General features: G+C 61.1%; 223 protein-coding genes, 2 tRNA genes and 2 other RNA genes (2 of these 227 only partly in view). 103 read left to right on the top strand and 124 right to left on the bottom strand.

What is annotated here, in order from left to right:
• The 4 genes from hflK to DBR16_RS03600 all read right to left on the bottom strand — a co-directional run.
• Positions 1-40: the 5' portion of an FtsH protease activity modulator HflK gene (hflK, locus tag DBR16_RS03610; protein ID WP_109259843.1), read on the bottom strand. The gene continues 1,115 nt to the left of window position 1, outside the view; only the first 40 of its 1,155 coding nucleotides appear in the window; its start codon is at positions 38-40; its stop codon lies beyond the left edge, outside the window.
• Between the two features lie 95 nt (positions 41-135).
• Positions 136-645 carry a dihydrofolate reductase gene (locus tag DBR16_RS03605; RefSeq protein WP_233347557.1) on the bottom strand — a complete coding sequence of 170 codons (510 nt, stop codon included), beginning with the start codon at positions 643-645 and terminating at the stop codon, positions 136-138.
• The gene (locus DBR16_RS13835) at positions 633-1,082 is read right to left on the bottom strand and encodes a hypothetical protein (RefSeq protein ID WP_125184490.1); all 450 of its coding nucleotides are present in this window, start codon (positions 1,080-1,082) and stop codon (positions 633-635) included. The genes DBR16_RS03605 and DBR16_RS13835 overlap by 13 nt, the downstream gene beginning before the upstream one ends.
• Positions 1,079-1,933: a thymidylate synthase gene (locus DBR16_RS03600; RefSeq protein WP_109260041.1), complete on the bottom strand. Its 855-nt coding sequence runs from the start codon at positions 1,931-1,933 to the stop codon at positions 1,079-1,081. Before DBR16_RS03600 ends, DBR16_RS13835 begins: the two co-directional genes overlap by 4 nt.
• 227 nt (positions 1,934-2,160) lie before the next feature.
• Here DBR16_RS03600 and DBR16_RS03595 point away from each other — a divergent pair, with 227 nt between their 5' ends.
• From DBR16_RS03595 to ssrA, 4 genes are all read left to right on the top strand, one after another.
• Positions 2,161-2,613, top strand: coding sequence for a helix-turn-helix domain-containing protein (locus DBR16_RS03595; protein WP_109259842.1), 453 nt, complete (start codon positions 2,161-2,163; stop codon positions 2,611-2,613).
• Positions 2,614-2,696: 83 nt separating this feature from the next.
• Positions 2,697-3,074, top strand: a complete 378-nt coding sequence (locus DBR16_RS03590) for a VOC family protein (RefSeq protein WP_109259841.1) — start codon at positions 2,697-2,699, stop codon at positions 3,072-3,074.
• A gap of 48 nt (positions 3,075-3,122) precedes the next feature.
• The gene (locus tag DBR16_RS03585) at positions 3,123-4,028 is read left to right on the top strand and encodes a DUF3667 domain-containing protein (RefSeq protein ID WP_109259840.1); all 906 of its coding nucleotides are present in this window, start codon (positions 3,123-3,125) and stop codon (positions 4,026-4,028) included.
• Between the two features lie 16 nt (positions 4,029-4,044).
• Positions 4,045-4,409, top strand: a transfer-messenger RNA (tmRNA) gene (gene ssrA / locus DBR16_RS03580).
• On the opposite strand, the gene DBR16_RS03575 is transcribed toward ssrA, so the two are convergent.
• Positions 4,409-5,764 carry a cytochrome P450 gene (locus DBR16_RS03575; RefSeq protein WP_161539397.1) on the bottom strand — a complete coding sequence of 452 codons (1,356 nt, stop codon included), beginning with the start codon at positions 5,762-5,764 and terminating at the stop codon, positions 4,409-4,411. The genes ssrA and DBR16_RS03575 overlap by 1 nt on opposite strands.
• 150 nt (positions 5,765-5,914) lie before the next feature.
• On the opposite strand from DBR16_RS03575, the gene DBR16_RS03570 reads away from it, so the two are divergent.
• The 3 genes from DBR16_RS03570 to DBR16_RS03560 are packed head-to-tail and all read left to right on the top strand — an operon-like array spanning position 5,915 to position 8,086.
• Entirely contained in the window at positions 5,915-6,436 is a 522-nt protein-coding gene (locus DBR16_RS03570; protein ID WP_109259839.1) for an SspB family protein, read from the top strand.
• Entirely contained in the window at positions 6,433-6,909 is a 477-nt protein-coding gene (locus tag DBR16_RS03565) for a PaaI family thioesterase (protein ID WP_109259838.1), read from the top strand. The genes DBR16_RS03570 and DBR16_RS03565 overlap by 4 nt, the downstream gene beginning before the upstream one ends.
• Complete coding sequence (locus DBR16_RS03560) at positions 6,899-8,086, top strand: MFS transporter (RefSeq protein ID WP_233347555.1); 1,188 nt, start codon at positions 6,899-6,901, stop codon at positions 8,084-8,086. The genes DBR16_RS03565 and DBR16_RS03560 overlap by 11 nt, the downstream gene beginning before the upstream one ends.
• On the opposite strand, the gene DBR16_RS03555 is transcribed toward DBR16_RS03560, so the two are convergent.
• Both DBR16_RS03555 and DBR16_RS03550 read right to left on the bottom strand, forming a co-directional pair.
• Complete coding sequence (locus DBR16_RS03555) at positions 8,083-8,508, bottom strand: DoxX family protein (RefSeq protein ID WP_109259837.1); 426 nt, start codon at positions 8,506-8,508, stop codon at positions 8,083-8,085. The genes DBR16_RS03560 and DBR16_RS03555 overlap by 4 nt on opposite strands.
• Positions 8,508-8,888, bottom strand: a complete 381-nt coding sequence (locus DBR16_RS03550; RefSeq protein ID WP_233347554.1) for a RusA family crossover junction endodeoxyribonuclease — start codon at positions 8,886-8,888, stop codon at positions 8,508-8,510. The genes DBR16_RS03555 and DBR16_RS03550 overlap by 1 nt, the downstream gene beginning before the upstream one ends.
• An 80-nt stretch (positions 8,889-8,968) precedes the next feature.
• On the opposite strand from DBR16_RS03550, the gene fumC reads away from it, so the two are divergent.
• Positions 8,969-10,360: a class II fumarate hydratase gene (gene fumC / locus DBR16_RS03545; RefSeq protein ID WP_109259836.1), complete on the top strand. Its 1,392-nt coding sequence runs from the start codon at positions 8,969-8,971 to the stop codon at positions 10,358-10,360.
• Between the two features lie 34 nt (positions 10,361-10,394).
• On the opposite strand, the gene DBR16_RS03540 is transcribed toward fumC, so the two are convergent.
• Together DBR16_RS03540 and DBR16_RS03535 are read right to left on the bottom strand one after the other, a co-directional pair.
• Positions 10,395-11,828 carry a S41 family peptidase gene (locus tag DBR16_RS03540; protein WP_109259835.1) on the bottom strand — a complete coding sequence of 478 codons (1,434 nt, stop codon included), beginning with the start codon at positions 11,826-11,828 and terminating at the stop codon, positions 10,395-10,397.
• Between the two features lie 74 nt (positions 11,829-11,902).
• Positions 11,903-12,571 carry a DNA-3-methyladenine glycosylase I gene (locus tag DBR16_RS03535; RefSeq protein WP_109259834.1) on the bottom strand — a complete coding sequence of 223 codons (669 nt, stop codon included), beginning with the start codon at positions 12,569-12,571 and terminating at the stop codon, positions 11,903-11,905.
• A gap of 62 nt (positions 12,572-12,633) precedes the next feature.
• Between DBR16_RS03535 and DBR16_RS03530 the strand changes: the two genes are divergently transcribed.
• Entirely contained in the window at positions 12,634-12,858 is a 225-nt protein-coding gene (locus DBR16_RS03530) for a ribbon-helix-helix domain-containing protein (RefSeq protein WP_109259833.1), read from the top strand.
• On the opposite strand, the gene DBR16_RS03525 is transcribed toward DBR16_RS03530, so the two are convergent.
• The 3 genes from DBR16_RS03525 to DBR16_RS03515 form a co-directional block, all read right to left on the bottom strand.
• Complete coding sequence (locus tag DBR16_RS03525; protein WP_109259832.1) at positions 12,840-13,436, bottom strand: hypothetical protein; 597 nt, start codon at positions 13,434-13,436, stop codon at positions 12,840-12,842. The two genes, DBR16_RS03530 and DBR16_RS03525, sit on opposite strands and share 19 nt — an antisense overlap.
• Before the next feature lie 62 nt (positions 13,437-13,498).
• On the bottom strand, positions 13,499-13,981 hold the full coding sequence (locus DBR16_RS03520; RefSeq protein ID WP_161539396.1) for an SRPBCC domain-containing protein: 483 nt from the start codon (positions 13,979-13,981) through the stop codon (positions 13,499-13,501).
• Positions 13,959-14,276: an ArsR/SmtB family transcription factor gene (locus DBR16_RS03515; RefSeq protein WP_109259830.1), complete on the bottom strand. Its 318-nt coding sequence runs from the start codon at positions 14,274-14,276 to the stop codon at positions 13,959-13,961. The genes DBR16_RS03520 and DBR16_RS03515 overlap by 23 nt, the downstream gene beginning before the upstream one ends.
• A 75-nt stretch (positions 14,277-14,351) precedes the next feature.
• On the opposite strand from DBR16_RS03515, the gene DBR16_RS03510 reads away from it, so the two are divergent.
• Both DBR16_RS03510 and DBR16_RS03505 read left to right on the top strand, forming a co-directional pair.
• Positions 14,352-15,587 (top strand): MFS transporter, encoded by a 1,236-nt coding sequence (locus tag DBR16_RS03510; RefSeq protein ID WP_109259829.1) that lies wholly within the window; start codon positions 14,352-14,354, stop codon positions 15,585-15,587.
• A 31-nt stretch (positions 15,588-15,618) separates the two neighbouring features.
• Positions 15,619-17,262: a chloride channel protein gene (locus DBR16_RS03505; protein ID WP_109259828.1), complete on the top strand. Its 1,644-nt coding sequence runs from the start codon at positions 15,619-15,621 to the stop codon at positions 17,260-17,262.
• Here the strand turns inward: DBR16_RS03505 and DBR16_RS03500 are convergent.
• The gene (locus tag DBR16_RS03500; RefSeq protein ID WP_109259827.1) at positions 17,259-17,642 is read right to left on the bottom strand and encodes a hypothetical protein; all 384 of its coding nucleotides are present in this window, start codon (positions 17,640-17,642) and stop codon (positions 17,259-17,261) included. The two genes, DBR16_RS03505 and DBR16_RS03500, sit on opposite strands and share 4 nt — an antisense overlap.
• A 105-nt stretch (positions 17,643-17,747) precedes the next feature.
• On the opposite strand from DBR16_RS03500, the gene DBR16_RS03495 reads away from it, so the two are divergent.
• The 5 genes from DBR16_RS03495 to DBR16_RS03475 all read left to right on the top strand — a co-directional run bounded on the left by DBR16_RS03495 (position 17,748) and on the right by DBR16_RS03475 (position 22,838).
• Positions 17,748-20,045, top strand: a complete 2,298-nt coding sequence (locus DBR16_RS03495) for an ATP-dependent helicase (RefSeq protein WP_109259826.1) — start codon at positions 17,748-17,750, stop codon at positions 20,043-20,045.
• 31 nt (positions 20,046-20,076) lie between these two features.
• Entirely contained in the window at positions 20,077-20,709 is a 633-nt protein-coding gene (locus tag DBR16_RS03490; RefSeq protein WP_109259825.1) for a hypothetical protein, read from the top strand.
• Positions 20,706-21,563 carry a 50S ribosomal protein L11 methyltransferase gene (locus DBR16_RS03485; protein WP_109259824.1) on the top strand — a complete coding sequence of 286 codons (858 nt, stop codon included), beginning with the start codon at positions 20,706-20,708 and terminating at the stop codon, positions 21,561-21,563. The genes DBR16_RS03490 and DBR16_RS03485 overlap by 4 nt, the downstream gene beginning before the upstream one ends.
• Positions 21,564-22,056: 493 nt before the next feature.
• Complete coding sequence (locus DBR16_RS03480; protein WP_109259823.1) at positions 22,057-22,386, top strand: ArsR/SmtB family transcription factor; 330 nt, start codon at positions 22,057-22,059, stop codon at positions 22,384-22,386.
• An 11-nt stretch (positions 22,387-22,397) separates the two neighbouring features.
• Positions 22,398-22,838, top strand: a complete 441-nt coding sequence (locus DBR16_RS03475) for an ArsI/CadI family heavy metal resistance metalloenzyme (protein ID WP_109259822.1) — start codon at positions 22,398-22,400, stop codon at positions 22,836-22,838.
• Here DBR16_RS03475 and DBR16_RS13960 read toward each other — a convergent pair.
• Positions 22,835-22,993: a hypothetical protein gene (locus DBR16_RS13960; RefSeq protein ID WP_161539395.1), complete on the bottom strand. Its 159-nt coding sequence runs from the start codon at positions 22,991-22,993 to the stop codon at positions 22,835-22,837. The genes DBR16_RS03475 and DBR16_RS13960 overlap by 4 nt on opposite strands.
• 139 nt (positions 22,994-23,132) lie before the next feature.
• Between DBR16_RS13960 and DBR16_RS03470 the strand changes: the two genes are divergently transcribed.
• Positions 23,133-24,971, top strand: a complete 1,839-nt coding sequence (locus tag DBR16_RS03470) for an aminopeptidase P family protein (RefSeq protein WP_109259821.1) — start codon at positions 23,133-23,135, stop codon at positions 24,969-24,971.
• A complete protein-coding gene (locus DBR16_RS03465; RefSeq protein ID WP_109259820.1) occupies positions 24,971-25,510 on the top strand; it encodes a hypothetical protein in 540 nt (179 codons plus the stop codon). The genes DBR16_RS03470 and DBR16_RS03465 overlap by 1 nt, the downstream gene beginning before the upstream one ends.
• Here the strand turns inward: DBR16_RS03465 and ligA are convergent.
• The gene (gene ligA, locus DBR16_RS03460; protein WP_109259819.1) at positions 25,507-27,615 is read right to left on the bottom strand and encodes an NAD-dependent DNA ligase LigA; all 2,109 of its coding nucleotides are present in this window, start codon (positions 27,613-27,615) and stop codon (positions 25,507-25,509) included. The two genes, DBR16_RS03465 and ligA, sit on opposite strands and share 4 nt — an antisense overlap.
• Before the next feature lie 90 nt (positions 27,616-27,705).
• Between ligA and DBR16_RS03455 the strand changes: the two genes are divergently transcribed.
• Positions 27,706-29,238, top strand: coding sequence for a M20/M25/M40 family metallo-hydrolase (locus DBR16_RS03455; protein WP_161539394.1), 1,533 nt, complete (start codon positions 27,706-27,708; stop codon positions 29,236-29,238).
• On the opposite strand, the gene recN is transcribed toward DBR16_RS03455, so the two are convergent.
• The 24 genes from recN to DBR16_RS03335 all read right to left on the bottom strand — a co-directional run bounded on the left by recN (position 29,235) and on the right by DBR16_RS03335 (position 54,702).
• A complete protein-coding gene (gene recN, locus DBR16_RS03450; RefSeq protein WP_109259818.1) occupies positions 29,235-30,935 on the bottom strand; it encodes a DNA repair protein RecN in 1,701 nt (566 codons plus the stop codon). The genes DBR16_RS03455 and recN overlap by 4 nt on opposite strands.
• Positions 30,936-30,947: 12 nt before the next feature.
• Entirely contained in the window at positions 30,948-31,784 is an 837-nt protein-coding gene (locus tag DBR16_RS03445) for an outer membrane protein assembly factor BamD (RefSeq protein ID WP_109259817.1), read from the bottom strand.
• Between the two features lie 91 nt (positions 31,785-31,875).
• The gene (gene lpxC / locus DBR16_RS03440; protein WP_109260037.1) at positions 31,876-32,775 is read right to left on the bottom strand and encodes a UDP-3-O-acyl-N-acetylglucosamine deacetylase; all 900 of its coding nucleotides are present in this window, start codon (positions 32,773-32,775) and stop codon (positions 31,876-31,878) included.
• Positions 32,776-32,919: 144 nt separating this feature from the next.
• A complete protein-coding gene (gene ftsZ, locus DBR16_RS03435; RefSeq protein ID WP_109259816.1) occupies positions 32,920-34,500 on the bottom strand; it encodes a cell division protein FtsZ in 1,581 nt (526 codons plus the stop codon).
• A 107-nt stretch (positions 34,501-34,607) separates the two neighbouring features.
• The gene (gene ftsA, locus DBR16_RS03430; protein WP_233347552.1) at positions 34,608-35,921 is read right to left on the bottom strand and encodes a cell division protein FtsA; all 1,314 of its coding nucleotides are present in this window, start codon (positions 35,919-35,921) and stop codon (positions 34,608-34,610) included.
• Positions 35,918-36,832: a cell division protein FtsQ/DivIB gene (locus DBR16_RS03425; RefSeq protein ID WP_109259815.1), complete on the bottom strand. Its 915-nt coding sequence runs from the start codon at positions 36,830-36,832 to the stop codon at positions 35,918-35,920. The genes ftsA and DBR16_RS03425 overlap by 4 nt, the downstream gene beginning before the upstream one ends.
• On the bottom strand, positions 36,820-37,734 hold the full coding sequence (locus DBR16_RS03420; protein ID WP_109259814.1) for a D-alanine--D-alanine ligase: 915 nt from the start codon (positions 37,732-37,734) through the stop codon (positions 36,820-36,822). The genes DBR16_RS03425 and DBR16_RS03420 overlap by 13 nt, the downstream gene beginning before the upstream one ends.
• The gene (murB, locus tag DBR16_RS03415) at positions 37,731-38,654 is read right to left on the bottom strand and encodes a UDP-N-acetylmuramate dehydrogenase (protein ID WP_407657701.1); all 924 of its coding nucleotides are present in this window, start codon (positions 38,652-38,654) and stop codon (positions 37,731-37,733) included. The genes DBR16_RS03420 and murB overlap by 4 nt, the downstream gene beginning before the upstream one ends.
• Positions 38,655-38,787: 133 nt before the next feature.
• On the bottom strand, positions 38,788-40,191 hold the full coding sequence (gene murC / locus DBR16_RS03410) for a UDP-N-acetylmuramate--L-alanine ligase (RefSeq protein ID WP_109259812.1): 1,404 nt from the start codon (positions 40,189-40,191) through the stop codon (positions 38,788-38,790).
• A gap of 4 nt (positions 40,192-40,195) precedes the next feature.
• Positions 40,196-41,287 carry an undecaprenyldiphospho-muramoylpentapeptide beta-N-acetylglucosaminyltransferase gene (gene murG, locus DBR16_RS03405; protein WP_109259811.1) on the bottom strand — a complete coding sequence of 364 codons (1,092 nt, stop codon included), beginning with the start codon at positions 41,285-41,287 and terminating at the stop codon, positions 40,196-40,198.
• Positions 41,284-42,402 carry a putative lipid II flippase FtsW gene (gene ftsW / locus DBR16_RS03400; protein ID WP_109259810.1) on the bottom strand — a complete coding sequence of 373 codons (1,119 nt, stop codon included), beginning with the start codon at positions 42,400-42,402 and terminating at the stop codon, positions 41,284-41,286. The genes murG and ftsW overlap by 4 nt, the downstream gene beginning before the upstream one ends.
• 9 nt (positions 42,403-42,411) lie before the next feature.
• Complete coding sequence (gene murD / locus DBR16_RS03395; RefSeq protein WP_109259809.1) at positions 42,412-43,812, bottom strand: UDP-N-acetylmuramoyl-L-alanine--D-glutamate ligase; 1,401 nt, start codon at positions 43,810-43,812, stop codon at positions 42,412-42,414.
• Between the two features lie 5 nt (positions 43,813-43,817).
• Positions 43,818-44,927: a phospho-N-acetylmuramoyl-pentapeptide-transferase gene (gene mraY / locus DBR16_RS03390; RefSeq protein WP_109259808.1), complete on the bottom strand. Its 1,110-nt coding sequence runs from the start codon at positions 44,925-44,927 to the stop codon at positions 43,818-43,820.
• 9 nt (positions 44,928-44,936) lie between these two features.
• Positions 44,937-46,343 carry a UDP-N-acetylmuramoyl-tripeptide--D-alanyl-D-alanine ligase gene (locus tag DBR16_RS03385; RefSeq protein WP_109259807.1) on the bottom strand — a complete coding sequence of 469 codons (1,407 nt, stop codon included), beginning with the start codon at positions 46,341-46,343 and terminating at the stop codon, positions 44,937-44,939.
• Positions 46,336-47,784, bottom strand: coding sequence for a UDP-N-acetylmuramoyl-L-alanyl-D-glutamate--2,6-diaminopimelate ligase (locus DBR16_RS03380; RefSeq protein ID WP_109259806.1), 1,449 nt, complete (start codon positions 47,782-47,784; stop codon positions 46,336-46,338). The genes DBR16_RS03385 and DBR16_RS03380 overlap by 8 nt, the downstream gene beginning before the upstream one ends.
• Positions 47,781-49,553 carry a peptidoglycan D,D-transpeptidase FtsI family protein gene (locus DBR16_RS03375; RefSeq protein ID WP_109259805.1) on the bottom strand — a complete coding sequence of 591 codons (1,773 nt, stop codon included), beginning with the start codon at positions 49,551-49,553 and terminating at the stop codon, positions 47,781-47,783. The genes DBR16_RS03380 and DBR16_RS03375 overlap by 4 nt, the downstream gene beginning before the upstream one ends.
• The gene (gene ftsL / locus DBR16_RS03370; protein ID WP_109259804.1) at positions 49,550-49,906 is read right to left on the bottom strand and encodes a cell division protein FtsL; all 357 of its coding nucleotides are present in this window, start codon (positions 49,904-49,906) and stop codon (positions 49,550-49,552) included. Before ftsL ends, DBR16_RS03375 begins: the two co-directional genes overlap by 4 nt.
• A complete protein-coding gene (gene rsmH, locus DBR16_RS03365) occupies positions 49,903-50,895 on the bottom strand; it encodes a 16S rRNA (cytosine(1402)-N(4))-methyltransferase RsmH (protein WP_109259803.1) in 993 nt (330 codons plus the stop codon). The genes ftsL and rsmH overlap by 4 nt, the downstream gene beginning before the upstream one ends.
• Positions 50,895-51,356 (bottom strand): division/cell wall cluster transcriptional repressor MraZ, encoded by a 462-nt coding sequence (locus tag DBR16_RS03360; RefSeq protein ID WP_109259802.1) that lies wholly within the window; start codon positions 51,354-51,356, stop codon positions 50,895-50,897. Before DBR16_RS03360 ends, rsmH begins: the two co-directional genes overlap by 1 nt.
• Positions 51,357-51,542: 186 nt before the next feature.
• An RNA gene (rnpB, locus tag DBR16_RS03355) (RNase P RNA component class A) lies at positions 51,543-51,945 on the bottom strand.
• Positions 51,946-51,978: 33 nt separating this feature from the next.
• Positions 51,979-52,647, bottom strand: a complete 669-nt coding sequence (locus DBR16_RS03350; RefSeq protein WP_109259801.1) for an N-acetylmuramoyl-L-alanine amidase — start codon at positions 52,645-52,647, stop codon at positions 51,979-51,981.
• A complete protein-coding gene (locus tag DBR16_RS03345; protein WP_109259800.1) occupies positions 52,644-53,558 on the bottom strand; it encodes a DMT family transporter in 915 nt (304 codons plus the stop codon). The genes DBR16_RS03350 and DBR16_RS03345 overlap by 4 nt, the downstream gene beginning before the upstream one ends.
• Positions 53,559-53,612: 54 nt before the next feature.
• Positions 53,613-53,909, bottom strand: a complete 297-nt coding sequence (locus tag DBR16_RS03340; protein ID WP_109259799.1) for a hypothetical protein — start codon at positions 53,907-53,909, stop codon at positions 53,613-53,615.
• 103 nt (positions 53,910-54,012) lie between these two features.
• A complete protein-coding gene (locus DBR16_RS03335; protein ID WP_109259798.1) occupies positions 54,013-54,702 on the bottom strand; it encodes a molecular chaperone DjiA in 690 nt (229 codons plus the stop codon).
• On the opposite strand from DBR16_RS03335, the gene DBR16_RS03330 reads away from it, so the two are divergent.
• Positions 54,701-58,345 carry a hydantoinase B/oxoprolinase family protein gene (locus DBR16_RS03330; protein ID WP_109259797.1) on the top strand — a complete coding sequence of 1,215 codons (3,645 nt, stop codon included), beginning with the start codon at positions 54,701-54,703 and terminating at the stop codon, positions 58,343-58,345. The genes DBR16_RS03335 and DBR16_RS03330 overlap by 2 nt on opposite strands.
• 160 nt (positions 58,346-58,505) lie before the next feature.
• Positions 58,506-59,024 carry a fasciclin domain-containing protein gene (locus DBR16_RS03325; RefSeq protein ID WP_109259796.1) on the top strand — a complete coding sequence of 173 codons (519 nt, stop codon included), beginning with the start codon at positions 58,506-58,508 and terminating at the stop codon, positions 59,022-59,024.
• Positions 59,025-59,138: 114 nt separating this feature from the next.
• On the opposite strand, the gene DBR16_RS03320 is transcribed toward DBR16_RS03325, so the two are convergent.
• Genes DBR16_RS03320 through DBR16_RS03305 form a run of 4 tightly spaced genes read right to left on the bottom strand, consistent with a single transcriptional unit; the run spans position 59,139 to position 62,161 of the window.
• Positions 59,139-60,176 (bottom strand): succinylglutamate desuccinylase/aspartoacylase family protein, encoded by a 1,038-nt coding sequence (locus DBR16_RS03320; RefSeq protein WP_109259795.1) that lies wholly within the window; start codon positions 60,174-60,176, stop codon positions 59,139-59,141.
• Positions 60,173-61,078, bottom strand: a complete 906-nt coding sequence (gene rimK / locus DBR16_RS03315; RefSeq protein WP_109259794.1) for a 30S ribosomal protein S6--L-glutamate ligase — start codon at positions 61,076-61,078, stop codon at positions 60,173-60,175. The genes DBR16_RS03320 and rimK overlap by 4 nt, the downstream gene beginning before the upstream one ends.
• A 48-nt stretch (positions 61,079-61,126) precedes the next feature.
• Positions 61,127-61,567, bottom strand: a complete 441-nt coding sequence (locus DBR16_RS03310; RefSeq protein ID WP_109259793.1) for an ATP-dependent zinc protease family protein — start codon at positions 61,565-61,567, stop codon at positions 61,127-61,129.
• Between the two features lie 3 nt (positions 61,568-61,570).
• A complete protein-coding gene (locus DBR16_RS03305; RefSeq protein WP_109259792.1) occupies positions 61,571-62,161 on the bottom strand; it encodes a hypothetical protein in 591 nt (196 codons plus the stop codon).
• 143 nt (positions 62,162-62,304) lie between these two features.
• On the opposite strand from DBR16_RS03305, the gene DBR16_RS03300 reads away from it, so the two are divergent.
• Positions 62,305-63,156, top strand: coding sequence for a pirin family protein (locus DBR16_RS03300; RefSeq protein WP_109259791.1), 852 nt, complete (start codon positions 62,305-62,307; stop codon positions 63,154-63,156).
• Here DBR16_RS03300 and metH read toward each other — a convergent pair.
• From metH to DBR16_RS03275, 5 genes are all read right to left on the bottom strand, one after another.
• Positions 63,153-65,807 (bottom strand): methionine synthase, encoded by a 2,655-nt coding sequence (gene metH / locus DBR16_RS03295; RefSeq protein ID WP_109259790.1) that lies wholly within the window; start codon positions 65,805-65,807, stop codon positions 63,153-63,155. The two genes, DBR16_RS03300 and metH, sit on opposite strands and share 4 nt — an antisense overlap.
• Positions 65,804-66,865, bottom strand: a complete 1,062-nt coding sequence (locus DBR16_RS03290) for a homocysteine S-methyltransferase family protein (RefSeq protein WP_109259789.1) — start codon at positions 66,863-66,865, stop codon at positions 65,804-65,806. The genes metH and DBR16_RS03290 overlap by 4 nt, the downstream gene beginning before the upstream one ends.
• Before the next feature lie 3 nt (positions 66,866-66,868).
• Complete coding sequence (metF, locus tag DBR16_RS03285; protein ID WP_109259788.1) at positions 66,869-67,768, bottom strand: methylenetetrahydrofolate reductase [NAD(P)H]; 900 nt, start codon at positions 67,766-67,768, stop codon at positions 66,869-66,871.
• Positions 67,765-68,751, bottom strand: a complete 987-nt coding sequence (locus tag DBR16_RS03280) for an ArsR/SmtB family transcription factor (RefSeq protein WP_109259787.1) — start codon at positions 68,749-68,751, stop codon at positions 67,765-67,767. Before DBR16_RS03280 ends, metF begins: the two co-directional genes overlap by 4 nt.
• An 85-nt stretch (positions 68,752-68,836) precedes the next feature.
• Entirely contained in the window at positions 68,837-69,337 is a 501-nt protein-coding gene (locus tag DBR16_RS03275) for a winged helix-turn-helix domain-containing protein (protein WP_109259786.1), read from the bottom strand.
• Between the two features lie 72 nt (positions 69,338-69,409).
• Between DBR16_RS03275 and DBR16_RS03270 the strand changes: the two genes are divergently transcribed.
• Complete coding sequence (locus tag DBR16_RS03270; protein ID WP_161539393.1) at positions 69,410-70,753, top strand: S41 family peptidase; 1,344 nt, start codon at positions 69,410-69,412, stop codon at positions 70,751-70,753.
• A 74-nt stretch (positions 70,754-70,827) separates the two neighbouring features.
• Positions 70,828-71,511, top strand: coding sequence for a hypothetical protein (locus DBR16_RS13955; RefSeq protein WP_161539392.1), 684 nt, complete (start codon positions 70,828-70,830; stop codon positions 71,509-71,511).
• A 14-nt stretch (positions 71,512-71,525) separates the two neighbouring features.
• Here DBR16_RS13955 and ettA read toward each other — a convergent pair whose 3' ends face one another.
• A complete protein-coding gene (gene ettA / locus DBR16_RS03255; RefSeq protein ID WP_109259782.1) occupies positions 71,526-73,193 on the bottom strand; it encodes an energy-dependent translational throttle protein EttA in 1,668 nt (555 codons plus the stop codon).
• 81 nt (positions 73,194-73,274) lie between these two features.
• Positions 73,275-73,826 carry a PepSY-associated TM helix domain-containing protein gene (locus tag DBR16_RS03250; protein ID WP_109260035.1) on the bottom strand — a complete coding sequence of 184 codons (552 nt, stop codon included), beginning with the start codon at positions 73,824-73,826 and terminating at the stop codon, positions 73,275-73,277.
• 136 nt (positions 73,827-73,962) lie between these two features.
• Between DBR16_RS03250 and DBR16_RS03245 the strand changes: the two genes are divergently transcribed.
• Together DBR16_RS03245 and DBR16_RS03240 are read left to right on the top strand one after the other, a co-directional pair.
• Positions 73,963-77,235, top strand: a complete 3,273-nt coding sequence (locus DBR16_RS03245) for a VPS10 domain-containing protein (RefSeq protein WP_109259781.1) — start codon at positions 73,963-73,965, stop codon at positions 77,233-77,235.
• A 102-nt stretch (positions 77,236-77,337) separates the two neighbouring features.
• Positions 77,338-79,551 (top strand): S9 family peptidase, encoded by a 2,214-nt coding sequence (locus DBR16_RS03240; RefSeq protein ID WP_109259780.1) that lies wholly within the window; start codon positions 77,338-77,340, stop codon positions 79,549-79,551.
• Here DBR16_RS03240 and DBR16_RS03235 read toward each other — a convergent pair whose 3' ends face one another.
• Both DBR16_RS03235 and DBR16_RS03230 read right to left on the bottom strand, forming a co-directional pair.
• Entirely contained in the window at positions 79,552-80,295 is a 744-nt protein-coding gene (locus DBR16_RS03235) for a M48 family metallopeptidase (protein ID WP_109260034.1), read from the bottom strand. It abuts the gene before it with no gap.
• Positions 80,271-80,747 carry a GAF domain-containing protein gene (locus tag DBR16_RS03230; RefSeq protein ID WP_109259779.1) on the bottom strand — a complete coding sequence of 159 codons (477 nt, stop codon included), beginning with the start codon at positions 80,745-80,747 and terminating at the stop codon, positions 80,271-80,273. Before DBR16_RS03230 ends, DBR16_RS03235 begins: the two co-directional genes overlap by 25 nt.
• Positions 80,748-80,818: 71 nt before the next feature.
• Between DBR16_RS03230 and DBR16_RS03225 the strand changes: the two genes are divergently transcribed.
• From DBR16_RS03225 to DBR16_RS03180, 10 genes are all read left to right on the top strand, one after another.
• Positions 80,819-81,700, top strand: a complete 882-nt coding sequence (locus DBR16_RS03225; RefSeq protein ID WP_109259778.1) for an SIMPL domain-containing protein — start codon at positions 80,819-80,821, stop codon at positions 81,698-81,700.
• A gap of 94 nt (positions 81,701-81,794) precedes the next feature.
• Positions 81,795-82,718, top strand: coding sequence for an SDR family NAD(P)-dependent oxidoreductase (locus DBR16_RS03220; protein WP_109259777.1), 924 nt, complete (start codon positions 81,795-81,797; stop codon positions 82,716-82,718).
• On the top strand, positions 82,715-83,527 hold the full coding sequence (locus tag DBR16_RS03215; protein ID WP_109259776.1) for an acyl-CoA thioesterase: 813 nt from the start codon (positions 82,715-82,717) through the stop codon (positions 83,525-83,527). The genes DBR16_RS03220 and DBR16_RS03215 overlap by 4 nt, the downstream gene beginning before the upstream one ends.
• 246 nt (positions 83,528-83,773) lie before the next feature.
• Positions 83,774-84,826, top strand: coding sequence for a ribosome small subunit-dependent GTPase A (gene rsgA / locus DBR16_RS03210; RefSeq protein WP_109259775.1), 1,053 nt, complete (start codon positions 83,774-83,776; stop codon positions 84,824-84,826).
• A 143-nt stretch (positions 84,827-84,969) separates the two neighbouring features.
• Complete coding sequence (locus DBR16_RS03205) at positions 84,970-86,172, top strand: acetyl-CoA C-acyltransferase (protein WP_109259774.1); 1,203 nt, start codon at positions 84,970-84,972, stop codon at positions 86,170-86,172.
• 13 nt (positions 86,173-86,185) lie between these two features.
• Complete coding sequence (locus DBR16_RS03200; protein ID WP_109259773.1) at positions 86,186-87,895, top strand: class I adenylate-forming enzyme family protein; 1,710 nt, start codon at positions 86,186-86,188, stop codon at positions 87,893-87,895.
• Positions 87,896-87,898: 3 nt separating this feature from the next.
• The gene (locus DBR16_RS03195) at positions 87,899-88,960 is read left to right on the top strand and encodes an AI-2E family transporter (RefSeq protein ID WP_109259772.1); all 1,062 of its coding nucleotides are present in this window, start codon (positions 87,899-87,901) and stop codon (positions 88,958-88,960) included.
• On the top strand, positions 88,957-89,910 hold the full coding sequence (locus tag DBR16_RS03190) for a calcium/sodium antiporter (protein ID WP_233347547.1): 954 nt from the start codon (positions 88,957-88,959) through the stop codon (positions 89,908-89,910). Before DBR16_RS03195 ends, DBR16_RS03190 begins: the two co-directional genes overlap by 4 nt.
• A gap of 19 nt (positions 89,911-89,929) precedes the next feature.
• The gene (locus DBR16_RS03185) at positions 89,930-92,089 is read left to right on the top strand and encodes an acylase (RefSeq protein WP_161539391.1); all 2,160 of its coding nucleotides are present in this window, start codon (positions 89,930-89,932) and stop codon (positions 92,087-92,089) included.
• Between the two features lie 101 nt (positions 92,090-92,190).
• Positions 92,191-94,257: a hypothetical protein gene (locus DBR16_RS03180; RefSeq protein WP_109259770.1), complete on the top strand. Its 2,067-nt coding sequence runs from the start codon at positions 92,191-92,193 to the stop codon at positions 94,255-94,257.
• Positions 94,258-94,260: 3 nt separating this feature from the next.
• On the opposite strand, the gene DBR16_RS03175 is transcribed toward DBR16_RS03180, so the two are convergent.
• The 3 genes from DBR16_RS03175 to DBR16_RS03165 form a co-directional block, all read right to left on the bottom strand.
• Positions 94,261-95,628, bottom strand: coding sequence for a M28 family metallopeptidase (locus DBR16_RS03175; RefSeq protein ID WP_109259769.1), 1,368 nt, complete (start codon positions 95,626-95,628; stop codon positions 94,261-94,263).
• Between the two features lie 95 nt (positions 95,629-95,723).
• Positions 95,724-96,377, bottom strand: a complete 654-nt coding sequence (locus tag DBR16_RS03170; RefSeq protein WP_233347545.1) for a carbonic anhydrase — start codon at positions 96,375-96,377, stop codon at positions 95,724-95,726.
• Between the two features lie 231 nt (positions 96,378-96,608).
• A tRNA-Ile gene (locus DBR16_RS03165) sits at positions 96,609-96,685 on the bottom strand.
• 147 nt (positions 96,686-96,832) lie between these two features.
• Between DBR16_RS03165 and DBR16_RS03160 the strand changes: the two genes are divergently transcribed.
• Positions 96,833-97,528 (top strand): SIMPL domain-containing protein, encoded by a 696-nt coding sequence (locus DBR16_RS03160; RefSeq protein ID WP_109259767.1) that lies wholly within the window; start codon positions 96,833-96,835, stop codon positions 97,526-97,528.
• Here the strand turns inward: DBR16_RS03160 and DBR16_RS03155 are convergent.
• Both DBR16_RS03155 and panD read right to left on the bottom strand, forming a co-directional pair.
• Positions 97,525-97,950, bottom strand: coding sequence for a hypothetical protein (locus DBR16_RS03155; protein WP_109259766.1), 426 nt, complete (start codon positions 97,948-97,950; stop codon positions 97,525-97,527). The two genes, DBR16_RS03160 and DBR16_RS03155, sit on opposite strands and share 4 nt — an antisense overlap.
• A 42-nt stretch (positions 97,951-97,992) precedes the next feature.
• The gene (gene panD, locus DBR16_RS03150) at positions 97,993-98,358 is read right to left on the bottom strand and encodes an aspartate 1-decarboxylase (RefSeq protein WP_109259765.1); all 366 of its coding nucleotides are present in this window, start codon (positions 98,356-98,358) and stop codon (positions 97,993-97,995) included.
• A 95-nt stretch (positions 98,359-98,453) separates the two neighbouring features.
• Here panD and DBR16_RS03145 point away from each other — a divergent pair, with 95 nt between their 5' ends.
• Together DBR16_RS03145 and DBR16_RS03140 are read left to right on the top strand one after the other, a co-directional pair.
• Entirely contained in the window at positions 98,454-99,272 is an 819-nt protein-coding gene (locus tag DBR16_RS03145; RefSeq protein ID WP_109259764.1) for a carbon-nitrogen hydrolase family protein, read from the top strand.
• Between the two features lie 115 nt (positions 99,273-99,387).
• Positions 99,388-99,906 carry a hypothetical protein gene (locus tag DBR16_RS03140; protein ID WP_109259763.1) on the top strand — a complete coding sequence of 173 codons (519 nt, stop codon included), beginning with the start codon at positions 99,388-99,390 and terminating at the stop codon, positions 99,904-99,906.
• Between the two features lie 41 nt (positions 99,907-99,947).
• On the opposite strand, the gene DBR16_RS03135 is transcribed toward DBR16_RS03140, so the two are convergent.
• The gene (locus tag DBR16_RS03135; protein WP_109259762.1) at positions 99,948-100,238 is read right to left on the bottom strand and encodes an aspartate decarboxylase; all 291 of its coding nucleotides are present in this window, start codon (positions 100,236-100,238) and stop codon (positions 99,948-99,950) included.
• A gap of 60 nt (positions 100,239-100,298) precedes the next feature.
• Positions 100,299-101,171: a helix-turn-helix domain-containing protein gene (locus tag DBR16_RS03130; protein WP_109259761.1), complete on the bottom strand. Its 873-nt coding sequence runs from the start codon at positions 101,169-101,171 to the stop codon at positions 100,299-100,301.
• 180 nt (positions 101,172-101,351) lie between these two features.
• Between DBR16_RS03130 and DBR16_RS03125 the strand changes: the two genes are divergently transcribed.
• From DBR16_RS03125 to DBR16_RS03110, 4 genes are all read left to right on the top strand, one after another.
• On the top strand, positions 101,352-102,575 hold the full coding sequence (locus tag DBR16_RS03125; RefSeq protein WP_109259760.1) for a hypothetical protein: 1,224 nt from the start codon (positions 101,352-101,354) through the stop codon (positions 102,573-102,575).
• Between the two features lie 102 nt (positions 102,576-102,677).
• Positions 102,678-103,112 (top strand): hypothetical protein, encoded by a 435-nt coding sequence (locus DBR16_RS03120; protein ID WP_109259759.1) that lies wholly within the window; start codon positions 102,678-102,680, stop codon positions 103,110-103,112.
• A gap of 123 nt (positions 103,113-103,235) precedes the next feature.
• Entirely contained in the window at positions 103,236-103,658 is a 423-nt protein-coding gene (locus DBR16_RS03115; RefSeq protein WP_109259758.1) for a hypothetical protein, read from the top strand.
• A 166-nt stretch (positions 103,659-103,824) separates the two neighbouring features.
• Positions 103,825-104,253 carry a CBS domain-containing protein gene (locus tag DBR16_RS03110; RefSeq protein WP_109259757.1) on the top strand — a complete coding sequence of 143 codons (429 nt, stop codon included), beginning with the start codon at positions 103,825-103,827 and terminating at the stop codon, positions 104,251-104,253.
• 51 nt (positions 104,254-104,304) lie between these two features.
• Here DBR16_RS03110 and DBR16_RS03105 read toward each other — a convergent pair whose 3' ends face one another.
• From DBR16_RS03105 to DBR16_RS03075, 7 genes are all read right to left on the bottom strand, one after another.
• Positions 104,305-104,727, bottom strand: coding sequence for a secondary thiamine-phosphate synthase enzyme YjbQ (locus DBR16_RS03105; protein WP_109259756.1), 423 nt, complete (start codon positions 104,725-104,727; stop codon positions 104,305-104,307).
• Between the two features lie 4 nt (positions 104,728-104,731).
• Entirely contained in the window at positions 104,732-105,187 is a 456-nt protein-coding gene (locus tag DBR16_RS03100; protein WP_109259755.1) for a GNAT family N-acetyltransferase, read from the bottom strand.
• A gap of 8 nt (positions 105,188-105,195) precedes the next feature.
• Positions 105,196-106,545, bottom strand: a complete 1,350-nt coding sequence (locus DBR16_RS03095; protein ID WP_161539390.1) for a mechanosensitive ion channel domain-containing protein — start codon at positions 106,543-106,545, stop codon at positions 105,196-105,198.
• A gap of 3 nt (positions 106,546-106,548) precedes the next feature.
• On the bottom strand, positions 106,549-106,782 hold the full coding sequence (locus tag DBR16_RS03090) for a GNAT family N-acetyltransferase (protein ID WP_109259753.1): 234 nt from the start codon (positions 106,780-106,782) through the stop codon (positions 106,549-106,551).
• A gap of 106 nt (positions 106,783-106,888) precedes the next feature.
• On the bottom strand, positions 106,889-108,955 hold the full coding sequence (gene rpoD / locus DBR16_RS03085; RefSeq protein ID WP_109259752.1) for an RNA polymerase sigma factor RpoD: 2,067 nt from the start codon (positions 108,953-108,955) through the stop codon (positions 106,889-106,891).
• A gap of 58 nt (positions 108,956-109,013) precedes the next feature.
• Positions 109,014-110,837: a DNA primase gene (gene dnaG, locus DBR16_RS03080; protein ID WP_109259751.1), complete on the bottom strand. Its 1,824-nt coding sequence runs from the start codon at positions 110,835-110,837 to the stop codon at positions 109,014-109,016.
• A gap of 61 nt (positions 110,838-110,898) precedes the next feature.
• Positions 110,899-111,366 (bottom strand): GatB/YqeY domain-containing protein, encoded by a 468-nt coding sequence (locus tag DBR16_RS03075; protein ID WP_109260032.1) that lies wholly within the window; start codon positions 111,364-111,366, stop codon positions 110,899-110,901.
• A 170-nt stretch (positions 111,367-111,536) separates the two neighbouring features.
• Between DBR16_RS03075 and carA the strand changes: the two genes are divergently transcribed.
• The 6 genes from carA (at position 111,537) to greA (ending at position 120,493) form a co-directional block, all read left to right on the top strand.
• Positions 111,537-112,721, top strand: a complete 1,185-nt coding sequence (gene carA, locus DBR16_RS03070; protein ID WP_109259750.1) for a glutamine-hydrolyzing carbamoyl-phosphate synthase small subunit — start codon at positions 111,537-111,539, stop codon at positions 112,719-112,721.
• Positions 112,721-114,346, top strand: coding sequence for a methyltransferase domain-containing protein (locus DBR16_RS03065; RefSeq protein ID WP_109259749.1), 1,626 nt, complete (start codon positions 112,721-112,723; stop codon positions 114,344-114,346). Before carA ends, DBR16_RS03065 begins: the two co-directional genes overlap by 1 nt.
• Before the next feature lie 14 nt (positions 114,347-114,360).
• Positions 114,361-115,902, top strand: coding sequence for a peptide ABC transporter substrate-binding protein (locus DBR16_RS03060; RefSeq protein ID WP_109259748.1), 1,542 nt, complete (start codon positions 114,361-114,363; stop codon positions 115,900-115,902).
• Positions 115,899-116,534 carry an HD domain-containing protein gene (locus DBR16_RS03055; protein WP_109259747.1) on the top strand — a complete coding sequence of 212 codons (636 nt, stop codon included), beginning with the start codon at positions 115,899-115,901 and terminating at the stop codon, positions 116,532-116,534. Before DBR16_RS03060 ends, DBR16_RS03055 begins: the two co-directional genes overlap by 4 nt.
• Positions 116,535-116,665: 131 nt before the next feature.
• Positions 116,666-119,980, top strand: a complete 3,315-nt coding sequence (gene carB / locus DBR16_RS03050; protein WP_109259746.1) for a carbamoyl-phosphate synthase large subunit — start codon at positions 116,666-116,668, stop codon at positions 119,978-119,980.
• A gap of 39 nt (positions 119,981-120,019) precedes the next feature.
• Positions 120,020-120,493, top strand: coding sequence for a transcription elongation factor GreA (gene greA, locus DBR16_RS03045; protein WP_109259745.1), 474 nt, complete (start codon positions 120,020-120,022; stop codon positions 120,491-120,493).
• A gap of 63 nt (positions 120,494-120,556) precedes the next feature.
• On the opposite strand, the gene DBR16_RS03040 is transcribed toward greA, so the two are convergent.
• The 4 genes from DBR16_RS03040 to DBR16_RS03025 all read right to left on the bottom strand — a co-directional run bounded on the left by DBR16_RS03040 (position 120,557) and on the right by DBR16_RS03025 (position 123,320).
• Entirely contained in the window at positions 120,557-122,047 is a 1,491-nt protein-coding gene (locus DBR16_RS03040) for a M23/M56 family metallopeptidase (RefSeq protein ID WP_109259744.1), read from the bottom strand.
• Positions 122,047-122,427 carry a BlaI/MecI/CopY family transcriptional regulator gene (locus tag DBR16_RS03035; protein ID WP_109259743.1) on the bottom strand — a complete coding sequence of 127 codons (381 nt, stop codon included), beginning with the start codon at positions 122,425-122,427 and terminating at the stop codon, positions 122,047-122,049. Before DBR16_RS03035 ends, DBR16_RS03040 begins: the two co-directional genes overlap by 1 nt.
• A 130-nt stretch (positions 122,428-122,557) precedes the next feature.
• Positions 122,558-123,019 (bottom strand): SRPBCC family protein, encoded by a 462-nt coding sequence (locus DBR16_RS03030; RefSeq protein ID WP_161539389.1) that lies wholly within the window; start codon positions 123,017-123,019, stop codon positions 122,558-122,560.
• Positions 123,003-123,320 carry an ArsR/SmtB family transcription factor gene (locus DBR16_RS03025; protein ID WP_109259741.1) on the bottom strand — a complete coding sequence of 106 codons (318 nt, stop codon included), beginning with the start codon at positions 123,318-123,320 and terminating at the stop codon, positions 123,003-123,005. The genes DBR16_RS03030 and DBR16_RS03025 overlap by 17 nt, the downstream gene beginning before the upstream one ends.
• A gap of 73 nt (positions 123,321-123,393) precedes the next feature.
• Between DBR16_RS03025 and DBR16_RS03020 the strand changes: the two genes are divergently transcribed.
• From DBR16_RS03020 to DBR16_RS03000, 5 genes are all read left to right on the top strand, one after another.
• Positions 123,394-124,317, top strand: coding sequence for a mitochondrial fission ELM1 family protein (locus DBR16_RS03020; protein WP_109259740.1), 924 nt, complete (start codon positions 123,394-123,396; stop codon positions 124,315-124,317).
• Between the two features lie 73 nt (positions 124,318-124,390).
• Positions 124,391-125,335, top strand: coding sequence for a thioredoxin-disulfide reductase (trxB, locus tag DBR16_RS03015; protein ID WP_109259739.1), 945 nt, complete (start codon positions 124,391-124,393; stop codon positions 125,333-125,335).
• Positions 125,336-125,433: 98 nt separating this feature from the next.
• Positions 125,434-126,624, top strand: coding sequence for a DUF547 domain-containing protein (locus DBR16_RS03010; protein ID WP_109259738.1), 1,191 nt, complete (start codon positions 125,434-125,436; stop codon positions 126,622-126,624).
• 109 nt (positions 126,625-126,733) lie between these two features.
• Positions 126,734-127,732, top strand: a complete 999-nt coding sequence (locus DBR16_RS03005) for an aldo/keto reductase (protein WP_109259737.1) — start codon at positions 126,734-126,736, stop codon at positions 127,730-127,732.
• 14 nt (positions 127,733-127,746) lie between these two features.
• Positions 127,747-128,640, top strand: coding sequence for a LysR family transcriptional regulator (locus tag DBR16_RS03000; RefSeq protein ID WP_109259736.1), 894 nt, complete (start codon positions 127,747-127,749; stop codon positions 128,638-128,640).
• Positions 128,641-128,929: 289 nt separating this feature from the next.
• Here the strand turns inward: DBR16_RS03000 and DBR16_RS02995 are convergent, their stop codons facing one another.
• The 3 genes from DBR16_RS02995 to DBR16_RS13830 form a co-directional block, all read right to left on the bottom strand.
• Positions 128,930-129,397: a Dps family protein gene (locus DBR16_RS02995; RefSeq protein ID WP_109259735.1), complete on the bottom strand. Its 468-nt coding sequence runs from the start codon at positions 129,395-129,397 to the stop codon at positions 128,930-128,932.
• Between the two features lie 113 nt (positions 129,398-129,510).
• Positions 129,511-130,716, bottom strand: a complete 1,206-nt coding sequence (locus DBR16_RS02990) for a pyridoxal phosphate-dependent aminotransferase (protein WP_109259734.1) — start codon at positions 130,714-130,716, stop codon at positions 129,511-129,513.
• Positions 130,717-131,001: 285 nt separating this feature from the next.
• Positions 131,002-131,187, bottom strand: a complete 186-nt coding sequence (locus DBR16_RS13830) for a hypothetical protein (protein ID WP_125184487.1) — start codon at positions 131,185-131,187, stop codon at positions 131,002-131,004.
• Between the two features lie 153 nt (positions 131,188-131,340).
• On the opposite strand from DBR16_RS13830, the gene DBR16_RS14040 reads away from it, so the two are divergent.
• Complete coding sequence (locus tag DBR16_RS14040; RefSeq protein WP_170108318.1) at positions 131,341-132,015, top strand: hypothetical protein; 675 nt, start codon at positions 131,341-131,343, stop codon at positions 132,013-132,015.
• A 33-nt stretch (positions 132,016-132,048) separates the two neighbouring features.
• A complete protein-coding gene (locus DBR16_RS02985) occupies positions 132,049-133,068 on the top strand; it encodes a threonine aldolase family protein (RefSeq protein WP_170108317.1) in 1,020 nt (339 codons plus the stop codon).
• Here the strand turns inward: DBR16_RS02985 and DBR16_RS02980 are convergent.
• Entirely contained in the window at positions 133,065-133,595 is a 531-nt protein-coding gene (locus DBR16_RS02980; protein ID WP_109259733.1) for a response regulator, read from the bottom strand. The two genes, DBR16_RS02985 and DBR16_RS02980, sit on opposite strands and share 4 nt — an antisense overlap.
• A 123-nt stretch (positions 133,596-133,718) precedes the next feature.
• On the opposite strand from DBR16_RS02980, the gene DBR16_RS02975 reads away from it, so the two are divergent.
• Complete coding sequence (locus DBR16_RS02975) at positions 133,719-134,312, top strand: lipocalin family protein (protein WP_233347540.1); 594 nt, start codon at positions 133,719-133,721, stop codon at positions 134,310-134,312.
• A gap of 46 nt (positions 134,313-134,358) precedes the next feature.
• The gene (gene uvrB / locus DBR16_RS02970) at positions 134,359-136,515 is read left to right on the top strand and encodes an excinuclease ABC subunit UvrB (RefSeq protein WP_109259732.1); all 2,157 of its coding nucleotides are present in this window, start codon (positions 134,359-134,361) and stop codon (positions 136,513-136,515) included.
• Positions 136,516-136,641: 126 nt separating this feature from the next.
• On the opposite strand, the gene DBR16_RS02965 is transcribed toward uvrB, so the two are convergent.
• Both DBR16_RS02965 and DBR16_RS13825 read right to left on the bottom strand, forming a co-directional pair.
• Positions 136,642-138,864 (bottom strand): UvrD-helicase domain-containing protein, encoded by a 2,223-nt coding sequence (locus tag DBR16_RS02965; RefSeq protein ID WP_109259731.1) that lies wholly within the window; start codon positions 138,862-138,864, stop codon positions 136,642-136,644.
• A gap of 2 nt (positions 138,865-138,866) precedes the next feature.
• Entirely contained in the window at positions 138,867-139,664 is a 798-nt protein-coding gene (locus tag DBR16_RS13825; protein WP_125184486.1) for a hypothetical protein, read from the bottom strand.
• Positions 139,665-140,303: 639 nt separating this feature from the next.
• On the opposite strand from DBR16_RS13825, the gene DBR16_RS13820 reads away from it, so the two are divergent.
• Both DBR16_RS13820 and DBR16_RS02955 read left to right on the top strand, forming a co-directional pair.
• A complete protein-coding gene (locus DBR16_RS13820; RefSeq protein ID WP_125184485.1) occupies positions 140,304-141,005 on the top strand; it encodes a helix-turn-helix domain-containing protein in 702 nt (233 codons plus the stop codon).
• Between the two features lie 295 nt (positions 141,006-141,300).
• Positions 141,301-141,558: a hypothetical protein gene (locus tag DBR16_RS02955; RefSeq protein ID WP_109259729.1), complete on the top strand. Its 258-nt coding sequence runs from the start codon at positions 141,301-141,303 to the stop codon at positions 141,556-141,558.
• 328 nt (positions 141,559-141,886) lie between these two features.
• Here the strand turns inward: DBR16_RS02955 and DBR16_RS02950 are convergent, their stop codons facing one another.
• Positions 141,887-142,357, bottom strand: coding sequence for an NUDIX domain-containing protein (locus DBR16_RS02950; RefSeq protein ID WP_109259728.1), 471 nt, complete (start codon positions 142,355-142,357; stop codon positions 141,887-141,889).
• 207 nt (positions 142,358-142,564) lie between these two features.
• On the opposite strand from DBR16_RS02950, the gene DBR16_RS02945 reads away from it, so the two are divergent.
• The 3 genes from DBR16_RS02945 to DBR16_RS02935 are packed head-to-tail and all read left to right on the top strand — an operon-like array spanning position 142,565 to position 145,244.
• Positions 142,565-143,569: a calcium/sodium antiporter gene (locus tag DBR16_RS02945; protein WP_109260030.1), complete on the top strand. Its 1,005-nt coding sequence runs from the start codon at positions 142,565-142,567 to the stop codon at positions 143,567-143,569.
• Positions 143,570-143,582: 13 nt separating this feature from the next.
• Positions 143,583-143,954 (top strand): 6-pyruvoyl trahydropterin synthase family protein, encoded by a 372-nt coding sequence (locus DBR16_RS02940; protein ID WP_109259727.1) that lies wholly within the window; start codon positions 143,583-143,585, stop codon positions 143,952-143,954.
• A gap of 18 nt (positions 143,955-143,972) precedes the next feature.
• Complete coding sequence (locus DBR16_RS02935; protein WP_109259726.1) at positions 143,973-145,244, top strand: S41 family peptidase; 1,272 nt, start codon at positions 143,973-143,975, stop codon at positions 145,242-145,244.
• 344 nt (positions 145,245-145,588) lie between these two features.
• On the opposite strand, the gene DBR16_RS02930 is transcribed toward DBR16_RS02935, so the two are convergent.
• Complete coding sequence (locus DBR16_RS02930) at positions 145,589-146,014, bottom strand: hypothetical protein (protein WP_109259725.1); 426 nt, start codon at positions 146,012-146,014, stop codon at positions 145,589-145,591.
• A 148-nt stretch (positions 146,015-146,162) separates the two neighbouring features.
• Positions 146,163-147,194 (bottom strand): alpha/beta hydrolase, encoded by a 1,032-nt coding sequence (locus tag DBR16_RS02925; RefSeq protein WP_109259724.1) that lies wholly within the window; start codon positions 147,192-147,194, stop codon positions 146,163-146,165.
• A gap of 82 nt (positions 147,195-147,276) precedes the next feature.
• Here DBR16_RS02925 and DBR16_RS02920 point away from each other — a divergent pair, with 82 nt between their 5' ends.
• Positions 147,277-147,876 carry a TetR/AcrR family transcriptional regulator gene (locus tag DBR16_RS02920; RefSeq protein WP_161539388.1) on the top strand — a complete coding sequence of 200 codons (600 nt, stop codon included), beginning with the start codon at positions 147,277-147,279 and terminating at the stop codon, positions 147,874-147,876.
• 146 nt (positions 147,877-148,022) lie between these two features.
• On the opposite strand, the gene DBR16_RS02915 is transcribed toward DBR16_RS02920, so the two are convergent.
• Together DBR16_RS02915 and DBR16_RS02910 are read right to left on the bottom strand one after the other, a co-directional pair.
• Entirely contained in the window at positions 148,023-148,454 is a 432-nt protein-coding gene (locus DBR16_RS02915) for a hypothetical protein (RefSeq protein WP_161539387.1), read from the bottom strand.
• 115 nt (positions 148,455-148,569) lie between these two features.
• Positions 148,570-148,989, bottom strand: a complete 420-nt coding sequence (locus DBR16_RS02910) for a hypothetical protein (RefSeq protein ID WP_109259721.1) — start codon at positions 148,987-148,989, stop codon at positions 148,570-148,572.
• A 362-nt stretch (positions 148,990-149,351) separates the two neighbouring features.
• Here DBR16_RS02910 and DBR16_RS02905 point away from each other — a divergent pair, with 362 nt between their 5' ends.
• On the top strand, positions 149,352-150,335 hold the full coding sequence (locus DBR16_RS02905; protein ID WP_125184484.1) for a CinY protein: 984 nt from the start codon (positions 149,352-149,354) through the stop codon (positions 150,333-150,335).
• Positions 150,336-150,566: 231 nt separating this feature from the next.
• Here DBR16_RS02905 and DBR16_RS02900 read toward each other — a convergent pair whose 3' ends face one another.
• Positions 150,567-150,794, bottom strand: coding sequence for a hypothetical protein (locus DBR16_RS02900; RefSeq protein ID WP_109259719.1), 228 nt, complete (start codon positions 150,792-150,794; stop codon positions 150,567-150,569).
• Positions 150,795-150,903: 109 nt separating this feature from the next.
• Complete coding sequence (locus tag DBR16_RS02895) at positions 150,904-151,113, bottom strand: cold-shock protein (RefSeq protein WP_109259718.1); 210 nt, start codon at positions 151,111-151,113, stop codon at positions 150,904-150,906.
• A gap of 482 nt (positions 151,114-151,595) precedes the next feature.
• Here DBR16_RS02895 and DBR16_RS02890 point away from each other — a divergent pair, with 482 nt between their 5' ends.
• On the top strand, positions 151,596-153,344 hold the full coding sequence (locus DBR16_RS02890) for an alpha/beta hydrolase (RefSeq protein WP_161539386.1): 1,749 nt from the start codon (positions 151,596-151,598) through the stop codon (positions 153,342-153,344).
• Positions 153,345-153,403: 59 nt separating this feature from the next.
• On the opposite strand, the gene phhA is transcribed toward DBR16_RS02890, so the two are convergent.
• Positions 153,404-154,315: a phenylalanine 4-monooxygenase gene (gene phhA, locus DBR16_RS02885; protein ID WP_109259716.1), complete on the bottom strand. Its 912-nt coding sequence runs from the start codon at positions 154,313-154,315 to the stop codon at positions 153,404-153,406.
• Positions 154,316-154,449: 134 nt separating this feature from the next.
• Between phhA and DBR16_RS02880 the strand changes: the two genes are divergently transcribed.
• Together DBR16_RS02880 and DBR16_RS14205 are read left to right on the top strand one after the other, a co-directional pair.
• A complete protein-coding gene (locus DBR16_RS02880) occupies positions 154,450-154,794 on the top strand; it encodes a dihydroneopterin aldolase (protein WP_161539385.1) in 345 nt (114 codons plus the stop codon).
• Positions 154,795-155,125: 331 nt separating this feature from the next.
• Positions 155,126-155,362 carry a BufA1 family periplasmic bufferin-type metallophore gene (locus DBR16_RS14205; protein WP_407657706.1) on the top strand — a complete coding sequence of 79 codons (237 nt, stop codon included), beginning with the start codon at positions 155,126-155,128 and terminating at the stop codon, positions 155,360-155,362.
• 58 nt (positions 155,363-155,420) lie between these two features.
• Here the strand turns inward: DBR16_RS14205 and DBR16_RS02870 are convergent, their stop codons facing one another.
• The 7 genes from DBR16_RS02870 to uvrC form a co-directional block, all read right to left on the bottom strand.
• Positions 155,421-155,744, bottom strand: a complete 324-nt coding sequence (locus tag DBR16_RS02870) for a hypothetical protein (protein WP_109259714.1) — start codon at positions 155,742-155,744, stop codon at positions 155,421-155,423.
• 63 nt (positions 155,745-155,807) lie between these two features.
• Positions 155,808-156,413: a hypothetical protein gene (locus tag DBR16_RS02865; RefSeq protein WP_109259713.1), complete on the bottom strand. Its 606-nt coding sequence runs from the start codon at positions 156,411-156,413 to the stop codon at positions 155,808-155,810.
• 78 nt (positions 156,414-156,491) lie between these two features.
• Positions 156,492-156,884 carry a hypothetical protein gene (locus DBR16_RS02860; protein WP_109259712.1) on the bottom strand — a complete coding sequence of 131 codons (393 nt, stop codon included), beginning with the start codon at positions 156,882-156,884 and terminating at the stop codon, positions 156,492-156,494.
• Positions 156,885-157,678: 794 nt separating this feature from the next.
• Positions 157,679-158,998 (bottom strand): ATP-binding protein, encoded by a 1,320-nt coding sequence (locus DBR16_RS02855; RefSeq protein WP_407657695.1) that lies wholly within the window; start codon positions 158,996-158,998, stop codon positions 157,679-157,681.
• Positions 158,999-159,005: 7 nt separating this feature from the next.
• On the bottom strand, positions 159,006-159,707 hold the full coding sequence (locus tag DBR16_RS02850; protein WP_109259711.1) for a response regulator: 702 nt from the start codon (positions 159,705-159,707) through the stop codon (positions 159,006-159,008).
• A gap of 62 nt (positions 159,708-159,769) precedes the next feature.
• A complete protein-coding gene (gene pgsA / locus DBR16_RS02845) occupies positions 159,770-160,354 on the bottom strand; it encodes a CDP-diacylglycerol--glycerol-3-phosphate 3-phosphatidyltransferase (protein ID WP_109259710.1) in 585 nt (194 codons plus the stop codon).
• Positions 160,351-162,258: an excinuclease ABC subunit UvrC gene (gene uvrC / locus DBR16_RS02840; RefSeq protein WP_233347535.1), complete on the bottom strand. Its 1,908-nt coding sequence runs from the start codon at positions 162,256-162,258 to the stop codon at positions 160,351-160,353. Before uvrC ends, pgsA begins: the two co-directional genes overlap by 4 nt.
• On the opposite strand from uvrC, the gene DBR16_RS02835 reads away from it, so the two are divergent.
• Together DBR16_RS02835 and DBR16_RS02830 are read left to right on the top strand one after the other, a co-directional pair.
• The gene (locus DBR16_RS02835) at positions 162,257-163,000 is read left to right on the top strand and encodes an SDR family NAD(P)-dependent oxidoreductase (RefSeq protein WP_109260027.1); all 744 of its coding nucleotides are present in this window, start codon (positions 162,257-162,259) and stop codon (positions 162,998-163,000) included. The two genes, uvrC and DBR16_RS02835, sit on opposite strands and share 2 nt — an antisense overlap.
• Positions 163,001-163,084: 84 nt before the next feature.
• Complete coding sequence (locus DBR16_RS02830; protein WP_161539384.1) at positions 163,085-164,125, top strand: serine hydrolase domain-containing protein; 1,041 nt, start codon at positions 163,085-163,087, stop codon at positions 164,123-164,125.
• Here the strand turns inward: DBR16_RS02830 and proC are convergent.
• From proC to DBR16_RS02815, 3 genes are all read right to left on the bottom strand, one after another.
• A complete protein-coding gene (proC, locus tag DBR16_RS02825; RefSeq protein ID WP_109259707.1) occupies positions 164,122-164,952 on the bottom strand; it encodes a pyrroline-5-carboxylate reductase in 831 nt (276 codons plus the stop codon). The two genes, DBR16_RS02830 and proC, sit on opposite strands and share 4 nt — an antisense overlap.
• Before the next feature lie 3 nt (positions 164,953-164,955).
• A complete protein-coding gene (locus DBR16_RS02820) occupies positions 164,956-165,456 on the bottom strand; it encodes a type III secretion system chaperone family protein (RefSeq protein WP_109259706.1) in 501 nt (166 codons plus the stop codon).
• Between the two features lie 135 nt (positions 165,457-165,591).
• The gene (locus DBR16_RS02815; protein ID WP_109259705.1) at positions 165,592-165,924 is read right to left on the bottom strand and encodes an accessory factor UbiK family protein; all 333 of its coding nucleotides are present in this window, start codon (positions 165,922-165,924) and stop codon (positions 165,592-165,594) included.
• 82 nt (positions 165,925-166,006) lie between these two features.
• On the opposite strand from DBR16_RS02815, the gene lgt reads away from it, so the two are divergent.
• The 9 genes from lgt (at position 166,007) to DBR16_RS02770 (ending at position 174,557) form a co-directional block, all read left to right on the top strand.
• The gene (gene lgt / locus DBR16_RS02810; RefSeq protein ID WP_109259704.1) at positions 166,007-166,906 is read left to right on the top strand and encodes a prolipoprotein diacylglyceryl transferase; all 900 of its coding nucleotides are present in this window, start codon (positions 166,007-166,009) and stop codon (positions 166,904-166,906) included.
• Entirely contained in the window at positions 166,903-168,000 is a 1,098-nt protein-coding gene (locus DBR16_RS02805; protein WP_170108316.1) for a class I SAM-dependent methyltransferase, read from the top strand. The genes lgt and DBR16_RS02805 overlap by 4 nt, the downstream gene beginning before the upstream one ends.
• Before the next feature lie 86 nt (positions 168,001-168,086).
• Positions 168,087-169,019, top strand: a complete 933-nt coding sequence (locus tag DBR16_RS02800) for a ribose-phosphate pyrophosphokinase (RefSeq protein WP_109260026.1) — start codon at positions 168,087-168,089, stop codon at positions 169,017-169,019.
• A gap of 148 nt (positions 169,020-169,167) precedes the next feature.
• The gene (locus DBR16_RS02795; protein ID WP_109259702.1) at positions 169,168-169,839 is read left to right on the top strand and encodes a 50S ribosomal protein L25/general stress protein Ctc; all 672 of its coding nucleotides are present in this window, start codon (positions 169,168-169,170) and stop codon (positions 169,837-169,839) included.
• A 32-nt stretch (positions 169,840-169,871) separates the two neighbouring features.
• The gene (pth, locus tag DBR16_RS02790) at positions 169,872-170,480 is read left to right on the top strand and encodes an aminoacyl-tRNA hydrolase (protein ID WP_109259701.1); all 609 of its coding nucleotides are present in this window, start codon (positions 169,872-169,874) and stop codon (positions 170,478-170,480) included.
• On the top strand, positions 170,480-171,577 hold the full coding sequence (gene ychF, locus DBR16_RS02785) for a redox-regulated ATPase YchF (protein ID WP_109259700.1): 1,098 nt from the start codon (positions 170,480-170,482) through the stop codon (positions 171,575-171,577). Before pth ends, ychF begins: the two co-directional genes overlap by 1 nt.
• A gap of 73 nt (positions 171,578-171,650) precedes the next feature.
• Positions 171,651-172,376, top strand: coding sequence for a LolA-like protein (locus tag DBR16_RS02780; protein WP_109259699.1), 726 nt, complete (start codon positions 171,651-171,653; stop codon positions 172,374-172,376).
• A 66-nt stretch (positions 172,377-172,442) separates the two neighbouring features.
• Positions 172,443-173,675, top strand: coding sequence for a multidrug effflux MFS transporter (locus tag DBR16_RS02775; RefSeq protein WP_109259698.1), 1,233 nt, complete (start codon positions 172,443-172,445; stop codon positions 173,673-173,675).
• 9 nt (positions 173,676-173,684) lie between these two features.
• Positions 173,685-174,557 (top strand): enoyl-CoA hydratase-related protein, encoded by an 873-nt coding sequence (locus DBR16_RS02770; RefSeq protein WP_109259697.1) that lies wholly within the window; start codon positions 173,685-173,687, stop codon positions 174,555-174,557.
• 372 nt (positions 174,558-174,929) lie between these two features.
• Here DBR16_RS02770 and DBR16_RS02765 read toward each other — a convergent pair whose 3' ends face one another.
• The gene (locus DBR16_RS02765; protein WP_109259696.1) at positions 174,930-175,823 is read right to left on the bottom strand and encodes a 23S rRNA (adenine(2030)-N(6))-methyltransferase RlmJ; all 894 of its coding nucleotides are present in this window, start codon (positions 175,821-175,823) and stop codon (positions 174,930-174,932) included.
• 100 nt (positions 175,824-175,923) lie between these two features.
• On the opposite strand from DBR16_RS02765, the gene DBR16_RS02760 reads away from it, so the two are divergent.
• Positions 175,924-176,577 carry a hypothetical protein gene (locus DBR16_RS02760; protein WP_109259695.1) on the top strand — a complete coding sequence of 218 codons (654 nt, stop codon included), beginning with the start codon at positions 175,924-175,926 and terminating at the stop codon, positions 176,575-176,577.
• Between the two features lie 82 nt (positions 176,578-176,659).
• Positions 176,660-178,153 (top strand): S10 family peptidase, encoded by a 1,494-nt coding sequence (locus tag DBR16_RS02755; RefSeq protein ID WP_109259694.1) that lies wholly within the window; start codon positions 176,660-176,662, stop codon positions 178,151-178,153.
• A gap of 177 nt (positions 178,154-178,330) precedes the next feature.
• On the opposite strand, the gene DBR16_RS02750 is transcribed toward DBR16_RS02755, so the two are convergent.
• The 10 genes from DBR16_RS02750 to petA all read right to left on the bottom strand — a co-directional run bounded on the left by DBR16_RS02750 (position 178,331) and on the right by petA (position 186,128).
• Entirely contained in the window at positions 178,331-178,990 is a 660-nt protein-coding gene (locus DBR16_RS02750) for a metal-dependent hydrolase (protein WP_109259693.1), read from the bottom strand.
• Positions 178,991-179,223: 233 nt separating this feature from the next.
• Positions 179,224-179,754 carry an adenine phosphoribosyltransferase gene (locus DBR16_RS02745; RefSeq protein WP_109259692.1) on the bottom strand — a complete coding sequence of 177 codons (531 nt, stop codon included), beginning with the start codon at positions 179,752-179,754 and terminating at the stop codon, positions 179,224-179,226.
• A gap of 9 nt (positions 179,755-179,763) precedes the next feature.
• The gene (locus DBR16_RS02740; protein ID WP_109259691.1) at positions 179,764-180,396 is read right to left on the bottom strand and encodes a glutathione S-transferase family protein; all 633 of its coding nucleotides are present in this window, start codon (positions 180,394-180,396) and stop codon (positions 179,764-179,766) included.
• A complete protein-coding gene (locus tag DBR16_RS02735; RefSeq protein ID WP_109259690.1) occupies positions 180,393-180,794 on the bottom strand; it encodes a lysozyme inhibitor LprI family protein in 402 nt (133 codons plus the stop codon). Before DBR16_RS02735 ends, DBR16_RS02740 begins: the two co-directional genes overlap by 4 nt.
• A gap of 53 nt (positions 180,795-180,847) precedes the next feature.
• The gene (locus DBR16_RS02730; RefSeq protein ID WP_109259689.1) at positions 180,848-181,567 is read right to left on the bottom strand and encodes a trypsin-like serine peptidase; all 720 of its coding nucleotides are present in this window, start codon (positions 181,565-181,567) and stop codon (positions 180,848-180,850) included.
• Between the two features lie 47 nt (positions 181,568-181,614).
• Positions 181,615-182,337 (bottom strand): trypsin-like serine peptidase, encoded by a 723-nt coding sequence (locus DBR16_RS02725; protein WP_109259688.1) that lies wholly within the window; start codon positions 182,335-182,337, stop codon positions 181,615-181,617.
• A 10-nt stretch (positions 182,338-182,347) separates the two neighbouring features.
• Positions 182,348-183,217 (bottom strand): S-methyl-5'-thioadenosine phosphorylase, encoded by an 870-nt coding sequence (locus tag DBR16_RS02720; RefSeq protein WP_109259687.1) that lies wholly within the window; start codon positions 183,215-183,217, stop codon positions 182,348-182,350.
• Between the two features lie 173 nt (positions 183,218-183,390).
• On the bottom strand, positions 183,391-184,218 hold the full coding sequence (locus DBR16_RS02715) for a cytochrome c1 (protein WP_109259686.1): 828 nt from the start codon (positions 184,216-184,218) through the stop codon (positions 183,391-183,393).
• Positions 184,219-184,233: 15 nt separating this feature from the next.
• Positions 184,234-185,529, bottom strand: coding sequence for a cytochrome b (locus DBR16_RS02710; RefSeq protein WP_109259685.1), 1,296 nt, complete (start codon positions 185,527-185,529; stop codon positions 184,234-184,236).
• Complete coding sequence (gene petA / locus DBR16_RS02705; protein WP_109259684.1) at positions 185,526-186,128, bottom strand: ubiquinol-cytochrome c reductase iron-sulfur subunit; 603 nt, start codon at positions 186,126-186,128, stop codon at positions 185,526-185,528. The genes DBR16_RS02710 and petA overlap by 4 nt, the downstream gene beginning before the upstream one ends.
• 175 nt (positions 186,129-186,303) lie before the next feature.
• Between petA and DBR16_RS02700 the strand changes: the two genes are divergently transcribed.
• The gene (locus tag DBR16_RS02700; RefSeq protein ID WP_109259683.1) at positions 186,304-186,744 is read left to right on the top strand and encodes a tRNA (cytidine(34)-2'-O)-methyltransferase; all 441 of its coding nucleotides are present in this window, start codon (positions 186,304-186,306) and stop codon (positions 186,742-186,744) included.
• Here DBR16_RS02700 and DBR16_RS02695 read toward each other — a convergent pair.
• Entirely contained in the window at positions 186,741-187,775 is a 1,035-nt protein-coding gene (locus DBR16_RS02695; RefSeq protein ID WP_125184483.1) for a hypothetical protein, read from the bottom strand. The two genes, DBR16_RS02700 and DBR16_RS02695, sit on opposite strands and share 4 nt — an antisense overlap.
• On the opposite strand from DBR16_RS02695, the gene hemF reads away from it, so the two are divergent.
• The 4 genes from hemF to DBR16_RS02675 all read left to right on the top strand — a co-directional run bounded on the left by hemF (position 187,774) and on the right by DBR16_RS02675 (position 190,808).
• Complete coding sequence (hemF, locus tag DBR16_RS02690) at positions 187,774-188,646, top strand: oxygen-dependent coproporphyrinogen oxidase (protein ID WP_109260025.1); 873 nt, start codon at positions 187,774-187,776, stop codon at positions 188,644-188,646. The two genes, DBR16_RS02695 and hemF, sit on opposite strands and share 2 nt — an antisense overlap.
• A complete protein-coding gene (locus DBR16_RS02685) occupies positions 188,637-189,119 on the top strand; it encodes a hypothetical protein (protein WP_109259681.1) in 483 nt (160 codons plus the stop codon). The genes hemF and DBR16_RS02685 overlap by 10 nt, the downstream gene beginning before the upstream one ends.
• 95 nt (positions 189,120-189,214) lie before the next feature.
• Positions 189,215-190,012 (top strand): helix-turn-helix domain-containing protein, encoded by a 798-nt coding sequence (locus DBR16_RS02680; RefSeq protein ID WP_161539383.1) that lies wholly within the window; start codon positions 189,215-189,217, stop codon positions 190,010-190,012.
• 85 nt (positions 190,013-190,097) lie between these two features.
• Positions 190,098-190,808: a CPBP family intramembrane glutamic endopeptidase gene (locus DBR16_RS02675; RefSeq protein WP_109259679.1), complete on the top strand. Its 711-nt coding sequence runs from the start codon at positions 190,098-190,100 to the stop codon at positions 190,806-190,808.
• A 7-nt stretch (positions 190,809-190,815) separates the two neighbouring features.
• On the opposite strand, the gene DBR16_RS02670 is transcribed toward DBR16_RS02675, so the two are convergent.
• From DBR16_RS02670 to DBR16_RS02655, 4 genes are read right to left on the bottom strand one after another with little or no spacing between them, the layout of a single operon-like run.
• Positions 190,816-192,018, bottom strand: a complete 1,203-nt coding sequence (locus tag DBR16_RS02670) for a CCA tRNA nucleotidyltransferase (RefSeq protein ID WP_109260024.1) — start codon at positions 192,016-192,018, stop codon at positions 190,816-190,818.
• Positions 191,993-192,388, bottom strand: a complete 396-nt coding sequence (locus DBR16_RS02665) for a DUF6111 family protein (RefSeq protein ID WP_109259678.1) — start codon at positions 192,386-192,388, stop codon at positions 191,993-191,995. The genes DBR16_RS02670 and DBR16_RS02665 overlap by 26 nt, the downstream gene beginning before the upstream one ends.
• Complete coding sequence (locus tag DBR16_RS02660; protein ID WP_109259677.1) at positions 192,388-193,005, bottom strand: CoA pyrophosphatase; 618 nt, start codon at positions 193,003-193,005, stop codon at positions 192,388-192,390. Before DBR16_RS02660 ends, DBR16_RS02665 begins: the two co-directional genes overlap by 1 nt.
• On the bottom strand, positions 193,002-193,580 hold the full coding sequence (locus tag DBR16_RS02655) for a DUF1285 domain-containing protein (RefSeq protein ID WP_233347528.1): 579 nt from the start codon (positions 193,578-193,580) through the stop codon (positions 193,002-193,004). The genes DBR16_RS02660 and DBR16_RS02655 overlap by 4 nt, the downstream gene beginning before the upstream one ends.
• Positions 193,581-193,765: 185 nt before the next feature.
• Here DBR16_RS02655 and DBR16_RS02650 point away from each other — a divergent pair, with 185 nt between their 5' ends.
• The 7 genes from DBR16_RS02650 to DBR16_RS02620 all read left to right on the top strand — a co-directional run bounded on the left by DBR16_RS02650 (position 193,766) and on the right by DBR16_RS02620 (position 202,772).
• Entirely contained in the window at positions 193,766-194,740 is a 975-nt protein-coding gene (locus DBR16_RS02650) for an AAA family ATPase (protein ID WP_109260022.1), read from the top strand.
• Positions 194,741-194,755: 15 nt separating this feature from the next.
• A complete protein-coding gene (locus DBR16_RS02645; protein ID WP_109259676.1) occupies positions 194,756-195,652 on the top strand; it encodes a DUF58 domain-containing protein in 897 nt (298 codons plus the stop codon).
• On the top strand, positions 195,653-198,385 hold the full coding sequence (locus DBR16_RS02640; RefSeq protein ID WP_109259675.1) for a DUF4159 domain-containing protein: 2,733 nt from the start codon (positions 195,653-195,655) through the stop codon (positions 198,383-198,385).
• Positions 198,382-200,448 carry a hypothetical protein gene (locus DBR16_RS02635; protein WP_109259674.1) on the top strand — a complete coding sequence of 689 codons (2,067 nt, stop codon included), beginning with the start codon at positions 198,382-198,384 and terminating at the stop codon, positions 200,446-200,448. The genes DBR16_RS02640 and DBR16_RS02635 overlap by 4 nt, the downstream gene beginning before the upstream one ends.
• Positions 200,449-200,490: 42 nt before the next feature.
• Positions 200,491-201,843: a mechanosensitive ion channel family protein gene (locus tag DBR16_RS02630; protein ID WP_109259673.1), complete on the top strand. Its 1,353-nt coding sequence runs from the start codon at positions 200,491-200,493 to the stop codon at positions 201,841-201,843.
• Between the two features lie 75 nt (positions 201,844-201,918).
• A complete protein-coding gene (locus DBR16_RS02625; RefSeq protein WP_109259672.1) occupies positions 201,919-202,155 on the top strand; it encodes a hypothetical protein in 237 nt (78 codons plus the stop codon).
• Positions 202,156-202,226: 71 nt separating this feature from the next.
• Positions 202,227-202,772, top strand: a complete 546-nt coding sequence (locus tag DBR16_RS02620; protein ID WP_109259671.1) for a hypothetical protein — start codon at positions 202,227-202,229, stop codon at positions 202,770-202,772.
• 7 nt (positions 202,773-202,779) lie between these two features.
• On the opposite strand, the gene queE is transcribed toward DBR16_RS02620, so the two are convergent.
• A complete protein-coding gene (queE, locus tag DBR16_RS02615; RefSeq protein WP_109259670.1) occupies positions 202,780-203,409 on the bottom strand; it encodes a 7-carboxy-7-deazaguanine synthase in 630 nt (209 codons plus the stop codon).
• Positions 203,406-204,116 (bottom strand): 7-cyano-7-deazaguanine synthase QueC, encoded by a 711-nt coding sequence (queC, locus tag DBR16_RS02610; RefSeq protein WP_109259669.1) that lies wholly within the window; start codon positions 204,114-204,116, stop codon positions 203,406-203,408. Before queC ends, queE begins: the two co-directional genes overlap by 4 nt.
• Before the next feature lie 31 nt (positions 204,117-204,147).
• Here queC and cutA point away from each other — a divergent pair, with 31 nt between their 5' ends.
• Positions 204,148-204,468 carry a divalent-cation tolerance protein CutA gene (cutA, locus tag DBR16_RS02605; protein ID WP_109259668.1) on the top strand — a complete coding sequence of 107 codons (321 nt, stop codon included), beginning with the start codon at positions 204,148-204,150 and terminating at the stop codon, positions 204,466-204,468.
• Here the strand turns inward: cutA and DBR16_RS02600 are convergent.
• The 3 genes from DBR16_RS02600 to DBR16_RS02590 form a co-directional block, all read right to left on the bottom strand.
• Entirely contained in the window at positions 204,465-206,405 is a 1,941-nt protein-coding gene (locus DBR16_RS02600; RefSeq protein WP_161539382.1) for a response regulator, read from the bottom strand. The genes cutA and DBR16_RS02600 overlap by 4 nt on opposite strands.
• A gap of 151 nt (positions 206,406-206,556) precedes the next feature.
• A complete protein-coding gene (gene mscL, locus DBR16_RS02595; protein WP_109259666.1) occupies positions 206,557-206,973 on the bottom strand; it encodes a large conductance mechanosensitive channel protein MscL in 417 nt (138 codons plus the stop codon).
• 71 nt (positions 206,974-207,044) lie between these two features.
• Positions 207,045-207,121 (bottom strand) — tRNA-Met (locus DBR16_RS02590).
• 166 nt (positions 207,122-207,287) lie between these two features.
• Here DBR16_RS02590 and DBR16_RS02585 point away from each other — a divergent pair.
• The 5 genes from DBR16_RS02585 (at position 207,288) to DBR16_RS02565 (ending at position 212,655) form a co-directional block, all read left to right on the top strand.
• The gene (locus tag DBR16_RS02585; protein WP_109259665.1) at positions 207,288-207,923 is read left to right on the top strand and encodes an NAD(P)H-dependent oxidoreductase; all 636 of its coding nucleotides are present in this window, start codon (positions 207,288-207,290) and stop codon (positions 207,921-207,923) included.
• 3 nt (positions 207,924-207,926) lie between these two features.
• Positions 207,927-209,882: a cation:proton antiporter domain-containing protein gene (locus DBR16_RS02580; RefSeq protein ID WP_109259664.1), complete on the top strand. Its 1,956-nt coding sequence runs from the start codon at positions 207,927-207,929 to the stop codon at positions 209,880-209,882.
• The gene (locus DBR16_RS02575) at positions 209,882-210,952 is read left to right on the top strand and encodes a malate/lactate/ureidoglycolate dehydrogenase (protein WP_109259663.1); all 1,071 of its coding nucleotides are present in this window, start codon (positions 209,882-209,884) and stop codon (positions 210,950-210,952) included. Before DBR16_RS02580 ends, DBR16_RS02575 begins: the two co-directional genes overlap by 1 nt.
• The gene (locus tag DBR16_RS02570; RefSeq protein ID WP_109259662.1) at positions 210,949-211,680 is read left to right on the top strand and encodes a hypothetical protein; all 732 of its coding nucleotides are present in this window, start codon (positions 210,949-210,951) and stop codon (positions 211,678-211,680) included. The genes DBR16_RS02575 and DBR16_RS02570 overlap by 4 nt, the downstream gene beginning before the upstream one ends.
• A 78-nt stretch (positions 211,681-211,758) precedes the next feature.
• Positions 211,759-212,655 (top strand): alpha/beta hydrolase, encoded by an 897-nt coding sequence (locus tag DBR16_RS02565; RefSeq protein ID WP_161539381.1) that lies wholly within the window; start codon positions 211,759-211,761, stop codon positions 212,653-212,655.
• Between the two features lie 55 nt (positions 212,656-212,710).
• Here the strand turns inward: DBR16_RS02565 and DBR16_RS02560 are convergent, their stop codons facing one another.
• From DBR16_RS02560 to lpdA, 3 genes are all read right to left on the bottom strand, one after another.
• The gene (locus DBR16_RS02560; RefSeq protein ID WP_109259660.1) at positions 212,711-213,580 is read right to left on the bottom strand and encodes a cation diffusion facilitator family transporter; all 870 of its coding nucleotides are present in this window, start codon (positions 213,578-213,580) and stop codon (positions 212,711-212,713) included.
• Between the two features lie 242 nt (positions 213,581-213,822).
• Positions 213,823-214,239 (bottom strand): acyl-CoA thioesterase, encoded by a 417-nt coding sequence (locus DBR16_RS02555; protein ID WP_109259659.1) that lies wholly within the window; start codon positions 214,237-214,239, stop codon positions 213,823-213,825.
• Positions 214,239-215,666 (bottom strand): dihydrolipoyl dehydrogenase, encoded by a 1,428-nt coding sequence (lpdA, locus tag DBR16_RS02550; RefSeq protein ID WP_109259658.1) that lies wholly within the window; start codon positions 215,664-215,666, stop codon positions 214,239-214,241. Before lpdA ends, DBR16_RS02555 begins: the two co-directional genes overlap by 1 nt.
• 198 nt (positions 215,667-215,864) lie before the next feature.
• On the opposite strand from lpdA, the gene DBR16_RS02545 reads away from it, so the two are divergent.
• On the top strand, positions 215,865-216,305 hold the full coding sequence (locus DBR16_RS02545; RefSeq protein WP_109259657.1) for an STAS/SEC14 domain-containing protein: 441 nt from the start codon (positions 215,865-215,867) through the stop codon (positions 216,303-216,305).
• Here DBR16_RS02545 and DBR16_RS02540 read toward each other — a convergent pair.
• The 5 genes from DBR16_RS02540 to DBR16_RS02520 all read right to left on the bottom strand — a co-directional run bounded on the left by DBR16_RS02540 (position 216,272) and on the right by DBR16_RS02520 (position 223,067).
• On the bottom strand, positions 216,272-216,871 hold the full coding sequence (locus DBR16_RS02540) for a hypothetical protein (RefSeq protein WP_109259656.1): 600 nt from the start codon (positions 216,869-216,871) through the stop codon (positions 216,272-216,274). The two genes, DBR16_RS02545 and DBR16_RS02540, sit on opposite strands and share 34 nt — an antisense overlap.
• A gap of 274 nt (positions 216,872-217,145) precedes the next feature.
• Positions 217,146-218,426, bottom strand: a complete 1,281-nt coding sequence (locus tag DBR16_RS02535) for a dihydrolipoamide acetyltransferase family protein (RefSeq protein WP_109259655.1) — start codon at positions 218,424-218,426, stop codon at positions 217,146-217,148.
• Positions 218,426-219,442, bottom strand: a complete 1,017-nt coding sequence (locus DBR16_RS02530; protein WP_109259654.1) for an alpha-ketoacid dehydrogenase subunit beta — start codon at positions 219,440-219,442, stop codon at positions 218,426-218,428. Before DBR16_RS02530 ends, DBR16_RS02535 begins: the two co-directional genes overlap by 1 nt.
• 3 nt (positions 219,443-219,445) lie before the next feature.
• On the bottom strand, positions 219,446-220,675 hold the full coding sequence (locus tag DBR16_RS02525) for a thiamine pyrophosphate-dependent enzyme (protein ID WP_109259653.1): 1,230 nt from the start codon (positions 220,673-220,675) through the stop codon (positions 219,446-219,448).
• A gap of 199 nt (positions 220,676-220,874) precedes the next feature.
• A complete protein-coding gene (locus tag DBR16_RS02520) occupies positions 220,875-223,067 on the bottom strand; it encodes a CC_3452 family protein (protein WP_161539380.1) in 2,193 nt (730 codons plus the stop codon).
• Positions 223,068-223,215: 148 nt separating this feature from the next.
• Here DBR16_RS02520 and DBR16_RS02515 point away from each other — a divergent pair, with 148 nt between their 5' ends.
• Entirely contained in the window at positions 223,216-223,911 is a 696-nt protein-coding gene (locus DBR16_RS02515) for a hypothetical protein (RefSeq protein ID WP_109259651.1), read from the top strand.
• A gap of 54 nt (positions 223,912-223,965) precedes the next feature.
• Here DBR16_RS02515 and DBR16_RS02510 read toward each other — a convergent pair whose 3' ends face one another.
• On the bottom strand, positions 223,966-225,156 hold the full coding sequence (locus tag DBR16_RS02510) for a thiolase family protein (RefSeq protein WP_109259650.1): 1,191 nt from the start codon (positions 225,154-225,156) through the stop codon (positions 223,966-223,968).
• A gap of 206 nt (positions 225,157-225,362) precedes the next feature.
• Between DBR16_RS02510 and DBR16_RS02505 the strand changes: the two genes are divergently transcribed.
• Positions 225,363-225,884: a hypothetical protein gene (locus DBR16_RS02505; RefSeq protein ID WP_109259649.1), complete on the top strand. Its 522-nt coding sequence runs from the start codon at positions 225,363-225,365 to the stop codon at positions 225,882-225,884.
• A protein-coding gene (locus DBR16_RS02500) for a DUF418 domain-containing protein (protein WP_109259648.1) crosses the window boundary here: on the top strand, positions 225,884-225,961 show its start. The gene runs 1,071 nt beyond the window's last position; the window shows 78 of its 1,149 coding nt (coding positions 1-78); its start codon is at positions 225,884-225,886; its stop codon lies beyond the right edge, outside the window. Before DBR16_RS02505 ends, DBR16_RS02500 begins: the two co-directional genes overlap by 1 nt.

The raw sequence follows: 225,961 nt of genomic DNA, 5'->3' as shown, positions 1-225,961 counted from the left end.
GGCCACCGCCGCCTCCACCTGCATTATCATTCCAGGGCATTTAGGAGCATTCCTCCGTTAAAGGTCAGTCTTGCGCGTGTATGTGGACGCCTTTGCCTTGCGTTTCAAGCGGAACGGGTGTGCTGCGCGTCCCCCTTACCGCCGCTCGAGAATCCGGAAGGTGAAGGCGTGATCGTCATTTTCGCCCGCCGGGAAGGCTTCGCGGTAAACTTCCCGCCAGCGGGCCGGATCGAACGGCGCCAGCCGGGCATCACCCTCCGGCGCGGCCTCCACCTCGGTCAGATAGATGCGGTCGGCCAGCTGGCGGGTTGCCGCATATATCTGCGCGCCTCCGATGATACAGACCTCGCTGGCACCATCCAGCTGCGCCTGTTTGCGGGCTTCGGCGAGGGCCGCGCCGGGATCACCGGCCACGAAGGCACCTTCGGCAGTATAGCCGGGGTCACGCGTGACAACAATATTGAGGCGTTTCGGCAAGGGCCTGAAGGGCAGGCTTTCCCAAGTCTTGCGGCCCATGATGACCGGCTTGCCCAGCGTGTGTTTCTTAAACAGCTGCAGATCGGTTTTCAGCCGCCAGGGCAGATCGCCATCGGCACCGATGACGCCATTCTTCGCGGCCGCGACAACGAAACTTACGCGGGCCAAACCAGCCCCCAGATGCGCTCCAGGGCAAACATCAGCCAGATGCCCGCCACGGCGAGCGGAATGCCGTAAGCAAAGGCACCGGGGCCGAATTTCCGGATTCCCTTGGACGGAATGGCGTTTCGATAGGCGACATAGCCGGGCAGCTTGTCGCGAACAATCCCTGCCGCTGTGCGCATTTCCTGCAATTGCCGCGCGTTCACCACTAGCCACAGAACGGACATGATCGCGCCGATCAGGATGCAGGCCATGACCGCAAAAATATGGAGATACTCGATCGCCGTAACAGCAAATACGAGCAGCATGGCGTGCGCAATCAGGAAATAGCCGGAGCGCTCATTGAGCACACGCTCTTCATGCAGGGCCAACTCCCAGAGCCGGTCCAATTCCCGGTCGCTGAGCGCCGGCCCGGCAGGCGGCGTTTCGGTGGCACCGCTCACACCGCCACCGGCGCGGAGATACGTGGATGCGGGTCATAACCCTCAATCGCGACGTCTTCGTATTCGAAGGCGAAGAGGTCCTTCTTGTCCGGATTGACCGCCAGTTTCGGCAGGGCACGCGGCGTGCGCGAGAGTTGTTCCCTCACCTGGTCCATGTGGTTCGTATAGATATGCGCATCGCCAAAGGTGTGGATGTAATCGCCCACTTCCAGATCACAGACCTGCGCCACCAGATGGGTCAGCAGCGCATAGGAGGCGATGTTGAACGGCACACCCAGGAACATATCGGCCGAGCGCTGATAGAGCTGGCAGGAGAGTTTTCCGTTCGAGACATTGAACTGGTAGAGCGTGTGACAGGGCGGCAGCGCCATATTGGGCACGTCCGCCGGATTCCAGCCGGAAACAATCAGGCGGCGTGACGCCGGATTGGTCCGGATCTGCTCGATGATATTGGTCAGCTGGTCGATCTCGGTGCCGTCCGGCCCGGCCCAGCGGCGCCATTGCTTGCCATAGACCGGGCCGAGATCGCCGTTCTCGTCGGCCCATTCATCCCAGATTTTCACGCCGCGGTCCTGCAGCCAGCGGATATTGGTATCGCCGCGCAGAAACCAGAACAGCTCGATGGCGATGGATTTGAAATGCACGGTCTTGGTGGTCAGGAGCGGAAAGCCTTTCGACAGATCGCAACGCAGCTGGCGGCCAAAAACCGACAGCGTGCCGACGCCCGTACGGTCGTCCTGGCGCTCGCCATTGCGCAGAATATCCTCCAGCAGATCGAGATAGGCATTCTCGACCTCCGAACCGCCGGAGCGGCCGGGATGAAACTGGTCCAGACGTTCTGCATTGGCCATGGGTGCGCTCCTTCCAATGAAATACTCTAGCGATTCGGGATAATCGATCGCACCCTGAATCACCGTTCTTTCCACATCTTCCTGCACCGGCCGGCGCCCGGAATACCGGTCTGGCGGGTCAATGGCGGCCCCGTGGCGTGTGGCTGACGCATGGCTGACGTAGCGCAGCAAGCCGGTTTTTGGCTTTTCGGTCCGGTCTGACTTAAACCTAACCCGAGGAGCAAATCATGGCTTTCAAAACGGACTCAGCAAAAATCAAACGCTGGCGCGAAGAGCGTCACTGGTCGCAGGAACATCTGGCCGAGCTGGCCGGTGTCGGCATCCGGACGGTGCAGCGCATCGAGAATGGCGAGCAAGCCTCGCGCGACACCATCATGGCCATCGCCGCGGCCTTCAATGTCGAAGCGATTGCGCTGTGCATCGATCCCGAAACAGAGGCCGACGAAATTGTACAACAGCGCAATGCGGAAGTGGCGTCCGGTTTACGCCTGTCTTTCCTGATTCATCTCATCGGATATCTGATGGGCATGGTCGTGTTCATCGCGATCAATCTGTCAGTCGGCGCTTTTGTGATGAAGTGGGCGACGATCTGGTGGACGGTCGGTCTGGCCGGTCACGCTGTTCCCGTCGCACTCGTTGAAATCGTCTCCCGCTTCCAGAAGAGACAGCGTGCCGTCTGACATAGAGGCGTCATCGAATTTCGCTTGCACGCAGCCGGGTTTCCGATAGATTGACCTGATCAGAACATAGAGGGAACATTGAAATGCTTGGATATGTCACACTGGGAACCAATGACCTGCCGAAAGCGGCGGCATTCTATGACAAGATCTGCGGCGCGCTCGGCGTTGGCCGGATGATGGAGTTCGACACTTTTATCGCCTGGGGCAAGCCGGGCGGTGGGGCCGGCATCGGCCTGACCAAGCCGTTTGACGGCAAGCCGGCCACGGTCGGCAATGGCGTCATGGCGGCGCTCATGGTCGACAGCCCGGAAAAGGTTGACGAGATCTACAATCTGGCGATGGAGCTGGGCGCACAGGATGAAGGCCCGGCCGGTGCGCGGTCGGACAATTTCTACGCAGGGTATTTCCGGGACCCCGATGGAAACAAACTGAATGTCTTTTGCATGACCGGCCCGATGTAGGGCTTTTACTCGTCATGAAGCGGCGGGCGGGCTATCCTGCCCGCCGACATGACAGGGGCTGATTCCAACGCATCGCTTCCGGCAGAGACCTGCGCCAATTGCAGCGCGCCTCTGACGGATGAGTATTGTCCGCGATGCGGGCAATCGCGCGCCGAACTGAAGCGGCCGATCATCGGCCTGTTCACCGAGGCGCTGGATGGCGTTTTTACCTGGGATGGCCGTCTGCTCAGTACATTCCGGCAGCTGTTCTCGCGGCCCGGACAGGTGGCACGGGAATTCGTGGACGGCCGGCGGCGCAGCTACACCCCGCCCATACGGCTCTATCTGATTGTCAGCCTTGTGTTCTTTGCTGCGATGGCGATCTCCGGCATCCGCATCGTCGCGGTCAATATCACCGCCGATGAAGCCGGCGAGGCCGGTCTGATTATCACGCTGTTCCAGCCGCCAAGGGACGGCGCGCCGGTCATTCTGGGGGCGGATGCGCAAGAAGATATCCTGCAGGACGCTTCTGAAAACGGGATATCAGCCCCTGTGCGGGATCTGGTCGCCTTCGCCATGAACAATCCCGATGTGGTGGAAGAAAGGGCAGCCGCCGCGGCCAGCCAGGCCATGATCCTGATGGTCTTCGTCTTCGCCCTGTTGAGCGCGATTCTTCATCCGCGACGCCGGCTGATAGAGCATGCTGTCCATGCGCTCTATTTCCATGCGGCGCTGTTATTGCCCTTTGCGGCGATCATCATTTCCGCGATCTACCTGCCTCTTCCTCTCTGGGCCGGCATCGGGCTGGCCGTTACGACGGTCCTGCTTATGGCGGGCATGATCCTGGCATTTGATCGTGGATTTTATGGGTCGAGCTGGCTCGGAGGGGCCTTGCGGCTCCTTCCCTTGCTTCTCGGATATGTCACAGCGGCCGTTTTTGTCGCCCTTGGCCTGATCCTTTTCACGGCAATCTAGCGCCTCACGGCGGTCTTCACTTCAAATTCACGTCAATCATGCCTATATTGGGTTTGCTGGTTCGCCAGCTATGACGATAAATGGTGCGTGTAATAACTGAACTGGACCCGGGTGCGATTCCCGGCAGCTCCACCAATTTCTCCCGGCGCTTCGCTAACGTGCCGGTTTTCATGGGGCTGATCAGGATCGACAGGCAGCTAAAGACGTAACTTTCGTTCGCTTGGGTACCGTTAAATGCCCATCTTAGTAGTTGCAAACGACAACTATGCTGAAGAGGTCGCTCTCGCCGCGTAATGCGGTGCGAGTATCTCGCTTTAAAGTCCTGAGCCCATAGCAAGCTCAGGCGGGGTCCGGGGGCGCCTGGCAACAGAAGCCCCCACTTATCTCCTTTTCACCCCCAGCGGCAGCCCGTCTTCCGGACGCAATGTGACCGTCATCACCGGGCGCGGCACAAAGCCGTCCGGCAGGCTGACGTCCAGATCCCGCACCAGCGTGGCGAGGATGATCACCGCCTCGGTCAGGGCAAACACCGAGCCGACACAGGCGCGCGGCCCGCCGCCGAAAGGCTTGAACAGCCACGGGTCTGTGGGCCGGTTCTCGCGGCTGAAGCGTTCGGGATCGAATGCATCGGGATTGTCCCAATAGCGGTGGTGCCGGTGCAGCGCGTAGAAAGCGATGATCGCCACATCCCCCTTTTTCACCGACCGCTCGCAGATCTGCGTATCGCGAATGGCCTGGCGTCCGACCAGCGGCGCCGGCGGGTAAAGGCGCAGTGTCTCGTCGACGATCTGCCGTGTGAAAACGAGGCGGGACACGTCATCCGCCGTGAAGGCCCCGCCGGACACGCTGGCGGCTTCTGCCCTGACCTTTTCCTGCCAGTCCGGCCGGCAGGCAAGAATGTAGAGCGCCCAGCCAATGGCGATGGCGGTGGTTTCATGGCCAGCAATCACCAGGCTGAGGACATTGTCGCGGATGTCGATATCGGTCAGGGCGGCCTCGCCCGTATCGGCCTGCGCATCGAGCATGAGCTGAAGAATGTCCTGGCGCGGGGCGGCTGCGCTTCGCCGCGCCGCGATTTCAGCCGTGACCGCATTGCGCAGGGTTTTCCGCGCGCCTCGCGCTTTCGGACCGAGAATGCGGGGTGTCTTTTCCGGTAGAGGCAGAAGATCGGTGAAGCGGGTGCGTCCGGTCTCGGAAAAGACCAGCTCGATGGCCTCGCGGATCTGGCCGCGATCGAAATCATTGGCCTCGGTGAACAGGGCCCGTTCAATGACGCTGAGAGCGGCGCGATTGAGGGCCGGGGTGATATCGCTGCCGTCCGGCTGACCGGCCAGCGTCTCCGCCGCAGCCGCGGCGACCTCCGACATGGCCGGCACGAGATCAAGGATGCGCTGGCGCACAAAGCCGGGCTGCATGATCTTGCGCTGTGTCTTCCACCAGTCTCCATGAGCGGTCAGGATCGCATCGCCGAGAATGGGACGGAGCATGCGCTGGATCAGCGGCGATTTGCGCCAGGCCTCTGGATCGTCCTGCAAGACCGCCTTCATCTCCTCCGGACCGGACAGGGTGTGGACGGTCCGGCCCAGAAATGGCGCGGAAATCCGTGTGAACTGGAAAGCTTCGCGGGGCAGGATTTCCACCGGCGAATTGCGCAGGACCTGCGCGGTTTTCAGGAGTCCCAGGGGGCGGCTCTGGCGTGGCGGCATCGGCGGTATGAAGGCGGTTTCGCCGGTCATGGATGATCAACCCCTTTTCATGGTGTGGCTCAAACTAGCGCATTCGCAGAAAATAGCAGTGCGGCATCAGAGTCTTCGTTGACGGACTGTCCGGCTTGGCTACCCTTCGATCAGCGGTTCAAGGGGGAGTTCATCGTGGCGACTGATCTTATGCGCTACGATCTGATGGCGCAGGAAGCCTTAAGAGGCGTCATCCGCGAAGCATTGATTCGCGCGGCCGGGCCAGAGGGTCTGCCGGGGGCCCACCACTTCTATATCAGTTTCAAGACCGAAGGTGCGGGCGTTGATATCGATGAAAGCCTGCGCGAGCGCTATCCGGAGGAAATGACGATCGTTCTGGAACACCAGTTCTGGGATCTGCATCCGGAAGAGGATTATTTCGAAGTCACGCTGAAATTCGGCGGCATCCCGAAATATCTCAAAGTGCCGTATTCGGCAGTCAACCGCTTCCATGATCCGTCGGTCGGTTTCCACCTGCAGTTTGAGCCGGTCATGCAGGCGAGTGCCACGGCCAGCAATAATGGTGCGGCCGAGGAGCCCGCCAAGCTGCAACCGGCCCCGAAGAAAAAGGCAAAGCCGAAAAAAGCTGCAGCGCCCGGCAAGGCCGGCGCTCAGGCGAAGGCGGGTGATGGCGCGGAGGTCGTCAGCCTCGACAGTTTCCGGAAGAAATGAAATATCCCAGGCCGCCTTGGGACGAGGCGACGATCAGGCGCTTCTTCACCGAGTCGCCGAACCAGCTGGAATACTCGAAACTTCTGGGCTTCAAATTCCTTGATCTGAACGCCGAAGACATGTGGTTCGACGCCCAGTGGGAGCCGGATTTGCGCGTGTGCAGCCCGACCGGAGCGGTCCAGGGCGGCATGGTCACGGCAATGCTGGACGACACGATGTCCCTGGCGGCGGTGACTGTGGCCGGGTTTGACGGAGTGGTCCCGACGCTGGAGATGAAGACCAGCTTCATCTCTCCGGTCTGGCCGGGAAAGCTGCGCTGCCGCGGGCAGGTGATCAAGAAGGGCAAGCAATTCTTCTTTACCGAGGGCTGGTTATGGGATGCAGACGGCAAGCTCCTCACCAAGTCCAGCGCGACCTGCTTTCACAAATCGCATGAGGAAGTGAAGCGAATCCGGAAAGAGCGTGGCCTCTAAGACCATATCGATTGCCATAATCACGCTGGCCCAGGTGCTGGCGCTTGCCGTCTGGTTTGCCGGAACAGCCGCCCTGCCCGCCATGCTGGCCGTGTCCGACATCGGCCGTTTTGCCCAGGCGGCGCTGACAAGTTCCGTTCAGATCGGTTTTGTTGCCGGAGCCCTGGCAAGTGCAATCCTCAGCCTGCCCGACCGCTTCGACGCCCGGCATGTCTTTGCAGCCGGCGCGGCCCTCGCCGCCATCGCCAACCTGCTCGCACTGGTAACCGAGCCCGGAAGCGCCACGATGATTGCCTGCCGCGCACTCGCAGGTGCCTCCCTCGCGCTTGTCTATCCGGTCGGCATGAAGCTGGCGGCCAGCTGGGCGAAAGGCGATGCCGGGCTTCTGGTCGGGTCACTTGTCGGCGCCTCTGCGCTGGGCTCTGCCACGCCTTATGCCTTCAATCTTTTCATTAATGCCACCCAATGGCAGGCGCCCTTCCTGTTCAGCGCCGTGGCCGCCGCCGGTTCGGCGGGGCTGATCCTGTTCTGCCGGCAGGGACCTGCATTCATGACCGGCGCGCGATTTGATCCTTCGGCCGTTCTGCTTGCTTTTCGTAACCCGGCGCTGCGCTACGCCAATCTCGGCTATCTTGGTCATATGTGGGAGCTCTATGCCATGTGGGCCTGGGTGCCGGTCTTCCTGCACGCCTATTTCTCCGATGGATTTTCCGCCAATCTCGCCGCCTTTGCTGTTGTCGGCATCGGGGCCGCCGGCTGTCTGCTGGGGGGATGGAGCGCCGACCGGCACGGCCGGACGACGGTCACCATGGCGGCGATGGCCGTGAGCAGCAGTTGTGCCCTCATCTGCGGATTTCTGTTCGGTGCGCCTGTCTGGCTGTTGTTGCCGGTGCTGCTGATCTGGGGAATGAGCGTGATCGCCGACAGTGCCCAGTTCTCCGCCTCGATCGCTGAACTGGCCCCACGTGACCGGGCCGGCACACTGCTCTCCTTGCAAACGGCGATGGGATTTGCCCTGACGGCGATTGTGATCCAGCTCTTGCCGCTCTGGATCGATTTTGCTGGCTGGACCTATGCTTTCATTCCGCTGGCGATCGGCCCCATGTTTGGCGTGTGGGCCATGTGGAAGCTGCGGCAAAGGCCGGAAGCCGCAAAGCTGGCCGATGGGCGGCGTTAACTGCCGCGCAGCGTCAACATCCGGTCGATAGACAGGCGGCCGCCACCGGCGGTGGCAAAATAGCCCCCGATCGCGACCAAAACGATGGCCGGCCACATGGTGCGCAAGTCATCGTTGAGATGCACCATCACCATCGCCACGATGAAATTCGTCGTGACCAGAATGCCCGCCCAGCGCGTGAACAGGCCGAAGACAAGGCCCAGACCGCCAATCAACTGGGTGTAGACCGAAAGTGGCGCCATGATTTCAACCATGGGGAAGCCGAACTGGGACATGAAGGCTTCGAACTCGGCCATGCGCTCGCGGCTTACGACATTGTCCCATACGCCATGAATCAGAAACACGCCGGTCAATACACGCAGGAAAAACACGGCCAGCTCTTTGAATCTGGCGAGGAAAGGCAGATAGAGAAAATTGAGCATCAGGCCGCTTCGCGGTTGAGCGGACGCGCCTTCACCCGGACACGGGCGCGGTCGGAAAGGACTTTCTCGACCATCAGTTTTTCAACCTGGCTGTCATCGTGAAAGACACATCCGGTGAGCGCATCCAAAACCGCCTTGGCGACATTATCGACGTCATGGACCGGGCTGTTTTCCGTGCGCTCAATGCGGATCTCGACCTCATAAGGGCCGTATTTCGGGCGCACGCGCTTGAATTCGGTGCGGAAAAACTCACCAATCAGCGTCTTGAACCGCTTCGATTGCGAGGTGAGCGCATCAACGCGAAGATGAAGACTGTCGCCTGACATGGCTGCCTGTACCCGCCCTTTTCCTGTCCATTCCAGCGCGCTGTCTTGATCCATGACGCCCCGGTGATAAACGCTAATCCGAATCGATATTAACCTTCTGCCCTTCCCGGCAGATGCGCAAGGAGCCTCGCGCCATGAGCGAAACCCGCACCGAAACCGACAGCTTTGGCCCGCTCGAAGTTCCCAATGACAAGCTCTATGGCGCGCAATCAGCCCGGTCGCTGATCAATTTCGCCATTGGCGAGGAGACCATGCCCGCGCCGATGATCCGCGCACTCGGCATCATCAAGCGCTCGGCCGCCCGGGTGAACAAGTCGATCGGTAATCTGGAACCCCAGCTCGCCGACGCCATTGAACAGGCCGCGGGTGAAGTCGCCGAAGGCAAGTGGAATGATCATTTCCCCCTGTCCGTCTGGCAGACAGGCTCGGGCACACAGTCGAATATGAATACGAATGAGGTCGTCTCCAACCGGGCGATCCAGATCCTTGGCGGCGTGGTCGGCTCGAAAGACCCGGTGCATCCGAATGACCATGTGAACCGCTCGCAATCCTCGAACGATACCTTCCCGACGGCCATGCACATCGCGGCTGCTGAAGAGATGCATCACCGCCTGCTGCCTGCCCTGCAAACGCTGCGCAATGCACTGAATGACAAGGCCGAGGCCTTCAAGGACATCATCAAGATCGGCCGGACGCATTTGCAGGATGCGACACCGCTGACGCTCGGACAGGAGTTTTCCGGCTATGTGGCGCAGATCGATCTTGGTATCCGCCGTGTCAATGAAGGGCTGGACTATCTCTTCTATCTCGCCCAGGGCGGAACAGCGGTCGGCACCGGCATCAATGCCAAGCCGGGCTTTGACGTTGCCTTCGCCGAAGATGTGGCCCGCTATACCGGCCTGCCGTTCAAGACCGCCCCGAACAAGTTCGAGGCTCTGGCCGCGCACGATGCCTATGTGTCGGCACACGGCGCGCTGAACACGCTGGCCGCCTCGCTGAACAAGATCGCCAATGATATCCGCCTGCTGGGCTCCGGCCCGCGCTGTGGTCTGGGCGAGATTTCCTTGCCGGAAAACGAGCCGGGCTCGTCCATCATGCCGGGCAAGGTGAACCCCACCCAGTGCGAGGCCCTGACGATGGTCTGCGCCCAGGTGATGGGCAATCATGTCGCCATCACGGTCGGCGGCGCACAGGGTCATTTCGAACTCAACGTGTTCAAGCCGATGATGGCCTACAACATGCTGCAATCCATCCGCATCCTGTCGGACGCCTGCGTCTCCTTCACCGGGAAGTGCGTGGTGGGCATCAAGGCGAATGAAGACCGCATCACCGATCTGATGGAAAAATCCCTCATGCTGGTGACGGCGCTGGCCCCGACCATCGGCTATGACAATGCCACCACCGTCGCCAAGACCGCACACAAGAATGGCACCACGCTGAAGGAAGAGGCGGTGAAGCTGGGCTTTGTGACGGCGGAAGAGTTCGACAAGGCCGTCGTGCCTGCCGACATGATCAAGCCGAGATAACTCCTCTCTCCCCCTGCTTGCGGGGGGAGGACAACTACTCTTCAATATCCGCCAGCACCGCGTCCATGGCCGGATCGCGGCCCGCCGCATAGGCTTCAAACGTCAGCGGTGCCGGAATGTCGATGTCGAGATCATCCACGATCACCGGGAAGATGTGCAAACTGCCCCAGTGGCAGATGAAGAGGCCTTCACAGCCATTTTGCAGATCATAGAAACCGGTTGAATATCGCGCGCGGAAACCGGAATTGGGCAGTGAAAACCACCAACCCTCCGCCCAGAATTGCAGCCGGTCACCAATCGCTTCGCCCACAATGATGGTGCGGTCCGGTGCTGCCTCCTTGGCCATCGCCATATTGACGATGGCCGCCGAGAACGTATTGCCGGCGGCTAGCAGATAGATGCGGCCCTCCGGCCCCACGATATCACCCAGCGCTGACATGAGCGGTTCCGTCTGTGTGAGATCACCCCCGCCATTGAAGCGCTGATCGACAATCACATGGCGCGGGGCCAGGGCGCGGATCTCCGCTTCGGCGCGGGCCACCCAGGCGCTGAGCGGTTCGCCGCTGTCATCGTCCAGATTGGCACGGATCGATATATAGACCGTGTCACCGTCCGGCAGGGTCCCGAACCAGTAGTCATTATCCGGATGGGCGAGGTAGAGCGGCGTATCAGCAGGCTGAAATGCTTGCCAGCGATCATCCTCGCGGTTCCATGATAACGGCAGATTACCGGAGAACAGGCGACTGGCTCCTTCATGCGGCGCGACGGCTTGCAGCTCTGTCGAGCCCGGCACTCCGTTGATATCGACATAGGCGATCCGGACCGGACCGCCGCCAAGGCCTGCGGCTTCGAGATAGCCGGGCGTTTCAAGCAGAAGCGGCGCGAAGGTCAGATAGCTGGCATCCACGCCACCGAAGGCGTCGCGGAACGCCATGATAGCATCGCTGGCCGGCGTGCCGTTGATGGTCATGATCTCTGCGCCAAGTAGGTCTTCATGGCCGGGCAATGCGCGAAGGATCCGCAATTCGCCATCCATCCAGGCCGAGCGGATGGGCAGTCGCGGAAAGGTTTCGACCATGCGGGTTGCTGATGCATTGGAATGGCCATTGTCGATCATGGCCTGCAGGCGCGCGAGTTCGAGCTGGAAGGCCGCATCGGTCAGATCACCGGCGCGCTCACCGAGTGTATCAATCGCCTCACCGAAAGCGCGTCGCTGTTCGGGGGTCAGCGAGCGCTCATTGCGGCGGACATGGTCAAAATGATCCAGATCCTGAAGGCGCGCCTCCAGTACGGTCTCCGGCTCGCTGAGAAACAGGGGCGGCACCGGAATGGGATGGAAGGCGATGATCGTCACGATGATCAGCAGAATGTTCCGGCCGAACCAGCCCAGAATGCCAAGGATCAGCAGATAGCCCCACCACGGAATGATGCGGAACGGGAAGGAGACAAAACGCCAGACGGAAGCCATTGCACGGAGCCTTTTTGATTATGGTTGGCTCAATGATGCGCAATATTTCGCTATTGGATGCGTGCCAGCTGAATTTATCCGACGCTCAATGCCAGTATTCGTGAAATTTCCGACTGACATCGCCCGCTCTCTTCCGTCCACTGATTGAAGGCGTCCTGCACTTTCTTCATCGCCGCCTTACCGGTTGGGGCCTTGTCGATCACGCCTTCGCGGATCAGGGCCTTGACGACATCGCCAGATGCAATGAAAGCGTCCCAGCCGGAAAAGCGCAGGAAATACTGGCCGGTGCTGCCTCCGAGGCGGGAGCCGCGCTTGGCAAAGACCTCCAGCAATCCGGTCTGATCCGTGGCCGGCCAGTCCGCCAGGAAAGCCCCGAAACCGCCGTGTTCGGACGCGATCTCCTGCACGAATTGCGCATTCTTCACCGTGGCAGTGATCTTCTGGCCATTGCGCACGATGCGTTCGTCAGAGACCAGCCGGGCGATATCGTCGTCGGAATAAAGGGCGACCTTGCCGGGGTCGAAGCCTTCGAAGGCCGCTTCGAACCCGTCCCACTTGGCCTGGATCACTTTCCAGACAAAACCGGCCGAGAAGACGGCCTGTGTCATGCCCGAGAGCCAGCGATCATCCGGGATGGCCCGCAGCTCATCGCCGGTTATCGGCCGGGTGAGCTTTTCCTCGACGGCCTCGCGGCTGCCATGATGCTGTATGGCCAGGGCCTCGATCTCTGAAAATGCGCGCATGCCAGACTTCCTTGCCGGACGGGCCGCTATCGGATGATCATGGGCGGCGAAAGGCAAGACAAATGTTGATCAAGCGCTCCCTCTCGATTGCCGGACACCGGACCAGCCTGGCGCTGGAGCCGGACTTCTGGGCTGTGCTGGACGCGGTGGCCGCACAGCGCGGGATCGCCTTTGCCGCCCTGATCCGCGACATCGACGAAGCGCGCGCCGCCGCAAATCCGGAGCAGCCGCTCTCCTCGGCCTGCCGGGTGTTTGCGCTGCGGGCGGTTCAGTCCCAGGCCGGATGATCGGCGTTCAGATAACGCGTTTCTCCGCACACAAAACGCGGTTCCAGATCGGCTGCCAGATCATGGGCGATTTCGTTGGCGTTCGGCATCTCCATCGCGTTGATATACGCCATATGACACGCGCTCACCGGCTCATCCGCGCGAAGCGCGATGACGACCAGAATATTGGAATTCGTGGTCGTGCCGCCCGTGTATTCGCCGGTTTCCTGATTATAGTTCGGCGTTAATCCACGGTATCGCACGATGGCCGCATAAGGCTCATCGCCATCCGGCCGGTAACGCCAGTCGATGACCGGGCCGATCATCATGTCCAGCCCGGCCAGCGATGGACGCTCATCCAGCTGGGCTTCAATGCCGTTCGGCCCGATGGCCATGGCCGAGGAATGCTCGCTGTAGGGCAGCCAGATTTCCTGCCCCTGCGGGCCGAGACAGACCTGAAGATAAGGACTCAGATCGCCCGGATCGCGATCCTCGCAATTGTCGAATCCGGTAAACTCGCTGCGGTGGCCTTCTGCAAACTGCGCGAGGGCACCAGCCGTCAGAGACGCCGTTACGACGATTCCGAGCCAAATACGCATGAACTCATCCCCTTCCCTTTTCGGGGATCATGGCCTGCGAGCCGCCTTCCGCCAAGGGCCATTCATTCGCGAAACTGGTTGCACCGCACTTCCAGACCGGCCAACACCGGGTCCCATCCCGATTGATAGCCGCCCCGGAGCTTTTCACCGTCCGGGTCATTCTCCCATCCGCGGTGGGTCAGGTCGATCCGGGTCTGCCCGTTGCCGAGATCTGTGAACACGACTTCAACTTCGGTGGCCTGTTCATCGGGTTTGTCAAATTGCCAGGAATGGACGAGGCGGCGGCCCGGCTCCCAGACACGGATTTTTCCCCAGCTGCGGCGTGTTCCATCAGCGGATTCCTCGTAAAGCCAGCCACCAACGCCTTCCTCCATACCGACGCAAGCCGGTGTAACACCGTCGCGGTCAGCGCCCAGTGAGTGGCTCTCCTTCGGCCACCAGACGTCCAGATGCCGGGTATAGAAGCGGAATGCCGTTTCCGCATCGCGGTTCACAATGATCGATTTTTCGACCGGCTCTATTTCAGTTTTGCCTGTGGCCGTCATCTCGCTCCAGTGCCTCCTTGTATTGCAGCAATGCGTCGTCCCAGAAACCATCAATCCAGTCGCGCAACTCCCGGAGCGCATCGAGACGGATGGAATAAATCCGGCTTGTTCCGCGCCGCTCCACGTCCACCAGGCCAGCGTCACGCAGGACTTTCAGATGCTGGGAAACCGCCGGACGGCTGACCGGGAAGCGCTTTGCCAGCAAGCCCGCAGGAGCCGGCCCGTCTCGCAGCCCTTCAAAGACAGCGCGGCGGGTAGGATCGGACAGAACGGTGAGCGCTTTTTGGTAAGCCATGCTTTATGTAAGCTTTGACTTACATTAGAGTCAATACGGACTTGACCACCGTGTTTCCGCAAGGTCTAAGCGCCTATGTCCACTGGCGAATCTTCGGCATCGCAATGGGCGGTGTTCCGCCACCGGCCCTATCTGATCTACTGGCTTGCCCGGTCGCTGACGTCGTTTGCCGTTCAGATCCAGGTCGTCGCGCTCGGCTGGCAGATTTATGATCTCACCCGCAATCCTCTGGATCTCGGCCTGATCGGCCTGTCGCAATTTGCACCTGCCCTGCTGCTGGTTCTGGTGACCGGGGCCGTTGCGGACCGCCTGCCCCGGCGCGCCATCATGATCACGACATTGCTGGTCTCGGCGGCCGTCTCTGCCGCACTGCTTGGCTTCACGCTCTCCGGCAGCGACAAGGTCTGGATCGTGTTTGCCTTGCTGGTGGTGTTCGGAACGGCCCGCGCCTTTCGCGGACCGGCGGTGCAGGCGCTTTTGCCGAACATCGTGCCACCCGCGCTGTTATCGCGTGCCATTGCACTCAATTCATCCGCCTGGCAGTTGACGATTATCCTCGGGCCGGTTGCCGGCGGTTTGCTCTACGGCGTCTCGCCGCTCGCCGCCTACGGGTCGGCGACAGCCCTTCTGTGTCTCGGGGCCATCCTGGCGACCTGCATTCCCAAGCCGGAGCAGCACAGGGAAACCGAGCCGCGAAGCTGGGACACCGTCCTCGCCGGGTTCAAATATATCTGGAAAGAGAAGATCGTTCTGGGCGCGATTTCGCTCGATCTCTTCGCCGTTCTGCTCGGCGGGGCGACGGCGCTGCTGCCGGTCTATGCGCGCGACATTCTGGAGGTTGGCCCGATCGGACTGGGTCTGTTGCGCGCCGGTCCGGGGATCGGGGCCATCGCGGTTGCGATATTCCTCTCGACCCGGTCCATCAAGGATCATGCGGGGTTGTTCCTGTTTGTCTTTGTCGCTGTGTTCGGCGCGATGATCCTGGTGTTCGGCCTGTCGACCCTGCCCTGGCTTTCCATCATTGCGCTGGCCATTGCCGGCGGGGCCGACATGGTCAGCGTCTACATCCGGGAAACCCTGATCCAGTTGTGGACGCCGGACCGGCTGCGCGGCCGGGTCAATGCCGTGAACATGCTGTTTGTCGGTGCCTCCAACGAGCTGGGCGAATTCAGGGCCGGAATGATGGCTTTCCTGATCGGCGCGAAGGCCACGGTCGTCGCGGGAGGGGCCGGGACGCTGATCATCGCCGGAGTCTGGGCCAAACTCTTCCCGGAACTCAGAAAAGCGCGCCATCTCGACGGCCGCCCTTGACGCCGCTCGCCGCGCGGCGTTCAAGGATTGTGTGTCCGACTCTGAAACCCGAACCGCCTTTCAGCCGCTGATCTGGCTGAGCCGCCAGTGGCGCGAAGGCCGTTCGCCTGCACTCTGGCTGCTGGGCGTGATTGTCGGGCTGATCGCCGCCTATGCCTCCATCGCCTTCATCCTGGTGCTGCATGGCATTTCACACTTGGTCTTCAATACCGGTCATGATTCCCTGGCGAGCGGCACGGCCGATCTGCCTTTCTGGATCATTCTGCTTGCGCCGGTCACCGGCGGGCTGATCGTTTCAGCCCTGCTGTGGCTGGGCCATAAACGGCAATGGCTGCCTCGGCAGCAATCGAGCGCGGTGGCGGATGTGATGGAAGCCCGGGCCGCGGCCAAGGGAAATATTCCCCTCGCGAACGGATTGCTGTCCGCCACCATTTCAGCGGTCACACTCGGATTCGGGGGATCGGCCGGGCGCGAAGGCCCGGTTGTTCATCTCGGGGCCGCCATCGCCTCCTTTATCGCGCGGCGACTGGGACTGCCGGGCCGGGCGGTGAGAATCATGCTGGCCTGCGGCGCAGCCTCTGCCGTGGCAGCCAGTTTCAATGCGCCCGTGGCGGGAGCCTTGTTTGCCTTCGAGATTGTGCTTGGCCATTACGCGCTCAGATCGATTGCGCCCGTGGCGATCGCAAGTGTGACAGGCGCCCTGATCTCGCGCCTGCATCTCGGCGCGTCACCGGCCTTTGCCATGCCGCTCCTGTCGCCCGCCAGCCTGTGGGATTTTCCCGGTGTCATTGGTCTCGGCCTTGCAGCAGCCATTGTCGCCACCCTGTTTATCCGGACGGCGGTCTATGCCCCCCGCATCGTATCCGTGCAGGCCGAGAAAATCGGCTTTCCGCTCTGGGCGTTGCCGCCCATTGGCGGGCTGGGGGTCGGGGCGCTGGCCCTGCTGGCCCCTGAAATTCTCGGCGTCGGCTATGAAGCCACGGCCAATGCCCTGTCCGGGAGTTATGGCATTGTGATGCTGCTGGCCTTGCTGGCCGCAAAAATACTGGCCACAGGCATCACGCTCGCCTTCCGCTTTGGCGGCGGTGTGTTTTCACCCTCCCTCTATCTCGGTGCCATGCTGGGCGCGGCGTTTGGAGGGCTTCTGGCGCTCACCGGTGCGGAAACCGCCGGTGTGCCCTTCTATGCGGTCGTCGGCATGGGCGCGGTCGCCGGCGCAGCCCTGGGCGCGCCGCTGTCGACCACGCTGATCGTGTTTGAACTGACCGCCAGCTATGAGGCGTCCGTTGCCGTGCTGATCGCCGTGTCGCTGGCGACCGTGCTCAGCCAGTCGCTGGCCGGAGGAAGCATTTTCCACCTCCAGATCCTGAAACGCGGCTTTGACCTGTCGCGGGGTCAGGCCCGGGTGCTGTTACAGACGATCCGGGTCCGGGATATCATGACGCCCATGGAAGGGCGCGAGGCCGGGGCCGACTCTGATGACGATGCCCCCTGCCTGTACGAGGATGACTATCTGGGACGGGCGATCGGCTTTCTGTCCGCCGAAGCACTGGACGGGACGGCGGTCCGGTCACGTTCGGGCGACCAGCGCGTTGTCGGCTATCTCTCGCGGGTTGATGCACATGCCGCCTATGCCCGGGCGCTGGCCGATGCACATGAAGAGGAGCACCGTTAGCGCGGGCGGGCCATATGGATGGCCTGACCAATGCGCAGGGCCATGCACAGCTCTGACACGCGGTCCGCCCCAACGAGGGCCTGAAGGTTGGCGAGGCCGGTGCCGATCGCCTTGAACTCGTCAAGCCGGCCAGGCGCGCCAGCCGGGTAACCAAACTCATCGCACCAGTCGAGAAAGTCCTCGCAATCGTTATAGATTGTGATGGCGGTCAGGGCGCGTATCAGCAATTGCGTGTCCGTCAGGCCGTCCGGCGGCACACTTCCGGTCGGGATCACTGCAGCGCGGGCAGGACCCTCGATCCACACATTTTCCCCCTCGCAGCGCACCTCCAGGTCCTGCTCGGAAATCAACCGGCCAAGTTCATCGCTTAGATCTGGCATGAGGCAATCCCGCCCATTGGCGCGTGACATGTCAAGACGGCTGCAAACAGAATTTTCGTGCTATATTTGTTCTCATTGCCCGAATCGGCGTGCTAGACGGTTTTCATGAGCTCACTTCCCATTTCCCAGCAGGCCCGGCCCCAGCCGCCCCGCCGCGAGGCCGACTATATGTCCGGCCTCAATCCCGAGCAGCGCGAGGCGGTGGAGGCAATTGACGGGCCGGTGCTGGTGCTGGCAGGTGCCGGGACCGGCAAGACCCGTGTGCTGACGACACGGCTGGCGCACATATTGGCGACCGGGCATGCGCGGCCCTGGGAAATCCTGTCAGTGACCTTCACCAACAAGGCGGCGCGCGAAATGAAAGAGCGCGTCGGCAAGCTGATCGGTGAAGCGGTCGAGGGCCTGCCCTGGCTGGGCACGTTCCACTCCATCGCCGCGCAGATATTGCGCCGTCATGCCGAGCTGGTGGAGCTGAAATCCTCCTTCACCATCCTCGACACGGATGACCAGTTGCGCCTGATGAAACAGCTGATCCAGGCGGACGGCATTGACGAGAAGCGCTGGACGCCGCGCTATCTGGGATCGCTGATCGATGGCTGGAAAAATCGCGGACTGACACCCGACAAACTGCCGGAAGATGCCAAGTACAAATTCGCCGATGGGGCCGGCCAGAAGCTGTACGAGGCCTATCAGGCGCGTCTGCGCATTCTCAATGCCTGCGATTTCGGCGATCTGCTGCTGCACAATCTAACAATCTTCATGAACCACCCGGACGTGCTGAAGGAGTATCACCGGAAATTCCGCTATCTCCTGGTGGACGAGTATCAGGACACGAATGTCTGCCAGTATCTGTGGCTGCGCCTGCTGGCGCAGGGCTCGCACAATCTCTGCTGTGTCGGCGATGATGACCAGTCCATCTATGGCTGGCGCGGCGCGGAGGTGGACAACATTCTCCGCTTCGAGACCGATTTTCCGGGCGCAAAAGTGGTGCGGCTGGAACGCAATTACCGCTCGACAGCCAATATTCTGGGCGCCGCCTCCGGCCTGATCACGGCGAACAAATCCCGACTCGGCAAGACGTTGTGGACCGAGGACGAGCCCGGCGAAAAGGTTCAGGTGCGCGGCATCTGGGATGGTGAGGCGGAAGCCCGCTTTGTCGCCGACGAGATCGAGAACTGGGTTTCGAATGGCCGCCAGCACAGGGAGGCGGCCGTGCTGGTGCGGGCGTCCTGGCAGATGCGGGCGTTTGAAGACCGCTTTTTGATGCTGGGCATTCCCTACAAGGTGATTGGCGGGCCGCGCTTCTTCGAACGTGCCGAAATCCGCGATGCCCACGCCTATTTCCGGCTGGTGCGCTCGATGGATGACGATCTGGCGTTCGAGCGCATCGTCAACACGCCCAAGCGCGGCATTGGCGCCACCTCCGTCCAGAAGATCGCCCAGGCCGCGCGTTCTGCCGGAATCTCGATGGCCGCGGCCGCCCGCCTGATGACAGAGACGGACGAGATCCGCGGGGCGGCGAAAACCGGGCTGAAAACCTTCCTGCGCGATCTTTCGCGCTGGGCGCAACAGGCCGAGACCATGCGGCATGACGAGCTGGCCGAGATCATTCTCGATGAAAGCGGCTACACGGCCATGTGGCGCGAGGACAAGACCCCGCAAGCGGCCGGGCGGCTGGACAATCTCAAGGAGCTGGTGCGCTCCATGGGCGAGTTCGACACGCTGGAAGCCTATCTCGAACATGTCTCGCTGGTCTCCGATCTGGACACCACCTCGGATGGCGACGAGGCCTCGCTGATGACGCTGCACGCCGCCAAGGGGCTGGAATTTCCGCTCGTCTTCCTGCCCGGCTGGGAGGAGACGGTTTTTCCCTCGCAGCGCTCGCTTGATGAGGGTGGCACCAGCGCGCTGGAGGAAGAACGCCGCCTCGCCTATGTCGGCATCACACGGGCGCGCGAACGCGCCATCATTTCCTTCACCGCCAACCGGATGATCTTTGGCCGCTGGCAGGCGGTCATCCCGTCGCGCTTTGTCGATGAAATGCCGGGCGATCATGTCGAGGCCGTGTCGGATACCGGCTATTATGACAGCGGGCCGGGCTTTGAAGGCGTCAAGGAAGAGGCCAACCCGTTCAACTCCACCTATTCCTCGCCCGGCTGGAAACGCTATCAGGCAGCCACCGGCGCAGGGCGCAAGGGCGGCCCGGCGGTGATCGAGGGCCGCGCCAATTTCGTCGAGACCAGCTCGGCCGGCTCTGGCAAATGGAAGGCCGGCGACCGGGTTTTCCATGACAAGTTCGGCTATGGCACCGTCGCCCGTGCTGACGGGGCCAAGCTCACCGTCTCCTTCGACAAGGCCGGCGAGAAGAAGGTGGTGGACAGTTTTGTGCGGGGCGAGCCGTGAGATTGCCGCATTTTTCTCAAACAATTGTCAGATGATACTTTTTTCGCTCCTGCTAGCATTCTCGCCTCCAGCTTTGGTGGTTGATCGAGTTGAGGTTTCCTGCAGGCTTGTCCCAAATACTCCCAATGCCCAGCACTGGGAGGTTCCTTATGGAGGTTTGGAATCAGTTGGCGATGTTAACGCCTGCATTTGGTCAGACGATATCGAGAATTTGCTGGACGACATTCCAACCGATACCGCCCAGTTAGTGTTGCACGTCGAGCCGAGTTTTGAACCGCCAGAAAGTCACGTTGTGTCGATCAACGTCTCGGGTGAAGTTGATATTATAAGCGTGTATTTGTCGGCGAAAGTCGAATTCATCGGCGATCACTTCATTCGCGATCAGCCGGAATACATCCTAATCCATTCCAGCGGTTCCGCAGCATTGAGAGAGTCAATTCTAACAATTGACACCTCTCGGGAAGACTGCGGGCAACCCAGAGAAAATGGCGTGGGTCCTGACGGAACTGTTTGGTTTTTTACCTTCTCAGTCGGCGTGCATCGTTGCGAATTCTGGTTTCAAGTCACAGGCGACGAACCGCTTTTTGGACTTGGCCAAATGCTGACTTCGCACGGCCAACAGGTTCTGGGGGAATATCTTCGATGGGAAGCGGCTGAACGATGACCCTCTGGAAACTTGTCTTCTCCGGCCCGATGGGCCCGCTCTATGCCGCATCCGAAACCATGATGGCGCTGGAGGACGGGCCTTTGTCCGTCTCCCTGTTCGAGCGCGAGGAGGATGAGACCGAAGGCTGGATCGAACTGTTGTACGAGGCCGAGGCCGACGCCGAGGCGGTACGCCAGACCGCAGGACTTTCAAAGGCTTATCCCGCGAGCTGTGAGCCCTTGCCCGATGAAGACTGGGTGAAGCTGTCGCAATCGGGCCTGCCGCCGGTCATTGCCGGACGCTTTGCCCTGCATGGCAGTCATGATGCGGCGCCGGAGGGCAAGCTGGCCATCCTGATCGAAGCCGGGCCCGCCTTTGGCACCGGCCATCACGGTACGACGCGCGGCTGCCTGCTGGCTTTCGATGCGCTGCTGGAGGACGGATTTGCGCCTGCCAGTGTGCTGGACGTGGGCACCGGGACGGGCGCGCTGGCCATCGCCGCGCGGCTGGCCCTGCCCGACGCAGAAATCCTCGCCACCGACATCGATCCCGATGCGGTGGAAGAAAGCCGGCGCAATGCCGAAAAGAATGGGGCAGCGGATATCGATTTCTTCGCCGCGGACGGGTTCGATCACGTCAAGCTGGTCGCGAAGACATTCGATCTGGTCTTTGCCAATATCCTGGCCGGACCGTTGATCGAGCTGGCACCGCGCATTGACCAGGCCATGCATGGCGGCGGTGTGGCCATTCTCTCGGGCCTCCTGGAAAGCCAGGCCGACGAGGTCAGCGCCGCCTATCTGGCGCTTGGCCTGCACATTGAGCGCAAGGATCCGCTGGAAGGCTGGTCAACGCTGGTGGTGCGGAAAACTTAGGCCGCGTCTTCATCCGGCGTGACCGGATGATCTCATCAAAGAGCGAGATCCTCCGAATAAATCGGAGGATGACGGTTTGGGGGCTCCCCTGTTTACGGGGAGGTGTCGCGGACGCCGTTCAGCGGCGATGCGGGACCCTGCATACTGAGGTAGCCGGGTGTGTTTTCCTCTCCCCTTAATGGGGAGGGAAGACGGCGAAGCCGTCAGGGTGGGGTGATGTCTGGATGCCCCCACCCCTACCCCTCCCCACACAGGGGGAGGGGAAAATCATTCGTCGCAATTCGTCACCCCGGACGGAATGCCGTGACGATCCGGGACCCATTCCGGTAGCCTGATATCAGGGCATGGGTTCCGGGTTCACGCTTATACCCGCTTTCGCGGGCACACGAGCATGCCCCGAAATGACGGAAAATCGCCAGTAACCAGGCTTTTGACCACTCCCCTCTTCCATCCCCGCTTGACTCTTGCTTTTTATTTCGATATTTCTCGATTTATGGATACGTTAAATGCACTCGACGCCCTCTCCGCCCTGTCCCAGGAATCCCGGCTGGATGTCTTTCGCCTGCTGGTGAAGGCCGGAAGCAAGGGCCTGGCGGCAGGGGATATCGCGGCGCACCTGAGGGTACGGCAGAACACGATGTCCTCGCATCTGGGCATACTGACGCGCGCCGGGCTGATCCGCCGCGAGCGTCAGGGCCGAAGCATCCGCTATGCTGCGGATTCTGACGGCATGCAGGGTCTGATCCGATTTCTGATGACCGATTGCTGCAGCGGCGTGCCGGAGGTGATCCAGCCGCTCGCAGACGAATTCTCCACTGCCTGAAGGAGGCCGGTATGAAACGCTTTCACGTCAATATGACCGTCAAGGACCTGGATAAATCCATCCGGTTCTACAATGAGTTGTTCGCAACCCAGCCGACCGTCCGCAAGGATGATTATGCGAAATGGATGCTGGACGATCCATTCATCAATTTCTCTGTCTCGACCAAGGGCGAGGTCGCGGGCATCGACCATGTCGGCATCCAGGCCAATGACGAGGCTGAACTGGCCGCCATTCGCGAGCGGCTGGTCAAGGCCGACCGCCCGATCTTCGATCAGGAAGCGGTCAATTGCTGCTATGCCGACTCAAAAAAGGCGTGGATTCGTGATCCGGACGGTGTCGCCTGGGAAACCTTCCATACGACCGGTCAGACCACGAATTATGGCGACGATACGGCCCCCGAGCGTGCACGGCTGGAGGAAAATCCCAAGCCTTCAGCTGCCTGTTGCGGCTAGCGCTTGCGGCCCTTGATGCCGGACGCTTCGAGGAAAGCATTCACATCCGTCGTCGCGGCGCGGCGGCGGATGCCGGTGCGGGCGCGGGTGCGGTCGAGATGATGGGTGAAGGCGTCACCGCCATTGAGGGCAACAAGCCAGTTCGTGGAAGACATGGGTGGGCTCCTTTGTTGCGCTGCACATGCGCCCGCCCGGCCCGTCTGAGAAGTGCAAAAAATTCAGACCTGCCATTAAGTTTTGCATAGAAGATGACTGTCATTGAAAGCGCGCCGCGCGCGGCGTAGTTTCCGCGCCATGACACATTATCGCGCTCAATCTTTCGAGGTGAAGGGCGGCCCGCAACTGGGCCGGGACCACCTGCCGCTACTCCGTTCGCAACTGGCCGAGGCCGCGCTCGACGGGTTCATCATCCCGCACGAAGACGAGTATAATAACGAATACCTGCCCGATTGTGCCGAGCGTCTGGCCTGGGCGACCGGGTTTACCGGCTCGGCCGGAGCAGCGGTCGTGCTGGCCGATAAAGCCGCCGTCTTCGTCGATGGCCGCTATACGGTGCAATCGCGCGAACAGGTGGATCAGGACCTGTTCAGCCTGGAAGATCTGACCGGTGGCGGCGTGGCCAACTGGCTGGCAAAGAATGCGCCGTCGGGATCGAAGATCGGCTATGATGCGAAACTGCACAGCCCGGATGCGCTGGACCGCCTGATGGCCGCCGCCCGCAAGGCCGGCGCCGAACTGGTCGCCGTCGAGACCAATCCGATTGATGCGGCCTGGGAGGACCGTCCGGCCGCGCCGATGGCGAAACTGGTCGCTCACCCCACCGAATTTACCGGCGAAGATCATGCCGACAAACGCACGCGTATCGGCGAGGCGATTGCCGAAGATGGCGCGGAAGCTGCCGCGATCACGGCACCGGCCTCGATTGCCTGGCTGTTCAATCTGCGGGGCGGCGATGTGATGCGCTCGCCCCTGCCGCTGGGCGCAGCCATCATCCATAAGGACGGCACAGCGACGTTCTTTGTGGAGCCGGAAAAGGTGACGGACGACGTCCGTTCCCATCTTGGAAATGAAGTGTCCCTGCGCCCGGAAAGCGAATTCGAGGCCGGGCTGAAAGAACTCGCCGGCAAGAAGGTCAGTGTCGATCCGGCGTCGAGCTCGGCCTGGGTGTTCGATACGCTGAGCGCAGCCGGTGCCACGCCTGTGCGCCGCCGCGACCCCGTGGCGCTGCCCAAGGCGATGAAGAACGAAACCGAGCTCAAGGGGGCGGCCGCCGCCCATGTGCGCGACGGCGCGGCTCTTTCGCGCTTCCTGCACTGGCTGGATACCGTGGCGCAATCGGGCGGTGTCGACGAGATTACCGCGGCGCAGAAACTCGCCAGCCTGCGCGGCGAGCTGACCGAGTTGCGCGATCTCTCCTTCGACACGATTTCCGGCTATGGTGCGAATGGCGCTTTGCCGCATTACCGTGTGTCGGAAGCTTCCAATCTGATGCTGTCGCCGGGCTCGCTCTATCTGGTGGATTCAGGCGGGCAGTATCCGGACGGCACCACGGACGTCACCCGGACCGTGCCGATCGGCGAACCGACCGCGGAAATGCGCACGCGCTTCACGCAGGTGCTCAAAGGGCATATCGGGCTGGCCATGGTGCGCTTTCCCAAAGGCACAACGGGCGGACAGCTGGATATTCTCGCCCGCCTGCCGCTTTACATGGCGGGACTGGATTATGGCCATGGCACCGGTCATGGCGTTGGCAGCTTCCTCGGCGTGCATGAAGGCCCGCAACGCATTGCCAAGGCGGGCTCTGACGAACCCCTGCAACCGGGCATGATCTGCTCCAATGAGCCGGGCTATTACAAGGAAGGCGAATACGGCATCCGGATTGAAAACCTGATCTATGTCACCGATCCGCAACCCATTGAGGGCGGCGAGATCGACATGATGGGCTTTGAAAACCTGACCTGGGCACCGCTGCACAAGGCGCTGATCGACACGCATTTTCTGACACCGCAGGAAATGGCGTGGGTGGACACCTATCATGCCGGCGTGCGGGAACGGATCCTGCCGCTGCTGGATGGCGATGCCGCCATCTGGCTGATCCGCGCCTGCGAGCCGCTGTCCGGTGCCACGCCCTGATGCGCATTGTCGCCGTTATCGCGCTGGCGCTGGTGACGGCGGGGTGTTTCTATTCCGATGAGGAACTGATCTCCCAGCGTCTGGCGGGGGAGCCGCTGGAGGCCGGCTATTTCGTCCATGCCCCGGTCGATCCGGAAAACGGCGTGGAGTGGGCCGGTGCCACCTGGGAAGGCGAAATCCGGCGCGGGCGGCGCATGCGCTATTATTCCCGTGCCGACAATTTCCCGCACAATAATGCGCGCTTCCGATCCATGGGGGCGAATGTCTGGCTGGCGCAGGTGCCCGCCCGCGATGGCCCGGAAGCCTATTCCTACGGCCTGCTCTGGGTCTATGAGGGTGGGGTGATCGCCTATCACATTCCCGATTGCTCGGAGCTCGAAGCCGCCGTCCGCGAAGAGATCGGCGTGACGCCGGACGAGGAAGGCCTGTGCAAGGTGGACGATCTCGGCACGCTGGAAAGCGCCATGAGCGCCTATCTCACCCTGTTCGAGGGCGAGGACATGCGCATTGACGGAATTTACCGGCGGGTCGGGGATTAACCCCCGATCAGGTCGAACCACTCATCTTCGGTGAGGGTCTGGACGCCGAGCTCCGTGGCCTTTTTCAGCTTCGAGCCCGCGCCCGGACCGGCGACGAGGATGTCGGTCTTGGCCGAGACCGAGCCGGAGACTTTGGCACCGAGGGACTGGGCTTTGGCTTTCGCTTCATCGCGCGTGACGCGTTCCAGCGTGCCGGTAAAAACGACGGTCTTACCTGCCACCGGGCTATCGGCTGCGACGGCTTCTGCATCCTCGATCGTGATCTGGTCTTCCAGGCGCTGCACCAGCTCGAGATTGTGCGGCTCGGAGAAATAGCGGCCGATGGCATCAGTCGCAGTCTCGCCAACGCCGTCAATTCCAAGCAGGCCCTCGCGGGCTTCGCCGTCTTCGGAAGCCGCCATGGCCGCGGTCTTGAACGCTTCCCAGCTGGTATAGGCGCGGGCGAGCAGGCGCGCTGTCCCCTCACCCACATGCCGGATGCCGAGCGCATTGAGCAGGCGGGCCAGGCCGATGCTGCGGCGATCCTCAATCGCATTGAACAGGTTGCGGACAGAGGTCTCTCCCCAGCCGTCGCGTTCCTGCAAGGGTGGCTGGACCTCACCGGACTCATTGCGCTTCGCCAAGGTAAAAATATCCGCCGGTTCCCGGATCAGACCTTCCTCGAAGAACGCCTCGATCTGCTTTTCACCCAGACCTTCAATGTCGAACGCCTTGCGGGATGAAAAATGCTTCAGGTGTTCCTTCTTCTGGAAGGGGCAGGCGAGCTCGCCCGTACATCGGCGCACAGCATCCATCTTGCCGGTGCGTTCGTTGAATTCGCGCGCCGTCGGCGTCTGCAGCGGACAGGGGCAGGTTTCCAGCGGTTCGAAAACCGGCGCCCCTTCCGGCCGCAAATCCAGTATCACCTCCACGATCTGCGGAATGACATCGCCAGCCCGCTGGATCACGACCGTGTCGCCGATGCGGATGTCCTTTCGCGCGATCTCGTCCTCATTGTGCAGGGTGGCATTGGAGACCACAACGCCGCCGACCGTGACCGGCTCCAGCTTGGCGACCGGGGTCAGCGCACCGGTACGGCCGACCTGGATCTCTATGTTGTTCAGGAGGGTCGTGGCGCGTTCGGCGGGGAATTTGTGCGCAATCGCCCAGCGCGGCGCACGGGCGACCTGACCCAGGCGCTCCTGATAGTCCAGCCGGTCAACCTTGTAGACCACCCCGTCAATATCATAATCAAGCGTCGCCCGGCGCTGTTCGATATCGCGATAGGCGGCCAGTAATTCCGCCACCTCGCCGGTGACGATCATTTCCGGATTGACGGTAAAGCCAAGCTGCCTGAGCCTTTGCACGGCGTCAAACTGGGTGTCCGCCAGCGGCGCGCTGACTTCGCCCCAGGCATAGGCGAAGAATTTCAGCGACCGTGAAGCGGTGATGGCCGGATCAATCTGGCGCAGCGAACCCGCCGCCGCATTGCGCGGATTCTTGTATTCCGGCTTGCCGGTCTCGCGCTGACGCTCATTCAGGGCAGCGAATTCGGCATGGCTCATATAGACCTCGCCGCGCACTTCCAGCACGTCCGGCACGTCGCCATCCAGCCGGTGGGGAATATCCTTCAAAGTCTTCAGATTGGCGGTGATGTTCTCGCCGGTCTCGCCATCGCCGCGCGTGGCGCCCAGCACCAATTCACCCTTTTCATAGCGCAGGCTGGCCGACAGGCCATCAATCTTGGGCTCGGCGGTAAATCTGACTTCATCGGTCTCTGTCAGACCCAGAAACCGGCGGACCCGCGCGGCAAAATCCGTGACATCATCGTCATTGAATGCATTTCCGAGCGACAACATCGGGCGGGCATGACGCACTTCGCCGAATTTGCCGGACGGGGCGGCCCCGACCTGCCGGGTCGGACTGTCCGGGCGCACCAGCAAGGGAAAGCGTGCCTCGATCGCTTCCAGCCTCTGGCGCAGGGCGTCATAGGCGGCATCGGATATCCTCGGCGCATCCTCCTGATAATAGGCGCGGTCATGCTTGCGGATCTCTGCCGACAGGCGCGCAATCTCGGCCTCTGCCTCATCCGTGGTGAGATCACCGACATCCTTGAGCGCGCTCATTCACAAACCTCACAAAGAATCCATTTGGCCAAGTTTGCGGTCCTGCTAGGCTCGGGGCAAGCAGGCAGTCATATTATCGGGGAGATTGACATGAAGCGATGGATTGCAGCCCTTGGCTGGCTGACAATTGGCGGCACCGCCCTGGCTCAGACGGACGTCACCGAGGCGGCGCGTGCCTATCGCGAGGCCCATGAGGCCGCCATTCTGCAGGAGACGCTGGATCTCTTGCGCTTGCCGAATGACGCTGCCAATCGTGAAGACATCCTCGTCAATGCCCGGCATATCGTGGGGCTGCTGGAGGCACGCGGCATAGACGCGCAAATTCTTGAAGCCGGGGATGCCTCACCCGCCGTTTATGGCGCCATGGACGTTCCCGGTGCAACGCGCACACTTCTCCTCTACATCCATTATGACGGACAACCCGTGGAGCCGGAAAACTGGGCCAGTGATCCCTATGACCCGATTATCCGGGCGGGCCGGCTGGAAGACGGCGCGGCAACCGTCGAGGCGCCCTTATCAGGTGCCATTGATCCCGATTGGCGAATCTATGCGCGTTCCGCAAGCGATGACAAATCTCCCCTCATCGCCATCCTGACGGCAATCGATGCGCTGCGCGCCAACGGCCACGGGCCGAACGTCAATCTGCGGTTCTTCCTGGAAGGCGAGGAGGAAGCCGGGTCTCCGCATTTGCGGGAATTGTTGGAAGCCCACCGCAATCTGCTGGACGCCGATCTGTGGCTGATTGCGGACGGTCCGATTGATACGCGCGGTGATCCCCGCGTCATGCTGGGCGTGCGCGGCGTGACGTCCATGCAGATCACGATTCACGGGGCCGAGCGGGTTCTGCACAGTGGCCATTACGGCAATGTGGCGCCCAATCCTGCCGCCCGGCTTGCCCGCCTTATAGCCTCGATGCGGGATGACACCGGGCGCGTGCTGATCGACGGATTCTACGACGATGTGCTGCCCATTTCAGACGCCGCGAGGCGCTATATCGAGGAGGGTGCCTTTGATGAAGCCAGCCTGCTGTCCGAACCCGGCATCGCCCGCACCGAATGGGGGCCGGATGCGCCCTACGGGGAGGCGGTCATGGTGCCGGCCCTCAACATTCTCGGGCTTGATGCCGGCAGCGTCGGACCGGGGACACGCAATGCCGTGCCGGAACGCGCCAGCGCGGCCATCGGATTCCGGATTGTCCCCGGCATGTCGCTGGAACGATTACGGGAACAGGTGACGGGCCATATCGAAGCGCAGGGCTATATGATCCTGGACCGGGAACCGACGGATGCGGAGCGGCTTGAACACCCGATGATCGCGCAAATCCGCTGGTCAAGCGCGGGCTATTCCGCCGCCAGCACAGATGCCGGCCATCCGCTGATTGGCCATCTGATCGGTCTGGTGGACGCGGCGAGCGCCCGTCCCGTCCGCGTCGTGCCCCTGCTGGGCGGCAGCTTGCCCCTGGCCCCGATCCAGGATGTGACGGGAACGCCCTTTGCCATCGTTCCCATCGTCAATCCCGACAATTCGCAACATGCGCCAAATGAAAATCTGCGGATCGGAAATCTGTGGGACGGAATCGAACTCTATGCGGAAATTCTGGCGGATGACTGGGACGGTAACTAGCCGGCCATCAATTCATCCGCCTGTGCCCGGGCCGCGTCCGTGACATTCTCGCCCGACAGCATACGGGCGATTTCCTCACGGCGCTCTTCCCCCGACAGGGCACGCAAGGTCGTGCGCACCCGGCCCTTGCCGTCCTCCGCTTTTTCAATCTTCCAGTGATGATCGGCGATGGCGGCAACCTGCGGGGAGTGGGTCACGACCAGGGTCTGGCCGGTTTCTGCGAGACGTTTGAGCCGCTTTCCGACCGCGGCGGCGACAGCGCCGCCAACGCCCTGATCGACCTCGTCAAAGATGAGCGTCAGGCCGTCCTCACCGCCGGAGAGGCTGACCTTGATGGCCAGCGCAAACCGCGCGAGCTCGCCGCCCGAGGCGATCTTGTCCAGCGGTCCGAAAGGCGTGCCGGGATTGGTCATGACCTCGAAGGCGACCCGGTCCCGGCCGTTTGGCCCGGACCGCTCCGGATCCGTCTCGATCGCGACCCGGAACTGCGCCTTGTCCAGTTTGAGCGGCGGCAGCTCTGCAATTACGGCTTTGGCCAGGGCTTTCCCGGCATTTTCCCGGGACGTGGTCAGGCGGCTCGCTGCCGTGTTATAGCTCGCCTCTGCGGCTTTGAGCGCTTTTTGCGCTTCCTTCACGCGGTCATCTGCATTCTCGATGGCGTCCAGCCTGGCGGCGAGCTCCGTGCGCAGGGCCGGCAAATCATCCACCGGTACATCGTGTTTCCGGGCCGCAGCGCGCAAGCCGAACAGACGTTCTTCGACTTCATTCAGACGGCCGGGCTCGATCTCGAATGTCCCAGCGGCATCCGCCAACGCATCTTCAGCCTCATTGAATTCGATCAGTGCCCGGTCAAGCGCCGCAGTGGCCCGGTCAAGGGCAAGGCGCGCTGCGCCGGCGCTGCCGGCATCGCCTTCGCCGAGGGCGGCACGCACTTTTTCCATGCCGCGCAAAGCCCCATTCAAACGCGCAGAAAGCCCGCCATCGGCTTCCAGCGCATTGCGGGCTTCATCAAGCTCGCCAAGCGCCTGTTCGGCATTCTGAAGAAACTTGCGTTCCTCCGCGAGCACGGCTTCCTCGCCGCGTGCCGGCTCCAGCCGGTCAAGCTCCTCCAGAGCGTGGCGCAGGAAGGCTTCCTGATCAGCAGCCGACTTGCGGCTGTCTTCCAGCTCCCGGAGACGGTCCCGCGCCTCGCTCAATTGCTGCCATGCCGCCGCAACGGCTGTGCGGGCGCTCCCGTTCTGTGCAAATTCGTCGAGCAGGCCGCGATGGGTTTTCGGGTCCAGCAGCCCCCGGCCATCATGCTGGCCGTGGACTTCAACCAGCGTCTCGCCGATCCGGCGGAGAAGGCCGACACTGGCGGGCTGATCATTGATCCAGGCCTGGCTGCGTCCGTCGGCCGTTACCCGCCGCCGCAGGATCAGTCCCTCTCCGGGCTCGGCGTCAATGCCGGCCTCTTTCAGAACCTCAGCCAGAGCATGCCCCGGCGGGACATCGAATGTCGCGGTCGCGCTGCCTTCCTCATGTCCGGTGCCAACCTGGGCGCGGTCTGCCCGTTCTCCGGCCGCAAGGCCGAGCGCGCCGAGCAGGATGGATTTTCCGGCACCGGTTTCGCCCGTGAGGGCACAAAGACCTGCGTCAAACTCCGCGTCCAGCGCATCAATGAGAACGATATTTCTGACCGAGAGAGCTGTCAGCATCCGGCAAACGCCCTAGCCGAACAGCCGGTCCATGGCCCGCTGCCAATAGGACGGGTTTTCCGGTTGCAGATCCGGATTCGGAATTGCAATGCCTTCCTCGGTCAGCAGACGATAAGTGTCTTCATACCAGGAACTGCCCGGGAAATTATGCCCGAGCACGGCGGCAACCTGCGTGGCTTCCTGGTCAACGCCGAGCGCGACATAGGATTCGACGATGCGGTGAAGCGCTTCCGGCGTATGCGTGGTGGTTTCGAAATTCTCCAGCACATTGCGGAAACGGTTGATCGCCGCAAGATAGAATCCCCGGCGCAGATACCAGCGGCCAATCGACATTTCCTTGCCTGCGAGGTGATCGCGGGTCATGTCGATCTTCAGCCGGGCATCCTGCGCGTAGCGCGATTCCGGATAACGGCGGACGACCTGCTGAAGCGCGTTCAGCGCATTGACGGTCGCTTGCTGATCGCGGCCGACATCGATGATTTGCTCATAATGGCTGATCGCCACCAGATAGTAGGCATAGGGCGCGCTGCGATTACCCGGATGCAGGGCAATGAACCGTTCCGCATCGGAAATGGCCTCATCATAATTCCCGGCCTGATAATTGGCATAGGCTGCCATCAGCATCGCCCGGCGGGCCCACTCGGAATAGGGGTGCTGGCGCTCGACCTCATCGAACTGGTCCGCAGCGTCCGACCAGCGGCGATTATCCAGCTGTTCAACGCCGGCCGCATAGATCGCCTCGACCTCGCGTTCGACATAAACCGTCGTTTCGGAAATCCGGCGGGACTGGCAAGCCGTGACAGTTGCGGCTGCCATCAACACAATCAGGGAACGCGTCAGAAAGGTCATAATTGCTCCGCGCAAGGGTCAACCGACCCGGCAGGGTCACTCAATTCGGTGTGTGTTGTAGCGCAAGCGAACCGGCGTTGAAAGCGCTGGTTCAGCCTTCCAGCGATGCCGCTTCCTGGCGGGCGCCGGCATCCGCATAGGAGACCATTTTCCATGCCGACTTGTCTGCGAGCAGCGCCCGCACAGAGGCAACATTCAGCGCATGACCCGGCTGATGGGCAAAATAGCGGCCAAAAATCGGTGCCCCGGCCAGAGACAGATCCCCGAGTGCATCAAGTGCCTTGTGACGGGCGAACTCATCCGCAAAACGCAGGCCTTCCGGATTGGCGATTCCGGAATCATCAATCACGACAGCATTGTCCATGGAACCGCCCAGAGCCAGTCCGGCAGCATGCATCGCCTCGACGTCCTTGCGGAAGCCGAATGTCCGGGCCGCCGCTACGTCGTCGGCAAAAATGCGGTCGGAAATATCGAATGCATAGCGCTGGCGGCCGACAGTGGGATGCGGGAAGGAAATCTCGACATCAATCGCCGGCTTGATTGACGGAAGGAAGGTGGCCGTCCGGCCCTGCATCTCGATCGAGACCGGCTTCAGAATGCGGATGACACGAAGCGGTGCGGCGGTTTCTTTCAGCCCCGCCTGCCGGATCAATTCGACGAAAGGTGCTGCCGATCCATCCATGGCCGGCGTTTCCGGCCCGTCAATCTCGACAATCGCGTCGTTCACACCCAGCCCCGCGAGGGCCGACATCAGGTGCTCGACCGTTGCAACGCTGGCCCCAGCCTCATTGGCAATCGTCGTGCCAAGGCGCACGGTCGCAACATTGTCGACATGAGCTGCAATGCGGTTATCGCCTGTCAAATCGGTGCGGACAAAATGGATGCCGGTCCCGGGCGTTGCCGGTTTCAACACCATGCGGACGCGCTCGCCGGAATGCAGGCCAATGCCTGCACAGACCGATACGGCTGCCAATGTTTTCCGGTAACTCACACCCAACACCCTCTACAACGCCCGGCTGGCCAGTAATGGCCATGCGCCTAAGCGCCGATTGCCTCACGCGTTGTCCTAGAGACAGGGATGCCAAGCCGCAATTAAAGCATTGTTGCAGTTTGTTACGCGTTGCGGCCTGTCCGGTCAGTTGGCCTGGCGGCGCAGAAAGGCGGGGATTTCCAGATCGGCATCCTCGCCCTCTTCACCGAAGAGATCACCTGTTGCCGGACGGCTGGCGCGCGGTTGTTCAGACGGTTGTCCGGCCTGCCGCGGTGGCGTTTTCGGAAGCGGGGCCATCGGACGCTTGCGGCGACCGAACAGGGAGAAGGCCGACTTGCGCTCTTCTTCCGGCTCTTCGGCAGATTCCTCGCGTTCAGGCGCGCGGCCGTCAAATGACGGGGCCGCGGCCGGACGAAGGCGTTCGGCCTCGGCGGCTACGCGCTCCTGATCCCGGATGACCTGTGGACGCATATCCTGATCCATATAGGGATCCGCCTCGATTTCAGCCGCTATCGGATCCGGGTGACGTTCGATTTCCGGCTCCTGGCGTTCAGCCTGCGGCGCGGGGCGGTATTCCGCCTTTTCCTCGTGAAGGCGGCGCACCAGCGGTCCCTGCCGCTCTGCCGACGCTGCGGCTGCGGCTTTGCCGGGCCGTTCGCCAACGCCATCGCGTTTCCACGGCAGAATGCCGGCATGTGGATCCGCGGCCGTTGCGGATGTGCGTGACTGTGCCCGCCGCGGGTCCTGAACGACTTGCCGCTCGGCATCAATCCCGGTGGCGACAACAGAGACACGGATCGTCCCTTCCAGTGCCTCGTCAAAAGTCGAGCCGACAATGATATTGGCATCCGGATCGACCTGATTGCGGATCTCGTTGGCGGCTTCATCGACCTCATAAAGGGTCATGTCATAGCCGCCGGTGATGTTGATAAGGACGCCGGTCGCGCCTTCAAGCGAGACATCATCCAGCAGCGGGTTGGCAATGGCGGCATGCGCGGCTTCGGTGGCGCGTTTCTCGCCCGAGGCCTCGCCGGTGCCCATCATGGCCTTGCCCATTTCGTTCATCACGGCGCGGACATCGGCGAAATCAAGATTGATCAGGCCGGGCATGACCATCAGATCGGTGATGCCCCGGACGCCGGAATGCAGCACATCATCTGCCATCTGGAAAGCTTCGGCGAATGTGGTCTTCTCGGTCGCAATGCGGAACAGGTTCTGGTTCGGGATGACGATCAGCGTGTCGACATGCTCCTGCAGCTGCTCGATCCCGGCATCGGCGATCCGCATGCGGCGCGAGCCTTCAAACTGGAAGGGTTTGGTCACAACGCCAACGGTCAGAATGCCCTGTTCGCGTGCCGCGCGGGCGATGACCGGTGCCGCGCCGGTGCCGGTGCCACCGCCCATGCCGGCGGTGATGAACACCATGTGGGCGCCAGCGAGATGTTCCATGATTTCCGCCAGGGAGTCCTCGGCGGACTGTTCCCCGATTTCAGGCCGGGCGCCCGCACCGAGCCCTTCGGTGATCGCCGCGCCCATTTGTACCCGCCGTTCGGTCTTTGACCGGGTCAGCGCCTGCGCATCTGTGTTGGCAACAGCAAAATCGACGCCCTCCAACTGGGACTCGATCATGTTGTTGACGGCGTTTCCGCCAGCGCCACCGACTCCGAATACAAGGATGCGGGGGCGAAGCTCTGTAGTCTCGGGAACAGAAATATTCAGGGGCATGGCCGCTCCGTATACGAAGCCTCAAGGTTAACACGGGATTCGCCATCAATGTCTGCCTGCAGCCATTAATTGCGGGTTAAATCCACAGGATTCTTTGTGGATTTCGTCTAAAAACTTTCAGCCAGCCAGCGCCAGACCGTGCTGCGTTGCGACTGGGCCGGCCGTGTACCCCGCCTTGTACGGGCCGAATTCAGCCGGGGCGGGCCTGAAATGGCCTCTGCGGCGCCGCGCGTCTCGCGTAAAATGATGCCGGCAACGACCGAAAAGCCGGGACCGCTGACCGCATCGCCAAGCCCGGACACGCTGTGCGGCTGGGACAGGCGGGCAGTGTGTCCGAAAACACGGGACGCGATCTCCTTTGCGCCCGGCAGCTGCGCAGCCGCTCCGGTCAGAATGATCCGATGGTTCTGGTCCAGACGGCCATTCACATTGAGCTTGTCGCGAAGCAGTTCGAACGTCTCGTCGAGACGTGGCCTTATGATGGAATTGAGCATGGAGCGCGGGGCCGCATTCATGCGGTCACCATCACCGGTCACCGGCGGCACCTCGATCATTTGCCGGTCATCGCTGGGGCTTTCCAGCGCCGACCCGTAGAGGATCTTGATACGCTCCGCCGAGGACAGCGGCGTCTGCAGGCCACGCGCCAGATCGCTGGTCACATGCCGCCCGCCGACAGGAATGGCACAAAGGCGTGCGAGGCTGCCGGATGCAAAAACGGCTGCAGAGGTCGTCTCTGCTCCCATGTCGATCAGCGTTGCGCCGAGTTCGATTTCATCATCGCTCAGGGCCGCAAGCCCGGCCGCATAGGGTGACGCGATCACGGCTTTCAGATCGAGATGACAGCCCTCGATACAGGCCAGCAGATTGCGCAACGGCCCCACCGGCGCGGTCACGATATGCATGTTAACAGCCAGATTACGCCCATACATTCCGCGCGGATCACTGACTTCATCCTGACCGTCGACGACCCAGGAAACGGCGATGGCATGGAGGATCACCTCGTCCGGCCGCTGGAATTCGGCAATGGCGGCATCCTGCAATCGCCGCATGTCGCGCTCGGTGATCTCACCGCGCGCGATGGCGGATTCAAGTGTGATCCCCTCGCCTCTGGCGCGCGCGGCGGTCAGGGCCACACTGACCTGGCTGACGGCGACACCGGCCATACGTTCGGCGCGCTGGACGGTCTCCCGGATATTGGCGCGGGCCTGTTCGAGGTCGGAAATCACACCTCCCCGCATGCCGCGGGAGGATTGATGCCCGACACCGATGATGCGCGGCCGCGGACCTTCTGCGGTTTGCTCGGTCCGTGAAATGAAACACACGGTTTTCGAGGATCCGAGATCCAGCGCGGCACAGATTCCCGGCTTGGCCTGGCCGGCAGACTTGGGTTTTTCATTGGAGAAGAAGGGGAGCAGGCTCACGCTTCGCGCTCCTCCATACCGGCGGCGCGGGCCCGTTCCGGCCGGGCGCGGACGATCATCTCTCCGGGCTGGCGCAAATCAATGCTCTCGGCATCGAGGCGCAACACGCCGCGTTCGGAATGCATGGCCGAAAGCAAGGCGAGCGCTGCGCCCACTTCATTCTCCGGCAGCTTGATATCCAGCCCGTTGATCAGGCGCAGATTCCAGCGCCGGTCCCCGACGCGCACCATTGCGGAAACGCGGCTTTCGATCTCGGAATAGTGTTCGAGCATATCAATCAGGGAGCCGGCTTCTTCATTGGCACCAAAACCTACAACCATCGGAAGATCCGGCCAGTCATTGGCATCGGCTTCGCCCAGAACGGCGCCATCCTGATCAATGACATGGATATCGCCCTCGATCTGCCACAGCGCGAACTCGGCGCGTGGCTCGATCACGATCGCAATCCGGTCCGGCCAGAGGCGTACAATACTGGCCTCCCGCACCCAGGCCAGCGCCTCGACTTCAGCCCGGGCCACTCCGGGATCAAAATCCAGCATGGGCTGGCCGCGGAATACTGAAATCGCGGCCGCAACTTCTGCAGCCAGCTCGGGCTCGACACCGGAGACCTCTATGCGGTCAATGGCCAGCCCCATGGCGGCGGTCCGGTTCGCCGCCATTCGGTGCGCCGATGCGCCCAGATCGTCCAGTCCGCCAAAAATGAAAAAGCCGCCGAGAATGAGGAAGATCAGAAGCGCGGCGAAACCGGCAGCCAGGCGTGCGGCATTGGCGGCGCTGTAACGCGCACCGCGAAGCCGGGCTTCCACCCAGTTACGAAAACGCCGCGGCGCGGACGCTGCGGCGGTTTGCTTCCGGGGTGATTTGCGCCGGGCCGGTTTTCGCCGGGCCGAAGCGCGTGTCACCTTGGACATGACGCATCCTCCGCCATCCACTGAACGAGATCGTCAAAACCGATCCCGCTCCACGCCGCCTGTTCGGGGGCGAGGGAAGTCGGAGTCATGCCCGGTTGGGTGTTAATTTCGAGTAACCATAGCGGGTCGGACGCTGATTCATCATAGCGGAAATCCGACCGGGTCAGGCCGCGGCAACCCATGGCCTGGTGCGCGATGAGAGCGAGGCGTTTGGCCTCCTCCTCGACGGCCATTGGAATCCTTGCCGGAATCTCGTGCAGCGAACCGCCGGCCGCGTATTTGGCTTCATAGTCATAGAAACGGGTTTTCGGAATGATCTCGGTGACCGCCAGCGCTCTGTCACCCAGGACGGCGACGGTGAGTTCACGGCCCGGGATGAATTTCTCGATCAGGATTTCACTGCCGAGCTCCCAGTCCGGATCCGCCAGTTCCGCCGGTGGCCGGTTGCTGCCTTCCGGGACGATGAAGACGCCGACCGAGGAGCCTTGCGCATTCGGCTTGGCAACATAGGGCGGCGCCATGGCGTGTTCCCTGGCGGCCTCGAAGCGATCCACCAGTTTTCCTTCCGGGCATTTTGCGCCGAACACTTCCAGCACCGCCTTTGCCCGCTGCTTGTCCATGGCGAGAGCCGAGGCGAGCACACCGGAATGCGTATAGGGAGCGCCATAATGTTCGAGAATGCCCTGCACCTTGCCATCCTCGCCCCACTCGCCGTGCAGGGCATTGAACACGACATCGGGCGCGGCTTCTGCAAGCTGCCGGGCCAGTTCACGTGTCGGGTCGATCTCGACCACATCCCAGCCCTTGCGGCGCAACGCCTCGGCACATGCCTTGCCGGAGACCAGCGAGACCGGACGTTCAGCGGACATGCCGCCAAGCAGGACGGCGATGCGTTTGGTCATTTCGCTTTCTCCACGCCAACCCGGCGCACTTCCCAGTGAAGGTCGATGCCGGTGGCAGACTTGATGTCGGCGCGCGCGCCCTCGCCCACGGCTTCGAGATCCGCGGCGGTGGCGGTGCCGTCATTGATCAGAAAGTTGGCGTGCTGTTCGGAAAAACGCGCACCGCCAATGCGCTTGCCACGCCAGCCGGTCTGGTCGATCAGCTTCCACGCCTTGCGTTGATCCGGCGTGCCCGGCGGGTCCGGATTCTTGAAGGTCGAACCGGAGGTCTTTTCCCGGATCGGCTGGGTCGCCTCGCGGCGGGCGGTGATGTCGTCCATACGCTGCTGGATGGCGGCCGGGTCGTCAGATGTTCCTTCAAATGTCGCCTCGACAAAGATCCAGTCCCCGGGCGCATCGGAATGGCGGTAGGCATAACCCAGCTCGTCCGGCTTTATGATCATACGGCGGCCCGAACGGTCGAGGGCAACGGCCTCAACCAGAACATCTTTGGTTTCGGTGCCATAGCAGCCCGCATTCATGCGAATGGCCCCACCGATCGCACCGGGTACGCCGGTGAAGAATTCAAGCCCTGCAATGCCGGCCTTCGCAGCGGTTTGCGCCACTTTCTTGTCCAGCGCCGCCGCCCCCGCTTTCAGGCGGTTGTCACCAATCGCCTCAGCCTTGCCGAAGGGCGCGGTCAGACGAATGACCACTCCGGGAACGCCGCCATCGCGCACCAGCGTATTCGATCCTGCGCCGAGAATGTGAACCGGAATCCCGTCCGGGGTTTCCGCGAGAAAGCGCGCAAGATCGGCCTCGTCGGCCGGCAGGAAAAGTACTTCCGCCGGACCGCCGACGCGCAGCCAGGTCATATCGCCGAGCGGTGCGTTCTCCAGATACTTGCCGCGAACGGGGGGAAGTGAGGCTAGCAGGGTCAACGGAGGCACCTTTCTCCTCCCCCGTTCACGGGGGAGGTGGCAGCGAAGCTGACGGAGGGGGAAATCCCCCCCTCGTCCCTCCGGGACACTCCCCCCGCAAGCAGGGGGAGAAATCGGGACGGCGGCATCAGGCTCACCCCAGATTCTCCAGCTCATCTGGCAGGGCATAAGCCCAGGCGGTAATGTCGCCAGCCCCGAGACATATGATGATGTCTCCGGCGCCCGCGCGTTTGGCAACCGCCCTGGCGACGGTCTCGCGCGTAGTGGTGTGGGCATCGCGATGGCCATGCGCCCGCAGGCCTTCAACCAGATGCGCAGAATCGGCCCCTTCGATCGGGGTTTCGCCGGCCTCGTAGACCGGTGCGATGAAGACAGTGTCGGCATCGTTGAAGCAGGTGCAGAAATCCTCGAACAGGTCGTGCAGGCGGGTGTAGCGATGCGGCTGGGCAACGGCGATGACCTTGCCCTTGCTGGCCTGCCGCGCCGCTTTCAGAACAGCTGCGATCTCGACCGGGTGGTGGCCATAATCATCAATGATATCGGCCCCCTTCCAGCTGCCAGTTTTGGTAAAGCGCCGCTTGACGCCGCCAAAGCCCCGCAGCGCGGATTTCGCCGCGTCCTCACTGGCCCCGAGCTCGCGCGCCACAGCAATGGCCGACAGCGTGTTGAGGACATTGTGCTCACCCATCATCGGAAGGAAAACGCCGTCCCAGCGTTCGGAATGCCCATTGTCGCGGAAGACGACATCAAAACGCGATCCGTCCGGCGTCATTTCCAGGTTTTCCGCCCGCACATCGGCCTGAGGATTGAAGCCATAGGTGATGACGCGCCGGTCGGTGACTTTGGAGGCCAGGCTCTGAACTTCCGGATGGTCGGTGCAGAGCACCGCAAAACCGTAGAAAGGCAAACCCTCGACGAATTGCCGGAAGGCAAAGCGCAGCGTGTCGATATCGCCATAATGCTCCATATGCTCGGGATCGATATTGGTGACGATACCGATTGTGGCCCTCAGCTTCAGGAAGGATCCGTCGCTCTCATCGGCCTCGACCGCCATCCAGTCGCCCTCGCCCATCTTGGCGTTCGAGCCGTAGGCCGAGATGATACCGCCATTGATAACGGTCGGGTCCAGCCCGGCGGCGTCCATCAGCGCCGAAACCAGCGAGGTCGTGGTGGTTTTTCCATGGGTTCCCGCCACGGCCACCGAGTATTTCAGCCGCATCAGTTCGGCGAGCATTTCGGCGCGCCGGACGACCGGAATCTTCTTTTCGCGCGCCGCGACCAGTTCGGGATTTCCGGGTTTGATCGCAGTGGACACCACCAGGGCGCCGGCGCCTTGCACATTCTCGGCCGCATGGCCGATATGGATTTCCGCGCCCTTTTCGCGCAGGCGTGCGACATTCGGGTTTTCCTTGATGTCGGAACCCTGAACCGTATAGCCGAGATTGAGCATCACTTCCGCGATGCCGCTCATGCCAATGCCGCCAATGCCGACAAAATGGATGGGGCCAACGCGGACGGGCAGGCTTCTATGGGGCATTCGGTCAGTGTCCTTGTTCAAGCGAGATCAGCGCATCTGCAAAAAGCGAACCGGCGTCGGGCCGTCCCAGTGATCGCGCCTTTGCGGCACGGCCGGCCAACTCGGCATGATTGGCTAGACGCACTTCCAGAAGGGCTGCCAGCGCCTCAGCCGAAAACTGGTGTTCGGGGATGGAATCCGCCGCGCCCGCATCAACCAGCCCCTCGGCATTGGCGGTCTGATGGTCATCGGCGGCGATGGCCAGCGGAACGAAAATCGCCGGACGGCCGACACAGGCAATCTCCGATACGCTCGACGCGCCGGCCCGTGCGATCACGATATGTGCGGCAGCCAGCCGTTCGGCCACGTCATTGAAGAAGGGCGCGCATTCCGCGGATATTCCCGCCTGTTGATAAATGTCCTGAGCCATGACCAGCGAGTCTTCCCGGGTCTGTTGGGCGACTTCAAGGCGGGATTTCAGCCATTCCGGGAGTTCTGCAAGGGCCGCCGGCACTGTTTCCGACAGGATACGCGCGCCGAGACTGCCCCCGAGCACGAAAATGCGGAGCGGGCCCGTCTGGTCAGGAAAGGACTTTTCGCGGGCCGCGACAAATTCTGCACGGACCGGATTTCCGGTAATCAGCCGGCGCGCCTTTTTCGGCGCGCGATCGAGGCGCTCAAATCCGGAAGCGATAAAGCCGGCATCCCGGGCAAAAACCCGATTGACCCGGCCCAGTACCGCGTTCTGCTCATGAATGGCAAAAGGCAGTTTTTTCTGCCGCGCTGCCATCAGTGCCGGAAAGGCAGGATAACCGCCAAATCCCGCAACGACATCGGGCTTCCAGTTTTTGATAATCCTTCGGCAGCTTGCCAGACCAGACAGCAATTCCATCCAGGCCCGGACCAGTTTGACCGGGTTTCTGGTGACCGGGCTTGCGGCACGGATCTGGTCCACCGAAACAGCGGGAAAGCCGTCCGTATGCTTCATGCCCCGCGCGTCGGTCACCAGCCGGACCTGCCAGCCGCGCGAGATCAGCTCTTGCGCAGCGGCGCGCGCCGGGAAGATATGCCCGCCGGTGCCGCCTGCCGCGATCAATGCGCGTTTGGGTGTCGTCATGCGCGCAGATACGCGCCCGGACGCCGCCGGGTCAATGCCAGCATCAGCCCGGCCCCCAGCGCCAGTGCCAGCATGGATGAGCCGCCATAGGAAATGAAGGGCAGCGTCATGCCCTTGGGCGGGATCAGATCGAGATTGACGCCGATATTGATGACCGCCTGAAGACCGAACTGAAGCGCCAGCCCGGTGACGGCCAGTTGCGCAAAATGATCGGTCAGCTTGAGCGCATTCATCCAGGCACGTGCCACGAGGATCGAAAACAGGCCGATAATGGCCAGCGAGGCCATCAGGCCGAACTCTTCCGCTGCGACGGAAAAAATGAAGTCGGAATGGGAATCCGGCAGGGAGCGTTTGATGATGCCCTCCCCCGGGCCAACCCCCATCAGGCCGCCACGGGAAATCGCCGCGATCGCGGTTTCGGTCTGATAGCGTTCCCCGGAATCGGGATTGAGGAAGCGCTCCACCCGCGTCGCGACATAAGGCAGGAACATCCAGGCGGAGATCACGCCGGCCGTCGCCGTCGTGGCGAGGCCCAGCATCCATCGCCAGTTGAGCCCCGCGACAAAGAAAACGCCGCCGAAACACAGGGTGATCAGGATGGACTGGCCAAAATCCGGCTGCATCATCAATAACACAACGCTGGCGAGATACAGGCCAAAGGCGATGAGCCGCCCCGGTATGGGAGCCCCGTTGCGGGCTTCGGAAAACAGCCATGCCGCGATGACGATCAGCGAGGGTTTGAGGAATTCCGAGGGCTGAAGCGAGAAACCGGCAAAGCGCAACCATCGGGAAGCGCCGCCGACTTCATGCCCCATGAGAACAGTCACCACGACCAATGCGAGCGATCCCAGCAGCGTCAGCGCACAGAGCCGCCGGATATTGCGGTGATCAAGCGAGGACACAAAAAGCAGAACGATGAGGCTGATGGCGGCAAAAAAGCTGTGCCGGTAGAGAAAATGGAAGGGATCGGAGATGTTCTCGCGGACGGTTGCAGCGGGGCTGGACGCGAGCGACAGGATCAGACCGACGCTGATCAGGGCGAACACCACGAAGAGCAGCGTCCGGTCGATGGATTTCCACCAGTCTCCGAAATGCCGTGCCTCGATTGCGATCATACCTGCCTCTTACGGTTTTCCGATCCGGGACTGGACCAGCGTCCGGAAAACGTCTCCGCGATGCTCGAAATCCCTGAATTGGTCAAAGCTCGCGCATGCAGGTGAAAGAAGAATGACCGGCGCTGTGCGGCCGCCGGAACTGGCATCACGAAGCGCGAGGCCGAGTGCATTCTCGAGCGTGCCTGCGGTTTCATGCGGAACGGCCGAACCCAGAGTCGATGCGAACTCACCAGCGGCTTCACCGATCAGATAGGCCTTGGCGATACGCGGGAAATAACGGGCGAGTGAACCAATCCCGCCTTCCTTTTTCCGCCCTCCGGCGATCCAGTAGATATTGTCGAAACTGGCCAGAGCCTTGGCCGCAGCATCGGCATTTGTGGCCTTGGAATCGTTGAAGAAGCGGATGCCCTTGTATGTGCCGGAAAGTTCGAGCCGGTGGGCCAGCCCGGGAAAGCTCTGGATCGCAGCAGCAATCTGATCCGGTTCGACTCCAAGATGACGAACAGCGGCATAAGCGGCCGCAATATTCTGGGCATTATGATTTCCCGGCAGACCGGCAACAGAGGCGAGGTCCATGATCTCGACGCAGCTTTTGCCAGTGGCATCAAACAGCTTCCCGCCAAGGGCATAAACGCCCCGGCTAAGCGCGCGCCCGGAGGAAATCGCCGTCACTTGCTGTACATGCTCCGCCTTCAAACGGTTCATCACCGCGGATGAGGGATCATCGTCGACACCGATGACGGCCAGATCATCACGGGTCTGATGCGCAAAAATCCGGAATTTCGTGGCCTTGTAACCCGCCATGTCGCCATGACGGTCGATATGATCCTCGGTCAGATTCAGCCAGATCGCGACATCGCAACGGAGCGAGTGCACCAGGTCGAGTTGGTAGGAGGATAATTCCAGCACGAAAACCGTTTGCGCGCGGGGTGGCTCGAGACCGAGGACAGCGTCGCCAATATTACCGCCCACCCGAACATCCCGCCCGGCTTTCCTCAGAATATGTCCGATCAGGGCGGTCGTGGTGGATTTTCCGTTGGTGCCGGTGATGCCGATGATCGACGGGCGGCGCTCTTGCGGCAGGGCCTGCATGGCGATGGCAAACAATTCCATGTCGCCGATCACGGACACTCCGAGCTCTCGGGCCCGGATCACGAAGCGATGTGGCTCGGGATGGGTCAGCGGCACGCCGGGCGACAAGACCAGTGCGGCAATGCTGTCCCAATCCGCGCGATCAAGGTCCGTAAGTTCAAGGCCGGCCGCCTGCGCCCGTGTGCGGGATTCCGCATTGTCATCCCAGATCAGCACTCTTGCACCGCCTGCGATCAATGCACGCGCCGCGGTTATGCCGGTCCGGCCCAGTCCGAAGACGGCGACGGCCTGGCCTTCATATCCGGGGACCGGGATCATTCAGCCTATCGAAGTTTCAGCGTCGACAGCCCGATCAGGGCCAGAATGACCGCGATGATCCAGAAACGGACGACAATGGTCGGTTCCTGCCAGCCCATCTTCTCGAAATGGTGGTGGATCGGCGCCATTCTGAAGACACGTTTTCCAAACATCTTGAAGCTGGCGACCTGCACCATCACCGAAACGGCCTCAAGCACGAACAGCCCGCCGATAATGGCAAGCACGACTTCATGCTTGACCGCGACTGCAATCGTGCCCAGCGCCCCGCCGAGCGACAGCGAGCCGGTATCGCCCATGAACACCATGGCGGGCGGGGCATTGAACCAGAGAAACCCCAGAGACGCGCCGAGCAGAGCGCCACAGAAGACGGCAAGCTCGCCTGTTCCGGGCGTGAAATTGAGCTGCAGATAGTCGGCAAAAATCGCATTTCCGACGATGTAGGCGATAAAACCGAAACTCGCGGCCGCAATCATCACCGGAACAATGGCCAGGCCGTCGAGGCCGTCCGTCAGATTCACGGCATTGGAGGCAAAAGCGATAACCAGCGTCCCGAAGACCAGAAAAAGCCCGAAGCCCAGCGGGATCAGGACGTCCTTGAAAAAGGGCACGGCAACCGAGGTCGCGAAGCCGTCCGGCACACCCGGTGCCTGCCCCAGAAGGTTCGTCATCCACCAGACCGCAATGCCGCCAATTACGAATTGAAGCAACAGCTTGGCCTTGCCGGACAGACCCGCTGTCGAGCGTTGTGTGACCTTGCGGTAGTCGTCGACAAAACCGATCGCGCCATAGCCAACCGTGACAAACATCACGACCCAAAGATACTGATTGGTCAGATCTCCCCAGAGCAGGGTGCCAACGACAATTCCGACCAGAATCAGGAAACCGCCCATCGTCGGCGTGCCGGCTTTCTCGATGACATGGCGTTCCGGCCCGTCCTCGCGGATGGGTTGGCCTTCCCGCTGCTTTTTCTTCAGCCAGCGGATGAAGGGCGCACCGCCGAAAATGGCGATCACCAGAGCGGTCATCAGTGCCCCGCCGGTACGGAAGGTGATGTAATTGAGAAGATTGAAGAGCGTGATGTCTTCGGCGTAAGGCAGCAGCAGCCATTCCAGCATGTCGAATATCTATCCCTGTCCCCGAGCGCCAAGATCGTCTTCGGCGAGCATTCGGGCGATTCTGTGAACACCCGATGCATTTGATCCCTTCACAAACACCACATCGCCCGGTGCCACAAATCCTGCGACCAGATCCAGCAGCTCATCGGCCGTGTCGGCATAGGCCGCCAACCGGCCGACCTGCAAGGCGTCCCGCAAGGGAATATTCCCCTTCCCCGCGAGGAAAACAGCATCCGCGCGGGCCTGGCTGACCGGGTCTGCCAGCGAAGCGTGAAGCGCAGGTGAATCCGGGCCGAGTTCCAGCATTTCGCCGAGAATGGCGATGCGGCGGCCGCTCTCCGGCTCGGCCGATCCCAGAATGGACAGACCGGCGCGCATGGAGGCCGGATTGGCATTATAACTGTCGTCTATGAGCGTGAAGTAGCCATTCCGGAGCGGAATTTGGCGGATGGCCCCGCGGCCAGCCCCGGCTGTCAGCTGTGCCAGTGCATCGGCGGTTGCTTCGGCATCGACCCCTGCGGCGATGGCGGTGGCAAAAATCGCCGCCGCATTCCAGGCCCAGTGATCCCCCCGGGCCGCAATGGCGAAGCTGATCTCCTTGCCCAGCACGCTGATGCGTCCCCTGCCCCCTTCCGGACCGGTTTCGAAATCGAGGATACGGACGGCGGCGTGCGCGGCGGTTCCGAATTCCAGCATGAAAGCGGCAGCGCTTTGTCCGGCGTGTCCGGCGAGACGCGACGTAAATTCATCGTCTGCCGGAAAAACGGCGACACCGTCCGGGTGCAGGCCTTCGAAAATTTCAGACTTGGCGTCTGCAATGGCCTCCATTGATCCGAGGTTTTCCAGATGAGCCGGCGCGATCTTGGTGATCAGCGCCACATGCGGGCGGACCAGGGTTGAAAGCTCCCTTATCTCCCCGGCATGGTTCATACCCATTTCAAAAACCGCCCGCTCGGCCGATTTCGGCATCATTGCCAGCGTCAGCGGCACACCCCAATGATTGTTATAGGATTTCTGTGATGCGTGGGATGTGCCCACGCTCCGGAAAACGGCAGCGAGGGCTTCCTTGACGCTGGTCTTTCCGACGCTGCCGGTAACCGCAACACGCACGGCCGGGCTGCGCTCCCGGGCAGCGCGGGCCAGCCCGCGCAAGCCGTCCAGCGTGTCACCGACGACCAGTTTCGCTCCGGGACCGCAATCGGGATTGGAAACCAGCGCCGCTGCTGCGCCTCTGGCCATGGCATCGGGCACAAAATCATGTCCGTCGCGCTGGTCCTGCAGTGCAACGAACAGGTCGCCCGGCTTCAGGCTACGCGTATCAATGGAAATGCCGCTGGCGGTCCAGTCCTGCCGGTCGATCAACTGGCCAGATACTGCCGCGGCCGCCTCGCGGGCTGTCCAGAGCGGTTCAGCCATTGCCGCCCTCCATTCCGGCGACCGCCTTTCGGGCTTCCTCGCGGTCATCGAAAGGATGGATGACATCGCCGATTTTCTGGCCGGTCTCGTGTCCCTTGCCGGCCAGCAGGAGCGTGTCGCCGGCTTTCATCTGACGCAATGCGGCGCGGATAGCCTCCGCGCGGTCACCAATTTCTTCCGCGCCGATGGCGCCTTCCATGATTTTTGCGCGAATATCGGCGGCCTTTTCCGAGCGCGGATTGTCGTCCGTGACGATGACATGATCCGCCAGCTTCACGGCGATTTCTCCCATCGGTTTGCGCTTGGTCGGATCTCGGTCGCCGCCGCATCCGAACACGATGAAGATACGGCCGCGGGTGTGAGGGCGCGCCGCCCGGATCAGCTTGTCGAGTCCGTCCGGTGTGTGGGCAAAATCAACGAGAACCGGACAACCCGCAGCGGTTTTTGCCGCCAGCTCCAGCCGCCCGGGCACGCCCTGCAGCCGGGCGATTGCCGCAATGGCGTCATCTTGAGAAACCCCGGAGTGGGCGGCCATGGCCGCTGCGCCGACCGCATTGGCAACCTGGAATTCCCCCACCAGGGGCAATTCTATACGCTTCGTCTGGCCGTTCACTTCAAGCGTGATCTGCTGAATGGCCGCTTTTGGCGTGATCTCGCGAATGCGCCAGTCGCGGCCGCGCCACCCGACCTGAATGACGTCGAGACCCCGGGCCGCGCATTTGTCTGCTACGGCCTCGCCCCATTCCGAATCGACATTGATGATGGACGGCGATCCGGACGGAGCAATCTCCAGGAACAGCTTGAGTTTGCTAGCGAAATAGTCGTCAAAATCCGGATGGTAGTCGAGATGGTCCTGAGTGAGATTGGTGAAGCCCGTCAATGTGACCCGGACGGCGTCCATGCGTTTTTGCTTGAGTCCATGGCTGGAGGCTTCCATGGCCAGATGTGTGCAATTGTCCGCGGCGAGCGCATCCAGCGCCTTGTGGACGGCGGCTGCGTCCGGCGTCGTATAGCCGGTCTCGACCCAGCCTTCACCCCGCGCCACACCCAGCGTGCCAAGGCTGGCGCCGTCAATCCCGGCACCGCGCCAGATCTGACGCAGGAAATCAACCGTCGAGCTTTTGCCATTCGTGCCTGTGACCGCTGCGATCACTTCCGGCTGACGCGGATAGAAGCGCGCGGCCAGTCTGCCAAATCGCCCGGCCGCATCCGCATCATGTATGGCCGGAACGCTGCCCGTATCAATGCCAGGCTCCGTCAATATGGCCGCTGCCCCCGCCTTTACGGCTTGCGGTATGAAATCCCGGCCGTGAACATGAAGCCCCGGCAAGGCGGCAAACAGAAAACCGGGCTGTACCGCCCGGCTGTCGAGCGTCAGTCCGGTGATTTCCGCATCCGGTCCGGAGCAGTGATCCGGAGATATCAGATCAGAGAGCTTCACTGGGCTGTTCTCACCACGGGTTCAGGATCGGGCGTCAATGCCGCCCGCACCAGCGCCGAGCGGGTCAGCGGATCATCCTGCTGTTCCACACCCAGAATCGATGCGATGCGCGTTATGATTTCGCCTGCTGCAGGGGCCGCCGTCCACCCGCCGGTTGCATACCCGTAGGTGGCGGCCGTTCCCTGCGGCTCATCCAGAATGACCAGCACAACATATTGCGGATCATCATAGGGGAAGACGGCCGAAAAGGACGAGATCAGACGGTCCTCATCATAGCCGCCGCGGCCGGGTTTCTCCGCCGTCCCGGTTTTACCGGCCACGCGGAATCCCGGTGCATCGGCCCGGCTGCCCGTCCCGTTTTCGACAACATCCCGCATCATGGTGAGCACGCTCTGCGCCACTTCCGGCGCGAGGACGCGTTCACCGGCAACGGTTTCATCCGGCCGCACCGGCCGCAGGGTCGGCCGCACATAAGTGCCGCCATTCGCGATGGCCGCGAATGCCGACGCGACCGCAAGCGGGCTGACAGCAATGCCATGGCCATAAGAAATGGTTGCGGTCTCGGTTGGGCCCCAGCGCTGCGGAAGGAGCGGCGTGGCGCTTTCTGCCAGTTCGATCGGTGCGCGCTCCAGCAGGCGAAGCCGGCCCAGAAGATCCCGTTGACGGTCCGCGCCGGCTTCAAGCGCGATGCGGGACGAGCCGATATTCGAGGAGTGGGTAAATATCTCTTCCAGCGTCAGCGCACGGTTCTCGGCGTGGAAGTCCTCGATGGTATAGCCGCCGATCTGCAATGGCGCTGTTGCATCGAAGGTTTCCCCGGGTTCGGCGATGCCGCTCTCCAGCGCCAGCGCGACGGTGAAGGCCTTGAAGGTCGAACCCATTTCATAGCGGGCCTGGAGGGCACGGTTCAGACGCTCATCAGCGCTGGCTGTTCCGGCCTGATTGGGGTCAAAGTCGGGCAGCGAAACAAGGCTGAGGATTTCTCCGGTGTCGACATCCATGACAATGCCGGTTGCGGCAATGGCCTGGAATTCCGCCATGTAGCGGCGCAACACTTCATCGACATGGAACTGGACACCCATATCAATGGAGAGGGCTACCGGGCGTCCGCCGTCATTGGAGAGGGCGAGATTGAATGCCTGCTCGGCCCCGGCCAGGCCCGTCATATCACGGCCGGCATGGCCGACCGCATGCGCAGCGAGCCGGCCACGGGGATAGACGCGGCTGGGCTCGGTGCGGAATTCAAGGCCGGGCTGACCCAGCGAGAAAACAGCCTGGCGCTGGCGCGGAGTCAGATTGCGCTGGATCCAGACGAAACGCCGGCGCGATGACAGATCCGCCGTGAGTTCATCGACATCAAGGCCGGGCAGGACAGTGACCAAAGCCTCGGCGGTTTCCCGTGCATCCCAGACGAGTTGCGGATCGGCAAAGAGGGACCAGGTTTCGAGCGTTGTCGCCAGCACCTGTCCGTTACGGTCAACCAGATCACCGCGGCGCACTTCCGCCAGCACTGGCGGCGCGGCAGCCGCTTCTCCTCCAGAGAAGGCCAGATCAATGGCGCGGATACCCAGCGCGGCGAAGGCAATTACCATCGCAAAGCCGATAACCGCCATCCGGCGGCGGGCATCCTCCATAATAGAGGCATCTTCATTCTCGATACGGAGTACCCGCGTCAGATTGTCGGGCGCGGCTTCAGGTAGCGGCGCGCTGTCGGCATAGGACTCAAACCGGGGCGGACTTTTCCGCCTGGGCCAGAGGCGGCTGATCATCGCGGCCCCCCGGCCTCATGGACGGCGGTCCCGTTGGGGATTTCGCCAATGGCGGCATAGGGGCGGGCCGGCGTTTCGACCAGCAGAGGCAGATCGGACATGGCGACTTCGCGACGCGGGTCCAGTGGCTCAAAGCCAAGATACTGCCGCGCCAGAGCCCGCAGCCGGTCGGGATCTTCAAGGTGAGCAATATCGACATTGAGCACATTGATCTGGCGCCGCTCTTCCGCCAGCTCGGAGCGGATTTCCACGAGACGCTGGCGCGCCTCCTGCGCCTCCGTCTTTGCGATATAGAGCGCGATGGCCAGCACGGATGCGACGATGAAAGCGAGCACGTTGAGAGCACGTATCATGAGGAAGCCTCCAGCCGTGACAGGGACGGCGCGTTCGGGAAAAGCGAAATATCTATCGGCCATGCCGGCGCTTCGGTGCGGATGGCAGCGCGCAATTTGGCCGAGCGGGCGCGGGGATTAACGTTAATCTCCTCAGCCGAAGGCTCGATAGCCTTGCGGGTGAGGAGACGGAAGGAAGGTTCAGGTCCACGCTCGATTTCAGGCATGTGGCGGGACCCTCCGGCATTCAGACCCGCGCGGGCCCGCAGGAAAGTCTTGACGATCCGGTCTTCCAGCGAATGGAAGGTCACAATCACCAGCCGGCCCAGCGGCGAGAGGAGCTGCTCGGCGGCGCTGAGCGCACGAACGAGTTCGCCGAGTTCGTCATTGACGAAAATACGCAATCCCTGGAATGTCCGTGTGGCCGGATGTGTCTTGGTGTGCTTGCCGCCAACCGCCTTTGCCACGACGGACGCCAGATGATCGGTGGTCGTGAACGGGTTTTCGGCGCGTTCCCGCACAATCGCCGCCGCGACCCGGCGCGACTTTTTCTCTTCACCGTAGATATAGAAGATATCGGCCAGTTCTTTTTCGGTCAGCCGGGCTATTGCGTCGGCCGCGGATGGTCCCTTGCCGCTCATCCGCATATCGAGCGGGCCGGATTTCGCGAACGAGAATCCACGCTCGGCCTGATCCAGCTGCATCGATGATACGCCCAGATCCAGCACAATGCCGTCGACCAGGTGGCCACCGGCCTCGGCGACGACATCCCGCATGGCGGAGAAAGGCGCCTCAACCAGCACAAACCGGCCGCCGGATGCCCGCTTGAGATCGTCGCCAACGGGCCGGACCGCAGGATCGCGGTCGATGCCGATGACCCGGCAATCGGCAGCCGACAATATGGCGCGTGAATATCCACCTGCCCCGAATGTGCCATCGATATAGATCGCCCCGCCCCGCGCCGCGAGCGCGGTCAGAACCTCATCAAGCATAACGGGCACATGGTTCATTAGCCGGCCTCCGTCATGCGCGAAGGGCGGCGCAGCTTTAATTTGTTCTCTTTGGCGAAAGCCCGAGCGCTGGTGGCGCGGCGGGCATGGCTGTCGGGATTCCAGATTTCAAACCGGCGGCCGAGACCGACAAAAGTCGCCTTGCCGTCGAGCCCGGCATGTTCGGCCAGGTCTTTCGGCAGGGTTATGCGGCCATTTGCATCAAAAGACAGGGTGCGGGCCGCGCCGAAAATGGACTGCTCCAGCGCCTGGCGTGCCTCGTCATAGGGATCCATGGCCTCGATCATTTCGAGATAATCATCCATCAGCGCCTGACCGCCGCCCTCCAGCCAGGGGCCGTCAAAACTGGGCCAGACGTAAATCCCGTCGAAAGGTCCACCGCTTACATTCGAACGGAATCCGGCCGGGACCGAGACACGGCCCTTGGCATCAATTCCATTGGTAGCGGTGGACACAAACACGACGATCTCCCCTGCCCGCAGACGCCTAGCGGTTAATAATGGGATAACATGGGATTTCATGGGAAACAATGGAGAAAGGCGCATTTTCGCCATTTTTTCTGTGGCGAGACAAGTAATGGCGCGCCCTGCTGCAGCGCAGCAAAAGAACAGATAAAGAACATATCTGTGGAAAGCTTGTGGAAAAGTATGATCAGGCGGCCTGTAAGCCGGGTTCTGTGCCATTCTTTCCATGACGGAAAGAACGCGGCGACCATTCCTCTGCGACCCGCCTCACGACGGGCCTGACGCGACCTACCCGGATGGCGCAGCAAGGCGTGCGTGCGGTTTAACCCGCATCCATCCCTATTCGGTCTTGCTCCAGGTGGGGCTTGCCGTGCCCCCTTCCTTACGGTCGGGGCGGTGCGCTCTTACCGCACCGTTTCACCCTTACCCGCCGTCGCTAAAGCTATGGCGGGCGGTCTGTTCTCTGTGGCGCTATCCCTGGGGTCACCCCCGCCAGGCGTTACCTGGCACCTTGCCTTTCCGGAGCCCGGACTTTCCTCCCTTGCGCCCTTTCGGGCCTCGCAAGAGCGGCCGCCCGGCCGCCTGATCGCGATCTATGTGGGTGTTTTCCGGGAAGCGGTCAAGCTTGCCGTGAAAGGCCGGCCACAGCGTGGATGAGCGCTTTCGTCTCAACGTCGAGCTGACCGTCCACGCATTGCGGGCGGAAGCGGCGCTGGAAGGCCTTGATCACTGCCGTCTCGCCGGCATCAAACCCGTAGCCGATGGCCGCCAGCTGCTCGACGGCATCACCGGCCTCAATGAGAACCTTCGGGAAGATCGAGCATCCGGCCTCGGACAGGAGTGGCCAGGGAAATTTCTCGCCCGGATCCTGCTTGCGGCCCGGGGCAATATCGGAATGCCCGACCACGCGATGGGGAGGGATGTCATGCCGGACCATCAATTCTTTCACAAGCGAAATAACAGCATGAATCTGACGATCCGGGTAATCCGGCAGGCCGAAATCGTGACCGCCATTGACGATTTCGATGCCTATGGAAAGCGAATTGATGTCGGTCTCTCCCGCCCATTCGGAGACGCCGGCATGCCAGGCACGCTTGTCCTCATCGACCAGTCGAAAGACGCGTGCGTCTTCTTCCACCATGTAGTGAGCCGAAACCTTTGATTCGGGATCGCGCATCCGTTCCAGCGCTGCCTTGCCACTTTCCATGCCGGTGTAATGCAGGACGATCAGGCTGACCGGCCGGGTCCGTTCATTGAAATTGGGTGACGGTGCCTCGATGATATTCAAAGCGATTCCTCGCGTACCAGTGCAGCGTCCGGCAATTGCCGGTTGGGACGGGACGCGACAATGCCTGCTCCGATCAAAGTCAGCATACCGCCGACCGCCAGCCTCCATCCGAAGGGATCGCCCGTCAACAGTATGCCCGAGACCACGCCGATCAGCGGTGCCAGCAGGGTCAGGGGCGCGACCAGGGTCGTTTCGTATTTCTGCAGCACGAAGTAGAAGACACCATGGCCATAGACATTCACCAGAAGCACGGTGAAGGCCAGCGCCGCCGCAAACATCCAGCCACCGGAGATGACGGCCTCAGCCTGTCCGGTTTCAAAGGCTGCGGTGCCGATGAAGAGCACCGGTGTGGACAACAGGCCGATCCAGGCCTGCAGGCGCAAGGGTTTCATATCGATCCGGCGGATCAGTATCATGGCCACCGAGGCCACGAATGCCGCGCCGAGACCGTAGAGCAGGCCAATCGCCAGGGTGAACTCCGCCGGGTCAGCGACGACGAGCACCACACCGGCAATGGCCAGAGCCGTGCCGGTGCCCCGGGCCCAGCCGATCTTTTCCTTCAGCCACACAACCGACAGCAAGGTCACGAACGGCACGCCGCTTTGCAGCACGAGGGCCATGCCGGAGGGGGTGGCAGTCTGCAATCCGATGAAGATGAAAGCATATTGCACACACCCCATGCCCATGGCGACGAGGATCAGAATGCCCCATTGTTTGGGTAGCGGACGCAGGAACGGGAATAATACGATCGCAAGCGCGAGAAAGCGCAGGAAGGCGAAGGCAATGGGCGGCACGCCGTCAAAGCCGGGCATCCAGCCTGGCACGCCCGTGATCGCGAATTTTGCGACAACGAAATTAAGGCCCCAGAACAGGCAGACAGCGATGAAGGCGGAAAGGTCGCGTAAATTCATTGCAGCGGATTAGACCGCATTCATGAACTCACCAAGTGACGGAATGTTTCTGAATCAGCCGCGGGGGTCGGACTCGCCGTCTACGGTCCAGCCGGACGGTCCACGCCTGGCCACCAGCACCGTGATTCCATCATCTTCGGCTTGCTGATTGCGTCCGCGAACCTTGCGCCACAGCCACCACGCCCCCCCGGCGAGCATCGCAGCGCCAATCACCACCAGTGCGGCCGCAGCGAATATGGCAGCAAACATCAATACCAGACCGGCAAAGGCAACCGCGAGGACGGCGGCGATAAGAGCCCGCAGCCAGTTTCCGGCCGTGTGGGGGAATCGGAATGTCTGTGTCTGGGTCATGTTCGCCTCTTTCGGCACATCTCACACATCGATTGATGCATTAACGTCTTGCTTACAATTTCGGGGCCAATGCGGCCAAGGTCAATGACCTGGACCAAATTATTCAGCGGGATTCTGCGGCCCTTTCGTCCCTCACTGCGGCATAGGCGGCATTAATCGCCGCCATTTTATCCACAGCAAGGCGTTGCAATTCTGCCGGAACACCACGCGCCATCAAGGCGTCAGGATGGTTTCGGGCGGCCATGCGGCGATAAGCGCGCTTCAATTCCTCGTCATCCGCATCGGGATTGACGTCCAGAATGACATAGGGATCACTGGAATCGACCAGCCCATGCGACATGCGCATGCGCCGGAATTCCCGCGCTGTGAAGCCGAAAATCTCGGCAACGGTTTGCAGATAAATGAGTTCGTCCTCTGTGACGGCCCCGTCCGCCTTGGCGATGTGGAACAGGCCGTCGAGTACATCCTCCAGCACTGCCGGGTGCTGGCGGAAGCGGCGCGCCAGCCGCCGGGCATAGCCGTCAAATCCCAGCGTGGTTTCCTTGGCGAGATTAAAGACCCGCGTCAAAACCTCGGCCCCGTCAGGCGGCGCGCGGAAGACCTGCTGGAAAGCGGCGATTTCATTGCGCGTGACCACGCCGTCCGCCTTTGCCATCTTCGCGCCCAGACCGATCAGGGCGATGGCAAAATCCGCATCATCGACGCGGTGGCCGGGGCCGCAATCCTCGCCCTCGCAATCAAAGGGGTCGGGCTCACCGGTAATGAAGTCTGTCAGCTTGCGCCAGAAGCCCATGAGTCTAGTCTCCGTCTCTCCATGTAACGCCGCTGGCTGGGGAATAGAAGGCGTGTCAGGCACCTGGGAATTCTGGATTGATCGCGGCGGCACATTTACGGACGTGATTGCGCGCCGGCCTGATGGCCGATTACAGGCGCTCAAGCTGTTGTCGGAGAGCCCGGACTATCCCGATGCCGCCTCAGAAGGCGTCCGCCGCATGCTGGGCCTTTCGCCTGATGAGGCGATCCCGGCGGCGCAGATAAATGCCGTGAAAATGGGCACAACAGTGGCCACCAATGCCCTGCTGGAGCGAAAGGGTGCCGAGACCTGCTTTTTGGTCACGGAAGGGTTTGAGGATTTGCTGGTCATCGGCGATCAGACCCGACCAGACATCTTTGCCATGGCGATTGACCGGCCCTCGCCCCTGCACCACCACATCGTCACCACAACGGCGCGGATGGATCCCGACGGCAGGGAGATCCGGCCCGTTGACGCAGAAGCGCTCCGGGGCGCGCTTGCCGCCGCAAAAACCAAGGGCGCGCGCACCTGTGCAATCGCTCTGATGCATTCCTATGCAAATACTTCACATGAGAAATATATTGCTTCCCTGGCGTTGGAAGCCGGGTTCGAAACCATCATCTGCTCGAGCGAGGCCAGCCCTCTGGTCAAGATTGTACCGCGTGCCTCAACAGCCGTGCTGGATGCCTATCTGACGCCGGTGCTCCGCGACTATGCCGGCAGGGTTGCGAGCCGGATGGAAGGGGCACCGCTGTATTTCATGCAATCCTCCGGGGGGCTGACATCAGCGGACCAGTTCGCGGCACGGGATGCCGTTCTGTCAGGGCCGGCTGGCGGTGTGGCGGGGATGGCGAAGACGGCGCAGGCGGCCGGTTATCCGCGTGTCATCGGGTTTGATATGGGCGGAACCTCCACGGACGTCTCCCGCTATGACGGGGATCAATACGCCCGTGTCAGCGAAGCGAAAATCGCCGGCCAGCGTCTGCGCGCGCCCATGCTGGCGGTGCATACGGTTGCTGCCGGAGGTGGCTCTGTCCTGAGTTTTGATGGTGAACGCACGCGCGTCGGCCCCGACAGTGCAGGCGCCCTGCCCGGCCCGGCAGGGTATGGACGCGGCGGGCCGGCCACTGTGACGGACGCCAATATCGTGCTGGGCCGCATCCAGCCATGTCACTTCCCGCGGACTTTCGGGGAAGACGGGCGGTCTGCCCTTGATCTGCCGGCCAGCCGCAAGGCGCTCGATGCGCTGGCGCGCCAGACCGGGCTGGGGTCGGCTGAAAATGCCGCCGAGGGCTTCCTCGCCGTTGCGGTGGAAAACATGGCGCAGGCGATCAAGCAGATCTCCATAGGCGAAGGTGTGGACCCTGCCCGCTATGCGCTTTCCGCCTTTGGCGGCGCGGGCGGACAGCATGCCTGCAAAGTCGCCGAAGCCATCGGTATGACAACCGTCCTGATCCACCCCTATGCCGGGCTGTTGTCGGCGCTCGGGATTGGCCTGGCCGAGCTTCGGGAAACCCGCGAGGCGGCCGTCGAGGATGCGTTTGACGCTGCCTTCGATGCGGCGTGCATGACCGCCCGCCAGCTGGGCGAGACGGCCCGCTCCACCTTGCTGGATCAGGGCGCAGAGGCTGACACGGTCCGCGTCAAAAGCCGTCTGCGCTTGCGTGTGTCGGGCTCTGATACTGCCATTGCGGTGTCATTGTCTGATGCGGCCGACATGCAGACCGGATTCCGGGCCGCTCACGAGCGCCTTTTCGGCTTCGTGCCGGAGGGCGAATTGATCATCGAGTCGGTCGCTGCAGAGGCCGAGGCGGACCCTCCCGGGGCAAGTGGCTGGATGATTGATCTGCCGCATGGCGGAGAGGCTATTGCGGTCACGGAGACCCGCCGGGTTTTTCATCAGGGACGTTGGCAGGACTGGCCGGTCTACCGGCTGGACGAAATGGCGGCGGGTACGCAACTGGCGGGCCCGGCCCTCATCGTCGAGCCCAACTCGACCATTATTGTCGACCCTGGCTGGCGGGCAAAGCGCCTGCCGGATGGCATGCTGGTCCTGGAATATGAGGGCAGCGGCCAAACCGGCGATGCCGACACGGCGCTCAATCCCGTCCGGCTGGAGCTTTTCAACAAGCGATTCATGTCGGTGGCAGAACAGATGGGCGTCACGCTGGAGCGGACCGCCCACTCGGTGAACATGAAGGAGCGGCTGGATTTTTCCTGTGCTGTCTTTGATGCCGATGGCGGTCTCGTGGCCAATGCCCCGCACATGCCGGTGCATCTCGGTTCGATGTCGGCGAGTGTGAAAGCGGCCGCATCCGCTCATCCTGATCTTGGCCCGGGGGATGCTGTCGCTGTCAATGCGCCCTATGAGGGCGGCACACATTTACCCGACATCACCGTCGTCGTGCCGGTGCATGACGAGCTGTCGGCGGAACGTCTCTTCTATGTTGCGGCGCGCGGACATCATGCCGATGTCGGCGGCATAGCGCCCGGCTCCATGCCGCCTTTTTCAACCTCCATCGAAGAAGAAGGCATTTCCTTTGCTAACGAATTAATTCTGCGCAAAGGGCAGTTCGACACTGATGCCGTCCGCAATACGCTGACGGCCGGCCGCTGGCCGGCGCGCAATCCGGACCAGAATATTGCCGATCTCAAAGCCCAGCTGGCGGCGTGTGCAAAAGGCGCAGCGGAGTTGAAACGCATGGTGGCCGATCACGGCCGGGACGTGGTTGCGGCCTATATGGGCCATGTCCAGGATAATGCCGAGCGGGCGGTCAGGCGGGTGATCGAAGCGCTGGATGATGGCAGCGCCACCATCAGCATGGATGATGGCGCTCAGATCCAGGTCGCCATCCGTGTGAACAAGGCGGCGCGATCGGCCGTCATCGATTTTACCGGCACGAGCGCGCAGCTTGCCAATAATTTCAATGCCCCGTCCAGCGTTGCGCGAGCGGCTGTGCTCTATGTTTTCCGCTGTCTGGTCGGCGACCAGATCCCGCTTAATGAGGGCTGCCTCAAGCCTCTGGAGTTGATCATCCCGGAGGGCTGCCTGCTGAATCCGCAATACCCGGCCGCCGTTGTGGCCGGCAATGTCGAAACCAGCCAGATGGTCGTCGATGCCCTCTTTGCCGCAACAGGCCGGATGGCCGCGGCCCAGGGGACGATGAACAATCTGACGTTCGGCAATGAACGGCACCAGTATTACGAGACAATCTGCGGCGGCTCGGGAGCCGGCATCGGTCCGGAGGGAGACGGCTTTGCCGGAACGGACGCCATTCATACCCATATGACCAATTCGCGCATGACGGACCCGGAAGTGCTGGAACGGCGCTATCCGGTGCGCGTCATCCATCACCGTATACGGTCCGGCTCGGGCGGCACGGGTGAGTATACCGGCGGGAATGGCTCGGTCCGGTGCCTCGAATTTCTGGAAACCATGGACGTGGCGCTGTTGTCTTCGCACCGGCGCAAATCGCCCGCCGGACTGTCCGGTGGCGGAGATGCGAAATGTGGTGCACAGCGCGTTATCCGTGCGGATGGCAAAAGCGAAGGTCTGGAAGGGCTGTTTTCGATCCAGGTTCATCCGGGCGACCGCATCGAGATCGAAACGCCCGGCGGCGGAGGTTACGGCAAGGCCTGTTAGGGCGAAATCCGGGCATTTCTACCTCGAACCCCTTATTATTAAACATGTTTAATCCGGCAATCCGAACCGGCTGAGCCTGCGTAGAGAGGGATGTCTGACGTTAACGCGTCGAGGCAGGGGGCCTGTTGGCCCCGTCCCCCCGAACTCAGGAGTTTTATTCATGCGTAATCTTCTTCTAACCGCCGCTGCCGCCGCTGTTCTGGCCGCGCCGGCCTTCGCCGGTGATCAAGCCGCCGCCGCCAAGGTCGACCATCATGCGTCGATGCAGGACGACATTGTCGAAACCGCCATCAATGCCGGCTCCTTCACCACCCTCGTCGCTGCCGTTCAGGCTGCGGGCCTGGTCGAAACCCTGCAAGGCGAGGGTCCGTTCACCGTCTTCGCGCCAACCGATGAAGCGTTTGCCGCACTTGGCGAAGACACGATCAACACACTTCTGCAACCGGAAAACCGTGACCAGCTGGTTTCCATTCTGACCTACCATGTTGTGCCGGGCGAATACTTTGCGGGCGATCTGGCCGGGCAATCCCTGTCTGTCGCGTCCGTCCAGGGCGATACCATAGACATTGATGCCACCGGTGACGCCGTCCTGATTGACGGTGCCACTGTGATTTCTGCGGATGTCGATGCATCCAATGGCGTCATTCACGTCATCAATCAGGTGATCATGCCCGACTAGATGCGAGGCAGATCATATTGAAAACGGGAGTGTGGCTGTCCCTTCCCTGTCCTTAAAGCCCGCTTCCGAATACCGCCCGCAGACGCGCCCCGTCTGCGGGCGCACCTTTTCTGGCTAGAGTATTTCGTCCTCGTCGAACAAGGGATGGCCTTCAAAGGCCTGTTCCAGCCCGGTGTGACCGTCCTCTGTCCGGGGCTTGACGATTTCCGCTATGTGAAACAACGCATCGCCTTCATTCATCACCGGCAACATGGTCCGGCCGATAATGATGCCGGTCAGAGGCGAGAGCACTTCAACCTCCCGGTCGCCCAGAGGGTCAGCCAGGGCGGCAATCACTTCACCTTCCTCGATCCAGGCACCAATGGTCTTAAAGGCGCGCAGTACACCGCCCATGGGTGCCCTGACCCATTCGGATGACTGGCTGATATCCGGCGTGAGCGGCGAGCGAATACCTTTCGCCTGGCGGATCATTCCGACCTCCCGCAGAACGCGTAAAATGCCGGTGACGCCGATCCGCAGCGCAGTTTCGTCGAACCGCAGGGCTTCACCACACTCATAGACCAGAACATCCTTGCCCAGTTCCCGCGCGGCATGCCGCAGGGAGCCGTCGCGCAGTTTCGATACCATGATGACCGGCGGGGCAAAGGCCTTCGCCAGTTCCATCGCCCGCTTTGACCCACCGTCAATCCGGATCTGGGGCAGGTTGACGCGGTGTTCTGCTGCCGAATGCAGATCAATGCCAACATCACAGCGCGCAACGATCTCGGCCATGAAGAGTTTTGCCAGACGCGCGGCGAGCGAGCCCTTGGCGGCCCCCGGAAAGGACCGGTTCAAATCGCGCCGGTCCGGCAGATAGCGGGTATGATTGATGAATCCGAATGTATTGACAATGGGGACACAAATCAGCGTGCCGCTCAGTGATTTCAGCTGTTTGGTCCGGACCAGACGGCGAATGATTTCGACGCCGATGATTTCGTCGCCATGGATCGCGCCGGACACAAAGACGGTCGGCCCCGGCTTCCTGCCATGGATGATCATGACCGTCATGGTGACAGGTGTATGATCGGACAGGACCGCAACCGGCAATTCTATTTTTGCGCGCGTCCCCGGCGCGATCGAGTGACCGGCAAATTCAAATGGCGGCTGATTCACCCCGTGCCCTTCGTTCTGGTCTTTCCCGGTTTGGCGGTTTTCTCGATCAGATCAATGATCTGCCCGGCCACGTCAAAGCCTGTTGCGCCTTCAATGCCTTCGAGCCCCGGCGAAGAATTGACTTCCATCACCACCGGGCCGTGATTGGACCGCAACATGTCCACGCCGCAGACATGGAGGCCCATGATCTTGGCCGCACGCACAGCCGTTGCCCGCTCTTCCGGCGTAATCTTGATCTTCGATGCGCCGCCTCCGCGATGCAGGTTGGAGCGGAATTCCCCCTCCCCGCCCTGGCGTTTCATCGCGGCGACAACCTTGCCACCGACCACGATGGTGCGGATATCGGCCCCGCCGGCTTCCTTGATGAATTCCTGGACCAGAATATTCACCTTGGCCCCCCGGAAGGCCTCGATCACCGATTTGGCCGACCGGCGTGTCTCGGCAAGAACCACGCCGACGCCCTGGGTTCCCTCGAGCAGTTTGATGACGACGGGTTCGCCGCCCACCATTTCGAGCAGGTGATCCAGTTGGCGCGTGTCGTGGGCGAAGGCCGTTACCGGAAGGCCGATCCCTTCCCGGGACAATAATTGCAGCGAACGCAGCTTGTCGCGAGAGCGGTTGATGGCCACGGACTCAGCCAGCGTCCAGGCACCGGTCATTTCAAACTGGCGGACAACCGCTGTGCCATAGGCAGTAATGGATGTGCCGATCCGCGGAATGACAGCATCATATCTGGGAAGCTCTTCGCCACGATAATGCAGGGCCGGACGATGGGATGTAATATTCATGTAGATGCGCAGCGTATCCAGCACATCGATTTCATGGCCGCGGGCTTCCGCCGCCTCGACAAGCCGCCGATGCGAATAGAGGTCCGGGTTCCGGCATAGAAGAGCTAGACGCATGACGTTTCCAATGGTGGCTTCTGTTCAATTATGGCGTGCATGAAAAGGTTATCGGCCGCAGAGATACGAAGCTGACGGGTCAATCAGCGTTCGGCCACTCAGTGACGTGCGCCCCAGTAGCATACGAAAGCCCATCTCGTCACGCCGCGATAATGTCAGGTCAATGGGCCAGATCCGGTTGCCCAGCTTCAGCCTGGTCCGGATCAGGAAGCGTTTTGAAATCTGACCGTTGGATGACCGGATCATGCGTTCATCCACCACCGGGGCTTCGCAGAAAATGCGCTTTGCATTATTCTTCTGCAGCGGATGCAGTTCGAACCGCACCCATCTCACACCGTCTTTTTCAAATGGTTTGATGTCCCATGCATGGACGGCAGACGTGCGCGCGCCAGTGTCGATCTTGGCCTTGATGCGCGCATCCTCGAATTCCGGCAGCACGATCCACTCGCGCCAGCCAATCGTAAACTGGGACTTGCGGGGGGCGGAAATCGCCTAATCCCCCAGCCAGCCCTGGAAAGTGACGCCCTCGAAGATGACATCCCCGATTTTCAGATCACCCGTGAGCGCAGAAGACGAGCTGGGATCGCCATTCATCATCTGCCGGATCTGGTCCATCTGCCACTGGCCCTCGAACCGGATCTCGCCCAACACTTCGTGCTGGCCCGCGAATGCCATGCCTTCATCGGATATGCGGAATATTTCGGGGGCAAGGCTGTAGGTGACCTCGTAATAGGTATTTCCGAGCTCGCCGATGCCTGTCGGGCTGGACGTGTCATCAAACCCCACACTTATGGGCGGCCAGGCATCCGGCTCGCCATTCATATAGGCTTCCACTTCCCAATCCATGGCCAGTGAGATGCTGGACATCTGGATGGGACCGATTGCGACATCGTCATAGGGCAGGAAATAGCCGAATATTTCCTCGGAAAGGGTATAGGATTGACCGGTCAGATCTGCCGCAATGGACGATATGTCGACATCCGTCTGAACCGATCCCGGTGCGGGTTGCGCATCCGTGGCGGCGCTATCGCAAGCGGCCAGTGCAAAAAGTGAAATGAAGCCTGTTCCAAATGTCCTGAACATCTGATTCCCCTTATTGATTGCCGGGATAGTAAGCCAGACTGCCAAAGGACGCCATTGCTTCCAGCGTGGAAAAACGGGGTTTTCGGTGATCAGCCTATTGCTGAATGCTATCTAACCCATATTGGCGGCAAAGGAGACCTGACATGACAACGATCAGACCGCTTGTACATCTTGAACCCGGCATGGCCGCCAGCGACGGGGCGGGCGTCAAGCTTAACCGCTTGCTCGGCACACCGCGCCTGCCGCAAATCGACCCTTTCCTGATGCTGGACAATTTCCATTCCGACAATCCGGATGATTATCTCGCCGGCTTCCCACCGCATCCGCATCGCGGCTTTGAAACCGTGACCTACATGTTTGCCGGCCGTATGCGCCACAAGGACAATAAGGGTCATGAAGGCGTGATCGAGCAAGGCGGTGTGCAATGGATGACGGCCGCCGGTGGTATCGTCCATTCGGAAATGCCGGAACAGGAGGACGGGCTGATGTCCGGCTTCCAGTTGTGGATCAATCTGCCGCGCGCGGAGAAAATGAAGCCCGCAGGCTATCAGGAATACCGCGCCGACCAGATCCCGACCGATACACGCAAAGGCGCGGCGGCGAAAATCGTTGCCGGGACGACGTCGACGGGTGTCGAGGGCCCGGTGAAGAATATCACGGTTCAGCCCTTTTTCGCCGAAATCCATCTCGAACCAGGCGCGGTCTATGAAGAGCCGTTGCCCGCGGATCATTCGGCCATCGTTGCGGTCCATGACGGGGCCATCCTGTTGCCGCGGACCGGCAGCGAGGCACCGATGGCCGTCAATCGCGGCGAGCTGGGCGTGCTGGGCGAGGGGAGCCTGACGCGGCTGGAAGCGGGCCCGGATGGCGCGCGCCTGTTGCTGATTGCGGCAAAACCCTTGCGGGAACCGGTCGCTCGCGGCGGACCTTTCGTGATGAATACGGAAGGCGAAGTCCGCCAGGCGATGCTGGATTACCAGACAGGGCGGTTCTAGGCCGCGTCCTTCTTGGCCTCTGTCTTCGGATCGTATCCGAGGATGGGGGCCAGTGCCTTTTCGGCCTGCTTCAGCGTCCAGCCCTTGCGCCGCGCATAATCGGCGACCTGGTCCTCGCCGATGCGGCCGACCACGAAATATTCGCTGTCCGGATGCGCCAGATAAAGGCCGGAGACTGATGATGGCGGCGTCATGGCGAAATTCTCTGTGAGCTCGACACCGCAGGTGGCAGGCGCCTCCAGCAATTCGAACAGGGTCAGTTTTTCCGAGTGGTCGGGCTGTGAGGGATAGCCGGGCGCCGGGCGGATGCCCTGATAGGCCTCCCGGATAAGATCGGCATAGGAAAGGGATTCCTCGGGTACATACCCCCAGATTTCCTTGCGCACGCGCTCGTGCAGATATTCCGCCAGTGCCTCGGCGATCCGGTCGGAGAGGGCCGCGAACATGATGGCAGAATAATCGTCATTATCCGCCCGGAATTGCGCGATAATGTCCGGATTATCGCCTGCGGTGACACAAAAGCCGCCAATCCAGTCTGCCCCTTCCGGCGCCAGAAAATCACTGATCGAGAGGTGTGGCCGGTCATTCGATTTGGCTGATTGCTGCCGCAGGCCAAAGAAGCTGGCGCGCTTTTCCCTCCGGCTTTCATCTGTCCAGACGGTGATGTCATCGCCCTCGCGATTGGCAGGCCACACACCGGCCACGCCGCGCGGCCGCAGCCAGTTTTCGGCAATGATGCGGTCGAGCATGGCCTTGCCATCGGACAGCAGGGCGCGGGCCGCTTCTCCACGATTGGGATCATCGAGGATTTGCGGATAGACGCCCTTGATGTCCCAACTCATGAAAAACGGCGTCCAGTCAATATAGGGTACAAGGTCTGCGACGCTGACATCATCCACCACCGTCAGGCCGGGAGTTTTCGGAGCTGCAACGGGCGGGGTTTCAATGGCGCGGCCGTTAGCGCGAGCGTCTGCAAGCGAGAGCCGGTTGCGGCCAGACTGGGTGCGGGCGCGCACTTCACGAATGCGGGCAAGCTCGTCCCTGACGCCCTTGGCGTAGGCTTCCCGGTCAGACGATAGAAGCTTTGAGACGACCCCGACGGCCCGGCTGGCATCATTTACATGCACGACAGGACCACCGGAATAGGCGGGCTCGATCCGCAACGCTGTGTGGGCCGGGCTCGTAGTGGCGCCGCCGATCAGCAGCGGCAGGTCAAAACCAAGGCGCTGCATCTCGCTGGCGACATCGACCATTTCGTCAAGGGACGGGGTGATGAGGCCGGACAGTCCGACAATGTCGGCGCCTTCAGCGATAGCGGTTTCGAGAATGGTCGAGCCCGGCACCATGACGCCGAGATCGACGATCTCATAGCCATTGCACTGCAGCACGACGCCGACAATATTCTTTCCGATATCATGGACGTCGCCCTTCACCGTGGCGAGGACGATCTTGCCATTGGACTGGCCTTCCAGCCCCGACCGGCGCTTTTCCTCTTCCAGATATGGCAGCAGCCAGGCGACAGCCTTCTTCATCACGCGGGCGGACTTGACGACTTGCGGCAGGAACATCTTTCCGGCCCCGAACAGATCGCCGACGACATTCATGCCGTCCATCAGCGGCCCCTCAATAACCTCGAGCGGTTTATCAAAAGCGAGGCGCGCTTCCTCGGTATCCTCGTCGATATGGTCCGTAATGCCGCGGACCAGCGCGTGTTCCAGACGTTTGGCAACCGGCCATTCGCGCCATTCGGCCGTAACTTTCTCGGCGGCCTCACCACTGCCGCGATAGCGTTCGGCCATCTCCAGCAGGCGTTCGGAAGCGCCGGCCTTGCGGTTCAGAATGACATCCTCGACCACGTCGCGAAGTTCGGGGTCAATATCATCATAGATGTCGAGCTGGCCGGCATTGACGATGGCCATGTCGAGCCCGGCCTGAATGGCGTGATAGAGAAAGACCGAGTGCATGGCGCGGCGGACCGGCTCATTGCCGCGAAAGGAAAAAGACAGGTTGGAGACACCCCCCGAGACATGGGCGTGAGGCAGTTCCGCCCGGATCCGGCGCGTGGCTTCGATAAAGGCGACGCCATAATCATTATGGTCGGCAATGCCGGTCGCGACGGCAAAGATATTCGGATCGAAGATGATATCTGAGGGCTCGAAATCCAGTTTATCGACCAGCAGGCGGTAAGCGCGCCGGCAGATTGCAAATTTGCGGTCCGCGGTTTCCGCCTGACCGGATTCGTCGAATGCCATGACCACGACGGCGGCGCCATAGCGCTGGACCAGGCGGGCCTGCTCCAGAAACTGGTCTTCACCCTCCTTGAGGCTGATGGAATTGACGATGGCCTTGCCCTGGACGTTTTTCAGCCCTTCCTCGATGACCTCCCATCTGGAGGAATCTATCATCACCGGCACGCGGGCAATGTCCGGCTCTCCGGCAATCAGGCGCAGGAAGGTCCGCATGGCGGCTTTTGAATCCAGCAGGCCTTCATCCATATTGATGTCGATGATCTGCGCGCCGTTTTCGACCTGTTGCCGCGCCACGGAGAGGGCTTCGTTGTAATCCCCCTCGGTGATCAGCTTGCGGAAGCGTGCCGAGCCGGTGACGTTGGTGCGTTCACCAATGTTTATGAAGGACTGGGCGGCACTCATGACGCCAGCCTGAACGGCTCGAGACCGGACAAAAGCATATGCTGCGGGTGTGTCAGGGGCTTGCGGGGCGGTACGCCCGAGACGGCCTCTACTATGGCGCGCGTGTGCTGCGGAGTGGTCCCGCAACAGCCGCCGACAATATTCAACAGACCCGAGCCTGCCCATTCGCCCAGATGGGCGGAGGTCGTTTCCGGCGGTTCGTCATAACCGCCCAGATCATTGGGAAGCCCCGCATTCGGGTAGGCATGGATGAGCGTATCCGCAACCCGTGACAGTGCGGCGGCATAGGTGCGCATCTGGTCAGCCCCCAGGGAGCAATTGAGCCCGACACTGAGCGGCTTTGCATGCCGGATGGAGGCCCAGAAGGCCTCAACCGTCTGACCGGAGAGATTGCGCCCCGAGCGGTCAACCACGGTCATGGAAAGTGCCATCGGTATCGGTTCGCCGCGCGCTTTTTCAAGGTCCAGAACGGCGGCAATGGCGGCCTTGGCATTCAGCGTGTCGAACACGGTCTCGATCAGCAGATAGTCGGCACCGCCATCAACAAGACCGGCCGCCGCTTCGGCATACACGCAGACCATATGGTCAAAATCCGTGGCCCGGTATTCCGGCTGGTTCACATCCGGCGACAGTGAGAGTGTGGCATTCGTCGGTCCGATTGCGCCGGCCACCCAGCGCGGATGGTCCGGCGTGGTAAATTCGTCCGCGACCTTGCGCGCGGCCGCGGCGGCCGCCTTGTTGATGGCGTAGCTTTCGTCCGCCAGGCCATATTCGCCCTGACTGATGGCATTGGCGTTGAAGGAGTTTGTGGAGATGATTTCCGCCCCGGCCTCGGCATAGTCGCGGTGGATCGCCTCGATCACATCCGGCCGTGTCAGATTGAGGATATCATTATTGCCCTTGAGATCGCGGTCATGTCCGGCAAACCGGCTGCCGCGGAAATCCGCCTCGGTCAAGCCCTTGCCCTGGATTTCCGTGCCTTTGGGGCCATCCAGAACAATGATGCGTTGTTCGACCGCCGCTTTCAGCGCGGCAATGCGTGTACATCGATCCGGCATGGCTCAGGCAGCCTCCGCGAACGAACGCACACCCAGAAGGCGCACAAGACAAATCGCCAGGCTGGCGCGGTTCAGCGTGTAGAAATGAAAATGCTCCGCGCCGCCCTTTTCCAGCTTACGTGCGAGCTTGGCGACGACATTAGCGGTCACCAGATCGCGGGTTGCGGCATCGTCTTCCAGCCCTTCATAAAGTGGTGGAAGGCTGCCCGGAACAGATGCTCCGCACAGACCCGCCATGCGCTGCAGACCGGCAAAATTGGACTGCAGCATCAGGCCGGGAATGATCGGGATGGAGATACCGGCTGCCACAGCGCGGTCACGGAAACGGAAGAAGACGTCCGGATCGAAGAAGAACTGCGTCACAGCGCGGGTGGCCCCGGCGTCAATCTTGCGTTTCAAAACCTCGAGATCATGTTCCTCTGACGGGCTGTCAGGATGACGCTCGGGATAACAGCCAACGGAGACCTCTCTGACGCCGGCATCGCGGATGGCCCGCACCAGCTCGGAGGTGCAACTGAAACCGCCCGGATGGGTTTTATAGGTCTCTCCGACACCGGCCGGCGGATCACCACGCAAGGCAATGATATGATCCACACCGGCGGCCCTGTAGTCATGAATGATGCCGGTGGTTTCATCGCGCGTGGCTCCCACACAGGTCAGGTGGGCCGCCGCCTCCAATCCGGTTTCCTTCAGGATCCGCTTGACCGTGTTGCGCGTGCGTTCCCGGGTGGAGCCGCCCGCACCATAGGTGACCGAGACAAAATCCGGGCGGTAGGGTTCCAGTTTTTCAACAGTCTCCCAGAGGCGGGCCTCCATGGCATCGGTCTTTGGCGGGAAGAATTCGAACGAGACCGTCGGCGCGGATGTACGCCCGAAAGCAAAAGGTTGCGGTTCACAGGTCATGCGCTTGTGGCCTTCCTTGTGCTGCTCGCCGTATCTGAACGGACAGGCGCGCGACGAGCGGACCAGATTTTCACAGTCAATCGGTTTTCCGGCTCTTCTGGATGGAGGGAGGAGCGGCGGCGCATTTCCAGTCCGGCGTCTTCCACCCAGCCGGTGATTTCTTCATCGGAGAAACCGAGTTTTCTGTGTGCGTGTTCGGTTTTCAGGAATTCGAGCTGGTGAGGTGCGAAATCCGCGATCAGCAAGACACCACCGGGCTTCAGGACACGGGCGCATTCGGCAATCGCAACCGCCGGGTCATCAAGATAGTGCAAAACCTGGTGAACGGTCACGAGATCGGCCACGCCATCATCAAACGGCAATGCCGACACATCGGCCTTACGCACGGACGCACCGGACAGACCGGCGCGTTCCAGATTGAGCCGCGCGACATTCAGCATGGCATGATTGACGTCAATACCGACGCTCTCACTGGTGCGGTCCGCGAAGACCTCGAGAATACGGCCGGTTCCCACGCCGACATCGATCATCAGGCCAAAGGGTCCGGCTCCCGCGGCATCCCGCATCGCCGCCTCGACCTCATGCTCGGACAGGTGCAAGGCGCGGATCCGGCCCCAGTCCTCATTGGCTCTTTCGAAATAGGCTTCAGCAGCGGCTGCCCGCGCGGATTTGACGGTGGCCAACCGGTCAAGGTCTCGCTTCAGCACGGGATCATCCGGCGGCGTCAGATCACCAATAACATTGGCGATACGTTGGCCAGGGCCTGCCGACACCAGACGATAAAAGACAAATGAACCTTCGGGCTGTCGTTCAACAAGTCCCGCATCGGTGAGCAATTTCAGATGCCGGCTGACACGGGGCTGGCTCTGCCCCAGGACCTGCACAAGTTCCGAAACCGTCAACTCGCCCAGGGCCAGTAGCGTCGCGACGCGAAGCCGGGTTGGCTCCGCGAGAGCCTTCAATTGTCCAATCAGATGTTCCATGTCGATATCCTACCTGAAAAAGGTATAAAGATATCTTTATGTCATTCTGCGGCGGTTTCAATGGAAAGGATCAGAAATCGCATGATTATCTTTTCGCCGGCAGCGCTTTTGCCATCATGCGCTGCGACATGGATTGCCGCCTGAGCGCCGCATCTGTTCGCACAACCGCATCGTAGAGATCAATTCCGGTTTCTTCGAACAGCTCGCGAAAGGCCGCCGCGCCGGCCTTCAGAAGATGGTCCAGCTCGGCCGCAATCTTTCGCCCCCTTTTGGTCAAGCCATAAGGTTTTCTCCGACCATCGCTGTTATCGTCAAATCGCGTCACTAACCCGCTCTCGTAGAGCGGCTTCATATTCTTGATGACCCCCGCATGCGTCTGGCCAACGGCCAGAGCAATTTCTGTGACGCTCCGCTCGCGCTCGGCCAGTAGCGTGATGATCGACATGGACCGCGGCGGCAGGTCGATTGACAGCGCTCTCGCCGTTGCGCTGCCGGCCGCGACAATCTCGTCCACGAGTCTGCTCATGATCATGCCGAGAAAAGCAGGCGCATAATCATCAAGCGCGGTTTCTGACTGTGAGTTCATGACATCTTGTTCCTCAGAAACTTTTATGTTACTGGTTACGTTACTTGTAACATAATAGGTGGAAAACAAATGATGATCAAGCTCCTCCCCAAAAGCGCGGCCATCCTGTTCTCGGTCGCAACCAGCCTTGTATTCACGCAAGCCTGCGCGCAGGAACCGGCCGAAACAATCACTGCAGATGCGCTGCGCGCAGATGTCCAGGAGTGGCGTAACTGGTTTTTTGCCACACACCCGGATCCGTCCTTTTCGGTCGATGTTGATCTCCTTCAGGCCCGGTTTGCCGCGGTCGCGGCCTCTCTCGAAGGGGAATATTCGCGACGTGAGGCCTGGTTGGCGCTCTCCATTCTGAATCCGGTATTCAATGACGGCCATATTGCGATCCGCGCGCCGCAGAACGATTATGATGCGTATATTGCTGCCGGCGGCGCTGACTTCACCCTGCCGGTTGCTTTTGAAGGGGGGCGGTTAACCGTCGCACCATCCGTTTCTCCCGATAGCTCTTTCGAGGCGGGAGATGAAATTCTGGCGATCAATGGTCATTCCGCGACGGAAATTGCAGGGCGCATCATGCAGCGCATGAATGGTGATACAGGCGGGCTCCGTGCCTATTTGCTCGAAACCCGGTTTCCGCTCTACCTCTGGACTGTGACAGGTGGCGGCGAGAGCTGGGACGTCAACGTCGCGCGGCCGGACGGACATCAACGAACCATCCGGATTGATCCGGTTCGCGATACGTCTGTAGAGAGCAACGACCGATGGACGCTGGAATTCCGGGATGTAACCGCAGTTCTGACCATAAATACCTTCATGCCGGATTTGGAAGAGGCGTTCGGGGAATTTCTGGACACAAGTTTCGCGGCCATAGCCGAGCATGATGCGGAAAACCTGATCATTGATCTCAGCCAGAATGGCGGCGGCGCGCATCAGCTGTCAGACCGGCTGTTTGCTTACATTACGGACCAGCGCTATACGCCGCTGTCGGCGGTGACCGCGCGCATTGTCGCCGAGAATCAGGCCCTCATTCCGGGCTCGGAAATCGGTCAGGTGGTCTCCGTGCCTTTTGCCCAATGGGTCGAGCCGCCGGCAGAACTGGACAACCGGTTTGACGGAAATGTCGCGATTCTCGTTGGTCCCGGAACGTATTCGCAGGCCATTGTCATGGCCGTAACAGCGCAGGATTTCGACATTGCCCCCGTTGCGGGCCCGGGCACCGAAGGCCGGGCCAACTCCACTGGACAGGTTCAGCTATACCGGCTTGCCAACTCCGGTCTGGAAGTCGCTGCGCCAATCTATATTTTCATCCGCCCTTCGGGGGATCGCTCATCGGCCCCTGTCGTCCCGGATATTCCGCTCTCCGGAACGCGGGATGAGCAAATCAGTCAACTAATTGAACGGCTCGGACATCAAGGAAACTGACGCCTCCCTCGCCTCCCGATTTCCGCGTCGTCTACAGCCTGTGATATGCTCGAGCGGAAACTCAGGAGGCGAATATGTGGAAATGGCTATCTGTTGTCTGTTTTGCTCTGGCCTTCATGCCCCAGGCATCGGCACAGGATGATCGCCGGTGCTGTCATGTCAGCGAAGGCGTCTGGCTTGATGGCACCTACACGCCGGCGGAATGCCGGGCACGCGGTGAGGACTTTGCACCGCAAGGCGATCCTCGCACCGCCATGTGTACGCGCAATGAAACCACCGAAGTTCCGCCCTCACCTCCAGCCGCACCGGGCTCCCCCGGCGGCGGTCCGGGCGGAGGTGACGGTGGAGGCGGTTCCGGTGCGGGCAACGGCGCCGGAGACGGGAGTAGCAGCAGCGCTGGCGTCCAGATGCCCGAAGACATGAGTCTGGCAAGCGAGCGTTTCAGTTATGAGACCGTCGGCTCTGCCAGTCTCTCGGAGCTCGGCACTTTTCGGGACCGGGCCTTCGAGCAACGCGACTTTTGCGATGGCCTTATTCAGGGCATGGATGACGCCGACCGCTCGGCGTCCCAACAAGGCCAGCAATGCTTTGCAAATCTCCGGGCGAACGCAAATCTGGTCGCCCAGAATGCCGGCCGTATGCGCCATGCCCGGGAAATGGACGCGTCTGAGCGCGAAGAGGCCGCACATATTTTCCAGAGCGCCAGCGAACTGCGCAGCGCGGCGGATGCCCAACTGTCGGAAATGGGTGACCGTTAGGCCACTCCATTCCTCTAACGGCTGAAACGCTTGAACTTGACCCGCTTGGGCGTGACCGCATCCTCGCCCAGGCGGCGCTTCTTGTCCTCGATATATTCCTGGAAGTTGCCTTCGAACCATTCCACATGGCTATCGCCTTCAAAAGCGAGGATGTGGGTGGCCAGACGGTCAAGGAAGAAACGGTCGTGCGAGATCACCACGGCACAGCCGGGATAATTCTCCAGAGCCTGTTCCAGCGCCGCCAGAGTTTCCACGTCGAGATCGTTGGTCGGTTCATCGAGGAGCAGCAGATTGCCGCCTGTCTGCAGCGTCTTGGCGAGATGCACGCGATTGCGCTCACCGCCCGACAGCAAGCCGACCTTCTTCTGCTGATCGCCGCCCTTGAAATTGAACGCACCGACATAGGCCCGGCTCGGCACTTCCTTGCCTCCGAGATTGATCATGTCATTGCCGCCGGAAATCTCTTCCCAGACATTCTTGTTCGGGTCCAGCGCATCACGAGACTGGTCGACATAGGACAGTTTCACGGTTTCGCCGAGGCGGATCGTGCCTTCGTCCGGCGTATCCTGTCCGGTGATCATCTTGAACAGGGTTGATTTGCCGGCGCCGTTCGGACCAATCACGCCCACAACGCCACCCGGCGGCAATTTGAAGGAGAGACCGTCAATCAGCAGCTTGTCTTCAAAACCCTTTTTGAGATTCTCGACTTCGACCACAACCCCACCAAGACGCGGCCCCGGTGGAATATTGATCTGGGCATGGTTGATTTCCTGCCGATCCGCCTGATCGCGCAATTCTTCATAGGATTTGATCCGCGCCTTCGACTTGGCCTGACGGGCCTTGGGCGAGGAGCGGATCCAGTCGAGTTCGCGGGCCAGAGCGCGTTCCTTGGCGCCCTGTTCGCGGCTTTCCTGGGCCAGCCGTTTCTGCTTCTGCTCAAGCCAGGCAGAGTAATTGCCTTCATATGGGACGCCACGACCGCGATCGAGCTCAAGCGTCCATGTCGTGATGGAGTCGAGGAAGTAACGGTCGTGGGTGACGACCAGAATGGCACCAGGGAAGTTTTCCAGATGGTGCTGCAGCCAGTCCACCGATTCTGCATCGAGGTGGTTGGTGGGTTCATCGAGCAGCAGCATGTGCGGCTCGGACAACAGCAGGCGGCAGAGCGCGACGCGGCGGATTTCACCGCCGGACAGATTGGTGACTTCACTTTCGCCCGGCGGGCATCGCAGGGCTTCCATCGCCATCTCGATCTTGGAATCGATATCCCAGGCATCGGCGGCGTCGATCTTCTCCTGAAGATCATTCATCTCTTCCATCAGCTCGTCGGAATAGTCCTCCGCCAGCTTCATCGAGATGGCATTGAAGTCATCGACGAGCTTCTTGTGTGCCGAGCCTTCAATAACGTTTTCCCAGACGGTCTTGGTCTCATCCAGCTGCGGTTCCTGGGGCAGATAACCGACGCGCACACCCTTCTCGGCCCAGGATTCACCGGTGAATTCGGTGTCCATGCCCGCCATGATTTTCAGCAGGGTGGACTTGCCGGACCCGTTGACGCCAACGACGCCGATTTTGGCATCGGGCAGGAAGTGCAGCGAAATATTCTGGAATACCGGCTTGGCAGCTCCCGGATAGGTCTTCGAGAGCTTGTCCATGTGATAGACGTATTGATAGGCGGCCATGGGGCGCGTGATCCTTTGACAGTCAGGGATATCTTGTTGGCGCGGCGTATAACCGAGGCGGGCGCGCGGGGCAATCGAGCTCTACGTATCCAGCCGGACCGCCAGCTTTGCCGCGCGTTTTTTCCGTCGTTGCCATCGTTTCAGATGGGGCAGGAAGAAGAGCCATATACCGGTCAGCCACATGACGAACAGAACAACGCCAGCAGGCAGAAAGACATAGAGCTTCACCCAGTCCGCAAAAAAGGAACCGTCATGGATCTGCTCGATCAGGTCTGATCGGCGGTATTCCAGCGACAGAACTTCCAGCGTTATCAGGTCGATCTGCGCTTCCCAGCGATTGGTGGATACGAATTTGACAATGCCGCGGTCCGGCTGGATGTCGACCCTGTCAAATCGGGCCCAGTCCGTGGTCTCCAGCTCGGGGATTGCGGCAGCCGCCTCGTACAGTTCCAGCAGCGTCGTCTCCGGCGCCCCTGCGGCCTCGATGGTGCTGCTCTGGGAGGACGGCTGGATCCAGTCGAACTCTTTCTTCAGCATCAGGAAAATGCCGGCAACGATCATGATGCCAAGCGGTATCATGACGGCCAGAGAGCCCCAATGATGAATGTCGCGGAATAACTTGTTCACGGTCATGGCGCGCATCCTCTTGACCTTCAGCCAACCGTCAAGATTACGAATGCATCACAATGCGCGATAAATACGCCGACCGACTTTCCATTCGACTCCCCGGTGATAGAGTTGAGCCAGAAAATTTCCTGGGGAGGACTTCATGCGCGCCATTATCTGTGCCGTATTGCTCGGCGCTTTGCCGCAAACCGCTTGTGCCCAATCGGAAGAAGAAACAACAACCGATCCGATGGCCGCTGCCAATTTCAATGGCCTGGAATTCCGCAGTATCGGGCCCGCTTTCATGTCGGGCCGGATCGGCGATATCGACATACTCCAGGACGATCCGTCGACCTGGATTGTCGGTGTTGGTTCGGGCGGTGTCTGGCGCACAGAGAATGCCGGTACGACATGGACTCCGATTTTTGACGATCAGGATGTGTATTCGATCGGAACGGTGACCATTGATCCGTCAAATCCCCATACGATCTGGGTCGGGACTGGCGAAAATCATGGCGGGCGCCATAACGGCTATGGGAATGGCATTTACCGGTCCCGCGATGGCGGCCAGACATGGACACATCTGGGCCTCGAAAACTCCGAACACATTTCCGAAATCATCATTCACCCCGACGACCCCGATACGATCTGGGTGGCCTCGCAAGGCCCGCTTTGGTCGTCCGGGGGTGACCGGGGCCTGTTCATGTCGACCGATGGTGGGGAAAGCTGGGAGAATGTCCTTTCCGCCGGAGAATGGACCGGCGTGACCGACCTTGTCATCGATCCGCGAAATCCGGACCGGCTGTATGCCGCCACCTGGCAGCGGCACCGCACCGTAGCTGCCTATATGGGCGCGGGACCGGAATCCGGCATTCATGTCTCCGAGGATGGCGGCGTCACCTGGCGGCAGGTCACAACAGGTCTGCCCACCGGCAATCTGGGCAAGATCGGCCTCGCCATCTCGCCGCAAAATCCGGACATTGTCTATGCCGCCATCGAACAGGACCGCCGGACGGGCGGGGTCTATCGATCCTCCAATCGCGGCGAGAGCTGGACGCGGATGTCGGACACGGTCTCCGGCGGGACCGGGCCGCATTACTATATGGAGCTCTATGCGCACCCGCATCACTTCGACCGGATCATCCTGGTCAGCAATACGACGCAGATTTCCGATGATGGCGGCGCGACCTTCCGCGACATCAATAATGAATTCAAACATGTCGATGATCACGCCATCGGTTTTCATCCAACCGATCCCGACTACATGCTGGTGGGTTCGGATGGCGGCCTTTACGAGACCGTGGACGATGAACGCACCTGGCGGTTCATATCCAACCTGCCCATCACGCAATTCTACGATATCGCCGTGGATGACGCGGAACCGTTTTACAATATCTATGGCGGCACACAGGACAACTCGACGCAGGTCGGGCCGTCCCGCACAGACAATCGTCACGGCATCCGGAATTCGGACTGGGAAGTGACGCTGTTCGGCGACGGTCATGAGCCGGATATCGAGCCCGGCAATCCCGACATCGCCTATTCCAGCTGGCAGCAGGGCAATCTGGTCCGCTTTGACCGGACGACGGGCGAGATCGTGTATATCCGCGCCCAGCCCGAACCCGGCGAGCCGGCGGAACGCTATAACTGGGATGCGCCGATCGTGGTGTCCTCGCATGAACCGACCCGGCTTTATCACGCCTCGCAACGCGTCTGGCGTTCGGACAATCGCGGCGACAGCTGGACTGCAATTTCCGGAGACCTGACCCGTAATGAAGACCGGATGCTGTTGCCCATTATGGGCCGGCAATGGTCGTGGGATGCAGGCTGGGACGTCTATGCGATGTCCAATTACAATACGATCAGTGCGCTTGCGGAATCGCCCGTGGACGAGAATGTCATCTATGCCGGCACGGATGATGGCCTGATACAGATCACCACAGATGGCGGCGAAACCTGGCAGCGTACGGAAGTTGGCCGTCTGCCGGGTGTGCCGGACCGGGCCTATGTCAATGATTTCGAGCCATCCCTGCACGAGGCCGGCACGGTCTTTATCGCACTGGACAACCACAAATACGGTGACTTCGCGCCGTATCTGCTGCGGTCCGACAATTATGGCCGCAGCTGGCGGTCCATTTCCAATGGCTTGCCCGAGGACGAACAGGTCTGGCGCATTGCGCAGGACCATGTAAATCCGGATCTGGTGTTTGTGGGCACCGAATTCGGTGTTTATTTCACCATTGATGGTGGCGAAAACTGGTCCCAGCTGGAAGCGGGTATTCCGACGATCTCGGCCCGTGATCTCCAGATCCAGCGCCGCGAGAATGATCTTGTCGTCGCGACCTTCGGCCGGGGAATCTACATCCTCGATGACTATTCGCCATTGCGCGAAATTACCCCGGAAATGATGGAAAATGGCACCGCCCTGTTCCCGGTGCGGCGGGCCTGGTGGTATCAGGAACAGCACCCGCTGGGCTTTGATAGTGGCCACTGGCAGGGCCATGGCTATTTCACCGCCGAGAACCCGCCCTTCGGTGCTGTCTTCACCTATTATATGAGCGAAGCGCTCCAGACGTCGGAGGAAATCCGGCAGGAGGCCGAACGTCCGCTAGTTGAAGAAGGCGAGGACACGCCCTTCCCGGGATTTGATGTCATCGAGGGCGAGCGCCGCGAAGCGCCGCCTCGCATGTGGCTGGTGGTCCGTGATGATGAGGGCCGGGTGGTCCGCCGCCTGCAAGGCCCCGTCACAGCCGGATTCCACCGGGTCAACTGGGATCTTTCCTTCCCCGGCCATTCTCCGGTGATGCAACAGGAAGATGCCGAGAATGCACCATCGGGATATCTCGTCGCGCCGGGCACATATTCGGTCACTCTGGTGCGCCAGTATCAGGGTGAGACAGAAGTTATCGGCGAAGCCCGGGAATTCGAAGTCGAGCGTATGTATGAAGGCGCATTGCCCGGCTCTCCCGACGACGAGGTGGCGGCCTTCTGGGAGCGGCTTGCCACGCTGCAGCGCAGCGTCAGTGCTTCGACGTCGGCTATCGGCTTGACCCGCGAACGCCTGAACCGCCTCGAATCCGCGCTCTACCGGTCGCGCACCGCGCCGGGTGAGCTTGATGCCCGGTACGAAGCCTTGCGTCAGGAGCTCTTCGCCATCGAGGAAGCGTTGACCGGCAACCAGTCGAGCAATGGCCAATACGGGGCCGAGCCGTCCACTGTCACGTCACGGATCGGCTTTGCCGAAACCGGTACGGCCTATGCGACCTATGGACCAAATCCGGCTCATGAACGGCAGCTGGGACTGGCGGAATCCGAGTACGCGGACATCCGGCAGCGTCTCGATACGTTGATTCAGGAACGCATCCCGGCATTCGAAGCCGCACTGGATGAAGCGGGGGCACCATGGACGCCCACCCGGATGCTTCCGCCACTCTAGGCCATGAACCATAGCGGGCCCTTGTCCGCCTCAACCCGCAGCCCGCTTCCCAGCGGGCTGCGTCCGTTTTAAGGATGATGATCAGGAATGCGAGGATAGACTATGAGCCCTGCCCTGTTGTTGTTGGCGAGCCTTACACTTGCCCAGGAAGCCGAACCCGCTGCATTGACCATCGAACGCCTGTTTGCCAGCCCGGACCTGGACGGGCCGGAAGCGACGGCGACGCGGTTTTCACCGGATGGCGGGTTGATCACTTTCCTGCAGGGTAAAGAAGAGGATGCCAGCGTCCATGATCTGTGGGCCATTGATGTCGATGGCGGCGAACCTTTCCTGCTGGTCGACAGCCGCGAACTTGTGCCGGAAGAGCGCGAATTGTCAGAGGCGGAAATCCAGCTGCGCGAGCGGGCGCGGATCACCGGTTCGGGCATTGTCGCTTATGACTGGGATGCGCAAGGCAATGCCCTGCTCTTCCCCCTGGATGGCGATGTCTTCTACTATGACCTGGAAAGCGGTACGGCCCGGCGGTTGATGGAAACCAGCGCGGCAGAAACCGATAGCCGGATTTCTCCGGGCGGCCGGTATGTTGGCTATATCCGCGACCAGGATCTTTTCGTCCATGATCTCGAAGGCGGCAATGAATGGCCCATCACGTCCGAAGGCGGCGATACGCTGTCTTACGGAATGGCTGAATTTGTGGCCCAGGAAGAGATGGGACGGTCAACCGGTTACTGGTTCTCGCCAGATGACCGGTACGTGGCCTTCACGGAAATCGACGAGAGCGCCATTCCGGTTTCCTACCGCGTCGATATACAGGGCGATGGCGCAAGCATTGCCGAGCAACGCTACCCCTATGCCGGCGAGGCCAATGTTGGCATCCGCCTGTTTATCGAAAATCTGGAAACCGGCGTACGTGTCGAAGCCGATCTCGGCGACGAGGCTGATATCTATCTTGCTCGCGTGAACTGGACGCCAGCCGGACAAGTGGCCGTCCAACGGCAGAACCGCGCCCAGACCCGGCTGGACCTGCTTTTAGCAGATCCGGAAACCGGAGAGAGCACGGTAATCCTGACCGAGACCGATCCCGCCTGGATCAATCTGACAAACGACCTGATATTTCTCAATGATAACAGCTTTCTATGGACCTCGGAGCGGTCCGGATTCCGGCACATCTACCACTATGATTCCGCTGGCGGCCTGATCGCACAGATCACTGACGGGGAATGGCAGATCAACGCGATCGAGGGCGTTGATCCGGATTCCGGCCGTGTCTATTTCTCGGGATGGATGCGCGATGCGCGGCAACGCCATCTCTATTCTGTTTCCTACGCTCAGGCAGGCGAAACACCGGTACAAGTCACCTCGGGCCAGGGCTGGTGGTCGGGAATTTCCATGGGTCCGGCAGCCCAGACTTTTGTTGCCAGCTTTTCCGGTCCGACAACTCCTCCCAATACCGCGCTCTACGATGCCTCGGGCGAACGGTTGCGCTGGATCGAGGAAAATGCGCTGAACGGGGACCACCCCTATGCGCCCTTTCTGGACCATCACATCACGCCGCAGCGCGGCACGCTGGCGGCTTCTGACGGGTCCGAACTGCATTACGTCATGTATTTGCCCTCCGGCTTTGATCCCGCGCGCGAGTATCCGGCGATCATCCATGTTTATGGCGGCCCCGGCGTTGGCCGCAGGACGCGGTTGAATTGGGCACCGCTTGACCATCAGGTTTTTGCACAGGCGGGCTATGTCTATTTCATGCTGGATAACCGCGGAACGCCGGATCGCGGGCACGCTTTCGAGACCGCGCTTCACCGTGCCATGGGCGGGGTGGAGGTCGAGGACCAGCTGGCCGGTCTCGCCTTCCTGCAATCGCTGGATTTTGTCGCGGATAACCGGATCGGCATCTGGGGCTGGTCCTATGGCGGGTATATGTCGCTCATGACCCCTCTGCAGGCTCCGGGCGCGTTTGCCGCTGCCGTCTCCGGTGCTCCTGTCACAGACTGGGCGCTGTACGATACCCACTACACGGAACGCTATATGGGCACGCCGCAGAACAATCCGGAAGGGTATGAACAATCCTCGGTCTTCGCGCATCTTGATGGCTGGGAAACACCGGTTCTCATCATGCACGGCATGGCGGACGACAATGTCGTCTTCGAAAATTCAACCCGACTCTTCAATACCCTCCAGGAACGCGACCTGCCTTTCGAGATGATGACCTATCCGGGCCAGCGCCACGGCATACGCGGCGAAATGCGGTCCCGGCACCGTTTGCGGACCATGCTGGACTTCTTTGACCGGCATTTGCAGCCGGGCGAGTGATCAGAATGGCACGAATTCGCCGGCCGTGTCGTTGAGACGTTTCCGCCGGATCTTCCAGTCCGGCATGAGGCGGGAGACGACGGCCCAGTAGGCGGGCGAATGATTGGGCTCCACGAGATGGGCGGCTTCATGAGCGCAGACATAGTCGATAATGTCCGTATCCGCGCCGATCAGCCGCCAGTTGAGGCGGATGATGCCGCGGGAGTCGCAACTGCCCCAGCGCCGCTTCTGATCGCGGATCTGAACACTCGCAACCGGCTTGCCAAGGAAAGCGGCATAATGCCGGACGCGGCCGGGAAACCGGTCTTCTGCCTCACGGCGATACCAGCGTTCCAGGCCCTTGCGTATGGTGCGGGTTCTCAATTCACCGGTCAGATGCCGGTCGATCTCGACAACAAGTGTGGTGTCTTGACGCTCGACCTTTGTCCGTGCCCGGCTCGGGTGGTCAACGATATGAAGGGTCAAATGACGGCCGAGAAAGGGCAGGCTTTCGCCTGTTTTGAATTCCCGGACGGCCGGTTTTGGCCGCGCTTCCCATTCTGCCAGTTTCAGGGATATCCAGTCTGACCGGCTGAGTACAGCGGCCCGCAAGCGCCGTTCACTGGCGCGCAGCGGCGCACGAATGCTCAGGCCCTGATGGTCGATCTGAAGCGCGATCGTGCGCCGCCGCGGACTGCGTACAATGGCGCAATCGACGCTTTTACCATCGATATCAACCCTCAGACGGTCAGTATGTCCCGGCAAATCGCTTCCAGCCCTTCACGGTCAATCTCGTCAAAAGCATCGGGCTGTTCGCTATCCACGTCCAGAACGGCTGCCAGCGTGCCGCTGGCATCCAGGACCGGAATCACGATTTCCGAATTGGTCCGCGCATCACAGGCAATATGACCGTCAAAGGCGTGCACATCGGCCACCAGCTGGGTTTGCAGAGTCGCTGCGGCTGTGCCGCAAACGCCCCGTCCGAAAGGAATACGCAGGCAGCCCATCGTGCCCTGATAGGGACCGACCACCAGCTCGTCCGGCTTGTGCGGATCAACCTCGTAGAAGCCGGTCCAGAAAAACCGCGGCCTGAAGGCCTCCGACAACAGGCAGGACGCTGTTGCAAAACGCGCGGTGCGGCTGGTTTCGCCGGCCACAACGGCTGCCACTTCCTTGCGTAATTCTTCGTAGCGCGCGCGCTTTTCCTGACCGGTCATCGATCTGCCTTCTATCCAGATTATACAGATCGTGTATCGTAAGGGCGGGGTGTGAATACAAGGGGGTCATCATGAATAAAGCCAGTTATCTACTTGCGGGCTTGGGCGCATTGGCGCTCTCCGGGTGCGAACGGCTGGCCGGCGAGCCGGTTCCGGTCTGGGCGCGCGGCCCGGTGATCGAGGCGCAAGGCCGCGCCTTTGTCGAGGTACCGGCCAACCGCGCCCGCTTCCAGGTGACATTCGAGGGCCGTGCCGACACTAGTCCCGATGCCTCGCAACAGGCGGTCACGCGCGCCAATCTGGCCGCCCAGGCGGTCCGGCTCGCAACAGACGGTCAGGTCCGGATCACATCCAACCTGTCGGTGCAGCCCTATTATGAGCAGATCGTCCAGCGTTATGGCGAGAATAATGAGCGGTTGGTCGAGAACCGGCATCCCGACGCCCTGCTGGGTTATGTCGCCACGGTTTCGATGAATGTGACGGTGCTGGAGCCGGATCTGACCAGTGCGGCGCGCGGCGCGGCGCTGGCGGCCGGTCCGGTCAATTCCGGTAATGTGCAATTCTTCCTCGAACCGACGGCCGAGGATCAGCGCCTGGCTTTTGCAGCAGCGGTGAATGATGCGACCGAGCGCGCCCGGATCGTGGCGGACGCCGCCGGCTCGATACTGGGTGAAATCGCAACGCTGCAGGAAGGCAGCGGCCCCTGCATGGGCGCGCCATCTACCGAGGCCGGGTATGATGATTATGCGCGTTACAGCAGCGCGCCGCCGCCACCGCCTCCGCCCCCTCCTCCCCCGCCGCCGCCCGCGGCTCCGGGGAGCGAGTTGACGGCTGAACAATTGCTTGTCGATCTGGATCGCTATGCGCTGGCCGCCGACCGGGAACCGCAACGGGTCACCGCTTCGGTCTGCGCGATTTTCACGGTCGACGGCCCGCGCCCGGCTGGCCGGTAAGTCCGGCGCCCGCATCGCGATATGAATCCGGGGGCTGGCGCACAGGCGCTGGCCCGCTAGTTTCCCGTCCGGGACTCACAAGGAGGAGACGGGAATGATCCGTTTTGATGGGCGCACAGCCATAATTACCGGGGCAGGCAACGGGCTGGGACGCAGCCATGCCCTGTTGCTGGCCGAGCACGGCGCGAATGTGGTTGTGAATGATCTGGGCGGCGCGGTTGATGGCTCGGGCTCCTCCCTCTCTGCAGCCGAGGCGGTGGTGCAGGACATCACCGGCAGGGGCGGCAAGGCCATCGCCCACGGGGCCAATGTCACACGGCCGGACGAGGTTGCGGACATGGTCGATACGGCCATTTCCACCTTCGGCGCGGTGGATATCCTGGTCAATAATGCCGGCATTCTGCGCGACAAATCCTTTGCCAAGATGGAGCTGGATGATTTCCGTCTGGTGGTCGATGTGCACTTGATGGGCTCTGTCACCTGTACCAAGGCGGTCTGGGATCACATGAAAGAGCGCAATTATGGCCGCATCGTCATGACCAGCTCGTCCTCCGGCATTTATGGTAATTTCGGCCAGTCCAATTACGGGGCGGCGAAAATGGGCCTGGTCGGGCTGATGAATGTCCTCAGCCTCGAGGGCAAGAAGAACAATATCCGCGTCAACACGCTGTCGCCGACCGCGGCCACACGGATGACGGAGGGATTGCTGCCACAGGCCGCGCTGGATCTGATGTCGGTGGAAAGCGTGTCAGCGGGGCTCGCCTTCCTGGTGGCAGAGGACAGTCCGGAGCGGACCATTCTGTGTGCCGGTGCCGGCGGTTACGCCGCAACGCGCATCTATGAAACGCCGGGCATCTATCTGCCGCCGGAGGAGCAGACACCGGAAGGGGTCGCAGCGAATTTCGACCGCATCCTCGATCCGGACGGGCAGGAAATGTTCACGGACGGATCGGGACAGACCCTGAAGTTCGTCGCTGCCGCCGCGAAGCATTTCGGCGTGTCCCTGGGGCAGGAATGACCCACAGTTTTGACGACGCGCTGGCCTTGACGGTTGCGGAAGCGGCAGAAGGCCGCGTCCGCTATGCGGGTGTCACGCCTCAAGCCTATCAGAACATGATCGGCCCTTTCGGCGGCGTCAGCGCAGCCTTGCTGGCGCAAGGCATGATGCGGTCCGCCCGTGACGGGTTGAAGCTGGTCTCGATCACCACCGATTTCATGACCGGGATGAAGGACGGGCCCTACAGCCTGTCGACGATCTGTCACCGCGCAGGCCGGTCGACGGAATTCTGGGCCGCTAACATCCAGCAGTCCGACGCGTCCAGCCCTGCGCTGCGGGCAACCGCGGTGTTCGGAGAGCGCCGGGAAACCGTGGAATGGACCGAAGGCGAGATGCCCGATGCCCCGCCGCCGGAGGCGTGCGAGGCTTTTGTACCGCCGCGACCCTGGGCCGAACATATTGCCATCCGGCCCTGCCTCAATGCCGATATTTTCAACGCCACCTCTACCCGCAATGCGCTGTGGGTGAGGTTTACCGATGCCCGGCCGCTGGATGATGTGGCGCTGGTCTGCCTCGCTGACACGCCGACGCCGCGCGTGTTTTTCATCGTCCATGGCTTTACCGTGCTCTCCACCATTTCGATGACCGTCTATTTGCATGCATCCGATGCCGATCTTGCAGAGGCCGGCAGTGACTGGGTCATGATCGAGGCCAATGCCGGGCGCGGCGGTGGCGGTTTTTATGATCAGCACGCCCGCATCTGGTCGCGCTCCGGAAAGCTGCTGGCCACGACACAGCAAATGGTCTGGTACAAGGCGGAGAAGGCGTGATCGCGCTTTCTGCTTGTGTTTGCTGCCGCGCGGGCCGATAATTGCCCCGCATCCGGATCAGGAGGACAGATCATGGCCATTGTAATGTTCCGCCTGAATGGCGGCGCGATCTGACGATGATCCGTCGGGGCAATACAGTTCTGACTGCGCCCTCTCCTTCGTTCCGTTCATTCATCCTTGCAGACGTCGCCGCGAAAGCGGTGGCGCAATGATGTCTGGCCGCACGGCCAATACGGAAAGTCCGAAATGACGATTTATTCTCTCGAGGAGCTGGGCTGGCGCCCGGCCTTCCTTCAATCACTCGATCTCGACCGGGAGTCGGTTGACGACACGGCGCGCATCTCTGCGGTTCACCGCGACACGTATGAAGCCCTCTCTCCGCAAGGCGAACTCCGCCTGCGGCCGATGCCGGCTGACACGCCGGTTGAAGACCGGCCCACGGTAGGCGACTGGGTGCTGGTGGACACGGCGCTGGAACGGCCCGCACGCGTGCTGGACCGGCAAACGCTGTTTGCCCGGAAAGCCGCCGGACATGATCACAGCATTCAGTTGATCGCGGCGAATGTCGATGCCGGTTTTATCGTGTCGTCCTGCAATGATGATTTCAATCTGCCGCGGCTGGAACGTTATCTGTCTCTGGTCCGGGATGCCGGCGCCTTCCCGGTCATCGTATTGACAAAAGCCGACCTCGCGGAGGATGCGGCAGACTTTGCGGCGCGCGCCCGGAAGATTGCCGGGGACTGCCCGGTTGAGACCGTCAATGCGCGCGAGCCGGCGGAACTCGAAAAGCTGATGGCCTGGGTAGGAAAGAACCAGACCCTGGCCCTGCTGGGCTCGTCAGGCGTTGGCAAGACAACGATTCTGAATGCCCTTTCCGGCAAGAGCGAAGCCGTATCCAGCATTCGCGAAGACGATGCCAAGGGGCGTCACACGACGCGCGGCCGGTCGATGCACCGCTTGACGTCCGGCGGCTGGGCGATCGACCTTCCGGGCATGCGGGAACTGGCCCTCGCCGGAACACAGGAGGGGCTGGAATCCACTTTCGGCGATTTGCTTGAGCTGACTCGCGAGTGCCGGTTTTCAGATTGCCAGCACGCCCGGGAGCCGGGTTGTGCCGTCCGGGCGGCGATCGACAGCGGTGATCTGGATGAGGCCCGCCTGGTGCGATTCCGGAAGCTGGAGCGGGAAATCGAACGCAATGAGGCCTCCATCCACGAGCAGCGCAACAAGCAGCGAGGCTTTGCCAAGATGGTGAAACAGGTCCAGTCGCAACGCTGGGCGCACCGGAAACGGACCTGATCCTCACCTGGTTTCCGCCGCACGAGCGCGCGGCAGGCGATGCCGATCCCTGCCGCCCCACAGCAAGTTGACGTAAGCGTCAGACTGGACAAAGCCGGTATTTCAATCAGCATGTCGGACAACGATAATCCGGGGAGTTCATCATGCGCGAAGCTGTCATTGTTTCCACCGCCCGCACGCCGATCGGCAAAGCCTATCGCGGCGCTTTCAACAACACCCAGGCCCAGGAGCTGGGCGGCCATGCGATCAGGAATGCGGTCGAACGCTCGGGCATTGATCCGGCGGAAATCGATGATGTTGTCATGGGCGCGGCCATGCAGCAGGGCTCGACCTTCCAGAACACGGCGCGGCAATGCCTGATCCGGGCCGGCCTGCCGGCATCGGTCGCCGGTCAGACGATGGACCGGCAATGCGCCTCCGGCATGATGGCGATCGCGACAGCGGCCAAGCAGATCATTACCGACGGCATGCAGATCACCGTTGGCGGCGGGCTGGAATCCATCTCGCTGGTCCAGAATGAACACATGAATCTGCACCGCGCCTTTGATCCGTGGATCAATGAGCATATGCCGGCGCTTTACATGTCGATGCTGGAAACCGCGGAGATTGTCGCCGAACGCTATGGCGTGTCGCGCGAGGCGCAGGACGAATACTCCCTGCAAAGCCAGCAGCGCACGGCAGCGGCACAGGAAGCAGGCAAGTTCGACGACGAAATCGTCCCGCTGGCCTCGAAAATGGGCGTCTTCAACAAGGAGACGAAGGAAATCACTATCCAGGACGTGATGCTGGAAAAAGACGAGGGCAATCGCCCCTCTACCACGCTGGAAGGCCTGCAATCGCTGAATCCGGTCCATGCCAATGGTCAGCAGATCGCCGCCGGAAAATACATTACGGCGGGCAATGCCTCACAATTGTCGGACGGGGCTTCGGCTTCGGTCCTGATGGAAGCGAAGGAGGCCGAAAAGCGCGGTCTGGAACCGCTCGGCATCTATCGTGGCATTGCCGTCGCCGGTCTGGACCCGGATGAAATGGGCATCGGCCCGGTCTTCGCGGTGCCGAAACTCTTGAAGGCCAACGGGCTCAGCATGGATGATATCGGCCTGTGGGAGCTGAACGAGGCGTTTGCCGTGCAGGTCCTCTATTGCCGCGACAAGCTGGGCATTCCGAACGAGACTCTGAACGTCAATGGCGGTGCCATCTCGATCGGACACCCCTATGGCATGTCGGGCGCGCGGATGGTCGGCCATGCCCTGATCGAGGGCAAACGCCGCGGTGCGAAATATGTTGTCTGCACCATGTGTGTAGGCGGCGGCATGGGTGCCGCCGGCCTGTTCGAAGTGGCATAGGGAGATCACAGAAATGGGCGAACGCCTCCCCGCTCCCACACGTGACGAGATCACGCAGGCCGGCCTCAAAATCATGGCCGAAAATCCCTTCTTCGAAGTCGGTGAAGCCGAAATCCGCGGGGCGACATACCGGGTCTTCAAGAATGCGCCGAACAATACGGACGGCCTTCTTTTCATGTGTGACCTGCATGCCGACAAGACCGCCGTGGTCTCGGGTGAAGTGCGCTGGTCCTTTGCCGATCTTGCCCGCGAAAGCCGCGCTGTGGCGGCCGGTCTTGCAAAAATGGGCGTCAAGAAGGGCGACCTTGTCGCCACGGCGACGCGCAATACGCCGGAATTCATGGCGACCTATCTGGGCGTTACGCTGATCGGCGGCGTGATCGTGCCGCTCAATGGCTGGTGGACGGCGCACGAAATGGAATTCGCGCTGAAGGATTGCGGCGCGAAAATGCTCCTGGTCGATGCCGAACAGGCCCCCAAATTCCTGCCGCTCAAGGACAGGTTCGGTCTGACCCTGATTTCCGGGCATGGCGAATTTGACGGGCAGGATCACAGCTGGGCCTCTATCCGCGATGCCGGAAAGGATGAAACGCCTCCGACCCAAGTGGTCGGGCCCGATGATCTGATGTCGATCATGTACACGTCCGGTTCGACCGGCGACCCCAAGGGGGTGATGCTGACCCATCGCGGCGCTTGGTCGACCCTTCTGTCCTTCGGCTTTGTCATGTCGGCGGCCAAGGAAACGGCCAAAGGCGCAGCCATGGCCGAGGCCGCCGGTGATCTCGGCATCCTCGTGTCCGTGCCGCTCTTCCATGTGACGGGGTCACACCCGGTCTTCATGCTGTCGCTGATCCTCGGCCGGAAGATGGTGCTGATGCGGTCATGGAAGCCGGAAGAAGCGGTGCGCCTGATCAATCAGGAGAAGATCACGAATTTCGTCGGCGTGCCGACCATGTCGCACGAGCTGATGCTGGCGGCAGAAAGCATGGGCGAAACGCTGGATACGCTGACCGATCTGTCTGCCGGTGGTGCCAAGCGTCCGGCCAGCCATGTGAAGAAGCTGGCGGACAGTTTCAGGCGGGCCTATTCCTCGACCGGTTATGGCCTGTCGGAGACGAGCGCGCTGGGCACTTATAACGGTCTGGATGATTACCAGAACAATCCGGGCTCCTGCGGCCGCGCCGTACCGCCGGTGACCGATGTCCGCATTGTCGGCCCGGATGGCACTGACATGCCTACGGATGAGCCCGGCGAGGTCTGGATCAAGACGCCCGGCATCTTCGCCGGCTATCTCAACCTGCCCGAAGAAACCGCCAAAACGCTGACCCCGGATGGCTGGTTCAAGACCGGGGATGTCGGCACGATGAATGCCGAGGGGCAAGTGACCATTGTTGACCGGCTGAAAGACATGATCGTGCGGGGCGGCGAGAATGTCGCCTGCCTCGAGGTCGAGGCTGCGCTGGTGAAACATCCCCAGATTCTGGAAGCGGCCGTTTTCGCCGTGCCCGATGAAAGACTGGGGGAAGCGGTCGGCGCAGCGATCTATACAAAGCCGGGGGCCGACGTCACGCTGGACAAGCTCAATGACTTCCTCGAAGGCGATCTTGCCGCTTTCAAACGGCCCGAACATCTGTGGCATTTCAACGAGCCGCTGCCGCGCGGCGGCACCGAGAAGATCGACAAGCCCGGCTTGCGCAAGAAGCTTCTGGGCGGTAGCTCATAGGGAATGAAACTCACCCTTGATGCACGTTTTCTGGTGCTGGTGCTGCTTTTGCTGGCGCTGGCCTGGGCCTTGCGGGCTGCGGGCGATGTGCTTCTGCCCTTTCTGGTCGCGGGATTTCTGGCCGTCATTCTTGAACCCCTGACGCTGCGGATTTGCAAATGGGGGGCGCCGCGCACCCTTGCTGCTCTGGCCTCCACGCTTCTGGCCGTGCTGGTGATTGCCGGCCCGATCGTGGCGGTCACACCGATTGTCATTATTGAAGGCCGGGACCTGATCTCGCGCCTGCCGACGCTGATTGAAAATGCTCTTGAAGCGACCGATCAGCTGGCCATTGCCATGGGTCTGGATCTGCCGGATCTGACGCTGCAAGGCCTGTCTGGCGAGAATAATCCGGCGCAAGCGATTGGCAGCCGGATCGCCGGATCGGTGACCGGCGCCCTTTCCGGCCTGCTTCTGACATTTCTGACTCCGGTGGCCCTGTTCTTTTTCCTGAAAGACTGGCCGGGCATCGAAAAAACCATCGCCAGCCTTCCGCCCCGCCGCTATTCGGACGAGCTTCGGCGGATTGTCCGGGAAATCAATCTTCAACTGTCCCGCTATGTCCGGGGGCAAAGCCTGGTCATTCTTGTGCAGGCGATCTACCACGCGGCGGCGCTGGCCGTGATCGGCCTGAATTATTCTGTGGCGATCGGCATTCTGACCGGCTTGTCGGCGATTGTTCCGGTGGTCGGCAATCTGATCATGTTTTCGCTGGCGATGCTGGTTGCGATCAGCCAGTTCGATTCCATCTGGCCGATCCTCGCCGTCATTGCCGTCTATGGCGTGGCTCAGGTGCTTGAGACCGTCTGGCTGGCCCCGCGTCTGGTGGGCGGGCAGCTGAAACTGCACCCGTTGTGGATCATGGCGGGTCTGTTGATCGGTGGTGCCCTGTTCGGCTTCCTGGGTGCCCTGTTGGCGCTGCCGATGGTGGCGGTCAGCAGCGTTGTGGCCAAACATGCCCTGAAAACCTGGCGCGACAGCAAGTTCTACAAGCAGGCGGAACCGCCGAAGGTCAAAGCGGGATGATGTCTGTATTTCTGGTTCTGGCCGGGCTGGTGCTGCTCTCCTTTGGCGGGGACGGGCTGGTCCGCGGTGCGGTCGGCATCGCCACCCGGCTCAAACTCTCGCCCATGTTTGTGGGGCTGGTCCTTGTCGGTTTCGGCACCTCCATGCCCGAGCTCGCGACCAGCCTGCAGGCGCAGTTTGCCGGATCACCGGATGTGGCCATCGGCAATGTGGTGGGTTCGAACACCGCAAACATCCTTCTGATCATGGGGATCGGTGCCGTGATACGGCCCATTCTTGCCGTTCGCGAGGCCTTGCTCCGGGACGGGCTGGCGCTCGCCATTATTTCGGCCGCAGCGGTTTTCCTGCTGTTCCAGTCCCCGGTTGGCCGGGTCTGGGGGGCAGTCATGATCGCGCTATTGCTGGCCTATATCGGCCTCAGCTACATGCTCGACCGCAGACGTGGTGACAAGGCCGCGGCCCTGCATGAAGCCGAAGCGGTCAGTGCGGGCGCGCCGGAACGTTTGTGGCTTTCCATGCTGTTCTTTGCCGGCGGATTGGCCGGCGTTCTCATCGGGGCCCGCTTGCTGGTAACAGGGGCCATAGATATTGCGGAATCTTTCGAGATTTCGCAGGCCATTATCGGGTTGACGATTGTGGCGGTCGGCACCTCACTGCCGGAACTGGCAGCGACCATTGCGGCCGCAATAAAGCGTCAGGGCGATGTGGCCCTTGGAAATATCATCGGCTCGAACATATTCAACGCCGCCGGAATTCTGGGCGCGGCCGCGCTTGTCGGGCCGCTGGAAACGCCGGCACGGATTCTGGGCGAGGATGTCTGGGTCATGCTGGCGGCGACAGCGATATTGCTGGTCTTCGCCTTTACGGGTCAGCGCGTCGACCGGCGCGAGGGGGCTCTGCTGTTGGCGCTTTATGCCGGATATATTGCCTGGCTGGCCGGCTCGGTCTGAATTTCCCGGGGAGGGTTTCATGCGTTTGATCTTGTCTATCGGCGGCGGCCTGCTGGTGCTTGCCATATTTGTGCTGGCGTTTCTGGCCTGGACCCCGGCCCCGCCGCGCGTTGATGAAACAACCATCCGCGCTGCAGCCGCAGAGTATTCCGCCCGTATCATCCGCGATTCCCTCGGCGTGCCGCACATATATGGCGAGACAGATGCGGATGTGGCCTTCGGATTGGCCTGGGCCCATGCGGAGGACGATTGGGAGACGATCGAGCCCACGCTGATCGCCGCACGCGGCGAGCTGGCCCGATATGAAGGGCAATCAGCGGCCCCGACCGACTACATTGTCCAGCTCCTGCGAATCCGGGAGACGGTCGCAGAGCGATATGAAAGCGACCTGTCACCCCAAGCCCGTGCCATAGTCGAGGCCTATGCCGACGGCATGAATGCCTGGGCGCTGGACAATCCGTCCCGCATCCGCCCCGGCGTCCTGCCCATGACGGGCGAGGATGTGGTCGCCGGCTTCGTGTTGCGGACGCCCTTCATGTACGGGCTGGACGCCGACCTGGCAGAATTGTTCGAGGACGAACGCCAACGTACCATTTCCATCGGCGACAGCGACACAGCGTTCCAGATGATCGACGGTGCCAATCCGGAACTCGGATCCAATGCGTTTGCCATTGCCCCTTCCCGCTCGGAGGACGGGGCCACCCGTCTGATCATCAATTCGCACCAGCCCTTCACCGGGCCGGTCGCCTGGTACGAAATCGGCCTGCACAGCGCGGAAGGCTGGAATGCGGCCGGTGGCACCTTCCCGGGGGCACCGCTTGTCCTGCACGGTCACAATGCCGATCTGGGCTGGGCGCACACCGTGAACGCCCCTGACCTGGCCGACATCTATGTGCTCGAGATCAATCCGGACAATGAGAATCAATACCGCCTGGATGGCGAATGGATGGATTTCGAGACCGGAAACGCCGCACTCCGTGTGCGTCTGTTCGGGCCGTTTTCATGGGTGTTCAATCGCGAGCTTCTATGGTCCGCGCATGGGCCCGTCGTCCGGCGGCCGCACGGCACTTATGCCATCCGGTTTTCCGGCCATGACGAGGTGCGGGGCGTCGAACAATGGTATCGCATGAACCGGGCGTCCAGCTGGGAGGAATGGCGCGCGGCCATGGAAATGCGGGCCATCACCAGCCTCAACACTGTCTATGCCGATCGCGAAGGCAATATCGCCTATCTCTACAATGCGCGCATGCCGGTTCGGGCCGAGGGGTATGACTGGCGGGACTATCTGCCCGGCGACCGGTCCGATCTGATCTGGACAGAATACCAGCCCTTTGACGCCCTGCCGCTCCTGCTCAATCCGGCATCGGGTTTTGTGGCAAATGCCAACAATACACCCTTCCGCGCGACCGACCCGGCAGATGATCTCGACCGGGAAGACTTTTCAGCGACATTCGGGATCGAACATGAAATGACCAATCGCGGTCAGCGGCTGCTGAACCTGCTGATCAATGACCCATCGATCAGCGCGGCCGATACGCTGGAGTACAAGTTCGACCTGTCCTATGCGCCGGATTCGCCTGTCGTGCGCCTGGTCAGCCAGCTCCTGGCCATGGATCTGGACGAGGACCGCCTGCTGATCGAGGCGCAGGACGTGCTGCGGGATTGGGATTTCTCGACGAATATCGAAAACCGGTCTGCCGCGCTCGGAGTGCTCACGGCGATCAAATGTATCGAGAACCGTCACGATACGCGGCCCTTCACCTGCGAGCCGGAAGAGGCACTGCGGGCCTCCGCCGAAGACCTGATGGCCCATCACGGCCGGCTCGATCCGGAATGGGGCGAGGTCAATCGGCATGTGCGCGGCGAGGTCGATCTGCCTATCGATGGCGGGCCGGACATATTGCGCGCCATCTATTGCGGCTGCCAGGAACTGAACGAAGACGGCCGGTTCGTTGGCGTCGCCGGCGACACCTACATCATGGCCGTGGAATGGGATGCCGACGGCCATCTGGAGAGCCGGTCCATCCACCAGTTCGGCTCGGCGACGCTGGACGGGACCTCACCGCATTATGCCGATCAGGCCGATGACTTCGTGGCCATGGAATTGCGTGATTTTCCGTGGATGCAAAGCGAGGTGCTTGACGGTGCTATACGCGATTATGTTGTAGGCGGGCGTTAGCAACCGGCTGACAGGCTTCACACAAACGTGAGTTGTAGACGCCTATTGCCGTGGCCTAGCGTGAGTCTGGGGAATGCTTGGCGCGACAATAGGAGGGTGGCATGTTTCATGCTGGCCAGATTTCAGTCCGTCATTTTTTATTCCTGATCGCCCTCATTAGTGTTGTGAGTCTGATATCCGGCACCGCGACCGCTCAAACGGCCGGCAGTTGCGCCAATCAGTCTTCACGCCAGCAACTCGATTTCTGGGTGGGTAGCTGGAATATCTATTCGGAAGCCGGGGCCTTTCTGGGACGTCAGGACGTCACAGAATGGGAAGCTGGCTGCCTGATTGAAGCGGTCTGGACCGGCGTGGGCGGCGATACCGCTCAGTCCATGAATGTCTACGACCCCGGTCTTTCGGCCTGGCGGCAGCTACATATCAGCCCGACGGAAATCGCCGATCTACGCGGCAGTTTCACCAGCGGCACTATGACTTTGTCGGGAAATCTGTTCGAGCCGGAAACCCAGACTTTCGCACAACGCCGGTGGAGTGTTTCAGCCAATGGCGATGGTCGCCTGCAACAGGTTTTCGAGCGCCGCAGCACAAGCTCGGATAGCTGGGTTGTGGAACGAACCCTGACAGCACGTCCCGCCGCAAGCGACCCTGACTCACCTGCTGCGCCTTCCGCTTCTGAGTATCAACCTGGCCAACCGGGATGCTGGGGCCTTGCAGACCGAAGTGATTTTGCCTTCGCTGCTGGTGACTGGCAGGTCGGCGCTGCAAGAAACCGCCTTTCCAGCCTGCAATCAGGCTGTCTGATCCGGGAACGCTGGCAGGCGAGCGGCAATGACACCGGTGTGTCCTATAACTTTTATGACCCCTTCACGGATCAATGGCGTCAGGTCTGGATCAGCCCGTCCATTTTCATCGATATGACAGGGCAGGCATCTCCATCCAACGGCGCCATGAGCATGCTGGGCAATATTGTCTATCACAATGGCCGGACAGCTCCATTTCGTGCGTCCTGGACGCCTCAATCCGAAACAGCAATGGTCCAGTTCATGGAGGAGCAGAATGGGGGCGTCTGGAGCAGCTGGTTCAATGCGACCTATATCCGGTCAGCTGCTACGGCTCAGGCTGATGTCGCTTTTTTGGGATTGGGCGGCGGCCAGGTCAGCAGCAATCCTGCCGGGCTCAGCTGTTCCGGTGGTCCTTCAGGCTGCTCGGCAAATTTCCGTCTCGACGCGCCAGTATCTGCTTCCGGTCAGGCCGAATCCGGCTCATCCTTTGCCGGCTGGTCGGACGGTCCGTGTTTCGGACAATCTGGCACTTGCAGCTGGAATATCGGGCGGAATACCGAACTGACGGCCCGCTTTACACTGAACACCGTTCCTGACGGGCGAATTGTCGCCGCCGTCCTTCCCGGAGCCCGGTCCACCTATGTGGGTGGAAACGATGTGACCGTGTTCGCGTCTGTCGTCAGCCGTGCGTCAACGCCTGCACAAAGCTGCACGATTGCCGCGCCTGACAACGCGCCGGCAAATCTGCGGTACCGCCGGGTCGACTCAAGCAATACGGCCATTGGGCCACCCAATCCGGTCTTTGATCTTGCCGCTTCGGGATCTGCTTCGTTTGTGCTGGCGATCAGCCCATCCACGGAAACGCCAGCTGACGGATATGTATTCGCACCTGTCGTCAGTTGCGAAAATGCCCAGCTGCAGGGTGTGCCCGGTGTCAATACATTCTCATTGTCCATTGATACGGTGCCCGTCCCGGACATCCTTTCAATCTCGGCCACACCGTCTGCCGATGGCGTCATCCGGATCGCCGGCAGCGGCGGAATCAGCTTCATGTCCGCAGCAGCAGTGAATATCGGTGCAGGTGATGGCTCTGCGGGTACGGAAGAAGCGACCATAACCGTCACGGCAGATGATGGCGGCGCGAATCTACCACTCACGCTTCAGGTCTGTGAGACCGGGCCTCAGGGCGGTTGCCTGGCACCGCGATCCGCCGAGGTCACGAGCGTGTTCGGATCAGACGCGAAGTTTTTCGCCGTCTTTGCCCGTGCGCAGGCAGGATCGGCGATCAACTTCAATCCCGGCAGCGCGCGCGTGTTTCTTCGCTTTCGTGATGCCAATGGCGTTGTGAGGAGTGTGACAAGCGCCGCCGTTACCGCGCCTGAATAATGTCTACTCCCCGAAACTGCCCATTACGCCGGGGAAGACCACCGGGCTTTCAGAGCCGTCTTCTGCGACCGAGGCCACGCCGAAATAGAAATTGTCGATGACGACATTCTCCAGCGTGTATTCGGTGACATTGCCGACGAAGCGGGAATACTGCCATTGCGGCTGGTCGGTATAGCGCCAGTAGACGCGGTAACCGGCCAGATTGGCGGCGGCATCCGGATCCGGTGCTGACCAGCGCAGGGTTGTGTCCGGTGACACCGCACCTTCAATCTCGACATTGGCCGGGAAAGGCGGCGCTCCGGCCATCATGGCCAGCGCTGCGGCGTTCAGAGAGGTCAGCTTGGCCGCATAATCGAAATCCACGAATTCGATCGTGTCGCCGTAATGGCGGCCGTCTTCATTGCGCAGATCCTGGTGCTGGCGATCATAATGCTCGTGCACTTCCATGATGCGCACGCCGGGAATGCCGACCTCGTTGAACGGCCGATGGTGGCCGCCGCGGCGGAAGCGGTCGAGCCGGTAAACCAGCATGGTGTCCAGATTGGGTATGTACTGATCGGCCACGCGGTCGATCAGGCGGGCCAGATTGCGCGAGGGGCTATCCACCTCGCCACCCTGGAAACGGCGCGTGATGGCTTCTTCCGGGGTTTCTGTCGCGCGCGTGCCTTCGGAAAAGATTCGTGCGGTGGAATTGTCGATGACGCCGTCAATGCCGGCGATATTACCGATCATGTCATTGTTGAGAACGGCCTTGATGCGCCAGCCCTGCTCCAGCGCATGGGCGGCAACGATCTGGCCGCCGAACAGGCCCTGCTCCTCTCCGGACAGGGCCGCGTAGATGATGGAGCCGGCAAATTCGTGCTGCGACAACACCCGTGCAGCTTCCATAACGCCGGCGACGCCGGACGCATTGTCATTGGCCCCCGGACTGTCGGACGTGCCATCCAGCGGATCGGTGACGCGGCTGTCGATATCGCCCGCCATCATGACATAGCGGTCCGGGTCCAGCGTGCCGCGCTGGATGGCGAGGACGGAGACCACTTCAGTGGGTTCGGGGATGCGTGTTTCGCCGGAAATCGTGTCGGATACGTAGATGACTTCGAGACAACCGCCGCAATCGGCGGAGATGCGCTCGAATTCTGCAAAAATCCAGCGTCGGGCGGCACCGATGCCGCGGGTTTCACTCTCTGTTTCCGAAAGCGTGTGGCGGGTTCCAAAATCGACCAGGGTCTGAATGTCCGATCCGATACGCTCCGCCGACACATCGGCGACGACGTCGTGAATCGCCAGCACTTCCGATGGCGGTGCGGTTTGCGCCATCGCCAAGGATGATGTGGTCAGGACGGCGGCAGTGACGAGCCAGTGGCGCATACGAAAATCTCCCCGGAATGCTTCCCGGGAAGATTAGCGTGTTTACAGGCCATGGCCAGCCTGCCGCCCTGCAGTCAGGGCCGCAGGCATTGCCATTAATCGTTTTCGAGGACGAAGCGGCGATTGTGCGGCTGCACGGGACGGGCCGTGTCGCCGAACAGGCCCTGATAAGCTTCAATCTGAGCTTCCGACGCTTCCAGTGGTTCGGAGAGCACGGTCCAGGCTACGATTTCCGCGCAAGGCGGTGTCGTCAGCGAACCCGAATAGCGGTAACCGTCGAGACTGGATGGCAGGAAATTCGTGAGCTCCAGGCCTTCGACATTTCCGGTTTCACCTGCGGCGGGGATGGCATTCCACAAGGCCGCCAGCTCGGCATTTTCCTCGCCTTCCTCATAGAAGACCCCGACCACGGCAAGGTTGCCGTCTTCCGAGGCGTGCACGAAATGGACTTCCAGCGGATAGGCTTCGCCCTCCACGGTGTGCTCGCTCAGTGAATGGAAGTGAAACTGGATCAGATCATAACGCGTGCCATTGAGGATCAGCGCGCCGGCATCGGTATGCGCGGTGAAATTCAGACTGTTGCGGGTGAGCTCGACCGCATCTGCCGTCTGCCAGGCAATGGCTGGCATGATCGCCTCGGCTTCAGTCGTGCCTGTAATATCGATTGGCGATTGCTGGATACCGGCGGCGCAAACTCCGCCCCAGTTATCCGGTCCATCACTGCCGGCATAGCTATAGTCCTGCGCCATTGCAGCGCCTGCAAACAAAATGCTCGCTCCAGACAGTAAAAGCGTCCTCATCGAGAGTCTCCCTATTCCCAGTACGGTTTATGCAATTCGGAATGACTTGCACTTCTGGCGCCGGATATACGCGAGACCATAAGTCCGGCAAGACGGGATTGGGCGGCCATGCGTCCCCCTTGCGGGCGGAGATGTAATTTCCGGAATCGGGGTTATGGGAGATATTGAACGATTGAATAATGGTGGGCCCGGAGGGACTCGAACCCCCAACCTAGCGGTTATGAGCCGCCAGCTCTAACCAGTTGAGCTACAGGCCCCCGTTTCACCGGAGTGATCAGAGCAATACCGGTCCGCAAGCGATCCGCCAAGCGGTGATGACGGTGACATGAACATCTCCGCCATAATGGAGCCAAACCCCTGCTTCATGCGTTATAGTCAGATCAATCGCCAAAAAGGAGATTTCCATGCTTCGTGCTCTTATTCTTGCTTCCGCACTTATTCTGCCCGCCGCGCCCGCTCTCGCGCAGGATGATGAGCCCGGCCGGCTGTCGCTGTCGGCCACAGGCGAAGTACACATCACGCCGGATATGGCGACGGTGCAATCGGGTGTGGTCACCGAGGCGCGCAGTGCTGTTGAAGCCCTGAACGCCAATTCGGTGGCGATGAACCGTGTTTTTGCCGCGCTGGAAGACGCCGGCATCGCGCGTCAGGATATCCAGACCTCCAACCTTCAGATCAATCCGGTGTGGTCAAACTATTCCGACGGTGCAGAGCGCCGCATTACCGGCTATCAGGCCACCAATACCGTCACCGCCCGCGTCGATGAACTCGGCAGCCTCGGTGCCACAATTGATGCGCTCGTGAGCTCGGGCGCCAACCAGATCCAGGGCGTGACCTTCGGGGTGGACGATGACAGCGCGGCACGCCGCCAGGCCCGCCTGAATGCCGTGGCCGAATTGCAGGACATTGCGGAACTCTATGCCGGTGCTCTCGGGATCGAACTCGGTGGCTTGCTGGAGTTTTCCGAAAGCGGCGGGTTCCGTCCGCAACCGATGGCGAATTTTGCCCGCTTGGAAAGCATGGACTCGGCCACGCCCGTCGCCGCCGGTCAGCTGACCATTTCGGTGACCATCAACGGCGTTTATGCGATCGCGGACTAAGCGGCCTGTTCGCGGTTTTCGCGATACAATCCGGCCGCCGGAATAATCCAGGCGTGCGCCTCTTCCATTGACGGGAAGGCGCGCGCCTGGAGGGATTTTCCGGTTAACAGACGCGTCATGAAAAGGACGTGGGCGACCTGCTTTTCGTTGAAGACATAGGCAAAGGGCAGGCCGTCCGGCAGGCCATCGCCAAATGTCGCTGCGATATCGCTATATTGCTGCATGGTATGACCCAGTGTGCAGCCGGAATAATCGATAATCACGCCATTGAGGGGAGCCGTGGAAAAGCGCCGCACGAGTGTCTGCGCGTTCTCGATGCTGATCCGGTAATCATTGGATCCGTGAAGACAGGCCTGGAAAATACCCGGCGGATCAATAATGGATTTATCGACGCGGAAAGTCACTTTTGCTCCGGAAGCCATTGATTGTTCCGGACACCCTATCTGAAATGAGTCTAGATAATCTTAAGCAGCTTCAGGCGCTTCCACCGGCCGGTTGTGCTCATCAAACACGATAACTCCGGGCTGATGGCGTTCGGCCTCGGCCGCCTCCATCTCGGCATAAGCGACGACGATGATCCGGTCGCCGACCTGGGCAAGACGGGCCGCAGCACCATTGATGCCGAATTTGCGCGAGCCGCGCGGGGCCGGGATGGTGTAGGTGGTGAAGCGGGCACCATTATTGATGTTCAGCACATCGACCTGCTCATAAGGCAGGATTCCCGATGCTTCGAGAAAATCCATATCGACCGAGATCGAGCCTTCATAGTGAAGATCGGCTTCGGTCACCGCGGCACGGTGAAGCTTGGATTTCATCATTTTCAGGCGCATGGCGAACCCGGTCCGTTCAAGATGTTGCGGCGCATATAACCCATAGGGCGTCGCGGATATAGTGCTTCATCTGAATTCTGCAACGAGGATAGCCAATGACCCACCTTGCCGCGCTGCAATATGCCATGTCGCCGGATATCGGTGACAATCTGCAAACCGCCCGGCGGTTGCTCGGCGCTGCAGCGCGCGCCGGCGCGAAGCTGGCGGTATTCCCCGAGGTCCAGCTGTCTCCCTTTTTTCCGGTCCGCCGCCATGAGGATGCCGGCCACTATGCCATGACGACCGGCCATCCCGCATTTGCGGCACTGGCTGACATGGCAAAAGCCAACGGTATCGTGACCGTGGCCAATATCTATTTCGAGGACGAGGACGGCACACGCTTTGACGCCTCACCGGTCTTTGATGCCGACGGGCGGCTGCTCGGTATTTCAAAAATGGTGCATATCGCCCAGTTCGAGCATTTCTGGGAGAAGGACTATTATGCGTCCGGATCGGGCTTCGATGTCTACGACACCGCCGCGGGCAGAGTCGGCATTGTGATCTGTTACGACCGGCACTTTCCGGAGAGCTATCGCGCCTGCGCCCTGCAGGGTGCCGAGATCATTGCCACGCCGACCTGCAATCTCGCAGGCGAACCGCTGGATCTTTTTGCTTGGGAAATGCGGGTGCTGGCGCGGCAGAATTCCGTCTATTCCATACTGGCCAACCGGTGCGGAACCGAAAACGGAATTCGGTATGGAGGTCATTCCGTTATTGCGGGACCGGACGGGAGGCTGCTGGCGGAGGCGGGAGGCGATGAAGCCGTGCTGACCGCCGAATTCGATCTGAAACAGCGTGCCGCCATTGCGGCAGCTTCGGGCTGGAAGGCAGAGCTGAAGCCGTGGCTAAAACCCGGCACCGGGCAAGCTCTCTGATGAGGGATAGGCATTTTACGCAGGCGGCACCCGTCACATCCCCGTGAAGGCCATGGAAAGACCGCCAACCCTGTGCTGCTATCCCGGCACGCGTTGAACTGCAGAGGAGGCGCAGATGCCGGGTTTGATTATTGTTTCCGCCATGACGGCCGCGATACAGGTGGCAAGCCCTTTGCCACCCACCCTTCAGAACGCATACGAACCGAGCGCCGCGCATCCATTTGGCCAGCGCAATCCGGACGCGGCAGAAGCGCTGGACGACTATGAATTCATGGTCGGATATTTTGCGTGCAATGATGTGCGGACAAATCCCGGGCAAGAGCCGGTGTCGTACTCAACCGAGGTTCGCGGCCAGTATTATTTGAACGGGCACGGTTTCATCAATCATACGTATTCGCCGCGCGGGGTCGGTGTCATGACCTATTCTTGGAACCCTGATGAGAACGCCTGGGTTGTCGACTATACCGCTGCCCCTGCATTCGCCCGCTCAACCTGGCATGAAGTCGATACCGGCGTGGACGGTGAACAGGCAACCGAAACGCCAGGCGGGCAGCCCGGCGTCATGATCCGCAGCGTATTTCACGATCAATCATCCACGGGGTTTTCATGGCGCCTGGATGCGGTCACTCCATAAGGCCGTCTTACGCTTCAAACATCTGAATGTAGACGCGTTATCTAGCCTTCCCGCCACTTCTCCATCGCCGAGGAAATGGCGAAGGTCTCGCGGTATTTCGGGCTGTCGGACGGGCGCGGCGGACGATCCCGGGTCAGCTCCATGATCTCGGCCAGCTTGTTATGCGCTGCGCCCGGCTGACCGGCCCCGATATAGGCGTGCAGCTCGACCAGCGCATTGGACAACGGATCATCGGCGCGGATGACGAAGTAGGGCTCATTGTCGGCGAGATCGTCATAACAGTCATATTTGGATTTGTTGGATTTGGAACCCAGCGTGCGGTCGGTCGACATGGCAGCAGCCCTTTTCGATGCGAATCAGAGCCTGCAGTCTAGCGCGGCTGGCCGGATTGTTCAGCCCGATATGCCGGAGTCCAGAACGGGGCCGCGGGCCATGGAATTCTGGAAGAACATCCGCATCAGGCCGGGGGAGCCCTTTGCCGTGTTTTCGAGGTGCGCGCGGATATCGTCCGGCACGGACCCTTCAGGTGCCAGCGGGTTCTGCGCTGCCACCGAGGCCTCAAACAATTTCTCGTCATTGGCGGCATCACCGGTCAGATCCGAAATCCGGTGCATGATGACCGCCGAACAGGCAGGTGAACTGCCGGCATCGCGCAAGGTGCCGATTGACAGCCCGTCCAGCACCTCCGCCTTTTGCCGGGCCACGCCGTTGAAAATGCCGAACATCATGGTCACGCTGTCCTCGTCCGCCGCCATGGAGAAAAGCTGGTGTTGCAAGAGCAGCGCCCGGCCCCGGTAGCGGATGCCCTCTATACCGGACGAGAAATCGATGACACCGAGCTCATTGGAGCGGATCATTGTAATGTCGTGCAGGAAACGGCCGGGCAGATCGCTGGAAAAGCGTGTCGAGCGCCAGATCCCGTCATATGAGACCGCCCGTCTCTTTGCGCCCCGCGTGGCTTCTTCCAGCAAGGCTTCAGGCAACCAGTTGCGCATGGAAATGTCGCTGACAGGGCCATCCACGCCGAGCCGTGCCGAAAAAGCGCCGATATCGGCATCCCAGTCCAGCATCGAAAAACCGTCCACCCGCTCGGCGATAAACTGGGTGAGAAGGGAGAGATTATGCTCGGAGGGCTTTACCGCGCCGGATGCCCAGCGGCCAACCAGTGACTTGTCGACATTCAGCCCGGCCGCCAGTCCGGCCCGGCTGATCGACAGTGATTTCAGCACCATGCGGAGCTTTTCGGAGAAAGATATCGATCCCATCCAGAAATTTTGTCACGGGTTGCATTCCGATGCAACAAAGTTGCATGCAGGTGCAACCCCGGGAGCGCGTTGTTGTGCCTGCCTGCACCTTGGCGAAGGCTGCAGACCGCGTCAAAGAGCGCGCCGTTACTGCCGCGCTTTCGTTGAGGGACGAGCCGGTCCAGCTCAATGGAGAAAAATATGAGCCTGAAACATACCCTGATCGGAAGCCTTGCGCTTTCGGCCCTTTCTGCCCCGGTTATTGCTGATCAAACCGATTTCAGCTTTGCTGTGCACGATATCATCGTGACGTCAAACATACCGGCCGTGAATATCTCGGTCCGCAATATGTCAAACTCGACCGATCCGGCTGACCGTGACTTGCGGATGGTATCGGATGATCCGGAATTCCATGTGACCGGCCAAGTGTGGTGCAAATCCTTCAACCAGGGCCAGACCGGCGCGCTTCGGGCCCGCATCCTGTTCGGCAATGCCAATGTGGTTGCCGCACCCAATGGTGCTGACCTGCTTCCACTCGGCACATGGGGAGCTTCTCAGACGCAGACTTTCAATGGCAATCACACGCTGGAGAATTTTTCCATCCAGACCACGCTTGACCTGCCGTCAAGCTGGAATGGAGGACTCAATCTCGGCACCTTCAATCCCGTCGAATACGTCGAAGGCCGCCTCGATCACTATGTCGAGCAAGGGGCCGGCAGCGAAGCGGACTTCCTTCGTGTGGATGATGTGTTCGAAACGGCAATCACGCTGAACGCGGTCGGCTGGTGCAGCTATCAGAGCCAAAGCACGTCTGGCGAGTATGCGGGCCTCCGCGCCATCGAAGTACCGGTTCACATCTTCTACCATGGCGATCCGGACATCCAGGACGTCATCACCTCGGTTGGCGGGGCCAACACGCTGACCGCGCCTGTCCCGAACCGGGCACGCGGCACGTCAACGGCCCGTGGCGCCAACAGTCAACCGCCCGCCACAAGCGAGCCGCCGGCCCGTGCCCGCCCGCAGAGGGTCAGAACACCCGCGAATGATGGCGGCGGCCGGCCGCGGGCCGCATACACAGGCGGGGTCCATGTCGCGACCGGCGATGTCAATAATGACGGCCGCAAGATGGCCGATGTGTCCAAACAGGACCGGCCGGCTCCGGTGCGTCGAGGCCGCCGCGATACCGTTAATGGCCCGGCCGAGCCACAAGCGGGACTGTTACTTCCGGCGGTTCAACAAGTCCGGTCTGAACAGGACGAAACATCCGCAGACCAGGGGACGATCAACTACACCGGCCTTGAAAACCGGGCCGGCGGTATCGAGCCGGACGAGATCGATAACTCCGTGGCACAGGAAGCCGACGCCGAACCGCAGGATGCTTACATGGATACCCTGCAGGACAGCCCGCGGAGTGACGGCAACTAGCCGTTACCCTCCAGTCAGGCAGCTCTGAGGAGCTGCCTGCTCCCCCACCCTTCAACATCAAGACAGGGATCGCGCCGCGGTCCCTGAAAGAGGAAAACTGTAATGAAACGCATGATTTTTTCCGGCACCATGATGGCGGCTGCTGCTCTCATCTCTTTTCCGGTTGCTGCCGACAACCTGCCACCCCACCGCGCGGAAATCTCTGGAAACACGCCCCAGGCGGGGCTGATCCTGCCAGCGGTTCAACATGCTCAGGCTGCTAGCGCTGCGCTTCCTGCGGAGCAAATGTCGCTCAACTATACGGAAGTAAAAAATGCCAGCGCCGGCGTCGAACCCGACGAAATCGACAACCGGTTTGCGCAGGAAGCCGCGCATGATCCGGACTGCCCGACGATTGGCAATGTCGTGCGCCGGGAAGCTGCCAATGCTCTTGCCGGGGCGCTTTTCGGTTCAAGGGCCAACGACCGCAACCGGGATCGCCGGACGACACGGGAACGCCTGGCCGACGACGCCATCGACCGCATGACGGAGTGCTGATCGATTAATGCTCCAATCTTCGGGCTGGAGAGACTATAAGGTTATGGCGACCCTATGGTTTTCAGGCGGCGACGTCCTCCAGCCCGTGGATCCAGCACATTCGACCCGAAAACGGAGACTGAAATGAAACGGATACTCTCGACGACCGCTCTGGCCTTCGGCCTGACACTGGCTGGCTTCACAGCGATTGCGGAGGCACAGCAACGCGTTCAGCCTGCTCAGCAGCCGGCCCGCGTCCAGGGGAGCTACGCCCCGGTGACACCGGCTGAATTCACGACCTGCCGCGTCTTCCGGATCTGGATGGCGCAAAGCGGGCTGGTCTTCCATTGCAATGGTATTGCCATGACCTTCACCGGCGGAAACCAACCCGGCGGTATCGCCGCGGCCACATCGCTCCTGCTTCAATACCGCGCGGATGAATCGAATATTTTCGTACGCTATCAGATGGACCCGGACAATGCCGCCTGTGCCGAAGTCGATTACACGCGATATGAAAACATGTTCGAGGCCGGGCAGTGCGCCCGGGTGATCTCGCTCGGCTATTGACGGTGACGGCCATTCTTCGAGAACGGGCGGTCCCTGCAGGACCGCCCGTTCTCATATGAATTGATGTCCGGAATCCAGGAGGGCCTCAAAAGTCCGGTGGTTGACACCGCATTACGATTTCCCACGTCGGAGGCTGTACCCATTCAGTTATGAAAGGAGTGCAAGCATGAAAATCAAAGACATCATGACCCCCGAGGCGCATATCACGACGCCGGACGCGACCGTCCACGACGCGGCGGTGATCATGTCGGAAAATGAAGTCGGTATTTTGCCGGTTCATCAGCACGACAAGCTGATCGGCGTCATCACCGACCGGGATATAGTCAGGAATGTCGTGGCCAAAGGCCTTAATTGCGACCAGCCGGTCCAGTCTGCAATGACTCAGGACGTCTTGTATTGCCGTGCCGGTGACGATGCCGCGGATGTGGCGCGCAACATGGCCGATAACGCAGTCCGCCGCCTGCCGGTGGTGAATGAAGACAAGCGCCTGGTCGGAATGGTCAGCCTCGCCGACATTGCGGAGCGGTCCGATGCATCTGCTGCTGGCAGAGCGCTCGGCGGAATTGCCGGGGAGGACACCCGTAAGGCTGCGTGATACGCGGCCGCAAATGCCATCGAATGCGCCGCCCCATGCCGGGCGGCGTTTTCATTTGGACAGATGCAACACAATTTCCCGCTCATGCGGGCGGGCGCGATGCTCGAACAGGAAAAGGCCCTGCCAGGTGCCGAGTGCCAGCTGGCCATTTGTCACCGGGATGGAGAGCGAGGAGGCGGTCAGCGCGGCCTTGATATGGGCCGGCATGTCATCCGGTCCTTCCGCGGTATGGCGGAGCCAGGACATGGACGCGCTGTCTCCGGGCGGCACCAGGCGGCGGAAGAATTCATCCAGATCGCGGCGCACATCCGGATCTGCATTTTCCTGGATCAGGAGCGAACAGGAAGTGTGCCGGACAAAGCAGGTGAGCAGGCCCTCCCTGCCTGCAGTCTCAGCAACAAAGCGGGCGGCAGAGGCGGTAAAATCATACAGGTCGGGCCCCGAGGTGGATAGCGTCAGAACGGTCTGCGGCATTTGACTACAACCCGTTCAATTCCCAGCGTTTGACCGATTTGGAGCTACCGCCAGAGCTCTCATAAAGCGCCTCGGCGGCGTCGGTTTCCGAACTCGTCCACATCATGAAGGTGGCCGGGCTGTCGCGCACATCCTCGACGACCGCCTCGAACAGGGCGCGGCCGGCGCCCTCGCCGCGTCCGTCCTTGCCCACGCAAACTTCCGCCAACCATGCCCCGGCGCCACCGTGACCGCTGTCATAATAGGCGTGCCATACGGCATAACCGACGGGCAGGCCCTCCTTCTCGGCAATCAGAACATGGAAGCTGGCATCGTGGTAAAAGAGCGTGCTGCGAATATTTTCCGGCGTGCAGTGCTCGGTGGAGTCGTTGACGACTTCATTCAGCTCGCGCGAGAGGCGCGCAATGGCTTCAGAGTCCTTGGGTCGCGCGGCACGTACTTTGAGATCGGGGGCAGTCATGATCGCTCCTACTCGGTCGGGGCCTGCTCGGAGAGCAGGTCGGGGGTATCGCCCTCGCGGCGCTCTTCGGCGACGCGGCGCGCAATGGCGGTGTCAGGCGCGACGTCGGGGTGGGTCTCCGAATGGGCCGGACGGGACGGTATGGCCCGGGGGGCCGCCTCGGTGGGCATGCCTGAGGGCACCGCACCTTCGAGACTCACCCGGTAGCCGGGATCGGGCAGGGTGAAGCCGGCGGTTTCCAGGGCGGTCTTGACCGCGGCGATGGCGGCCGAACGCGACTTGGCGAAATCGACCCGGTCCTGGTCGACCCAGCCGGCAAAGAAGAGATTGATGGTGGAATCCCCCACCTCTTCGATCACGCCCAGCGGAGCCGGATCGGACAGCACGAAATCGAGCGCGGCCATCGCGCCGGCCCCGGTCTCGATGGCGTCGAGCGGATCCTCGTCCGGATCGAGGCCCAGCCCGAATTCGAAGCGGCGTTCGGGATTGCGCGTGTAGTTCAGGATCACCGCCTTGAAAACGGTCGCATTGGGAATGCGGAGATGATTGCCCTGCAACGTCATCAATATGGTGGCGCGCGAGGTCAGGCGGATCACGCGGCCTTCATGACCGTCAATCACCACATGGTCGTTCGGCCGGAAGGGCTGGCGTACAGACAGCATGACCGAGGCGACATAGTTCTCGATCGTGTCGCGAACCGCGAACCCGATGGCGAGGCCAATGACGCCGGCCGCGCCCAGCAGTGCGCCCAGGAAAGCCGCTGCGTCGAGCAGGCTCAAGGCCGCCACAAAGGCTAGCATCAGCAGCAGCGCGAACACCGTACCGCCCAGCAGGTCGGCGATGAAGCGGTTGGGCGTGATCGCCCGCCACAACCCTTTCCAGCGCGACAGCAGCCAGCCGAGTAGCGCGAGGGCTACGAAGACCGCCACGGCCAGCGCAATCAGCGGCGCGATACGTACCATCCCTTCCAAGCGCGCCTCCAGCGCACCGACTGCCGGGGCGATGCGGGTGTTGACCGAGACATCGCGCTCGATGCGGTTCTCCACCGTGACGACGCCCTGCACCCGGCCGGCCAGCGCCATCGCCCGCTCGGCCGCCTCGGCGGTCAGGGTCTCGCCGGTCAGCGTGACCACGCCTGCGGTGACGGAGGCCTCGACATCCGCCAGGGTCTCGATCTGACCGAAAATCGTCTCGATGCGCTGCGCGATGGCGGTATCGGTAGGCGCCGCCTCCTCCAGCACAATCTCGCCGTCCGGCTCGGGCGTGTCCTGGCCGAAAGCGTGGGGAGCCAAAGCAAGTAGGACCACCGCCAGGGGGACGGCCAGCAAAGCGCAAAAGAATGAAATTGACCGGGTCATCATTCAGAGCCTTGCGTAGGTGGGACGAAAAGGAAGGCATGCCAGACAAACGGGCTCGCCGTCCTTTTCAGCCACCAGCACATGAAAGCTGGTGTCGTCGAAGAAGAGTGTCGCCTTGATGTTTTCCGGCGTGCAGTGCTCGGTCGAGTCGTTGACGACTTCATTGAGCTCGGCCGAGAGGCGGGCAATGGCCGCCGCATCCTTCGGACGCGCAGCGCGAATGGTGATGCCGGTCATATATTGCTCCTATGGCTGAATACAGAGCGGCCCACCGGTTGATCCGGTGGGCCGCGCAGTATGCTCCAGATTCCGGCTCATATCCGGAATGACGCCCGCGCGGGCATCAGTTATCCAGGAAGCTCCGCAGCTTGCGGCTCCGGCTCGGGTGTTTGAGTTTGCGCAAGGCTTTTGCTTCGATCTGCCGGATGCGTTCGCGGGTCACCGAGAATTGCTGGCCGACTTCTTCCAGCGTGTGATCGGTATTCATGCCAATACCGAAGCGCATCCGCAGCACACGCTCCTCACGCGGGGTGAGGCTGGCGAGCACACGCGTCGTGGTTTCACGCAGATTGGCGTGGATCGCGGCGTCGATCGGCAGAACGGCATTCTTGTCCTCGATGAAATCGCCGAGATGGGAATCTTCCTCGTCGCCGATCGGCGTTTCCAGGCTGATCGGTTCCTTGGCGATCTTCATCACCTTGCGCACTTTTTCCAGCGGCATGGCGAGCTTCTCGGCAAGCTCCTCCGGTGTCGGCTCGCGGCCGAATTCGTGAAGGAATTGCCGTGAAGTCCGGACGATCTTGTTGATCGTCTCGATCATGTGGACGGGAATACGGATGGTGCGGGCCTGATCGGCAATGGAACGGGTAATCGCCTGCCGGATCCACCAGGTCGCATAGGTCGAGAATTTATAACCCCGGCGGTATTCGAATTTGTCGACCGCCTTCATCAGGCCGATATTGCCTTCCTGGATCAGATCAAGGAATTGCAGGCCGCGATTGGTATACTTCTTCGCAATCGAAATAACCAGGCGAAGATTGGCTTCGACCATTTCCTTCTTGGCGATACGCGCTTCGCGTTCACCTTTCTGGACAGCCTTCACGATGCGCCGGAAGTCATCCACCGGTACGCCGGAACGGGTGGCAATCTCGGAAATCTCTTCCCGGACCTTCTCCACCTCGACCGATTCCCGCTCGATAAAACGGGTCCAGGCCTTTGACTTGCTCTTATAGTCATCCAGCCAGTTCGGATTTGTTTCGTTCCCGAAATATGCTTCCATGAACTGGGTGCGCGGAACACCATGGGCATCCGCCATGCGCAGGAGCTTACCTTCCAGCGCCATCAATTCCTTGTTGATCGCATAGAGCTGTTCGACCAGCGCTTCGATCCGGGCATTGTTGAGGTGCAGGCTGTTGAGCTCGGTCACGATCCGGTTTTCGAGCTCTTCGTATTTTTCACGGCTCTGCTTTGTGAGGTCCTTGCCCTCGACGCGCGCCGTGACGAGCTTGTCCTGAAGCTTGCGGAAGGCCGTGAAGTCAGCGGCGATCGCGTCGAGCGTGACCATCACTTCTTCGCGTAACTCGGCTTCCATGGCGGAGAGGGAAAGGTTTACGCCCTCCTCGTCATCGTCATCATCTTCGTCGCTGGTCTCACCTTCGGTCTGATCGTCCTTGGGCTTTTCTTCATGCCCTTCGGGCATTTTGGGCTTGGGCTTGTCCTCGGGCTTGCCGCCAGGCTGCTGATCGGGACGGCCGGTCTCGGAATAGTCCGGCTGCGGGTTCTTGCCGCCATAGGTGGCGTCGAGATCAATCACATCGCGCAGCAGCACGCGGCCTTCGGCCACTTCCTCGCGCCAGACCATGATGGCCTCGAAGGTCAGAGGGCTCTCGCAGAGGCCGCGGATCATCGCATTGCGGCCGGCCTCGATGCGTTTGGCGATGGCGATCTCGCCTTCGCGCGACAAAAGCTCCACCGTGCCCATCTCGCGCAGATACATGCGGACCGGATCATCGGTGCGGTCGGCAGAGGACGGCGTATTCTGTCCGGTGACCGCGGTTGATCCCTTGGCGGCAACGGCCTTGCCGCCGTCATCATCATCCTCGTCCTTGTCCTCATCGGCGGCGTCGCCGTCTTCCTTGGCGCGGGCCTCGTCTTCGTCCTCGGGCGAATCCTCGTTATCGATGACGTTGACACCCACTTCGGAAAGCTGCGCCAGCACATCCTCGATCTGCTCGGACGTGAATTCTTCCTCGGGCAGAACCTTGATGATTTCATCATGCGTGACGAAGCCGCGTTTTTTCGCGGCCTTGATCATCGCCTTTACGGACTGATCCGTGAGATCGAGCAGCGGTCCGTCCTGAGGTGTTTCACCGGAATTGCCTGCCGCTGCCGATTTCGTTTTTGTTGCCATTACCTGATTTTCCCGTCCGGCGGCGTGGTGCCGCTCGCAATTCCTGACCTTGACTGACCTATTGGTCTGTCTGACGGCGCGCCTTGCCGCGGCGATGGATTTCCATCAAGCCACGTACTGTATCGGCGTCGTCATTCTCAATCTCCTCGGCGAGCCGAGACCGCATTTCCTGCCGCTTTATATTATACCCCGTCTGTTCCATATAATCGCTTGCGATGCGTGTCCAAGCCTCTTCGCGCTGGATAACAGTAGCCGTGTCACCTCCAAGAGCGGCGCGCATGGGCTGTTTCTCCAGATCGAGGCGCTTGAGAACGGCCGCAAACCCCTGTCCTGCAAGATAATTCCGCATGCCGCCGGAAAGTTCAACATGGCCCTCGGCCATCGCATCGAGAATGGCATCGCGAAGTGTATCAAGCGGACCGCATTTCAGTCCGGAGAGCCGTTCAGCCTGATTTTCGGCAATTTCCGGATATTCCACGGCCGCCAATAGCAAGTGGCGGAGCTTTGCCGGAACCGGTCCGGTTTCAACCAGACGCTTGGTTTCAGCCGTCGCCCCCAGTGCTGCGCCTTTCTTGAAATACCGCCCGCCGGACCGGCGCGTTGCGCCGAAAATCTGTTCCAGCTTCTGGTCAAACTCCCGCTGGTATTCCTCGCGCACGGCCGGGTTCTCGATCCGGTAGAGCAAGGCGCGCAGCCGTTTGCGAAAACCGGCGCGGCGGTCGGGATCATCCAGCGGTTCTTTTTCGGCCTCTATATCCCACAATATGGACGCCAGCGGCCGCGTATGACCCAGCGCCTCTTTCAGCGCGGATGCGCCGTCATCGCGCAAAATGTCGTCGGGATCCTTGCCTTCGGGCAGGAAGACAAAACGCAAAGTCCGGCCCGGCTCCAATAGAGGCAGCGCGCGTTCCGCTGCGCGATTGGCCGCCATACGCCCGGCATTATCGCCATCAAAGCAGAGCGTCGGCTCACCGCCTGCGCGCCAGAGGAGCTGCATCTGGTCTTCGCCCAGCGCGGTTCCCAGCGGCGCCACGGCATGTTCCAGCCCGGCGCGTGCCAGCGCAATGGCGTCAAAATAGCCTTCCGCGACGATCAGGCCGCGCGCACCGGATTTGGGGTCTGCAGCGGCTTTACGGGCTTGCGGGTAGCGGTAGAGATTATTGCCTTTGTGAAAGATCGGCGTTTCCGGTGAGTTGAGATATTTGGCGCGCGCATTCGCAGACATGGCGCGTCCGCCAAAGGCGACCAGCCGGTTTCGCGGATCGCGGATCGCGAACATGATACGGCCACGGAAGCGGTCATACGGCGCCCCCCCATCATCCGGCGCAATCAAAAGGCCGCAATCGATCAGCTCGGCCGGTTTCGCGCCGGCCGCGATCAGCTCGTCCTTCAGTGCTGTGCGGGAATCGGGCGCATACCCGATCTCGTAGGTTTCCCATTCGGCCGGGCCATAGCCGCGGCGCTCCAGATAGTGGCGGGCGTCCGATCCTGAACCGGATCGCAATTGCCTTGCATAGAAACGCTGGGCCAGCTCCATCCATTCGATCAGGGATTTGGACGCTTCCGCCCTCCGGGCGGCATCCGGATCGGCCTTGGGCAAGGGCAGGCCGGCAATGGACGCCAGCTGCTCGGCGGCCTCCATGAAGGACAGGCCTTCCATCTTCATCAGCCAGTCAAACGCGTCACCATGTTCACCAGAGGCAAAACAATGGTAGAATTTCTTCTCGTCATTGACGAAGAAGGACGGCGTCTTTTCCTTCTTGAACGGTGACAAGCCGGCGAACTCGCGGCCCTGGCGCTTGAGCTGAATCTTCCTGCCGACCAGGTCCGACATCCGGACCCGGGCACGTATCTCATCCTTGAAATCGTCAGTCAGACGCATGCGGTTACCGGCCGTTCCAGAACACGGCAGACTACGACATCAGGCGCAGATTGGCGACGGCTCACGCTGCGTCGGTGAGGAGATTTTTGATCTTCGCGCCGGCCTGCGAGAAATCCATGCGGCCGGTATAGCGTTCCTTCAACGCGCCCATGCATTTGCCCATATCCTTCAGACCCGTGGCACCGAGTTCCTCGACCACGCCGCGCGCAGCGTCTTCGATTTCCTCTTCATCCATGGGCCTGGGCAGGTATTCGCGGACAATCTCGGCTTCTATGCGCTCTTTTTCCGCCAGATCCAGCCGGCCGGCCTTCTCGTAAGTCTCGGCGCTTTCATCCCGCTGTTTGGCAAGCTTTTGCAGTATCGCCATGATCTCGCCGGACTCGCAGCCCTGGCAGCGGTCTTCCGCGCGGGCAGCGATGTCCCGATCCTTGATCGCGGTCGAAACAAGGCGGAGCGTCGAGAGGCGCACAGCATCCTTGTTTTTCATCGCCGTTTTCAGATCGGAGAGAATTCTTTCACGTATGGACATGTCACCCATAACCTCAATGCCTAGCGGACGATCCGTAAGCTTTTTATTTTTAAAGCGTTTTCCTGCTCAGATCGTTTCTTGACGCTTTGCGGCGCGTCTCCTAGCTTCGCGCGCCACCAAGATATAAAAGATAGCGATCCCCGCCCTCTTTTTGCAAGGAGCGCGCTCGTATGACGACGACGCAAAAAAATCAAGCCCCAAAGCCAACAGGTTACGCCCGGCTCGTGCTGGCGGACGGTACCGTATTTGCGGGCCATGGCCTTGGCGCGACTGGCGAATCAGTCGGCGAGTTGTGCTTCAATACGGCCATGACGGGCCAGCAGGAAATTCTCGCCGACCCGTCCTATGCGGGCCAGATCGTGTGTTTCACCTTCCCGCATGTCGGAAATGTCGGCACGAATGATGAAGACGAGGAAGCCAGTTGCGATGCTGCCATGCGGGCTGCCACGGGCATGGTGATGCGCGCGGACATGACCGCGCCCGCCAATTACCGGTCGACCGCTCACTTTGCCGGCTGGATGGCCCGGCGCGGCATTATCGGCATTTCCGGCGTCGACACCCGCGCCATCACCCGGCGTATTCGCGAAAGCGGCATGCCCATGGCTGTGATTGCGCATTCCGAAACGGATGATTTCGATCTTGAAGCCCTGAAAGACCAAGCCCGCAACGCCCCCTCCATGGAAGGCCGCGAATTGGCGGCCGGTGTCATGTCGAGCGAAAACGCCGACTGGTCCATTGGTGATTGGGACTGGGAGGGCGGAAACGCGGCCGGGTCCACAGACGGTCCGCTTGTCGTAGTGCTCGATTATGGCGTGAAAGCCAACATTTTACGCCGGCTCGTCTCCGCCGGTGCGCAGGTGAAAGTGGTCAGCGGCAAAGCCTCCGCCGCCGACATTCTGGCGCTCATGCCGGACGGTGTGGTGGTGTCCAACGGGCCCGGAGATCCTGCTGCCACCGGGACATACGCGCTGGACGCAATCCGCGGCGTCATTGATGCCGGCATCCCCGTTCTGGGCATCTGCCTTGGTCACCAGATGCTGGCGCTGGCGCTGGGCGGCAAGACCCTCAAGATGCCGCAAGGCCATCATGGTGCCAACCACCCGGTCAAGAATCACGAGACCGGTCAGGTCGAGATCGTGTCCATGAATCACGGATTTGCGGTCGATGTCAGCAGTCTGCCCGACGATGCCGTCGAAACCCATGTGTCGCTTTTTGATGGCTCGAATTGCGGTTTCCGCCTGACCTCGCGTCCGGTCATGTCGGTGCAGCATCACCCGGAAGCCAGCCCCGGTCCGCAGGACAGCTATGCCGTCTTTGACCGCTTTGTCGCATCGCTCGCCAAAGAGACGGCCTGATGGAGGCAGCCCGGACCTGTCCATCGTGCGACGGCGCTTTTGAAACCGCCTATCCCGCTTTTGACATTCCTCTGGGCCAGAAAGCCGGTATCAATGCCTGTAATCGTTGCGGCCTTGCCCAGCGTGAGCCGGCCGCCGCCTTCGATTTCACCCATCTTCCGGCCAGACATTATCTTGACGACTGGAACGCGCTCGACCTTTCCGGCCTGTCGTTCAAGTTCGACCGCATGATGGAAGCTGCCCGGGATTTGACGCCCTGGGTGGTGAAGACCGGGCCCTGGGACAAGCATGTCCTGGATGTCGGGTCCGGGCCCGGATATTTCCTGTTTCACTGCCGGGCCCATGGCTGGAAGGTCCAGGGCCTCGATCCGTGGATCGAGATCGCGCACTGGGGCACCCGGCATCTCGATATTCCGGTGGAGCCCGTGCGGATCGAGGACAGCCAATTGCCGGAGCGCGCCTATGAGGTCGTAACGGCACTCGATGTAATCAGCTTCACGGATGATCCGGTCGCATTTCTGAAGGCCTGCCGCGCAAGGCTGAAGCCGGGCGGGCTATTGATGGTGTCAACGCCCAATTACGGATCTGAAATCCGCAAGGAGAAAGGTCCGCAATGGCCGGGTCTCGCGGCCAATGTGCGGCGCTGGTTCTTCACACCGGAAAGTCTGGAGCAAGCCGCCCGCACGGCCGGGTTCGGTGCCTGCCGCGTGCAGCTTGCCGGTGGCGCTGGCGGCGATGAGGAATTGCTCTTTTATGCCCAGAATCCGCACAAGGCGGCGATCCGCTGGCCGGACATTGCCGAGGACGCGCCATCGGACAATATGCTGCCGCCGCTAGACCGGCGTCAGGTCGATGAAAGCCGGTTGACGGAGCCGCAACGGCACTGGCGCGAGCATGGCTATCTGATCCTGCGCAATTTCATTCCCGAAGAGATTGTCGATGCCTATTGCCGCGTCCGCGAACGCGTGCAGGCCGATGGCGGTTGGGATGACGAAACCCCTTATATGGACGTCCGGGAAATCCGCGATCTCTGCCTCTACAAACCCCTCGTCGATACGCTGCAATCGCTGATCGGCGAGGAAATGGTGATGAATCTCAACTTGACGGGCTGGAAAACGACCCAGCGCGACTGGCACCAAGACGATTATCTCAATCCGGACGAGGTCCGCGGACGCTATGTGGCCTGCTGGTTTGCGCTGGATACGATCACGCCGGATTCCGGACCCTTCCAGTTCGTCCCCGGGTCCCACAAATGGCCACATATCAAGAAAAGCAAGATATTGAGTTTTGTGCCCGAAGAAGTGCGCCAAACCCGCGCCTGGCCGATCCATTCCGAACGCGTCCTGACGCCCTTTTTCGAAGAAAAGATCGCGCAGGAGAATCTCGAGAAAGTCGATTTCACTGCCGGAAAAGGCGATGTGCTGATCTGGCATGCGCGACTCTTGCATCGCGGGACAGTGGCGAAAAACCCGGATCGTTTGCGCAAAGCCATCATCTCGCACTACACCGCGCTGGACGCGATGAAGCATTATGGTCCGGTCGAGCGCTGGGACACAGGCGGATTGTATTTCGTTGAACGCAGAAAGCGCGATGCGGATCCCTCACGCCTTGTCGAAACTGTCTGAAAACCGGAGGCCCGATGTCCCCTTCTTTTGGCCTGACGCGGCGCGGTGCCATCCTCACGAGCCTCGCGGGTCTGGGGGCCGCCGCCTGCTCCGGCCGCCGCGATGCGCCGCCCGGCCTGTTGCGTGTGGCGATCGGCAATATGCCGGATTCACTGGATCCCGCGATCGGTCAGTTTGCGGCCTCCGCCCTGCTCTACAAGCAGCTCTTCACACCGCTGACCGATTATTCCGATCATTTGGGCCTCGCACCGGGACTGGCGGAAAGCTGGGAGGCCCGGGAGGGCGGGCGGCGCTGGATTTTCACACTGCGGGAGGGGCTGCGCTGGTCAGATGGTCAACCCCTGACCCCGGATGATGTCGTCTGGTCGGTACGCCGCATTCTGGACCCGGCAACGGCGGGCGGTGAGCTCGGCGATTTCTATGCGGTCGAGAATGCGCGCGCTGTGCTGGCAGGGGAATTGGCCCCCTCCGAGGCCGGTGTCCGGCAGATCGGCGACCGGCAGGTCGAATTCCGTCTGGAACAACCGCTCGGGATCTTCCCCACGCTGATGCGTGAATTCTATCCCTTCCCACGCCACATCGTCGAAGCTCATGGCAATGACTGGGTGCGGCCCGAAAACTTTGCCGGTTCCGGTCCCTTCACGCTTGCGGATGCCGGAGCCTTGTCCTTTGACCTTGTCCGCAATGCGTACAGCCATGCGCCGGCCGCCGTGGCCACAGCCCGTGTTCAAATCGTCGATGATGCCGCCACCCGTACCCGCATGTTCCGGGCTGGCGATTTTGACCTGGCAGAAGCTCCGCCACCAACGCAGATCGCGTTGTTGCGAGCGCAATTGGGCGAGCAGGTTCACAGTTTTCCGGCACCGAAATTCACCTATCTGAAACTCAATCTGCAGCGACAGGCTCTGCAAAGCCCGGCGCTGCGCCGCTACCTGTCAGATGTCACCGATCGCGCCTTTCTTGCTGCCCGGATCATGGATGGAACCGCCAGTGTGGCAGAGACCGTCCTGCCCGACAGTCCGCGCCCTCCGACGGATCAGACGGCATCACCGATAAACGCGGCGACCGAACCGGTGCGGATCACGCTGCGGACCACATCCGGCGACCGTGAACGGCTGGCCATAGCGATCGCGGATGACTGGAACCGGGCCGGGATCGAGACTGAATTGCTCGCAACAGCGCCGGTCGATCTTTATTCCGCGGTTGACGGCGGCGATTTCGATGTCGCGCTGTCGCATTTTGACCGCGGGCTGAAGGGCGACCCGAATTTCCTTATGGAGCCGTTTACGCAAGGCGGATTTGCTGATGATTCCGGCTGGTTCGAGACGGGCACACCGGAAACGTCCGCCTTTAATGAGGCGATCACATCTGCGCGCCAGGCCGTGGAGGACAATGCGCGGACCGGCTTTTACCGGCAGGCGGAATCCATCCTTCTGAACCAGCAGGTCATCATCCCCCTTTTGCACGAACAGGCGCACTGGCTCATTTCGGAGCGCGTCACCGGCCTTACGCCCGGCGTGCAGCCACAACTCTGGCGCAGGCTGGGCGTAACATGACCGAATTTCTGCGATCCAAATGGGACAAAACAGCCGCCCGGCTTTTGCTCGGCAAGACAGCCTCACAGAAGCTGTTTGCCGAGATTGTCAAACGTCACAGCGAAGCGCACCGGAAATATCACGGCCTCGGCCATCTGGAGGCGCTTTTCGACGTGCTCGACCCGGTCTGGGATGACGTTTCCGAACCTGCCCGGGTCGAACTGGCAATCTGGTATCATGACATCGTCTACAAGCCCCTGCGGAGCGATAACGAAGACAAGAGTGCCAGGCTGGCCGTCCGCCGCCTGTCCGGATGTGGTGCTGATTCCGGTCTTGTCACCCGGGTTGCCCGTCTCATACAGGCCACCGCTCATCATGCAGGCGGCGGGGCGGACCATGATGACGCGCTCTTTCTGGATGCGGACTTTTCCATTCTGGGTGCACCGGCCGATGTCTATGACGATTATGCCGAGGCCATTAGAAAGGAATACCGGCTGGCACCCCGTCCGATGTATGATTCCGGGCGGAGGAAATTCCTTGAAGGTGCGCTGAACCGGCCCCGCCTCTTCCATACCGATCATTTCGAGGCACGGTATGGCGCACAGGCGCGCGAGAACATGTCGCGGGAACTTGCCAGCATTGGAATGCGGTAAACCCTCTCGCCAAGGGATCGAATCCGGTCTAAGACCGCCTCCTAGCACGACAACCGAATGCCTCTGGCACCGCCGCGCGCGCCAAGCGCCCCCAGCGGTGGACAGATGCGCGCAATTTTTACGGGGCCGGAATGCCGAAAAGAACCGACATTAACAGCATTCTGATCATTGGGGCGGGACCCATCATTATCGGTCAGGCGTGCGAATTCGATTATTCCGGCGTCCAGGCGGTCAAGGCGCTGAAGGAAGAGGGCTACCGGGTCATTCTGGTGAACTCCAACCCGGCAACGATCATGACCGATCCGGAACTGGCCGATGCGACCTATATCGAGCCGATCACACCGGAGATGGTGGCAAAGGTCATCGAGAAGGAACGGCCCGATGCGCTGCTTCCCACCATGGGCGGACAGACCGCACTGAATTGCGCCCTGCAACTGGATGAGCGCGGCATCCTCGAAAAATACGGCGTCGAGATGATCGGCGCCAAAGCCGATGTGATCGACAAGGCCGAAGACCGCGAACGCTTCCGCGAAGCCATGGACCGGATCGGACTGGAAAATCCGCGCGCCCTGGTGATTTCCTCGCCGAAGGTGAAAGACGAGAACGGCCGGATCATCGGCTATGACCGTGCCGCCGGCATCATCAAGGCCATGCAGGCCATCGACGAAATCGGCCTGCCCGCCATTATCCGCCCGGCTTTCACGCTTGGCGGAACCGGTGGCGGTGTCGCCTACAATCTCGACGAATTTGAAACCATTGTTCGGGCCGGCATCGAGGCATCACCCACCGGCCAGGTTCTGATCGATGAAAGCCTGCTGGGCTGGAAGGAATTCGAGATGGAAGTGGTCCGCGACCGGGCGGACAATTGCATCATCATCTGTTCAATCGAGAATATCGACCCGATGGGCGTCCACACCGGCGACAGCGTAACCGTCGCTCCCGCCCTCACCCTGACCGACAAGGAATACCAGCGCATGCGGACGGCCTCGATCGCCGTGCTGCGCGAGATCGGCGTGGAAACCGGTGGCTCAAACGTGCAGTTCGCGGTGAATCCGGCAGATGGCCGCATGGTCGTCATCGAGATGAATCCGCGCGTTTCGCGATCCTCGGCCCTGGCCTCCAAAGCCACGGGATTCCCGATTGCCCGCGTCGCTGCCAAGCTGGCAGTCGGCTATACGCTGGACGAAATCGGCAATGACATCACAGGCGGTGCCATCCCGGCCAGTTTCGAGCCGACGATCGACTATGTCGTGACCAAGATTCCGCGCTTTGCCTTCGAGAAGTATCCGGGTGCTGAAAATATCCTGACGACTTCGATGAAGTCTGTCGGTGAGGCCATGGCCATCGGCCGGACTTTCAAGGAGTCGGTCCAGAAAGCCCTGCGGTCGCTGGAAACCGGATTGAGCGGCTTCGACGAAATCGCCATCGCCGACCTGGATGAGGCGGTCGATGACATAGCCCGGCGCGAAGCGGTTTCTGCGGCACTGTCGCGTCCGACACCGGATCGTTTGCGCGTCATCGCCCAGGCCTTCCGCGAAGGCTTTACGGTTGAGGAAATCAACGCGGCCTGCGCCTTCGAACCCTGGTTCCTGCGCCAGATCGAGGAATTGGTGGCCACCGAAGCCGGAATCCGGGCCTCGGGCCTGCCCGTTGATGCTGCCGGATTTACCGCGCTGAAAGCTGACGGTTTCTCGGATGCGCGGCTGGCGGCCCTGATGGGCATGGAGGAGAGCGATGTCCGCGCGGCGCGCAAGGCGCTGGGTGTGCGTCCGGTCTATAAACGCGTGGATACCTGTGCCGCCGAGTTCGAGGCAGTCACCCCTTACATGTACTCTACCTATGAGACCGCACCGCTGGGTGGTGTTGCCGATGATGAGGCCCAGCCAACCAACCGGAAAAAGGCGATCATTCTCGGTGGCGGCCCGAACCGGATCGGTCAGGGGATCGAATTTGACTATTGCTGCTGTCACGCCGCTTTTGCCTTCAAGGAAGAAGGCATTGAATCGATCATGGTCAATTGTAATCCCGAGACCGTCTCGACAGATTACGATACGGCCGACCGTCTCTATTTCGAGCCTCTGACAGCCGAAGACGTGCTGGAGCTGATCGAAACGGAGAGGCAGTCCGGCGAGCTTCTGGGCGTCGTGGTCCAGTATGGCGGTCAGACGCCGTTGAAACTGGCCAGTGAGCTCCAGGAGGCGGGCATTCCCATTCTGGGGACATCTCCGGATGCCATTGACCTTGCGGAAGACCGCGAACGCTTCAAGGCCCTGCTCAATGAGCTCGGCCTGAGACAACCGCCCAACGAGATCGCGCATTCCGAAGAAGAGGCTATGGCGGCGCTTGAAATCCTTGGCTTCCCGCTGGTGCTGCGCCCCTCCTATGTACTCGGCGGCCGGGCCATGGAGATCGTTCGTGACCGGGAAGGCCTTGAGCGCTATCTGCGCGAGGCCGTGGTGGTCTCCGGGAAAACGCCGCTTCTTGTGGACCGATATCTCGACAATGCCGACGAGGTGGATGTCGACGTCATCTGTGATGGCGAGGATGTCTTTGTGGCGGGCGTGATGGAGCATATCGAGGAAGCCGGCGTGCATTCAGGCGATTCTGCCTGCTCGCTGCCTCCGTTCTCGCTGTCGAAAGATATGATTGCCGAGCTTGAGTCCGAAGCGATTGCCATGGCCCGGGCGATTGGCGTGTGCGGCCTGATGAATGTGCAATTCGCGGTCAAGGACGGCATCATCTATGTACTTGAGGTCAACCCGCGGGCCTCGCGCACCGTCCCCTTCGTGGCCAAGGCCATCGGTATTCCGATTGCCAAGATCGCGGCCAAGGTGATGGCAGGTGCCAAACTGGCCAGTTTCGGCCTGAAACGGCCCGACCCGAAGCATGTCGCCGTGAAGGAAGCCGTGATGCCGTTTGCGCGCTTTCCGGGTGTGGATCCGGTGCTCGGGCCGGAAATGCGGTCGACGGGCGAAGTCATGGGAATCGACAAGACATTCGAGAGCGCCTTTGCCAAGTCCCAGCTGGCGGCGGGCGTCAACCTGCCGCGTACGGGCGCAGTCTTCATCTCGCTCAAGGAAAACGACAAGCCACTGATGATCGAAGCAACGCGAGCGCTGGCCAAGCTCGGATTTGAAATCCTGGCCACCAAAGGCACAGCCAAAACCTTCAGCGACGCCGGTATCGCCGTCCGCACCGTCAACAAGGTTTATGAAGGCCGCCCGCACATTGTCGATGATATCAAGAACGGAAAAGTGCAGTTAATCGTCAATACGACAGAAGGACGGTTGTCTCACAAAGACAGCTATTCCATCCGGCGTACAGCGCTGGAATTGAAGGTTCCTTGCTATACCACGGCCTCTGCTGCAATCGCAGCGGTGCGTTCTCTCGAGAAGATTGATGACGGAGCGCTTGAACCGTACGCCTTGCAATCCTACTCTATTTGATCTCTCCTCCATGCAGATAAGAACTGCCAAGAATCAGACATGTCAAAAATTCCTATGACCGCCGACGGTTTCAAGGCCCTCGACGAAGAAATGAAGCACCTGAAAACGACTGAACGCCCGGCGGTGATTCAGGCGATTGCCGAAGCGCGCGAGCACGGTGATCTGTCCGAGAATGCCGAATACCATGCGGCCAAGGAACGTCAGGGCTGGATTGAAGGCCGCCTGGCCGAAATCGAGGACAAGCTGGCGCGGGCGCAGGTTATCGACGTCTCGAAGCTTGATGGTGAAACAATCAAGTTTGGCGCCACCGTCACTGTTATCGACGAGGATACGGAAGCCGAAGCCGTCTACAAGATCGTGGGCGAAGACGAAGCCAATGTGCGGGATGGCAAGATTTCCATCACCTCTCCGATTGCCCGCTCCCTGATCAACAAGGAAGTCGGCGATGTGATCGAGGTGAATGCGCCGGGCGGGCTCAAATCCTACGAAATATTGAAGGTCGACTGGATCTAACCCGTCGCAAGCTGGCACAGGAACGGCCGGGTTTCCCCCGGCCGTTTTCGTTAGAGCCAGACTTTAACGCAGGCCCGGCACGTGATCTGCCGGATCAAGACGCTCGCCGTTGAACCGGACTTCCACATGGACATGCGGGCCGGTTGAATTGCCGGTATTTCCGACACGGCCGATTTGCTGACCGGGCGTAACCGTCTCCCCGGGTGTGACGTCGAACCCCTGCATGTGTGCATAGACGGTTTGCCAGCCATTGCCGTGATCCAGGGCCAGCGTATTGCCCCATGCCTGACTGCCGCCATAGCCGTATTCAGCGTGGACGACACGGCCCGCCGCCGGAGCCAGAATGGCGGTACCTTCCGGTGCAGCAATGTCAGTGCCGGAATGGAAAGGTGGGGCTGCGGCCGGTTGGGCCGGACGATGGCCGAAATTACTGGATATCCGGCCGCCTTCCACCGGGCGCGCCGTGAAAGTGACGGCGACAGGCGCCATGTTCTGCGCCAGTTCCACGCGATAGATATCAGCTGGGCTCTGTGCTGGAGCCGTCATATCTAAAACGGGCTCAATCTGTTGAACCATTGCGGGCGTGTCCCGCCTGTCGATCCAGGCCGCCTGGGCAACAGTCATTGGAATGACCGCGGTCATTGCCGAGGCAGCAATGATAGCGCTGCGAAACCGGGCGGGACGATGGCCTGAGAGTATTGCCTTGATACGCATTTTTCTATGTCTCCTGTCTTGTGGTCCAAAAGCGGAGGCTGAGGGCGCAGCCATTCGCATTGTGTCGATCAGCGTGGCGGCATAGGCGCGCCGCGCTGTGCTCCCCAGCACATGTACGGTTTCAGCATCGCAAGCGAGTTCACGCGCTGTTGTGAGTTCCTGCTCGATCCATTTCAGCGGCAGATGGAACCAGAACAGTGTGGTCAGTGCGGCGCCGATCAGGCGGTCACGCTCGTCCCCGCGTCTGGCGTGTACGCATTCATGGGTGACCGCAAACCGGAGTGCTGCGGCATTTTCGAACAGTGATTGCGGCAGAATGATCACCGGGAACCACCCAGTCAGAATTGCGGCCGGCAGGCGTTCGCTGACCAGAATACGGATATGTGATGGCACACCGGCCGGCATTGCTGCTTCCAGCTGTTTGCATTCGACCGCATCCGGCAGGCGGCAAGCCCTCAAAAGCCGTGCCCGCTGGTAATGCCGCCGACAGGCCAGAATGAGCGAAACCAGCAAGCCCGCGAGATATATCTTCACCCATGTGACGGCACTGACTGCCAGATGCGGTGTGACTATGGCGGGGGCAGGTTCGCTGGCCGGAAAAGCGTCAACCAGAGCGGAATGATCCACCGTCCCTATTGCCGTCAACGGAACTGCCGGTTCAGGCACAAGGTAAATCAGCGGTGCCGCCATCAAAGGCATGAGGCAGGCAAGCCGAGCCAGCCGCCATGTGGCGGGACTCGTGCCGGTCGACATGGACCGGCTGAAGACGAGCCAGATAATTGCCCCAGCCGCGAGTGAGGTTAATCCGCCGATCGTGAGGGCTTGGGCAAAGTCCGCCATTAGACTTCATCCTCACCAGATGAGTCTTCCAGCAATCGGGTGAGCTCTTCGGCTTCCTCCTCGGTAAACAGCTTGCTGGACGCAAAGGCGGTGGCTGGAATGGGCCCGTCCATATCGAGGATATTGGCGGCGAAGCCCCGGATGAGCTGCCCCATAAGCGCGACTTTTGCCACATTCGCTGAAAAGACCGCGAGACCATGGCTGTCCTCGCGGCGGATTAATTCCTTTTCCGTCATGCGCAGAAGCAGGGTCCGGGTCGTCGAATAGGACCAGCCGGTTTCAGGCCCCATGGCGTTCTGGACTTCGCGGGCACTCTGCGCGCCGGCGGACCAGAGGTGTTTGAGAATTGCGAGCTCAGCCTGGGAAGGAATATTTGACATTACAGGTCACGATCGTGTTACGTTTGTCATATCGTTACGCTCGTAACACTCCTGCGTCAAGCACTGCCTATTCGCGCCACCCATCCGCTGCGCTGACCTGGCGGGGCTTGTGGGCTAATGCCGCTATCACTCACGCGGAGCGTGATTCCGCAGCCACTTTGAAGTTCGGCAGAACAGCGCTCTCCCATCCACCGGCCAGTCCGTCGCGAACCTGGCGGATAATGTGTGCGGGGAACTGATCCCACCCGAAATGCTTCAGCCTGACCTTTGTCCGGTCTGGCCCATCCTCATCCAAATCTATCCTCACATATGTTTTTGGTGTGTCCGGAAAAAACCACGAAAAAATAAAGGTGTCTGGCTTGTTCATGGTCTCGACCTCGCAATGAGTTGCACCATCGAGATCGCCGGCCTGCCGTTTGGCTTCATCCGGCTGCATGTAGAACAAACCGCCAATCTTACCGCTATAACCGATACATCCGAGCCATTCCGGAACGGTCTCCGGAGCGGTCAAGGTCTCCCAGACAACAAGTTGCGGGGCGTTTATCCCGATCTCACAGACGATGTCCTCGACCGCGTCATTTTTCCCGTTCATGGCGAGCCTCCGCAAGTTGCTTGAGTGCTGAAAGACGATTTTCCCAGAACGCATTAAGCCAGTCGCGCGCCTCCGAGGCCGCTTCCGGATTCAGGCGATAGATGAGTTCACGGCCGGACTTTCGCTCAATAATCAGGCCCGCACGCCGGAGAACAGCGAGGTGCTTTGAAACGCCTGGCCGGCTTATATCGTGTTCGATCGCGAGCACGCCTGCGCGAGCTTCACCGGTTTGCAGGCGCGCCAACACAGCCCTGCGTATGGGGTGCCCAAGTGCGTAGAAGACAATATCAGCCTGCTCCATAACTTCATTATGTAACTGTTCGGTTACATGTCAACGCCCTTGCCCCGCCCGGCGGGATCGGTCAGATGAAAGCATGACAGAGGGTCCTGAAATCTGGGCAGTCGCCGATGCACGCCGCGGCGTTGAAAACCAGGCTATTGGCCTTGCCGAGGCGCTGGCCCGGACCTGCGGGGGGCGGGCGCACCGGGCACTGATCCGGGACGATGGTTTTGTGACGCTGCCGGATGCCGAAAATCCCGCCGTCTGGATCGGTTGCGGACGGCCGGCCATCCGGGTCGCCCGCAAACACCGCAAGAGTTATCCGCGGGCCTGCTTTGTCTATGTTCAGGATCCGCGCGGCCAGTATGATCTGTTTGACGTCATTATCGCACCTGATCACGACCGGCTGAAAGTCAGGAACGCGATCGCCATGACCGGATCGCCCAACCGGCTGACGCAGGAAAGGATTGCGGCCGAGACGGAAAAGTTTTCCGCCCGTCTAGCGGTCCTGCCCGCCCCGCGTGCGGCGCTGCTGATCGGTGGCCCTAACAAACGCCTGAAGATGTCCGCCACAGTACAAGCCGCCATCCGGCAACGGGCGGAATGGCTGTTGGCTCAAGGCTATTCGCTGATGGTCACAACATCGCGGCGCACACCGGCCGGTCTTGTGCGGGAGCTGGCTGCCCTCGCGGAACATGACCGCTGCGACTTCTATACCGGCGAGGGCGACAATCCGTATTTTGCCTTCCTCGGGTCAGCAGATCTGATTTTCGTGACCGAGGATTCCACCAATATGCTGACCGAAGCGGCTTTTACCGGACGGCCGGTCTACTCCCTGCCGCTGGAAGGCAATCCGGGCAAGTTCCGCCTGCTTCATGCCGGACTGGAAGCGCGCGACGCACTGCGTCCTTTCCTCGGGCGCCTTGATGACTGGACGTATGTACCGCTTGACGAAACCCGGCGGATTGCGACGCTGCTGTCTGAACGATTCTTTCCAGATCACCCGAATGCCGGCTAAAGCCGAAGGATTGTATCGCCGCCACGCGGCCGCCATATCCGCCACTGTGCCCTCACCAAACAGGAATGCTTGAATGTCTGAACCCCGCCACAGCAAAGTTATCATCATCGGTTCCGGTGCCGCCGGGTATACAGCCGCCATCTATGCCGCACGGGCCATGCTGAACCCTTTGCTGATTGCCGGACTGCAACCGGGCGGGCAGCTGACCATTACAACGGATGTCGAGAATTATCCCGGCTTTGCGGATGTCATCCAGGGGCCCTGGCTGATGGAACAGATGCGGGCGCAGGCCGAGCATGTGGGCACAGAAATCGTGGCGGACATCATTGTCGAAGCGGACCTGTCGGTACGCCCCTTCACGCTGAAAGGCGATAGCGGCGCAATATATACGGCTGATAGTGTCATCATCGCCACCGGGGCCAGCGCAAAATGGCTGGGCCTGGAATCCGAACAGAAATTCCAAGGCTTTGGCGTCTCTGCCTGTGCCACCTGCGACGGATTTTTCTATCGCGAAAAAGAGGTTTTTGTCATTGGCGGCGGCAATACCGCCGTGGAGGAAGCGCTGTTCCTGACCAATTTCGCAAGCAAGGTCACGCTGGTTCACAGGCGTGATGAATTGCGCGCCGAAAAAGTCATGCAGGAACGCCTGTTCAAGCATCCGAAAATCGAGGTGATCTGGGACAGCACGCTAGAAGAGATCACCGGAACCGATAACCCGCCAGGTGTGACCGGCGTGCGTCTGAAGAATCTGAAAACCGGTGCGGTTTCAGAACACCCGGCCGATGGCGTCTTCATTGCGATCGGCCACGCGCCGGCGACCGAATTGTTTACCGGACAGCTGGAGACCAAGGCTGGCGGCTATCTCGTGACCCGGCCGGATTCGACCGCGACGTCCATTCCCGGTGTGTTTGCCGCGGGCGACGTGACCGATGATGTCTTCCGGCAGGCCGTGACGGCGGCGGGAATGGGCTGTATGGCGGCGCTGGAGGCCGAACGCTTCCTCGCCGCGCAGGAATAGGCTGGATTTATCATTAAGTTGAATTAATTCGGGCGCAGGTCACCTCTATGGCAATAGGGGGTGGTTTTTCTGCACGTCTGGATTTTGGGGATTGAGGTATGTTTCAACTTGCGCGCGCCGGTCTGATCGCGGTCTTCATCCTTCTCGCGCCACTGGTCGCCGAGGCTCAGTCAGCTGACGAGGCACGATTTGACATCTTCAATCCGTCGGCAGGCGATCATGGCCGCCAGCAAATTGACTACTCGGTCTGGTCCGACATGCTCAGCGATATCGTGCTCAATGTCGGATTATCAGACCGGCGGTCGGCACGCGGTGATCCCATTTTCACCGGAACTCGCATCTATACCGGCAATGACAGCCGCTATCGCTATGAAAACAACCGGATCATTCTCCACCTGTTTGAGGATTTTCATACCGAGGCCATTTCCGCCTATCGTACGGAGCTGGAAGAATTACCTGATCAATTGAACTTCAGCGCCCTGCATCCCAATGAGCAACTTGCCTACTGGCTGAACCTCTACACGGCCACCATCGTCGAACAGGTCGCGTTGAATTATCCGCGGCACGAACTCGACCGCATGAATGCGCATGGCACGAATGAACGTTTGTATGAGGCCAATATCCTGACCGTCATGGGCGAGCCGCTGAGCCTCAACGATATACAGTTCAATATCGTCTACCGGTTCTGGGACGACCCTCTGGTCATCTATGGCTTTTTCAATGGCAGTGTCGGCAGCCCCCGCATCCGGCGCGATGCCTATGAAGGTGACACTGTCTGGCGTCAGCTGGAATCGAATGGCCGTGAATTTGTGAATGCCTTGCGCGGCGTAGATAGCACACCCAACCGGCTCGATATCTCAGAGCACTACCGGATGGCACGTCCGTATTTTTTCCCTGACTGGGAAAATCAGGTCCGGGCGCATTTGCTGAGTCTTGCCAATGACGACGTCGCGGAGCTGGTTGAGCGGGACATGCCTTTGCGGGCGAATGTGAATGAATGGGGCCTCGCCGATATGACCAACGGCTCCAGCCGATGCGGAGGCGCGATCAGCCAGACAACAACAACCGCGGACGGTACCCAGCGCGATGCCTCTTTCTGCAGCAATCTTCCGGACAATGCGCGTATCCTGCTGAACTTCGTCATCGAACGCCGGCTTCGGCAGATGCGTAACGGTCTGTCCGGTGATGTCTTCATCCGTGACCTGCCGGACCGGAGCGAACAGATTGTCATCAATCTGGATGAGGATGAGGAAGAAGACACAGAGGCGGCAGAAGACACTGCCAACTGACACCGTCCTCGATGCAATCTTCCGGCGGCCCTTCGGGGCCGCTTTTCTTTTGAGGAGGTGTCAAAACTGCCGATGCCCGTTAGACTGACTTCGGCATCAGGAGAGTTTCATGGATCAGCGCAAAATTGACGGCTTCACCGTTTCCCCCATAGGCCTCGGTTGCATGGGCCTGTCCGCCTTTTATGGCCCGCCCACCGAGCAGGCCGACGCAATCAAACTGCTGCACGAAGCCATCGAGATGGGCGTCAATCACTTCGACACTGCAGAAATGTACGGCCTGGGAGCCAATGAAAAATTGCTGGGCGAGGCCTTCGCTGACCGGCGTGAAAAGGTACGCATTGCGACAAAGTTCGGTCCGAAATTCCTGTTTGACGAAAATGGCAAACCGACCGGAACAACGGTTGACGGCACACCGGCCAACATGCGGCGCGCGGTCGAGAATTCGCTGCGTTATCTCAAGACCGACATCATCGACCTTTACTATCTCCACCGGGTCGATCCGAACGTACCGATTGAAGAAACGGCCGGTGCGATGGGTGAGCTCGTGGCCGAGGGAAAAGTCCGCGCAATCGGCTTGTCAGAGGCCTCTGCCGACACAATCCGCAGGGCGCACACCATACACCCAGTCTCAGCGGTACAAAGCGAATATTCCATATTCTCGCGCGATATCGAAGCTGAGGTCCTGCCGACGCTGAAGGAAATGGGTGCCACATTGGTGGCCTATTCACCACTGGGCCGCGGCCTGTTGACGGGGGCCATGACGCGGGACAACAAACCCGGCGGTGAAGGTGAATACCGTCAGGGCGCCATGCAGCCCCGATTTGCTGATGGTGCATACGAAGCCAATCTGGCCCTGGTGGAGGAAGTCAAAGCCGTCGCTGCGGCACACAATGCAACGCCGGGCCAGGTTGCGCTGGCCTGGGTACTGGGGCGGGCGGACAATATTGTCACCATTCCAGGCACGACCAAGCTTGCCAATCTGAAATCCAATCTTGGCGCGGCGTCCGTCAGAATTTCCCCGGAGCAACTTTCAAGACTGGAAGGTCTGGCGGACAGGGTGCAGGGCGCGCGATACAATGAATCCGGCATGTCCGCGATCAATCGCTAGGGCCGGTGAACGCCATGGACTGGGACAAGCTGAAATCCTTTCACGCCGCTGCAGAAGCTGGCTCCTTGACAGCTGCAGCCGACACGCTTGGCCTTTCCCAGTCGGCACTCAGCCGGCAAATCACGGCGCTGGAAGATCAGCTGGGTATCAAATTGTTTCACCGGCATGCCCGCGGTCTCATGCTGACCGAGCCCGGCAAGCTTCTCTACCGGGCGGCTCACGATATCTCGGCGAAAGTTGCCCTGGCGGAAGCCATGGTGGCTGATTCCAGAGACAAGCCATCCGGTGATTTGCGCGTAACCGCGCCAACAGCTCTCGGCGCCATATGGCTGGCACCGCGCCTGGCTGCCTTCAATACCGCCTATCCCGATATTCGCATCCGGCTGATGCTGGATGATCACGAGCTGGATGTTGCCAATCTGGAAGCCGAATGTGCCATTCGTCCCTGGCCCTCAACCCAGAATGATCTGATCCAGCGTAAATTGATGCGGGTCCCGCAACATCTTTATGCCAGCCGCAGCTACTTGCAGCGGCGCGGCACGCCGAATTCCCCCGAGGCGCTCGATGACCATGCCATCGTGCAATATGGCCCGCCATCACTTGCCCCGATTCCCAATCTCGACTGGGCGGCACGTCTGGGCCGTGCTCCCGGTGCGCCGCCACGGCCAGCCATCGTCGAGGCAAATACCATCAATGCCGTCATGAAAGCCACTGAAGCGGGGCTGGGAATTGCAAGCTTGCCGGATTATGTCGCCCGCGAGAATGACAAGCTGGTGCGGGTCCTGCCCGATGTTCAGGGGCCGGTTTTCGAAGTTTACTTCGTTTATCCGGAAGAATTGCGCGGCTCCAACAGGATTGTTGTTTTCCGCGATTTCCTTGTTGCAGAAGCAAAACGCTGGGAAAGCTGAGTTATCCCGGCATCCTGCCTTTGAGTCTTGAAGGTCTGCAAATCTGCATATCCGATATTCGGCTTTGGCTCTGGTCCCGCAAGCCAAGCTGCGCCATATGCCTCAGCGAACGGGCGACAGCCACCACGTTCCCCTTCTGAGTTTGCATACTGTCTCCTCCCCGACACTGTATGCACTTTGCGCCGGGACCCTTCTCCTCCCCTAGGGCCCGGCGCTTCAATTTTCACACTTGTGAAAAAACCCCGGCCGTCTTGGCCGGGGTTTCTTTTTGCCGGGAAATTTTCGGCTGCTAGCCGAGTGTCGACCGCAGCATCCATCCCATTTTTTCGTGAGCTGTGAGGCGCGGGGTCAGAATATCTGCCGTCGCTTCATCGCCCAGCTCGGATGCCTGCTCAAGAGCCGAGCGAATGGTCGTAGCGACCTGTTCATGACCGGCCAGCAGATCCGCCAGCATATCGTTGGCGTCTGCCTTGGTTGCTTCGGATTTCACTTTCGCAAACTTGTCCATCTCCATATAGGATGACGGTGCCTTGACGCCCAGCGCCCGGACCCGTTCGGCAATGTCATCTGTTGCCGTCCACATTTCATTATACTGGGTTTCAAACAGCATATGCAGATCGTGGAATCTCGGTCCCGTCACATTCCAGTGATACGCGTGCGTTTTGAAATAAAGGGCGTATGTGTCGGCCAGCACCTCGGTGACAGCTTTCGCCATCGTCTCGCGCTTGGTCTGGTCCATACCCATCGACATTGTCATGTTTGACACTCCTTTCCGGCGACGCTTGTGCGCCGTTATTTCTCACTACCTTCTATGGCCCAATTACGGATATAGATCAAATAACTAATATTCGTCACAAATATCATTTTTTTCTATGATAGATTTTCCGCAAAGCGTTTGATCCTCATTCCTGCTTCCTTGAGCGAGGCATCATCGGTGGCATAGGAAATGCGGAAACAGGGCGACCCGCCAAAAGCGGTGCCCGGAACTGCGGCGACTGCTTGCTCGCCCAGTAAAGCATTACAGACATCAATATCGGTCTCCAGCTTCACCGCATCCGGCGTGGTCTTTCCAATCCAGCCGGAACACTCCGCAAAGATATAGAAAGCCCCTTCCGGCGTTGGTGCCGTCAGGCCATCCGCTGCATTTATGTCGGCGAGGACAAGATCGCGCCGGCGCTTGAAGGCCGTATTCCGGTCCTTGATGAAATCCATTGGCCCCTCGAGTGCGGCAACTGCCGCCCACTGGCTGATCGAACAGGCATTGGATGTTGTCTGTGAAATCACCTTGCGCATCGCCGCAATCAGCCCTTCCGGCCCGGCAGCGTAGCCGATCCGCCAACCTGTCATGGCGAAAGCCTTGGAAACGCCATTGGTCGTCAGCGTCCGGTCGTAGAGCCGGGGCTCGACCTGGGCGACGGTTGCAAACTCGTAACCGTCATAGACGATATGCTCATACATATCGTCGGTCATGATCATGACCTGCGGGTGCCGGAGCAAAACGTCCGTCAGTCCGCGGATTTCTTCGGACGTGTAACCCGCCCCGGTCGGATTTGAGGGCGAATTGAAAATGAACCATTTGGTGCGCGGCGTAATCGCGGCTTCCAGCTGGGCCGGCGTAATCTTGAATCCGGTTTCAATCCCCGCCCGGATCACTTTGGGTTCACCGCCACACAACCGCACCATTTCCGGATAGGACACCCAGTAGGGTGCCGGAAACAACACCTCGTCACCGGGATTCAGCGTCGCGACCAACGCGTTGTATATTATCGGCTTGCCACCCGGCGCGACCGAGACCTGGGCAGCGGAATAATTCAGCCCGTTTTCGCGTTCAAATTTTGCGACAATCGCCGCCTTGAGTTCAGGGATTCCATCCACCGCTGTGTATTTGGTCTTACCGGCTTTGATTGCCTCTATCGCAGCCTGCTTGACATGGTCCGGCGTATCGAAATCCGGTTCTCCCGCGCCTAGGGAAATCACGTCCACACCCCTGGCTTTCAGATCCCGGGCTTTCTGGGTCACAGCCAATGTGGCTGATGGCTGAACCCGCGCCAGAGCGTCAGATTGTTTGAACGTCATCGGGAATCCTTTGCGCGGAAAATGTGGAGCGAACCTAGCGGGCGTGAGGCCACCGGCCAAGCGCCGAGCCCCTTTTCTGCCGCATTTGCCTCGGAATGGCCCTTAAATTCTTCACTTTGGCCCGGATTGGCCCTCCGAGTGCCGGGAATCCGCTCGACGATCCGGCTATGAAACAGCAATCGGGAACAGACAGATGGCAAAACCGGGATCGACAAGTCCAAGTGCGATAGCTGGCCTGATTATCGCTGCTGCGGTTTTCGCCGTCACACTTTTTCTGAATCAGACTCAATCCTCATCCCGCTTGGTGATGCCGGTCGCCAGCCCTGAGGTCGCTGCGGCGAAAACTGCTACGCGATAGCTAAGGAGAAGACGATGACCATAATTCGGAAAATCACTCCGCCAGTCAGATTGCCCGATATTCGAAGCTTCGGTGTCTTCAATCGCACGGGCGTTTGCGTCTCCGTACTTCATGATGCACGCCGCCGAGCGGAAAAAGCCCAGAAACCCTGATTTCCTGCTCCGGATGGTCGCCTTCTGAGTTCCATCCCTCTAGGTTGATGGTGGCGGGGTTGTTTGTCAGACCGGAGCAGGCATTTGCAGCTTCGCGCGTTATACGGTGTCCTGATGCCGTCGGGGTTCAGGGCAAGGGCTCATTCTGTTGCGGCCATTGCATCGGCGATCCTGGTGCATGGCCTCTTTGCCATCCTGTTTCTGAATGCGCAAAGCAGGCTGCCGCCTCTTATCCTGCCGTCCATTCCGGTGACGCTGCTTTTTGAACCCGTGGAGCCCGCCGCGCTTACGCCGGATATTGCACCTGAACCGATCATAGAATCCGTACCTGAGACGCCCGCTGACGCTCCCGCTGTTCCGCCAGCCGATTCCATCACTCCAGAACGGGACGTTCTGCAGCCGGCAGAAACGCCGGTATCTGCCCGCTCTACATCCGAATCCGTGACTGCAGAAACGAACAGTAATGAAGATACCTATATCCTGAGCCCGGCAACGCAATCGGTTCTGAGGGGGTTGCAATGCCCTGGCGATCCGGACGCTTTTGCCCGGACCGGGATATGCCCCCAGGGTGCCGGCCGTCATTCGCAGATGGTGGCGTCAGGCGAGCGCGCGTCGGATTTCTATCCGATTGATGTGGCGGCCATCCGGGCCATGTTCGGTCAGGCGCCTCATGCTCTGCGCGGGCAATCCACACTTTCGGACGGAACGCAACGCCGATCCCTGTCCAATGCCGACTCGATGCGGGAAACGCTGCCGTCGTCGAGTCCGGATCCGGCATTCGGGGATTGACGCTGCGGGGGAAATGCCGACTGTCTGCCGGCTATGAATTTTCTGTCTGACACGACATCTCCCGCTCATCCGGCCATTCTGGCTTCACTTGCCGACGCCAATCACGGTTATGCGCCCAGCTACGGGAATGACAGGCTGACGGCTGAGTTGAAAAGCCGTCTGGAAAGCCTTTTTGAATCGGAGCTTGAGCTCGTTCTGACCACAAGCGGTACAGCGTCCAATGCGCTCGCCCTTTCCATCCTGTGTCCACCGCATGGTATGATCCTTTGTCATGATGAAGCCCACATCCATCGCGATGAGCGGGGAGCGCCGGAGTTCTTCACCGGTGGCGGAAAGCTGCTTCCGCTACGCGGATCACACGCCAAGATCGATCCGGCCGAGCTCGAGCAGGCCTTGGCGCAGTGGCCGCAGGACTTCGTGCACACGCCCCCGCCAAGAGTCTTGTCGGTGTCGAATCTGAATGAATCCGGATGCCGTTATTCGGTCCGCGAGTTGAAAGCGCTGACCGGACCGGCGAAATCCAAGGGGCTTGGCGTTCATTTTGACGGCGCGCGATTTGCCAATGCGCTGGTGTCGTCCACGGAGAGCGCGGCCGCGATGAGCTGGCAGGCCGGCGCGGATATTCTGTGCCTCGGGGCGACAAAGAATGGCGCGCTCGGCGCTGAAGCCATTCTTCTGTTCGGCGAGCCGCGGGCGCGATTGAGCGAATTGCAAGCGCGCCAGAAGCGGGCGGGGCATATGGGACCGAAAGCCCGCTATATTGCGGCGCAGATGCTGGCCTGGCTGCGCGATGATCTGTGGCTGGATCTGGCGCGTCATGCCAATGCGGCGGCCGCGGAGATCGCGGAGATTCTGCGCAAGGCCGGCGCGGACATCCTGCATCCCGTCGATGGCAATGAAGTGTTTGCCCGCATGGATGACGCTCTGGCAGAACAGCTTCGGGCCGGCGGGGCCGGATTTTACCAGTGGCCGGACGGGTCGGCGCGGCTGGTGGCGAGCTGGTCTACATCTGATGAGGAACTCAGGGCATTCGAGAAAATTGTCTCCGGTTAGGCGACCGCTTCTTCATCATCATACCCATCATCGTATTTCTCGTCCGTCGAGCGCCGCCACGGTCCCTCATATCTGGATTCCTGACGTCGGCGGCGGTCGGGTCCGAAATAGCCGGGAACGCGGACAAAGCGCCGCGGGCGTTCGATCAGCGAGACCATGCGCTCGAACAGGTCGATGGGGCGGACAGGTTTGGCGAGATATTCATTCACGCCGGCATTGATCGCCTGCAGCACGCGCGAGCGTTCGGAATGGGCGGTGACCATGATGATGGGCAGGTATTTGTTGGGGCTGTCATCATCATTGCGGATATGCCTGGCGAGTTCGAGCCCGTCCATTTCGTCCATGAACAGGTCGAGCAACAGGATGTCGGGGTTGAAAGCGGCCATGTTGCTGAGCGCGGTTTCGGCATCGCGGCATTCGTGAATCGTACGCACGCCAAAGCCCTGCAATATTGTCCGCAGGATCGCTGACATATGCGAATTGTCCTCTACAATGAGAACCCGGATTCGATCAAAACTGCCCGCCATTTTTTGCGGACCCGCCTCTTGTTTGCTTCCAGCCCCAAGGGAACAAATTGCCCTGATCGGGATTAACCAAGTGTATATTTCCTTACCCCATGAGGGGATTTCTCATCAGTGGAAGGTATCGCCATGAAACTGCGTCTGTTTTTTCTGAGTGCCCTGCCCCTGATCCTGACCGCCTGCATGAATGCGCCGCGCGACCGGCTGGCCGGGGATGAACCGCCGCCCGTTGTGGCGTCGGTGGAGATCGAGCGCTATCTCGGGACCTGGTTCGAGATCGCCCGCGCGGATCACAGTTTCGAGGAAAATTGCCATGGCGTTTCCGCCTTTTACGAGCGCCGGGAGGACGGGCTGATCCGGGTGATCAACCGCTGCTGGGAGGGCGGGCTGGATGGCGAGCTGGACGTGGCGGAAGGCCGGGCGCGGATTGCCGATCCGGAGACCAGTGCGAAGCTGGAAGTGAGTTTTTTCGGACCGTTTTTCGGCGATTACTGGATTGTCGAGCTGGCGGAGGATTATTCCTGGGCGGTGATTTCCGAACCGCAGGGCCGCTATCTGTGGATCCTGGCGCGCGAACCGCAGATGGATCCGGACATTCTGGAGGCCCGCCTAGCCTATCTGCAGGCGCTCGGTTTTGATACCGAAGGCCTGATCTATCCGGATCAATGGCCCAGCGCCGGAGCGGCCCCGCGGGACGGGCTGCCGGAAACGGTGACCCCGTAAGCGGAACAAACTGGAAACCCTGCGCCGGAGTCCGTATATCTGACGCATGGCCCGACTCACCACAGATGACAGCGCCGTCCGCGATATGGGGCAGGCGAAATTCGAAATCGAAAGCCCGGTGCCGACGCCCGCAGCCTGGGTGCCGCACCGCCCTACCCGTCCGGAGAAATCGGAGGGCGGAGTCCGGTTCGACTGTGTCGCCGAATATACGCCGACCGGAGACCAGCCGTCGGCGATTTCCGAACTTGTCCACGGTCTCAATGCGCAGGAGAGAGACCAGGTTCTCCTCGGGGCGACGGGGACGGGCAAGACCTTCACCATGGCGAAAATCATTGAAGCGGTGCAGCGCCCGGCGCTGATCCTGGCGCCGAACAAGACGCTGGCGGCGCAGTTATACGGCGAATTCAAGAGCTTTTTTCCCCGTAATGCCGTCGAGTATTTTGTCTCCTACTACGACTACTACATGCCGGAAGCCTATGTGCCGCGCACCGACACGTACATCGAGAAAGAATCTTCGATTAACGAGGCGATCGACAGGATGCGCCACGCCGCCACCCGCTCGATCCTGGAACGCGATGATGTGATCATTGTCGCCTCTGTCTCCTGTATCTACGGCATCGGCTCGGTCGAGACCTATACGGCGATGACGTTCGAGCTGAAGACCGGCAGCAGTGCCGATCCGCGCGAGATCGCGAAGAAACTCGTCGCCCTGCAATACACGCGCAATGACGCCGCTTTCCAGCGCGGCACCTTCCGGCTCAAGGGCGATGTTCTCGAAATCTTCCCGGCGCATTATGACGACCGGGCCTGGCGTGTGGATTTCTTTGGTGACGAGGTCGAGCGCATCACCGAATTCGACCCTTTGACCGGGCGCGCCCAGACCGAGCTCAAATCGGTGAAAATCTACGCCAATTCGCACTATGTGACGCCGCGCCCGACGCTGCATCAGGCCATGTCGTCCATCCGGCAGGAGCTGAAAGTGCGCCTCGAATGGATGGAGAAGAATGGCAAGCTGCTCGAAGCGCAACGCCTCGCCCAGCGCACGGAGTTTGATCTGGAGATGATCGGCGCCACCGGCTCCTGCGCCGGCATCGAGAATTATTCGCGCTATCTGACCGGGCGCAAGCCGGGCGAGCCGCCGCCCACCCTGTTTGAATATCTGCCGGAAGATGCCCTCGTCTTTGTCGATGAGAGCCACCAGACCATTCCGCAGCTGGGCGCCATGTTCAAGGGCGACTTTTCGCGCAAGAAAACCCTGGCCGATCACGGCTTCCGCCTGCCGTCGTGCCTCGATAACCGCCCGCTAAAATTCGAGGAATGGGATCTGATGCGGCCGCAGACCATCTGTGTCTCGGCGACGCCCGGCGGCTGGGAATTGCAGCGCACGGGCGGCGTCTTTACCGAACAGGTCATCCGCCCCACCGGGCTGGTCGATCCGCCGGTCGAGGTCCGCCCGGTGTCGAAAGACGGGGCCAGCCAGGTCGATGACATTATCGACGAGGCCCGCGCCACGGCGGCAAAGGGCTTCCGCACCCTGGTCACCACCCTCACCAAGCGCATGGCCGAGGATCTGACCGAATACATGCACGAGCAGGGCCTGAAGGTCCGCTACATGCATTCCGATGTCGATACGGTGGAGCGGATCGAGCTGATCCGGGATTTGCGCCTCGGCGTCTATGACGTTCTGGTCGGCATCAATCTCTTGCGCGAGGGGCTGGATATTCCCGAATGCGGGCTGGTGGGCATTCTCGATGCCGACAAGGAAGGCTTCCTGCGCTCGGAAACCAGCCTGGTGCAGACCATTGGCCGGGCGGCGCGCAATGCCGATGCGAAAGTCATCCTCTATGCCGACACGATCACCGGCTCGATGACACGGGCAATGGAGGAGACCGACCGGCGGCGCGAGAAACAGACGGCGCACAATCTGGAACACGGCATTACGCCGAAAACCATTGTGCGCGGCATTTCCGACGTGCTCGAAGGGGTGATGGAGAAGACCGCGGCGGGGCGGTCGGCCAAGGCGCGGGACCGCAAGAACCGGCGCGATGGCCGCGTCGCCGAGGATCAGAAACGCTTCGAGCCGAACAATCTCCGGGCCACGATTGCCGACCTGGAGAAACAGATGCGCGAAGCGGCGGCGAATCTGGAATTTGAGGAGGCGGCAAGGCTGAGGGATGAGATCAAGGAACTCGAAGGCGGATAAGCGGTTTTATCCCGTCGCAGCGCCGCGAGGCGCGAAGGCGGATGAGGCTTGTGCCCGCGAAAGCGGGGAGGATGAGATTAAAGAGCTGGAGGGTGGGAGGTAGGAACCCAGAAAAAATAGTGAAGTCTACCGAATTATATTTGCGTTTTTGCTACTTTTAACAAAAGCAAGCTCTCCTCCGCGGCCTTCAGAAGAGAAAACACTTAGTGATTTTGAAGCACGACTTGCACCCAAATAGAATCTCGAGAGGAAGCGTCTGCGCAAACCTGCACTCTCTGAATCGTCATATTCGGAACGATCAGCGTGTATTAAAATCACGTGGTCGAACTGCAATCCTGCCACAGCCTCAGGCATAGCAAAGACGGGGCGTTTTTTTGCGTATCTTGTTTGTTTGACTTCATCTCGGCTATCAATAACGATAGGATCAAGATTTTGCACTCTTCCTGCCAACTTATATTCTTGAAACTTTTCTTCATTTAGACATAAAACAGCCGCCGTGCCCGAACCGGCCTTTGCAAACTTAGCAGCCTCGAACATTGCAGCGTCTAACATGCTGATGTCATTGTCGAAATTATTGCTTACGGGAATGTCCCCACTACTGCGTGCCGATGTAGCAGAATAATCCTGCCACTCACCCTCCAAATCCAACGCAGGAAAAGCGCTATCAACACTGGACAGAAAGCGAGCGATTTCGGGAGTAGAGCGAAACACTTTATCCAACACGTCAACTTCTGACGGGCCTACGTTTATTTGCTTGAAGAAACGGGCAGCTTCACCTTTAACTCCAGTATTCAGGAATCGATCGTCTGTGCCCTGCTTCAAATCATAGGCCATAAACAACGGAACGGCCCCATCTGCTGCAGCGTGCCTGAATAAGTGGTGAAATATCATTCTTTCTATAAAGTTGAAATAGTGCAATTCATCTACAAATATTATATCAAAGCCTGCATCTTTTTTTCGATATACCCACTCATGCGTTTCTAAATATTTTGCAAAATCTGCAATCATATGATCTAAACTAATAGCGTCATGTTGAATTAAGAAATTATAATACTTTTCATAAATTTCCACTACAATTTGGCGGTCTGCCTCATTTGGCAATCTCATTTGCCAAGCCTGCCGTTCCTTATGAAGGTAAGCCTTATACAATTCTGGCTTTGACTTCCTTATACCTTCGGCGTCGAGAACGCAGGCAATTTCGTTTGCTAGTTCCCTCAAAAATTGATCGGAAGGCCTTGCTGCGTTTATCTCACTCGCAATGCTTGGCGACGCCCTTTTAAGAAAATCCTCGGTGACGCGAATGTCATTTTTAATTTCCTCAATCGCCAAGGCTATCCACTCACGCTGCTCTAGTCGCCCCTCCACACCATCGTCAGAGATAGGCAGAATTCCCTTGGTATCGTAATTAAGCGTTTCTTTTGCCAGCTGGTACAAAGAACCTAGCCAGAGTAGCTTTCCAGGCTCAGCCGAACTTACGAGATGTCGATGATCTAACGCCCGGATCATCTCAGAGACTACGTCGGTTGCGACAGAAGCCGTATGAGTCAGAAACGCCACCCTAAGCGGCTCTTCACGTTCCATGGACGCATAAAGCTCCTTTAAGCACTTGATCGTTAATGCTAGTGTTTTGCCAGTACCTGCGACACCTCGCAGTCGGCGCGGCTTATCAAGCGGAGCATCTACGAAGCTGCGCTGTTGCGTGGTAAGTTTGGACGATATCCAATCATCGAGAGTAGCCTCACCAACAAAGGACTTGCCCAGAAGAGGCTCCAAATTGATACCGGACCCGCTGGCAACCGAATCGTCTACGTTGCCACTTTCAACAGCTTCAACCGCCTCTAGCCAAATCGTGTCAATATCAAGGTGTTGAGGAACTGTCAGATCTCTAAAGTCAACAACCTCGGGAGATCTATGGAAACCAACAATATGTTTAGCATCTTGGAACAACGCGAAGTGAACGCGATCTTTCTCCTGAACCTGAAATCGGTTCGCATAAATTGAAACTAAATTACCCTGCCTATGGGGTTTGAATGACTTTGGTAATGCGACCGAATTCGATAAGATTGACAGCGCTAAGGTGACACACCGATCAAGTGTGTTTGAATTCACACCATCTTTGTAAGACGACTCTAACCTGTCATAAAATAGCCCCTTGCGGTCAATCCGAAAAAAAACCAAACGAGCATCGACACATGGTTCGGACCCCAATAAAACAATTGCATCTTTAAGGGTTACTTTTTTTATTCTATTCTCACCGCTCGGAAGATTGAAATTCTCGAACCAAGACTCGTCAACTTGTGCTTGGGCAAGAACTTCAAGCGCTTGATTATCTAGTACTAACCATCGCATCTCTAAGATCCCTCAACTATAAACTGACAATGAAGAGCTACAGCATCCTCAATTTCAGTCTCGTCTGAAGCCGGAACGCCAATCCGAGAAAACAAATTTGCGGCTTTACTGGCAACTAAATACTTGAACCGCTCTCGAAGGCGGGCGACCCTAAAGACTGATGATGTGCGGTCTTTTCCATAACGCTCGGCATCAATGCCGATAACGTGACGCAACATGACGACATTTGCCAGCCCGGAAACACCTTCGATTGCTGGAAGCACTACGGCATCAGCAGGAAGGCTCTTTGAAACCGCCTTTCCGAGATTGGCGATTTCTTTATTGGTGCTCAAATTGGCCGCCGCGACCAACTTTCTATAACGCTCTCGAACGCAAATTTCAGAAAGCGCATTGTTGAGGGAAGTTACTCCCCGCAGAAAGTCTTGATCTCCGGGTGACACTGAGAGAGCACTAAAAACTGCTTCAAAACCCGAATCTTCAACCCAAGAAATGAAATCGTCTATACGTAAATGATTGGCATTTTTATTTTTTCTTCTTACGTATTTGTTTATTTTTTCTTCATATTTATTTATTTGATTGTTTCTTATTTCTTCAATTTGATCTTCTAGTATATATCTCTCGATATACTGTTCAATCGGTAGTATTTTTAAACAGGTTACTATATTATCGCACTTGCCCTGCACTAAGTCACAATCAGCAGTAAACACAAAATAAGCGCACTCGCTTGCATCGTCTGACGACTTCAATATGTCGCCTTGCAAGAGTGCTGCATTTGATTCCACAAATACTGTCGCCACCATTTTCCAAGACGCTCGCTTTCAACACAAACATGTTTCAATTAATGTTGAGGTTGCAATCAGAGTCAACACCGGATCAATGATAGTCGTAATCCACACCTTCCCCATCCTACGGCTGATCCAGATCTCTCAAGTCTTAAGGCCCGGACAAAAGCGGGGCGCGGCTCCCCGCATTACCCGCCTTACCCGCTTTCGCGGGTACAAGCCGCGGGCACAAGCCGCGGGGACAGGCTGGATGACGGTGGAATATATTTTATTGTCATCCCTGCGAAGGCAGGGACCCAGAGCAAGGGTGACGCTGCCGCTGTGCTGCCCTCAATCTGCGCGGCGTGGACGCAGGCGGCAGGTTGGCGCAGGGCGTGCCAATGGAGCGGGCGTAACTGGGTCCCTGCCTTCGCAGGGATGACGGTGGGTAGTTACCTTCCCTCCCCTTGATGGCTGAGGATCAAAGAAAGCTCCAGTGGAGCTTTTGACATCCGAAGGGTCGGCGATCCGTCAGGATCGGCGGGGTGGAGTGAAGATGGTAAACGCTGCGCCAAATAATATCCCCCCACCCCTACCCCTCCCCACATTGGGGGAGGGGAAAGCGCCCGCCAAAACGCAAATAATCCACGCGGGCGCGGGCGCGGCTATACTGCCCCGGTGACGCCACCGATCTTCACCCTGAAAGCCCGGGCCGAGCAGATGCGCCGCGACGGCGTGCCCGTCCACGAGGTGGCCCGCGCCGTGGGGCGCTCGCCCTCGACCATCTATGGCTGGGCGGCGCAGGGCGGCTGGCGCGTCGAGGATCTGGAGGCGGAGGGGATTGGGGAGTCCCCCGTTGTTCCCGCTCCGCCCGGCGCGGCTTTTCCCCTCCCCTTGATGGGGAGGGTCGGCGATCCGTCCGGATCGGCGGGGTGGGGTGATGGCAATAACGCCGCAAATCCTCCCCCCACCCCTACCCCTCCCCACGAGGGGGAGGGGAAACATTCCACAGAGCCTTTGACCCCGCTGGAGGCGGCGCGGCAATTGCACCAGAGGAGTGCCGATCTGGCAGCAGCGGGGCAGATCCGGCCCGCCGAGGCGGCGGCGCGGCTGGCCGACCGGATATTGCGCACGGAATATCTGCTGGGCCGGGTGGGCGGTGCGGCCGCCCCGGAGACGCCGGAGGCGGACGCGGAAGACATCAGGGCCGAACTGGAGGAGCGCTTCCGCCGGGTGATCCAGCACTATCATGAGCGCCGGGCGGCCGGCGATCCCGATCCGGGAGGCGGCGTGCCCCTGGGGTTCCATAGAATTGCTGAGGCCAATGGATGCAGTCTCGACGAGGTGATGGGATGGCCGCCGGAGGCATCGGAGGGATGAGGGGGTGGGGCGGGCGCTCCCTTCCCCTCCCCTTGATGGGGAGGGAAGACGGCGTAGCCGTCAGGGTGGGGTGATATCTGGACGCCCCCCACCCCTACCCCTCCCCACAGAGGGGGAGGGGAAAGGGCGCGGCCCTGTGATGACGGGGGTGGTGTGGATGACGAATTTTTAATCCTGGCAGGCTTGCGACGGGAAGACCGCTGCCCATCTCTTGCGCGCAACACGCCCGGGCGGGCCACAAGTGCCGCCTTGCGGCGCGCTTGCAGACATTGTGAACAATCCAAGGGAGGTCTTGATGAAATCCTCATTGATGCTTGCCGCACTCGGTTCACTCGCGCTGACCGGCGCGGCATCTGCCCTGTCCGATACGGAGGGCCAGACAGACCGGTCCGAGGCCGCGTCCGACCCGCAACCCGCCGTGGCGGCGGAGGCGGTGGACAAGCCGGTCATCCCTGCTGACGGCACGCCTGCCGGCAAGCCGGTGGAAGCGGCGGAACTGGCCGCGATGGACGGGATGACGGAGGCCGGGCCGAAGCCTGACGCCGACGGCTAGGCCGGTCGGTCCCGTATCTCCAGTCCCTCCCCTTGATGGGGAGGGAAGACGGCGTAGCCGTCAGGGTGGGGTGACGATGGCAAACGCTGCGCCAAAAAATATCCCCCCACCCCTACCCCTCCCCACAATGGGGGAGGGGAAAGCGTTTCGATGCCCATTCAAATTCCGTCATTCCGGACGGAGCGTAGCGACGATCCGGAACCCATTCCGGAGGATTGACTTCGCGGAATGGGTCCCGGGTTCTCGCCGAAGGCTCGCCCCGGGATGACGGAGTTTAAGTCGTACAGGAGGAGGGGAAAGGGCGGCCCTGTGATGACGGGATTGGCCGCTACCAGTGATCGCTGACGGGCTGGCCGTGGAGGATTTCCGCCAGCCGCTCCGTGGCCGCGCGCGCCGTGCCGGGCGGCAGGGCGGCGGGATCAAACCAGCCGGTTTCCGCAATCTCATGCCCGTGATCTGCGGGGCAGGCCTGCCACTCGCGGACGATGAACAGCGCGACATGGTCGCCGCGAAAGCGCGCCGCATTGGAATAGACGTGGACGAGCTGGGGCGGGGCGGTGAGGGCAACCCCCGCCTCCTCGCGCAATTCCTTTTCCAGCGCCTGGTGCAGCGTCTCGCCGCGCTCCACTCCGCCGCCGGGGAAATGCCAGCCGGGGCGGTAGGTGTGGCGCACCAGGCAGACCTCGCCCGCCTCGTTGAAGACCAGCCCCTGCACACCGAGGGTGAGGCCGCGGGTGCGCCGCCAATGGCTCTGCATCAGCGGCCGCAGTACGGGTTCGAGGCGCAGACGCCAGCTCATGAGGGGGGACGATTGCCGCCGCAATCCCTCCCTAGCGGGCGCGCGAAATCCCGGCTAGACAGCAGGCCGGTCTGTCTGTGATTTATGGAGTCTGCCATGTATGCTCTCGTTGCGCTCGCCCTGCCCCTCATCGCCTTCGGCATCCTCAACTTCATCGATTACAAGCGTTTCGACTAAGCTGATTCTGCAGCAAGCGAGGCGGATATGATGGCAGTTGACGACTCCCTGTTGCTGGCTGGCGGCTTCGTGCTCGCCGGGATCGTGGTCCTGCTGTTCGGCGGTGACATGCTGATCCGCGGCGCAGCGGCGCTGGCGCGGCGGGCGAAAATCCCGGCGCTGCTGGTCGGGCTCACCATCGTCGCCTTCGGCACTTCGGCGCCGGAGCTGGTCGTCTCGGTCGATGCCGCCCTGTCGGGCGCGCCGGGCCTCGCGCTGGGCAATATCGTCGGCTCAAACATCGCCAATGTGCTCTTCGTGCTGGGCCTGCCTGCGCTGATCGGCGTGATCGGCACACAGACGCGCGGCGTGCGGCGCAATGCCATCTTCGCGCTTCTGGCCGGGGTGGCGCTGGTCGTGGTCAGCTATGACGGGTCGATCTCGATGATGGAGGGCGCGGTTCTGTTCGCGCTGATCTTCGTCTTTATCGGGCTGCTGGCGGTGTCGGCGATGCGCGCCAAGGATGATCCGCTGCTGGCCGAGGTGGCGGAGCTGGAAGAAGCGGCGGGCAAGGGCTCTCTGCCCGGCACACTCCTCGCCCTCATCGTGGGCCTGATCGCCCTGCCGCTGGGCGCGCATATCATCGTCACCGGCGGCACCGCCGCGGCAGGATTGCTGGGCGTGTCGGATGCGGTGATCGGGCTGACCGCGCTGGCCATCGGCACGTCGCTGCCGGAATTTGCCACCGTCGTTGCCGCCGTGCTGCGCCGCCAGGGCGATCTCGCCATCGGCAATGTGCTCGGCTCGAACGTGTTCAACGTCTTCGCCGTGGGCGGCGCGACCGGCCTTGCCGCCGGGCTGGCGAATGTGCCCATGCCGGTGCCGGACCAGTTCATGCGGCTGGATTTCTGGGTGATGCTGGGCGCCAGCGCGGTGCTCGCATTGCTGATTTTCGCGGGCCGCAATGTCGGCCGGCTGGCCGGGCTGCTTTTCTTTGGCGGCTATGTTGCGTATATCGCGGCCCTTGTCTGGCTGAACCCCATCCAGATGCTGTAACGCGCGCAGGCTGATGACCCATTCCCGGCTGGAAATCACGAAGGACTTCACCTTCGAGGCGGCTCACTATTTCGAGCATGAGGCGAAAGACCATCCCTTCGCGCGGCTGCATGGCCATTCCTTCGCCGGATCCGTGACGCTGGCCGGCGAGCCCAATGACAAGGGCTGGATCAAGGATACCTGGAAGATCGAGCAGATCGTGGCCGGCGTGGTAGCCGATCTCGACCACCGCCTGCTGAACGAGGTGGAGGGGCTGGCCAAGCCCTCGCTGGAAAATATCTGCGCCTGGCTGTTCGACCGCCTCGCCCCGAAACTGCCGGGCCTGGTCGCGGTCGAGGTCGGCCGCCCGTCCTGCGGTGAGCGGGCGGTTCTGCGGCGGGGCTAACTTACGAAAGCGCATTCCATGAATCTCCCCGGTATCCGCACGCTCTTCCTGTTGCCCCTGATCATCGCTGCTCTCGTCCCCGCCGCGACCGCCTTGCCGCCTGACGAAGCCAGTGCCTGGCGCGAAGACCTTGAGGCCTATCATGCCGGCCTCCTCGCCAACCATATCGACCCCTATCACCGGATCAGCGAAGCGGCGTTTCTGGCCGAGCTGGAGCAGCTCTCGTCAGCGCTTGATGATCTGACCGAGGACGAGGTCATTGTGCGGTTGATGGCGTTGACCCGGCGGATCGGTGACGGCCATACCAGCCTGCCGCTCTGGCGTCCCTACCCCATGCGGCGCTTTCCGGTGGAAGTCACCCTGATCGATGACATGCCCTATATCACCGGCATTGATGCCACGCAGGCACAATGGCTGGGCGCGAGGGTGATCTCGGTCGACGGGACGGCCGCGTCGGCAATCACACAGGCTTTGGGCGAGGTCGTGCCTTTTGTGGAAAACGAACATTCCCGGGCACGGCGCACCGGCGATTATTTCTCCGCGTCACAACTGCTCTCCGGATTGGGGTTTCTGAGTGATCCAGATCGCGCCAGATTCGCACTCGAACGCGATGGCCAGCATACCGTTCTGGCGCTCGCCGCTATGGATCGGACCGCGATTGACGGCACTGATTTCGCCCGCCTGGACATGCGCGATGAGGAGTATCTGACGTCTGCGATGATAGAAGCACCGGGCATCTATTATTCGTGGATTGCCGAGCAGAACGCCGGATATATTCGCTTTGATACCTATCCGGGCGAAGCCGACATGAATGCCTTCGCCGAGGCTGTGACCACTCATATCGGCGATCAGAATGTCGAGGCGCTGATCATCGATTTTCGCGGCAGTTATGGCGGCAATTTCTTCATGGGCCTACTACTCTCTTCCTGGTTGATCCTCGAAGACGGGCTGGACTGGCAAAACGGATTCTATGTGCTGACCAGCAATACGACCTTTTCGGCCGCCATGAGCAATTCGGCCCAGTTTTCCGACATCCTGAATGCCCGCAGAATCGGCCAGCCGACCGGCGCCAATCCGTGCGGTTATCAAGATATGGCCAGTTTCAGTCTGCCGAATTCCGGTCTTCTGATCACGACCTCGAAACGCCGCTACTGTTTCGCGCGCGTCGCTGGTGACACCTTGCCGCCGGACGTCTTGATACCGGTTACAATCGAGGATTACCGCGCCGAACGAGATCGCGTTATGGAATGGGTTCTGGACGATATCGGTTCGCGCCGCACGCCGCACTGACGTCTCTGCGCCAATGTCCGGTGTTGCGTAAAAGCGCGGCGGAATCTGGATCTGTGAAAAGGATATTCGCTTAAGGATCTGGGGAGATGGCGAAAGATCCGAACCATCTCATGGCACAGCCCCTGACGGCGTTGCTTCGGGGCCATGTCGCCGTCGGGGAAGAAATGCGCCAAACCTGCCTGGCCTCGTCGCTGTCGAAGTCGGCTGCCCAAGCTGCGGGGAGCGGGCGGTGCTCAGGCGGGGTTAGGCCCGGCTTTCACTCCTCTCATCCGAGTCTCCCTAAGGATTATCTGGAGGGCCTCATCAGGCTCGAGACCGCCCGACAAAAATGTAGCCGCCCGGCCTCAGCGCAGCGACGCTGTCCATTCCTCGGCCGGCGTTTCCAGGCACATGCCCGAAAGGGCGGTAAAGCCGGACGGGAAGGCCGGCGAGTCGAATGTGACGACCACCCTGCCCCATGTCTCATAGGCCTCGCCATTGGCGGCGATGATGGAGAAGGGGCAAGGATCGCCCGTGGTTTTTCCGGGCATGTTCGACGCCACCCAATAGCCGTCAAACCAGCCGGTCCGGTCATCAAAATTGCCGGCCAGGTCGCGGATAAAGAAGCGGCGCTCGATCCCGTCGGCCTGGGTCAGCAAGAGCACGGCATGGGTATCCAGGTCTTCGGCATAGATGATCTGGCCGGCGTCGGAGTCCCAGGCTTCATCGGCGAAAGCCGGGAAAGCGGCGAACAGGCCGGCCGCCAGGGCCGGGAAGACAAAAGAGCGCATGGGAAAACTTTCACGGTTAAAGAGACGAAATACTAGTCGCGACTCGGGCCCTGCGGGCAAGCCGGTTTATATCATCGGGCGATGTTGTGACCCTCCGCCCTGATGGCCGCACCGGCAATATCAGAAGCAATCCGATGTGTGCTGCCCCTCATTCCGGCTCCGCAAATTGCCGGGCGAGAAAGTCGAGCAGTGGCTCGGGGTGCGTGTTGAAGAAGCGGTAGGCATCAAAACGCTGGCCCGTTCCGAAGGCATGAGGGTGTTCCGGCCCGATCCAGACGATCTCGTTCTCGACCGTCGCGGCGGCCATGATCTGCTCGATATCATTGCGGCCGGTCTCCGGATCGAAGGTATAGCGGTCACGTTCGACCTGACTGAACAGGATGGGCACGGTTACGCTGGGCACGGTTTCCAGCGCATTGGCGAAGCCGAAACCGTATTGTTCCCGCTGCACGGCTTCCACCTGGTCGACCAGGTCGAGACCGGTGCGGGCACGGATAAACCGGTCGGTCATGTTGTCGGACAGGGTCGGCTGGTTGGCGACGAGGCCCCGGATCTGCGGGTGAGAAAACAACTCCGGTTCATTCTGCCAGGCCAGAAAGGTGGCGTTCGCTCCCATGCACTGGGACAGGAAGACAAGCTGGTCATCCCCGAAGGCGTCATGGCCCAGCACGTAACGCAGCGAAGCCACGACGTCCTGCCATTCCGTTACACCGGCGCCGACCGGCGCCTCTGTTCCCCGGGCCAGCGCGCCGAGCCCGCCATCGCTTTCACCCTGCCCGCGGTGATCATAAGTGATGATATTATAGCCGGCATCGTGAAGGTGGCGCAGCATGGGCAGGAATTCCGCCGAAACGCCGTCCAGCCCCTCGACGGAGCCATAACGCGTTGTGGTCAGCGGATGATTGACGATGACGGTGCGGTCCGAGGGCCGCGGCGCCGGGATTTCCCAGGCGCTGAGGCGGATATTGTCGTCGGTGAGGATATCCACGTCGCGATAGGCCATGCCATGGTCTTCGGGTGTTTCCGGTAGATCGAGCCGCTCCGGCGCAACGCGCATGGCGACAATCCGGTCAACGAGGAAGTCGTCCCGGACGCCAAACGGATTGGCAAACCAGACAAAGGCCAGAAGCCCCGCCACCAGCGCGACGGCGATCCCGGAAAATTTCAGCGCGTTGATCATTCTTCCCACCTTATGTTTACACTGTAAATATATGCCTAGATCAGGGTTGCGGCGCCGTCAAGAAAAAGTTTACAGTGTAAATATGGATGATCACGCAACCGCCAGATCCGGCTATCACCACGGTAATCTGAAAGAAGCACTGCTCGAGTCGGCGCGAAAAATTCTCGAGGAGTCCGGTCACAGCGCCCTGTCCCTGCGGCAATGCGCGAAAGCCGTTGGCGTCAGCGCGACGGCACCGCAGAATCATTTCGGCAACAAGAGCGGCTTGCTGACGGCGCTTGCGACACAGGGCTATGCCGAGCTGGTAGCGCGCATGCGGTCTTCCCTCCCGCCCGATGCCAGCCGTGCCGAGCGCCGGTCCGCCGCCCTGCAGGGATATGTCGCCTTTGCGCTGGAGAATCCGGCGCTTTACGAATTGATGTTTGCGCGTGACCGGGTCCTTGCCGATGACCCCGCGCTGCTGGAACAGGTCGGGGCGTGTTTTGCCGTGCTGGCGGATACTTCGCAGGAACTTGGCCTCTTTCCTTCAGGCGACCCGAACCTCGAGGCTAGGGAACAGGTTTTTGTCTGGAGCCTCGTACATGGTTATGCGCAGCTCGCTACCGCGGGCCGGTTCAAGAAGGAGGCGATGAAGGGGATGGATATCCTGTCGATCTTTCCCGAGGGAAATCAGACGGGTTAACCGGCAGGCGCCAGACACGGCGCGGTGGACGTCGGCTGCCAGTGCTGCGGCGGGGGCAGAGGCGGATTTTTCCGCCATTGCATGCCGGTTTCGACGATTTGGGTCATCCAGATCGCCGGTTCGAATCCCGCCCCTCCCAAATGGAACTAGGACGGATCGGCCCAAGCCTCGTCCGTGAAGTCGCCGCCGCAATTTCCAAGCCTGATGATGAACCCGCTTGGGTAAGCAGGATGGGCGAACTCCACCTGCACATCGCCCCAGAGGTTGGATTGCAGACCGTCGGCGCCGGTTCTCTCCGTCGCACATTCACCGGGAGCGGATTCAATCCAATAGCCATTGAACGCACCGCGTTCGGTGGTGTTGCCCGCCAATCCGGGCAGGTAGATATAAACCCGGCTGCCGGGGTGTCCGCCCGCCATGGAAAGAAGGGCGACATCGCCAATGTCTTTCTCATAGACGATCTCGCCATACTGAGCAGAATTCCAGCTCTCATCGGCCAAGGCAGCTGCCGGCAGCATCCCGCCGATCACGAGGGCGGTTAACAGGGGAGTCTTGTATCCCAATCTTGAATTATACATATCGAACTCTCTTACTTTCTCCGCCTGGACGAAACGTATTCACGCGAGACGAGTCATCAGGCGAACGGAAATCTCGGGGTGAATCACCTGTTACAGAACAGGCTTGTCCCTTCGATTATTCGACAGTCACGACCCAAATGAGCTCGTATCGCGAGCCGTCGCCTGTCATGGTTTGTGTGTAGGTTCCGGCCTCGGTCCGGTTGTATTCGTAGATGCCGATCAGATCGTCACTCGAAAGTGAATCGCTCTCAAACAAGCTGACCGACCCGGCGACCGTGGTATCGAGGACAATGCCTTCAGGAACCCAAGTATCACCTGACCGGATGACATAGTTATTGTCCGGATATCGGGAACCATCGCTAAATTGGAGGTATATTTGATCTTCATTGCTGCCAATTGTTGTGCTGATGGCAGTTACTGATTGAAGTCGCAGTATGGGGCGCTGCTCCTGAAACTCTATGCCGGGCGTGGCACAACCAGACACAAAAAGTACCGACCCGAGTATTGTGCCTTGAATAAATGTATTACGAAACATTATTAAACTCCATATATTCTAAATTTCTGTTTTATTAAATACATTTTGACTGTATAGGGTATTTTATTTATAGCAAGCTCATAGGCATGCCCGTCTCCGGGAAAGCCCTCCCCAGCCTCGCACAGGGCCGCCGGACGCGGATTCCGAAGCGGGCGTCCGCCCAACCCGCGCACGTCGGGACCCGCTCGCCGTCGTGAATCGAGGCAAGATGCGTCGATCAAAATACTGAAATAATAAGGGGGCGTTCTTTATTTTGACCGTTCAGAATGAACTGACAATTTTTATTTTATTTTATTTCCATGAAAACGACGTTGCTGCTATGAATGTAAATTCAGGGGGACGGTATGATTTTCAATCAACACATGACTGTTTTTAAATTAATCGCTGTGGCGAGCGCCATCGTGATCTCGACCGGATTCGGGACGATCAACAGCGGTGGCCAGAATTCCGAACACGGGCGAATAACCCGTCACGCGCTGGCTTGCGACGGCGCATCACCGCCCTCCGCATGTTTCCAGTCCGACACCCTGGATTCGCTCGCCGGCAGCCGCGGAAATTTCGGCGCTGTCGGGGCGCCCGACCGGGGCCGGGGCATGCTGACGTCCTTCGCGCATTGCAGCGCGGGGGATTATTTCGACACTCCGGGCTATCCGCGCAGCCGGTCCGAGGCCGAAGCTTCGCTGCGGGAATGCCGCGATTACATGCTCGAGAACATACGCCACGCTGTTGTTGATGCAGCGGACCTGCTGGATGATGACGGGGAGATACGCTCCAGCCAGATTCCGTCATATATCTCTTGCGTCTATGCGGGTCAGGAACATGGCCGTGCGAAATGCAACGTACTGGCCCATCTCGGGCGCATCCTCCATGCCAGTCAGGATTTCTATTCCCATTCGAATTGGGTGGATCAGCCCGATCCGGCGCAACCCGTTGCGATCGAAAATCCGCCGGGTCTCGGCAATACCGGCCGGGCGCCCTGGCTGGATTTGCGTGTTGCCAATCCGGCCTTCCCTTCCGGGCTGGTTTCGGGTTGTTTCGACATGGCGTCATTCGCCAGCGAGGATACCGGGTGTCTATACGGCGATGAGGGTGCTGGAACCCACCGGCTGCGGCATCTTGATCTGAACAAGGACACTGGATCAATTGATCCGCATATTGGCGAAGGAACGACAGTGCGCGGCGCCATCGGTGATAATTTCGAACGCGCTGTGATGGCCGCCATCGAGGATAGCGCTGACAAGTGGGTGACGTTCCAGGAGATGCTTGTTGTTGCTTATGGGCAGGAACGGGCTGCGTTAATGATCTGTGCGATCACTCACGATGACCCCGTCGATGACTGTAGCTGAGGCGTAATTCCAGGCGAATGCGAAATCGTAAGAAATTCGCCGCTGTCCGCTCCATTGGTGAATTTTGCGTGTCCGCTTCCCGGATACGGAGCTGACGGCCGCAGCGCGCCGGTCACTCGGGCTGTCCGAGGGCTCCGCTCCCGGCACGCGCGCCAGCCTTCAGACAAGGGACTGTGAGAGCGTCAGACTCTCACAATAACAGACAGTCAGGCAGAGGCTTGTGCGCCGCTGTTACCTGGCCTTGCGTGGACGGGCCGGCTTTGACGGCTTTTTGGAAGCGGCCGCCCCGGCATTCTTGTCCCGGGCCAGCCTTTGCTGGCGAAGCTTGGCGGACAACGCCGCGCGTTCTCCGGATTCCTCGCGCAGAATATCGCGGACCGCCGCATCCGTAATATCGGCCTTTGTCTGCGGTTTCTTCGCTTCCACCGAAAAGAATGAATCATAATTTTTGCCGGGCATTTGCGGGGCCTTTCTCCGGGATGGGGATAAGCGAAAGGCCGGGGCATGCCCCGGCCTTTCGGACGAATTCCGCTTGTGCCAGGCGGACAGGCCGCCCGGCGAAGACGGATCAGGCCAGGACGAGATTGTCGGCCGCATTCTTGCCGGAACGGCTGTCCTTGACGACGTCAAAGGTCACTTTCTGACCTTCGTCCAGCGAGTGAATGCCCGCGCGCTCAAGTGCCGTTGCGTGCACGAAAACGTCGGTCGAACCATCTTCCGGCTGGATGAATCCAAAACCTTTGCTGGAATTAAAAAATTTCACGGTTCCTGTTGTCATAGCAATTTCCTTTCAATTGATAACAGAATTGGCAAGCTCCCGGCCATGAGGCCGAAAACCACGAGTCGAATTTGGAAGGGAAAAAGCCATGAAGGCGGCAGGCCGTCCTTCAGGAATAATCATCTAACCAGTACGATGGTCGCATTATAGCGCCCCGATTGTGTCCGGATTGTGGCGGGCGGAATCACCGCGAAAATTCTGCGCTCTGGCGTCCTAAGGTCCGCCTGTCCGGGTTACGCGAAGGAGCAGATGGAAAGCCGCGGCGTTCGAGGCAGGCCGGTCGGTCCACAGCTAGTCACCAGGAGGGTTTCTATCCTGCGCATCAATGACTCAACTTGGGGTGCAAGGGGAAACAAGCCACCAGAGATCGCGCGCTGCGTCGGTCTTCCCCCAAACTGCGCATTTGCATCGCTTGGCGACGGATTTTTTCAGCTTCAACGTTACCTGTCTGAATGCAAACCGCGAACCGGAAGGGTGAAATTATGATCCACGTGCAGCGAGCTTGTTCCAGCGTGACACTAAAGCTGCTCGCCATCTTGATGTTGCTGGCTCCAACTTCGGCTGCTTCCGCGCAGAACGCGACGACAACACATGTCTATACGCAAGCCGCGACGGAAAACGGTCCCCTTCCGCTGGAGCTCGACATTCATCGACCGGATGCGGGCTGCAGTAGTGACTGCCCGCTGATCGTCTTTATTCACGGCGGCGGCTTTGTCAGCGGTTCAAAGGATCTGGCCGGAGTCATAGACTTGCTTCAGGACGCATTGGCAGCTGGCTACGCCGTCGCCGCGATCGACTACCGCCTCGCCGGAGACCGTCCGGTACTGGCCTCGGCAACACTCGGCTTTCTGGAAACCGTGCTCTCCACATCGCAGTGGCAACTCCTGAATGCCAACAGCGGTGCAGGTCGCCAGGCCCGCGCAGCGATCGGAGCGATCGAGGATACCGAAGCGGCGATCGGCTGGCTCGCGGCCAATGCGGGCGCGATGGGGATCGACACCTCCCGTGCCGTGCTCTGGGGCGGATCTGCCGGTGCCGGAACATCGCTGAATGTGGGTTACGGCCAGCAGGAACGCGGTGTCACCCTCCCCGTCGACCTGGTCGGCATTGTCGATTATTGGGGTGGATTGCAGCCCTTCTTCACAATGGAGGCAAACGACATTCCGCTGATGGTCGTGCATGGAAACGCCGATCAGACGGTCGCGTTCCAGAACGCCCTCTCCCTCGCTGCTGCTGCACAAGCAACGGCGACCGATATCTGGTATCTACCGCTTGACGGAGTCGGCCACGGCCTATCCACAGTTCAGCCGCGAACGCGTACCGTTCGGGACGTTACTGTCGCTGACCACACGGTGGCATTTCTCGATGCGGTATTCGGTCGCGCCGGGACAACCCGCTCACGTTGCCTCGCAGATCGGCAACAGCTGTGTGACGACGCTGCATTCGGGCCGCCTTCAATTGCCGCTTCACTCCTGCCGGGAGCCCGTTCGGTTCCGGCTGGGCAGCCGGCGACCGCTTTCGCCTCCGTCGTAAATGCGGGTCAGCAGACCGCCGAGAATTGCCGGTTGAACATGTCGGATGGCGTGGACGCTGCGTTCGCCTTTCAGACAACCGATACGGCGAATATGCCGATTGGAACGCCCAGTACGCCTGTTGACGTGCTGCCAAGGCTGTCACAGAGCTTCGTCTTCAGCCTGACGCCCAGATCGGTCTTCGTGGGCCAGAGTGTGCATATCGATTTTACCTGTGAGGCCGGCGTGCAGGCAGCACGCATTCCCGGTCTCACCGATTTCGTGCTGTCATCCGATCCGGGAGCGCCCGACCTTCTGGCTATCGGCGTAACGCCGACATCAGACGGTGTTATCAGAATTCCTGGCGACGGAAACCGGATCGGATTTCTTTCGGCCGCAGCCGTAACGGTCGGTGCCAGCGATCCGGTAACCGTGACCGTCAGCGCCGATACCGGCGGTCAGGATTTGCCGGTGTCGCTGGAGGTTTGCGAGACCGACAGTCAGGGCTTGTGCACTTCAAGCCGTACGCCCAGTCCATTTGCCGTTGTTTTCCATCCTGATAATCCGCGCCTGTTCGCCGTTTTTGTGCGCGCAAACGAAGGGGCAGACATGCCTTTGGCCGCAGCAGACCGGCGCGTATTTCTTCGATTCAGTAGCGATGCCGTACCGCGATCTGTCACTAGTGCGGCGATTGCGTCACCCCTGACCAATAGCCATTAGCGGATCAGCGACCGAAGCCCCGGACCGGCAGTGCCGCAGTCCACGTCAATGCCTGCCCCCTACACCTGCGGCGCGTTTTCCCATCGCCCGCCAGCGTCGGCGTATTCCTGCGTGCCCTTGTGGATCACGTTATCGCCGTCAGTCGTGGCGCGGGCGGGGATGTCGCCCTGCCCCTTGATGCGCTCGTAGAGCGGCGCGAAATCCTGCTTCACCGTGTCGTCCAGCAATTGCTGGAAACTGTCGATGACGAAATAGGTCTGCTGGAAATCATCATAGCGGTATTGTGTGCGCATGATGCGCTCGATGTCGAAACCGATGCGGTTGGGCGAACGGCCCTCCAGCGAGAAGACGCTTTCCGAATAGGATGAGACAATGCCGGCGCCATAGATTTTCAGCGCGTCACCCTGTTTGATGAGGCCGAATTCCACCGTGTACCAGTAGAGCCTGGTGATGTTTTCCAGCGTGCCGAATTCCAGCGCGCGCAGGCCGCCGCGGCCATAGGCGGCCATGTAATCGGCAAAGGTCGACAGGCCCAGCAGCGGGGCATGGCCGAAGACATCGTGGAAGATGTCCGGCTCCTGCAGGTAATCGATCTCGTGCGGCTTGCGGATGAAGCGGCCGACCGGGAATTGCCGGTTGGCGAGATGGGTGAAGAAGGGCTCGTCCGGGATCAGGCCCGGCACGGTGACGAGCTTCCAGCCGGTCAGGGCTTCCAGCTTCGGATTGACCTCCCGGAAGTCGGGGATCTTTGTATTGTCGAGGCCGAGCGCGTCGAGCCCGTCATAGAATTCCCTTACCGCCCGGTTGCCCAGCATGCCGGTCTGGCGGTTATAGAGCTTGTGCCACATGGCATGCTCTTCATCGGTGTATTCATCCCAGCACTGGTCGATCGTGTAATCATCGCGCACCTGACCGGCCTCGACCTGGCGCTGGACGACCGGATCTGATGTGGGGACGCGTAGCTCGACCATGTGAGCCTCCGATTAGTTACATTTGAAACTAACCTAATGGTTTCGTGACCCTGCGCCAAGGCCGCTCTTGCTTGAAACACTGCCTTATCCCGCCTATGCACAGCGCCAGAAACCAGCACCGGGACCCCGCCGCCATGCCGCAGATGGAAATCGAAATCACCGCCTTGCGCGTGCCTGTTGCACTGGGGGTTCACGATTTTGAACGCAAGGCGCGCCAGGATGTTACGGTCGATCTGGTGATGACGCTGAAATCCGTGCCGGCGAATGATTCCATTGGCGAGACGGCGCATTATGACGAGGTCGCCGCTGCCGTGCAGCAGACGGCTGATCTGAAACATTATGATCTGATCGAGACGCTGGCCCTGGCCATTGCCGAGCGGGTGAAGGCCTTCCCGGATGTTGCGCGCGTGACGGCGACGGTTCACAAGACACCGCGCACTGTTCCGGCGGAGCGTCTGTCAGCGCGGGTCTCGCTCTGAAAATATACCCCTGCACAGAATATGAATTTATGGTAAGGATGCCCGCCGCCGGAATAATTTCTTTGGCGAGTCAAGGAAGGGAAGACTTATGCGTACACGTTTGATGCTTACCGCTGCCCTGCCCGCGCTGGCCCTGATGGCCTGCTCTTCGGGTGAAGAGGCTGCGACTGACGACACGATGATGGATGAAGCCGAAGCCACCATGGAAGATGCGGCGGATGCCGCTGGCGATGCCATGGATGATGCCGGCGATACCGCTGGCGACATGATGGACGATGCCGGTGACGCCGCTGAAGCTGCCATGGACGATGCCGGTGACATGGCCTCGGATATGGCCGACGAAGTTGAAATGGCCATGGACGACATGGACACTGACGGCATGGAACAATGCTATGGCATTGCCCTGGCTGGCGAGAATGATTGTGCGGCCGGCCCCGGCACGTCGTGCGAAGGCACATCGACGATTGATTATCAGGGCGATGCCTGGACCTATGTCCCGGAAGGCACCTGCGAATCCATTGAAACGCCGTTCGGCAACGGTTCGCTGACGCCCGTCGACCGCCCGTAAGCGGTTCTGAATTCTGTTCTGACGATGCGCCGCCGTGGTCTCCACGGCGGCGTTTTCGTTATCCGAAGGCCTTGTCGATCTTCGATTTCGGCTTCACGGCCGACATGAACAGGCTCGCCACGATCGCGATGATAATGCGCGCGATGATGGTGAAGAAGAGGAAGGTGATCTGCTGATTGGACAGGAAGAGCCGGACCAGATTGTTGTACCGGTTGGGCAGCGCGGTATGGGTCAGCCAGTCCTCGACCTGATCGGCCCAGTTCAGGATCCAGTTGAGCAGGTCCGGTGCATACAGGCCGAGCGTGACCAGCATGGCGAGGGCGAGGATAAAGGCCAGGAACAGCGTGGCGCTGACAGAGCCGACACGGCCAAGAATAAACATGGATTTCCCCTTACATGACGCCAGGACGGCACAAGTCTAGCACATCTGCATGAACCATGCCTGTCAGAGATCGGTTTCGTGAAGCAGGGTATAGGTGAAGCTGTTGCCGTAAATCTCTTTCGCCCGCCGCGCGAGCGTCATCAGGATATCGAAATCGGTGGGATCGGCGATGACCTGACAACCGGCCGACCAGCGATCAACCTGTGTCGACCGCCGCGTGGCGCTGGCGCGGTGGATGTTGATCCCGGTGGCATTGGTGAAGACATTGCCCGCGTCGCGGTCGATCGTGCCGTCCTCATTGCGGTCGCGCCAGGTCTGCAGCACATAGCCCGGCTTCTGGCAGATCGCGTCATATTTGCCCTGATGCTTGCGGATCATGTGGGAGGAGCGGTACTGGCCCTCCTTCAGAACCGCCGTGCCATCGGGATGCGACAGGGTCTGCAAATGGGTCAGGCCGGGATCGGTGGTGCAGGCAAAGGCATAGAAGGCCCAGTCGCCATGCGCGGCGTCCCTGTAGGAAACCGTCAGCCAGTCATCGAAGGCATTGGCTTTGGTCTCCGCCGACCGGATACCGACGATGTTGAGATCAAATCCCTTCGCGTTGCCGAATATGACATAGCCCTTGTCTGTCATGGCGTTATGGATGGCGGTGCGGTCCGGCCGGTTCATGGGCAGTCTCCTGTCAAAACAAAACGGCCAGCCCGGAGGCTGACCGCTTCATTATCCCTGAAGGGTGAGTGGTGCGGATTATTCAGCCGGTGGCGTCGGAGGGGTCGGCGCTTCGTGGCCGCGTCCTTCAAGGATAGAAATCGTGATCATGGTGCCGTCATCGGACCAGCCATCTGTCTGCCAGCTGCCGCCGGCATCCAGATCTTCATTCCAGGGTCCACAACTGGTTTCGGCACCTGCGTCGGGCGGCGGAGTGATGCAAAGCTGCTCGTCAAACGCCCATGTGGCGCCGGTGCGGCCAAGACTGTCGGAATAGACGCCGCCGGCGTCAAAATAGACATCGAAGCCTTCGCCGGCATCATTGACGATGATCCGGACGGTGTTGCCCACGGCATTGTCCATGCCATTCGCAAAAGCGGCACCCGACGTCATCAGGCCCAATGCGGCAGCGGTGAGAATAAACTTTTTCATGCAAATCCCTTGTCGTTCCTTGCTCGCTCCCCAGCGCGACGGAGGGATTTAACCACGGGTTAATCCGGATATAAAGCCTGTCTGGCGAAGAATTTATGCTGCACTCGCGTCATAAGAGAGGCACAGACGGCCACGAGCGCCGCCTTATTCGCGCCGCATGATGGGCGAAACAAAGTCCGCTGCGCTCAGCTGCCATTCAGCCCTGACAGGGCAGTTTCCCATGTGTGCGCTCCCGGTTGCGGTGCCCCGAAACCGGTTTCCGGCTCCACCCTCCCTCGCAGGGGCCGGATGCAGGCAGACGGGCACCGCAGCCACTTTCACCCTCCTCCTTGAAGCGGAAGAATTGGTGCGATCTGACCACGGGGGCGCACACTTTTCTCCGATGCTCAGGCCCCTCCGGGCCTTCGCTCCTCGCTAAAGCTGCGGGCGCGCGGTCGCGCTTGCGAACCCGGACGGGTTCGAGACGCTATCCTTTAGTTTCCGCTGCGCGTGGCCCGGGCTGCCGAGTTTGCCGATGGCGCGGCGGGCGAAGTGATGGCGATAACAGCCATGCCGGTAATTACCCCCCACCCCTACCCCTCCCCACGGTGGGGGAGGGGAAAGTGTTGGCAGCGCCGGCGTCTTTTCCCTTCCCCTTGATGGGGAGGAAAGACGGCGAAGCCGTCAGGGTGGGGTGACCTTAGCTGCTTCCCCGTCATCCTCGGGCATGCCCACCCTTGTGAAAGCGGGGGGCCGGAAAACCGCTAAAGATGCTTCGACCGGAGCATATCGAATAATCCGGAGGGTAATCTCCGCTAAGCCAGCGGCAGGCGCATGACGGCGCGCAAGCCGCCCAGCGGGCTGTCGGACAATTCCACATCGCCGCCATGGCCACGGGCGACATCGCGGGCAATGGCGAGCCCGAGGCCGACCCCTTCGCGGTTCATATTGCGCGCCTCATCCAGCCGCGAGAAGGGTTTGAACGCTTCCTCGCGCTTGTCCGCCGGGATGCCCGGCCCATTGTCATCAACAATGATTTCCAGCCGCCGGTTCAGCCGCCGGACCGAGACCTCGCACTGCGTGCCATAGGCGCAGGCATTGGCGATGAGATTGGCAATGCCGCGCTTCAGCACGCCGGGGCGGATATTGGCGCGGATATCCGCTTCCGCTTCCAGAGCGATGGCGGGGTCCGCGCGGCGTGCCGCCTCCACGGTTTCGGTGACCAGGGCGGAGACATCGGCCTCGACGGTTTCCTCGCTCACCTGGCCGCGCGCAAAGGCCAGATACTCCTCCAGCATATGTTCCATTTCAGCGACATCGCGGATGGCATCATCGCGTTCGCTGCCCTCCGGCATCATGGCGAGCTGCAGTTTCAGGCGCGTCAGCGGCGTCCGCAAGTCATGGCTGACCCCGGCCAGCAGCGAGGTGCGCTGGTCCAGATGGCGTGTGATGCGCTGGCGCATGTCGATAAAGGCGTGCGCAGCCTCCCGCACCTCGCGGGCGCCGGCGGGCTTGAAATCGGTGTCGTCCTCGCCGCGGCCAAAGCGTTTGGCGGTGTCGGCAAGGCGCCGGATCGGCTTGACCTGATTGCGGATGAAAATCACCGAGACCAGGCTGAGCAGCGCCGTCGCTCCGAACAGCCAGAGCAGGAAGATATGCCCCGTGGTGGCGAAGACGCGCTCGCGCACGGCAATGAAGCGCAGCACCCCGGTCTCCGTCTGGACGCGGATATCGACATAGGCGGGATAGCGCGTGGTGTCGAACCAGACCGGATTGTCCATGGCCGCGGTCAGGGAGCGCCGCAGGGTGCGGTCCAGCGTCCGGAAAAAGGAGGAGCGGCGCGAGGTGGGCAAGACTTCGCCCTCGCGGAAATCCACCGAGAGCTGCATGTTGCGGTACGCATTGTCCGCGAGCATGTCGAAGGTGGATAGGTCGCCGCTGCTCTGCTCGAACAATTCCGTCATCATGGCGACATCACCGGCCACGCCTTCCGAGAGGCGCTGGGTGACGGTTTCCCAGTGTTGCTCGAAAAAGGCCCAGGCAATCAGCCCCTGCATGACCGCGACGGGCACGACGAAGATCAACAGGGACCGGCCAAACAGGCTTTTCGGCAGATATCGTTTCAACGGTCCCAAATCGGTGTCAGCCCTGATCCTCGAAAATCGCCTCGGCGATCAGCTTGTATCCCTCACCGCGAATGGTCTGTAAATGAAGCGGCTGGCGCGGATCAGCTTCCAGCTTGCGCCGCAGCCGGGTCATCTGCACATCCACGGCGCGTTCGCCGCCGCCGGTCAGCTCGCACAGATCATAGCGCGACACGGTCTGGCCCACTGCGCGGGCCAGCGCTTTCAGCAGGGTTTCCTCGCCGCCGGTCAGACGCACGGCCTCACCATTGCGGGTCAGCGCGCCATTGCCGATATCGAAGCGGAAATGCCCGAACCGGACCTTTTTCGGTTCGAGTGCGGCCGGGCGCGCGCGGCGCAGGATGGCATTGATCCGCAGCACCAGTTCTTCCGGCTCGAACGGCTTGGCCAGATAATCATCCGCCCCTAGTGACAGGCCCCTGATGCGGTCTTCGGCCTCGCCGCGGGCGGTGAGCAGCAGGATCGGGGTTTCGCGGGTTTCGCGGACAATCCGGGTCAGCTCGAACCCGTCCATGCCGGGCATCATCACATCCAGCACGATGAGATCATAATCCATGGACCGCATCTTCGCCTGCGCCTTCGATGCGTCGGCAGAGGTAGAGACGCGGTAGCCATGCCGCGACAGGAAGCGTTTCAGGAGGTCACGGATGCGGTCATCATCGTCCACGACCAGGATATGGGTATCGGAAATCTCTGTCATGCTGCGTCCTTGCCGCTGTCTGCGGCGGCTTATAGCTCTCTAACACCCAAATTCGGGATCACTTATCCCGACGAAGTCTTTCGCATCGCCCAGAGATAGGTCAGGCCGGTATAGAGGCTGAGCGCGGCGGCGATCCACAAAAAGACGATCCAGGCTTCATAGGCCCAGACACTGTCACCGCGCACCAGGAAGATGAGGGCGAAGAACCAGGCGATCATCAGCATTTCCACGGCGGTCTTGACCTTGGCGGCGAGGGAGACCGGCACCGGCACGCTTTCCTTGCCCAGGCGCGACAGGCGGATCGCCGTGATGACGATATCGCGCGACAGGATGACCGCGACCGGCCAGCTCACCAGCCACAGGCCCGACCAGATGGCGAAGACAATCAGGAAAGCGCCGACAAACACCTTGTCGGCCATCGGATCAAGCAAAGCGCCGAAGGCGCTGACCTGCCCCAGGCGGCGCGCCAGCCAGCCATCCAGCCAGTCCGAAACCGCACCGCCGATAAACAGTGCCAGCGCATAGGACCACCAGCGGATCAGGCCTTCATTGTCGGCGGCATTCAGCCCCCACCACAAAAACAGCGCGCCCAGTGGTCCGGCGACGAGACGGAAAGCGGTGAGAATATTGGGCAGGGTAAAGATCATTGCTGGAACCAGTCATGAATGCGTTTGGCCATGGCGGCGGAGACGCCCTCCACGGCTTCGAGATCGGCAAGCGCGGCGCGTTCCACCGCCTTGGCGGAGCCGAAGTGCGCCAATAGTGCTTTCTTGCGTGACGGGCCGATGCCGGGAATGGAATCGAGCGGATTGTCGCGCAGTGTCTTCTGACGTTTCGCACGATGGCCGCCAATCGCAAAGCGGTGGGCTTCATCGCGCAGGCGCTGGAGATAATAGAGCACGGGATCATTCATAGGCAGTTTGAACGGCGCTTCGCCCGGCAGGTAGAAGGCTTCGCGCCCGGCATCGCGTTCCGGCCCCTTGGCGATGGCGGCGACCGGCACATCGGTGATGCCCAGCTCTTCCATCACTGCCATCACGGATGAAAGCTGGCCCTTGCCGCCATCGATCAGCACCAGATCCGGTACCGGCGCGCCCTCCTCCCGCTCCCTGAGCAGACGCGAGAAGCGGCGGCGCAGCATGGCGGCCATCATGGCGAAATCATCATTGGTGGCGGCATCATCGCCCTTCATGTTGAAGCGGCGGTAATGGGTTTTGGAAAACCCTTCCGGCCCGGCGACGATCATCGCGCCCAGCGCATTCGTGCCCTGGATGTGGGAATTATCATAGACCTCGATGCGCCTTGGCGGTTCGTCCAGCATGAAAACCTTGGCCACGCCCTTGAGAAGCCGCGCCTGGGTGGCGCTTTCCGACAGGCGGCGGCCGAGGGCTTCGCGGGCATTGCTACGTGTGCGCTCGACGAGTTTCTTCTTTTCCCCGCGCTGCGGTGTCATCACCGTGACCTTGCGGTCAGCGCGCAGGGTGAGCGCCTCGCCAATCAGTGCGGCCTCCTCGACCGGATGCGAGGTCATGATCAGCGCCGGGGCCGGACGGTCATCATAGAATTGCGCGAGAAAGGCGGCGAGGATTTCCGATGGCTCGGCCTCGGCTTCGTGTTTCGGGAAGAAGCTCTGATTGCCCCAGTTCTGACCGGCCCGGTAGAAGAAGACCTGGACACAGGATTTACCACCCTCCTGGGCCAGCGCCACGATATCGGCTTCTTCCACGCCTTCCGGATTGATGCCCTGTTCGGTGGTCACCGCCGCAATGGCACGGATACGATCACGCAATTTCGCGGCGGCCTCGAAATCCAGCGCCTCGGAGGCGGCCGCCATCTGGGCACTCAATTGCTCGCGCAGCGCATTGGACCGGCCGCGCAGGAACGCCTCGGCTTCATCGACCAGTTCCTGATAGGCCTCCGGCCGGACCAGATCGACGCACGGGCCGGCGCAGCGCTTGATCTGATAAAGCATGCAGGGCCGGGTGCGGCCTTCATAGACGCTGTCGGTGCAGGTGCGCAGGAGGAAGGCTTTCTGCAGCGTGTTGAGCGTCGCATTGACCGCCCCGGCACTGGCAAAGGGGCCGAAATACATACCCTTCGCCTTGCGCGCGCCGCGATGCTTGCGGATCTGTGGCGCCGCATGGTCGGTGCGGATCAGGATGTAGGGAAAGGATTTGTCATCGCGCAGGATGACATTGAAGCGGGGTTTGAGCCGCTTGATCAGATTGGCTTCCAGCAGCAGGGCTTCGGTTTCGGTCTCGGTGACGACAAATTCCATCGACCGCGTCAGCGCGATCATCAGGGCGATGCGGTTATTGTGTCCGCCCCCCTTGGCATAGTTCGAAACCCGGTTTTTCAGGTTTTTTGCCTTGCCGACATAGAGGATATCACCATCTTTGCCATACATGCGGTAGACGCCGGGTTTCGCCGGCAGCCGCTTGACGTAAGATGCAATCACCTCTGGTCCGGTCAGGCCGGCTGTCCCCTCTTCGGGCGGGGCCGCTGTATCTTCCGCGACGGTAGGGGGACGGGCTGGCCGGGAGGCTTTCATGGGATCTAAAATCGCTCTGGTTACCGGCGCTGGCAAGCGCTTGGGCGCAGCCATTGCCAAAGCACTGGCCACAGACGGTTACAAGATATGGGTGCATTTCAACCGCTCTGCCGGCGAAGCGGGCCGGACGGTGGAGGATATCCGCACGGCAGGGGGCGAGGCTGAGGCGGTCCAGTTCGACCTTGCCGAGACCGCCTCCCTGCCCCAGCTGGTCCGCGGGCTTGGCCGGATCGACGTGCTGGTCAATTCGGCCTCGGTCTTCGATCATGACACGGCGGACCGGCTCGATCCGGCAGACATGCAGCGCATCCTCGATATCAACCTGGTCGCACCCTGCCTTCTGGCCTCGGTCATGGCGGAAGCCCATAGCGGCCGCAATTCGGGCTGCGTCATCAATCTGCTGGACCAGAAACTGTTCAATCTGAACCCGGATCATTTCAGCTATACGCTGGCCAAGGCCGGGCTGCATGCCGCCACCGAGACGATGGCGATGCAATTTGCACCGCGTGTGCGAGTGAATGGCATCGCGCCGGGCCTGACCCTGCCGGCTCCGGATATGAGCGATGCCGCGTTTGAGGCCGCTCACAAAAACAACCCCATGCAGGGTGGCTCAACCCCGGACGATATCGTCCGCACGGTCCGCTTCATCCTCGCCAGTCCGGCAATGACGGCGGAAACCATCCTCGTCGATGGCGGCGAGCATTTGATGCGCCGTCACCGGGACGTGTCGAAGGGCGGTTAATCCTCACCGCCTTGTGAATTGAACGGCACCGATCCGGCAGGCAGCATCCCCGGCATGGCCAGACAAGCGGCCCGGGGAGATTCTATGCGTATCGTCTTCATCATCTTGCTGGGATTTCTCGCCTCTGCAGCCGCCATGGCGCAGACGGAGAGCGCGCAGGCGTTCGAGATTGATTGCGACGCGGCGGCAACCTACAGCGACCGCTATCGCGGTGAGGCGGTGGTGGTTGTGCATCGCGGCGTGGTGGTCTGCGAACACTACCGCAATAGCGAGCCCGATGAGGCCTGGGAGCTGGCCAGTGGCGTGAAGAGTTTCACGGCGGCGATGGCCGCCGCGGCGGTGGAAGACGGTCTGTTGACGCTGGACGAGCCGGTCGCGGACACGCTGACCGAATGGCAGGATGATGAGCGCCTGTCGCAGATCACCATACGGCAACTTCTGTCTCTGGTGAGCGGTATTCACGTGGTGCAGGACCGCTATGTCTCATACGAAAATGCGGTCCGTTCGAATGCGCGGAATGATCCCGGCACCCGTTTTGCCTATGGCCCACGCCCGTTTGCCGTCTTCGGCGAGGTGATGCGGCGAAAGCTGGAAGCGGCGGGAAGCGACATGTCGCCGGCCGACTATTTTCGCTCGCGCGTGCTGATCCCGATCAATGCCGATGTCGCCTCCTGGTCGCATTTCGAAGGCGACCCGCTGCTGTCCGAAGGCGTCGAGATCTCACCCATGCACTGGGCGCGCTTTGGCTATCTGGTGTCACAGGGCGGGGAGATTGGCGGAACGCGCCTGCTCGATGCCGAGGCCACTGCCGCGATGTTCGAGCAACGCTATATGCGCATGTATGGCATGGGCTGGTGGATACATCATGAGGGCGTCGAGCCGCGCAGCCGCTTCCGCACGGCCCGGGGCGGAATTGCCGCCGCACCCGCAAACTTCCCGACCGTCTACGCCGCCGCCGGGTCTGGCGATCAGCGGCTCTTTATCCTGCCGGATTATGATCTGGTCGTGGTGCGCATGACGCGCGGCGTGCGCATACATCGCGAATTGCAAGGCGATGTCGGCTTTTCCGGCCAGCTTTTCCTGCGCGCCCTTCTGCCGGGCATTCCACCCAGCTCCGAAAGCTAGCGGTTCGGGTCGCTGAGCTGACGCGAGCGGCGTTCGGCGGCGTTGACCGCGCGGCGCATCAATTCCGGCAGGGCGCTATTGCCCATCATCACATCGAGCGCCGCCTGTGTCGTGCCATTCGGCGAGGTCACCTGACGCCGGAGTTCCTGCGGGGTGAGACCGGACGCCTTGAGCAACTGGCCCGCACCGGTCAGCGTGTTGGCCGCCAGCTTCTCGGCGAGCTCGCGCGGCAGGCCCTCATTCTCGCCAGCGCCCGCCAGGGCTTCGGCGAGCAGGAAGAAATAGGCCGGGCCGGAACCGGAGACCGCCGTGACCGCATCCATCATGCGCTCATCCGGAATCCATTCGACCGCCCCGCCGACTTTCAACAGCTTCGTGGCGTCGGCCTTGCGCGCCTCGCCCGCCTCATTGGCCACGGCGACGATGATGCCGGCACCGATGGCGGCGGGCGTGTTGGGCATGGCGCGGATGATCGGGCGGTCGCCCAGCGCCTCGGTCATGGTGCGGATGGTGACGCCGGCCATGACCGATATGATGGCGCAGCCCCCGGGCAGGACCTTGGCGAGATCGCCGGCGATCTGGTGGAAGATTTGCGGCTTCACCGCCAGTACCACCAGCGAGACATCCTTCGCCATGCGCGGCTCCAGCGCGTCCACGCGCTTGAGGTCATGCTCGCGGATCAGCTCCGCCATCCCGTCAGTGGGATTGGGCGCGCAGATAATCAGGCGCGAGGGGTCGAGCTTTCCCTTGCCCCGCAGCCAGCCAGAGGCCAGCGCGCCGCCCATGCGGCCCGCTCCGATGAGGGCAATGCGTCCATCCGTGGTCAAGGCTCAAGCCTCTCCAATGGTTTCAAACATGGCCGACTGGGCCGCTTCCTCGACGGTCTTTCCGCCCCAGACGAGGAACTGGAAAGCGGGGTAGAAACGCTCGCCGGCCTCGCGGGCGGCACTGATCAGCGCCGCCGCCTGGGCCGGTGAAAGGGTTTCACCCGGCGGGATCGGGATGCCGTGACGCCAGACCACGCCGCCATCCTCCTCCCAGACATCGAAATGACCATACCAGAGTTTTTCATTGAGGCGGGCCACGAGTTCGCAAATCTCGCGGAAGCGGGCCTTCGGCGCTTTCAGCTCCAGGCTGGCGCAGATGTGGATGGCGTCATGATCGGGCCGCCAGGCGAACCAGATCTGGTGATCGCGCCAGGCCCCGGGGGCCGACAGGTGCAGCTCGCCGCCTTCATCGCGCTCATAGGGCAATTGCTCGGCGATCACGGCCTGCTCGACGGCATCGAGCGGATCGCTGTCATACGATGTGGTCTCTGTCGCGAGTTCCATGCCTTGTTATCCTTTCGCGCCGGTTGCCCTGTCCCGGCCTCCGCAAGCGATTCGGACGAATCGCGCGGGCCTTGGGACAAGCCTAGGGCCGGTTTTTCTGCCGCGGCAATAGCCAGGGCGGTGTGTGGTCGTGGATTAGTTGGCCTTCCGGCCGGTTGCGGCTTTTTTGGCTGTGGATTTCCGCGGCGCGGCCTTGCTGGCCGGTGCCTTTTTCGCCGCCGGCTTCGTGGCCGCCTTTTCCAGTGCTTCAATGCGCGCTTTCAAGGCGTCGGCCTCGTCGCGCGCGGCTTGTGCCACCGCCTTGACCGCATCGAATTCCTCGCGGCTGACGAGGTCCATGCGCGCAGCCATTTTATCGGCCTGGGCGCGGAAGACGGACTGCGCCTCTTCACCGGCAGCCTGCGCCGCGGCAAAGGCGTCGGTCATCAGTTCGGCAAAGTCGTTGAGCAGCGGATTGCGGGTTTGCATGTCGTGGCCTTCTTTCCTTGTCTGTGCGTATATGCGAATTCAGGGCGCAGATGCAATGTGACAGGCCAGCGCGGGAGCCGATATGCAGCAGATATGCGAGCCGACCTTCGAGTTTGATCCGGTCCTGCTTTCCATCCCGCTGGATTTCATCCAGCAGGGCTGGGCCTTCGATATCCGCTGGTATGCGCTCGCCTACATTGCCGGCCTGCTGATCGGCTGGCGCTATATGGTGGCGCTGGCCCGGCGGCCGAAACTCTGGGTGCCGCGGGCGGGCAAGCCGAAAGGATCCCCGTTTGACGAGGATGATGTAGACGACCTGCTGTTATGGGCGACGATCGGCGTCATTGGCGGCGGGCGGCTGGGCTATGTCCTGTTCTATCAGATCGACGCCTTCTGGGAGCGTCCGCTATGGGTGATTACCGGCATCACCGAAGGCGGCATGTCCTTCCATGGCGGGTTGATCGGCGTGGGGCTGGCGCTGTGGCTGACGGCACGGGCGCGCAAGCTGGATTTGTGGCGCATCGCCGATGCCGCCGCCGTTGTCGCGCCGATCGGTCTGTTCTTCGGGCGGATGGCGAATTTCGTGAATGGCGAATTGTGGGGCCGTGTCACGGATGTGCCGTGGGCGATGCGGTTTGCCAATGACCGGCTGTGCGCGCTGCGCCATCCCAGCCAACTCTATGAAGCAGCGCTGGAAGGCGTGCTGATCTTCGCCGTGGTGAATTTGCTGACCTGGAAATTCCGGTCGCTGTCGCGTCCCGGGCTGAATACCGGGGCTTTCCTTCTGATCTATGGCCTGTCCCGCGCGGTGCTGGAAACCGTGCGCGAACCCGATGCGCACATGCCCGAAGCCCTGCAGGGCTATGTGACGATGGGCATGCTGTTATCGATTCCGATGATCTTTGCCGGGGCCTGGCTGATCCGCCGGGCGCTGACCTCCGGTCCCGCTCCGGCCCCGACCAAGGCCGTCGCGGCGAAATGATGGACGGGATTGCCGGGCGTATCGCCGAACGGATCCGCCATGGCGGGCCGATATCGGTCGCCGCTTTCATGACCGAAGCCATGTTTGACCCGCGCGAGGGGTTCTACGCCACCCGCAACCCGATCGGGGCGGGCGAGGATTTCATCACCGCGCCGGCGGTCAGCCAGATGTTCGGCGAGCTGATCGGCCTGTGGTGCGGCCAGGTGTGGATGGATATGGGCCGGCCCGCCGCCTTCCATCTCGTTGAGCTGGGGCCCGGCACCGGCCAGATGATGAGCGATGTGATCCGCGCCGGACGGGCGGTTCCGGGCTTCATGGCGGCGGCGCAATTCCATCTCATCGAGGCGAGTCCGGCGCTGAAGATGGTGCAGGGCCGGACACTCACGCCGATGGGGGTGGAGATCGGCTGGCTGGACCGCATCGAGGATATCCCGCCCGGACCCGCCATCCTGCTGGGTAACGAGTTTCTGGACTGCCTGCCCGTGCGTCAGGCCATAAAACAGAAGGGCCAGTGGCATGAACGCCTGATCGGCCTTGATGAGGCAGGTGAGGCCTTCCGCTTCGTGATGGGACCGCGGCTCGGCACGGAGGCAGAACTGGTGCCGGAGCGTCTGCGCGAGGCGCCGGACGGCACGCTGGCGGAGTTGCGCCCCGGGGATCAGCAGGTGGTGGATCATCTCGCCCGGCGCTTTGCCGATCATCCCGGCCACGCCCTGTTCATTGATTACGGCCCGGCGCACAGCGAGGCCGGCGACACCTTCCAGGCCATCCGCCAGCATCAGAAGGCCGACCCGCTGGAGGCACCGGGCACGGCGGATCTGACGGCACGGGTGGATTTCGAACAGCTGGCGCATTTCGCGCGGCAGAGCGGGCTGGCGGTCACCGGTCCCGCGCCGCAGGGCGACTGGCTGCGGGCGATGGGGCTGGAAGTGCGGGCGGCAGCGCTGATCGGTCAGGCACCGGAGCTGAAAACCAGGATCGCGCGCCAGGTGATGCGGCTGTCCGAGCCCGACCAGATGGGCGAATTGTTCAAGGTTATGACGATCTCGGCACAGGGCCTGCCAAAACCGCCCGGATTTACCGGGGACGGATGAATTAACGGTTCAATACTTGCGCGGGCTCTGCTATCGGACCTCTGCGCGGCAGACATAAAGGCGGACCGATGGCGGGACGGACCCCTCTGAAACTGGTTTCAGGCACTTCCAACACACCTCTGGCGAAGGCGATCGGCGAACATCTCGACGCCCCTCTCACCGATTGTGAAATCGAACGCTTCGCCGATGGCGAGATCTTCGTCCGCATTGGCGAGAATATCCGCGGCGAGGATATTTTCCTGATCCAGTCAACGTCGAAACCGGCGAATGACTATCTGATGGAGTTGCTGATCTGCATTGACGCGCTGAAACGCGCCAGTGCGAAGCGGATCACGGCAGTCATCCCCTATTTCGGCTATGCAAGGCAGGACCGGAAGACCGGCGGCCGTACGCCGATCACCGCCAAGCTGGTCGCCAATCTGATCTCCGAGGCCGGCGCGGACCGGGTGCTGACGCTCGACCTGCACGCTGGCCAAATCCAGGGCTTTTTCGACATCCCGACCGACAATCTCTTTGTCACGCCGGTGTTCGAGGACGATCTCATGCGCCATTACAACACGTCCGAGCTGATGATCGTCTCGCCGGATGTGGGCGGCGTGGTGCGGGCGCGGGCGCTGGCCAGCCGGCTGGGTGCCGATATCGCCATTGTCGACAAGCGCCGGCCCAAGCCCGGCCAGTCGGAAGTGATGAATATCATCGGCGATGTCGAAGGCCGCAGCTGTATCATTTTCGACGATATCGTCGATTCCGGCGGCACGCTGTGCAATGCCGCCGCGAAGCTGAAGGAACAGGGCGCGACCAGCGTTGCCGCCTATGTCACGCATGGCGTGCTGTCGGGCAAGGCGGTGGAACGCATTGAAGGCTCGGAGCTCTCGGAGATCGTCATCACCGATTCCATTTCCGTCAGTGATGCGGCGTTGAAGGCGAAGAAAATCCGGCAAATCTCGATTGCGCCCCTGCTCGGTGAAGCGATCCGGCGCATCGCCAATGAAGAGTCGGTTTCCAAACTGTTCGACTAGCCGCATTTCGGGCTGTGAATCCCGCTTGTGAGCGGTTGCGCACGGTGAAGTGATCGGCTATACGCCGCGGCTCGAATTCAACTGGCTTGGGGCGTGGCCCCGATAGGCCGCTTCTGGTGCGGCCTTTCTTGTTTCAAGGATCAGACCGATGAGTGACATCGTTCTCCCCGTCGACGTTCGCGACAACACCGGCACCGGTGCCGCCCGCGCTGCGCGCCGTGACGGCTTCGTTCCCGGCACGCTGTATGGCGGAAAGCTGGGCCCGGTGGCCATTGCGGTACGCGAAAACGTCCTGCGCAAGGCGATCAATTCCGGCAAATTCCTGTCGCACATGGTGACGCTGGAGCATAAAGGCGAAAAGCAGACGGTGATCCCGAAGGACGTCCAGTTCGATCCGGTTTCCGATTTCCCGCTGCATGTCGACCTGTTCCGCGTCGAGGCCGACTCCGTCATCGATGTCGAGGTGACGGTTCACTTCATCAATGAAGACAAGGCTCCGGGCCTGAAACGCGGTGGTGCGCTGAACGTGGTCCGCCACTCGGTCGAGCTGTCCTGCCCGGCCGGCTCCATCCCGGAATCGATCGAGATCGATCTCAGCGGCATGGAAATCGGCGATTCGGTCCATATTTCCGACGTGACCCTGCCGGAAGGCATCACGCCGACCATCTCCGACCGCGACTTCACGATTGCCACGCTGGCTGGCGCCCGCGTTGCGCTCGAAGATGAAGAGGACGAGGTCGAAGAGGGTGAAGACGGCGATGAAGGCACCGAGGCGGAAGCCGATGAAGGCGAAGAAGAGGGCGAAGGCTCCGAAGATTAGGGGCCTCGCCTCCCCGCTGAACGGGGGCCGTCATGCTGCTTGTCGTTGGTCTGGGCAATCCGGACGCGAAATACCGCTATAACCGCCACAATATCGGCTTTCTCACACTGGATGCGATTGCCGGTCACTGGCATCTGGGCCCCTGGAAGGCGCGCTTCCAGGGCGCGGCCTGTGACGGCGTGATCGAGACGCCGTCCGGTCCGCAAAAAGTCCTGCTGCTAAAACCCGGCACCTATTACAATGAGAGCGGCCGGGCCGTGGGCGAAGCCGCGCGTTATTACAATATCCCGGCTGACCGGATTGTTGTCTTCCATGACGAGCTGGACCTTGCGCCCGGCAAATTCCGCCTGAAGACGGGCGGCGGCCATGCCGGGAATAACGGGCTGCGCTCGATCAAGGCCCATATCGAGGGCGATTTCCGCCGCGGCCGGATCGGCATCGGCCATCCCGGCGACAAGAATCGCGTCACCGGCTATGTCTTGTCCGATATTCCGAAGGCCGATCAGGGCTGGGCCAGCGATCTGATGGATGCGATTGCCCGCTCCATCCCCCTGCTTGCCGCTGGCGATTTTGATGCCTTCCAGACGCGTGTGACACATCTGGCGCCCGCGCCGGGAAACAATGACAAGGAACAAGACTGATGGGTTTCAAATGCGGAATTGTCGGCCTGCCGAATGTCGGTAAATCGACCCTGTTCAATGCGCTGACGCAGACCGCGGCGGCGCAAGCCGCCAATTATCCCTTCTGCACGATCGAGCCCAATGTCGGTGATGTCGCCATGCCGGAACCGCGGCTGGACGTGCTGGCGAAAATCGCCGGCTCGAAGGAGATCATTCCGACGCGGATGAATTTCGTCGATATTGCCGGCCTGGTGCGCGGCGCCTCCAAGGGCGAAGGGCTGGGCAATCAGTTTCTCGCCAATATCCGCGAGACCGATGCCATCGCCTATGTGCTGCGCGCTTTCGAGGATGACGATGTCACCCATGTCGAGGACCGGGTGGATCCGATTGCGGATCTGGATACGGTCGAGACCGAGCTGATGCTGGCCGATATGGAGAGCCTGGAAAAGCGCCGCGGCAATCTGGAAAAGCGCGCCAAGACGGGCGACAAGGAGGCGAAAGAAACGCTGGCGCTGATCGATCTGGCCCTGGCGGAGCTGACCGAGGGCCGCCCGGCGCGCAAGGCCGACGTGCCGGCCGACCAGCGCAAGGCCTGGCGGATGCTGCAACTCCTCACCTCGAAGCCGGTTCTCTATATCGCCAATGTCGATGAGGACAGCGCTGCCACCGGCAATGCCCATTCCCAGCGCGTGGTGGATTATGCGGCGGAACAGGGGTCCGACGCGGTGGTGATTTCGGCCAAGATCGAGAGCGAGCTGGCACTGCTGGAAGATGAGGAGCGGGCTGAATATCTCGACGCGCTCGGCCTGGAAGAGGCCGGCCTCGACCGGCTGATTCACGCCGGATACAATCTTCTGGACTTACAGACCTTTTTTACGGTCGGGCCGAAAGAGGCCCGGGCCTGGACCTTCAAGCATGGCTGGACCGCACCGCGCTGTGCCGGTGTCATTCATGGTGATTTCGAGAAGGGCTTCATCAAGGCGGAAACCATCGCCTATGAGGATTATGTCACCCACAATGGCGAAGCCGGGGCCCGCGAGGCCGGAAAGCTGCGCCAGGAAGGCAAGGACTACCTCGTCAAGGATGGCGATGTCCTGCACTTCAAGTTCAATGTGTGATCGGTAATCTGCCGGTCATTTTACGACAAGATCAATTACGTCAGACCGCTCCCCGATTTGAGGAGTGTTCACCATGCACAAGCGCATTCTGGCCCTGTCGGCCCTGACACTCGCGGCCTGTTCCAGCGAACCGGAGCTTCTGGACCGCCATGTTGTGGCCATGGGCGGCGAGTCTGCGCTGGAGGCTGTGAACGGCATCCGGCTGGAACTCGATATTACCGAGCCCAGCTTTAACGTGCGTGGTGTCTATCAGGCCGAACGTCCGGACAGCATGCGTATCGACATCTATGCCGATGGCACGCGGGTCTTTACCGAGGCGCTAGATCAAGGGCAGAGCTGGCAGATGTTTGCCGATGGCGATGCACATGCCACCACCGAAGCGGCCGCTGATATCCTGCTGCGCGGCTTACACGGCAATCTTTACGGCCCGCACGAATATGCTGCTCTGGGCCACACCATCACCGAGGGTGAGCCGGTCGAGATTGACGGTGTCGTCTATCCCACGCTGGATTTCGCGATGGCTGACGGGTTCGAGGAGCGGCTCTATCTCGATCCGGAGACCTACCTGCCGGTTCGGGACCGCAGCGAATATGCCCTTCATCCCGACGTCAATCCGGACGAGGAATATCACGAGACCCGGCGGTCGGATTTCACGATGATCGAGGGCGTGATGTTCCCGATGCTGCAGGAGACGGTCGATCTGCGTACCGGCGAAACCGTGCAGACTGTCCGTATCGTTTCGGTCGAGATTAATCCGGAGTTCGAGCCGGGAACCTTTGCGATCCCGTCCGGCGATTAGCCGCCTGCGCCGCTGCCTTGCCATCCTGAGCTGAATCCCGCACCTAGGGTTGGGGACGAGGGATAGATGCAGGATTCAGAATTTGCAGGTGAACGTCATCTGATGACGTTCTGGCAGCTGGTGACGCTGCTGGTCCTTTCGACAGGCATTGTGGCCCTGTCCATCGACATGATGCTGCCCGCCCTGCCAGCCATCGGCAATGATCTCGATCTGGAAAATCCGAACCGGCGCCAGCTGGTCATCACGGCGTTTCTGGTCGGCTTCGGGCTGGCGCAACTGATCTACGGGCCGCTGTCGGACAGCTGGGGGCGCAAGCCGGTCCTGCTCGGCGCTCTGGGGCTCTATATCGCCGCCACCGTATTCTGTCTGATCGCCTGGGATTTCGAGATCCTGCTGATTGGCCGCCTGTTACAGGGGATGAGCATTGCCGCGGCGCGGGTGATCGGCACGGCGATTGCGCGCGACCTGACCTCCGGGCGGCGCATGGCGCAGGTCGTCTCCATGGCGATGATGGTGTTCATGGCCGTGCCGGTGATCGCGCCCAGCCTGGGTCAGGCGATCCTGCTGATCGCGCCGTGGCGGTGGATTTTCGTTTTCCTGCTGGTGACCGCCTCGGGCCTGGCGATCTGGCTGAGCATCCGGCTGCCGGAGACGCTGCACGAGGAATACCGGCGCAAGCTGGACTTCATGGATTCGCTGCGCGCCTACCGGGAAAGCCTGCGGCATCGGGCCATGGTCGGCTATATGCTGGCCGGGGCCTTCTTCTTCGGCGGGCTGTATGGGCTGCTCAATTCGTCCGAACAGATCATGGCGGAGTATTTCGGCCTAGGAACGGTGTGGACGCTGGCTTTTGCCGGCATGGCGGCCTGCATGGCAATCACCAATTTCATCAATTCCCGTCTGGTGATGCGGCTGGGCCAGCGGCGGCTGTCGCAGGGCGCGCTGATCGGCTTTACCGTGATCAGCCTGGCGCATGTGGCGCTGATCGTGTTTGCGTCGGAAAACCTCCTGATCTTCATGGGGCTGCTGACTCTGGCGATGATGCTGATGGGGCTGATTGCCGCCAATTTCAACGCGCTGGCGATGGAGCCGGTCGGGCATGTGGCCGGAACGGCGTCTGCGGCCTATGGTTTCGGGACAGGTGTGATCGGGGCGATTATCGGCGCGGTGATCGGCCAGCTCTACAATGACTCGACCCTGCCGCTGATTGCCGGACAGGCCCTGACCGGGCTGGCGGCGCTGGCCGTGGTGTTTGTCACCGAGCGCGGCGAATGGTTCGGCGACGGCACTGACGATTAGGAGATGGCCATGACATTCGACACCATCCTGCTGGAGATTGACGGGCCGGTGGCCACGATCACGCTGCACCGGCCCAAGGCCATGAATGCCTATACGCATGACATGATGCGCGAGGTCATTGCGGCGCTCGATCATACCGATGCCAATGACGATGTCCGCGCCGTGATCTTCACCGGGTCAGGGCGGGCTTTCTGCGCAGGCGCGGACCTGTCGCTGGGCGCGGAAACCTTCAATGCCGTGTCACAGGCCAAAGCCGATGGCGAGCTGGATGATACTGACCCGCGCTGGCGCGATACGGGCGGGTTGATGAATCTGCGGATCTTCAACTCGATCAAGCCGGTGATTGCCGCCATCAACGGTCCGGCGGTCGGGATCGGGGCAACCATGATCCTGCCGATGGATGTACGCTTCGCCGTGCCGGGCGCAAAAATGGCCTATCCGTTTTCCAGGCGCGGGATCGCCTGGGACGGGGCGGCGAGCTGGTTTCTGCCGCGCGTGGTCGGCATTTCCACAGCGATGGACTGGGCGTTGTCGGGGCGGACCTTCCTAACCGAGGAAGCGCATCAGGCCGGGTTGCTGAAAAGCCTGCACGCGCCGGCGGATCTGCTGCCTGCTGCACAGGACTATGCGCGCACGCTGGCGCAGACGACGGCGCCCGTCTCGGTGGCGGTGATGCGGCAGATGGCGTGGCGGATGCTGGGGCCGCACACGCCGATTGATGCGCACCGCATTGAATCGAAAGCCATTCTGCATGCCGGAATCGGCCCGGATGCGGCGGAAGGCGTGATGAGCTTTCTTGAAAAACGTCCGCCCGAGTTTCCGCTGAAACCATCCGCCGACATGCCGCCCTGGTACCCCTTCTGGGAGGAGGAAGAGTATTAGGGTTGGTTTCCTCCCCCGTTCACGGGGGAGGTGTCAGCGAAGCTGACGGAGGGGGCAAGATCACATCCGCTATTCGCCCCCCCCTCGGCCCTCCGGGCCACTCCCCCCGCAAGCAGGGGGAGAAAAAATGCCGCCTCTAAAACTCCTCCACCGAGAGGCTTTCATCGGTTGCGGCGCCGCACTCACATGCGGGATCCGTAATTCCCCTCCCCTTGATGGGGAGGGAAGACGGCGCAGCCGTCAAGGTGGGGTGATCAGCGCAGCGGTTTGATGTTCTCCCCCACCCTACCCCTCCCCACACTGGGGGAGGGGAAAGTGCGCCACCTTATTGATTTTTCCTGAACACCTTCGCAGGAACGGTCAGCGTGTCGCCTAAAATTCCTCCACCGAGAGGCTTTCATCCGTTGCCGCGCCATCGAGCCGCCAGCCGGCGCCCTCACCCGTGGCGAGGGTTTCCGCCAGCCAGGGCAGTAGCTCGAGCAGCTGGGCTTCCAGCGTATAGGGCGGGTTGAGGATGACGACGCCCGCCCCGGCCAGCTTGCCCTCGGCTTCGAGGTCGCGGACCCAGAGATCGGCGCGCAGGACTTTTTCCGGTGTCGCCAGATTCTCCTCGAACAGCCATTCGGCCAGCCCGACATCGAAGCGTTCCGAGGCCCACAAATCCTTGAGCGGCCGCCAGAAAATATATGTGCCGGTTGGCCATTTCGGCACGGCCTTGCGGACGGCTTCGGCCATGTGGGCCATCTCGTCGCGATGTTCAAAGGGCGGATCGACCAGCACGACGCCGCGCTTTTCCCGCGGCGGGACCAGGCTGGCGAGGGCCTTGTAGCCATCGCGGCGCTCCACCTTGACGGCGGCATTGCGGATATAGCGCTGGTCCAGCGTGCGGGCGTCGGCCTCGTGCAATTCGCACAGATGGGCGCGGTCCTGTTCGCGCAGCAGGCGGGCGGCCAGCTCTGGCGAGCCGGGATAGGTGGTGAGGGTGTCCCCGGGATTCATGGCGCGGACCACGTCGAGGAAGGGGGCCAGCGCCGCATCCACAGCTGGCGGACGTTCTGCCGCGAGCACGCGGGCGATGCCGCCCTCCCATTCGGGATTGCGCTGCGCCTCGCTGGAGGTGAGATCATAGGCCCCGACTCCGGCATGGGTGTCGATATAGCGGAAGGCCCCGGGCTTTTTCTTCAGATGGGTGAGACATTGCGCCAGAACCGCGTGTTTCAGCACATCGGCGAAATTTCCGGCATGGAAGGCGTGGCGATAATTCATGCGCCTGCTCTAGCGCGGACAACATTGCTCTGGCCAGAGTCTTTTCGCCTCGACGAGAGACCAAGAACACAGCAATGTCGGGCGCAAGGAGGACACCGAGATGATCGAACTGATTCTCGCATTGAGCCTGCTCGGGCAGGACTCCGATTTCACATCCGGGTCGGCGGCGGATACGCTGGAGCGTTTCGGCAGGCTGATCGACTCGACCAGCCATGTGGCGGAAGATATGGAAGGCGATGACTCCTCGCTCGCAACGGCTCGCGCCATGGTCGATTTTGTCCAGGCTGCCTTCGATGCGTCCGATCCGGAGCGATTCGTCCTGCTGGATCAAGACAACATTATCCCGATGGTTGCCACCGAGCTTGATAATCTGATGGCCGTCGAGAGCGAAGACGATGATGTTTACGACTTCGAGATCAATGCCGGTGTGGCCTATCTGCCAAGCGGCGCCGATACGGACGGTTCCTATTGTGCCTCAGACGATCCCGGCAAGGCCATTGATCAGCCCCTGACCGATCCCGAAGGCAATGAGCTGAATCTGCGAGTATGCTGGACCGGCGTACGCAATCCCGAAACCGGCATGCTCACAGGAACGTATCTGTATCAGTTGCAGTCAGGAAATTATGTCGTTCAGTATCTTGTCAGCATTATCGGCAGCCGGGAGTCCGGTATGCGGCCACGTCTGGCCATCGCCGAGCGGATTGGCGAACCCTTTGTCTTCAACACCGTGCTCCACCCTGTAGACGCGGACTGACGCCACGCAGCCTTGCCGCACCGCCATTTGCGTTGCGGCGCGAAGGCTTTATCTTGCGTCCGGAAATTGCGGGGAGCCCTTCATGACACGCTGGACAGCCATTATTCTTGTTATCGCCCTGAGCGCCTGTACGGCGTCGGCACAGGATGAGGGATCGACAACCCGCGAGGATGGTTCCCGCGTTTATGAAAGCACCGGCCAGATCACCGCCAATGGCCAGCGCGTGCGCTATTCTGTTGTGGCCGGCGAGACCTTCATGGCCGGGGATGATGGCACGCCCTATGCGTCCATCTTCTCCACGGCCTATATCCGCGAAGGGGTGGATGACCGCACCACGCGCCCGGTCGCCTTCATCTTCAATGGCGGGCCGGGCTCGGCCAGCCTGTGGCTGCATATGGGCGTGTTCGGCCCCTACCGGCTCGACCTGCCTTCCGATGCGCGCGATGACGGCGCGGCGCCCTATTCCATCATCGAGAACAATCTCTCCATCCTTGATCAGACGGATCTGGTGTTTGTCGATCCCGTGGGCACGGGCTGGAGCCGCCCGCTGGGCGAGGCGGATACCGGGCGCTTCTGGGGCATTCGCGAGGATGCCGAAGTGCTGGGTGCCTTCATCCGCCGCTGGCTGACCGAGAACCGGCGCTGGAATTCGCCGAAATACCTGCTGGGCGAGAGCTATGGCACGACGCGGATCGCGGCCCTGCTGAACGAGATGCAGGGCGGCTGGACGGATGTCTCCTTCAACGGCGTGGCGCTGATCTCGACCGTGCTGGATTTCCGCTATGACGATACGTCCGAGGGCAATGATGTCGGCTTTGTCGGGCTGATGCCGGGATTTGCGGCCACGGCCTGGTATCATGAGCGCGTCGACCGGGCGGCCTGGAATGGCGATATCGAGGCCTTCCTCTCTGATGCCCGCACTTTCGCCTATGACCGCTATATGCCGGCGCTGCTTCGTGGCGCGAGCCTGCCGGAAGCCGACCGTCGCGCCGTGGCCGCAGAGCTTTCCGGCTATATCGGCCTGTCGGAGGAGTATCTGCTGCGCGCCAATCTGCGTGTCAGCCTGCAGCGCTTCATGCGGGAATTATTGCGCGATCAGGGCCTGTCCGTCGGGCGCCTGGACAGCCGCTATACCGGCGCGGAGGCCGATGCGGTCAGCGAGGGGCCGGAATACGACCCGTCCGCCTATGGCATTGATGGCGGCTATACCGCCGCCATGCTGCATTATTTCACCGATACGCTCGGCGTCGACATTACCGAGGAATATTCGGTGATCGATATCCCGACCGCATCAGGCTGGAACCGGTCGACCGGGCAAGGCTCGTCCTATGTGAATGTGACGCCCTGGCTGGCCACGGCAATGCGGCAGAATGCCGATCTCGAAGTGCTGGTGGCGCAGGGGTATTATGATCTGGCGACGCCGTTTTTCGCCGCCGAGCTGATGTTCAACCAGCCCGGCTTTGATCCCGACCGCGTGACCTTCGGCTATTATGAGGCCGGACACATGATGTATATCCACCACCCCTCGCTGGAGGCCTTCGTGGCGGATGTGCGGGAGCTGTTGGGCGGGGAGTAGTCGTTTTCTCGGCCGTTCAAGTCGACGCGCTGATAAATTCCCCTCCCCTTGATGGGGAGGGAAGACGGCGCAGCCGTCAGGGTGGGGTGATGATGGCAAATACCATGCCGGTAATTACCCCCCACCCCTCCCCCTCCCCACCAGGGGGAGGGGAAAGTTTTCGGTGGCCTCGAGAGGTTACCGCGCCTCCCGCATCCGGTCGCAGAGTAGCCAGGCCAGCACGGCGACCAGCGTGTAGAGCACAATCGCCATCGGGCCGAATTGCTGGGCGGTTTCCGGTGGCGGCGCAAAGAAGCTGATCGAATAGAGCCCGACGAGAAGCGCACCGAAAATCCACGGGCTGATTTTCCCGAACACGCCCTTTGCCTTCGTGGCGGAGATGTAGAGCAAGAGCCCAACCGCCAGAACGCCGAATTCCAGCGTCAGGGCGACCGGCTCATTGTTCCACAAGCCAAAGCCGACCTTGGGACCACCGGGCCAGAGGGCGAGATCGGGCACATGCACCAGCAGATCCAGCAGCCAGTGCGAGAAGACGCCCAGCCCGATGATGATGGCGCCGGCACGTTTCTGTGTGCGGGCGATCAGCGACCACACAAAACCGAGCACGATGGACCAGACGACGGCCATGAGGAGGGAATGCGTCCACGGCATGTCGTAGAGATCCAGCGGGCTGACCTCGGTAAAACCCGGCTCGATGCGGACATGCTCGATGCCGAAATAGACGAAGGCGCCCCACAGATAATCCAGGAACTGGACCGCCACACACATCGCCCAGACCGGCACGGTTTTGACAAAGCGCGGCCCGGCGAGCGCGGGGCCATAATGACCGACAAACATGATGAATCACTCCCCTGTTATGAGAGGAGGGTAGCAGACTGACGTGCGTGGTTCGAGGGGACCTTATTTCGTCATCCCTGCGAAAGCGGGGACCCAGAGCGGCGGCAACGCATCAAATCCATGCGCGCAATCTGCACAGCGGTAATGTTGCCGGCAGGTTGGCGCAGGGCCTGCGGATTTCAATGGTGTATCTGGGTCCCTGCTTTCGCAGGGATGACGGATAAAATACCGCCCTACTCCCCCTCGAAACTCACAAGGCTGGCGCAGGGCACGCCGAGGGCTTCGATGCGCTTTGCACCGCCGAGATCGGGCAGGTCGATGACAAAGGTGGCGCCGACGACATCGGCACCGGCGCGGCGCAGGAGTTTGATCGCGGCTTCGGCGGTGCCGCCGGTGGCGATGAGATCATCGACCAGCAGCACGCGCTCGGTTTCGGCGACGGCATCGGTGTGGATCTCGACAGTGTCAGTGCCGTATTCGAGCTGGTAGTCCTCTTCCAGCGTGCGGGCGGGCAATTTGCCTTTCTTGCGCACCGGCGTGAAGCCGACGGACAATTGGTGCGCCACCGCCCCGCCGAGGATGAAGCCGCGGGCCTCGATGCCGGCGACCTTGTCGATCTTGGCGCCGGCCCAGGGCTGGACCATCTGGTCGATGGCGGCGCGGAAAGCGCGCGCATCCTTCAATAATGTGGTGACATCGCGGAACTGGATGCCCGGCCTGGGATAGTCCGGAATGGTGCGGATGGCGTCCTTGATGAAGTCCATATCTTGCCTCTAGTGGAAGGGCGCGTCCCAAGTTTCAAGCCGGGCCGCGTCGTGCCACTCCTTATAGACAGGATCGGCCAGCAACGTCTTCACATAGGCGTCCGCATCTGTGGACAACGGCACGCAATAGGTCTCGAAGCGCGTCGCAACAGGCGTGAAGAACGCATCAGCGATCGACCATGTGCCGAACAGGTAGGGCCCCTCGCCGGTTTTCACATGTGCCCAGAGCGTCTGGATGGTTTCAATATCCGCCCAGCAGGCCACGCTCATATCGATGGCGGCGTGTTCGCGCTGGAGGTCCATGCCGAGTTCATTGCGCAAGGCGGAGAAGCCGGAATGCATGGACGCCGTGATGGCCCGGGCGCGGGCGCGAAGACCCTTGTCTTCGGGCCAGAGCGAGGGGGTTTGCTCGGCCGCCCACTCGCAAATGGCCAGGCTGTCCCAGATATGGCCGTCCGGCGTTTCCAGAACCGGCACCGTGGCGGCCGGCGACAGGGCCAGCAGGCGTTCGCGCGTGTCCTCCTGATCCAGCGGAATGAGGTTTTCTGTGAAAGCGATACCGGCCTTTTTCAGCGCCAGCCAGGGCCGCATTGACCAGCTCGACAGGCGCTTGTTGCCGATGTGCAGGACTGGAAGGCTCATTGCTCGCGCAACTCGGTTGTGCGGGCGCGCGTGAGCGCGATGCGGCAGTCGAGCGCCATCATCTCGCTGTCATCGCCGATCATCAACAGGGAGGCGCGGCGCTGGCATTCAGCATCGCGATAGGTGATCCAGGCCGAATGAGCCGCATCGAGATGAGCGGTGGCCTCGGCAAGGCCCGGCATGTCCAGATCGATCTCGGCGGCCTCATTGCGCGCCGCGTCCAGCGCGCCGCCGACCTGCGCCTCTGCGGATGACAGCAAATCCTCCAGACAGCGGCGGAGAGCGCGGTCGTCATTGATGTGTTCGGAACACTCGATCATCGGGCGGGCGGGCCGGACGATTTCCGGGACCGGCGCGTCCTGCCCGAGAACCGCTAAAAGAAAAAACGCTTCAATCATGATTACACCCGCACCGGTAAAGGCTGGAGACGTCCAAACCCATGACGATGACGCTAATTGGCCTGCGAGGCCAAGTCCATGATGGCCTGCTCTATTTCCGCATCTATCAAGCGCGCGAGGCCATATTGCTGCGATGTCCCGGCGGAATACTGCGTCACACGTCCAAGGTGGAAGCCAACCACGACATTGACGCCATCGTGGGCGATCATGATCGGCGAGCCTGAAAGTCCCGGCCGGGTCCGGCAATCATGCGCAAACAGGCTTCCGTCATTATGGAAGATTTCCGTTTGGGCCAGCACATGGCAGGCGGTCGGTATCCGGCTTTGGCGGACGAGTGCGATATCGGGCAGATCAACCAGGGGGACCTGTACCCTTGCCAGCGTCAGCCTTGCCACTTCCGGTTCAAATTCCTGCTCAGTACGGATCACCAGCCAGTCATGGTCATCCGTCGCATTCGACCGGGAATAGCGGGAATCTGAGATAGAGTAGGTCTCGCCGCTCGGCCCCCGGATCCAACAAGCGGCATTGTCCAGCGCTTGCAAGCCACCGGCGCCATGACGTGTGGCGACCAGAACTTCGAAATTCTGTGCCTGCGGGAATTCCACGACGAAGGCTTGACTGACAAAGCGGTCGCTGGAGCCAGGCAACGGGCACACCAGGTCGACCAGCCCGTCTCGCCCGGGGACCGGACTTTCCATGGCCGCCGGCTGGATATCATTTGCCCCTACGGGAAAGGTCACAAAGCCAAGGATCACGAGTGCGCGAATGATCATCCGGAAAGACTAGGCTCCGACATTGGCGCCCACAAATCACACTTGTGTCAGCGTGCGGCAGCGCTGGCACGCAGCAGCGTGCCTTCCAGGGTCGCGGCGATCAGGCCTTCGTCAAAGACCACGGCGATGGACTGGCCATTGAAACCGGTGACGCGGCCGACATTGACGCCGATCACCGACAGACGCCCGTTTTCCAGCGTCAGCAGCGGCGCACCGGAAAGGCCGTGGCGGGACCCGCAATCATGCATCCGCACCAGCTCGCCGCCATCCATGATGCGCTCGCTGCGCGTGAGGGTGCAACCAGTCGCCAGATGGTCCCGGCCCAGCAGCGCGACATGCCGCGGTGTGGTCTGGTCCGGCTGCATCCAGGCGATCGGCAGACGCCATTCGGGATGGGCGAAATCGTCCTCGGTCAGGATGATTGCCCAGTCATCGAAGGAGGAATTCATGCCCTGCGGGCGGATGACGGAGATGATGTCGTGGTTCTGCCCCTGCGCATCGACGATCCAGCACTGGCGCGGATCGGCGCTGTTATAATAGCGTACGCCATGACCGGTGGTGATGATGACTTCCGAGCGGCGTTCCTCGCCCCCGCCGGCGACCAGCACACCCCGGCTGCGCGAGCCGCGATTGGTCAGCCCGACACGGCAGATGACATCAACAACCGAGGCGCTGGCATTTTCCGCAAGCTGACGGGGAACGGGCAATGAATCGGTGGCATTAGCCGCCGCCGACGCCAGAAACAGAAAACACAAACAGATCCGGAACACACAACACCCCCTAGAGAACGCGCCCCGCAACCGCTTTCAGTCTTTCGACCAATTCAGGATCGCGCGCGTCCGGCGGCGTGATGATGGCCGTATCCAGTCCGGTCTCGATCCCCTGCGGTGAGGGCGTCCGGGGCATATCCGACACCAATTCCGCCAGACGGGCAATAGTTTCTCTGGCCAGACCGGCATTCTGTTTCATCACGGCAAGCACGGCGGGCACATCCACGGCCGCCTCATCCGCTTTCCAGCTGTCATAATCGGTGACCATGGCAATGGCGGCATAGGGCAGCTCGGCCTCACGCGCGAGCCGGGCCTCGGGCATGTTGGTCATGCCGATCACGTCACACCCCCAGCTGCGATAGAGGGCGCTCTCGGCGCGGGTGGAAAATTGCGGGCCTTCCATCGCCAGATAGGTGCCGCCACGCGTCACCGGCGCGCCAGCCGCCTCTGCGGCATCGGCGGCAAGTGCAGCCAGGCGCTGGCAGACCGGCTCGGCCATGGAGACATGCGCCGCACATCCGGCGTCGAAGAAGGAGTTGGCGCGGGACCGGGTGCGGTCGATATACTGGTCCAGCACGACAAACCGGCCCGGCGACAATTCCGCCTTCAGGGAGCCGCAGGCGGAAATCGACAGGATGTCGGTGCAGCCCGCGAGTTTGAGCGCCGCGATATTGGCGCGGAAATTGATCTCGTGTGGTGGAATGCGATGCCCGCGTCCGTGGCGCGGCAGAAAGACCAGTTCCACACCGTTCAGCGTGCCGGTTGTCAGCGCATCCGACGGCGCTCCCCAGGGCGTTTCAACATCACGCTTTTCGACGTGCTGCATGCCGGGAAGGTCGTAGAGTCCTGATCCGCCAATGATGCCGAATTTCCAGTTCATTTATCAAAGTTCCCCTCACCCCGAGGGCTGCCGCCCTCTGCCCTCTCCCTCGAGGGAGAGGGAGGGCCCCGATGCTGAATTGCGATAGCATTTCAGCGTCGGGAGGGTGAGGGGGCAAATGAAAAAGGCCGCAGCGCGGGCTGCGGCCTTGATCGATCCAGCGTCAAAGACGCCTAGTGCTTCACATTCGCCCAAACCTGGCGATAGGCCAGCCACATCAGCACGGCGAAGATCAGGAGGAAGATCATGACGCCGAGGCCCATGCGCTTGCGCTGTTCCATGTGCGGCTCGGAGGCCCAGGCCAGGAAAGCCGCCACATCGGCCGCATACTGTTCTGCGGTTTGCGGCGTATCATCGGCATAGGAGACGGCCCCGTCGAACAATTGCGGGCCCATGGCCAGCACACCGCCCGGGAAATAGGGATTGTAGTGCTGTCCGGGCAGGAGGGTGACGTCTTCCGGCACTTCATAATCATAGCCGAGCAAGAGGGAGCGGATATATTCCGCGCCGCCGGGCCGGGCCTTGACGATGACGGAGAAATCGGGCGGTGCCGCACCACCATTGGAGGCGGCCGCCTGCGCGTCGTTGGCATAGGGGTTCGGGAAGCGGTCGGCCGGAATGCCCTGACGCTCCATTTCCTCACCGGTTTCTAGATCGATCTCGGTGTAGGTGTAGCGGCTGGCAATATCCATCACGACGGGGTTGTCGTTCGGATTGGCAAATGTGATCAGCTCGCCTTCATGCTCCGGGTCCGGCAGGAATTCGAAGGGTCCGCCGGGCTGGCCGAGATTGCGGAAGCTGAGCAGGTCCATCGAGTGGCAGGAGGCGCAGACTTCCTGATAGACCTGAAAGCCGCGCTGCAGCTGGCGGTCATCGAATGTGCCGAACGGGCCTTCCCAGGACCATGTGTATTCCTGCGGCGCGTGGGTTTCACCAGGTGCCGCGAGAGCCGGAGTGGCCAGGGCAGCCAGGGCAGCAAGGGTCGCGATAAAGCGTTTCATCGTTTCTCTCCTGTCCTATTCCGCCGGTGCCGCAGCCGGGGATGATCCCAGCACGGAGGCCTCGATGCTTTCCGGACGTTCTTTCGGTTTCTCGACAAAGCCGAGCACCGGCAGAATGACCAGGAAGTAGGCAAAGTAATATGCCGTCAGAATTTGCGACAGCACCACAAAGGGCATGCCGATGCCGCCGAATTCAAACACCAGATTGTCCGGATTCTCCGCCCCGCACCAGCCGAGACCGAGGCAGGCAATCACGAAAATCAGGAAGCACCATTTGGCGATCGGCCGGTAGCGCATCGACTTCACCGGCGACCGGTCCAGCCATGGCAGGACAAAGAGGACACCGATGGCACCGAACATGGCCAGCACACCGCCGAGCTTGGCGCTGATCGGGCCGATATCGAAGGTCACCGCCCGCAGAATGGCGTAGAAGGGCAGGAAATACCATTCCGGCACGATGTGCGCCGGCGTCACCAGCGGGTTGGCCTCGATCGAGTTGTCGGCATGGCCCAGTACGCTCGGCAGATAGAAGACGAAACCGGCGAAAATCATCAGGAAGACGACAATCGCGAACCCGTCCTTCACCGTGTAATACGGGTGGAAAGGCAGCGTATCGCCCTTGCCCTTCACCTCGACGCCGGTCGGGTTGTTATTGCCCGGAACGTGCAGCGCCCAGATGTGCAGGATCACAAGTCCGGCAATCAGGAAGGGGATGAGGTAGTGCAGCGAGAAGAAGCGGTTCAGCGTGGCATTGCCCACGGCAAAATCACCCCACAACCATTCGCGGATCCCCTCGCCCACGACCGGCAGGGCACCGACCAGGTTGGTGATCACGGTGGCGCCCCAGTAGGACATCTGTCCCCAGGGCAGCACATAGCCCATGAAGGCCGCAGCCATCATCAGCAGATAGATGACCACGCCGATGATCCAGAGCACTTCACGCGGGGCCTTGTACGAGCCGTAATAGAGGCCCCGGAACATGTGCAGATAAACCGCCACGAAGAAGAAGGAGGCGCCATTGGCGTGCATGGACTGGATCAGCCAGCCATAATTCACGTCACGGCGGATGCGTTCGACGGAATCAAAGGCGTGATCGACATGCGGCACGTAATGCATGGCCAGCACGACGCCTGACAGGATCTGGATGACCAGGAAGACGGCGAGAATGCCGCCGAATGTGTACCAGTAATTCAGATTGCGCGGGGTCGGAAAGTCGACAAAGGAGTCATAGCCCAGACGGACAATGGGGAGACGGGAATCGAGCCATTTCTCGATGCCGGTCTTCGGTTCGTAGGTAGACTGATGGCTCATGCGACGCTCCATCCGGCGGCGGCCACTTCATCCGAAGTTGCGCCCAGTTTCACAACAGCGCCGTCATTCTCAAAAATATATGTCGGCACGGGAAGGTTCTCCGGGGCCGGGCCGCGGCGGATACGCGCTGACGCATCATAGTGCGAGCCGTGGCAGGGGCAGAACCAGCCATCATAATCACCGGCACCATTGCCCACCGGAACACAGCCTAGATGGGTGCAATTGCCCTTGACGATCAGATATTCCGGATTGAGCACCCGGTTGGCGTCAGATGCGGATGCATTATCCGGCAGGTTTTCGTTGCGGGCGAGATCGTCCGGCAGGCGATCCAGCTCGACAGCGCGCGCCTCGGCGATCTCCGCTTCCGTCCGGCGGCGGATAAAGACCGGTCCGCCACGGAACATCACGGTGATTTCCTGGCCCACGCCGAGGCTGGAAATATCCTTGCGGATGGAACCCAGCGCCAGTGTGTCGGCGGCCGGGTTCATCTGGTGGATGAAGGGCCAGATCGTCAACGCTCCGCCAATGGCGGCTGCGCCTCCGGCAGCAATGTAAATGAAGTCCCGGCGTGTCGGTTCTTCGGTGGTATGGTCTGTCACGGCCGACCTCTTGGTTATCTTGCCTTGCAGTCCGGCTGCGGACGCAACCGGAAAACCCCGCTTGACGCGGATCGCCCATCACAGGCATCACCGCGTCACCTAACTCGTATCGGTATTGGAGGCGAGGCGGCATCCCGCCGCACGTCCCCCAAACCCATATCCAGCGCGGCTTAAAATGCGGCTCGTTTTTTTTCAACCAGATATTCCGCAAAATCTCGGCGCATCGATCCGTCTTGCGGCCTGTTTTGGTGCGGGCATTGACGTGATCGAGCCCTGCGCTTTTCCGCTCAATGACAAGGCGATGCGGCGGGCAGCGCTGGATTACGCCCCTCTGGCTGACTTTCAGCGCCATGATTCGTACGGGAAATGGCGGGAAAACCGCGGGTCCGGCCGAATGATTCTGTTCACAACAAAAGCGGCGGCCTGCTTGTGGGATTTTTCATTTGATCCCGATGACCAGCTGGTATTCGGGCGCGAAAGCGCCGGTGTGCCCGATCATGTCCATGCCGATGCCGATGCGCGGGTCTTCATTCCGATCCGGCCGGAGGCCCGGTCGCTGAACGTGTCGATGAGTGCCGGCATCGCGCTGGCCGAGGCGATGCGGCAGACGCGCTAGCCACCCGAGCCGAACAACATGCGGATGATCTCCTCGTTTTGTGGATGTTCGCGGTACCGCTCGAATATCAGCAACATCAGATCACAAGCCGCCAGGTATTCAATGTCATTTCGCGGCATTGCGCCCATCAAGAAGCGAGAGTCTGCTGGATCACCCCCTTCATACAAGTCGGCAAGCGCCTCTTCCATTGCCGCCTGCGCGGTTGCGTAATCAACCGGGATCGCTTCGTCACCAGCATTGTAAATGATGCGAGTCATTGCATTCATCAGGTCGTCAAAACCAGGCGCGGTCGCGAAACGAGCCATATCATTCAGATCGACGTTCTGTGGCGCTATCTGGTTGTAATAAAACGTGTAACACAGATTTGGATCGTTACGATTCCGACGACCGATTGCTTCCGTCGCGTCAAAGAATCGTCGCAAATCCGCATCACTCGAATACGGTCCCAAATCTGAAATCACACTGACACCAATCTCTTGACCGATTTGCTGCGCAACCGTCAGTAGTTGTTCCTGTCCGCCCGTGCGATAGGCCTGTTCGGCGCGTCCCAGCATGGGCTCAGATCGCTCCGGGAAACGCTCAATATACGCAGCAAAAAAAGGCTGCTCCATCAGTTCCGAGCGTACTTCTTCCCTGACATTGTCAGAAAAAAAGCTGCGCACCAGTGGACCGACGGCCGGCTCAATGAAGGGAGTGAGGAAAATATAGGACGCAATGGCGGCGATGATCACCAAAATTCGCCCTAATCCCCGTACTCTGTCGCCAAATATCCGAACCAGAAACCCGGAAATCAGTCCTCCCACACCACCGCCAATCGCTCCCGCAATGGCGGCAGTAATTACAGATGCCCAATCCATTCGCTGCAATCTCCCAATAGGTGCAACTTTCACGTTGCCCAAATTGAAGCCGAGGCGCAACGCTCCGCGGCCGCACGCCACATACCTCAACAGCCCAAGCGGGGTTTTATTTGCCGCCGGTTTCGGCCACGAAGGAACGGGAATAATGCCGGACGGGATGGAGACGCTGTTCATGACACTGGACGACAGGAAAGCCGCCGCGAGGGGCTGGTTCGAGGCGCTGCGCGATGAAATCTGCGCCGAATTCGAGCGCCTGGAGGACGAGGCGCCGGGCGATCTCTATCCGGGTGAGCCGGGCCGCTTCGAGCGCGACCCGTGGACCCGCGGCGATGGATCGTCGGACCAGGGCGGCGGCGTGGCGTCGATGATGCGCGGAAGGCTGTTTGAAAAGGTCGGCGTCCACTGCTCTACTGTCCATGGCGAATTCTCGCCGGAATTTGCCAAACAGATTCCCGGTGCGGAAAACGATCCGCGCTTCTGGGCGTCCGGCATCTCCCTGATTGCCCACATGCACAATCCGCATGTTCCGGCGGTGCACATGAATACACGCTTCATCGCCACGACAAAGGGCTGGTTCGGCGGCGGTATGGATCTCAATCCCACACAGGATTATCAGCGCGACAAGTCCTTTGCGGATGCGGTGACCTTCCATGCCGCCTGCAAGGCGGTCTGCGACCGGCATGGTGATGATTTCCACGACCGTTTCGACAAATGGTGCGAGGAGTATTTCTGGCTGAAGCACCGCAATGAGCCGCGCGGTGTCGGCGGCATATTCTATGACCGCCATGATACCGGTGACTGGGCCGCGGATTTTGCCTTCACCCAGGATGTCGGCCGTGCCTTTCTGGAAGTCTATCCGAGGATTGTCCGCACCCGGATGGCAACGCCCTGGACCACAGAAGACCGCGAGGAACAGCTGATCCGCCGGGGCCGCTATGCCGAGTTCAATCTGCTGTATGATCGTGGTACCAAGTTCGGACTTGAAACCGGCGGGAATGTGAAATCCATCCTCTCCTCCATGCCACCCGAGGCAAAATGGCCCTAGATCCCGACCGTACCGGATCGCTGAAAAATGTTATCCTGTCGCTGTTTCTGGCGAGCCTTGCCGGCGCAGCCATCCTCATGGGCGCGACCATTGTGGAGGGGCTGCAATTTGCCGATACCGGTGGCCGGCCTGACGCCTACAGCATGGTGATGTTTGTGCTGACCCTGTTGTTTTTCGCCACGCCGATCATGGCGCTGGTCGTGATTCCGATTGGCGTCGGCGCATGGGCGGGGCTGAGCCGCGCGGGACTGTGGCGGATCTGGATCGTGATCCCGGGTGCGGTGCTGATCGGATACGGAGCCAGCGTCCTGATGCCCTTTATTCCGGATGTGGTTCTGGTCTCGCAACTGCCCTCGCCGACACGGGAAATCGCCACCATGCTGTCGGCCGCACTGACCGGCTTGCTGCTCTGGCGCGGTGCGCGGCCGGCGACGTATGTCCCTGTTTTTCCCGCCGACGAAATTGAAGACTGATCCGGACCGCTCCTGGCCGTTTGATGGTTTTCGCAGCCGGTTTGCATCCGGCCACGCACCGCGTGCATCCTGATTGCATGAACGGTTGCCATGCCTTGAACGACTGCCCGGCTGAGCCGCGGGTATTAGCGCCCGACGCGCGCCCGGAACGCGTCGATATCCACGTGCAGCATCAATCCTATTCGCCACACCGGCACGACGCGTATGTTTTTGCGCTCACATATTCCGGCGTCCAGTGTTTTGACTATTGCGGTGAAACTCGTGTGTCACGCCCCGGTGAACTGGTGGTACTTCATCCCGATGAAACACATGACGGCCGGGCCGGCACCGATGCCGGTTTCCATTACCGCGGTATCTCCATCGACCCGGCTGCACTGCAGAGGGCGCTCGGCGGGCGGGCCCTGCCCTTCATCGAGGGAGGCGTAACGCGGGACACCCGACTGATCGGCGTTATCTCGCCCCTGCTTTCGGACATGAATACACCGCTCGGAGAGGCCGAATTCGAAGCAGCACTGGCCGATCTGGCTAGTGCCATGCTGTCGCTCGGCGCCGAAACCGGCTCTGAACCCATTGCGGATGCCAGGGCGGCAAGTATGGCGCGAAACCTGATTGTCGAAACGCCAGAGCGCGTAATCGGACTCGGAGAGCTGGAAGCCGTCACCGGCCGGAATCGGTGGCAACTCAGCCGGGATTTTCGGGCGCTATTCGGCACCAGCCCCTATCGCTTTGGCCAGCTGCGCCGGCTGGACCGCTCCCGCGCCCTGATTCGGTGTGCAATGCCGCTAGCCGAGGTGGCTTATGCCACAGGGTTTGCCGACCAGAGCCATCTCACGCGGGAATTCAGGAAAGCATACGGCATCACCCCGAAAGCCTGGCAGGCGCTGGTCCGCTGACGCTTCCGCACGATCGTTCAAGAAACGCCATTTCGTATCGGCCACACTGGCAGGACGTATCAACCTCCTGAACAGGTGAATTGCCATGTCGACCGTCTCCCCCCGCACACGGTTTTCCGTATTGATCGAAGTTCTCATTGTTCTGTCCGTTCTGGTCGGATCGAAACTGGTGTTCGATCAGATCATCTGGAAATTTGCTGGGCCGCTCTCCCTGCTTTGCACCTTCATCGCCATCGGGTTTTTTACCTGGCGCTATCGCGAAAGCTGGGCCGGGTTCGGCCTGCGCAAACTCCCGGGCTGGAAATCCTGGGCCTTGCTCGCACCACAAGCCCTTCTGGGGATTGTCGCCATCATCGGGCTGGGTGCCGGTACGGCTTTCGCCGGGGATGCGCTGGGACTCTGGACCACAGATGAGACCATGAGCGGAGTCGAAGATCGCTGGGGCAATATCGTCGGCAATCTGCCGGTCTATCTGGGCTGGCTGGCGATTGCCTGGGTCAGTGCCGGATTTGGCGAAGAGGTTTTCTTTCGCGGCTATATGATCAATCGTGTTGAAGCCCTGTTGCCGCATGCGAAATGGGCCTTGCCGCTGGCCGTCATCATTCCGGCCGTCGGCTTCGGTGTCGCGCACATGTATTATCAGGGCTTTCGCGGCCTGGTCGTGACCGGCATGATCGGTCTTGCCATCGGCACGCTCTACCTTCTCTACAAGCGCAATATCTGGCCGCTGATCATTGCCCATGGTGCGGTCGATACGTTGGCCTTTACGGCAATGTATCTGGATCTGGACATCTAGCCGCGTACTAGACTTGCGCCAGCAATTCCGCCTTTGACAGCCGGAAACGGCTGTCGACCCATGCATCTTCCAGACGCCGGAGTATTCCGCCCATTTCCCGGCTTGCCGGAATGCCCGCCTGCTTCAGATCCGTCCCCGTCACCGGAAAGACCGGTGCCGCAAAGGACAGGGCGTGGGCAATCGCCCCGCCCCAGCCTTCCGGCGGTGTCTCCTCCCGGGAAAACAGCAGAAAAAGCTGATCGGCCACCGCCACATTGCCATGCCGGTAGACCCGTTTTTCCAGGGCCCCGCGGACGGGCCAGTCCTGTGCGATTTCCCGCGCCAGATCCGGATCGGCCATTGCGTTGATGCGCCGGGCTTCGGCATTCGACAAGCGCAGTGCGCGGGCGCAGACAGCAGCTGCCTCTCCCAGCCAGGCGCTAAAGCGGACCAGCGGATCGTCTCCGCCCAGTCCGGCAAGGCGCGAGACGCGCCCGGCATCACCGGCAGTGCCGAAGAGCGCGTCCGAGACGCCGGTTTCGGCCATCAGGCGGAGCGCCGGGCCGGGGTCGGGTGCGGCCAGGAGCTTCTTGGTCTCCATCCAGACCCGCTCGGCGGAAAGCTGCGCAAGCCCGCCGGTCATGGCGGCGCAGGCGCGGAGGGCTTCGGCGTCCGGTTCACCCTTTCCGTAGCTCGCGTAAAAGCGGAAAAAGCGCAGAATGCGGAGATAGTCCTCGGCGATACGGTCTTCGGCCTTGCCGATAAAGACAATCCTGCGATCCGGAATGTCTGCAATCCCGCCAACATAGTCGAAAATCTCGCCGGTCATGTCGGCATAGAGCGCATTGAGCCGGAAATCGCGGCGGGCGGCATCTTCCGCCCAGTCGGTGGTGAAGGCGACCGTGGCGCGGCGGCCATCGGTGGAAACGTCGCGGCGCAGCGTGGTCACCTCGAAGGGCCGGTGATCGGCGACAGCCGTCAGCGTGCCGTGCTCGATGCCGGTGGGGTGAACCGCAATTCCGGCCGCGTCCAGCGCTGCCCTGGCGGCATCCGGCTCCAGCACGGTGGCGATATCGATATCGGCGACCGGCTCGCCCAGGAGCGCATTGCGCACACAGCCGCCAACAAAGCGCGCGCCACCGGGCGCGGCCTTCTCCAGGGCCGCCATAACCCGCACCGTGGCGGGCGCGGTCAGCCAGTCATGGTCAGCGGGGTTGAGGCGCGCCGCCATCATCCCCGTCCTCATCCCCATCCTCATCCGGTGTGGCGCCGTCATCGCCAGTCTCCGGCTGTGCAAAAATCCGCCGGTCCCGCGGTGCGGCTTCGCCGGGATTATTGTTGAACTGCGCCCGTTCGATGCCCCCCTCACCCAGCCGCGGCGGCACATAGGTGGTGTGTGCCGAATCCCCGGAATCCGCTGTCAGGACCAGCGCGACAAATCCGGCAGCGGCAAGCAGTCCGCCCACAGCGGAGAGGACAAGTGTCGGGGCCGGCTTGTGCTCAGCGACCTCCTGCGTGGCCTGCATCGAGAGCCGCCAGAGCGCGAACAGGATGAAGGGCGATGCAAAGAGCAATATCTCGAGAAGGGCCAGTCTGATCATTATCTGTCTCCAAACAGGCGGTCATGCAGGGCTTTCAGCATGCCCGCCGTTGCGCCCCATATATAGCGCTCCTGCCAGGGCATTGCCCAGAAACGGCGGATTTTTCCGCGGAACTCCATTTCATGACGCTCATGATTCGCGGCATTCATCAGGAAATCAAAGGGGGTTTCGAACACCTCCGATACCTCCCTGTGGTCCGGCGTGACCGTGTAGCCGGGTTTTACGACACCGACAAAAGGCGTGACCTGGAAGGCGGTCACCGTTTCATACGGGTCGAAACAACCGAGGATTTCGACATGATCGGGCGTTATGCCGATTTCCTCATGCGTCTCGCGCAGCGCGGTCTGCGCCAGGGTTTCGCCCGGCTCCCGGCGGCCGCCCGGGAAGGAGATCTGCCCCGCATGTTTGGTCAGATGGGCGGCGCGCATCGTGAACAGGAATCGTGGCGGGCCATCATGCAGGATGAGCGGGGCCAGCACGGCCGCCTGGTTCAGCCGGGCGCCTGAGGGAATGACGCGACCGTCCAGATCGCCATCCCCCCGCGAAGCCGCCGCGGCGGGGCGGTCGGGATGGTCGAGCTTTTCCTCCAGCAGATCGCGCAGGGCCTGCGGTGTCATTCGGCGCGGCCCAGTTCGAATTCCTGCCCGCGCGAGCGGATGAAGAGAGTTTTCCTGCCGTCCACATCGCGAATCGCCGCGCGTTCGACGAGCTCATAGAAGGAAGGCCGGTTGATCAGCGCTTCCAGACGCCCGCGGATCAGGATGAAGGGTTCGGGTTCGCCTGTTTCCGGATCGGTTTCGACGCGGACCGGATGATCCGGTCCCGCCACGACGACATCACCAAGATTTGTTGTGAAGATCAGAACCGGCTCGCCACTCTCTTCACCGCTATCGACCCGGACCGCCACAAAAGGCGCGGCCTCAACCTGAACCGCCTGCTTTTCCACCGGCGTTACGAGATAATGAACGCCATCGTCATCTTTTCGCAAGATACGCGCAAACAGTTTTACGAGACGTTCGCGGGTGATGCGACGTCCCTCATGCCACCAGCTGCCATCGCGGCGGATCACCATATCCATTGTATCGCAATGGGTGGGGTTCCACGTCTCGACGGGCGGCAATCCCTCGCCGGATGACTCCGCTGCTTTCAACAGCGACTGCATCAGGTCGGGTGATGTATGGTCGGCGGGCATGGACACTCCGTATTTGCATTGTCATTCTTCACGAACCAACGTGACCGGTCGACGCCGTGCGCTAGTTCATACAGGGATTTAGGGAGATTACCTTGGCGAAAAAACCGGCAAGTCCTGCGAAAACGACATCAGCGGCCCGCAAGCCGCGCAAGGCAGCTGCCCCCAAAACCCCGTCCCTGACGGCCATGGATGTGGTGGAAGCCGCTGATATTGCAACGGAACGCCTTGCCGCGACGCGGGCCTCCATCGGCAAGGTCATCTATGGCCTGGAAGACCAGGTGGAATTGTGTCTCGCCGCCATCCTGTCGGGCGGACATGCGCTTCTGGTGGGCGCGCCGGGCCTGGCCAAGACCAAGCTGGTGGAAACCCTCGCCATCGCCACCGGCCTTGATACCAAGCGGATCCAGTTCACGCCGGACCTGATGCCGGCAGACATTCTCGGCTCGGAAGTGCTGGAAGAGAGTGCGGGCGGCAAACGCTCCTTCCGCTTCATCCAGGGGCCAGTCTTCTGCCGCCTGCTGATGGCCGATGAAATCAACCGCGCCAGCCCGCGTACCCAGGCCGCGCTTTTGCAGGCGATGCAGGAACATCATGTGACGGTGGCCGGTCAGCGCTATGACCTGCCGGAACCCTTCCATGTGCTGGCCACCCAGAATCCGATCGAGCAGGAGGGCACCTATCCGCTGCCCGAAGCCCAGCTCGACCGCTTCCTGTTGCGCGTGGATATTCCCTATCCGCAGCGCGGCGATGAGCGCGAGATCCTGCTGGCGACGACCGGCGCGTCGGAAAACCGGGCCGAGCCGGTATTGTCGCCCGCGGAAATCCTTGACCTGCAGGCACTGGTGCGCCGCATGCCGGTCGGCGAGAAAGTCGTCGATGCAATTCTGGACCTCGTCCATCTGGCGCGCCCGGAAGAAAGCGATGACAAGGATGTGCAAGCCGGCGTTTCCTGGGGTCCGGGTCCGCGGGCCGGTCAGGCGCTGATGCTGGCCGTTCGTGCCCGCGCCCTGTTGCAGGGCCGCCTTGCGCCCTCGACCGAGGATGTGGCCGTTCTGGCCGAGCCGGTGCTGAAACACCGCATGGCACTCTCATTCGCGGCGCGCGCTGATGGTCTGACACTGGAATCGCTGATTTCCCGCCTCGCTGCCAAAGCCGCCTAGAGGACATACGCGCCCATGCGCTCGCCCTTTGCCCGTGACGAAAGCAAACGCGCGGCCGACCTGCGTCAGGCCGGCGAGGCTGCGGCTGCGCCCTTTGGCGAGCTGGTGGCCGAGGCCGAGCGCATTGCGGCCAGCGTTGTCATGGGTGTGCATGGCCAGCGCCGGCGCGGTACGGGCGAGACCTTCTGGGAATACCGCCATCACCGCGCCGAAGACGGGGCGCAAGCCGTTGACTGGCGCATGTCGGCGAAATCGTCGGAGCTCTATGTCCGCGAGAACGAGCAGGAAGCCGCCAATACGGTGTGGCTGTGGCGGGACGGGTCGGCGACGATGGACTTCCGTTCCTCACGCGATCTGCCGCTGAAAAAGGACCGGGCCGCCGTCTGCATGATCGCCATGGCAGCGCTGTTATCGCGCGGCGGCGAACGTATTGCCGCGCTGGGCGAAAGCGCCCGGGCCCGCGGCGGCGAGATGGGTCTGGAACGCACCGCCATCCGTCTCGGCACCGGACCGGGCAGCCTGGCTTCAGTCGAATCGGCACCGGTTTCGCGCTATGGCCGGGTGGTGCTGGCGAGTGATTTCCTCGATCCCATCGAGACCTGGCGCGCGCGCCTGTCGCGCTTTGCCGCCCTGCAGGCCAGCGGGGCGCTGCTTCGCATTATTGACCCGATGGAAGAAGACTTTCCGTTCAAGGGGCGGACCCGGTTCGAGGCCGCAGACGACAGTGAGAGTCTTCTGTTCGGCCGTGCGGAGGAAGCGCGCAAGGCCTATCGCACGCGCTGGCAGGAACATGGTGACCGGCTGGCCGATCTGGCGCGCTCCTATGGCTGGACGCTGGTCACTCACCGGACTGACCGGCCCGCGACTCAGGCCGTGCTCGCCCTGCATCGCGCGCTGGCGAGGGACGTATAGATGCTGGCGCTTGGTCCCCTCGCCTTTGCCGCGCCGCTGGCCCTGATCGGGCTTTTGACGCTGCCTATTTTGTGGCGGCTCTTGCGCGCCACCCCGCCACCGCCGCGCCGGGCCGTGTTTCCGCCGCTGCGCCTGCTGAAGGATGCGCCGGATGATGCCGAGACGCCGCATCATGCGCCCTGGTGGCTGATCCTGTTCCGCCTGCTTCTGGCGGCCATTGTGATCATCGCCCTCGCCCGCCCGGTCTGGCAGCCTGCCACCGATATCGAGACTGATCGCCCCCTGCTGCTGGTGGTGGATAATGGCTGGGCCTCGGCCCCCGCCTGGCGCGACATGGTGCGGGAAGCCAATTACCGGCTTGATCTGGCCAATGAAAATGGCCGCACGGCCGCCATCCTCTTTACCGCGGACGCGACACCGGATGCCGAGCTGGTCCTCGGCGATCCCGATGCCGCCCGCCGACGTCTGGAAAGCGCCGATGTCCAGGCCTGGCCGCCGGATCGGGAGCTTGCCGCCGGGCGGATTGATGCCGCGATTGATGCGGGCGGGCTGACCGGCAATCTCCAGGTGGTCTGGATCACGGACGGAATCGACACGGCCGGATCGGAAAGCCTTGCCCGTATTCTGGACCCGCTGGGGCCGGTGACCGCCATTTCGCCGGGTCCGGGCCGCTCACCCGTAGCCCTGAGCGCACCGATCGCCACGCCCAACGGTTTTGCGGTGGACGTGATGCGCATTGATGCCGAACTGCCGCGCACGGTTTCGCTGGTCGCAACAGCGGGCGATGGCCGCGCCGTTGCCCGCACCGAGGTCGAGCTCGACACCAGCGTGACCCGCGCCCGCGCCGATATCGAATTGCCGCTGGACCTGCGCAACCGCGTGGCGGCCATCCGGATCGAGGGGCAGGTCTCTGCCGGCGGCACTCAATTGACCGATGATGCCTGGCGTCGGCCGCGCGTGGGCGTGATTGACGCCGCCAGCGAGGATGGCCAACCGCTCCTGTCGGACCTGCACTATATCATGCGCGCCATCGAACCCTTCACCGAGGCGCGGCGCGATGATCTCGACGCCTTGCTGGCGAACAATGTCTCGGCCCTGATCATGGTGGATGCCGCCCGCACCGACGATGCGCGGGTGCTGGATTTCGTCAATCAGGGCGGATTGCTGATCCGCTTTGCCGGACCGCGTCTGGCAGCGCGGGCCGACGAACTGCTGCCGGTTCAGCTTCGTCAGGGCGGCCGCATGTTCGGCAGCGCGCTGGCCTGGGAAGAGCCGCAAACGCTGGCACCCTTTGCAGCCGACTCGCCCTTTGCCGGCCTGACTGTGCCTCCCGAGGCGACCGTGTCGCGGCAAGTGCTGGCGGAACCCGGCACGGCGGCTGTGGACCGGGTCTGGGCGCGCCTGCAGGACGGGACGCCACTGGTCACGGCCATGCGCCAGGGCGAAGGCTGGGTGGTCTTGTTCCATGTCACGGCCGGACCGGAATGGTCGGATCTGCCACTGACCGGGCTGTTCCCGCGCATGCTGCGCCGGATCTCCGCGCTGGCCCAGGGCGGAACGGCAACCCCGACGCAATCCGGAGCTTATGTCATCGAGCGCGCGCTGGATGGCGAAGGCCGACTTTCCGATCCACCGGTTTCCGCACGGCCGGTTCCGGCACAAAGCTGGGACAATGCCCGCGCCAGCGCCGTAACACCGCCCGGCATCTACCGTCTGGGGCCCGCGAGTGCAGCCCTGAATGTGATGCGCACCGGCGGTGAGATCACCGCCTTGCCGCGCAACCTGCCCGGCGTGACCTTTGCCAATCTGGAAGCGCCCGCAGAACGGCGGTTTGCGGGGCCGCTTCTGGCGCTGGCGCTCTTCCTGCTGGCAATTGACGCGATCATCGGTCTGGCGCTGGCCGGACGGTTGCCGCGCCTGCGCCTGCCGCGCCGGGGCAGCGCTGTGGCGGCATTGATTGCGGCAGCCGGCATTGTCTGGTTCCTGCCTCAGGCTCACGCCCAGCAGATGGAATATCTCGACAGTTTTGAAATGGATGCCGCGCTGGAGCTGCGCTTCGCCTATGTCGAAACCGGCAATCGCGAAGTCGATGCGCGCAGCCGCGCCGGATTGATCGGGATCAGCCGCGACATCACCCGCCGCAGCGCCATGGAGCCACAGGAACCCATGGCGGTGAATGTGGAAGACAATGAGCTGGTCTTCTTCCCGGTTATCTACTGGCCGGTTCTGGAAAACGCGCCGCCCTTGTCGGCCGAGGCCGCTGAACGCGTCTCCCGCTATATCCAGTCCGGCGGTCTGATCCTGTTCGATACCCAGGATGCCGACATTGCCGCGACGCGCGCCGGCGCCCCACATCCCGGCCTCGCTCGCTTGCTGGAATCGGTCGACATCCCGGCGCTGGCCCGGATTGATCCCGACCATGTGCTGACCCGCTCCTTCTATCTTCTGCAGGACTTTCCCGGCCGGATCAGCGGCGGGCCGGTCTGGGTCGAGGCGGATCCCGACGGCGCCTCGCGGGACGGCGCTTCGGGCGTGATTATCGGTTCGAATGACTGGGCCTCGGCCTGGGCAACAGACGAAAACGGGCAATCCCTCTATCCGGTCGAGGGCGGCGAACGCGAACGCGAGATGGCAAGGCGTTTCGGCATGAATGTCGCGATGTATGCGCTGACCGGCAATTACAAGGCCGACCAGGTCCATATCCCGGCGCTGCTGGAAAGGCTGGGCCAATGAGTGTCGCGGCCACCACGCTGGACTTTGCGCCGCTCATCCCTGCCTGGGTCATCGGGTCGCTGGCCGTGCTTGCGCTGGCCGTTACCGGTGCCGGTGCGATCCGCCGCCTGAATGGCTGGCTGTGGCGCAGCCTGTCGATCCTGCTGATTTCGGCCGTCCTGATGAATCCGTCCCTGGTCGAGGAGGAGCGTGAAGCCCTGCCGGATATCGCACTGGCCGTGATCGACCGCTCGGATTCCATGGATATTCCCGGCCGCAGCGAGGCCGCAGACGCTGCCCTGGCGGATCTGCGCGCCCGAGCCGCAGCGGATCCGGAACTGGAACTGGTCGAGGCGGAGATCGGAAATGACCCCGATGGCACGCTGGCCATGGATGCCGTGCAGGCGGCGCTGGCCGGTATTCCGCGCGACCGTCTCGCCGGCATCATCATCGCGTCCGATGGCCGCGTTCATGACATGCCGGAGAATGTTGACGCGCTGGACATTGCCGCGCCGGTTCATCACCTGCTGACCGGCGATCCCGGCCAGGGCGACCGGCGTCTGGTGATTGTTGAAGCGCCGCGCTATGGCCTGGTCAACGAGCCGGCCGAATTCGTGATCCGTGTCGAAGACGATGCGATGACGGGGACCGCGACGCTGACCTTCCGGGTGGATGGCGGTGACCCGCAGACAGCCCGTATCACCATTGGTACCGACACAACGGTCACGGCCCCGGTCGAGCATCGCGGCGCGAATGTGATCGAGATCGAGGTCGAGCCGGGCCGTGAGGAATTATCCCTGATCAACAATCGCGCGGCGGTCTCCGTGACCGGTGTGCGCGACCGGCTGCGGGTGTTGCTGGTCACGGGTGAACCGCATAATGGCGCGCGCACCTGGCGCGACCTTCTGAAATCCGATCCGTCCGTTGATCTGGTGCATTTCACCATTCTGCGCCCGCCGGAAGCGGTGGATTCCACGCCGGTGGATGAATTGTCCCTGATCCCCTTCCCGACCCGCGAATTGTTCGAGGAACGCCTGGACGAATTCGATCTGGTGATTTTCGACCGTTACCGGCGCCGGCAGCTCATTCCGCCCCTCTATTTCGACTACATCTCCCGCTATGTCGACAATGGCGGCGCCTTGCTGGTCACGGCCGGTCCGCCCTTCGGGCAGGCGACCTCGATCTACCGCTCTCCGCTGGCGGCGGTTCTACCGGCGCGGCCCACAGGTGTCATTGCGACCGGGGCCTATCGCCCGGGAATCACCGAAGCCGGTGCACGGCATCCGGTCACCGCCAATCTGGCTCCGGCGGAAGGCGAAGACCCGTGGGGGGAATGGTTCCGCCGGATTGATGCCTCCGTGCTGGGCGGGGAGACCCTGCTTGAAGCGCCGGATGGCGGTCCCTTACTGGTGCTGGCCCGCGCCGGACAGGGACGCTCGGCCATCCTGCTGTCGGATCAGAGCTGGCTGTGGGCACGCGGCTATCAGGGCGGAGGCCCGCATGGCGAAATGTTCCGCCGCGTGGCGCACTGGCTGATGGGCGAGCCCGAGCTGGATGAAGAGCGCCTGTCCGCGTCTGCCTTCAACGGTCAGCTGATGGCCGAACGCACCACGCTGTCAGATGCGCCGCCGCCACTGGAGCTGGAATGGCCGTCCGGGCGGACCGAAACGCTGGACATGACCGCCACCGGCGAGCCCGGACGCTTCTCGGCCACGACCGGGGCCGAAGAACAATCCGGCCTGGTGCGCCTGCGCTCGGGGGATCTGACCGCTGTTGCGGCGCTGGGTCCGCTCAATCCGCAGGAATACGCCAATCTGCGCCCGACGCAGGAGGTGATACAGCCGCTTGTCCGCGCCACGGGCGGCGGCAGTTACGCCCTCGGCACAGGCGAAGCTCCGGATCTGCCGGGCATGCGGCGCACCCGGGCCGGGGCGGACGCCGCCGGACGCAACTGGTACGGGCTGCAACGCAATGAGCGCTATATCGTGCGCGGTGCGGAACGCACGCCGCTTCTGCCGGCCCTGCCGCTCCTGCTACTCATCGTGGCGGCCCTTGGCTGGGGTTGGCGGCGCGAAGGTCAATAGCCCCTCGACGTTACCCCGTATTCCGGCCTATCTTTCTGATTCATGGCCACCAATCCGCCTCCGACAATCGAGACACCCGATCTCGAACAGCTCACCGACCCGGCGCTCTGGCGCAGCCGGCTGGAATCGCTGTGGGAGTGGCTGCGCTCGGAAATGCTCAGCGTCGAATTCGGCGTGCAGGCCGGCACGATTGTCGTCGGCATCCTTCTGGCCTTCGCGGTACGCAAGCCGGTCGCGAATCTCTTGCAACGCCTGTTCAGCTTGGGATTTCTGCGGCGCGTGCGCGCCGATGCGGTCCGCCTGCTGGCGCCTGTACTCGGACCGGCATTGAGCTGGGTATTCCTGTCGGCGGTGCTGTTTACCCTGCAACAGCTCGACATGGAGTTTTTCTGGGTCCGGCTGGCGGCGAATCTCGTCGGGGCATGGGCGGTGATCCGGGCCATCACCGGCTTTATCGCCGAGCCCTTCTGGTCGCGGACAGCGGCGATCATGAGCTGGACGATTGCCGCCATGAATATCGTGGGCTGGCTGGATCCGACAACCGGCTTTCTGGACTCGCTGGGGGTCAGCGTCGGCGGCGGCCGGGTCTCCGTCATGTCCGCCATCCAGGCGCTGGTTTTGCTGGTCGTGCTCTACTGGGTCGCCTCGCGGATTGCCGCCATCCTCTCGGCCCGCATCAACAAGCTGCCCAGCCTGAATCCGTCTGCGCGATTGCTGATCGGCAAATCGGTGCAAGTGACGCTGCTTGCGTCGGCCATCCTGCTGGCGCTGTCCAGTCTCGGTATTCCGCTGGGTGCGCTGGCCATCTTCTCCGGTGCCGTGGGTCTCGGGATCGGCTTCGGGCTGCAGAAAATCTTCTCAAACCTCGTCTCGGGTGTGATCCTGCTGCTCGACCGTTCCATCAAGCCGGGCGATGTCATCACACTGGAAGACACCTATGGCCGGGTGAATTCGCTGGGCATGCGCTTTGCCTCGGTCATCACACGCGACGGTATGGAGCACCTGATTCCCAATGAGGAATTCATCACCACCAAGGTGATCAACTGGTCCTTTTCCGACCATGCCGTGCGGATCAAGCGCATGATCGGCGTCGATTATACCACCGATATCCCGACGGCGATGGAACTGGCCGTCGAAGCCTCCAAGACGGTGCCGCGTGTGCTCAACTCGCCGGCACCGAAATGCCTTCTGCGCGGCTTCGGCGATAATTCCATCGATCTGGAAATCCGCTTCTGGATTGCCGATCCGGGGCAGGGTGTGAACAATGTCTCGAGTGAAGTCCTGCTCGCCATCTGGAAAGCCTTCACCGAAAATGGCGTCAACTTCCCTTTCCCGCAGCGCGACATCCATTTCCGCGGCGGCGAGCCGGTTTCGGTGCGGATCCGGAAAGACTGACAAGGATGCCGGCGTCTTCACGCTTTGTGAATCCCTGCCGCACCATCATAATGACCGTCTGATATGGAGTGTCCCATGACCGCGCGGCGTATATCTGTTGTTCTTTCGCTTCTGCTCGCCGCACCGGCGCTGTCCGGTTGCCTGGTGATCGGTGCCACATCGATGGTCGCCGAAACCGCCGTCCGCACCACCGGCACGGCGCTGGAAACCGCGGGCAATGTCGGCAGTGCTGTTGTCCGCACCGCCATTCCCGGTGATGGCGAAGATGATGACGACGATCACGATCACGATCATGATCATGATCGCGAGTAGTTCCTGACAGCGCCTGATTCCTCTGTTATGGTTATAATCACGGGGACAGGCCGACGATCAGGAGACTTACCATGCGTTATCTCATATCGGCTCTGGCAGCGGTGCTGTTTGCGGCACCGGTTTTCGCCCAGGGCCTTTCGGCATCCTATTCAGCCACGCCCACCGGGCCCGTCAGCCTGGCGGATATCACCATTGGTGAAACGCTGGAGGCCAAGCGCGACGAGTATGGCGCGCGCGAATTCGACCGTCTGATCCGGACGCTGTCATCCGACCTGCAGCGCGAGCTGCGCGAGGCGGCGCTTCTGGCCGACGGCGAAGGCAGCGCAACGCTGCATGTCGTGATCGAGGATGCCACGCCCAATCGCCCGACCATGGCACAGCAAGGCGGAACGTCCGGGCTCAGCTTCCAGAGCTATGGCCGTGGCGGTGCCCATGTGATGGCCGAACTGCGCGCTGCGGATGGTTCGCTAGTGGCAACGTATGAATACAGCTGGACGACGCCCAGCATCCAGGATGCGCAATTTGCCAATGTCTGGACCGACACCAACCGGACATTCGACCGCTTTTCCTCACGGCTGGCCGCCAGCCTCCGTGATGCGGTGAATTCCGGCTCATAGCCCTCTGTCAGGGCGCGCCGATCCATTTGTGGGTCTGCAGGCTCAATGACCATTGAGGATGCGCCAGGCAGTATTCAAACGCTGCCTGCGCATTCTTCATCTGGTCCGGCCCGTCCATCGGCTGAAGCGAGAAGCGCCTGAAATCGAGGCCTTCAAACCGGGCCGGATCGACACCCGGCTGCGGGTAGACGAGTTTCAATTCCTCGCCGCTGGTCTGGATGATCCGGGCCTCCGCCTTGGGGCTGACCGTCAGCCAGTCAATGCCGGCCGGCGCTTTCAGCGTGCCATTGCTTTCTACCGCGATCTCGAAACCGGCGCCCTTGAAGGCGGCAATCAGCGGCGCATCAAGCTGCAGCAGCGGCTCACCGCCGGTGCACACGACCAGCGGCTTACCCCCGCCCGGCCACTGCGCGGCGACGGCCTCTGCCAGAGCGCCGGCTGTCTTGAACTTGCCACCGCCCGGCCCGTCCGTGCCGACAAAATCCGTGTCACAGAAATTACAGACGGCGTTCGCCCGGTCGCGTTCCAGCCCGGACCAGAGATTACAGCCGGCAAAGCGGCAGAAGACCGCCGGACGCCCGGCCTGACCGCCTTCGCCCTGAACGGTCAGGAATATCTCTTTCACCGCATAGGTCATGTCCGTGCCTGCCACTCCACCCACCCCCGGGCCCGCAATTCACAGGCCGGGCAGACGCCGCAGCCATAGCCCCAGTCATGGCGGTGCGAGCGGTCACCGAGATAACAGGTATGGGTGTCTTCAACGATGATCTCGATCAGGCGGTCGCCGCCGAGCTGATGCGCCAGCGCCCATGTCCCACCCTTGGTCAGGAACATCAGGGGCGTTTCGATGGGCATCGGACGGTCGAGGCCGAGCGAAATCATGGCCTGGGCGGCATCAATGGTCTCGCGGCGGCAATCGGGATAGCCCGAATAATCGGTTTCACACATGCCCCCGACGAGACGGTCAAGGCCACGCCGGTAAGCGAGGGCGGATGCAACGGTCAGGAAGACCAGATTGCGGCCCGGCACAAAGGTTGACGGCAGGCCCCCCTGTTTGCACTCGATTTCCATTTCTGCCGTCAATGCGCTTTCCGCCAGAGCGCCATAGCCGGACAGATCCACCACCTGGTCCGGCCCCAGCCGTCCGGCCCAGACCGGATCAAGGCCGGCGAGCGCCGTGCGCACGCGTTGACGCGCTTCCAGCTCGACCTCATGGCGCTGGCCATAGGCAAAGCCGATGGTTTCCACACGGGCATGGTTTTCCAGCGCCCAGGCCAGTGCCGTGGCGGAATCCTGACCCCCGGAAAACAATACCAGCGCGGAAGGTGTGTCATCTGACTTCATAGCCCGGCCTTATAAGGCTAAAACTGCCGCCATGTCAGATGTCAGCCTCATCTATACCACCTGGCCGGATGAAGAGAGCGCGCGAACGGCAGCCGGGAAGCTGCTGGAAGCGCGCCTGATTGCCTGCGCCAACCTGTTGCCCGGCGGAACCTCCTTTTATCAATGGAAGGGGAAGATGCAGGCCGAGGCCGAGTGGGTGATGATATTGAAGACGGCGCGGGCAGCGGAATGCACGGAACGCATCAAGGCGCTGCATCCCTATGAGGAACCGGCCATACTGGAATGGCTGGTCGAGCCGGATGGCAGCTCTGCGGGCTTTCTCGACTGGGTGCGCTCGGAAACGCTTGGCTAGCTTGCCCGGGCGATGGATCCGCCACTGCCATCGCTGATGACCGCGGCAATGGTGTCAAACAGGCGCTGGGTGTCGATCGGCTTGGATATGAAGCCGTCCATGCCGGCGGCGAGACATTGGGCCTCATCCTCCCGGCGGGCATTGGCCGTCAGGGCGATGATCGGTGTCATCGCCGCTGTGGACGGCAAATCCCGGATGGCGCGCGTGGCCTGGAGCCCGTCCATGACCGGCATGCGCATATCCATGAGAATGAGGTCAAAGGCCCTGTTGGTGGCAGCTTCCACGGCCTGTTCACCGTTTTCTGCAAATTCGACCGACCAGCCCTTGGCCACGAGGAAGCCTTCAATGACCGTCCGGTTGATGGCATTGTCCTCTGCTGCGAGGACCCGCAAGGGGCGGCCGGGCAGGCTGGCGGCGGCCGCATTCTGACGGGACGGCGTTGTTGGGGCGTCTTCAATGGCCGAGGGCGAGGTGTCGACCGCTTCCGGTCCGCTGCGCTTTTCATGCTTGTCCAGGCTGGTCAGCTGAACGGCAAACCAGAAGTGGGATCCGCCCTCCTTGCGGCGTTCATATCCGACTTCACCATTCATCATTTCCGCGAGATGGCGGGTGATGGTGAGCCCGGTCGCGGTGCCGTCCATGACCCGGATGCCATCCGCATCGGATTCGAAGAAGTTCTTGAACAACCGGCCTTCCGCTTCGCGCGGGACCCCGCGTCCGGTATCCTCGACGACCGCTTTCAGACGGGCTTTGCCGGCATTCATCTGGACATCGAGACGAACATCGACCTGACCGCTGGCCGTAAACCGCAGGGCGTTGCGGATATAGGTGAACAGCATCTGTTTCAGCCGGGCGGAATCACCGGCCAGGACGAGCTGGCTGTCCCCGGTCAGCGTCAGATTGAATTGCAGCCCCTTGGCCCGGGCCTTGGGTTCCCACAGCATGCGGGTATCACGCGCCAGACGCTCGGCGGTAATCTCGCCATTCATCAGGTTGAGCTGTCCGGATTCGATGATGGAGACATCGCGCAGATCGCCGACAAAGCGCATCAGCATTTCTGCGGCATCATAGATCTGGCGGTTTTTCTTGCGGGTGTCCGCATCCAGCGTTTCGTCTTCCGCCAGGCGGCGCGAAACACCGATAATGCCGGCGAGCGGATTCTTGATGTCATGACTGACACCGGCGAGGAAAGCCGATTTGGCGCGGGTCGCATCTTCGCCCTTGCGGGCCGTCTGCTCATGGCGGCGGGCAAGCTCGCGCAGGGCCTTGGCCTGGGTTTCGACCCGCAGCTTGGCCCCCTCCAGCAAGGCATTGGCCTCGAAGGCTTCTTTCAGCGTGTTACGGTATTGACTGGAGATACGGATTGTCACGGCCAGATAGAGGAAAAGGACCGCGGCCAGGCCGTAAGCCGGAAGCGTGCCGATCATGGCAATATATCCGGCCGCCAGCGATATTGCTGGCACATTATAGGCAATGATACCGATCGGGCGGGTCGCAGACGACAGAGCAGCCCCTGCCGTCATGCCCGCGAGGATAAATGCCACCGCGAAATGAACGACAGAAATCTGTGACATGGGGAGCAGAAAAAAGGCCGCGCCCCAGAGCGAGCCGGACATTGCGGACAAAAGGAGAAACAGCTTGTCCCGGAGCGGGGGCAGCCGGCCGCCAAGCGCAATCGCATTCTTCGCCAACAGGAAACGCGAGAGCGCCAGACACACACCGGTCACGAACCAGACGCCAACGTGAAGTACCGGTGCCGCGGTCAACATCATGGCTCCGAGTATGAGGCCGTTGACGACATTGAGCGGAACCGCCGACAACCCGGTTCGGAAATATATCTTCATGCGGGCGCGGTCGATCTCTTCCAGCGCGCCCTCGGTGATGGTGCGCGCTCTCGAGGCCTGTTCTTCGGCCTTCCGCTCTGCCCTGTCAGTCATTTTCAAGCCGAACACGCTGGTCCCCGCCATTCGTGAAAGCGAATCACTCGTGATCAGAAGGGCATAGCCATGGTGGCCAGAAGGTTAATTTTGCTGGGATTGAGCAAAACGGTCCGGCGCGCTCAATGCCGCCGGACCGCCTCATGCGCGCCTATTTCTTTGCCAGAAGGTCCCGGATTTCCGTCAACAAGACTTCCTCATTCGACGGCGCAGGCGGGGCAGCGGGCGCTTCCTCCTGCTTTTTCTTCATGGAATTCATGGCCTTGATAATCAGAAACAGGGCAAAGGCCAGGATCACGAAGGCGATCACATTGTTGATGAAAAGACCGTAATTGATGGTCGCCGCACCGGCTTCCTGCGCGGCGGCGAGACTTTCATACTGCACATCCCCCAGCGCAATGAAGAGATTGGTGAAATCCACGCCTCCCAGCACCAGGCCGAGCGGCGGCATCAGAATGTCGTTTACCAGCGACCGGACGATGGTTGAAAACGCGCCACCCAGAATGAAGCCGACCGCGAGATCGACGACATTGCCGCGCATGGCAAATTCCCTGAATTCCTTGAGCATTGGCTCCTCCCCTTTGGACGGAGGATCCTATCCCTGGGGACGATGGCTGTCATGCAGAATATTGAGGAATTTGGTAGCGGAGGAGAGACTTGAACTCCCGACACGCGGATTATGATTCCGCTGCTCTAACCAGCTGAGCTACTCCGCCACACGCCGCACATCACCCTTGCGGGCGCGCCATGCGAGGGAGGCGATATACTGTGCTGATCGGGCGCGTGCAAGCACCCGGTTTCATACGCGCAGCGGGTTTTACATGGCGGGGGTGCCCCTGCCCGCTTATGTTGAGATCCTGATTCAGGGGATTCGGAGGGGAAATGAGCCTTTTGGATGATGGCGATGGCCCGCGGCGCATCCTGATCCTGGCCGCCCATCCGGCCCCGCGCAGGTCTGTGGCGGGCCGGGCCTTGCGGCAGGCGGCCCGCGAAATGGACGGCGTCACACTGGCCGATCTTCATGCCGAATATCCGCGCCTCGACATTGATGCCGACCGCGAACAACAGCGCGCGGAAGCGCATGATGTTCTGATCTTCCTGCATCCCTTCTACTGGTATTCCACGCCGGCCATCCTGAAGGAATGGCAGGATATCGTGCTGGAGCATGGCTGGGCTTTCGGCCGTTCGGGGAAGGCGCTGACGGGCAAGATCTTCTTCTCCGCCCTGACCGCCGGGAACCCGGAAGAAAGCTATGCCGAAGACGGCTATAACCATTTTACGGTGCGCCAGATGCTGACGCCGCTGGAACAGACAGCGGATTATTGCGGCATGGTGTATCTGCCGCCCTTCGCGTTTTTCCGCGCCGGCCATGCCGGAGAGGACAATCGCCTGAATGAACATGTCGCCGAGTGGAAAGGGCTTCTGTCCGCCCTGCGCGACCGCCGGCTGGACATTGAGGCGGCGCGCGCCCTGCCCCTGCTCAACGGGCAGCTCAAATCCCTGACGGTGGAGGACTAGGCCATGGACGGGATACTTCTCAGTGCCACCATCTATCTGGTCGCCGCGGTCATCATGGTGCCGGTCTGTTCACGCCTCGGGCTCGGCTCCGTGCTCGGATACCTGATTGCCGGCGTGTTGATCGGGCCGGTCTTCGGCCTGGTCGGGTCCGAAACCCAGGATGTGCAGCATATTGCCGAGTTCGGCGTGGTGATGATGCTTTTCCTGATCGGTCTGGAGCTGGAACCGCGCGCCCTGTGGGACATGCGGACGCGGCTTCTGGGGTTGGGCGGCTTGCAGGTGACACTGACCGCCGGGCTGATCGCCGCGGCCTGTGTCGCGTTGGGGCTGGGCTGGACCGTCGCGGTGGCCATCGGGCTGACCTTCTCGCTCTCCTCCACCGCCATCGTGATGCAGACCCTGTCCGAAAAGAAGCTGGACAAGACGGAGGGCGGGCGTGGCAGTTTTTCCGTCCTGCTGTTCCAGGACATTGCCGTCATTCCGATGCTGGCCTTCCTCCCCCTCCTGGCCCTGCCGGAGCTGATGGGCACAGGCGCCGAGGATGCCGCGCACGGTGTGGCGGACGCTGCGCATGGAGCAGCGGACCATGGAGATACGCACGGGGCCGGCCTCAGCATTGTCGATCGCTTGCCGGGCTGGGCCTATGGACCGGTGGTGCTGGCCGCCATCGGCGTGGTGGTGGGCGGCGGCATGTATCTGACTCGGCCCCTGTTCCGCTTCATCGCCCGGTCAGGCCTGCGTGAAATGTTCACCGCGGTGGCGCTGTTCATTGTCATCGGGATTGCGCTTTTGATGACGCTGGTCGGCCTGTCGCCGGCACTGGGCACTTTCCTGGCCGGTGTGGTGCTGGCCAATTCGGAATACCGGCACGAGCTGGAAGCCGATATCGAGCCCTTCCGTGGTTTATTGATGGGGCTGTTCTTCATCACGGTCGGGGCCGGCATCCGCTTTGATGTCTTTATCGCCGACTGGGCGTTGATCCTCGGCCTGCTGGCGGCGCTGATCGCGGTCAAGGCGGCAGTGTTGATGATGCTGGCTGTCCTGTTCAAGCTGCGCGGGCGGGATCGCTGGCTGATGACGCTGGCGCTGGCACAGGCCGGCGAGTTCGGCTTCGTGCTGCTATCCTTCAACGTGCAGAACAATGTTATTCCGCCGGATCTGCAGCCAATCCTGTCGCTGCTGGTGGCCCTCTCCATGCTGGTGACACCGCTGCTCTTCATTCTCTACGAACAGGTGTTTGCGCGAAAATTCACAGAAGCAGCCACAACGCGCAATGCCGACGAGATCGATGAGCGTGGCACAACCCTCATCGCCGGGCATGGCCGTTTCGGGCAGATCATCAATCGCCTGCTGCGCGCCTCGGGCTATGAGACCGTGGTGCTGGAACATCGCAGCGATCTGGTGGATGGCGTCCGCAAATTCGGCATCAAGACCTTTTATGGCGATGCCACACGGCCCGATCTTCTGCATGCGGCCGGCCTGCATGAGGCGCGGCAATTCGTGGCGGCGATTGACGACAAGGACCAGATTACTGCCCTGGTCAAACATGTGCGCCGGGAGCGGCCCGACATACATATCGTCGCGCGGGCGATTGACCGGCATCATGTCTACCAGCTCTATGCTGCCGGGGCGAATGACATTATCCGCGAGACATTTGACAGTGCCGTCCGGGCCGGACGCAGTGCGCTGGAAGCGATGGGCGAGCATCCTTTCGAGGTCGAAAAGGCGGTGCGCTATTTCGTGCGCCATGACCGCGAGACATTGCGCAAGCTGGCGGCAGCGTGGAAAGAGAATGTCGATGTCTTCGACAATGAGGAATATGTCGCCATCGCCAAACGCCAGAATGAAATGATGATGGATACGATGCGATCCGACCGCGAAGCCGCGCGCAGCAATGCGCTGGAGCGCGCCTGGATGCCGCCGGATGTGCGGCCTGAGGAAGAAGTGGACAAGGACTGATGCAACCGGGTGATATCCGCATCTCTGCCGCCGACCTGACCACCTTCTGTGCCGCGGCGCTGGCCGGGGCGGGTGCGAAGGATGGGGATGCAAGGGCGGTGGCCGAGCATCTGGTGATGGCCAATCTGTGCGGTCATGACAGTCACGGCATCGGCCTTCTGCCGGCCTATGTGAAGCATGCGGTCGACGGGTTGGTGGACGTCAATGCAACGCCGGAAATCCTGCACGACAAGGGCGCGATCCTTAAAGTCGCCGGTCATGACGCCTGGGGCCGGATGGCGGGCGAATTTACCATGATGGCGGCGTTTCCAAAGGCCGAAGACCTGGGCGTGTGTGCAGTGACGCTGTCGAATGCGCATCATCTGGGGCGTATCGGCGCCTATGGCGAGATGGCGGCCAATGCGGGGTTCACGGCGCTCTTTTTCGTCAATGTCACCGATCATGACCCGATGGTGGCCCCCTATCAGGGCACGGATGCGCGCTTTGGTACCAACCCGGTCTGCATCGCCCTGCCCCCGACCGGCACCAGGCCCGCCTTCCTGCTCGATATGGCCACCAGCCGGATCGCCATGGGCAAGGCGCGCGTGGCGGCCAATAAGGGCCTGCGCGTGCCGTTCGGCGCGATCCTTGATGAAAACGGTCTGCCGACGGATGATCCGGCCGGCTTCAAAGGGTTTGAACAAAAAGGCGCGCTCGCCCCGATTGGCGATCACAAGGGTTACGGCCTCGCCTTCGCCGCAGAACTCCTCGCCGGGGTCTATTCCGGCGGCGGCACGATCCAGCCCGGACATGAACGCCGCGGCGGTATCCGCAACCAGATGATGGCCGTGGTGATGCAGCCCGATGCCTTTGGCGATATTTCGGCCATGGAGCGCGAGATGGAAGCGATGTGGGACTATGCGCTCGCCTCTCCGCCCGCCGACTGGGACTCACCCGTCGTCGCGCCGGGTGATCCGGAGCGGTCCTTGCGCAAGCGCCGCGCGGCAGAAGGCGTGCCGCTGGATGCCGAAACACTGAAACAGCTCAATGCGGCCGCGGAGGCTGTGGGAGTGACGGAGCGGTTGGGATGAATATCAGGAAATGGATATCCGATAAAATCCTGCTGATTATCATTTTCTTCTCGGGTTTTGGGGCGGCAATAACAATTTTCGTTATCGCATTTGGATTCGCAGAAATCGATTTTCCGCTATCAAACTTGTTGGCCCAATGGATGATCGCGGCCACCGCATTGATCGGTGTAATATTGTTGTGGAAAACATTGAGCGCATCACGGGCGATGGTCAGCGAAGCACAAAAGACCACCTCCGCGGCTGAACAAACTGTTGAGGAAACCCGCCGCATTGGACAGTCGCAAACCCGTGCTTACTTAACGGTGTCTCCTCATGGCTACTTCTCCGATGAAAGATCGGAAGAAAATCTCAAATTCGGTATCGAAATTAAAAATAGCGGGAACTCACCAGCTTTTGTTGAACATATTGAGTTTGGGCTATGTCAGACAGATAACATTGGCAATTTGAGTGTCGAAGATACAGGCATTACCCCCATGATTGTCAGTAGTGACTTTCCTATCGGGGCGAATGAAAACCACTTCGCGTATGTTCACTTTGCTCAACCTGATCACGAAATATTGGAACAAATTTCCAACGGCGAAGTTTATGCTTTAGCGTTTGGAAAGGTTTCCTATCGAGACGTTTTTGATGAGCTGCATTATTGCAGGTTTTTTTATCAGTCGACCGGTAGCAACTTTGGGAATGCTCATAGCAACCGTAAAATGCCAAGCCACAATGATTCCGACTGAAGCGAGGATTTTCCGCTCTTCCCTTCCCGGTGAACGGCGTTCACAATGTGGCCAAACGACTCCGGGGAGAGATCACACATGAAACGTATTGTTGCTGCCGCCTTCGGGCTGGCCCTTCTGACCACGACGGCCCATGCCCAGAATATCGAGCCGACCGAGGACAATATCGTCTACGGCATGGTGTCGGGCGCAGCCATGTTGATGGACCTCTATGTGCCGGAAGAGGCCAATGGCGCGTCGGTCATCGTGGTGCCGGGCTCGGGCTGGTACCGGCCGGAAATCTATTCCGCGCCGCAACTCAAGGACCTGTCGGGCTATGATTATATCCGCAATATCGTCGGCGAGTTGCAGATGAATGGCTATACGGTGTTTGTCATCAATCACCGCTCTTCGCCCGGCAACCGTTTTCCGGCGGCGGTGAATGATACGCGCCGCGCCGTGCGCTATGTGCGGACGATGGCCGAGAGCCTCGGGCTGGACCCGATGCGGATCGCCACGCTCGGCCATTCTTCCGGTGCCAATCTCGCGACCATGGCTGCGCTGATGGATGATGCGCCAGGCGAAGGCGTGGATGCGATCGACCAGACCTCTGCCGCCGTGCAGGCGACCATCGGCATCGCCACGCCCTTCATGCTGGCGGGCGATCCGGCCGAGGCGGATTCCTATGCAGCGCAGACCATCACCATGTATACGGGCGTGCCGTTTTTCGGAGCGGATAATCATTATCAGGCGGCACCGCCAATCCACGTGCAAGCCTCACCGGCCACCTATGCCGATGCCAATGATCCGCCGCTCTACATGATCGATTCCGCCGATGACCCCGTCGTGCCGGTCAGCCAGGGCGATTATATGCTGACGGTATTGAATGAGGCTGGCGCCCGCTATGAGCATGTCCGCACGGAGGGCGGCGAGCACAATCCCGATTTTGATGTTGCGGCGATGATTGACTGGCTGGACGGGGTGCTGGGGGAGTAGGCGAAGTTTCTTTTCCCCTCCCCTTGATGGGGAGCGGAAAGGCTGCGCATAGCCACTAGTGATCCCGCTCCACCTCGATGGTGACATGCCCGACGCCGTGATGTCCGGCGAGGCGGCGGCGCAAGGCCGCCGCGGCGGTCTGTTCGCACACGGCCGCTTCGAGAACGGCATGCAGCGTCGCCACTGTGCGGCCCGGCGCAATGGCCCAGATGTGCATGTGATGAATGCGGACGACGCCGGGCGTATGTTCAGCGAGATCGGCCGCGATGGCATCGCGATCCACATGATCCGGCGTCGCCTCCAGCAGGATACGGCCGGACTGGATGACAAGGCCGGAAGCGGCTTTCAAAAGCAGCATGGCGATCAAGACCGACAGGATGGGGTCAATCGGCGTCCAGCCCGTGGTCAGGATCACGATGGCCGCGATAATGGCCGCGATGGAGCCAAGGATATCGCCCGCGACATGCAGCAGTGCACCGCGCATATTCAGGTTTTCCCGGTCTCCGCCATGAAGGACCGCAAAAGCAATAAGGTTCACGATCAGGCCGATCACGGCGACCACGCCCATCGGTCCGCCGTCGATTTCCGGCGCCGCACCGATACGGCCAATGGCCTCACCCACAATCCATAGCGTCAGCAGGATCAGCGCGATCCCGTTGGCGAAGGCCGCCAGTACCTGAAACCGGCCCCAACCGAAGGTGCGGCGGGCATCGGCGGTACGGCGCGCAATACGAAAGGCCAGCCAGGCCAGGATAAGCGCGCCGGAATCGGCCATCATGTGCGCCGCGTCGGCAATCAGGGCGAGCGAGCCCGTGAGGAAACCGGCGACGACCTCGACCAGCATGAAACTGCCGGTCAGCGCCGCTGCGATGAGGGCGCGGTGTTCATTGCCGGTATTGTGGTCATGATGATGATCGTGGGGCATGCCGCTTCCAGATCATATTCAGACAATTAAATCAATATGATGGTTATAACATAACAATGCAGCCAGCTTCTCCTTCGGAAGCTCGCTACGTTTCCGCCTCTGGATGAGTTAATTGTTTCATTCGTCTCCCTCCGGCTTGACCGGAGGGCCTCATGAGATCCTCCGAATAAATCGGAGGATGACGAGGATAATATCCATCTCATGTTGAGGAGTTGCCTAAGGCAGCCTCGCCCACGCAAGAACTACATGCCGAAAAGGGCCTTCATTTCCGGCGGCAGGCGTCGGGGACGCCGCGTTTCCATATCGATAAAGGTCCATGTGGTGAGGACTTTGGCCGAGGGCTTGTCGGCCCCCGCCTTGCGGATATCGACATGGCGCGGACAGCGCACGCCCTTCACCGGATCGACCCAGGTGCGCAGCTCGACCTGATCGCCCAGCTTCAGTTCGCGGTGATAATCGATCTCGTGGCGCAGCACGACCCAGAGCCCGGCGGCCTGCATGTCATCGCTCGCCACACTCTCCCAATGCCGCTCGGCCATCTCCGCCGCCCAGCGCAAGTAAACCAGATTGTTCACATGGCCCATGAAATCGATGGCGTCGTCTTCCACCGTCAGGGTGTGGCAGAAGGCGGTCTCGAAACTGGTGGCCAGCGCCGTCATTACTTTTTCGGCGCGGAGATGTGGATCGGGTGGCCCAGCGCGGCGAGCGCGGCTTCGGCAAAGCCTTCGGTCAGCGTCGGGTGGACGTGAACGGTGCCGGCAATGTCTTCCAGGCGCGCACCCATTTCCATGGCCAGCGCAAATTCGCCGGAGAGTTCGGAGACATGCTTGCCGACGGCATGGATGCCGAGAATGACATGGTCGCTCTCGCGCGCCGTGATGCGGATAAAGCCGCCATCGGCGCCCCCTTCCATCGACAGGTAACGGCCATTGGCCACAAGCGGGAATTTGCCGGTGATGACGGTCTCGCCCTGTTCTTTCGCTTCGTCGGGGGTAAGGCCGACGCCGACGACTTCCGGCTCGGTGAAGCAGACAGCCGCAATGGCGACGGGATCGAAAACCGTCCTGTGTCCGGCGATGATCTCGGCAACGCGCTCGCCCTGCGCGGTGGCCCGGTGGGCCAGCAGGGGTTCGCCGGTCAGATCGCCCAGCGCATAGACACCGCGCATGCCGGTTTCGCAGCGCTCATTCACTTTCAGGAATTTCCCGTCATTCGGGATGCCCATCTTCTCGAGCCCCCAGCCGGACATGTTCGGCTTGCGGCCGACGGAGACAAGAATGTTGTCGGCTTCCAGACGCTCGGTCTCGCCCTTGGCGGTTTCGAATTCGAGGAAGGTCTTGCCGTCTTCTTCCACCACGCCCTTGGCCTTGCAGGACGTGTGAACGGTGACATCATTCTCTTTCAGCCAGCGGGTGATCGGCCGGGTGAGCTCCTTGTCATAGACGGGCAGGATGCGGTCCAGCGCCTCGACGAAGGTGACCTCCGATCCCAGCTTGCGATAGGCAATGCCGAGCTCGAGCCCGATATAGCCGCCGCCGACGACCACCAGCTTTTTCGGAAGTGTGTCCAGATCCAGCGCGCCGGTCGATCCGATGACCTTGCCGCCAAATTTCAGGAAGGGCAGTTCAACCTCGACCGAGCCGGTGGCGAGGATGACGTTCTTCGCCGTGATTTTCTGTTTCGAGCCGTCTTCCAGCGTGACGGTACAGGTCTTGGCATCCTCGAATTCGGCCCAGCCGGAAATGGATTTCACCTTGGCGGCCTTGAGCAGCTGTTCGACGCCGCCGGTCAGCTTGCCGACAATCTCGTCCTTCCAGGCGACAAGGCCCTTCATGTCGAGCTTGGGTTTGGCGGACAGGGAAATGCCCAGCTTGCCCCTCTCGGCATGGTGGACCATGTCAGCGAACTTGTCGGCAGCGTGGATGAACGCCTTGGACGGAATGCAGCCGCGATTGAGGCAGGTGCCGCCCCAGCCATCCTTGTCGACGATAATGGTGTCCAGCCCCAGCTGGCCCGCGCGGATGGCCGCCGGATAACCGCCCGGTCCGCCGCCCACGACCAGTACGTCACAGGTGAGATCGCTCATGCCGAAATCCTCGTCTTTATGTTCGGCGTGGGTTTAACCGGGGAGCGGTTTCAGGGGAAGGGGCGAGGATGCATGGCGGGTATTCAGGCTGCATCCCGCAAATGCATAGCCGCTATGCAGCCGGAAGCCGCTTTTCCGTCATTTTTGCGACACGTTTGCAATCTAGAGGCCGCGTCCCGCTGAAAACGAGGGTCTGTCATGGCCTGTGAAATCATCTTCCCGGAAACGGGGAATATCGTCGAAGTCCGCCTCAGTGGCGCGCTGACCTTTGAATCCTTCCGCGACATGCATGCCGATCTGTTTTACGGCGGGCAATGGCGCACGGGCATGAATCTGCTGTCGATCATCGAAAAAGGTGCCGACATGACCGGTGTGGACGCCAAGCGGCTCCGCAGTGCCTTCCGCGAGGAAGTCGAACGCCTGCATGCGCTTCGTGGTCCCGACTACAAGGTCGCCTGGGTGGCCGAGGAGCCCAGTTCCCGGTCGCTCTTGCTGAAATGGCAATCCATGCCTTTCGTCAACGGAGCCTATGACCTTGAAATCTTCCGTGACCGCGACGAAGCGCGTGAGTGGCTGGAAACGTTCGCTGCAGACTGGCCGGAATTCTATTCGCCGGCGCAACTGGCCCGGCGGGCGTAAAGCTTCACGGCGTTTACCCAGGCACCGGTCTCTTCATCCCGCACCTGCGTAATGCGCGCCCATTCTCCATTGTCATAGGTTTCAAACCAGACATTGCGTTCGGGGACATCGGGATAGACCTGCCACAAATGCAGGCGGCCATCCTCCAGAACCTGCTGACGCAAATCCTGCACGATGAGGCCGCCAGTGTGAATCCATGCGGTTTTCCAGAGACCTTCCTCTGCGTCCCAGGTGCGAATATTGATGCCGCCGCCCGATTGCTCGCGATAGCCAAAGCCCGGATCATACCATTCATCGATGATGGCCCGCCCGCCGAGACCGTAACGGCCATTCCAGTGGGCGAAATAGGGGCGCGGCTCTGACCAGCTTTCCGTCTCGGCATCCCAATCCAGAAACTGGACGTCAAAGTCGCCAATGATGAAGGCAAATTGCGCGAATTCCTCCGGCATGCCTTCGGCCGGTGATCCATAATCGCCGCACCAGCGCACGCCCTCACCCACGGCTTGAGCTTGGGCGGCGGTGCTGGACAAAAGCGTGAATGCAAGAATGGAAATTGCGTGTTTCATGTTGATCTCCCCGAGCTGTGGAAGATCATGCCAAAATTATTCGCGCCGTGGCGTCACGATGGTGTGAGGGGAAACACCTCGCCCTTCGAGGCCGCCTCCGGCGGCGCCTCAGGGTGAGGTGATTATAGATATCCCTCTCACCTCATGCTGAGGTGCTTTTCGAAGAAAAGCCTCGAAGCACGCAATTAGACCGCTCTCCCTGCAAAGAGAGGGAAAAATGCACCGGATGAAACAGCAAGTTTCAGATTCCCGCTTTCGCGGGGACCTTCGCAAGCTATGGCATAAACAGTGTCGCCGGGTTTTCGAGATAGGCCTTGACGTTCTGGATCAGGACGGCCGCCTCATAGCCATCGACAATGCGGTGATCGAAGCTGGAAGACAGGTTCATCAGCTTGCGCGGCACGACGCGGCCACCGGCATCAAAGCGCGGCAATTCCTGCATCTTGTTGACGCCGATAATGGCGGTTTCCGGCAGGTTGATCACCGGCGTGGTGACCAGACCGCCAATGGCGCCCAGCGAGGTGATTGTGATGGTGGAACCGGAGAGCTCGTCCTTGGTGGCCTTGCCATCGCGGGCGGCTTTGGCCAGACGGCCCAGCTCGGCCGCCAGTTCCCAGACATCCAGGGCTTCGGCATGCCTGATGGTCGGGACCATCAGGCCATTCGGCGTGGCCGTCGCAACACCGAGATGGACGCCTTCATATTTGGTCAGAATGCCGGCCTCGGTGTCATAGTGTGCATTGGCCTGCGGTGTTTTCGGCAAAGCGCGGCACAGGGCGGCGGCGAGGAAAGGGATCAGCGTCAGCTTGGGCTGGTCCTCGCGCTTGGTGGCGTTGAGATGCGCGCGCAAATCCTCCAGCGCCGTGAGATCGATCTCCTCGACATAGGCGATGTGCGGGATGGTGGTCTTCGCCTTGACCATATTCTCGGCGATCTTGCGGCGCAGGCCGATGATCTTCTGTTCCTCGACGCCGGTGCGCTTGGCACGGCCCGAGCCACCACCGCCTGCGCGGGCGGCGAGACGCCCACCGGCAGCGATGAAATCATCCAGATCGGTATGCGTGATCCGTCCGGCCGGGCCGGTACCGGGAACGGTGGCAAGATCGATATCGGCTTCCATGGCGCGCTGGCGCACAGCCGGGCTGGCTAGCGGCTTGTCCCCTTCGGCGCGGGCGACAGGTTCGGCTTTGGGTTCCGGCTTCGGCTCCGGTTTTTTCTCTTCCTTTGCCGGTTCGGCCTTCTTGTCTTCCTTCGGAGCCTCGTCCTTGGGTGCAGCCTCTTTTTCTTCCGGGTCCTCCGAGGGCGCAGGCGCGCCACTCGTGTCGATGAAGAGGATTTCGGTGCCGACCGGGATCACATCCCCCGGTTCACCGACAATCTTGGTCACAACTCCGTTCACCGCGCACGGCACTTCGACCGTCGCCTTGTCGGTCATCACGTCAAGAATGGGCTGGTCTTCCTCGACCGTGTCACCGACCTTGATGCGCCATTCGACGATCTCGGCCTCGACCACGCCTTCGCCGACATCGGGAAGCTTGTAGCGGTATTCAGACATCAGGCGACCTCCATCACGGATTTCAGCGCATTGATAAAGCGGTCCTGCCCCGGAAAGTAGGACCATTCATGCGCATGTGGATAGGGCGTATCCCAGCCCGTCACCCGGCCGATCGGCGCTTCGAGCGACCAGAAGCAGTCTTCCTGGATCTGGGCGGACAACTCGGCTGCGAAACCGGAGGTGCGCGGCGCTTCCTGGCTGACAATGCAACGGCCGGTTTTCTTCACCGAGGCAGTAATCGTGCCGATGTCGTATGGCGTGAGCGTCTTGAGGTCGATCACCTCGGCATCAATGCCGGATTTCTCCGCCGCCGACAGAGCGACATGGACCAACGTGCCATAGGCGATGACGGTGACATCATTGCCTTCGCGCACCACCTCGGCGGTGTCCAGCGGGACGGTGTAATGACCTTCCGGCACCTCGCCCTTGGGGTGATTGGCCCAGCTTTGCAGCGCGCCGTCCGGCTTGCCGTCGAACGGCCCGTTATACATCCGCTTCGGTTCGAAGAAGACGACCGGGTCATTGTTCTCGATAGACGCCAGCAGCAGTCCCTTGGCATCATACGGATTAGACGGAATGACCACACGCAACCCCGGCACATGGGTGAAGAAGGCTTCCGGGCTCATGGAGTGGGTCTGCCCCCCGCGAATGCCGCCGCCCCAGGGCGAGCGGATCACGATGGGCTGGGTGTACTGGCCGGCGGAGCGATAGCGCAGGCGCGTCATCTCGTTCACGATCTGGTCGATGGCCGGGAAGATATAGTCCGAGAACTGGACTTCCGCGACGGGACGCAAACCATTGGCGGCCATGCCGATGGCCATGGCGGCAATCGCGGCCTCATTGATTGGCGTATCAAACGACCGGTCGAGACCGTATTTTTCCTGCAAACCCGCCGTGACACGGAACACACCGCCGAAATAGCCGGCATCCTCGCCGAAGGAGACCACATTCGGGTCTTTTTCCATCGCGATGTCGAGCGCCGAATTGAGCGCCTGGATCATGTTCATCTTGGGCATTGGCTACACTCCCAGATCCTGACGCTGGCGGATCAGGCGCCAGTCGGGTTCCTCGAACACGTCCTCGAAAATGGAGGGCACGGGTGACAGGGGGCCATCATGCAGCGTGCCGTGGCTTTCCGCTTCCTTGTAGGATTTCACGACCAATTCATTCAGCTCTTTTTCCAGCGCTTCATGGCGCTCCTCATCCCATTCGCCAAGGCCGATGAGGTGGTTCTTCAACCGTTCGATCGGATCGCCCAGCGGCCAGGCCTTGGCTTCCGTTTTCGGGCGGTAGCCGGAGGGGTCATCCGAGGTCGAATGCGCATCGGCGCGGTAGGAAAAATATTCGATATAGGTAGGGCCATGCCCCTTGCGCGCGCGTTCGCCCGCCCATTGCATGGCGGCATAGACGGCGAGGAAGTCATTGCCGTCAACGCGCAGCGAGGCAATGCCATAGCCCAGCCCCTTCATGGCGAAAGTCGGGGCGTCACCGATGGCCATATTCTGGTGGGTGGAAATCGCGAACTGGTTGTTGACCACGTTCAGGATCACCGGCGCGCGATAGGTCGAGGCGAGTGTCAGGGCGCCGTGGAAATCACCCTCGGCGGTCGTGCCATCGCCGATCCAGCTGGCCGTGACCTGGTCCTCGCCCTTGTAGCGCGCCGCCATGGCCCAGCCGACGGCTTGCGGGAACTGGGTGCCGAGATTGCCGGAAATGGAGAAGAAATTGCCTTCCGCCCAGGTGTAGTGCACCGGCAACTGGCGGCCCTTGAGATTGTCCCGGCTATTGGAAATGCAGTGGCACATCATGTCGACAATGTCGCGCCCCCGGGCGAAGAGAATGCCTTGCTGGCGATAGGACGGAAAAACCATGTCGCTGTCCTTGAGCGCCATGGCACCGGCGACGGCGACGGCCTCCTCGCCGGTCGACTTCATATAGAAGCTCATCTTGCCCTGGCGCTGAAGCTTCAGCATGCGCTCGTCATAGACGCGGGTCAGCACCATGTGGCGCAATCCCTCGCGCAAGACGTCCGGCTTGATCTCCGGATTCCATTCGCCGACGGCCTGGTGATTGTGATCGAGGACGCGCACCATGCCCAGCGCCAGATCGATCGTGTCCCTGCCGTCCACATCCACGCCGGGGCGTTTGGCTTCGCCGGCGGCCGGGATGCTCAGATGGGAGAAATCCGGCTCGTCTCCGGGACGGAACTCCGGAACAGGAACGCGATAGCGCGGTTCTTGGGTCGCCATGGGCAATGCCTCTGATCGAATAGCTCATCCGGTGACAGGCTTGCCACCTTTCGCGCGCGGGCCTTAGCGCGGAAAGCCGGTGTTTGTCCACTCACAGGCGCGCCATCGGCAGGCTCTGCCTTGCCCGGGCGGCTGCCCGGTTGCCGGCATTGAAAGCTATATCACCGCCATCAGGCCGACCCTGTCATGAACTGGATGTCTAGCGCCGGTAGATGATCGAGCCCTTTTCGACATTCATCGCTGCGAGCACCGCTTCATACTGCAGGTCCTGGCCATAATCGAAGAGCGATTCGAACAGGGTGTAGGACCATTCGACGGCATGGCCATTATCCACGATGTGGAAGGTCTGTGAGCGGTCATCATAACCGTTGACGACAACCCAGTGCGACATCGCCGCCGCGTCATGCGGTGAGAAAATATCGTTCGCAAACTGGCTGCCCCAGCTGATCAGGGTTATCACCGGCCGGCCCTGATCAAGATGGCTGCGGATGGTGTCGAGCGCGCGGGCATTGTTGCTTGCATTGCCCAGCGGCAGAACATCATGAACGAAGCCCGGGGCCAGATCACTCATACGGTCGCGCAAGGTGCCCGGCGGCGTGCCAAGACTCTGATCCGAAACGAAATTGCCAGAGCTCTGAACGCGGCGTTTGAACTGCTCATACGTGGTGGCAACACCATAAAAGCGCAGAACGCGGGAGCCGGCTTGCGGACCACAGGAATTGCCGCCGGACAGCCGGTTGGCAAAGTCACCCGTTGGCACGTTGAGAAAGACGTCAGGTTCCAGATCGCTTGCATTTGCAGACGGTGATGTCGGCGAGAGCGCCACGATGAGGGGCTGGTAGAAGACCTGAACGCCGGTGCGGGTGCCTGCTTCCTGACCGTTCGTATCACCGACGACCCGGAACGCCGCAACCGGGCTCATCGCTTCGCGCCGGACTGTGAGTGTGGCCTCATGGAAATAGATGGAATTATCGCCATTGCGCCGGGCTTCACCGGCCCGTTCGACCAGAAAATCCTGTTCGTGATCCGTATCTGTGAAACTGACGCGTGTATTGCGGTCCAGCGCGCTTCGGGTCTCGCGCTGCCAGACATCGTCTTCCCACCATTCATACGCGACTTCGACGGCATCTATCCGCCATCCTGGCGGGGCCTGCCAGATTGTCTCGCCCGGCCAGCGCCCGGCAGCGCGCGTGTCGCCGCCTGTTTCCTCGGCCTCGCCGGTGATGTCGGCCAGAATGCGGCGGCCATCACCCGACAGGGTCAAACGCGAGGTGACGGTCATCCGCGGGCCATTGCCATAAAACTCCCGGTCGCCGCCAGTGTGGTCGAGAACATGGAAATCGCTGTGCTGTCCGTTGAGAGTGATGACCTGGGACCCGGCCGGACCCGACGGCGTGACCGGCGGCACATAGGGCACAATCACCTCGATCGGGTTCCACTGCACCTGCACGCTGGTCCGTGAGACGGTCCGGTTTCCGTCGGCATCAAGATCGCCAACATCACGGCCATCATTGTCATTGGAAAATACATCTCCATTGGTATCGCCCATGACCATGAAAGCCCGCACTGGTCCGTCCGTCGCCGGCACGCCACGGCGCACATCCATCTCGCCGCGTCCGGGCACAATCGTGTCGATCTCCCAGTCCGTATCCGTATAGCTGGCCGTTGCGCGGGATGGTGTCACAATCCGCTCGATTGCGCCTCCTTCGGGATTGCACCAGATCCGGATGCGTTCCGCGACACGGCCCCGCGTCCAGTCGGAGCGCGTTTCCTCGGCAATCATTTCTATATCGGCGTAAAGGCAATGATCCTGGGCGCTGATCTCGGCCGAAAGGTCCACGCGCGGACCATTACCGCCGAAATCGCCATCCCCTCCCCCGTCGCGAATGGCATAAAGCCGGCCGCTCGGGCGTGGCTCGACGCTGACCGTCTGGCGGGTGATGCGCGGGGCTTCATACCGCATCGTATCCACGGCTGTTACGGTCGGGCGGGGGCGGACGACATCGGGATTGAGCTGGGGCTGTTGTCCCTGCGGCAATTGTGTCACGGGGCGCTGGATCGTCTGCTGGATCAGCGGGCTGACCATAACCGGCTGGGCAGCAGCGCTGCGATTGCATTGCGCCAGCTGGCTGGCACTCAGCCGCGCGCCGGGATGGCCGTATTCGGTGATCTCGCCGACAATTGCCGCGAGTTGCGCGCACGCGCCTTGCCCGGGCTGGGGCCAGGGACCGGAAATGCGACAGGCATTGCCCGCACAATTCCAGGTCAGTGACCCGGCCCTGACGTCGCCGGACTGGAGCACCGTATGAGTGGTTCTCGCTGTGTAATTGAACGTCTGCGCAAATGCCGGTGTGCCTATCAGTATGGCTGCAAGCACGATCAGAGTCCGCATGAGGATCTCCCCTGTCATGACCTTCGCGGCCCGATAGTAGCCGAGAGACAGCTTTTCTCCTAGCAGGCGATTTGCCAAATCCGGCGCCAGACGCCGCGCTCGACACGACAAGCTTCGTATTGCATTCTGAAGACATGGGGAGACATTCATGAACGCGGTTCGTGTAAGGGCGCATGGGGAGCCCTTCTTTCTGGCGATGATGCTGGTGCTGTCCGGGCTTGTACTGGCCGGGTTCGGGCCCAGCTTCTATTTTCCGGATGCGGACAGGAGCGTGTTATCCCCTGCCCTGCAGATCCACGGCGTGATTTTCAGCCTCTGGATGCTGCTTCTGATCACCCAGGCCAGCCTGATACCGGCCGGGCGCTATGGAATTCACAAAGCCATGGGCCTGCTCAGCCTGCCGCTGGTGGCGGCCATGATCGTCTTCGGCTTTCTTGCCATCGGTGATGCCTATGCGCGCGGCGTGGATTCTTTCGGCAGTCCGGAACAATTCGTCATCGTGCCATTCATGGATATTGTGGGATTTGCCGGCATCTATATCGCCGGCCTGCTCTTCCGGGGGCGGCCGGCCACCCACAAGCGGCTGATGCTGCTGGCCACGGTCTATGCGATCCTGCCCGCGACCGCGCGAATCGGAATATTCTATTTTTCCAATGAATTCATTGGCTTGATTTTACAAATCGTATTGTTTCTGGCCGTCATGGCCTACGATCTCATATCCCGCCGGGCCTTGCATCCCGCAACCCTGATCGTATTCGGTCTGAGCCTGTTGCGGGTCGGTCTGCTGTTCGGTTTCGGGCCGAGCGCGGCCTGGGCGGATCTGGTTCGCTCCGTGCTGGGATAGAAAAACCCCGGGCCTTTCGACCCGGGGTCTTGTCAGTCCGTTGGGCAGCTGTCGTTAATTCATGCGTTCCAGTGCCACCGCCGTGGCTTCACCGCCGCCGATGCACAGCGACGCCACGCCCTTTTTCTTGCCATGGCTTTCCAGCGCGGCGAGCAGGGTCACCATGATCCGGGCACCGGAGGCTCCGATCGGGTGGCCGAGCGCACAGGCACCACCATTGACGTTGACGATGTCATGGCTGAGGCCGAGCTCCTTCATGGCGATCATGGGGACAACGGCGAAAGCCTCGTTGATTTCCCAGAGATCGACATCGCCGACCGACCAACCGGCCTTGTCGAGCACCTTGCGCATGGCGGGCACCGGCGCGGTGGTGAAATAGGCAGGCTCATGCGCATGCGCGGCTGTTGCCACGATCTTCGCCAGCGGCTTCAGTCCGCGGCGTTCGGCTTCTGACAGCTTCATCATGACCAGCGCGGCTGCGCCATCGGAGATCGCCGAGGCGTTGGCCGCCGTTACGGTGCCATCCTTGGTGAAAGCGGGACGCAGGCTCGGGATTTTCTCCGGCATGGCCTTGCGCGGCAATTCGTCTGTGTCGACGGTGACATCGCCCTTGCGGGTGGTGATCGTCACCGGCGTGATTTCGCGCTTGAAATCACCCTTTTCGGTGGCCCGTTGCGCGCGGGCCAGGGTTTCCAGCGCATAGGCGTCCTGCTGTTCGCGGGTGAATTGGTGCTCCTGCGCGATCATGTCGGCATAAACGCCCATGGGCTGCTTTTCATAGGCATCTTCCAGCCCGTCCTGCGCCATGTGGTCCTTGATCGTGTCATGGCCGTATTTGAAGCCGGCCCGGTGGGTGGGCAGCATGTGCGGCGCATTGGTCATCGATTCCATGCCGCCCGCGACGATGATGGCGGCATCACCCGAAGCGATGGAGGCGCGGCCCATAATCGCGGCCTGCATGCCGGAACCACACATCTTGTTGAGCGTTGTGGCCTCGACGGATTTGGGCAGGCCGGCCTTGATGGCGGACTGGCGCGCCGGCGCCTGACCCTGACCTGCAGGCAGAACATTGCCCATATAGATCATCTCGACATCTTCACCGGCGACACCGGCTTCTTCCAGCGCGGCCTTGACCGCAATGGCGCCGAGCTCGTTGGCAGACAAGGGCGCGAGATCGCCCAGCAGACCGCCCATCGGGGTACGGGCCATGCCGACGATGACAATGGGATCTTCCTTGGCACTCATGTTCAATCACTCCTGGGTGGAAGCATGATATGGGAATTGGGCGCGCATGTGAAAGGCGCGCGGCGCATTTCGTCAAGCCTTGGCGCTGGTGAAATTGCTGCAGCGCACACAAGGCCGAAGCTGTATTTTTACCAAGCCTCCGGAATTAAGCCGCTTTTCCAAACGATCGGCGTCCGCTAAACCCACACCGGGATCAGGGGAAATTCATGTCCAGACATAAAGGCCGGCCGAGCCGGCGATCATTCCTGCGCACGGTCGTGGGTGGCGCGGCCCTGTCGGGTGCCACGTCGATCATCAACGGGGCCTACGCCCAGCATGGCAGCTGGAGCGCGGAATATGCCGCCTGCCGCTCGGGCGTGACCGACTCAGATGGCGGTTCGGAAGCGGATCCGGTCGGCAATGGCCGCGGCACGGGCATTACCGACAGCGATAGCGGCGAGGTGGCTGACCGGGCCGGATACGGGCAAGGCACAGGCGTGACCGATGAGGATAGCGGTGAAAGCGCCGACCGCGCCGGTTATGGCCGCGGACCGCGCAGCTTCACCGACCGGGATCGCGGTGCCCATGCCGACCCGGCAGGTGAAGGCCGGGGGCCGGTCCGGGTGACAGATACCGATACGGGGTTCGGCTCGGATCCGATCGGGCGCGGACAGGGCGGTGACCGGATCAGGGCCGGGTCCAGCCGTCCCTGCCCGGAGACCGAACCCCAAACGGACGGAGACCGGTAATGGCCACGACCACGATCGTCTCCGACCCGTCCCTCTCGGAAATTACCGCTCCGTCCGCCGCAAGGCTGGAAGGCATC

It is taken from the genome of Hyphobacterium indicum (assembly GCF_003129605.1).
Taxonomy (GTDB): Bacteria; Pseudomonadota; Alphaproteobacteria; order Caulobacterales; family Maricaulaceae; genus Hyphobacterium; species Hyphobacterium indicum.
Note: the sequence above shows the minus strand (reverse complement) of the source record. Positions and strands in the feature narration are given on the sequence as shown.

Bases quoted from the DNA above. Each gene is read 5' to 3' on its own strand.
- DBR16_RS03600 (WP_109260041.1), bottom strand. From the start codon at position 1,933: ATGGCCAATGCAGAACGTCTGGACCAGTTTCATCCCGGCCGCTCCGGC.
- DBR16_RS03595 (WP_109259842.1), top strand. From the start codon at position 2,161: ATGGCTTTCAAAACGGACTCAGCAAAAATCAAACGCTGGCGCGAAGAG.
- DBR16_RS03590 (WP_109259841.1), top strand. From the start codon at position 2,697: ATGCTTGGATATGTCACACTGGGAACCAATGACCTGCCGAAAGCGGCG.
- DBR16_RS03585 (WP_109259840.1), top strand. From the start codon at position 3,123: ATGACAGGGGCTGATTCCAACGCATCGCTTCCGGCAGAGACCTGCGCC.
- DBR16_RS03575 (WP_161539397.1), bottom strand. From the start codon at position 5,764: ATGACCGGCGAAACCGCCTTCATACCGCCGATGCCGCCACGCCAGAGC.
- DBR16_RS03570 (WP_109259839.1), top strand. From the start codon at position 5,915: ATGCGCTACGATCTGATGGCGCAGGAAGCCTTAAGAGGCGTCATCCGC.
- DBR16_RS03565 (WP_109259838.1), top strand. From the start codon at position 6,433: ATGAAATATCCCAGGCCGCCTTGGGACGAGGCGACGATCAGGCGCTTC.
- DBR16_RS03555 (WP_109259837.1), bottom strand. From the start codon at position 8,508: ATGCTCAATTTTCTCTATCTGCCTTTCCTCGCCAGATTCAAAGAGCTG.
- DBR16_RS03550 (WP_233347554.1), bottom strand. From the start codon at position 8,888: ATGGATCAAGACAGCGCGCTGGAATGGACAGGAAAAGGGCGGGTACAG.
- fumC (WP_109259836.1), top strand. From the start codon at position 8,969: ATGAGCGAAACCCGCACCGAAACCGACAGCTTTGGCCCGCTCGAAGTT.
- DBR16_RS03540 (WP_109259835.1), bottom strand. From the start codon at position 11,828: ATGGCTTCCGTCTGGCGTTTTGTCTCCTTCCCGTTCCGCATCATTCCG.
- DBR16_RS03535 (WP_109259834.1), bottom strand. From the start codon at position 12,571: ATGCGCGCATTTTCAGAGATCGAGGCCCTGGCCATACAGCATCATGGC.
- DBR16_RS03530 (WP_109259833.1), top strand. From the start codon at position 12,634: ATGTTGATCAAGCGCTCCCTCTCGATTGCCGGACACCGGACCAGCCTG.
- DBR16_RS03525 (WP_109259832.1), bottom strand. From the start codon at position 13,436: ATGCGTATTTGGCTCGGAATCGTCGTAACGGCGTCTCTGACGGCTGGT.
- DBR16_RS03520 (WP_161539396.1), bottom strand. From the start codon at position 13,981: ATGACGGCCACAGGCAAAACTGAAATAGAGCCGGTCGAAAAATCGATC.
- DBR16_RS03515 (WP_109259830.1), bottom strand. From the start codon at position 14,276: ATGGCTTACCAAAAAGCGCTCACCGTTCTGTCCGATCCTACCCGCCGC.
- DBR16_RS03510 (WP_109259829.1), top strand. From the start codon at position 14,352: ATGTCCACTGGCGAATCTTCGGCATCGCAATGGGCGGTGTTCCGCCAC.
- DBR16_RS03500 (WP_109259827.1), bottom strand. From the start codon at position 17,642: ATGCCAGATCTAAGCGATGAACTTGGCCGGTTGATTTCCGAGCAGGAC.
- DBR16_RS03495 (WP_109259826.1), top strand. From the start codon at position 17,748: ATGAGCTCACTTCCCATTTCCCAGCAGGCCCGGCCCCAGCCGCCCCGC.
- DBR16_RS03490 (WP_109259825.1), top strand. From the start codon at position 20,077: ATGATACTTTTTTCGCTCCTGCTAGCATTCTCGCCTCCAGCTTTGGTG.
- DBR16_RS03485 (WP_109259824.1), top strand. From the start codon at position 20,706: ATGACCCTCTGGAAACTTGTCTTCTCCGGCCCGATGGGCCCGCTCTAT.
- DBR16_RS03480 (WP_109259823.1), top strand. From the start codon at position 22,057: ATGGATACGTTAAATGCACTCGACGCCCTCTCCGCCCTGTCCCAGGAA.
- DBR16_RS03475 (WP_109259822.1), top strand. From the start codon at position 22,398: ATGAAACGCTTTCACGTCAATATGACCGTCAAGGACCTGGATAAATCC.
- DBR16_RS13960 (WP_161539395.1), bottom strand. From the start codon at position 22,993: ATGTCTTCCACGAACTGGCTTGTTGCCCTCAATGGCGGTGACGCCTTC.
- DBR16_RS03470 (WP_109259821.1), top strand. From the start codon at position 23,133: ATGACACATTATCGCGCTCAATCTTTCGAGGTGAAGGGCGGCCCGCAA.
- DBR16_RS03465 (WP_109259820.1), top strand. From the start codon at position 24,971: ATGCGCATTGTCGCCGTTATCGCGCTGGCGCTGGTGACGGCGGGGTGT.
- ligA (WP_109259819.1), bottom strand. From the start codon at position 27,615: ATGAGCGCGCTCAAGGATGTCGGTGATCTCACCACGGATGAGGCAGAG.
- DBR16_RS03455 (WP_161539394.1), top strand. From the start codon at position 27,706: ATGAAGCGATGGATTGCAGCCCTTGGCTGGCTGACAATTGGCGGCACC.
- recN (WP_109259818.1), bottom strand. From the start codon at position 30,935: ATGCTGACAGCTCTCTCGGTCAGAAATATCGTTCTCATTGATGCGCTG.
- DBR16_RS03445 (WP_109259817.1), bottom strand. From the start codon at position 31,784: ATGACCTTTCTGACGCGTTCCCTGATTGTGTTGATGGCAGCCGCAACT.
- ftsZ (WP_109259816.1), bottom strand. From the start codon at position 34,500: ATGCCCCTGAATATTTCTGTTCCCGAGACTACAGAGCTTCGCCCCCGC.
- DBR16_RS03425 (WP_109259815.1), bottom strand. From the start codon at position 36,832: ATGTCCAAGGTGACACGCGCTTCGGCCCGGCGAAAACCGGCCCGGCGC.
- DBR16_RS03420 (WP_109259814.1), bottom strand. From the start codon at position 37,734: ATGACCAAACGCATCGCCGTCCTGCTTGGCGGCATGTCCGCTGAACGT.
- murC (WP_109259812.1), bottom strand. From the start codon at position 40,191: ATGCCCCATAGAAGCCTGCCCGTCCGCGTTGGCCCCATCCATTTTGTC.
- murG (WP_109259811.1), bottom strand. From the start codon at position 41,287: ATGACGACACCCAAACGCGCATTGATCGCGGCAGGCGGCACCGGCGGG.
- ftsW (WP_109259810.1), bottom strand. From the start codon at position 42,402: ATGATCGCAATCGAGGCACGGCATTTCGGAGACTGGTGGAAATCCATC.
- murD (WP_109259809.1), bottom strand. From the start codon at position 43,812: ATGATCCCGGTCCCCGGATATGAAGGCCAGGCCGTCGCCGTCTTCGGA.
- mraY (WP_109259808.1), bottom strand. From the start codon at position 44,927: ATGCTGGAATGGCTGCTGCTGCCTTACGCCGAAGACATCACGCTCTTC.
- DBR16_RS03385 (WP_109259807.1), bottom strand. From the start codon at position 46,343: ATGGCTGAACCGCTCTGGACAGCCCGCGAGGCGGCCGCGGCAGTATCT.
- DBR16_RS03375 (WP_109259805.1), bottom strand. From the start codon at position 49,553: ATGATCAGCCGCCTCTGGCCCAGGCGGAAAAGTCCGCCCCGGTTTGAG.
- ftsL (WP_109259804.1), bottom strand. From the start codon at position 49,906: ATGATACGTGCTCTCAACGTGCTCGCTTTCATCGTCGCATCCGTGCTG.
- rsmH (WP_109259803.1), bottom strand. From the start codon at position 50,895: ATGAACCATGTGCCCGTTATGCTTGATGAGGTTCTGACCGCGCTCGCG.
- DBR16_RS03345 (WP_109259800.1), bottom strand. From the start codon at position 53,558: ATGAATTTACGCGACCTTTCCGCCTTCATCGCTGTCTGCCTGTTCTGG.
- DBR16_RS03340 (WP_109259799.1), bottom strand. From the start codon at position 53,909: ATGACCCAGACACAGACATTCCGATTCCCCCACACGGCCGGAAACTGG.
- DBR16_RS03330 (WP_109259797.1), top strand. From the start codon at position 54,701: ATGAGTCTAGTCTCCGTCTCTCCATGTAACGCCGCTGGCTGGGGAATA.
- DBR16_RS03335 (WP_109259798.1), bottom strand. From the start codon at position 54,702: ATGGGCTTCTGGCGCAAGCTGACAGACTTCATTACCGGTGAGCCCGAC.
- DBR16_RS03325 (WP_109259796.1), top strand. From the start codon at position 58,506: ATGCGTAATCTTCTTCTAACCGCCGCTGCCGCCGCTGTTCTGGCCGCG.
- rimK (WP_109259794.1), bottom strand. From the start codon at position 61,078: ATGCGTCTAGCTCTTCTATGCCGGAACCCGGACCTCTATTCGCATCGG.
- DBR16_RS03305 (WP_109259792.1), bottom strand. From the start codon at position 62,161: ATGTTCAGGACATTTGGAACAGGCTTCATTTCACTTTTTGCACTGGCC.
- DBR16_RS03300 (WP_109259791.1), top strand. From the start codon at position 62,305: ATGACAACGATCAGACCGCTTGTACATCTTGAACCCGGCATGGCCGCC.
- metH (WP_109259790.1), bottom strand. From the start codon at position 65,807: ATGAGTGCCGCCCAGTCCTTCATAAACATTGGTGAACGCACCAACGTC.
- DBR16_RS03290 (WP_109259789.1), bottom strand. From the start codon at position 66,865: ATGCCGGATCGATGTACACGCATTGCCGCGCTGAAAGCGGCGGTCGAA.
- metF (WP_109259788.1), bottom strand. From the start codon at position 67,768: ATGACCTGTGAACCGCAACCTTTTGCTTTCGGGCGTACATCCGCGCCG.
- DBR16_RS03280 (WP_109259787.1), bottom strand. From the start codon at position 68,751: ATGGAACATCTGATTGGACAATTGAAGGCTCTCGCGGAGCCAACCCGG.
- DBR16_RS03275 (WP_109259786.1), bottom strand. From the start codon at position 69,337: ATGAACTCACAGTCAGAAACCGCGCTTGATGATTATGCGCCTGCTTTT.
- DBR16_RS03270 (WP_161539393.1), top strand. From the start codon at position 69,410: ATGATCAAGCTCCTCCCCAAAAGCGCGGCCATCCTGTTCTCGGTCGCA.
- DBR16_RS13955 (WP_161539392.1), top strand. From the start codon at position 70,828: ATGTGGAAATGGCTATCTGTTGTCTGTTTTGCTCTGGCCTTCATGCCC.
- ettA (WP_109259782.1), bottom strand. From the start codon at position 73,193: ATGGCCGCCTATCAATACGTCTATCACATGGACAAGCTCTCGAAGACC.
- DBR16_RS03250 (WP_109260035.1), bottom strand. From the start codon at position 73,826: ATGACCGTGAACAAGTTATTCCGCGACATTCATCATTGGGGCTCTCTG.
- DBR16_RS03245 (WP_109259781.1), top strand. From the start codon at position 73,963: ATGCGCGCCATTATCTGTGCCGTATTGCTCGGCGCTTTGCCGCAAACC.
- DBR16_RS03240 (WP_109259780.1), top strand. From the start codon at position 77,338: ATGAGCCCTGCCCTGTTGTTGTTGGCGAGCCTTACACTTGCCCAGGAA.
- DBR16_RS03230 (WP_109259779.1), bottom strand. From the start codon at position 80,747: ATGACCGGTCAGGAAAAGCGCGCGCGCTACGAAGAATTACGCAAGGAA.
- DBR16_RS03225 (WP_109259778.1), top strand. From the start codon at position 80,819: ATGAATAAAGCCAGTTATCTACTTGCGGGCTTGGGCGCATTGGCGCTC.
- DBR16_RS03220 (WP_109259777.1), top strand. From the start codon at position 81,795: ATGATCCGTTTTGATGGGCGCACAGCCATAATTACCGGGGCAGGCAAC.
- DBR16_RS03215 (WP_109259776.1), top strand. From the start codon at position 82,715: ATGACCCACAGTTTTGACGACGCGCTGGCCTTGACGGTTGCGGAAGCG.
- rsgA (WP_109259775.1), top strand. From the start codon at position 83,774: ATGACGATTTATTCTCTCGAGGAGCTGGGCTGGCGCCCGGCCTTCCTT.
- DBR16_RS03205 (WP_109259774.1), top strand. From the start codon at position 84,970: ATGCGCGAAGCTGTCATTGTTTCCACCGCCCGCACGCCGATCGGCAAA.
- DBR16_RS03200 (WP_109259773.1), top strand. From the start codon at position 86,186: ATGGGCGAACGCCTCCCCGCTCCCACACGTGACGAGATCACGCAGGCC.
- DBR16_RS03195 (WP_109259772.1), top strand. From the start codon at position 87,899: ATGAAACTCACCCTTGATGCACGTTTTCTGGTGCTGGTGCTGCTTTTG.
- DBR16_RS03190 (WP_233347547.1), top strand. From the start codon at position 88,957: ATGATGTCTGTATTTCTGGTTCTGGCCGGGCTGGTGCTGCTCTCCTTT.
- DBR16_RS03185 (WP_161539391.1), top strand. From the start codon at position 89,930: ATGCGTTTGATCTTGTCTATCGGCGGCGGCCTGCTGGTGCTTGCCATA.
- DBR16_RS03180 (WP_109259770.1), top strand. From the start codon at position 92,191: ATGTTTCATGCTGGCCAGATTTCAGTCCGTCATTTTTTATTCCTGATC.
- DBR16_RS03175 (WP_109259769.1), bottom strand. From the start codon at position 95,628: ATGCGCCACTGGCTCGTCACTGCCGCCGTCCTGACCACATCATCCTTG.
- DBR16_RS03170 (WP_233347545.1), bottom strand. From the start codon at position 96,377: ATGGCGCAGGACTATAGCTATGCCGGCAGTGATGGACCGGATAACTGG.
- DBR16_RS03160 (WP_109259767.1), top strand. From the start codon at position 96,833: ATGCTTCGTGCTCTTATTCTTGCTTCCGCACTTATTCTGCCCGCCGCG.
- DBR16_RS03155 (WP_109259766.1), bottom strand. From the start codon at position 97,950: ATGGCTTCCGGAGCAAAAGTGACTTTCCGCGTCGATAAATCCATTATT.
- panD (WP_109259765.1), bottom strand. From the start codon at position 98,358: ATGCGCCTGAAAATGATGAAATCCAAGCTTCACCGTGCCGCGGTGACC.
- DBR16_RS03145 (WP_109259764.1), top strand. From the start codon at position 98,454: ATGACCCACCTTGCCGCGCTGCAATATGCCATGTCGCCGGATATCGGT.
- DBR16_RS03140 (WP_109259763.1), top strand. From the start codon at position 99,388: ATGCCGGGTTTGATTATTGTTTCCGCCATGACGGCCGCGATACAGGTG.
- DBR16_RS03135 (WP_109259762.1), bottom strand. From the start codon at position 100,238: ATGTCGACCGACCGCACGCTGGGTTCCAAATCCAACAAATCCAAATAT.
- DBR16_RS03130 (WP_109259761.1), bottom strand. From the start codon at position 101,171: ATGGGATCGATATCTTTCTCCGAAAAGCTCCGCATGGTGCTGAAATCA.
- DBR16_RS03125 (WP_109259760.1), top strand. From the start codon at position 101,352: ATGAGCCTGAAACATACCCTGATCGGAAGCCTTGCGCTTTCGGCCCTT.
- DBR16_RS03120 (WP_109259759.1), top strand. From the start codon at position 102,678: ATGAAACGCATGATTTTTTCCGGCACCATGATGGCGGCTGCTGCTCTC.
- DBR16_RS03115 (WP_109259758.1), top strand. From the start codon at position 103,236: ATGAAACGGATACTCTCGACGACCGCTCTGGCCTTCGGCCTGACACTG.
- DBR16_RS03110 (WP_109259757.1), top strand. From the start codon at position 103,825: ATGAAAATCAAAGACATCATGACCCCCGAGGCGCATATCACGACGCCG.
- DBR16_RS03105 (WP_109259756.1), bottom strand. From the start codon at position 104,727: ATGCCGCAGACCGTTCTGACGCTATCCACCTCGGGGCCCGACCTGTAT.
- DBR16_RS03100 (WP_109259755.1), bottom strand. From the start codon at position 105,187: ATGACTGCCCCCGATCTCAAAGTACGTGCCGCGCGACCCAAGGACTCT.
- DBR16_RS03095 (WP_161539390.1), bottom strand. From the start codon at position 106,545: ATGACCCGGTCAATTTCATTCTTTTGCGCTTTGCTGGCCGTCCCCCTG.
- DBR16_RS03090 (WP_109259753.1), bottom strand. From the start codon at position 106,782: ATGACCGGCATCACCATTCGCGCTGCGCGTCCGAAGGATGCGGCGGCC.
- rpoD (WP_109259752.1), bottom strand. From the start codon at position 108,955: ATGGCAACAAAAACGAAATCGGCAGCGGCAGGCAATTCCGGTGAAACA.
- dnaG (WP_109259751.1), bottom strand. From the start codon at position 110,837: ATGCGTCTGACTGACGATTTCAAGGATGAGATACGTGCCCGGGTCCGG.
- DBR16_RS03075 (WP_109260032.1), bottom strand. From the start codon at position 111,366: ATGTCCATACGTGAAAGAATTCTCTCCGATCTGAAAACGGCGATGAAA.
- carA (WP_109259750.1), top strand. From the start codon at position 111,537: ATGACGACGACGCAAAAAAATCAAGCCCCAAAGCCAACAGGTTACGCC.
- DBR16_RS03065 (WP_109259749.1), top strand. From the start codon at position 112,721: ATGGAGGCAGCCCGGACCTGTCCATCGTGCGACGGCGCTTTTGAAACC.
- DBR16_RS03060 (WP_109259748.1), top strand. From the start codon at position 114,361: ATGTCCCCTTCTTTTGGCCTGACGCGGCGCGGTGCCATCCTCACGAGC.
- DBR16_RS03055 (WP_109259747.1), top strand. From the start codon at position 115,899: ATGACCGAATTTCTGCGATCCAAATGGGACAAAACAGCCGCCCGGCTT.
- carB (WP_109259746.1), top strand. From the start codon at position 116,666: ATGCCGAAAAGAACCGACATTAACAGCATTCTGATCATTGGGGCGGGA.
- greA (WP_109259745.1), top strand. From the start codon at position 120,020: ATGTCAAAAATTCCTATGACCGCCGACGGTTTCAAGGCCCTCGACGAA.
- DBR16_RS03040 (WP_109259744.1), bottom strand. From the start codon at position 122,047: ATGGCGGACTTTGCCCAAGCCCTCACGATCGGCGGATTAACCTCACTC.
- DBR16_RS03035 (WP_109259743.1), bottom strand. From the start codon at position 122,427: ATGTCAAATATTCCTTCCCAGGCTGAGCTCGCAATTCTCAAACACCTC.
- DBR16_RS03030 (WP_161539389.1), bottom strand. From the start codon at position 123,019: ATGAACGGGAAAAATGACGCGGTCGAGGACATCGTCTGTGAGATCGGG.
- DBR16_RS03025 (WP_109259741.1), bottom strand. From the start codon at position 123,320: ATGGAGCAGGCTGATATTGTCTTCTACGCACTTGGGCACCCCATACGC.
- DBR16_RS03020 (WP_109259740.1), top strand. From the start codon at position 123,394: ATGACAGAGGGTCCTGAAATCTGGGCAGTCGCCGATGCACGCCGCGGC.
- trxB (WP_109259739.1), top strand. From the start codon at position 124,391: ATGTCTGAACCCCGCCACAGCAAAGTTATCATCATCGGTTCCGGTGCC.
- DBR16_RS03010 (WP_109259738.1), top strand. From the start codon at position 125,434: ATGTTTCAACTTGCGCGCGCCGGTCTGATCGCGGTCTTCATCCTTCTC.
- DBR16_RS03005 (WP_109259737.1), top strand. From the start codon at position 126,734: ATGGATCAGCGCAAAATTGACGGCTTCACCGTTTCCCCCATAGGCCTC.
- DBR16_RS03000 (WP_109259736.1), top strand. From the start codon at position 127,747: ATGGACTGGGACAAGCTGAAATCCTTTCACGCCGCTGCAGAAGCTGGC.
- DBR16_RS02995 (WP_109259735.1), bottom strand. From the start codon at position 129,397: ATGACAATGTCGATGGGTATGGACCAGACCAAGCGCGAGACGATGGCG.
- DBR16_RS02990 (WP_109259734.1), bottom strand. From the start codon at position 130,716: ATGACGTTCAAACAATCTGACGCTCTGGCGCGGGTTCAGCCATCAGCC.
- DBR16_RS13830 (WP_125184487.1), bottom strand. From the start codon at position 131,187: ATGAAGTACGGAGACGCAAACGCCCGTGCGATTGAAGACACCGAAGCT.
- DBR16_RS14040 (WP_170108318.1), top strand. From the start codon at position 131,341: ATGCCGTCGGGGTTCAGGGCAAGGGCTCATTCTGTTGCGGCCATTGCA.
- DBR16_RS02985 (WP_170108317.1), top strand. From the start codon at position 132,049: ATGAATTTTCTGTCTGACACGACATCTCCCGCTCATCCGGCCATTCTG.
- DBR16_RS02980 (WP_109259733.1), bottom strand. From the start codon at position 133,595: ATGGCGGGCAGTTTTGATCGAATCCGGGTTCTCATTGTAGAGGACAAT.
- DBR16_RS02975 (WP_233347540.1), top strand. From the start codon at position 133,719: ATGAAACTGCGTCTGTTTTTTCTGAGTGCCCTGCCCCTGATCCTGACC.
- uvrB (WP_109259732.1), top strand. From the start codon at position 134,359: ATGGCCCGACTCACCACAGATGACAGCGCCGTCCGCGATATGGGGCAG.
- DBR16_RS02965 (WP_109259731.1), bottom strand. From the start codon at position 138,864: ATGCGATGGTTAGTACTAGATAATCAAGCGCTTGAAGTTCTTGCCCAA.
- DBR16_RS13825 (WP_125184486.1), bottom strand. From the start codon at position 139,664: ATGGTGGCGACAGTATTTGTGGAATCAAATGCAGCACTCTTGCAAGGC.
- DBR16_RS02955 (WP_109259729.1), top strand. From the start codon at position 141,301: ATGAAATCCTCATTGATGCTTGCCGCACTCGGTTCACTCGCGCTGACC.
- DBR16_RS02950 (WP_109259728.1), bottom strand. From the start codon at position 142,357: ATGAGCTGGCGTCTGCGCCTCGAACCCGTACTGCGGCCGCTGATGCAG.
- DBR16_RS02945 (WP_109260030.1), top strand. From the start codon at position 142,565: ATGGCAGTTGACGACTCCCTGTTGCTGGCTGGCGGCTTCGTGCTCGCC.
- DBR16_RS02940 (WP_109259727.1), top strand. From the start codon at position 143,583: ATGACCCATTCCCGGCTGGAAATCACGAAGGACTTCACCTTCGAGGCG.
- DBR16_RS02935 (WP_109259726.1), top strand. From the start codon at position 143,973: ATGAATCTCCCCGGTATCCGCACGCTCTTCCTGTTGCCCCTGATCATC.
- DBR16_RS02930 (WP_109259725.1), bottom strand. From the start codon at position 146,014: ATGCGCTCTTTTGTCTTCCCGGCCCTGGCGGCCGGCCTGTTCGCCGCT.
- DBR16_RS02925 (WP_109259724.1), bottom strand. From the start codon at position 147,194: ATGATCAACGCGCTGAAATTTTCCGGGATCGCCGTCGCGCTGGTGGCG.
- DBR16_RS02920 (WP_161539388.1), top strand. From the start codon at position 147,277: ATGGATGATCACGCAACCGCCAGATCCGGCTATCACCACGGTAATCTG.
- DBR16_RS02915 (WP_161539387.1), bottom strand. From the start codon at position 148,454: ATGTATAATTCAAGATTGGGATACAAGACTCCCCTGTTAACCGCCCTC.
- DBR16_RS02910 (WP_109259721.1), bottom strand. From the start codon at position 148,989: ATGTTTCGTAATACATTTATTCAAGGCACAATACTCGGGTCGGTACTT.
- DBR16_RS02905 (WP_125184484.1), top strand. From the start codon at position 149,352: ATGACTGTTTTTAAATTAATCGCTGTGGCGAGCGCCATCGTGATCTCG.
- DBR16_RS02900 (WP_109259719.1), bottom strand. From the start codon at position 150,794: ATGCCCGGCAAAAATTATGATTCATTCTTTTCGGTGGAAGCGAAGAAA.
- DBR16_RS02895 (WP_109259718.1), bottom strand. From the start codon at position 151,113: ATGACAACAGGAACCGTGAAATTTTTTAATTCCAGCAAAGGTTTTGGA.
- DBR16_RS02890 (WP_161539386.1), top strand. From the start codon at position 151,596: ATGATCCACGTGCAGCGAGCTTGTTCCAGCGTGACACTAAAGCTGCTC.
- phhA (WP_109259716.1), bottom strand. From the start codon at position 154,315: ATGGTCGAGCTACGCGTCCCCACATCAGATCCGGTCGTCCAGCGCCAG.
- DBR16_RS02880 (WP_161539385.1), top strand. From the start codon at position 154,450: ATGCCGCAGATGGAAATCGAAATCACCGCCTTGCGCGTGCCTGTTGCA.
- DBR16_RS14205 (WP_407657706.1), top strand. From the start codon at position 155,126: ATGGCCGACGAAGTTGAAATGGCCATGGACGACATGGACACTGACGGC.
- DBR16_RS02870 (WP_109259714.1), bottom strand. From the start codon at position 155,744: ATGTTTATTCTTGGCCGTGTCGGCTCTGTCAGCGCCACGCTGTTCCTG.
- DBR16_RS02865 (WP_109259713.1), bottom strand. From the start codon at position 156,413: ATGAACCGGCCGGACCGCACCGCCATCCATAACGCCATGACAGACAAG.
- DBR16_RS02860 (WP_109259712.1), bottom strand. From the start codon at position 156,884: ATGAAAAAGTTTATTCTCACCGCTGCCGCATTGGGCCTGATGACGTCG.
- DBR16_RS02850 (WP_109259711.1), bottom strand. From the start codon at position 159,707: ATGACAGAGATTTCCGATACCCATATCCTGGTCGTGGACGATGATGAC.
- pgsA (WP_109259710.1), bottom strand. From the start codon at position 160,354: ATGATCTTTACCCTGCCCAATATTCTCACCGCTTTCCGTCTCGTCGCC.
- DBR16_RS02835 (WP_109260027.1), top strand. From the start codon at position 162,257: ATGGGATCTAAAATCGCTCTGGTTACCGGCGCTGGCAAGCGCTTGGGC.
- uvrC (WP_233347535.1), bottom strand. From the start codon at position 162,258: ATGAAAGCCTCCCGGCCAGCCCGTCCCCCTACCGTCGCGGAAGATACA.
- DBR16_RS02830 (WP_161539384.1), top strand. From the start codon at position 163,085: ATGCGTATCGTCTTCATCATCTTGCTGGGATTTCTCGCCTCTGCAGCC.
- DBR16_RS02820 (WP_109259706.1), bottom strand. From the start codon at position 165,456: ATGGAACTCGCGACAGAGACCACATCGTATGACAGCGATCCGCTCGAT.
- DBR16_RS02815 (WP_109259705.1), bottom strand. From the start codon at position 165,924: ATGCAAACCCGCAATCCGCTGCTCAACGACTTTGCCGAACTGATGACC.
- lgt (WP_109259704.1), top strand. From the start codon at position 166,007: ATGCAGCAGATATGCGAGCCGACCTTCGAGTTTGATCCGGTCCTGCTT.
- DBR16_RS02805 (WP_170108316.1), top strand. From the start codon at position 166,903: ATGATGGACGGGATTGCCGGGCGTATCGCCGAACGGATCCGCCATGGC.
- DBR16_RS02795 (WP_109259702.1), top strand. From the start codon at position 169,168: ATGAGTGACATCGTTCTCCCCGTCGACGTTCGCGACAACACCGGCACC.
- pth (WP_109259701.1), top strand. From the start codon at position 169,872: ATGCTGCTTGTCGTTGGTCTGGGCAATCCGGACGCGAAATACCGCTAT.
- ychF (WP_109259700.1), top strand. From the start codon at position 170,480: ATGGGTTTCAAATGCGGAATTGTCGGCCTGCCGAATGTCGGTAAATCG.
- DBR16_RS02780 (WP_109259699.1), top strand. From the start codon at position 171,651: ATGCACAAGCGCATTCTGGCCCTGTCGGCCCTGACACTCGCGGCCTGT.
- DBR16_RS02775 (WP_109259698.1), top strand. From the start codon at position 172,443: ATGCAGGATTCAGAATTTGCAGGTGAACGTCATCTGATGACGTTCTGG.
- DBR16_RS02770 (WP_109259697.1), top strand. From the start codon at position 173,685: ATGACATTCGACACCATCCTGCTGGAGATTGACGGGCCGGTGGCCACG.
- DBR16_RS02765 (WP_109259696.1), bottom strand. From the start codon at position 175,823: ATGAATTATCGCCACGCCTTCCATGCCGGAAATTTCGCCGATGTGCTG.
- DBR16_RS02760 (WP_109259695.1), top strand. From the start codon at position 175,924: ATGATCGAACTGATTCTCGCATTGAGCCTGCTCGGGCAGGACTCCGAT.
- DBR16_RS02755 (WP_109259694.1), top strand. From the start codon at position 176,660: ATGACACGCTGGACAGCCATTATTCTTGTTATCGCCCTGAGCGCCTGT.
- DBR16_RS02750 (WP_109259693.1), bottom strand. From the start codon at position 178,990: ATGTTTGTCGGTCATTATGGCCCCGCGCTCGCCGGGCCGCGCTTTGTC.
- DBR16_RS02745 (WP_109259692.1), bottom strand. From the start codon at position 179,754: ATGGACTTCATCAAGGACGCCATCCGCACCATTCCGGACTATCCCAGG.
- DBR16_RS02740 (WP_109259691.1), bottom strand. From the start codon at position 180,396: ATGAGCCTTCCAGTCCTGCACATCGGCAACAAGCGCCTGTCGAGCTGG.
- DBR16_RS02735 (WP_109259690.1), bottom strand. From the start codon at position 180,794: ATGATTGAAGCGTTTTTTCTTTTAGCGGTTCTCGGGCAGGACGCGCCG.
- DBR16_RS02730 (WP_109259689.1), bottom strand. From the start codon at position 181,567: ATGATCATTCGCGCACTCGTGATCCTTGGCTTTGTGACCTTTCCCGTA.
- DBR16_RS02720 (WP_109259687.1), bottom strand. From the start codon at position 183,217: ATGAACTGGAAATTCGGCATCATTGGCGGATCAGGACTCTACGACCTT.
- DBR16_RS02715 (WP_109259686.1), bottom strand. From the start codon at position 184,218: ATGAAACGCTTTATCGCGACCCTTGCTGCCCTGGCTGCCCTGGCCACT.
- DBR16_RS02710 (WP_109259685.1), bottom strand. From the start codon at position 185,529: ATGAGCCATCAGTCTACCTACGAACCGAAGACCGGCATCGAGAAATGG.
- DBR16_RS02700 (WP_109259683.1), top strand. From the start codon at position 186,304: ATGCGGCTCGTTTTTTTTCAACCAGATATTCCGCAAAATCTCGGCGCA.
- hemF (WP_109260025.1), top strand. From the start codon at position 187,774: ATGACACTGGACGACAGGAAAGCCGCCGCGAGGGGCTGGTTCGAGGCG.
- DBR16_RS02695 (WP_125184483.1), bottom strand. From the start codon at position 187,775: ATGAACAGCGTCTCCATCCCGTCCGGCATTATTCCCGTTCCTTCGTGG.
- DBR16_RS02685 (WP_109259681.1), top strand. From the start codon at position 188,637: ATGGCCCTAGATCCCGACCGTACCGGATCGCTGAAAAATGTTATCCTG.
- DBR16_RS02675 (WP_109259679.1), top strand. From the start codon at position 190,098: ATGTCGACCGTCTCCCCCCGCACACGGTTTTCCGTATTGATCGAAGTT.
- DBR16_RS02670 (WP_109260024.1), bottom strand. From the start codon at position 192,018: ATGGCGGCGCGCCTCAACCCCGCTGACCATGACTGGCTGACCGCGCCC.
- DBR16_RS02665 (WP_109259678.1), bottom strand. From the start codon at position 192,388: ATGATCAGACTGGCCCTTCTCGAGATATTGCTCTTTGCATCGCCCTTC.
- DBR16_RS02660 (WP_109259677.1), bottom strand. From the start codon at position 193,005: ATGACACCGCAGGCCCTGCGCGATCTGCTGGAGGAAAAGCTCGACCAT.
- DBR16_RS02655 (WP_233347528.1), bottom strand. From the start codon at position 193,580: ATGCCCGCCGACCATACATCACCCGACCTGATGCAGTCGCTGTTGAAA.
- DBR16_RS02650 (WP_109260022.1), top strand. From the start codon at position 193,766: ATGGATGTGGTGGAAGCCGCTGATATTGCAACGGAACGCCTTGCCGCG.
- DBR16_RS02645 (WP_109259676.1), top strand. From the start codon at position 194,756: ATGCGCTCGCCCTTTGCCCGTGACGAAAGCAAACGCGCGGCCGACCTG.
- DBR16_RS02640 (WP_109259675.1), top strand. From the start codon at position 195,653: ATGCTGGCGCTTGGTCCCCTCGCCTTTGCCGCGCCGCTGGCCCTGATC.
- DBR16_RS02635 (WP_109259674.1), top strand. From the start codon at position 198,382: ATGAGTGTCGCGGCCACCACGCTGGACTTTGCGCCGCTCATCCCTGCC.
- DBR16_RS02630 (WP_109259673.1), top strand. From the start codon at position 200,491: ATGGCCACCAATCCGCCTCCGACAATCGAGACACCCGATCTCGAACAG.
- DBR16_RS02625 (WP_109259672.1), top strand. From the start codon at position 201,919: ATGACCGCGCGGCGTATATCTGTTGTTCTTTCGCTTCTGCTCGCCGCA.
- DBR16_RS02620 (WP_109259671.1), top strand. From the start codon at position 202,227: ATGCGTTATCTCATATCGGCTCTGGCAGCGGTGCTGTTTGCGGCACCG.
- queE (WP_109259670.1), bottom strand. From the start codon at position 203,409: ATGACCTATGCGGTGAAAGAGATATTCCTGACCGTTCAGGGCGAAGGC.
- queC (WP_109259669.1), bottom strand. From the start codon at position 204,116: ATGAAGTCAGATGACACACCTTCCGCGCTGGTATTGTTTTCCGGGGGT.
- cutA (WP_109259668.1), top strand. From the start codon at position 204,148: ATGTCAGATGTCAGCCTCATCTATACCACCTGGCCGGATGAAGAGAGC.
- DBR16_RS02600 (WP_161539382.1), bottom strand. From the start codon at position 206,405: ATGACTGACAGGGCAGAGCGGAAGGCCGAAGAACAGGCCTCGAGAGCG.
- mscL (WP_109259666.1), bottom strand. From the start codon at position 206,973: ATGCTCAAGGAATTCAGGGAATTTGCCATGCGCGGCAATGTCGTCGAT.
- DBR16_RS02585 (WP_109259665.1), top strand. From the start codon at position 207,288: ATGAGCCTTTTGGATGATGGCGATGGCCCGCGGCGCATCCTGATCCTG.
- DBR16_RS02580 (WP_109259664.1), top strand. From the start codon at position 207,927: ATGGACGGGATACTTCTCAGTGCCACCATCTATCTGGTCGCCGCGGTC.
- DBR16_RS02575 (WP_109259663.1), top strand. From the start codon at position 209,882: ATGCAACCGGGTGATATCCGCATCTCTGCCGCCGACCTGACCACCTTC.
- DBR16_RS02570 (WP_109259662.1), top strand. From the start codon at position 210,949: ATGAATATCAGGAAATGGATATCCGATAAAATCCTGCTGATTATCATT.
- DBR16_RS02565 (WP_161539381.1), top strand. From the start codon at position 211,759: ATGAAACGTATTGTTGCTGCCGCCTTCGGGCTGGCCCTTCTGACCACG.
- DBR16_RS02560 (WP_109259660.1), bottom strand. From the start codon at position 213,580: ATGCCCCACGATCATCATCATGACCACAATACCGGCAATGAACACCGC.
- DBR16_RS02555 (WP_109259659.1), bottom strand. From the start codon at position 214,239: ATGACGGCGCTGGCCACCAGTTTCGAGACCGCCTTCTGCCACACCCTG.
- lpdA (WP_109259658.1), bottom strand. From the start codon at position 215,666: ATGAGCGATCTCACCTGTGACGTACTGGTCGTGGGCGGCGGACCGGGC.
- DBR16_RS02545 (WP_109259657.1), top strand. From the start codon at position 215,865: ATGGCCTGTGAAATCATCTTCCCGGAAACGGGGAATATCGTCGAAGTC.
- DBR16_RS02540 (WP_109259656.1), bottom strand. From the start codon at position 216,871: ATGAAACACGCAATTTCCATTCTTGCATTCACGCTTTTGTCCAGCACC.
- DBR16_RS02535 (WP_109259655.1), bottom strand. From the start codon at position 218,426: ATGTCTGAATACCGCTACAAGCTTCCCGATGTCGGCGAAGGCGTGGTC.
- DBR16_RS02530 (WP_109259654.1), bottom strand. From the start codon at position 219,442: ATGCCCAAGATGAACATGATCCAGGCGCTCAATTCGGCGCTCGACATC.
- DBR16_RS02525 (WP_109259653.1), bottom strand. From the start codon at position 220,675: ATGGCGACCCAAGAACCGCGCTATCGCGTTCCTGTTCCGGAGTTCCGT.
- DBR16_RS02520 (WP_161539380.1), bottom strand. From the start codon at position 223,067: ATGCGGACTCTGATCGTGCTTGCAGCCATACTGATAGGCACACCGGCA.
- DBR16_RS02515 (WP_109259651.1), top strand. From the start codon at position 223,216: ATGAACGCGGTTCGTGTAAGGGCGCATGGGGAGCCCTTCTTTCTGGCG.
- DBR16_RS02510 (WP_109259650.1), bottom strand. From the start codon at position 225,156: ATGAGTGCCAAGGAAGATCCCATTGTCATCGTCGGCATGGCCCGTACC.
- DBR16_RS02505 (WP_109259649.1), top strand. From the start codon at position 225,363: ATGTCCAGACATAAAGGCCGGCCGAGCCGGCGATCATTCCTGCGCACG.